The following is a 223,503-nucleotide window of genomic DNA, read 5'->3' as shown; positions in this document are numbered from 1 at the left end:
CCGCATCCGCGTTGGTCGCGGCATTGGCTCCGGCAAGGGCAAGACCGGCGGTCGCGGCGTGAAGGGCCAGAAGTCCCGCACCGGCGTTGCCGTGAAGGGGTTTGAGGGTGGTCAGATGCCGCTGCATCGGCGTCTGCCGAAGCGTGGCTTCCATAACATCTTCCGCCTCGACTACAATGAAGTGGCAATCGGCCGCATTCAGGTTGAGATCGACGCCGGCAAGATCAACGCGGCGGAGCCGATCACTGTCTCCGTGCTGGTTGCGGCCGGTGTGCTGCGTCGTCCGAAGGACGGTGTCCGCGTGCTGGGCGGTGGCGAACTGAAGTCCGCGGTGACGCTGGAGGTCGCCTACGCTACGGCTTCCGTGGTGTCGGCGGTCGAAGCTGCCGGTGGCAAAGTGATCGTGCTAGCGCCGCCGACTGTAGCGGCCGAAGCGGTCTGAAAAAAATACGGCCGGGCGCATAGCCCGGCCGTTTTGGTGCGCGGCGCGGCATCTCGTGCAGCCTTTCGTCCTTGGCAGCCCGGCTTCGCGCCGGGTATGTGCTTTTTAGGGCGTTGCGCCGGCGCCGCCTTGGCACCGCAAATCCCGCCCATATATCAGGGCTGCCCCACTAGGGGTGGCGTCCAGCGGAGCAAGGCATGGTCTCGGCGGCGGAACAACTCGCGGCGAACCTCAATTTCGGCGCTCTCGGCAAGGCCGAGGAGCTGAAGAAGCGCATTTGGTTCACCCTTGGCGCGCTTATCGTGTACCGGCTCGGTACCTATATCCCGATGCCGGGAATCAATCCCGATGCGCTAGCGGACGTTTTCAAGACCGCGAATCAGGGGATCATCGGCCTTTTCAACATGTTCTCGGGCGGCGCCGTGGAGCGCATGGCTATCTTCGCCCTGAACATCATGCCGTACATTTCGGCCTCCATCATCATCCAGCTTCTCACAAGCGTGTCTCCCACGCTTGAGACGCTGAAGAAGGAAGGCGAGGCGGGCCGCAAGCAGCTCAACCAGTACACGCGCTATCTTACCGTCGTGCTGGCGCTGTTTCAGGCTTACGGCATTGCCGTCGGCCTGGAGGGGTCGGGCACTGTGGTTGCGGATCCCGGCTGGTTCTTCCGGATCTCGACGGTCATCACGCTGACCGGCGGCACGATGTTCCTGATGTGGCTGGGCGAGCAGATCACCTCGCGCGGCATCGGCAACGGCACTTCGCTCATCATTTTTGGCGGTATCGTTGCGGAGCTGCCGGGCGCCTTCGTCCGCACGCTTGAGCTCGGCCGCGAGGGCGCGATCTCCACGCTTGCGATTCTGGCCGTGCTGGTCATGGCTGTGGTCGTCATCGCGTTCATCGTCTTCATGGAGCGCGCGCAGCGGCGGCTGCTGATTCAGTATCCCAAGCGTCAGGTGGGTAACCGCATTTATGAGGGGCAGTCCTCGCACCTGCCGCTTAAGCTGAACACCTCCGGCGTCATTCCGCCGATCTTTGCGTCCTCGCTGCTGCTGATCCCCACCACCATCGCCAGCTTCACGCAGGGCCAGGGGCCGGAATGGCTGCAGACCATCACGACCTTCCTCGGCCATGGGCGTCCGCTTTACATGGCGCTTTATGTCGCGTTGATCGTGTTCTTCTGCTTTTTCTACACCGCGATTGTGTTTAATCCGGTGGAGACAGCGGACAATCTGAAGAAGCATGGTGGCTTCATTCCCGGCATCCGGCCGGGCGAGCGCACCGCCGAGTACATTGATTACGTGCTGACGCGCATTACCGTGGTGGGTGCCGCCTACATCGCCGCGGTTTGCCTCTTCCCCGAACTGCTGATTTCCTACGCGGCCGTTCCGTTCTATTTCGGCGGAACGTCGCTCTTGATCGTGGTCAGCGTGACGATGGACACTGTGTCTCAGATTCAAGGCCACCTGCTCGCCCATCAGTACGAAGGACTGGTCAAGAAGGCGAAGCTGCGTGGGGGGAGGAGGAAGTGATGAGGCTCGTTCTGCTCGGCCCGCCCGGTGCGGGAAAGGGAACCCAGGCGCAACGACTGGTGGAGCGGCATGGGATCGTGCAGCTCTCGACGGGCGACATGCTGCGCGCGGCCGTCGCTGCGGGGACGCCGATCGGCCTGAAAGCGAAAGAAGTGATGGAGGCCGGTGGCCTCGTATCCGACGAGATCGTGATCGGCATCATCTCAGATCGCCTTGCGCTGCCGGACGCGAAGAACGGCTTCATCCTGGATGGCTTTCCGCGCACCGTCGCGCAGGCCGAGGCGCTCGACCGCATGCTGGCGGAGAAGGGCATCAAGCTGGACGCGGTGATCGAACTGGTGGTGGACCAGGGAAAGCTGGTGGATCGCATTGTGAACCGGGCCGCCGAGGCGAGCGCTAAGGGCGAGCCGGTGCGTAAGGATGATGATCCCGAGGTCTTCAAGAGCCGCCTCGAAGCATATAACCGGGACACGGCGGTGGTGGCTCCCTATTATATGGCGCGCAGCCAGCTCAAGCAGATCGATGGCATGATGCCCATCGATTCGGTGACAGAAGCCATCCACGGCGTGCTGCATCAGGCAGCTTGAACGCTGATAGTGTCAGCGTGAACAGGTTCCGGCACCCCCGCTGCAAGCGGGGGTGTTTTTGTTACCAGGGCGCTTCGGGGCAGCGGGAGAAGTCGAGAACGAATTGACTCTTTCGTTAATCCCAGTTATGCGCACTCTCTCGCTTCGGAAGTTGGTGCCATTCGCTCCGGCCGGAAAGGCCGGGCGGCATGGTGCCTTTGTCGCATTCGCAGCGTATTCGTCTCCGCACGGGCCGGCCTCCACCGGACGCGGAGTTTGTCCCTTCGTCGGCGCGGCAGTCGCCGGCGGTACATGGAGAGAGCAGTGGCTCGTATTGCAGGCGTCAATATCCCGACCAACAAGCGCGTGGTGATCGCGCTCCAGTATATCCATGGCATCGGCCCCAAGAAGGCCGAGGAGATCGTGGAGAAGGTTGGCATTCCGGCCGAGCGCCGCGTGAACCAGCTCACAGACCAGGAAGTGCTGCAGATCCGCGAGGCCATCGACCGCGACTATATCGTGGAAGGCGATCTGCGCCGGGAAGTCGCCATGAACATCAAGCGGCTGATGGACCTCGGCTGCTACCGGGGCCTGCGTCATCGTCGCGGCCTGCCGGTGCGCGGGCAGCGCACGCACACTAATGCCCGCACGCGCAAGGGGCCGGCCAAGCCCATCGCCGGCAAGAAGAAGTGATCGGCCGCAAGGCTGGGTGAAGAGAGGCCGGCTGTGCCGGCCTTTCGGTATTATCCGGGCCCCGAAGGGGGTTCTCCCGAGCGCCTGGTGCTACGGGCGCGTTTGAAGGATCAAGAAGAGTATGGCCAAGGAAGCTACCCGCGTTCGCCGTCGCGAGCGCAAGAACATCGCGTCGGGCGTTGCCCATGTGAACGCGTCGTTCAACAACACGATGATCACCATCACCGACGCGCAGGGCAACACGATCTCGTGGTCGTCCGCCGGCGCCATGGGCTTCAAGGGGTCGCGCAAGTCCACCCCTTATGCGGCGCAGATGGCTGCCGAGGACGCCGCCCGCAAGGCTGCTGAGCATGGCATGCGCACGCTCGAGGTCGAGGTCTCCGGTCCCGGTTCGGGACGTGAGTCGGCTCTGCGCGCGCTGCAGGCGGCGGGCTTCCTCGTCACCTCCATCCGTGACGTGACGCCCATTCCGCACAACGGCTGCCGTCCGCGCAAGCGTCGCCGCGTCTGATCCGCTCTTGGTCCCGTAGGTTTTGGCCTGCGGGTTGTTTGCCCGGTTTCTCCTCCCCGATCGGGACGGGTCTGCACCTCCGGATGAGGTCTTCAAAGCCCCGGCAGCCGTGTCAGCCCGGCGAGAAAGCAAGGTGATGCAAGTGATTCAGAAGAACTGGCAAGAGCTGATCAAGCCCGAGAAGCTGCAGGTGAACGCCGGCAGCGATCCCAAGCGCTTTGCGACCGTGGTGGCGGAGCCGCTGGAGCGTGGCTTCGGCATGACGCTGGGCAACGCGCTGCGACGTATCCTGCTGTCGTCGCTCCAGGGCGCGGCGGTGACGTCCATCCACATCGACGGGGTACTGCACGAGTTTTCGTCCATTCCCGGCGTGCGCGAGGATGTGACGGACATCATCCTCAATGTGAAGGATGTCGCCATCAAGATGCAGGGCGATGGCCCGAAGCGCATGGTGGCGAAGAAGACGGGTCCCGGCGTGCTCTATGCCGGCGATATCCAGACGGTTGGCGATGTGCAGGTGCTGAACCCGAACCTTGCGATCTGCACCCTCGACGAGGGCGCGGAGCTGCGGGTCGAGTTCACGGTGGATACGGGCAAGGGCTATGTCGCGGCGGATCGCAACCGCCCGGAGGATGCCCCGATCGGGCTCATCCCGATCGACAGCCTTTACTCTCCGGTGCGCAAGGTCTCCTACAAGGTCGAGAACACCCGCGAGGGCCAGATTCTCGACTACGACAAGCTGACGATGCAGATCGAGACCAACGGCTCGATCTCGCCTGAAGATGCTCTGGCCTATTCGGCCCGCATCCTGCAGGACCAGCTGGAGATCTTCGTCAACTTCGAGGAGCCCAAGCGTGAGAGCGAGGCGACCGCGATCCAGACGCTGCCGTTCTCTCCGGCCCTGCTGAAGAAGGTGGACGAGCTCGAGCTTTCCGTCCGTTCGGCGAACTGCCTGAAGAACGACAACATCGTCTACATCGGCGACCTGATCCAGAAGAGCGAGACGGAGATGCTCCGCACGCCGAATTTCGGCCGGAAGTCGCTCAACGAGATCAAGGAAGTGCTCGCTTCCCTCGGCCTGCATCTCGGCATGGAAGTGCCCGGCTGGCCGCCCGAGAACATCGAAGAGCTGGCCAAGCGCTTCGAGGAACACTACTGAACCCATAAGCGGCTCGAGCCGCGCAACCTTTCGGCTCGCCGCCGTCATCTTCCAGGAGTTCGCCGTCATGCGTCACGGCAAGGTACATCGCAAATTCAACCGCACTGCCGAGCATCGCAAGGCGATGTTCTCCAATCTCGCGGGCGCGCTCATCACCCATGAGCAGATCGTCACCACCCTGCCGAAGGCCAAGGACCTGCGTCCCGTGGTCGAGAAGCTGGTGACGCTGGCCCGTCGTGGCGACCTGCACGCGCGTCGTCAGGCGATCGCGGAGCTGCGCGACCAGTCGGTCGTCAAGAAGCTCTTCGACGTGCTTGCCCCGCGCTATGCCGGGCGGCCGGGTGGCTACACCCGCATCATCAAGGCCGGCTTCCGCTATGGCGACAACACTGCGGTTGCGGTGATTGAGTTCGTGGAGCGCGACGAGAACGCCAAGGGCGCCGCTGATCGCGCCCGCGCCGAGGCGGTTGCCGGGGAAGCCGAGGCGGCGTGAGCCTTCTCGCGCGCGACGAATTGAAGAAGGGCGGTCCTTGGGCCGCCCTTTTTTGTGTTCAGAGCTGTCGCTTGTCGGCGAATCTGCGAGAGGTCCATGGGGCAACGCAGCGTCGTGCCGGTGGTTTGCGTGAGGATGACCGGATGCTGAAACGTCTTTCGCGCCTTGCCGTGGCGGCCGGCCTTCTGGCCGCGACGTCTTTCCCCGGAGGATCGGCTGCGGCTCAGGCGCCTGCGGCGCGGGTTCCGGCGTCACAGGGCGAGGTGAAGCTTTCGTTCGCGCCCGTGGTGGCGCGCACGGCGCCGGCCGTCGTGAACGTCTATGCCCTGAAGACCGCGCAGCAGCGCATGAACCCCTTCTTTGAGGATCCCTTCTTCCGGCGCTTTTTCGGCAGTCCGGGCGGGGCGCCGGGGCTGGGGGCGCCGGAGCGGATGCAGCGTTCGCTTGGATCTGGCGTCATCGTCGATCCCTCGGGCCTCGTCGTCACAAATTACCATGTGATCGAGGGCGCGGACGAGATCCGTGTCGCGCTCAACGACAAGCGCGAATACGAGGCGCAGGTGCTGCTGCGCGACCAGCGGACCGATCTCGCCATCCTGCGCATCAAGCCGGAGGGGAAGGAGACCTTCGCCTCGCTGGAGCTGGGCAATTCCGATGAGCTGGCGGTCGGCGATCTCGTGCTCGCCATCGGCGATCCCTTCGGCGTGGGCCAGACGGTGACGCAGGGTATCGTCTCGGCCGTGGCGCGCACGCAGGTGGGCGTCTCCGACTACCAGTTCTTCATCCAGACCGACGCGGCCATCAATCCCGGCAATTCCGGCGGGGCGCTGGTGGATATGGCCGGCAGGCTGGCGGGCATCAACACGGCGATTTATTCGCGCTCGGGCGGGTCCATCGGCATCGGCTTCGCTATTCCCGTGAACATGGTGCGAGTGGTGCTGGATCAGGCGAAGTCCGGCGGCAAGGCGGTGCGTCGGCCCTGGCTCGGCGCAAAGCTGCAGCGCGTGACGCCGGAAATCGCGGAGGGCCTGGGCCTCGCGCGCCCCGCCGGCGCGCTGGTGCGCGAGGTGGCGCCGGGCAGCCCGGCGGAAAAGGCGGGGCTGAAGGTGGGAGATCTCGTCGTGGCCGTGGAAGGGCAGGGGATCGAGGATCCCGAGTCGCTCAACTACCGGCTCGCGACCCGTCCCATCGGCGGCAAGGCCGCGCTCGGCCTCAATCGGGGTGGGCGCAGCGAGAGCACTGTCGTGGTTCTGGAGAGCGCGCCGGAAACGCCGCCGCGCGAGGAAATCGCGCTGCGCTCGCGCTCTCCCTTCGGCGGCGCCACCGTCGTGAACCTCTCGCCGGCCGTGGCGGAGGAGATGCGGGTGGACGGGGCTTCGAGCGGCGTCGTCATCTCGGACATCGCCGAGGGCACGCCGGCCGCAGCCGCGGGCTTCAAGCCGGGCGATGTCATCGTCGAGGTGAACGGCGAGAAGATCGGCCGCACCGGCGATCTCGACACGCTGACACAGACGCCCATGCGGGCTTGGCGCATCCTGGTCATTCGCGGCGGGCGCGCCATCTCCGCGCTGCTGCCGGGCTAGGGGGCGGGCATCGCCATGGGCGATCTGTTCGAGGCGGCCGGCGTGGCCGCGGGTGCGGGGGAGGGCGCGGCGCGCCCCCTGGCGGACCGGCTTCGGCCTACGCATCTTTCGGAGGTGGTGGGGCAGGACCATCTGGTGGGGCCGGACGGCGTGCTCACCCGCATGCTGGAGGGCCGCTCCCTCGGTTCGCTCATTCTCTGGGGGCCGCCGGGCACGGGCAAGACCACCGTGGCGCGGCTGCTGGCCACGGCCACGGATCTTCACTTCGAGCAGATCTCCGCCATCTTCTCCGGTGTCGCGGACCTGAAGAAGGTGTTCGAGCAGGCCCGCGCGCGGCGGCGGCTGGGCCAGTCGACGCTGCTGTTCGTGGATGAGATCCACCGCTTCAACCGCGCCCAGCAGGACGGCTTCCTGCCGGTGATGGAGGATGGCACGGTCACACTGGTGGGGGCCACCACCGAGAACCCCTCCTTCGAGCTGAACGCAGCCCTGCTCTCCCGCGCGCGGGTACTGGTGTTCCGCGCGCTCGATGCGGAGGCCATCGGCCGCCTGCTCGCCCGCGCGGAGGAAATCGAGCACAAGCCGCTGCCGCTGACGGAAGAGGCGCGGCTCGCTCTGGTGAATATGGCGGACGGCGACGGGCGCGCCTCGCTCACCCTGGCGGAGGAGGTGTGGCGCGCGGCCCGGCCCGGCGAGGTGTTCGACGTGGCCGGCCTGGCGGAGGTGGTGCAGCGCCGGGCGCCCATCTACGACAAGAGCGAGGACGGGCACTACAATCTCATTTCCGCGCTGCACAAGTCGGTGCGTGGGTCGGACCCCGACGCGGCGCTCTATTATCTCGCGCGCATGCTGGATGCGGGCGAGAGCCCGCTGTTCCTGGCGCGGCGCATCGTGCGCATGGCCATCGAGGATGTGGGCAATGCCGACCCGCAGGCCCTGGTGGTGGCGAGCGCGGCGAAGGACGCCTTCGATTTCCTCGGTTCGCCGGAAGGAGAGCTGGCGCTCGCCCAGGCGGTCGTCTACGTGGCCACCGCGCCGAAGTCGAACGCGGTCTATACCGCCTTCAAGGCCGCGACGCGCCTCGCCAAGGACGCGGGCTCGCTGACGCCGCCCAAGCAGATCCTGAACGCACCCACCAAGCTCATGAAGCGCGAGGGTTACGGCCTCGGCTATCGCTACGATCATGACGAGCCGGATGCCTTCTCCGGCCAGAACTACTTCCCCGAGGCGCTCGGCCGGCAGAGCTTCTACCACCCGGTGGAGCGGGGCTTCGAGCGAGAGATCCGCAAGCGCATGGACTATTGGGCCCGCCTGCGCGCCGAGCGCGGGGAGAAATAGGGCGCCGCCTTCGGGCCATCCGACATCGCAACGGCGATCCGGGCTGCGCCCCCACGCCTGCGCTGGGCTCCTGCGCGCGCTGCGTGTTCATTCGAACGTCATGGAACTGACGTCGCAGCTTCAATGAGCCCGGATAGGGTCCGCGCCATGTTCGAATGAACATGATGACGGACCGAATGAACATTACATCGCGGCAGCAGGATATCGTCGATCTCGCCCGGCAGGGCGGCTTCCTGAGCGTGGAGACGCTCGCGGAGCAGTTTTGCGTGACCCCGCAGACCATCCGGCGGGACATCAACACGCTGTGCGACGCCAACCTGCTGCGCCGGCGCCGGGGCGGCGCGGAATATGTGGAGGCGCCCCGCCTCAACCTGCCCTACGACTCGCGCCGTATCATCCATCCCCTGGCCAAGCAGGCCATCGGCGCGCTGGTGGCGCGCCTCATTCCCGGCGGCGCCTCGGTCTCCTTCGGCATCGGCACCACGCCGGAGTTCGTGGCCCTCGCCATGCAGGAGCACGAGGACCTCACCGTCATCACCAACAATCTGAACGTGGCGATGGCGCTCTCCGTCGCGCCCTCCAACCGCATCATCCTGCCCGGCGGGACGGTGCGCCTGCCGGACCGCGACGTGCTCGGGCCGCACGTGGAGGAGATGTACCGCAACTACCGGGTGGATTTCGGCATCTTCGGCGTCGGCGGCATCGAGGCGGACGGCACCTTCGTGGATTTCGACCGGGCGGAGGTGCTCGCCCGCGCCGCCATGCGGGAGAGCTGCCGGCGCTCCATTCTGGTGGCGGACGCGAGCAAGTTCGGCCGTCCGGCGCCCGCGCGGGGCGGGCATCTGAGCGATGTGGACATGGTGGTGCTCGACGCGGCCCCGCCGCCGCCGTTCGACGCGCTGTTCGAAGAGGACGGCATGGGCGCGCGCCTGCGCATCGCCTCCGGCACGGGAGCATGAGCATGGCCGCGACAGCAGAGCCCTTCGTCCGCCTCGACAGCGTCAGCCGCATCTTTCCGGGCGGCGGGGGTGTGGAGGATCTCTCCGTCACCATCCCGCGGGGCAGCTTCACCGTGCTGCTGGGCCCCTCTGGATGCGGCAAGTCCACCACGCTGCGGCTCATCGCCGGGCTGGAGACGCCCGATCGCGGGCGGGTCGAGATCGGCGGGCGCGACGTCACCGCGCTGGCGCCCTCGGGGCGCGGCCTGTCCGTGGTGTTCCAGTCCTATGCGCTGTTTCCGCACCTTTCGGTGGCGGAGAACATCATGTTCGGCCTCAAGGTGCGGCGCGTGCCGAAGGCCGAGCGGGCGCGCAGGCTGCGCGAGGCGCTGGCGGTGACGGGCCTCGAGGGGCTCGATGGCCGCAAGCCGGCGGAGCTCTCCGGCGGCCAGCGCCAGCGCGTGGCCCTCGCCCGCGCCATCGTGGCCGACCACCCCCTGTGCCTGATGGACGAGCCGCTCTCCAACCTGGACGCGAAGCTGCGCCATGGGGTGCGGCAGGAGATCCGCGCCCTGCAGCGCCGGCTCGGCATGACGGTCATCTACGTCACCCACGACCAGACCGAGGCCATGGGCATGGCCGACGAGGTCATCCTCATGCGTGAGGGGCGGATCGAGCAGCAGGGCGCGCCGGCCGCGCTCTATGAGGCGCCGGCCAGCGCCTTCGCCGCCGGCTTCATCGGCACTCCGCCCATGACGCTGGTGCCGGCGGCGGCGGTCTCGTTCCTGGCGCCGGCCGGCTACGTGGAGGAGCGCCTGATGGCGGGTGTGCGCAGCGAGGCGGTGCGGGTGCTGCCGCCGGGCGCCGGCCCGCTTTCGGCCAGCGTGGTGGCGAGCGAGTTCCTGGGCGCGGAAACCTTCGTCTACCTGCGCCTTTCCGGCGGCGAGGCGCTCACCGCCCGCATTCCCGGCCGCGCGGAGCCTCAGCCGGGCTCGGCCGTCTCGCTGAGCTGGGCGCCCGAAGCCACCCATTGGTTCGACCGCGAGAGCGGCCGCCGCATTCCCGTCCGCCGTCCGGCGGACCCGCCGGCCCGCGCGGCGGGCTGATCGTTCCCTTTTACCCCGCAAGCGTTGCCTCAAGGCTGGAAGGACACGACCATGAGACGCTTTTTCACCGCCACCGCCCTGGCGGCGGGCCTGCTCGCGGCCTCGGCCGCCTCGGCCTTCGCGAAGACCGAGCTGACCATGTATTACCCGATCTCCGTCGGCGGCCCGCTGACGAAGGTCATCGACGGCATGATCGAGGGGTTCGAGAAGGAGAACCCCGACGTCGACGTGAAGGCCGTCTACGCCGGCAATTACGACGACACCCGCGTGCGCGTGCTCTCGGCCCTCAAGAGCGGCCAGCCGGCGCAGCTCTCGGTGCTGTTCTCCATCGATGCCTATGACCTGATCGAGCAGGACCTCATCGTCCCCTTCGACGACGTGGCGAAGAGCGACGATGAAAAGGCGTGGCTCGACAGCTTCTATCCCGCGCTGATGGCCAACGGCCGTATCGAGGGCAAGACCTGGGGCGTGCCGTTCCAGCGCTCCACCATCGTCATGTACTACAACAAGGACATGTTCAAGGAAGCCGGGCTCGACCCCAATTCGCCGCCCAAGACCTGGGACGAGATGGTGGCGGCCGGCAAGAAGCTCACCAAGGAGGGCCGCTACGGCCTCATGGTGCCGTCCACCGGCTATCCCTACTGGATGTTCCAGTGCTTCGCCATCCAGAACGGCAAGGAGCTGATGAGCAAGGACGGCGCCAAGGTCTATTTCGATGATCCCGCGGTCATCGAGGCGCTCGACTTCTGGAAGTCGCTTTCCACCGACCAGAAGATCTCGCCCGCCGGCCTCGTGGAGTGGGGCACCCTGCGCCAGGCCTTCGTGCAGGGCCAGACGGCCATGATGTGGCACACCACCGGCAACCTCACCGCCGTGCGGAAGGAAGCCAAGTTCGACTTCGGCGTGGCCGAGCTGCCGGCCCACAAGCGCCCCGGCTCGCCCACGGGCGGCGGCAATTTCTACCTCTTCAAGAACGCCTCCGAGGCGGAGCGCAAGGCGGCCCTGAAGCTCATCCGCTACATGACCGCGCCCGAGCGCGCCGCCGAGTGGTCCATCGCCACCGGCTACGTGGGCGTGAGCCCGGCGGCCTACGAGACCGAGGCGCTCAAGGCCTACGGCAAGGAGTTCCCCCAGGCCCTCGTCGCCCGCGACCAGCTCAAGGTCGCCATCGCCGAGTTCTCCACCTGGGACACCGCCCGCGTGCGTGAGGCGCTGAACAACGCCATCCAGGCCGCGCTCACCGGCAGCAAGACGCCGGCCGACGCCCTGAAGGAGGCGCAGGCCACCGCCAACCAGCTGCTCAAGCCCTTCCAGCGCTGAGCGGCCGCCCGTGAAGCGGGGAGGGCGGGGCCGCAAGGCCCGTCCTCCTCGTCCGCGCCGAGACCGCCGGAACCCGCCGGAAAACCCACCATGCCCGAAGCCCGCGCCCTCGATCCGATCGCCCAGCGCCAGCGCCGCCTCCATGCCCTCTATGGTTGGATGCTGGTGACGCCGGCGCTGATCCTGCTCACGCTGTTCGCCTTCCTGCCCGCCGGCGCCACCGCGTGGGGCAGCCTCTTTTCGCGCGGGACGGCGCGCCGGCCGGCGGTGTTCAATGGCCTTGAGAATTATCGCGACCTCGTCGCCGATTCGGTCTTCTGGCAGGTGATCGGCAACAACCTCGTCTATGCGGCGGTGACGATCCCCGTCTCCATCGCCCTGGCCCTGCTGATGGCGCTGTGGGCGGATGGGCGCATGCCGCTGCGCGGCTTTGTGCGCAGTGCCTATTTCACGCCGACCGTGCTGCCCATGGTGGCGGCGGCGAACCTGTGGCTGTTCTTCTACACGCCTGGCCTTGGGGTCATCGACAGCTTCACCGGCCTCTTCGGCCTGCCGCCCGTGAACTGGCTCGGCCAGCCGCAGACGGCGCTGTGGGCGGTCATGGCCGTGACGGTGTGGAAGGAGGCGGGCTTCTTCATGATCTTCTACCTCGCCGCCCTCCAGACCATCCCGCCCGACCTGCGCGAGGCGGCCCTGGTGGAGGGGGCGGGGCGCTTCACCTATCTCAGGCGGGTGCTGCTGCCGCTGCTGATGCCCACCACCGCCTTCATCTTCATCAACGCGCTCATCAATTCGGTGAAGCTGATCGACCAGCTCTTCATCCTCACCAAGGGCGGGCCGAACAACGCCACCAAGCTTGCCCTGTATTGGGTGTGGGAGATGGCCTTCTCCTATTTCGACCGGCCCCACGCCGCCGCCATGACGGTGCTGCTGCTGCTGGTCCTGGGCACCGTGGCGGTCCTCCAGTTCGCCGTCTTCGACAAGCGGATCCACTACCGATGACACCCTCGCTCGCCATCCGTCCGATCCGCTGGAGCGTGGCGCTGGACGCCGCGGGCGCGTGGCTGCTCGCTCTGGTGTGGATCGCGCCGCTGCTGTTCGCCGGCTGGGCCTCGCTGCGCATGCCCGGCCAGGCGCTCGATTTCTCGCTCGCCGCGCCCTTCACGCTTGAGAATTACGAGGCCGCGTGGGCCGCGGCGCCGTGGCCCACCTACATGCTCAACACGCTGATGCTGGTGAGCTTCACCCTGGCGGGGCAGCTCGTGCTGTGCACGCTGGCGGGGTTCGCCTTCGCGCGTTTCCGCTTTCCGGGGCGCGAGGTGCTGTTCGTGCTGGTGCTGCTCCAGCTCTTCATCCTGCCGGAGGTGCTGATCGTCGAGAATTACGCCATGGTCTCGCGCCTCGCTTTGCTCGACACCATCGCCGGCATGGGGCTGCCCTACATCGCCAGCGCCTTCGGCATCTTCCTGCTGCGGCAGGCGTTCAAGTCGGTGCCGGTGGAGCTGGAGGAGGCGGCGCGCGTGGAGGGCTGCTCCTGGCTCGGGGTGCTCTGGCGGGTCTATGTGCCGGTGACGCGGCCGGTCTATCTCGCTTACGCGCTGGTGTCGGTCGCCACCCACTGGAACAACTTCCTGTGGCCGATGATCGTCACCAACTCGCCCGGCACGCGGCCGCTCACGGTGGGGCTGTCATTGTTCGGGGCGCCGGAGAGCGGGGTCAACATCTCCATCATCAGCGCGGCGACGCTCGTGGTGGTGGCGCCGCTGCTGGTGGCGTTCCTCATCTTCCAGAGGCAGTTCATCCAGGCCTTCCTGCGCGCCGGCATCCGCTGAGCGCGAGGGCGGCGTGCGGTCTCACGGGCGCGCGGGATCGGCTTCCAGCGGCACGGCGGGGGCGTTCTTCACCTGCTTCAGGGTGAGCGCGGTCTTCACGTTGCGCACGTTGGGCGTGGCCGTGATCTCCAGCACGAAGTTCTGGAAGGTGCGCAGGTCCGGCGCCACGCACAGCATCATGAAGTCCACGTCGCCCGAGAGCATCCAGGCGGTGCGCACCAGCGGCCACTGGTCGATGCGGTCCTGGAAGGCGGCGAGATCGATTTCCGCCTGGCTGATGAGGTGCACCATGGCGAAGGCCATGAGATCATAGCCCAGGCGCTTCTCGTCCAGGAGCGCGCGATAGCCCTGGATGATGCCGTCGTCCTCCAGCGCGCGCACGCGGCGCAGGCAGGGCGGGGCGGAGATGCCGACCCGGCGGGAGAGCTCCACGTTCGTCATGCGCCCGTCGCGTTGAAGCTCGTCGAGGATCTTCCAGTCGACAGCATCGAGGCGGACGGTCAAGGCGAACTCCCGGTGGGCAGGGCGCCCATGATCGGCGCACCGGCACCTTAGTGCGCGATTGCGGCAACGCAACGAAATAATCTTTCGTCAAATCGCCCGTGCACAATGGTCATGAAAGGTGAGCTTCGGCACCGCCGCGATGCCTTGTGGCGATGCGGTGGAGCCCCTACATTTGCGCATAGCTTACGCTGCGCGCCGGCATGGCGGCGGTTCGGGCGCCGCTGGCGCGCGCGGCATCCCCGCCCTGTCGGGCAGAGCCTTTCGAGGACATTATGAGTGTGCAGCATACCAAGGTCGTCATCATCGGCTCCGGGCCGGCGGGCTTCACCGCCGCCATCTATGCGGCGCGCGCCATGCTCCAGCCGGTGCTGTTCGAGGGCATCCAGCCCGGCGGCCAGCTCACCATCACCACCGAGGTGGAAAACTACCCCGGCTTCGCCGAGCCCATCCAGGGCCCCTGGCTGATGGAGCAGATGCGCGCCCAGGCCGAGCACGTGGGCACCACCCTCGTCGCCGACCATGTGGCGAGCCTCGACCTTTCCCAGCGGCCGTTCCGGCTCGTCACGGAATCGGGGGTGAGCTACACCGCCGACGTGGTGATCCTGGCCACCGGCGCGCAGGCGCGCTGGTTGGGGCTGGATTCGGAGGGCGCCTACCGCGGCTTCGGCGTTTCCGCCTGCGCCACCTGCGACGGCTTCTTCTACCGCGGCAAGAACGTGGTGGTGGCGGGCGGCGGCAACACGGCGGTGGAAGAGGCGCTGTTCCTCACCAATTTCGCCGCCAAGGTCACCGTTGTGCACCGGCGCGACAGCTTCCGCGCCGAGCGCATCCTGCAGGACCGCCTGTTCGCCAATCCCAAGGTGGAGGTGATCTGGAACGCCGAGGTGGCCGAGGTGCAGGGCGCCGACGAGCCCACCCATGTCACCGGCGTGGTGCTGCGCGACACGCGCACCGGCGCCACCCGGCAGCTCGCGGCGGACGGCCTGTTCGTCGCCATCGGCCACGCCCCGGCGACGGACCTCGTGAAGGACCAGCTCCGGCTCAAGTCATCCGGCTACGTGTGGACCGCGCCGGATTCCACCGCCACCTCGGTGCCGGGCGTGTTCGCTGCGGGCGACGTGGCGGACGATATCTTCCGCCAGGCGGTCACCGCCGCCGGGCGCGGCTGCATGGCGGCGCTGGAGGCGGAGCGCTTCCTTGCTGCCGAGGTGGCCGAAGCCGCCGAGTAAGGCCGGCCGGGCGCCGCCGGGCGGCGCCCTTTGCGTTTTCTCGACCACTCCAAAACGAGAGCATCCCGCATCCGCCGGATGCCGCACCATCCGGGGCACCCATGGACTGGGACAAGCTGAAGGTCTTCCACGTCGCCGCCGAGGCGGGTTCCTTCACCCATGCGGGTGAAACGCTGGGGCTATCGCAATCGGCGGTCAGCCGGCAGGTGTCGGCGCTGGAGGCGGAGCTGAAGGTGCCCCTGTTCCACCGCCATGCGCGCGGGCTCATCCTTACGGAGCAGGGCGAGCTGCTCTATCGCACGGCCCACGAGGTGTTCCTGAAGCTGGAGTCCGCGCGGGCGCAGCTTTCCGACAGCCGCGAGAAGCCCAATGGCGAATTGCGCGTCACCACCACCGTCGGCCTCGGCACCCACTGGCTGACGGCGCGGGTGGGCGAGTTCGTGGAGCTGTTCCCGGACATCCGCATCCAGCTCATCCTCACGGACGAGGAACTCGACCTTGCCATGCGCGAGGCGGACGTGGCCATTCGCATGCGCCAGCCGGTGCAGCCGGACCTCGTGCAGCGCAAGCTGTTCACGGTGCATTTCCACGCTTACGCCTCGGTGGACTACCTGAAGCGCCATGGCCAGCCGCGCACGCTCGACGAGCTCGACAAGCACCGCATCCTACTGCTCGGCGGGCCGATTCCCTCCTATTTCCAGGGCCTGAACTGGCTGGAGCACGCCGGGCGCGATGGCACCGTGCCGCGCATCCCCGCGTTCGAGGTGAACAGCGTGCTCGGGCTGAAGCGGGCGGTGGAGCGCGGGGTCGGCATCGGCACGCTGCCGGATTATCTCACCGACGATGCGAACTCGCTGGTGCAGATCTTCACGGATCGCGAGACCCCCAAGCTGGAAGCCTATTTCACCTACGCGCAGGAGATGCGCTCGGTGGCGCGCATCCAGGTATTCCGCGATTTTCTGATCTCGAAGGCACAGCGTTGGAACTACTGAAGTTTATCGTTTGAATGACGCTTTCTGCAGGGCTGAAGCAAAAAGCTAAGCGCAATACGCATGCCTGATATGCGGTCATTTTTCGTTGCTTTCTGCCTAAGGGGCGTGCAGTGTGCACATGCGCTGATCGCATCGTGATCGATGCTTCAGCTGTTCCCCTCTGGAAGGTTCGCCGCTCTGCGGCGATACTTGCCGGGTCCATCACTGGGCCCGGCATTTTTCTTTTGGGCGCTTGGTATTTCGTTCCCATGGTAAAATGTTATAGAATTCTGTAACGGTACCGTTGGCGCCGGGACGTCGGGCGTCGATCTCTCAGGGAGTGGGACCATGGCGTTGCTGAAGCGTGGACTGGCCGGCGAGCCGGTGAAGATCTTGCAGGCGAAGTTGGGCGTGTCGGCGGACGGCCAATTCGGCTCCGCCACGGAAGAGGCGCTGAAGGCGTACCAGAAGGCCCATGGCCTTGCGGTGGACGGCGTGGCCGGGCCCGACACCTTCCTGGCGCTGGACCTGCCGGAGCTGATCCTGCTCGCGGTGGGCAGCCGTGGCGAGGCCGTGAAGAAGCTCCAGAGTGCCCTGGGCGTTGCAGCCGATGGCGCCTTCGGAGCAGCCACCGAGAAGGCGCTGAAAGCCTTCCAGGAAAAGAACGGCCTTGACCCGGACGGCATGGCCGGCCCGGTGACCCTGGCCAAGATCACGGCCTTCTCCGCCGTCATCACGCCGGCGGCGGTTGAAAAGTCGCTCTCGGGTCCGGAAGTGGCCAGCCCGGAGGCAAAGCCCGCGGCGGCGGAAATCACCGCGGCTCCGCACAAGAGCATCTGGCAGACCATCACCAGCTTCTTTTCCTGAGGCTGATGTTCCACCGCCATCTAGCGGCGGGGAGAGTGTCTTCGGTCCCGCGCCGCGCGCGCGGGGTCGCCTTGGTGCCGAAATGCGCTAGATTGGGGCCTCCGCGGAAAGCCGATGCGACGCCTCATGAACACCTTCGCCAAGCCTGCCGCCCTCGTGCTCGGTCTCGCCGGGCTGGGGGCGATGCCCGACGCCCGTGCCGAACGGCCCGCGTTGTTCGTTGATGTGGCCGACGTGGTGCCGGGTGTGGTGCTCGATGTGCGCTATGCCGGCGTGCATAATTTCGTCGGCGCGCCGGTGGATGGCTATGGCGCGGCGCGATGCTTTCTCACGCGTCCCGCGGCGCAGGCGCTGGCTGGCGTCGCGCGGGATGCGCAGGCGCGGGGCCTCGCGCTGAAGCTGTTCGACTGCTACCGCCCCGCCCGCGCGGTGGCTCATTTCGCGCGCTGGGCGGCGGACCTTTCGGATACCCGCACCAAGGCCACCTATTATCCCGATCTCGACAAGGGCCAGCTCTTCGCCCTGGGCTACATCGCCGAGCGATCCGGCCACTCGCGCGGCTCGACGCTGGACCTGACGCTGGTGGACCGCTCGACCGGCGCCGAGCTGGACATGGGCACCCCGTTCGATCTCTTCAGCACCCTCTCCTGGCCTGGGTCGGACGCCGTGAGCGCGGCGCAGAGAGAGAACCGGCATCTGCTGGCCAGCCTTATGGACGCGCACGCGTTCCGGCCCTTCGAGCAGGAGTGGTGGCATTTCACCCTGGCGAACGAGCCCTTCCCCGAAACCTATTTCGATTTCCCCATCGAGTGATCGCCACGCGGGGGGCACGCCCATCGGTTGAGGTCCTTGAGGGCCGGCCGCATGGGTTTCTCCCAAGCGCCGGGCCGGCCTCAGCCCGCGTCCAGCAGGGCGGCGAGGATGCTCGCCACCGTGAGGTCTGCGGTGGTGCCGGGGTTGATGTGCCGTGCCTTCAGGCTCGCATCGAAGCGCAGGAGGAGGCCGTGGCGGCTCTCTTCGCCACCCGCTGCCAACGCGGCGGCGAGGGCATGGCGTACCTCCTTTGCCTCGGCCTGGACGCCGTCGGCAGCCGCGCTTCCGAATTTCCGGGCGATATGGCTGTCGGGGAAGGCGCTCAGCAAAGCCAGATAGGCATTTTCCACGCCGCGCGGTGCGCACGGGTCCGCCTCCAGCGCAGGCATGCCGATGCCGAATACATCGGCAAAACCGCCTGTATATTGCCGGGCGATGCGGTCCCGCTCGGCGGCGAGCGCCATGGCGGCGCGCAGGTCCAAGCGGGCGGGCGCGCGCACGTCCGCCGCGGCATCGCTGCCGAGCCCGCCGGGATTCGCCGCGGCGATGGCACGGAAGGCGGCGTCGGCATCCTCCAGCGTGAGGCTGTCGAGCACCGATGTGAGGCGTTGCCGCAGGTTGCCCGGTCCCTGCGTGAGCGCGGCCGCCACGAGCGGTGCGGACAGGAGGATGATGCCGAGGTTCGTGTTGCAGCCGGCAACCGCCAGAGATGCTTCCACCGCCGCCAGGATGCGGGCGCCCACACCGAGGCCGGGTGCGGCGATGACCTCCGCCGCCGCCTCGGCGGCCTGCTCGAAATGGCGCGTCTCCATGCCGTGCCCGGCCGCGAACACATGCACGTTGCCGGGCTTCAGGGCCTGAAGCTCGGCCCGGCATGCGGCCAGGAAGCAGGCGGCAACGCGCGCGTGCATCGATGCGGAGGGGCTCAGGCCGCCGGCTCCGCGACCGGGGCGAAGCCCAGCTCGCCGCGCAGCTCGGCGGTGAGGACATCGAGCCGTGCCAGCGCGGCCTCGACCGTGGGGCCGCTGGTGCGCACGGTGCACACTGGAGCGCCCCTGGGGATGGCGGCGCCGGCCGCCGGACGATCGGCAACATGCTCGGGCAGGGCGCAGGCGGGCACCAGCAGGTCCGTTTCCGCATAGACCACACGCGCGGCGTGGATCTCGGAGGGCACGGGCAGGCCCTCAGGCACCCGGCCGCCGCAGGCCGCAAGATGGAGGCCGAGCAGGGGCGGCAGCGGGTCTACGTCGAAGATGTCGAGGGTGGCGCCCAGGCGCGGGTTGACCTCTACCAGGAACCAGCCGTCCTCGCTGACCACGAAGTCCATGGAGACGAGGCCCACGAGGCCGCACGCCAGGGCGATGCGCACCGCGCCCTCGTGTATCGCATCGGCATGCGCCGCAGGCAGGGCGACGGGCCCGACCACGCCGCCATAGCGGAAGGGGTGGTCCATGTCGTTGTCGCGCCACTGGCGGGAGGCGCCGACCACAACCGCCTTGCGCCCGTTGGCGAGCAGCAGGAGGGAATAGGGCTCGCCCTTAACCTCGCGCTGGAGGTAGTAGCCGGGCCGGGGCGCAGAGAGGTCACCGGTTGCCCGCCGGTGGATATGGCCGCCGCCGGCGCCGCCGGTCTTCTTCTCGATTACCGGCGCATCGCCGAAGGTGTCCGGAGCGGGCGCCTCGGTGGTGACCGCCGGAAAGGGCACGCCAAGGTGGCCGCACAGGCCGGCCAAAGCGAGAGGGTCCTTCAAGACCCGCACGATCTCTGGCGAATTGCCAAGTATGGGATTGCGGGCTGCGATGCGGGCCATGAGGTCCGGGTCGTCCTCCAGCCCGCCACCCAGCACCACGGGCAGGCCTGCGGGGGAGAGGCTGCCGAGCGCCTTGATCAGGTCATCGCCATCGAAGGCGTAGCCGTTGCGCTTGTGCACGCGCACGCAGCGCGCCGCATGGGCGCAGGTGTCGAGGTCGGCAAACAGGTCGAGCGCCAGGGCCGCGAAGCCGGCGCGCGCGGCGCTGGCGGCCAGCGACCGCGCGGAGAGAGCGATGAGAGCGAGATCCATGCTGGTCGGCCTGCTGTTCGTGAACCCGCCTGCTTGTTTCGGCATGCGCGCCGCGGGGCGGTTCTTCACCGGAGATCCCAGACCGGGCGTGGCGCCTGGTCGCGAAGTTGGTGGCGGCGTTTAGCCGGGGCCTGCCCCATGCGCCTGGATTTCGGCGCCGAGATTGTTGCCCGCCACGCAATCGAACGAGAGATTTGTGGACGATGCGAAGCGATGGCGCAAGGCCTGCAGCAGCTCTTCCGCCTGCGCCGCATTGCCCACCACGGCGAAGCCGGTAGGGCCCCATGAGCTCTGGCCGACGCCCGGAACCCCCTGGCTTTCCACAAAGCCGATGGCCTCGGCCACATGGGGGCTGCAGAAGCGGCCGCCGCCCTGGGCCGCCGCGTAATGATCACCCAGCGCCCGCTGCCATTCGCCGATGGCGGAGCCGAAGGCGTGGGCGTCGCCTTCCGCGAGGGCGGGCAGTGCCTGCAGCAGCATCAGGTGGCACAAATGGGCGGCGAGCGCCTGCGGAAAGGGCGGCAGGGCCGCCATGGCGCGCGTCTCGGCATCGCCGCTCAGGCCCTCGCGGGCGGAATCGAAGGCGAGCAGGACACGCCAGTCTTCCGGAAGCGGCAGGCGGGAGAGCAGGGGCGGTGCGCGCCGTGCGTCGTCGTCGCTCGGCGGCAGGCGCTTTCCACCGTCGAGGATGACGCCGCCGCCGGTGAAGGCCTCGATGCCGATGGCCGAGCGCAGCCCGCGCCCCATGAGGCCCGCCACCGCGCGTGCATCGAGATCATGCCCGCCGAGCCGCGCCACGGCCACCCCCACCGCCAGGGCGAGCTGGGTGCCGGAGCCGAGCCCCCCATGGGGTGGCAGCGCAGAGTCGATGCTGACGGCAAAGCCGCCGGTGATGCCCAGGGCCGCGCGCACCACATCGCGTACCCGCGCGGCGCGGTCCGAATCGGGGCCGAGGGCGGCATCGGCATCGCTGCGGGCGACGGTGACCTGGGTCACCGGCCGGGCGAGGGTGATGCCCAGGCTGCCGAAGCGCCGGCCCAGGGCGCCGCCGAGATCGAGGAAGCCGAGATGGAGTCGCGCCGGCGCCCGAATGGTCAGCGCGGCGGCCGTACTCACTGGCCGAGGGCGGCGCGCAGCAGCGCCGCGTGCTCAGCCAGCGTCTCCGGCTTCTCGATCTCGCTCGCCGGGGGCTTCATGGGCACGCCGACATGGCGCGGAATGACGTGGACATGGAGGTGGAACACCTCCTGCCCGCTGGCCGCCTCGCTGAATTGCATGACGGCGACGCCGTCCGCCTTGAAGGCGGCCGTGGCGGCGACGGCGACCTTCTTGGAGATCCGGGCCACCTGGGCGAGATCCTCGGGGTCGATATCGAGAATGTTGCGCGCCGCGCTCTTGGGAATCACCAGGGCGTGGCCGGGGCAGCGCGGCATGATGTCGAGGAAGGCGAGGGTCCGTTCGTCCTCGTAGACCTTGTGCGCCGGCAGCTCGCCGCGAAGGATCTTGGCGAAGACGTTGCTGGGGTCGTAAGCCGGCGCTTCGGACATCGGGGGCCTCCTCCTGTTTGAGGCAAGGACATTGCAGGGGCGGGCCGGGGGGTCAAGGCCCCCGCCGGGCTTCCGGGGCGGCAGAGGGTGGGCTGCTCAGCCGAAGCGGCCCGTGAGGTAGTTGTGGGTGCGCTCGTCCCTGGGGCGGGTGAACATATGGTCGGTGGAGGAGAATTCCACCATCTCGCCCAGATACATGAAGCCCGTGTAGTCGGACACGCGGGCCGCCTGCTGGAGATTGTGGGTGACGATGGCGAGCGTGTAGTGCGCCCGCAGCTCCACCATGGTTTCCTCGATCCTGGCGGTGGTGATGGGGTCGAGGGCGGAGCACGGCTCGTCGAAGAGGATGACCTCCGGGCGCACGGCGATGGTGCGGGCGATGCACAGGCGCTGCTGCTGGCCGCCGGAAAGGCTGAGGCCGCTTTCCGGAAGATGGTCCTTTACCTCGTCCCACAGGGCGGCGCGGTGCAGCGCCTCCTCCACCCGCACGGCCACCTCGGCCTCCGGCGGCGCCTCGTTGATTCGCACGCCCATGGCCACGTTGTCGAAGATGGACATGGGGAACGGCGTCGGCCGCTGGAACACCATGCCGATGCGGGCGCGCAGGGCGGCCGGGTCCACCCCCGGCCCAAGGATGCTGGCGCCGTCCATCAGCACCTCGCCCGTCACGTGCTGATCGGGGTAGAGCTCGAACATGCGGTTGAACACCCGCAGCAGGGTGGACTTGCCGCAGCCGGAAGGGCCGATGAGGGCGGTGATGCGGTTCGCGTGGAACGGCATCGAGACGTCGTGCAGGGCACGGGTGCCGCCGTAGTAGAAGTCGAGGTGGCGGGCCTCCAGCTTCACCGGCAAGCCGGGGGCGGGCGGCACGGCGACGGCCGGCTCACCGCCGGGCGCACCGCGCGAGGCATCGGCCTCCATATCGGCCGGCATATGCTTGGACATGGCATGAGCCCTCCGTGTGGCCTCCGGGGGCGTATCATGGAGGTTGCTTTGCCGTGTCTTTATGACAACCGGCCAGAAGATGCCCGGGCCGGGGCACTTTGTCCCGGCGCCGGCGTGGGGATCTTCAGTTCTGGCCCTGGCTCTGTGCCTGGACGAGCCGCGGGGGAAAGCGCCCGTCCTCGGCGCGGACGCTCTCGCGGCACTCGAAGCCGGTCGAGCGCATGGGGGCGACGCCGAACGCGTCGAGGCCCACCGCGAGGCGCACGTAATTCTCGGTGGCGCAGACGTTATGGCCGGGATCGAACGCGATCCAGCCGATCTTCGGCACATAGGCTTCCGCCCAATGGCGGGCAGAGCCCTCGTCGTCGAGCGCGAGGTAGCCGGAGATGTGGCGGGCGGGCACGCCGAGGTGGCGCGCCGCTGCCGTGAACAGGTGGGCGATGCCGCCGGGACAGGCCGACTTCGCCTCGAGCACCTCCTCGGCCGACATGGGCATGATGGTGGGGGTCGGCTCGGTTTCCTCCACGGTCTCGTGCACGCGCACCATCAGGGCATGCAGATGGCTCAGGGGGTCGTCCGGCGTGTCCGTCACCTGCTCGGCGAAGGCGATGACCTTCTCGGTGGGGCAGGTGAGCGTGGTTTCGCGCAGGTAGAGCGAAGGGGGAAACGGCTCGACTGTTCCCCGCACAATGCCGGTGGTGTCGAACGTTTCCACCTCACCCTCGGCGATGATGGTCACGTGATCGGTGGGACCGTCCACGCTGAAGGCGTGGCAAAGGTTGCCGAAAGCGTCCTCCTGCGGATGGAGCCGGCAGTCGTTGTTGAGGTCGAGGGTCCAGCGCTGGATGAACTGCCCCTCGTGCGGGCGCGGGGTAAGCCGGACTGTGACCGACAGGTTGCGGCTGCCGGGCTCGAAGCGCTGAGTGATCTCGTGGCGGATGCGGACACGCATGATCGAACCTTGAAATTGCCGGACCCGGAACTGCCGGACCCGGAGGAGCTTTCACGAACGCGCGGCGCGCGACCCTCTCAGGTTAGATACTGCTCCGTGATTTCGGCGCCCAGCTTGTTGTTGTCGGAAATGAAGCCCGAGATGAACTCGTGCAGGCCGGTCTGGAAGATGTCCTCGATGTTGCGGTTGGTGAGCCGCGCGAGCATGGAGCGCGCCAGCCGCTGGGAAGGCCCCTGCCGGCCATAGGCCGAGGCAATGTCGTCCAGGTTCCGGGCGAGGTTGTCGTAGCAGGCGGCGAGCGAGCGCGGCATCTGCCGGTTCAGGATGAGAAGGTCCGCCACCAGCCAGGGTTTCACGCTGTCGCGGTACACCCAGTGGAAGGCGGTGAGCGCCGAGACCGAGCGCAGGATGGAGGCCCACTGGAAATAGTCGAGCGGCCCGCCCACGTGCTCCTTTTCCGGCAGCAGCACATGGTATTTCACGTCGAGGATGCGGGCTGTGTTGTCCGAGCGCTCAAGCTGCGCGCCGCAGCGCGAGAACCAGTAGGCATCGTTGCGCAGCATGGTGCGGAAGGTGGCGCCATCGAACCGCAGCGAGGTTTCCTTCACGAACGCCAGGAAGCGCGAGAGTTCATCCCGCGTGAGGGCGCGGTTCGGGAAGTTGCGCAGCTCGATCCAGGCGGTGTTAATGACCTCCCACATTTCCGAGGTGAGGGCCGTGCGCACCGAGCGCGCGTTGGTGCGCGCCACCTCGAAGCAGTTGCGGATGGAGGAGGAATTCTCCGCCTCGAACGCCAGGAAGGAGACCACCTGCTCCTCCTTGGCCTCCTCGAGCGGCCCGTAGCGCTCGATGAACTGCTCCGCCACACCGGCGGTCAGCACCGCGGAGCCCCATTCATTGGTGGAGCCGCCGTAGGTGACGGGGGTGTAGGCGAGCCGCTGCGACACGTCGAGGATGCGCGCGAGGCAGTCGGCGCGTTCGACATATCGGCTGAGCCAGTAGAGGTTGTCGGCGGTGCGGGAGAGCATGGAGAACCCATCCGGAGAAGGAGAATGCGGCAGGCGTCGTGGCGGTGCGATTGCCGGCGATGTGTTCGGAAGGCCGTGGCGGGCGCCGGGGCATCACGCCGCGCCGCGGCCTCAGGTCATGCGTCGAGCACCCATGTGTCCTTGGTGCCGCCGCCCTGGCTGGAATTGACCACGAGAGAGCCCTCCTTCATGGCCACGCGGGTGAGGCCGCCGGGCACGATGCGCACCTTGTCGGAGCCGGAGAGGATGAAGGGCCGCAGGTCCACATGGCGCGGGGCGATGCCCTGCTCCACCAGGGTCGGGCAGGTGGAGAGCGCGAGCGTCGGCTGGGCGATGAAGTTGCCGGGATCGGCGATGAGCTTCTCGCGGAACTTCTCGATCTGCGCCTTGTCGGCGGCGGGCCCCACCAGCATGCCGTAGCCGCCGGAACCGTGCACCTCCTTCACCACCAGCTCGGGCAGGTGCTCCAGCACGTACTTCAGGTGGTCCGCCTCGCGGCAGCGCCAGGTGGGCACGTTCGGTAGCAGCGGCTCCTCGCCCAGGTAGAAGCGGATGATGTCCGGCATGTAGGAATAGACCGCCTTGTCGTCGGCGACGCCGGTGCCCACCGCATTGGTGAGGGTGACGTTGCCGGCCTGGTAGGCGCTCATGAGGCCGGGCACGCCCAGCACGCTGTCGGGCCGGAAGGCGAGGGGATCCAGGAAGTCGTCGTCGAGGCGGCGGTAGATGACGTCCACCCGCCTCGGCCCCTCGGTGGTGCGCATGTAGACGATGCCGTCCTTCACGAACAGGTCGCGGCCCTCCACCAGGTCCACGCCCAGCTTGTCGGCCAGGAAGGAGTGCTCGTAATAGGCGGAATTGTAGATGCCGGGGGTGAGGATCGCCACGTTCGGCTCATGCCCGCCGTGGGGCGAGAGCGAGCGCAGGGTGGCGAGCAGGTCGTCGGCGTAATTCTCCACCGGCGCGACCTTGTGCATGGAGAACAGCTCGGGAAACAGGCGCAGCATGATCTCCCGGTTCTCCAGCATGTAGGAGACGCCGGACGGCGTGCGCGCGTTATCCTCCAGCACGTAGAAGGTGTCGGGGTCGGTGCGGACGATATCGATGCCGGCGATGTGCACGTACAGATCGTGCGGCACGCGCTGGCCGTTCATCTCGGGGCGGAAGGCGGGGTTCTTGTAGACCAGGTCTTCTGGAACCACGCCGGCCTTCAGGACCTCCCGCTTCGAATACACGTCGTGAATGTACATGTTCAGCGCCTTGACGCGCTGTTCCAGGCCTTTCGAAAGGCGTGTCCACTCATCCTTGGTGAGGATGCGGGGCACGATGTCGAAGGGGATCAGGCGCTCCTGGGCGTTCTGCTCCCCATAGACAGCAAAGGTGATGCCGATCCGCCGAAAGATGTATTCGGCTTCTTTGCGGCGGTGGTTCAGCACGTCCTGCGGAACGGTGCTGAGCCACTGCTTCAGCGTTTCGTAGGCCGGTCTCACATGCCCGTTGGTGCTGGACATTTCGTCGAACGCTTGCCGCATTGGGACTGTCACTCCACGTCCGCAGGTCTCAGATTCACAACTCTACAAACATCGTGCCAAAGAAGTGATAAATGGAAAAGGCTTCCTGGCTGCGACGCTCTCGCTTTGTGAGTGGGTGCAATTTGAGCAGATCCGGCGAAGGTGCTGCAAGAAAGGGCAGGTGAGGCGTCATGAGTGAGGCAGACGGCGCGCAAATGGTCACCGCGGGATTGCTTGTCATCGGCGACGAGGTTCTCTCGGGACGGACCAAGGACAAAAATATCGGCCATATCGCCGAGCGGCTGACCGAGGTGGGCATCGACCTGCGGGAAGTGCGCATCGTCCCCGACGTGGAGGAGGACATCGTCGCCGCGGTCAACGCGCTGCGCCATCGCTTCACCTATGTCTTCACCACCGGCGGCATCGGGCCCACCCATGACGACATCACCGCCGACTCGATCGCCAAGGCGTTCGGCGTCAGCATAGACGTGGATCCGCGCGCACGCGCCATGCTGCTCGAATATATCGCCGAGAAAGACCTCAACGAGGCGCGCCTGCGCATGGCGCGCATTCCCGCTGGTGCCTCTCTGGTGGTCAATGCGGTTTCGAAGGCGCCGGGCTTCCGCATCGGCAACGTGATCGTGATGGCGGGCGTCCCGCGCATCATGCAGGCGATGCTGGAGGCGGTGCTGCCCGATTTGGAGAAGGGCCGGCCCATGCTCTCCGAAACCGTGCTCGCCGACGCCAAGGAAGGAGATATCGCGGCGCCGTTGGCCGACATCGCCAAGCGGCATCCGGAGACCATCATCGGCTCCTATCCGTTCCGTGACGAAGACGGGCGCTTCAAGACCCACCTCGTGGTGCGGGCGCGGGAGCAGGCCCTGGTGGCGGCGGTGGCGGCGGAGGTGCGGGAGATGGTGGACCGCGTGACCGGGGCTTGATGCCGGGGGCGCGGCCAATTTCCGCAGGGGAAGATGCGCCGAAAGTCGGAAGCGGCAATTGGCCGCCGCCACCCTCGCGAAACCGTGAGTGGCGGGCGGTATCCCCAGATTGGAATGGCTGTACGTTGCTGCCTCTTCCGAATCCGCATTGGAGCAGAAGATGCGTCTTTCCGTGACAGCGGCCGTCGTGGCCGGTCTCCTCGCCGCCACCGCCGCCTATGCCCAGACCAATGTCATCCAGCAGCGCCGTGCTGCGATGAAGACGATTGGCGAGCAGACGGAGATCGGCGCCTCGATCCTGAAGGGGCAGGTCCCGTTCAGCGCCGAGAAGGCCGAGCTGATCTTCCAGACCTTCAAGGACAAAATGGTGGGCTTCGAGAAGCTGTTCCCGCCCGGCTCCGACACTGGCGAGACCAAGTCCACCTCGGCGGTGTGGTCCGACCGCGCCGGCTTCGACGCCGCCATCGTCAAGTTCAACCAGGCGGTAGCCGAGAACGCCCCGAAGGCCACCACCGAAGCCGGCTTCAAGGCCGCCTTTACCGCCGTGGCTGAGAACTGCCGCTCCTGCCACCAGAGCTTCAAGTCTCGCTGAGGCCCTGCGGGGCCCTTGCGGTCCTTTGGAGGTTCTCGCGTTTCGACGGGCGGTCCCCCGGAGGTTCCTGGGGGCCGCCCTTTTTTTGTGCGGTTCGCTGTCAGCCGAGCTGCAGGAGGCCGAACACCGCCGCCGCCGCCAGGGCGAGCAGCACGACGGCGATGGGCAGGGGCGCGAGGCGCGGCGCGGCGATGGCGGCCGGCAGGCGCTTCCAGCCGGTGATCATGGGCCGCACCAGATCCTGCCGCAGCAGCAGCGCGTAGGCGAAGATGGCCGCCACGTGCAGCGCCACCGCGATGGCGATGAGATCGAACGAGAGTCCGTGCAGCACGGTCAGCCGGTCGCTGGTCTCGCCGCTCACCAGGGTGGCGAGCGGCCCGCTGGTGAACAGGCCGTCGTTGGAGAAAAGTCCGGAGACGACCTGGAACAGCAGCAGCGCAAGGAGGGCCAGCACCATGTAGGCCCCGGCGGCGTTGTGCCCGGTTTCCGGCTCCGGCTCGCGCCGCAGCACATGGCGCAGGTGGGCGATGGCGGCGCCCGGCGCTTTCACGAATGACGAGAAGCGCGCCGTCTCGCTGCCGAACACCCCCCAAAGGATGCGGAACACGACCAGGGTGAGGATGGCGTAGCCGGCGTAGAAGTGCCAGTCGATCCACCCGTTGCGGGCGGTGACGTAGGAGGTGGCCACGAGCGCCACGAGCGTCCAGTGGAAGAGGCGCGTGGGCGCGTCCCATACCTTGATCCAGCGCCAGTTGCCGCTGCGGGCGGTCTTGTCTCCGCTCTCGGCCTGCTGGCCGGGCGCGGCATCGCGCAGCAGGGTGTCCGTCATCGCATCCCTTTCTTTGCCGTGGGTGCGGTTTTTTCGCACCGCCGCATTTCTAGCGGCCCTGCATCGGCGGAAGAAGGCGACCTTGCCAAAACGTGATCACCGCGGGCCACGTTCTTGTGTCGCAGGGGGCGATGGGCGTAATCTCTTGTTGCGACGCACCATGCCGGGGCGCCGATTTTTTTCATTGCCGCGCCGGGCGAGTTGCCGCCCACGGGCGTATTTTGCTGCATTGCGAGATTGCCATGACCGATATTGCCCAAGGCGCCGCCGAAGCGGACGGCGCGCAGGCGCAGCCCGAGCAGATCCAGGTACCGGCAGAGGCCATCGCGCGCTGGGCGGCCCTGGATGGTGACACGCCGCTGAAGGTGACGCTGACCCGGGGAGACCTCGACCATCTTCTGCTCGGACTCAGGAGCCTCGCCATCGGCCAGAGCGAGCTGGTTTCGGCGCTCACCGGCCACATCAACCAGGATGCGCAGGAAAGCGCGCGGGCGCTGCTGACGGCTGACCAGCTCTGCGTCGCCGCTTACAATCGCATCAATGCATTCATCACCGTGCTGATGTTGGCCGCGGCGCCCGAAGGCGGGGCGCCTGCCGAGGGATAGCGCGGGCCGTTCTGGTGATTTTGTGTGCGCGCTTAAAATTGGGGCGGTTCGGGGGAGGGTGGTGCCTTGCCCGGAGCGAGGGCCTCTTCTAGGCTGCGTTATATAGTTGATATGCAAAACGCCTCCGGCCGCGCCACCTCTGGTGGGCATCTGGCCGGGCGAGGAGGCGCATCCATGGCGTCCGACAAAAGCGATACGCCGCTGCCCGTGCGATTTGTGCCGGGCACCGCAGTCCGCATCCGTCCGCCGTGGCAGACGACAGCGAAGGCGGTGGCTCGTTCGCGCGCGGGCCTGCGGCTGGTGGCGTCCGCTCCTGAACCCGACGGCAAGGATGGCGCGCAGGATTGAGCGCTCATCGGCGGAGGAAGACGCACCCATGACCACCCCCACTGCCGCTTCCGAAGCGGACACCGCCCCGAAAGTGCCTCAGGCGGGCGCGCCGCGGCACCTGCCTTCCGCTGCGGCGAGCGCGGTCGAGTTCGGCGGCGTGAGCTTCGCCGCCGCGCGCCGTGCGCCATCGCTGCCGGGCATCTTCATCCTGACGCGGGCCATCGGCGGTCTCGCCTATCCGGTCTACATCGGCGAGGGCGAAGACATGGCCCGCGCCGAGGATGCGGTGCGCGAGACCCTGCCGGTCGAGACCGCGCTGACCGACGGCGTGTTCTTTATGGAGCGCCAGAACGCGCGGCTGCGCGCCCATGCGCTGCGCGACCTCGTGGGCAAGTACGATCCGCCCCTGAACACCGCTGACCGCAAGGGTCCTGCCGCGCCAGAGCTTGCCGTCATCATTCCCGACCGTGCCGAGGACTGGCCCGACGGCGCGCGCGAGCAGCTCGCCACGCAGATCCACGTCACCGAGGCGGATCTGGAGCGGCTGGTGCGGGAGTTCTACGCCGCCGCGGGCTCCGACCCCGTGCTGGGCCCCGTATTCGCCCGTGCCATCCCGGATTGGGAGGAGCACTATCGCGTGGTCCAGAATTTCTGGTCGCGCGCGCTGCTGGGGACCGGCCGATACACGGGCAACCCGTTCTCGGCACACATCTCGCTGCAGCTTCGGCCGGAGCATTTCACCCTCTGGGTGGCGCTCTTCAAGCTCACCGCGCGCCGGGTGCTGGAGCCGGCCGCCGCCGACCGTGCCATCGCCAAGGTGGAGCATATGAGCACCTGTTTCCAGGCTGGGCTGTTCCCGCCGGAGGTGGGAGCGATGGACCACGCGCGCCAGGCTTGAGGCGTGGCGCGTGCCTTCTGCGTCCCGGTGTTCTGCCCATCGGGCGCGCCGCTACGCCTCTCATAGCCGAACGGCGCGGGGAACGTGCTCAGGTGTCACTTTTGAGAATGTCGGGCGGCGTTGCCCGGAGTCGCTGGCCCGAGCGTCGGGACGGCGAGGTGGTGACGGTGGGCCGTGGCAGCCACGACCCCGGCTTTCAAGCACTGGTACTCTTCTGGCCAAGGCTTAAAGGCCGGCCTTGCAATCACCCAATTCCTGCGACTTCCGAGGAGTATGGCCTCAGCGCGCGGTCCCGGGGCGTGCGACCGGGAGGGACCGAAAGCGGATCGTCTCCGCTGGTCCACGTCAGGGCGTCATCGCACCGCAGCCCGTGCCCTTCGTCTCGACGCGCCCCTCGCCGGCGCTCTCCTTTGCATTCGCCGCGTCGCGTGCTTCGAGCCGCGCCATGTCGAGTATATAGGAGAGAGTCGGAAGCCCGCTGCTGCGCGCGAGGCGGGAAAGCTCCTCGGTCAATCCTGCGATGTATGAGGCAACGGCCGCGGAATCGCTCACATTGGGCGTTTCAGTTGCGTGCGGTCGGGCGTTGGTGCTGCGAGGGGCCCTGTCGCCTGCTGTCTTGTCCATGGAGCGATCCTGTCGAAGACCTTCCCGAGTGGTCATGGAATACGTATTACAGGTTGATAGACATATTAAAACATACTCATAGTTGCATTCCGGTCGCGCCGGTCCGTTTCGCCAGCCGGGCGGTGCCATTTGACAGGCGCGGCCGCCGTGCCCATCTTGCAGCCGCCTTTGGGAGAGCCGGCCGGTCATGATGCTGTTTCCGTTGTGAAATGACATCCGCCTGCGGGCTTTCCGGCTTCGGGGGAGCCACCAGCGCAACGAGATGCGGCCCGCGAGAGGCCGGCGGCCTGAGCCGCCCCCCGCGCCGGTCCGCATCGCGCCGAGGCGCTTCAAACGGTCCGCGCAATGGGGCTCCGGACCAGAGAGAGACGTTGGGTCATGCAGGTCGTCATCGTCGAATCGCCGGCCAAAGCGAAGACGATCAACAAGTATCTGGGTCCTGGCTATGAGGTCATCGCCTCCTATGGCCATGTGCGCGACCTGCCTTCCAAAGACGGATCGGTCGATCCCGATGCCGATTTCCTCATGCTCTGGGAGGTCGACCCGAAGGCGCAGAAGCGACTCAGCGAGATCGCCAGCGCCGTGAAGGGGGCCGACGCGCTCATTCTCGCCACCGACCCGGATCGCGAGGGGGAGGCCATCTCCTGGCACGTTCTGGAGGTGCTGCGGCAGAAGAAGGCGCTGAAGCATCAGAAGGTCGAGCGGGTGGTGTTCAACGCCATCACCAAGCAGGCCGTGCTCGATGCCATGAAGGCGCCCCGCGCCATCGACGTCGCGCTGGTGGATGCCTATCTCGCCCGCCGCGCGCTCGATTATCTCGTCGGCTTCAATCTCTCCCCTGTGCTGTGGCGCAAGCTACCCGGTGCCCGTTCGGCCGGGCGGGTGCAGTCCGTGGCGCTGCGCCTGGTGTGCGACCGTGAGCGGGAGATCGAGACCTTCGTTCCCAGGGAATACTGGTCCATCGTCGCCCGCCTCGCGACGCCCCGCGCTGAGGAGTTCGAGGCCCGCCTTGCGGGGGCCGACGGCAAGAAGATCACCCGCCTCTCCGTGGGCACCGGGGAGGAGGCCGCCGCCTTCCGCACGGCGCTTGAGAATGCCCAGTTCCGGGTGCGCTCGGTGGAGGCCAAGCCCGTGAAGCGGCATCCGCAGCCGCCCTTCACCACCTCCACCTTGCAGCAGGAGGCCAGCCGCAAGCTCGGCCTCGCCCCGGCCCGCACCATGCAGATTGCCCAGCGCCTCTACGAGGGCGTGGACCTGGGCGGCGAGACGGTTGGCCTCATCACTTATATGCGTACCGACGGCGTGGACATGGCGCCCGAGGCCGTCGCCGCCACTCGTGACGCCATCGGCAAGCAGTTCGGCCCGCGCTACCTGCCCGGCGCGCCGCGCAAGTATACGGTGAAGGCCAAGAACGCCCAGGAGGCGCACGAGGCCATTCGCCCCACCGATCCCGGCCGGTCGCCGAAGGAGATGGCGCGCCACCTCGATGCCGAGCAGGCGCGGCTCTATGAGCTGATCTGGACCCGCACCATCGCCAGCCAGATGGAATCGGCCGAGCTGGAGCGCACCACCGCCGACATCGAGGCGAAGGTGTCCGCCCCGTCCGGCGCCCGCGTCCTCGACCTTTCCGCCACCGGCACGGTGGTGAAGTTCGACGGCTTCCTCGCCCTCTACCGCGAGGGCAAGGACGACGACGACGACGACGAGGAGGGCCGCCGCCTTCCAGCCATGAGCGCCGGAGAGGGGCTCGACCGCCGTGGCATCGAGACCGCCCAGCACTTCACCGAACCGCCGCCGCGCTACTCGGAAGCATCGCTGGTGAAGCGCATGGAGGAGCTGAGCATCGGCCGCCCCTCCACCTACGCCGCCGTGCTCGCGGTGCTGCGCGACCGCGAATATGTGAAGCTGGAAAAGAAGAAGCTGGTGCCGGAGGACAAGGGCCGCCTCGTCACGGCCTTCCTGGAAAGCTTCTTCAAGCGCTACGTGGAGTATGATTTCACCGCCGATCTCGAGGAGAAGCTCGACGAGGTCTCGGCGGCGCAGATCGACTGGAAAGAGGTGCTGCGCGATTTCTGGCGGGACTTCCACGCCGCCATTGGCGCCACCAAGGAGCTGCGCGTCTCGCAGGTGCTCGATGCCCTGGACGAGATGCTCACCGCCCACATCTTCCCGCCCAAGGCGGACGGCTCGGACCCGCGCCTGTGCCCCACCTGCGGCAATGGCCGGCTCTCGCTGAAGATGGGCAAGTTCGGCGCCTTCATCGGCTGCTCGAACTATCCGGAATGCCGCCATACCCAGCCTCTGACGGGCGATGGCGCGCCGGAGGGCGATGGCAAGCGCGTGATCGGCCTCGATCCCGAGAGCGGCGAGGAAGTGACTGTGCGCGCCGGGCGGTTCGGCACCTATCTCCAGCTCGGCGAGGGCAAGGACGGGGAGAAGCCCAAGCGCTCCTCCCTGCCCAAGGGCTTGGCCGCGGCGGATGTGGATCTCGACACCGCCTTGAAGCTGCTCGCCCTGCCGCGCGAGGTGGGCAAGCATCCGGAGGACGGCGAACCCATCCTCGCCGGCATCGGCCGCTACGGCCCTTACGTGCAGCACGGGCGCACCTATGCGAATCTGGACGGGGAGGACGATGTGCTCAACATCGGCCTCAACCGCGCCATCGCCCTCATCGCGGACAAGCAGAGCAAGGGGCGCGGCCCGCGCAGCGCAGCGTCGGCGGGGCGCTCCCTGGGCGAGCATCCCACCCTCGGCGGCGAGATCACCGTGCGCGCGGGGCGCTTCGGGCCCTATGTGAACCTCGGCAAGGTGAACGCCACCCTGCCTAAGTCCATGGACCCGGAGGCGCTCACTCTCGCGGAGGCCGTGAGCCTCATCGACGCGAAGGCGGCGAGCACCCCGGCCAAGGCGCCGCGCAAGACGGCGGCGAAGGCGACCACCGCGAAGTCGAAGGCGGCGTCGACGGAAGGCGATGGCGCCGACAGCGCGGAGAAGCCAGCCCGGAAGGCGGCGCCGAAGAAGCCGGCTGCGCGCAAGACGGCCGCCGAGAAGGCCCCGGCGAAGAAAAGCGCCAAGGCCGCCAAGAGCGCTCCGGCCCAGGACTGAGTATCCGGGCCGGCGGGCGTGAGAGGTGATGTCCAGACCCGTGAGCCACCCTCACGGGTCTGGACAGTTCGCCCGGCGCTTGTGCGATACGCACTTACGAGCCTAGCCAGCTCGTGGGCGAATTCGCTGAAATCGATGTGATGCCGCCCGAAGATCGCCGCCGACGATGTCATGGCCCAGGGGCCGGCGGGCCTTCATGGGGCGCCGCCGCCGGGGTTCGGCGCTGCCACTTTGCCGTGGCGCGTTACCTTGGCGCGAGGCACTCGCGCCAGCGGTCGCCGTGTCGCGACGCGTGGGCGCCTGCCGCCTGAATATCCCCGGCTTCCCAGCCGCTTAGACCATGGCTTCGCCAGCGGGTTCGGCCACGGCGGCCCGCACGGGATCGGCCGGTGTCGCCCGGTGCACGAGGCGGTGAATGAAGCCCAGCTTGGCGATCACGCCGGGGCTCAGGATGAAGGGGTACGCATCGGTCATGCCCAGGCAGCGGTTGAGGCTGTTGAGCGCGAACGCGATGGGCAGCCACGCGTCCACCATCTCCTGAATGTCGTAGGCGCGGTAGGGATTGAAATCGACCCGTGATTTCAATTCACCGTTGCGGTCCAGCCGCGGCTCCACCCGCATGCCGAAGGAGCCGGCCATCTCCAGCGTGTCGACGAGGTGGATATAGTGCTTGAAGGTCTCCGCGAAGTCCTCCCAGGGGTGGGAGGTGGCGTAGGCGGAGACGTGGTTGGCCTGCCAGTCGGCCGGCGGGCCGGCCTCGTAATAGGCTTTCAGGGCATTGCCGTAGTCGAGACTCTCGTCTCCGAACATTTCCCGGAAATCGGCGATGCGGTCTCCGTCGCGCACCAGCCGGTTCCAATAGTAGTGTCCCACCTCATGGCGGAAATGGCCGAGCAGCGTGCGGTAGAGCTCGCCGAGATCGTTGCGGCGCTGCTCGCGCTCGGCGTCATCGGCCTCTGCCAGGGCGATGGTGATGAGGCCTTCGTCATGGCCGGTCATCACCTTCGGCGCATTGTTCTCGCGCGGGTCGGCGAGGAAGTCGAAGCACAGGCCGCCGTCGCGGTCCTCGTTGCTCTCCAGCGGCAGGTTGAGGCGTAGCAGGGAGTAGATGAGGCGGTGCTTGGCAATCTCGATGCGCCGCCACTTCTTCAGGTAGCCGGGGTTGGAGAGGTCCGGCACCGTCCTGTTGTGTCGGCACGCGAGGCAATATTCGCCTTCCTGCTCCTCCGGCACCAGCCAGTTGCAGGCATCATGGGCAGCGTTCGCGCAGAAGCGGAAGCGCCGGTTCTCCACGCCCACGGCACTGAAAGCCCCGCCCTCCGGCTCCAGCTCCACGAGCGTGTTCATATCCGGCAGGTAGCCGAGGCCGTGCCCGCATTTCTCGCATTTCCGATTCTCGAAATAGAGAAGCTGACCGCAGACCTCGCAGCGGAAAAGCCGCATTCTCGCGTCCCCCTGTCCGTGCCCGGCGCAGGCACCAGCATAATATTGCGCAGAAGCGGGCAATGTTCCATGCTCCCACCGTGCATGCCTCGCCTTTCTTCACCGTATGAAGACGATGGGGGTGGTGATCTTGACTGGCGGATGCGCCAGAGAGCCACTCGAATATTCCGCATCGCAGCATATCTCTGCCATACAATCCTGATGACGGTTCCGCCGCGACGCTCCATCATCCGGCCATGACCGAAGCGACCAAAGCCACCACCACGGCCCTCTTCACCATCGGCTATGAGCAGACCACGCCCGCGGCTTTCCAAGAAGCGCTGGACGATGCGAGGGTGGACCTGCTGGTGGATGTGCGGGCAGTGGCGGCCTCGCGCCGGCCCGGCTTCTCTAAGAGCGCGCTCGCCGCGGGCGTGGCGGAGCATGGCATCGCCTATGTGCACCTGCGGGCCCTCGGCACGCCGAAGGAAGGGCGGCTTGCCGCCCGCTCGGGTGACCACGCGGCCCTCATGCGCATCTATGACGCCCATCTGAAGACCCCCGCCGCACAGGCGGCCCTCGACGAGCTTGCCGGGTTGGCGACGGGACGCCGGCTCTGCCTCTTGTGCTACGAGCGCCATGTGGAGGGCTGCCATCGGCTGCGCCTTGCGCAGATCCTGTGCGAGCGGCTGGATATTCCCGCAACCCACCTGATGGCGCCGCCGTTCTGAGGCCGGGCGGCGCTTCCGCCGCCTGGTTGCAGTGCACAATGTTTCACATGGCGGTCGTGGTCCGGCGGTAGCGTCGTGCGCGAGGGGGTGGCCCTCCAGCCCCTGCGTACGAAGGCGGCCAGCATGAGCGCGTTATCGATTTCACCGGTCGGCACCATCGGCATTCCCCTCGCGCCTGCGGCAGACCGGCGTCGAACACGGCTGCTGCGCGGCATCATCGTCGTCGTTTCGCTCGCGGTGATGCTCGCCTTCTTCGCTTTCTCCTTCTTCATCGACCGGCACCAGCAGGCGCTGGTGAGCCGGGAGGTCGAGGCCAAGCTCGACAATGCAGGCGCGCTCGCCGCCGCCTCCGTCGCCAACTGGTTCTCGGCGCGGGTGATGCTGGTGCGGGAATTGGCGGATTCCATTCGGGCCGATCCCGCCGCCGCCGAGAGGCTGCTCGACAACCAGGAGCTTTTGCGGGCCTTCAAGGAGGTGTACCTGGGGCGGACCGACGGCGTCTTCCTCCACGTGCCGGCCTCCGAGATGCCGGCGGGCTACGACCCCCGCAAGCGGCCCTGGTACCAGGGCGCGGTGAGCGCCGGGAAAGTGGCCCTCACCCAGCCCTACAAGGACGCCACCACGGGTCGGCAGGTCATCACCATCGCCCAGCCGGTGTCGGGCAGGGATGGCCTTGTCGGCGTCGTCGGCGGGGATTTCTTCGTCTCGGCCCTCCAGTCCCACCTCGCCACGGTGGATTTCGGTGGCATGGGCTTCGCCTTCCTGGTGGACGACAAGGGCACCGTGCAGGTGCACCCGAATGACGGGTGGATCGGCAAGACCCTGGCCGAGTTCTTCGGCGGCCGGATGCCGGCCATCTCTCCGCGCATCTCCCCCGTCACCGTCGATGGCCGTGAGATGCTGGTCGCCTTCGTGCCGCTGAAAGAGCTTGAGGGCGCAAGCTGGCATCTGGCTGTCGCGATCGACCCGCAGAAGGCCTATGCGGGGCTCTACGAATTCCGCATCGTGGCCATCATCGGCACTCTCGTCGCCGCGCTGGGGTGCGCGGTGCTGCTCAGCCAGCTCCTGCATCGCACCATCGGCCGCCCGCTGGCGCGCATGACTGCGGCGATGAACGGTCTGGCGCAGGGCGACCTTTCCGTCACCGTTCCCGATCTCGACCGCCGCGACGAGATCGGTGCCATGGCCGAGGCGATGCAGGTGTTCAGGCATAATGCCGCCGCCCGCGCCGAGCTTGAATCCAAGGAGCGGGCGGCCGCCGAAGTGCAGGCTGCGCGCACCGAGAATGTCGAGGCGCTCATCGCGGCTTTCAACCGCGACATCACGGGTGCGCTCGACCTGGTGGCGACGGCGTCGCAGACCATGGAGACGACCGCGCGCTCCCTTGCCGGCACCGCCGATGCCAGCGCCGGCAACGCCCAGGGCGCGGCCGCCGCGGCCGAGCAGGCTGCCGCCAACGTGCGCAGCGTGGCTGCCGCCTCCGAGGAGCTCGCCACCTCCATCGGCGAGATATCGAGCCGCATGAATACCTCCCGCGCGGTGGCCGCCCGCGCCGCCGAGGCGGCGCGGGAGACGGATGGCACGGTGAAGAGCCTCGTTGCCGTCAGCGCGCGCATCTCGGAGATCGTGAGCCTCATCAGCGCCATTGCGAACCAGACCAACCTGCTGGCGCTGAATGCCACCATCGAGGCGGCGCGGGCGGGAGAAGCGGGCCGGGGCTTCGCGGTGGTGGCGGAGGAGGTGAAGTCCCTGGCCGCCCAGACCGCCGGCGCCACGGAGGATATTTCAGCCCAGATCAAGGCCATCCAGGACGCTTCGAAGAACGCCGTGGGCGCCATCCACGAGATCGGCAGCGTGATCGAGGAAATCAACACCATCTCCGGAGATATCTCGGAAGCCATGATCCAGCAGGGCGCCGCCACCCAGGAGATCGCCCGCAGCGTCCAGCAGGCGGCCGCCGGCACCTCCGAGGTGACGAGCAACATCGTCGACGTGCGGCAGGGCGCCACCGCCACCGGGGAGGACGCGGAGAAAGTGCTCGTGGCAGCGGCGCGTCTCTCCACCGAGGCGACGGATCTGCGCCAGCGCGTGGAGCGTTTCCTGGGGGCGATCCGGGCGGCTTGAGGCAACACCATCGGCCCCGGTCTTCGACCAAGCGGACTTGACCAAAGGCCCACGAGAAGAACTGCACCCTATTCGGCGGCGTGCCCCGTCTTCGAGGGCGTTTCGACGAGAGCGAGGGCGGCGTCCAGCGCCTCCGGCGTGTCCACGTCGAGGAAGGCGCCCTCGCCGCCGGCATCGATCTCGGCCACCGCGTCCCGGTGCAGGGCCAGCAGGTGGCGCGCGCCCACATCGCCTTCGAGCGCCATGAGTTCGGGGAAATAGCGCCGTGACCAGAGCACGGGATGCCCCCGCGTCGCACCGGAGACCGGCACCACCACCAGCCGCCCCTCGCGTGGGGCATGGGCGTCCATGAGTCGGTCGAGCAGGACGCCCTGCAGCAGGGGCATGTCGCCCAGCACCACCAGCGCGCCGGCGGCCTCTGTCGGCACCGCGGCGAGCCCCGCCTTGAGGGAGGAGGCCATGCCGGCGGCGTAGTCGGGATTGTGGACGATCCGCACCGGCAGCCCCTCCAGGGCCTCCGCCACACGCATGTGCTCGTGGCCGGTCACCACCAGCACCGGACGGGCGCGCGAGGCGAGCACGGCCAGCACCGCGCGGCGGATGACCGGCACGCCGCCCACCTCCGCCAGCAGCTTGTTGCGGCCACCCCCCATGCGCGAGCTGCGGCCGGCCGCCAGCACCACAGCGGCGAACCCCGCCGACGTGCCTTCCGGGCCCTCGGCGCGCGGGGAGGGGCGGGTGGCGATGTCAGCCAGCAGGCCCCCTGCACCAAGCCGGGCGATGTCGGCGGCGGTCACCTCGATCCCCGCCAGCAGCCGCATCAGCACGAAATCGAATCCGTTTTCCTTGGGGCTGCGGGCGCAGCCCGGCGCGCCCAGCACCGGCACCGCGCCGAGGCGGCCGAGCAGCAGCAGGTTGCCCGGGTCCACGGGCATGCCGAGCCGGACCACGGCCCCGCCCGCCTCCACCAGCGCGCTGGGCACCACGTCACGCCGGTCCGCGATGGCGGAGGCGCCGAACACGATCACCAGCTCCGCGCCGTCCGCGGTCACCTCGCGCAGCAGGTCGCGCAGGGGGCCGACCTCGTGGGAGCAGGACACTGCGTGGCTGATATCCGCTCCGGTGGGCGCGAGGCGCGCGCGCGTCACTGCCAGGGTCTTCGCGATCATCTTGTCGGGCAGCCCCGGCAGCAGGGTGGAGATCACCGCCACCCGACGCACGCGGAACGGCGCCACCGAGAGCAGCCCCATGGCTGCGGCGGCCGCGGTGGCCACCAGCGGCTCCGGCACCCCATAGGGAATGACCTTCACGGTGCCGATCATCTCGCCCGCCGCCACCGCCCGCAGGTCGGGCACGGTGGCGAGGGTGATGGCCTCGTCGACGCCATTGAATGCATCGACCGCCTCGCGGGGGGCCCTGAGCACACCGGCGCTGGCGGCATAGAGGTTGGCGCGGCCGGTGAAGGGCCGATCCACCCGCACCTCGGGCCCCGCCACCGCATCGGCGAGGATGAGCGCGGCGGCATCCTCCGGCAGGTCGCCCGCGTCGAGGCGGGCCGCCACCACGTCGCGATAGCCGGCGGCGCGCAGCAGGGCGATCTCGGCCGCGCCGAGCTTCGTGCCCTTCTTGATGACGCCGTCGTCGAGACGTACGGCATGGGCGGCGATGGCGCCTTCCGCGTCGTCCAGGGGCAGCGCGCCGAACCTCACGCCGCTGCTCCCTGCATCGGGGCGGGTCGGGGCCGGCGGCGGGCCGAGATGATCTGCGCCAGCACGGCCACCGCGATCTCCGCCGGGGTCGCCGCGCCGATCTCCAGGCCGATGGGCGCCTGGATGCGGCCGAGCGCCTCCGACGAAAAGCCGCGCTCCGCCAGCCGCTCCAGCCGCGCGGCATGGGTGCGCCGCGATCCGAGGGCGCCGATGTAGAAGCACCCGGCGGCGAGGGCCGCCTCGAGCGCGGGATCGTCGATCTTCGGGTCGTGGGTCAGCGCCGCCACCGCGGTGAACGCATCGAGGCCGTAGGCGGGAAGAGCGATATCCGGCCATTCGGCGATCACGTCCACGTCCGGGAAGCGCTCCGGCGTCGCGAAGGCGGTCCGTGGATCGAGGATGGTGGTGTCGAAGCCGGACGCCAGCGCCATGGGCGCCAGCGCCTGGGAGATGTGCACCGCGCCGACGAGCAGCAGGCGCGGGGCGGGGAGGTGGACGGTGATGAACAAGGCGCCTTCCGCCGCGAGGCCGCTGCGTCCTTCCGCCAGGGCCCGGCGCAGCTCGGGCGCCAACCCATCGCGCCCGACATCGGCCGCGCGCACGAGGCGCTGCGCGCCACTGGCAAGCTCGGTCACCACCACGCAGGCCCGGCGCGCAGCGCGTTCGGCATTGAGGGTGGCGAGCAGATCGAGAAGCATCGGGAAAACCTTCGCGGTCGTGGACCGCACGGTCTACTGGATCGCACGGCGCCCCCGTCGCCGCAAGGGTCTTCTTCCCCACTGAATATAACGCAACCCCTTGACGGAGGCTGCAACCGCCTCAGGCCACGGGCTCCACATAGACCGAGATGCGCCCGCCGCAGGAGAGCCCGACGGTCCAGGCCGCCGCATCCGCGACGCCGAAGTCGAGGCGCCGCGGCGTGCCGGAAGCGATCACCTCCAGCGCTTCCGTCACCACCGCGCCTTCCACGCAGCCCCCTGAGACGGAGCCCAGGAAGTGGCCGGCGTGGTCTATGGCGAGATGGCTGCCCACCGGGCGCGGCGCCGAGCCCCAGGTCTCGATCACCGTGGCGAGCGCGACGCCTCGCCCTTCGCGTCGCCACCGCTCGGCCGCTTCCAGAACATCGTCTTCGCGCGCGAACATGGGCTGCTCTCCTGGGGCGAGGGGCCGCTGCGCGGGCCGCGAGGTGGCCGGCGCGCCGGGTCGCCTATATAGATGCGCCAGCCGCCGGGGCTGCGCCAGCCCTCGCGGCCGGATCGCGCGCCATGCCGGCCCGGCGCGACCGCCCGAGAGATGTCCATGCCCCGCTCCCATTCTCCCCGGCCCGGCCCGGCCCGCTCCGGCGCCGCGACACCCGCCACCGTCCAGCCCCTGCGCCCGGCCACCCTGCGCACCCCGGGCGAGCTGGCGGACGCCGGCCTCGTGGCGGACCCCGCCGCCCTCGACGCCGTGGCGCGACGCTATGCGGTGGCGGTCACGGCGCCGCTCGCCGGCATCATCGACCGGGCCGACGCGGCCGATCCCATCGCCCAGCAGTTCGTTCCAGACCCGCGCGAGCTGGAGATCCGCCCCGAGGAACGGGCCGACCCCATCGGCGATGACGCCCATTCGCCTGTACCCGGCATCGTGCACCGCTATCCGGATCGGGCGCTGCTGAAGATCGTGGGTGTGTGCGCCGTCTACTGCCGCTTTTGCTTCCGCAGGGAGATGGTGGGGCCGGGCGCGGAGACTGTTCTTTCACCCGAGGCGCTGGACGCCGCGTTCGCCTATTTGGCCAGCCGGCCCGAGATCTGGGAGGTGATCCTCACCGGCGGCGATCCCTTCATGCTCTCGCCGCGGCGCATGGCGGAGGTGACGGGCCGCCTTGCCGCGATTCCCCATGTGAAGGTGGCGCGCTTCCACACCCGCGTGCCCATCGCCGCGCCGGAGCGCGTGACCGCCGATTTCGTGGACGCGCTGAAGGCGCGGGGCCTCACCTCCTATGTGGCCGTGCACGCCAACCACGCCCGCGAGCTGACCAGTGAGGCCCGCGCCGCGCTCGCGCGCATGGCGGAGGCCGGCATTCCCCTGGTGTCGCAGACGGTGCTGCTGCGCGGCGTGAACGACGATGGCGAGACCCTCGCCGCCCTGTTCCGCGCGCTCGTGGAATGCCGCGTGAAGCCCTACTATTTGCACCATCCTGACCTTGCGCCGGGCACCGGGCATTTCCGCCTTCCTATCGCGGAGGGCCAGGCGCTGATGCGGGCGCTGCGGGGGCGCCTCTCTGGCCTCGCGCTGCCCACCTATGTGCTCGACATTCCCGGCGGCGCCGGCAAGGTGCCCCTGCTGCCGCACCATCTGGAAGCGCTGCCCGACGCCGGCGGCGGACGCTATCACGTCACCGACAATTGCGGCGGCGTGCATCTCTATCCGCCTGAGAGTTGACCCTTCGTCCGCGCCGAGTGAGGGAACGCCGGAGGCGCCGCTGCGTTGCCGTGCCTGCGGGGCGCCCCCTTGACCGGTGTCAATGCACCGTCGCGCGGGCCGCATATGATTTTCCAAACAACCATAGGGAGCGTGAAGGCCATGTCGGATACCATCGAGCAGCCTGTCGCCACATCGAAGCGCCCGTCGCCGCAGAAGGCGAAGATGAAGGCTGCCATCTTCGTCGAGAAGAACCGCATCGTCCTGGACGAAAAGCCCATTCCGGACGTGGGCCCCCTCGACGCGCTGATCCGCGTCACCACCACCACCATCTGCGGCACCGACATCCACATCCTGAAGGGCGAGTATCCGGTCGCGAAGGGCCTCACCATCGGCCACGAGCCGGTGGGCATCATCGAAAAGCTCGGTTCGGCGGTGGAGGGCTTCGAGGAAGGCCAGCGGGTGATCGCCGGCGCCATCACGCCCTCCGGCTATTCTAACGCCTGCCTGTGCGGCTGCGGCTCCCAGGACGGCCCGCGCACCAAGCACGGCTTCAAGCCCATGGGCGGCTGGCGCTTCGGCAACACCATCGACGGCGCCCAGGCGGAATACCTCCTGGTGCCCGATGCCATGGCCAACCTCGCCCCGGTGCCCGAGCTGCTCTCGGACGAGCAGGTGCTCATGTGCCCGGACATCATGTCCACCGGCTTTTCCGGTGCTGAGCACGGCAAGATCAAGATCGGCGACACGGTGGCGGTGTTCGCGCAGGGGCCCATCGGCCTGTGCGCCACGGCCGGCGCCCGGCTCATGGGTGCCACCCGCATCATCGCGGTGGACCGCGTGCCCGCCCGCCTTGAGGTGGCCCGCGCCATGGGTGCCGACGAGGTGGTGGACTTCTCCAAGGTGAACCCGGTGGAGGAGATCATGCGCCTCACCGACGGGCGCGGCGTGGATGTCGCCATCGAGGCGCTCGGCCGGCAGGAGACGTTCGAGGCGGCGCTGCGGGTGCTGCGTCCCGGCGGCACGCTCTCCTCCCTCGGCGTCTATTCGACCGACCTGAAGATCCCGCTCGACGCCTTCTTCGCCGGGCTCGGGGATAACACTATCGTCAACTCGCTGTGCCCCGGCGGCAAGGAGCGCATGCGGCGCTTGATGGACGTGGTGGCCTCCGGGCGGGTGGACGCCCGCGCCCTCGTCACCCATCGCTTCAAGCTGGATGACATCGAGGCCGCCTACGACCTGTTCGCCAACCAGCGCGACGGCGTGCTGAAGGTGGCCATCGTCCCCTGATGACCGCGAGCGACGGGGCCGGCGCGCCGGCCCCGTCCGCAGGCCCGCTACTTTAGAGCGTTTTGCTGTTTTCTTCCCGAGCGGAAACGTTCTACGCTTTGACTCGCTCGCCTTTCGTCAAGACGCGCGGTCACCTGAAGGTGCCTTGGGGTCGCGGTGCGGGCGGGCGACCGCGAAGGTGGGCGATCGCGACTGCGGGCAACCGCGCGCCGCCGCATCATGAGGTGGACCAGAATGCTTCCCTTTCTCCTTCTGCGTGGCGGGTTTCTGCTGGGCGTGGCGCTCGGCGCCGGAGCGGTGGCGGCCGGCCCGCGGCTGCTGCGCGCGGCGCGGCCGGCTGCCAAGGACGCGACCGAGGCCGGCAAGGCCGGCTATGACGCCGCCGCCCGCGCGGCGGCCCGGACCCAGGACGAAGTGAAGGAACTGGTGGGCGAGGCCGCCGACAGCGTGAAGTCTGCGGCCGGAAAGATTGTTGCCGCCACCGCGGCCGCCGCCGCCACGGCGCGGCGGGGCGTGGAAAGCCTCGCGCGCCGCGTGCCGGCCACGGAGCCCGAGGCGGAGGAAGACGGCGCGAGCGAAGCCATTCCCCCGACGCCGCCCGCCCGGCCGGCCGACACCGTCTTGCGCGCGACCACGCGCAGGGTCCGCGCCACCCGGCGCGCGGGCACGCGCACGCCGGAGGCGCCGATTGCCGAGCCCAAGGGCACGGCATCGTCTGGCAAGGCGTCGTCTGGCAAGTCATCGGACAGTAAGTCCTCGGCCGGCAAGGCCACGCGTAGCCGAAGCACGGCCGCTGCCGTGACGGAGCCCGCGGCTCCGAAGGCTGCGTCTCCTCGCGTGCGCAAGCCAGCGGGCGCCGCCGCGCCCGTGGCCGGCACGGAAGCCACCATTCCGGCCGCCCCGGCCAAGGCGCCCCGTCGCGCGAAGTCCGCGGCGGCCACGTCCGCGGCGGCTAAGTCCGGTGCCTCGAAACCCGCTTCCACGCCTTCTGTGGCGAGGGCTCCAACCAAGCGCAACGCCAAGGCGAAGCCCGCTGCTGCTGCCATCGCCACGGAGGCTCCCGCCACGACGATTGCGCCCGCTGCCCCTCCGGTGACGCCGGATGCCGAGGACTGAGGGTAGGATGCCTGAACCGATCCCGGTGCGCATTGCCCACCACATGGCGGGCCGCACCCGCCTTGCGGCTCCTGCCGAGATTCCCAGCGACGCGCTGCGTGCCTGCGCGGAGCGCATCACGGCTTCCGGCTCCGTCGCCGCGGAAGTGCGCGGCAACAGCCTGATCCTGACCTACGACGAAGCCGCGCCGGGCGCCGCCGCGCCCGGCCAGCTCCCGCATTTCCTCGCTGCACTGCTGGCGGGGGCGGGGCTCTCGGTTACGCCCGAGCCGCCGCGCCATCCCATCGGCCGGACCGCATCGGCCCTCGGCCGCCTCAATGGCGCGTTCGCGCAGGCGAGCGGCGGGCGCATGGATGTCACCAACGCCGCCTTCGTGGCGCTGGTCGCGGCCGGCTTCGTGCAGCTCGCGCGCGGCAGGGTCGCGGGGCCCGCCATCACCCTGTTCGGCCAGGCGCTTACCCTCGCCCTGCTCCACGACAAGCTTCAGGAGCGCTGAGCGCTGTCCGCAACGGCGCTCCCCATCCGCCGGAGGCAGCCTTGGACGACATCTTGCACGCGGGTCGGGACGATCATGTTGTCGCGGATCAGGGCGCGGTGTTCCGCTTCCTCGCCGATCCGGCAAGCCATGGCCTCCCGCCGGGAGAGACGGTTCGGCGCATCGACACGCACGGCGCCGCCGTGTTCCTGGCAGGGCCCTATGCCTACAAGGTGAAGCGCGCGGTCTACTTTCCGTTCATGGATTTCTCCACCCTGGAGAAGCGCCGGGCTGCGTGCGCGGCGGAGCTCGCCATCAGCGGCGCCAACGCGCCGGGGCTGTATCTGGGCGTCGTGCCCATCACGCGCCAAGAGGGGGGGCTTGCCCTCGGTGGCACGGGCGCGGTGGTGGACTATGCGGTGAAGATGCGCCGCTTCGATCCTGCCGATACGCTGGACCAGGTGGCGGCGCGCGCGCCCTTCGATCGCACGCTGGTGGCCGCCTTGGCCCAGGCCGTGATCCGCGCGCATGAGCGGGCCGAGGTTCGCAGCAGCGCCGATGTGACGACCAGCCTCGCCAGCTATCTCGCGGACAACCGCGCCACCTTCGCCCGGCATCCCGGCCTTTTCGATGCCGGTGAGGCTGCAGCGCTCTCCGCGCAGGCGGAGGCCGAGCTCGCCCGCCTCGCGCCCCTGCTGCGCGCGCGGGCGGAGGAAGGTTTCGTGCGGCGCTGCCACGGCGACCTGCACCTCGGGAACATCGTGCTTCTGGATGGCGCGCCGGTGCTGTTCGATGCCATCGAGTTCAGCGATGACATCGCCGTCTGCGACGTGCTCTACGATCTCGCCTTCCTGCTCATGGACCTGTGGCAGCGCGGGCTGTGGGGCGCCGCCGGCGGGGTCTTCAACCGCTATCTCTGGGCGCAGCTGCGTGATGACGCGCTGGACGGCCTCGCGGCGCTGCCGTTCTTCCTCTCGCTGCGCGCCGCCATCCGGGCGAAGGTGGAGACTGCGGGCCTCGCCCATCTTCCCGCCGAGGTGCAGAGCCAGGCGGAGCGCCGCATCCGCCATCTGTTCGCCAGCGCCAGGGATCTTCTTGCCGAACGGGCGGGGCAGCCGCAATCGCCTCCTCCGGAGGATATGCCCGCGGCGCTGCGCGCGGGGGGGCGCCGCCTTGTCGCCATCGGCGGGCTCTCCGGCACGGGCAAGACCACCCGCGCCCTGCGCTGGGCACCCTTCATCGGCCGCGCCCCGGGCGCGGTGGTGCTGCGCAGTGACATTGAGCGCAAACGGCTGTTCGGCGCCCGCGAGGGTGATTCGCTGCCCGAGGCGGCCTACAGCCCGGAGGTGACGCAGCAGGTGTATACCCGGATGCGGGCGCTCGCCGGCCGCGTGCTGGCCACGGGACAGAGCGTGGTGCTCGATGCGGTTCACGCCCGGCCCTGGGAGCGGGCTGATGCGGAGGCGCTTGCCGGCAGCCTCGGGGTGCCCTTCCACGGCATTTGGCTCGATGCTCCGCTCGACGTGCGGGTGGAGCGGGTGGATCGCCGCAAGAGCGCCGGCAAGGACGCTTCCGATGCCGACGGCGAGGTGGCGCGGCGCCAGCAGGCCTATGACGTCGGCCCGATGACCTGGACCCGCCTCGCCAGCGGTTGAGGGGACGCCGCCGGAAATGCCGCAAAAGGAACGAATATTTCACTCGCAGCAGGGACAATTCGTCACGAATGCGGCTTGAGTTGATTCGCGGACTCACCATCTGCGCAGCGTGAGCTTGCATGCGCCGTGGCTGTGGTGTCCCTCCGGGGCGGCCGCAACGCGGTGATGCCGGGGAAAATGACGCCTGGGGCGTCTCCGGCGCCGGTTCGCCAATGAGAGGAGCACATGACGCGCGTTTCCATTCCTCGGCCGATGGCAGGATGCCGGCGCGGCATGCGGATTGGCGCGCGCGCATCCATGTCTTTCTTCCTTGCAACCGGCCTGTTTTCCAGCGTCCCCCTTTGCGGCGCCGGCCGCGCCGCCGCAGGAGACACCCCATGAGCTGGCTCGACCGCCTGAAAGGCAAGGGCGCCGACGAAGCCCAGACCGCCGAGGACCGCCTGATGACCGAAAGCGCCGCCGTCCCCGAGGCCGTGGAACCCGAAACGGCCGATGCCGCCGGGACCGAGGCCCTTCCCGAGCCCGAGGCCCGTGCGCCCGCCGCGCCGGAGCCCGGCGCCTGGGATGCCGCGGAGGAGCAGATGCGCACCGCCCTCGCCGCTGCGCAGAGCGGCGATTACGATACCGCGCTTTCTATCTGGGAGCCGCTGGCGCGCGAGGGCCATGGCCGCGCGCAGAACAATATCGGAGCTTGCTTCATCGACGGGCTGGGGGTGGACCAGAGCCTTGAGCTGGCGCGCGAATGGCTGGAGCTCTCGGCCGAAGCCGGCGACCCCGTGGGCCAGCGCAACCTCGCGCGGCTCTGCCTGAAGGGGCTGGGCGGGGAGCAGGATGTGCCGCGCGCGCTGGAGCTTTACCGGCTGGCGGCCGAGGCCGGTGATGGCCCGGCGCAGGATGTGCTGAGCTTCCTGCTGTTCGAGGGCACCGTGGTGCCGGCGGACATGGACGCCGCCAAGCGCTGGGCCCAGGCGGCGTCGGAGCAGGGCATCGCGGCCGCTATGACGCGGCTCGGCCTCATCGCCCATCAGGCCGCTGTCGGCCCGGAGGCCGGCGTCCCGGACGAGAACGAGGCCGCAGGCTGGTGGCGTAAGGCGGCCGAGGCCGGTGATCCGGACGGGCAGGCGCTGCTCGGCGCGGCTCACCACCTGGGCGTGGGCGTGCCGCGGGACCGGGTGGCCGCGTTCGCCTGGCTGATCCGCGCGAAGAATGGCCACAGCCCCCTTGCCGAGCGCTTCTTCAACGCCGTGCGCGCCACGCTCAGCCCCGAGGAGGAAGCGGCCGCCGAGCGCCGGGTCGTCAAGGCCGAGGAGCGCGGGGCTGGCGAATCCTGAACGGGGGAACGCGTTCCGCCTGCAGCTTTTCGGCTGTGGTGACACATGGCGGGGCCGGCGCTCCATCGCGCCGCCTCAGCAGGCGGGTTGCGACGTCGGGCACAGGCTGAGCGGTCCCGCCGTCTCCGGTGCGGCCTGGAGATGTCGCACCTGATGCCTTTGGCCGGTCTTCGACCGGCCAAAGGTGCGCGCTCACAGGTGGGTCTCGAGACCCGCGCGGGCTGGGCTGCAGACCCACGAGAAAAGCTCACGGCCTTTCGTATGAGGGGGTGCGCGCCTGCCCCGTCGTAGCCGCGCCTTCAGGCTGGACGGATATCTCCCGCGTGAAGCGCCGCCATGCTTCCAAGAGGGCCCCGCTCTCGCCGGTCGGAGATACCCAGCGTCGAACGCTATCTCAGCGCCACGAGGCCGGCGCCGGGGCGCTCCAGGCGGCCGGCGAGATCGAGTTCCAGGAGAACGGTCAGCACCTCCGCCACGCTGCGCCCCGAAAGGCGGGCGAGGTCGTCGAGCGGCGTGGGCACGGGGCCGAGCAGCTCCAGGATCAACGCACGCGCGCCGTCGGGAGGCTCGGCCGGCTCCATGTCCGCCGATGTCTCCTCCGCGCCGAGGGCAGGGTGGGGCGCGCGGCCGAGCATGGGGGCCAAGGCATCGGTGATGTCGGCGCATTCGGTCACGAATGTCGCGCCCTGCTTCAGCAGGCGATTCGTGCCGCCCGCGCGCGGGTCGAGCGGCGAGCCCGGCACGGCGAACACCTCGCGCCCCTGCTCGGCGGCGAGGCGGGCGGTGATGAGCGAGCCCGAGCGCTCCGCCGCCTCCACCACCAGCACGCCCAGCGCCATGCCCGAGACGAGCCGGTTGCGACGGGGGAAGTCCCGTGCGCGCGGTTCCCAGGCGAGCGGCATCTCCGACACCACGGCGCCCGCATCCGCGACCCTTTCGATGAGCTTCAGGTTTTCCGGGGGGTAGGGCCGGGCGAGGCCGCCTGCGAACACCCCGACGGTGCCCGCCGCGAGGGCGGCCTCGTGGGCGGCGGCATCGATGCCGCGTGCGAGGCCCGACACCACCACGAAGCCGGCCGCGCCCAGCTCGCGGGCCATCGTTTCAGCGAAGTTGCGCCCGGCGGCCGAAGCGTTGCGGGCACCGACAATGGCGACCATGGGCGCGCGCAGCGTCTCGCCCCTGCCGCGCACGGCGAGAAGCGGCGGCGCGTCGTCGAGCGCGCGCAGGGCGGCGGGATAATCCGCCTCTCCCAAGGCGACCAGGCGTGCCCGGCCGCGGGCGAGGGCGGCCATCTCGCTCTCCGCCTCGGCGCGGGTGGGGATGCGGGGCGGCAGCAGGCGCCCGCCGCGGCGGGCGAGGGTGGGCAGCGCCTCCAGTGCGGCCGCCGCGCTGCCGAACTTCCTCAGAAGGGTGCGGAAGGTGCGCGGGCCCACGTTCTCGGAACGAATGAGGCGCAGCCAGTCGAGGCGTTCGGCTTCGCTCAGCACCACGCCTTCCAGCGGGTTCGTGATGGCGGAGGAGCGCCCGGCCATGGATCTCCGCCTCAGCCCTTCGCGCCGATCTTGCCTTCGGTGCCGGCGAGGAGCCGCTGGATGTTCTGCCGGTGCTTGAACCACAGCAGCAGGGTCAGCGCCGCGAGCAGGAGGGTCATCGGCATGTCGTCGGCCCAGGCGACGAAGGCCACGGTGGCGACCGAGGCTGTGAGCGCCGCCAGCGACGAATAGCGGCTGAGGAACGCCACAGCGAGCCACGCGATGGCGAACGCTGCCGCTGCGGGCCAGGCGAGGCCGAGGGTGACGCCGAGGAAGGTCGCGACCCCCTTGCCGCCGCGGAATTTCAGCCAGACCGGGAAGATGTGGCCGAGGAAGGCGCCGGCCGCCGCGGCGAGGGCTCCCGCCTCGCCAGCAAAATGGCGCGCCAGCAGCACCGCCACGGTGCCCTTCAGGGCATCGCCCAGCAGGGTGAGGGCTGCCAGATCCTTGCGGCCGGTGCGCAGTACGTTAGTAGCGCCGATGTTGCCGGAGCCGATGCTGCGGATGTCGGCCGTGCCCGCGCCTCGGGTCAGCAGCAGGCCGAAGGGGATGGACCCCAGGAGATAGCCGAACACCAGCGCCAGGGGGTGCAGGAGCGACGACGGAAGATCAGCGAGCATGGCGGACCCTGGGCGGGGAGGGCGATCTATTTTCGGGCGTCAAACGTATTCATACACCACCTCGCCGGCAACGATGGTGCGCAGCACCCGGCCGGTAAGGCGGGCGCCGTCGAACGGCGTGTTGCGCGAGCGGGACTTGAGCTGCCCCGGCTCCAGCACGAACGGCATGTCCGGATCGAACACGGTCACATCCGCCGGCGCGCCCGGCTTCAGGGTTCCCGCCTTGAGGCCGAGGATCTGCGCCGGGCGGGTGGAGAGCGCGGCGATGAGGTTCACGAGGTCCACCGCATCGGAATGAACAAGGCGCAGGGCCGCCGGCAGCACGGTCTCGAGGCCAATGGCGCCGGGCTCGGCCTCGGAGAAGGGCAGGCGCTTGCCCTCCACGTCCTGCGGCGCGTGGTCGGAGACCACCACGTCGATGAGGCCGGACGACAAGGCGCGGATGAGCGCCTGCCGGTCCTCCTCCGCCCGCAGCGGCGGCTGGAGGCGGAAATAGGTGCGGTAGCCTAGAACGTCCAGCTCGTTGAAGGAGAGATGGTTGACCGAGACCGAGGCGGTCACCGGCAATCCGGCCTCCTTCGCGCGCTGGAGCACCTCCAGCGATTCGACGCAGGTGAGGGCGGCGGCGTGGTAGCGCCCGCGCACCCCCGCGACCAGCCGCAGGTCGCGCTCCAGGATGATGGTTTCCGCCGCCTTGGGGATGCCGGCGAGGCCGAGCCGCGCGGCGAACTCGCCCTCGTTCATGGCGCCCTTGGAGAGGGTGGCGTCCTCCGTGTGGTGGACGATGAGGGCGTCGAAGTCACGGGCGTAGGTGAGGGCGCGGCGCAGCACCAGCGCGTTCATCACCGAGTGATGGGCATCGGTGAAGGCGACGGCGCCGGCGGCCTTCAGCAGGCCCACCTCGGTCATCTCCTCGCCCCTCATGCCGCGGGTGATGGCGGCCATGGGGTGCACGCGCACCACCGCGGTGTCGCGGGCGCGGCGCAGGATGAAGTCCACGATGGCGGGGTCGTCGACCACCGGGTCGGTGTCGGGCTGGCACACCAGGGTGGTGACGCCGCCGGCGGCCGCCGCGTGGCTGGCTGAAGCCAACGTCTCCAGGTGCTCGAAGCCGGGCTCGCCGACGAAGGCGCGCATGTCCACGAGGCCGGGCGCGGCCACGGCGCCCTTGCAGTCCACCACCTCCGCCCCCTCGGGGATGCCGGCGGAGGCGATGCCGAAGGCGGCATCCTTGATGACGCCGTCCGCGAGGAAGACGTCGCCGTGGAAATCCGCCCCGCGGGAAGGGTCGATGACGCGGGCGTTGGCGAGGAGCAGGGGGCGCGGCTCGCGCACCGGAAGGCGGGCGTCACGCATTGGGCAGCTTCCTCGCCAGGGTGTCGAGCACGGCCATGCGCACGGCGACGCCCATCTCCACCTGTTCGCGGATCAGGGAGCGCGGGCTGTCGGCGACCGCCGAGTCGATCTCGACGCCGCGGTTCATGGGGCCGGGGTGCATCACCAGCACGTCCTTCGCGGCGTAGCGCAGCTTGGCCTCGTCGAGGCCGAAATAGTGGAAGTATTCCCGCACCGAGGGCACGAACGAGCCGCTCATGCGCTCGCGCTGCAGGCGTAGCATCATCACGATGTCCGCGCCTTCCAGGCCCGCCTCCATGGAGCGGTGGACCTCGACGCCGAACTGGTCGATGCCCGCCGGCAGCAGGGTGGAGGGCGCCACCACCCGCACCCGCGCGCCCAAGGCGGAGAGCAGCAGGATATTGGAGCGCGCCACGCGCGAATGCAGGACATCGCCGCAGATGGCGACGGTAAGGCCCTCGATCCGCCCCTTGTTGCGGCGGATGGTGAGGGCGTCGAGCAGCGCCTGAGTGGGGTGTTCATGGGCGCCGTCGCCGGCATTCACCACGCAGCAGTCGACCTTGCGGGCGAGCAGGGCCACCGCGCCCGAGGCATGGTGCCGCACCACCAGGATGTCCGGGTGCATGGCGTTGAGCGTGATGGCGGTATCCACCAGCGTCTCGCCCTTTTTCACGGACGAGGAGCCCACCGACATGTTCATCACGTCCGCCCCGAGTCGCTTGCCGGCGATCTCGAAGGAGGACTGCGTGCGTGTGGAGGCCTCGAAGAAGAGGTTGATCTGGGTACGCCCACGCAAGGTTGAGCGTTTCTTCTCCACCTGGCGGTTGAGTTCGACGAACTCTTCCGCAAGGTCCAGAAGGGAAAGGATCTCGCCGGCGGTGAGGCCTTCGATGCCGAGCAGGTCTCGGCCCGAAAGGGCGAAGGCGGGAGCGGGTGACGCTGGAGCGGATGACATGGCAGGCGGCAGGCATATCCGCAGCGGACGCGCGCGGCAAGCGGTCCGCCCGCATTCAACCGCTTCGGCGGGGGATTGCCGCCGGCGTCGGAGAGATGCAACGCATCGGCCGTAGGCTGCGGCGGGCATGGGAAGATTCGGGCGGACGGTCCGCGTCGGCCTGCCATGCGGTCGAGCGGGTTACTGGGAACGGAGTTCAGTCATGACGTCCAGGACGGGAGCACGGGGCCGGGCCGCAGCGTGGGCGCTGTTGGCGGGCATGGCCTGCATCATCGGGGCCCCGGCGCAGGCCGCCGACCTTTACGGCCGCCAGGGCGTGACCAAGGCCCCTCCGCCGAGCGGCGGGTATCAGGGTTGCTCGAATTGCATGGAGCCCGCTCCCGCCCAGATGCCGGCGCCGGCGCCGCCCGCCGGGCCGTTCGCCATCGGCATCGCCAATGCGCCGGTGGTGGTGGGTGCCGTGCCGCCGCCCGTCTATTTCGCGCAGCCGCCGCGGGTGACGCTCTACCCGGTGCCGCAGGTGAATGTGCAGGGGCCGGTGGGCCCGCTTCAGCAGCCGCCCGCGGGCACCCCCCGCAACTGCTGGGTGACGACGACCCCCGGCGGTGCAGGCTTCTGGGCGCCCTGCTGAAGCCGTTGGCGCCGGGCGGGCCGCGTGGGATATTTCAAGCGAAGTACGCGCCGCTTCGCGCGATGACGATGCTTAAGACCCTGGGCCTGGATTGGTTTTTGCGAGCCCAGGCGAGCGGAAGGCGCCTCAGCCCGCCAGCGCCGACGCGACGGCTACCACCAGCGGTAGCGTGACCGCCGCGGCGATGATCTGAAGTGTCAGGATCTCCGCGAGCAGCGTGGCGTTGCCGCCCATCTGGCGGGCCAGCATGTAGCCCGCCGGCGCCGACGGCACCGCCGCGATGAGCGCCACCACCACCAGTTCCACCCCCGTCAGCCCGGCGGCGAGGCCGATGCAGATGGCGATGGCCGGCTTCACCAGCAGCTTCACGCCCAGCGAGGCGAGCACCAGCGGCTTCAGCCGCACCATGGTGTTCAGGGCGAGCCCGCCGCCCACCACCAGCAGGCCGATGGCGAGGGAAGCGCGTCCGAGGATGTCCCCGAACTCGAGGACGAGGGCGGGAACGGGGACGTGGAGCACGTTCAGCGCCGCACCGACCAGGCAGGCGGAGATGTAGGGATTCCGCGCGAGCTGGCCGAGGATGTAGCGCCCCGTGGGCGCCTCCCGCCCGGAGAAGGCGGCGAGCACGAGCACCGCATTCACGTTCACCACCGGGATGAGGGTGACCAGCGCCAGGGCGGCGATGGTGATGCCCTCGGCGCCGAAAAGGCCGCCCGCCACGGCGAGCACCACATAGGTGTTCCACCGCACGGCGCCCTGGTAGAACGAGGTGAAATCCGGCCCGTCGGCGGCGAAGACCCGACGCACCGGCCGGTTGAGGGCGACGATCAGCCCCGACAGCAGCAGCACCGTGCCGATGAGCGTGCCGGCGACGGCGATGATGTTCACCTTGGCGAGGTCGGCCTTCACGGCTGAGACCACCAGCAGCGCCGGGAACAGCACGAAATAGGTGAGCTTTTCCAACGCCACCCAGTGCTGCACCTCGGGCAGCAGGGTTCGCCGCAGGACCACGCCGAGGGCGATCACCAGGAAGACGGGGATGAGAGCGCTGAGGATGGTGGCCATGGTTGCCGTCGGGGAGGTGGGGGAGGCCCCGCGCGGAGTGCGGGCGAACCGGCGAATCGCGATCGCGGGCCGTGCGATTTTTGTAGCATGCTTCGCTTCCGCGCGGCCGACTGGGGGCGGGCGGCCCCGCTTGCACAGAAAACTATCAATGCTTAACTTTTTTCACTGAGAGGTAAATGGGTGTGCTATGTGTATGCAGCGTGACATATAGAAGTGCGGCGCATGACGCTGCTGCCGGACCGCGTTCAGTCCTCCTGGCAAGACGGCGCCGAGGGGGCAACGATGTCTGTGACCGCGTTCCGGCTGGCTGCGCGCAAGGACGCGGCCGAGCAGGCTGTTCCGTACCTTGACGATCTGCCCGTCGCTGTCCTGCTCTGCGATCCGCAGGCTTTTTCCATCACCTATGTGAACCGGCGATCGCTGGAGCTGGCGCGTCGCATCGCGCATCTGCTGCCCGCCGCAGGGCAGGCGCTCATCGGCGCGCCGCTCGACATGCTGCTCGCGGATCATTCGGCGCGCGCGCGCGAACTGTTCGGGCAGGCGGGGAAGCAGCCGGCGCAGGTGCTCGTGCGGCTCGGCGACGAGAGCATCGAGCTGAAGGCGAACATGGTTCGCGGCCGCGGCGGCGAATGCGCCCACCTGCAGGTGACCTGGGATATCGTGACCGACGCCGCACGGCAGGCGCAGCGTGCCGACCTTCTCTTCCACATGCTGGAAGAGGTGCCGGTCAACGTGATGACATGCTCCCTCGACGATTTCCGCATCGACTACGCCAACCGCGCGAGCCGCGAGACCCTGAAGCGCCTGGAGCGCTACCTGCCCTTGAAGGCGGATGCGGTGGTCGGTGCTTCCATCGATGTGTTCCACAAGCATCCGCAGACCCAGCACAGGCTGCTTCGCGACCCCTCGAACCTGCCGCACGCCGCCCTCATCCACATCGGGCCGGAGGTGCTGGACCTGCGGATGTCCGCCATTTATGGCGAGGACGGGACGTATCTCCGGCCCATGGTCACATGGTCGGTCGCCACCGATCGCGTCCGCCTCGCCGAGCAGGTGACGGAGGTGGTGGGTGCCATGGGCGCCACGGCGGGCGAAATGCAGAAGTCCAGCGACCGCCTGCTGGAGCTGACGGAGAACGGCGAGCGCAACGCCTCCTCCGTCTCGGCCGCCGCGGTGGAGATGTCCGCCTCGTTCGACGAGATCAACCGGCGCATCGGCGAGATGTCGGGCCTGTCGGGCAATGTGGCGGAAACCGCGGCAGCCGCCGACCAGCGGGTTTCCGGCCTGTCGCAGAGCATGGAGCGCATCGGCCAGGTCACCGCCCTCATCGAGCAGATCGCGGGGCAGACCAACCTGCTCGCCCTCAACGCCACCATCGAGGCGGCGCGGGCGGGCGAGCTCGGCCGGGGCTTTGCCGTGGTGGCCCAGGAGGTGAAGGCGCTCGCGGTGCAGACCGCCAACGCCACCAAGGACATCCGCCGGCTGGTGGGCGAGGTGCAGGCGGAAAGCCAGACCGCATCGGGCGCCGTCTCCGAGATCACCGCCAAGGTGCGCCAGCTGAGTGAGGCCTTCACCCACGTCTCGTCGGGCGTGGAGGAGCAGGCCGCCACGAACCGCTCCGTCAGTCGGATGATTACCGGCGTCTCCGACGCCATGGGCGAGACGCGGGAGTCGGCCCTTGTCGTGCGGCGGGTCGCCGGGGAGGTGAGCGGCTTCGCGGGTCGGCTCGATGGCGAGGTGGCGGCGCTGCTGAAGAAGTAGCCGCGGAGCGTCCCGGAATGGGACGCTCCGCCCCCCCCGGGCGCGAACGGCGCGGGTACGGATGGTGTCCGAATCAGTCTTCGGCCGGCAATCCGTCTTCGTTCTCGTCCGGCGCCAGCCGGTCGAGGAAATCGAGCGCCCCCTGGAGGATGAAGGCGGCAGCGTGCTGGTCCACCACCTGGGCGCGCTTTGCCCGACTCACGTCGGCAGAGATCAGGGCGCGCTCCACCGCGGCGGTGGACAGGCGCTCGTCCCACAGGGCGATGGGCAGCGGCGTCATCTTCGCGAAATTGCGCGCGAAGGCGCGGGTGGCCTGGGCGCGGGGGCCCTCCGTTCCGTCCATGTTGAGGGGCAGGCCCAGCACGAAGCCCACCGCCCGCCGCTCGGCCGCGAGCGCCAGCACGCGCTGGGCATCGGCCGTGAACTTGGTCCGCCGCACGGTCTCCACCACGGTCGCGAGGCGGCGGTCGGGGTCGCAGGTGGCAACGCCAATGGTCTTGGTGCCGAGGTCGAGGCCGAGAAGGCCGCCGCGCTCCGGCAGCAGGGCGGCGAGATCGGCCAGCGGGCCGATGGGGGCGGGGAGGGAAGCTTCGCTCATCGCTCCTCGCTACCATGGGCACGGCCGCGCGGCCATGGCGCCGGAGGCGGGCGAAAGGGCCGTTGCGCGGGGCGCGCGCTTCCCGGATACTCCGCGCCATTCGTCAGGGCCGGCGCCGCGCCGGCCCGCTCCGTCCGGGGGCGCAGCCAAGGGCGCAATTTCAAAAAAGGGCGCATTTCCATGAAGATCACCTGGTTCGGCCACGCGGCTTTCCGGCTCGATTTCGCGGGCAAGGGCGTGCTCATCGATCCCTTCTACACCGGCAATCCGAGCTTCGTTTCCGGCGTGGAGAACGCCACCCGCGGGGCCACCCACATCCTGCTCACCCACGGTCATTCGGACCATATCGGCGACACCATCTCCATCGTCGAGGACGCGGCCGACGCGGGCACCGAGATCCCGGTGGTGACCAATCCGGAAGTGTGCGCCTTCCTCGCCTCCAAGGGCTGCGGCGGCACCAACGTGATGATGAACACCGGCGGCACGGTGGACATGGGCGGCTTCACCGTGACCATGGTGCGCGCGGACCATTCTTCGGGCGGCCCCGGCGCGCCCTCCGAATATCTCGGCAACCCCACCGGCCTCATCGTGAAGGCGCCGGGCGAGCCCACCGTGTGGCACATGGGCGACACGGACATCTTCTCCGACATGGCGCTGCTGTGCGAGATCCACGCGCCGAAGGTGGTTATCCTGCCCATCGGCGACCGCTTCACCATGGGGCCGGAGGTGGCCGCGCTGGCCGTGAAGCGCTTCCTGCCGGGCGTCGAGGTGGTGGTGCCCTGCCATTACGGCACCTTCCCCATCCTGGTGCAGGAGCCCTCCGCTTTCGTGAAGGCCCTGGAGAACCATCCCGTGAAGGTGGTGGTGCCGGCGAGCGGCGAGACGTTCGAGGTCTGAGTTCATCCTGGCCTCGGTCCCTCATCCCGCGCGGGAGAGGGACCGAGGGGTGATCGGCGCCGCGCCCGTTTGCGCGACTCGGCGGCGCGCCTATAACTCCGCCATGGCCAGCCCAGTCCAGCCCTCGCCCGAACCTCTCCACGTCCTGCGTCAGGTCTTCGGCTACGACGCCTTCCGCGGCCCGCAGCAGGAGATCGTGGAGCACGTCGTCGCCGGCGGCGACGCCCTGGTGCTGATGCCCACAGGCGGCGGCAAGTCGCTGTGCTATCAGGTTCCGGCGCTGGTGCGGCCGGGCACGGGCATCGTGGTGTCCCCGCTCATCGCGCTGATGCACGATCAGGTGCAGGCGCTGCGCCAGCTCGGCGTGCGGGCGGCGGCACTCAATTCCGCGCTCCCGCCGGGGGAGGCGCGGCAGGTGGAGCGTGCCCTCGCCGCCGGCGAGCTCGACCTGCTCTATGTCGCGCCCGAGCGGCTGCTCACCGACTCGTTCCTGAACCTGCTCTCCGGTGCCCACATCGCCTTGTTCGCCATCGACGAGGCGCATTGCGTGTCGCAGTGGGGGCACGATTTCCGGCCCGAATACCGCCAGCTCACGGTGCTGCATGAGCGCTTTCCGGGTGTGCCGCGGGTCGCGCTCACCGCCACCGCCGACGTGCCGACCCGCCGCGAGATCGTGGAGCGGCTGTCGCTGGAGGAGGGGCGGGTGTTCCTCTCCTCGTTCGACCGGCCGAACATCCGCTACCGCATCGTGCCCAAGAACAACCCGAAGGCCCAGCTCCACGCCTTCCTGAGGGAGCACGAGGGCGAGGCGGGGGTCGTCTACTGCATGAGCCGCGCCAAGGTGGAGGCCACCGCCGAGATGCTGGCGACCCAGGGCCTCACCGCGCTGCCCTACCATGCCGGCCTCGACACCGACACCCGCGCCCGCCACCAGGACCGCTTCCTGAAGGAGGAGGGGGTGGTGATGGTGGCCACGGTGGCCTTCGGCATGGGCATCGACAAGCCGGACGTGCGCTTCGTGGTGCATCTCGACCTGCCCAAGAGCATCGAGGCCTACTACCAGGAGACCGGCCGCGCCGGCCGCGACGGCCTGCCCTCCGAGGTGCTGATGCTCTACGGGGTGGAGGATGTGGCGAAGCTGATCCAGTTCGTCTCCGCTTCCGATGCGCCGGAGGCGCGCAAGTTCGTGGAGCGGCAGAAGCTCGATGCCCTGCTCGGCCTCGCCGAGACGGCGCAATGCCGGCGGCAGGTGCTGCTTTCCTATTTCGGGCAGACGCTGGCCGAGCCCTGCGGCAATTGCGATACCTGCCTCGACCCGCCCAAGACCTTCGACGGCACCGAGGCGGCGCAGAAGCTGCTCTCCTGTGTCTACCGCACCCGCGAGCGCTTCGGCGCCGGCCACGTCATCGATGTGCTGCTGGGCCAGAGCAACGAGAAGGTGCTGAAATTCGGCCACGACCAGCTCACAACCTTCGGCATCGGCAAGGACTTCTCGCGGGATGAATGGCGCGCCATCGTGCGCCAGCTCGTCGCCATGGGCCTGCTGGCGGTGGACGTCGAAGGCCACGGCACCTTGACCCTCACCGAGAAGTGCCGCCCCGTGCTGCGCGGCGCGGAGCGCGTGGAGCTGAAGGTGGAGGTGCGCGCCAAAGCGGCCCGCGCGGCGCGCGCCGCCGCCGGCCAGCGCCCGCCGCGGACCGCGCTCTCCGATGCCGGCGACGAGGGCCTGTTCCAGCGCCTGAAGGCGCTGCGGCTGGAGCTGGCCCGCGCCCAGGGCGTGCCGCCCTATGTGATCTTCCACGACGCCACGCTGATGGAGATCGTCCGCGCCCGCCCGCACTCCATGATGGATTTCGGCGCCATCTCCGGCGTCGGCGAGGCGAAGCTCGCGCGCTACGGGGCGCAGTTCCTGGATGTGGTGCGGGAGGGGTAGGTGCGCTGCGGCGGATGCGAGCGGCTGGGGCTTTACCCTTCCACCGCGCCGGCCCCCTTGCTATAGCGGCCCTCAGCTTTTGGGAGCGTCATATGTCCGTCGATCAGGCGACCGTCCGCCGGGTGGCCCATCTCGCGCGCATCGCGGTGCGCGACGAGGAGCTTGGCCACCTCCAGAATGAACTCAACGCCATCCTCGACTTCGTGGAGCAGCTGGCCGATCTCGACGTCTCCGGCGTCGAGCCCCTGACGGGGGTGGTGCCCCTGGAGCTGCCCATGCGCGACGACGTGGTCACCGACGGCCACTATCCCGAAAAGGTGCTCGCCAACGCGCCGGATGCCGAGGGCGGCTTCTTCACCGTGCCGAAGGTGGTGGAATGACCAATCTGACCCAGCTCACCCTCACCGAGGCCCGCGAGGGGCTGGCCGAGGGCGAATTCACCTCCGTCGAGCTCACCGAGGCTTACCTCAAGGCCATGGCGGAGGCGCGCCACCTCAACGCCTATGTGCTGGAAACGCCCGAGATCGCGCTCAAGATGGCGCAGGAGAGCGACGCGCGCATCGCCTCCGGCGACACCGGCCCGCTCGAGGGCATCCCGCTCGGCGTGAAGGACATGTTCTGCACCCAGGGGGTGCGCACCACCGCCTGCTCCAAGATCCTCGAGAACTTCGTGCCGCAGTACGAATCCACCGTTTCCGCCCACCTGTGGCGCGACGGCGCGGTGCTGCTCGGCAAGCTCAACAACGACGAGTTCGCCATGGGCTCGTCCAACGAGACCTCGTCCTTCGGCCCGGTGGTGTCGCCCTGGCGCCGCGATGGCGACCAGGCGCCGCTGGTGCCCGGCGGCTCGTCCGGCGGCTCGGCTTCGGCGGTGGCGGCGTTCCTGTGCGCGGGCGCCACGGGCACGGACACCGGCGGCTCCATCCGCCAGCCGGCGGCCTTCACCGGCACGGTCGGCATCAAGCCCACCTACGGGCGCTGCTCGCGCTGGGGCATCGTGGCGTTCGCCTCCTCGCTGGACCAGGCGGGCCCCTTCGCCCGCTCGGTGAACGACGCGGCGCTGCTGCTGCGCTCCATGGCCGGCTACGACCCCAAGGATTCCACCTGCGTGGACCGGCCCGTGCCGGACTACCAGCAGGCGGTGGGCGCCTCGGTGAAGGGCAAGAAGATCGGCATCCCCCGCGAGTATCGCATGGATGGCATGTCCGACGAGATCGACGCGCTGTGGCAGCAGGGCGCCAAGTGGCTGGAGGATGCCGGCGCTCAGGTGGTCGACATCTCCCTGCCGCACACCAAGTACGCTTTGCCGGCTTATTACATCGTCGCCCCGGCGGAAGCCTCCTCCAACCTCGCGCGCTATGACGGCGTGCGCTACGGCGTCCGCGTGCCCGGCAAGGACGTAGTGGAGATGTACGAGAACACCCGCGCCGCCGGCTTCGGCCCGGAGGTGCGACGCCGCATCATGATCGGCACCTATGTGCTCTCGGCCGGCTATTACGATGCCTATTACCTGCGCGCCCAGAAGGTGCGCACCCTCATCAAGCGTGACTTCGACAACGCCTTCGCCGCCGGCGTCGATGCGGTGCTCACCCCGGCCACGCCCTCTCCCGCCTTCGGCATCGGCGAGAAGGTGAAGGCCGATCCGGTGGAGATGTATCTCAACGACGTCTTCACCGTGACGGTGAACATGGCCGGCCTGCCGGGCATCTCGGTGCCTGCGGGCCTCTCGGCGGATGGCCTGCCGCTGGGCCTCCAGCTCATCGGCCGCCCGTTCGAGGAAACCACCCTGTTCTCCCTCGCCGAGGTCATCGAGGAGGCGGCCGGCCGCTTCCCGGTGGAGGACCTGTGGTGGCGGGGCTGAACGAGGCTCCGCCCGCCCTGGAGGAGGCGCGCCGCCGCATCGACGAGATCGACGCGCGCCTCATCGCCCTCCTGGTGGAGCGCTTCGGCGTGGTGGAGGGCGTGGTGCGCATCAAGCGCGAGGCGGGCATCCCCGCCCTGCTGGTGGATCGGGTGGACGAGGTATTGGCGCACGTGGAAGCCCTGGGCCGCGCCGAGGGGCTGCCTGACGGCGTGGCTCGCGCGGTCTGGCGGGCGCTGATCGACGAGACCATCGCCTATGAGGATCGCCACCTGTAGGCGGCATCGAGCAGGGGCGCCTTTCATGGGGCAGATTCCGCGGGCGCTTGGTGCGCCGCCCTGTTCCGTCGTGAGAATGGGGACGAACGCTCGGGCGTGGCGCGGGGATGGCGCATCGGCCGAGTTCCGCCCGGAGCGGCGCTCTCCTTCGTGGGCAAGGCCCTCGCATCCCCTCGGCTCCCTTCTTCAGTGCTCCGGGACGGCGAATGCTACCGCCGGCTCCTGCGCCCGGCGCGGGGGCGCGCGGCGTTTTGTGCGCTGCAACATCGGGCCGCCCTCATATATCCTTCGTGCCACGGGGGGCGACGGAGCGTGCGGATGCAGACGGTCGTCACCATCATGCTGATCGGGATCGTGATGATGATCGCGATCGCGGCGCTGGATCGGCCGCAGAGCTGATCCCCCATCGTCGGCCTGCTCAGGGCAGGAGCGCGAGGCCGCGCGGCCCCTTGCAGACGGAAATCCGATCCGCGACGCGAAACGCGTCAAGATCGACGATAATTATTTTGTCGGCAAACCAATCCGTCACATAGGCGCGGCGCCTTTCAGACTCTATCTGTACTGCTTCGGGCGAGCCCCCCACGCGCAACGTGCGGCTGGATACAGATTTGTCGGCTAATAGAAGTGTCAGGCTGCCCGACTGCTGGTTGGCCACCACCACTTCTCTGGTGCGCGGATCGCTGGCGACGCCATAGGGCATGCGGCCGACCGGCTCGCGCGTGGAAATTCTCTTCGCCTTGTCGATCTCCACCAGCTCCCCGCTGCGCACGCTCACCACGCGGAGCCGGCTCGGGTCGTCGGCGTCGTCGAAGGCGTAGGGTCCTTCCCCAGCCGGTACCGAGGCGACGTGCGCGAAGGTCGCAAGGTCGATGACGCTGACGGCACCGCTTTCCCGGTCGGCGCTGTAGAGCTCGCGTCGTCGTCCGTCGATAGCGAGCCCGGCGGGCGCGCGTCCCACCGCCACGCGTCCTGTTTCCGCGAAGGTCTTCGCATCGAGCCGGCGCACGCGATCCGCGCTCCAGTCGCCCACATAGAGCGAGGTTCCGTCCGGATCGGCCACGATGCCGAACGGCTGGCCGCCGACGGGCGCGGAAGCCGTCACCTCAGCCCGTTCGATGTCGATCCGCGTTACCAGCCCGGCATCGGGGTGGGTGACATAGGCGCCGCCGCCGGGGGCGAGGGCGATCGCCGCCGGGGCCCTGGGCACCGGAATGCCGCGGGCGGCGGCAGGTGCGTCGGGGTCCACGATGCGCACCTCGTTGCCGCCCTGGCACACCACCAGCAGCCGCGCGGCGGAGGCCGGCTCCCAGGCGAGCACACAGAGCAACAGGCCGGCGACGGCCGTGCCTGCGCGGCTCATCGGCCGGCCGGGGCCGCGCTGCCAGCCACGCGGCTCTCGGCCTTGGTCTTCAGGCCCTTCAGCCCATGGGCGAAAAAAGAGGACATGGCGGTGGTGGCGGCCTCGTCGTTCAGTTCGTCGGGCGGGAAATTGCTGGTGTCGCCACGGTAGAGCCGCGCCGCCCATTCCACCTTGCTCCTGCCGCCACCAGCGTCGTCCACCGTAAGCGTCGCGGTGTAGAAGCTCACGGGAAACGCCTCCACATTCTCCTTCGAGAGACGGTAGGCGATGCGGCGCGCGGCGGGGTCGATCTCGTCCAGCCCGTCGGTGATCTCGCCCTTCTCCAGCACCAGCACCCGTTCCGCGCCGGGCTCCCTGCCGGTGGCGCTTGCCGCCTTCACGTCCGGATGCCAGGAAGCGATGGCACCGAAGTCGCCCAGCAGCTTCCACACGGCTTCCGGCGGGGCATCGATCACCATCGTCTCCTCCGCCTTCTGGGGGGTTGGCCCGTGGGCGTGGGCGGGCAGGCCAACGAGGACGCAGGCAAGGGCGCACCAGAGGGCGAGGCGGCGTGAGGGGCGGGCGGTCATGGCGAGGCTGTCCTCCTGTGGCGAAGCGAAAGAACGAGGGGCGCCCCGTAGATGCCGGCAAGCAAAGCCAGGGCGAGCGCGGCGGGCACGGGCGCGAGCGCGCGGGTGGCGGCGACCGGCCGGGGCCGGGCGGCCGTCTCCAGCGCCTCCAGCAGCGTTCCGGCCGGGCGCAGCGGCGTGTAGGCGAGCCCGGTGGCCGCGGCGAGGGCGCGCAGATGATCGGGCCGCATGGCGCTCAGGTGCTCCTCCCCGGCGGCGCTTTCAGCGCCCCAGGGGGCGTTGCGCGGATGCCAGCCTTCGCGCGCATCGGCATTGTCCGGCGGCGGGCCGTGCCGGTTCTCCTGGGGCACGTCGGCGGGGCCGTAGAAGCCCGCCTCGCGCCCGAAATTGTCGAACCGGGGAATGGGCGCCGGCAGCGGGCCGCCGACCCCGACGAGGAGGCCGCCCACCCTGCCGCGTTCGCCGGAGAACGGCGGGATGCCGGAGTGGGGCAGGGGCGGCGCCTCTTGTCCGTCAGTGAAGAAGATAAGGTCGGCATCAAGAGGCGTGGCGAGATCGATGGCGGAATAGAGCCCGCGCGCCACATAGCTGTCGCCCTCCCAGGCCATGCGCCAGGAGAGGGCGGCTATGGCGCCGTCGAGCGGGGCGAAATCGGCGCAGGTGTCGATGGGCTCGAACAGCAGGAAGCTGCGCCGCTCCGTGAAGATGCCGAGCCCGAGCCGAGAGCCGCAGGGCAGCCGCGCGGCGAGGTCGCGCAGGGTGGATTTCACCGCCTCCAGCCGCGAGGCGGGATGCCCGCCTTCTCCCGCGTCGCGCACGTTCATGGAGCCGGTGACATCGACGATGGCCACCAGGCGATAGGCGCTGCCGGGCGCCGCCATCGGCGGCACGAGCAGCGCCACGAGGGCGAGGAGAAGGGCGGTGCCCAACGCGAGCGCGCGCGGGTCGGCGTGGCGGAGAGGGGCGGGCATCAGGGCAACCCCTTGGGCAGGCCGGGAAGGTCCGTCCACACCCGCTTCGGCGCCTGCTGCGGCTCGTCCTTCGGCTCCCGGTCGAGCTCCGGGAAATCGCGCACGAGGCGCAGCGCCACGTCCAGGTTGTACTTGGCGTTCCAGAACTCCGGCGCGCGGGCGAGGGCCGCGCGATAGGCGGCCTTCGCCAGCCGGACCTGGGGCACGGCGGGATCGATCTCCATGCGCTCCAGATGCGCGATGGCGCGGGCGAGCCGCGCATTGCCGAGGTCGTAGAGCCCGGCCACGGCCAGGGGGCCCTGGTCGCGGCGGGCGAGAAGGTCCACCAGCGGCTGCGCCTCGTCCAGCCGGTCACGCACCATGAGGAAGTGCGCGCGCGCCAGCAGCAGGCGCGGCGCCGCATCGGTGTTCACTGGCACGTCGCGGCCGGCGGCAAGCGCGGCGATGTTCGTATTGCCACGCATGTGGGTGGAGAGCCGCAGCCCCAGCACCACGAGCGCGGCGAGCGCCGCCAGAATCACGAGCGCGAGCATAGCCCGCAGGGCGTGCCGCGCGGGCCGGCGCCATGCGGGAGCGGCGGATGCCGTCGTCATGCCGTGGTCCTCCCGTGAGGGGGCGTTCCCACCGTTGGCAGGCGGGCATCGAGCCGACGCTCCGCGAGCTTGGCGGCGGTGAGGAAGGCGAGGGCGCAGGCGGCCGCCGCGTAGCAGGGCCCGGCGAGGTCCCGCCGCGCCACGCGCTCGGCGTAGAGCACGGGCCGGCTCTCCTGTCGGTCGATCTCGGCGATGGCGTCGGCCACCGCCTGGGGGTTGCCCGCCTCGAACGCGCGATAGGGCACGCCGAGGCTGGCGAGGAAGATGTTCAGGTGGCGCTCGGGCATCACCTGCGGCGTGTCCTCGCCGGGGGCCTCGGGGCGGTCGAAGATGCCGCGCGCGCCGGCGGTGCGCAGGAACAGCCAGTAGAGCCGCACCGGCCGCCGCTTCAGGGCATCGCGCACGGCGGCCTGCACGTGCGGGTCGATGAGGGCCGCGCCGTCGGACACCAGCAGCACGGCGTCGTTGCCTTCGGCCGGCTCGTCCCGGAAGGCCTCCAGCGCCAGCGCCAGGCCGCGCCCCACGTCGGTGAGCGCGAGCCCCGGCCGATCGATGGCGGCGATGGCGGCCGCCACCGCATCGCGGTGGTCGCTCGGCGGCAGCACCGGCATGGGCGAGGTGGAGAAGGCGGCGACGCCCATGCGGTCGGCGGGCCGGCGCGCGAGGAATTCCGTGAGCAGGCGCTTGGCGGCGGCGGATTTCGATTCCTCGCCCTGCCCCGGCTGCCGGTTGGCGAAGGTGGTGTCCATGCTCGCGGAGCGGTCGAGCAGCAGCATCAGGTTCGCGCCGCTGCCGATGCGGGTGATGCTCTGCGCCCTGCGATGCAGCCCGGCAAGGCCCAGCACCAGCGCGCCGATGGCCACCACGCCGGCCGCCTTCAGCGCGAGGCTTGCCGCGTTGGAAAGCCCGTCGCGCGGGGCGAGCGCGAGGCCGGGTGTCATGGCGCCACGAAAGGGGCCGGCGAGCAGCGGCAGCAGGCAAAGCGCGAGCATCAGGAGCGCCAGCGGGTGGTCCACGGCGAGGCCGGTTCCGAGGTCGTCGGCCCATCCGTCGAAGCCCGCCGTCATGCCGCGCCCTCCGCGATTCGCGCGGGCCCCTGCCGCTCCGCCTGCGCGAGGCGGGTGGCGAGGGCGATAAGCTCCGGTGGCGAAAGCCGCGCCATGGCCGCCTCGGCGCCCGCCCCGAAGAAGGCGATGCGCGAGGCCTCGAACAGGCGCGCCACGTCCGCCTGCCGCTCCGCGAGATGCGGCGCTCGGGAGAGGAAATCGGCGATGTCCTCCGCCAGGAGGCGGCGGCCGGCGGTTTCATCGAAGGCGCGGTGCAGGGCGACGAGAGCGGAAAGATAGGCCGCCGCATCCTGTGGCGCGCCCGGCCTGCGGATGGCGCGTGCCGCCGCATCGAACGGCCGGCGACGACGGCAGAAGGGGCGCCAGCCCCGCGCCACCGCCAGCCCCGTTCCCGTCAGGGCCAGGACTGCCGCCGCGAGCCCCGCCCGTTCCGCCTCGGGGCGAAGGGGGAAGGGCGAAGGGGGAATGTCCGGTTGCAGGGCCAGCGGGTTGCCGCCGGTGCTCGGCGCCAGCTCGCGCAGGGGCGAGGTGACAAAGCGGAAGGGCGGCACGATCAATTCCCGCCGTGCCGCGGCGTCGCGGACGGTGAGTGTAACGGCCGGGATCTCCAGCGCGCGAGGTTCCAGCGCGGCGTAAAAGCTCTGGTAGGTCATCCGCAGGCGAAAGGGTCCCTCGGTCTCGGCGGTCGGTGCGGGGGTGACATCCACGGCCACGAGGTCGAGCCAGCTCGAAACGCGGTGCGGCTGCGGCACGCTTGCGGGATCGAGGCGCGTGCCGGGGTCGAGACGGATCAGCGCTTCCAGGGTGAGCGTGTCGCCGAGCACGTAGCCGAAGGCGCGCGGGGTCCGGACGGTGAGGTCCGCCGCCGCGACGACCGGCGCCAGCACCAGAGCCCCTGAAAGGGTGAGCGCCCTAGCGGCGCGCGAGATGGTCGAGCAGCGCATCGGGGTCGAACCGGTCGACGAGGTGGAAGGGCGCGGCGCCGCGCGCCGCGAAGAGGGCATCGAGCGCTGCGCGCCGTGCCGCGGCCTGCGCCTGCCAGCGTGCACGCAGGCGCGGATGCATCACCACAAGGCGGCGGCGGCCGGTTTCCGCGTCCTGAAGGTCGAGGAGGCCGAAGGGCGGCAGCGCGTTCTCCGCCCGGCTGTCGCGCGCCACCACGGGGATGATCTGGTGCCGCCAGAGAGAATCAAGCACGGCGGTGATGTCCGCCTCCGGCATCAGGAAATCGGAGATGAGAAACACGAGTGCGCGGCCGCGCGGCAGGTGCTCCGCTGTCGCGGCGAGGCCCCGGCCGCTCGCTCCCGCGCAGGTGGCGGAGGCGATGCGGGCGCGTACCTCGCCGGCGAGGCCCCGGCGGCGGGTGGGGGGAATGTGCAGCTCCGGCCGCGGCGCGGCGTCGGCAGCGAGGAGGCAGAAGGCGTCGCCGCAGGCATGGGCGGAGGCGGCCACCGTGGCCGCGAGCTGCGCCACCTCGCTGCGCACGCCGCCGAAGCCCATGGAGCCGGACAGGTCCAGCATCACGGCCACCGTGGCGGCGCGGCGGGGGGCGAAGGCGCGGGCGTGGATCGCCTCGAACGGATCGTGCAGGCTGGCGCGGATGTCGATGCGGCGGGGGTCCGCCTGCGCCAGCAGCGGCACGAGGCCCTGGAACAGCCCTTCCCCGCCGCGCCCGGCGGCCGGGTGCGCGCCGGGCGCCTGCCCGCGCGGGCGCCAGCGCAGCGCATAGGGCAGCACGGGAATGGCGCGCGGATCGCTGTCGGCCGGGGCGGTGCCGGTCATGGCACCGGCACCGTCTCGAAGGCGGCGCGGCAGAGCGCGCCCGCCAGCATGTCCCGTCGCATCTCGTAGACCGGATCGAGGAAGATGCGGTGGGCCATCACCTCCGGGAACACGGCGCGCAGGTCCTCCGGCACCACCATGTCGCGCCCTTCCAGCCAGGCGCGCACGCGCGCCGCGCGGACCAGGAAGGAGAGGCCGCGCGGGCTCGCTCCACCCTGCACCAGGCGCTCCATGCGCACCTCTGGCAAAGTGATGCCGGCCTTGTGCGGCGCGCGCACCGCATCCCACAAGGCGATGGTGTAGTCGGCGATGGCGGGGCTGGCGTGCACGCTCTGCTGGATGAGGCGGGCGACGGCGCCGAGGCGGCGATGGTCCAGCAGGCCCTCGCCCACCTCGCCGATGAGCCGGTCGGTGTCGTGGAAGCGGGGATCGAAGATGAGCGCGCGGCGGGCCTCGCGATCCTCCGGCATCGCCACCTGTACCTCCATGAAGAAGCGGTCCCGGGCGGCGGCGGGCAGCTCGAAGGTCTCTTCCCGCTCCACGCGGTTGCGGTCCGCGAACACCTGGAGGTGGGGGAAATGCTCGTCCCGGCCGAAGGCGGAGACGGAGCCTTCCGCCATCAGCCGCAGCAGCAGGGAATGCACCTGCGGCCGGGCGCGGTTGATCTCGTTGAAGAAGAAGATGGAGAGGTCGGCTCCGCGCTTCAGCAGCGGGCCGGGATCGATGCGCGGGCGGCCGTCGTCGGCAATGCGCGCGTCGTAGACGAGATCCGTGGGCATGAGGTCGATGGTGCCCTCCACCCGCGCATAGGCGCCGCCGATGGCGCGCGCCATGGCGCGCAGCAGCGTGGTCTTGCCCACGCCCACGTCGCCCTCCAGCAGCACATGGCCGCGCGCGAAGACGGCGATGGCGAGGAGGCGGATGACCCGCTCCTGCCCCAGCACCACCTTCCCCACCTCGCGCTCGAAGGCGCGGGCGCGGGAACGCCATTCGGTGAGGGTGGCATCGGTGCCGGCGGCGGCGTCCATGTCCTGGTCGGTTTCCATGTCCGTTCTTGTCCCGCATGCTCCCCGCGCAGGCTGAGCGCGGGAAAAAAGGCGCAGCCGGCCGGGGCGGAAAGGTCGCGAGGGACCTGCTCGCACTCCGGCGGGCCGCGCCAGTTGGCCCACCATCCATCGGAGGATTGCCCGGCAGAAAATGTTCAGGCTTCTGCCCTGCTGGTGGGGGTCGGGCGCGGCGGTCGTCAGTTCGTGGGGATCTTGCTCACGTCGTAGACGAACTTGCCGGTCTTCTGGAAATACTCGACGCGCTTCTTGTTGCGCTCCTCCATCGCGGCGATGGACTGGGACTGCTTGTTCAGCTCCGTCGGGCTGTGCTTGGGGTCATACTTCGAGCCCGCGACCTTGTCGGGGTAGCCGGGCTTCGGCTCCCAGCAGTCCCCCGGCGCGCGGCAGCTGGTGCCGTCGTAGGCGAAGGCGCCGGAGGCGGCGAGAACCGTGCCGGCGGCGGCGATGGCGGTCAGCGCCGGGCGGGCGAAGGCGCGGCGAAGGCGATGGAATTGGCTCACTGCTTGGTTCCTCCCGTTTCCGAATTGAGGCTAGCCGCGGTGGCGGCGCTCGCCTTGCACACCGGCGCCTGCTCAATGGGCGGGGTGTGATCGTTGTGTCCGTCGAAGGGCTTGAAGGCGGCGCGCTGCGCGGGGGTGAGCCAGATGGCCTCCTGCGGGTCGTCCTTGTAGACGTGGCGCACCCAGGCCATCACGTGCAGCATGTCGTCCAGGGTGAGGGCACCGTACATGGGCCCCATCTGGCCGTTGGCGCCGCCGAAGATGGTTTCGAACAGGCCCTGGTCGGTCATGTTCTTGGGATAGGTCCAATAAGCGTCGTTGAGGCCGGGCCCGATCTTGCCCTCGCCATAGTGGCCATGGCAGCCCGAGCACATGGAGAGAAACAGGTCCTTGCCCTTGGGCAGGCAGCTCTCGTTCTCCAGGTAGATGTTCTTGCCGGTGGCGAGGAACACCTTCACTGCCTCGGTGTCGCGCCCTTCCGGCGGCGCCTCGGAAAGGTCCAGGGGCTGGCCGGTGATGGTGTGGGTGAAATTGAGCGTCGCCTGGGCGGTGATGGCGCAGCCGAGCACCGCGATGCTCGCGATGAGGCCTCGGGTGGCGAGCTTGATCCAGCAGAAGTCGCGCATGTCTTGAAACCGGAGCTTTTGGGGGCAGAAGCGGAAGCCGGGTCAGCTGTTGGGCTTCAGCAGGGGAATGCCTTCCTCGACCAGGATGGCGTCGATCTGCGGCCGTGCCTTCACCAGCGCCGCGTCCACCTCTTTCAGCAGCGCCTCGTCGCCTTTGCGCACCGCCACGGACTGGTCGTAGTGGAGCGGAATGGGGGTGCCGTCGAAGCGGGAGAGGTCGGTGGTCGCCACCGTCATGCGCAGGGGCACGGGGGAGGCCTTCACATAGCGCGCCACCTCCGGAGCGAAGGCGAAGGCGATGTCGGCGTCGCCCTTCGCCACCTCGCTCACCATGCGCTCGCCGGGGATCTCCACATACTGGTTGCGCGGCGAGCGGAAGTTCACGAGGCCGTAGAGATAGGCCGCATTGTCCTCATACTTGCCGAGCTTCTTCAGCATGGTCTCGCCAGGCGAGTAGAAGCGGATGACGAACCGGCCGAGATCCTTGATCTGCTGGTCCTGCCAGTCACCGGTCGAGACGTTCCTGTCGGCCTTCGTCACGAATACATAGCTCGTGCGATAATAGGGCCTGGAGGAGAGCACGCGGGCATCTCCGGTATCCACGCCCATCACCACGTCGCACAGGTTCTTGTCGAGCCCGTCGCGCACCTGGTAGATGGCCGGTTTTCCCGACCAGACGAACACCGCCTCGCGGCCCATGGCCTGCGCGAGCACCTTGGCGATGCGGTTCTCGAAGCCCTCGCCGCCTTTCTGGGAAAAGGGCGCCTCCACCTCGGAGGCGCAGATGCGCAGGGTGCCGGCGGCGGCCTGCGCCACAGTGGTTTCGGTGGTCTTGGCCTCGCCCCTGTCATTGGTCGGAGCGAACTGGGCGGCCACCGTCGCGGTGGCGGCAAGCGCGGTGCCGAGCACGACGGCGAGGGCGGTGCCGGTGGAAGATGCGATACGGGGCATGGACGCCTCCTCGTGAGGTTCGCCTGCGCCAGTGGCCGCGGGGCCGGCGCTGCGGAATGTGACGCGAGAGGGACCGGCCGCCGCCGAGGGCGAGCGGCGGCCGGCATCGGCGGTGGGGGTCAGCCGCCGGAGGCGTATTCGCCCACGTTCGGGTCGTCGTAGGGGCCCTTGCCGTCGAGCGAGAACACCATCACGCCGCCACCCATCTGGGTGTAGTGCTGGAGGTTCTTGAACGCGCCCACGGAGCCGAGGCCGGCGGTGGGGTCGTTGAGATCGAACACCAGGCCCACGCCCGGCCAGCCGCCCACGCCGTAATAGATGGCGACATACTGGACGCCGTTGTGCGTGTAGGTCATGGGATGGCCGATGACGCCGGAAGGCAGCTTGAACTTCCAGAGCAGCTTGCCGGTGTCGCTGTCGCGGGCCTTGATGAAGCCGTCGAGCGTTCCGTAGAACATCACGCCGCCGGCGGTGGCGAGCGTGCCGCCCCAGGCCGCGAAACGCTCCATCACCTCCCACTTGTACTTGTTGTTGATGGCGTCATAGGCCTTCACCTGGCCGAGGCCGAGGTAGTTCTGCCGGTCGCCCTTGGGGCCGGGATACATGTTCAGCGTCGCGCCGACGAAGAACTGGCCCGCCCGGTAGGGCAGCATGAAGGGCTCCCAATCCATGCAGATGTGGTTGATGCCCATGAAGAAGGTCTGGCGTGCCGGGTCGTAGCTGTCGTGGCCCTGGTTGTGGTAGCCCATGGCCGAGGGACAGACATCGCGCGCCACATGGTCCATGCGGGTGCCGTATTCCGGGTCGCGCTCCGGCTGGCCCGTTTTCAGGTCCACCTTCTTCACCCAGTTGACCGTGTCGTCGATCTTGTCGGCGGAGACGAGGCTGCCATCGGTGCGGTCGAGAGTATAGACGATGCCGTTGCGGTCCGGATGCGTCAGAAGCTTGCGCATCTTGCCGGTCTTGTCCTTCTGCTCGGACAGCATCATCACATTGACGCCGGCATAATCCCATTCGTCATGTGGCGTCTTCTGGTAGCCGAACCGGGCTTCACCGGTGTCGATGTCGCGGCCCCAGATGGTCATGGTCCATTTGTTGTCGCCGGGACGCATGGTCTCGTTCCACGGCGCGGGATTGCCGGAGCCGTAGTAGACCATGTTCGTGGAGGGATCGAAGGCGTACCAGCCCCAGTTGGTGCCGCCGCCGATCTTCCAGGCGTCGCCCTCCCAGGTCTTCGTGCCGAGGCCCTTCTGGCCATATTGCGGATTGGCCTTGTTGAAGTCGTCGGCGAGCATCACCTGCTCGTCGGGACCGGTGGCGTAGGCGCGCCACTTCTGGGCGCCGGTCTTCACGTCATAGGCGGTGACGTAGCCGCGCACGCCGAGCTCCGCACCGGAGGAGCCCACCAGCACCGTGTCCTTGATCACATAGGGCGCGATGGTGAGGGTGGAGCCCACCTTGATGTCGGAATTCTCCAGCTTCCAGTATTCTTCGCCGGTGTCCGCCTTCAGCGCCACCACGTTGCCGTCGAGCTGGGTCTTGATGATGAGGGGGCCGGTCTTGCCGTCGCCGGGCCAGTAGGCGAGGCCGCGGTTCACCACATCGCAGCAGGCGACCGCACGGGCGGTGGGGTTCTGCTTGGGCTTGTGCTGCCACAGGATATGGCCGGGATCGTCCAGGCCCAGCGCGAAGGTGGTGTTGGGGAAGGGCGAGTGGATATACATCACCCCGTCCACCACCAGCGGCGTGCCCTCGTGGCCGCTGAGCACGCCGGTGGAGAAGGACCAGGCCGGGCGCAGCTTCGCCACGTTGTCCTTGTTGATCTGCTTTTGAGGGCTGAAGTTGTTGGCGTCGTAATTCTTGCCCGTCATGGGCCAGTTCTCGTCGCTCTTGGCGAGCTCAACCAGCTTGTCGTTGGCCCTCGCGACGTTGGCGGCGCCCACCGCGAGCGCGAGGGTGACGGCGACAAGGGATGCGGAAGACAGAAGTCTGTTCATCTGGCGTGTCCTCGGGGTTTCCTCGACCGGCGTGTCGTTGGGCTTTACGGACGGCGCGTGCCGGTCGGCCGTCCTGCGGGCGGCCCTTCGTCGTGGCCGCTTATTGCTGAAGAGGTGCGCGTGCCGCGCGGCCGCATGCGCGGCTCCGGGCTTTGTCTCGCGATGTCTTGAGTCCGTCGCCCTCCGATTGCGACAAGATCCTCAAAATTCTTATATTTTTCTTATCATTTATTCTTGGCGTGATGAGAGTTGAAAGCTTTGCGCCGGTCTTGTCTCGCGATGTTTGTGCAATTTCGGACGGGAAAAATCGGCAATCGGTTCCGGGAAAAATGCCCAAGGCCTTGCGACGAGGTGGAAAACGTCGCCGCGTGGCATCGCCTTCCCCAGGGGCGTTTCGTGCTGGATACAGGGTCGGCAAAACGTATAATGTTGCCGTGACGATAGTCTGCGTCACATTTGAAAATAATAATAAGATAAGAGTCTGAATTAATGCGGGAGAAGCGTGTGGAGTGTTTCATCTCCGGATGGGGCGCGCGGTGAGCATGGCGGGGGCAGAGCGCGTGCCCGCCAGCGCCATTTCCGCGCCGGCGCGCCAGCGGGTGCCAACCCTGCGCGCGCAGGTCCTCGGCATCGTGCTCGCCATCAACGCAGCGGCGGCGCTGGTGGCGGGCTGGGTGATCGTGCTCAATGCCCGCGCGGCGGCGCGCAGCGAGATGGCGGCCTCCGTCGAGATGGCCGAACAGATGGTGCGCGAGGCCGCCGAGCGCATCGCCGAGGACCCGCGCGCGCTGGATGCGGCGCTGCCCAGCCACCTTCGTCACCTGCGCCATGTCCGGCTGAGCGTTTCCGATGCCGGCGGGCGAGTGATCTCCGATGCGGAAGAGGCCCGTGCGCCAGCCGCCGACGAACGGGCGCCCGCATGGTTCGCCCGGCTTGTGGGCGTGGAGGAGATGGTTCGCGAGGTGGCGGTCACCGTCGGCGGTGCCACTGTCGCGCACGTGACGGTGGCGGGCGTGCCCGATGACGAGGTCGCGGAAGTCTGGAACGACATGACGGATTTCGCTGCCGTGGCGGTGGGGGTGAACGCGGCCATCCTCGCGGCGCTGTTCGTGGCGCTCGGGCGGGTGCGGCGCGAGCTGGGGCGCTTTCGCGCCGCGCTGGGCGATCTTCAGCAGGCGCGCTTCGTCCGGCCTCTGGCGCCGCCCCGCGTGCGTGAGCTGGCCGAGGCGGCGGAGGGGGTGAACGCGCTCGCTGCCGCGCTTGACGCCGCCCGGCGGGAGAATGCCCGCCTCAGCGCCCGCCTCGTGGGCCTGGAGGAAGAAGAGCGCCGCCGTATCGCCGGCGAGCTGCATGACGAGCTCGGCCCGCTGCTGTTCGGCCTGAAGGCGGGTTCCGATTCGCTCGCGCGCATGGCGGTCCAGGCCCCGCCCGCGTTGGCGCCGCGGCTCGCCGAGCGGGCCGGCAGCCTCGTGGACATCGTGGCGCGGATGCAGGAGGCCAACAGGCGCCTGCTGCGGCGCCTGCGGCCGCCCGCCCTGGGCTGCGTGCCGCTGGCGGATGTGCTGGAGAACCTCCTCGCCGACTTCCGCCGCCACGATCCGGAGCGCGCGTTCCGGCTGGAGGCAGCCCCTCTGCGCACCGGCTACGGCGCCGCGGTGGAGGCAACCCTGTATCGCTGCGCCCAGGAAGGGGTGACCAATGCGTTGCGACACGGCGAGGCCCGCACCGTGCGGCTTGCCCTCGCGGAGCGTGTGGACGGGGAGGGCCGGGCATGGCTGCGCCTCGACGTTCAGGACGATGGCGTAGGTCTGGGCGCCGGTCCGCCGCGCGGCGCCTCGGAGGGGCTGGGGCTCGCCGGCATGCGCGAGCGGGTGCGCGCGCTGGGTGGCTGGTGCGCCCTCACAGCCGGCCAAGAGGGTGGCGCTCGCCTTAAGGTGGAGGTTCCGCTCGATGCGCCCGCGGCGGAGGGGGCAAGACCATGACGAATGTTCTTCTGATCGACGACCACCCCATCGTCGCCCAGGGGTGCCGCTACATCCTGGAGGAAGCGGGGGTGTGCGAGCTGACGGCGGCGAGCACCGCGCTCGCCGGCTATCGTCTGTTCCGCCGCCGGCGGCCGGATGTGGTGATCGTGGATCTCGCGCTCAGCGGCAGCGGCCTCGCGGGGCTCTCACTGGTGCGGCGGTTCCGGGCCCAGGCGGCGCGCACGCCGATCCTGGTCTTCTCGATGCATGCGGATCCGGTCATCGCAAGCCGTGCGCTGGAGGCGGGCGCCACCGGCTATCTGGTGAAGGACACCTCCGCCGCCGACCTGCTCGAAGCCTTCGACAAGGTGCGGAAGGGCCAGCCCTACATCAGCCATGCTTTGGCGCTGGAGGTGGCGATGATGAGCAGCCGAGCCCGCCCCGGCACCATGGCTGATCTCACCCCGCGCGAGCTGCAGGCGCTGGCGCTGCTGGCGGAGGGCAAGGCCTATGGCCAGATCGCGGACGAGCTGGGGGTGAGCTACAAGACCGTGGCCAACACCTGCTCGCAGCTCAAGGCCAAGCTCGGCGTCGGCACTCTGGCCGAATTGATTCACCGCGCCATCCGCTACGTTGCCGCCTCACCGGCCGGGCGGTAGGCCGTCGCGCGGCGGGGCTTGCGTTCACGCGCGGCTTCCGTTTTATTTATGGCATAAGAGACATCGCCGCTGGGCCTCGCGTTGGGGACCGGCGGCAGGGGGACATGATCCCCAGTGGCAAAGCCGCCACCTGCGCTTCCGCATTCGGGAGCGTCGGTGGCGGCTTTTTTCGTTTCGGGGCAGGCATGAGCGGCGCGAAACAGGCGGCGGAGCAGGTACGGAGCGTGTGCCCCTATTGCGGGGTGGGCTGCGGCATCGTGCTCGACGTGCGCGACGGCAAGGTGGTGAAGGTGAGCGGCGACAAGGCGCATCCGGTCAATGCCGGCCGCCTGTGCACCAAGGGCGCCACCTGCGCCGAGCCGCTCGACAGGGGCCGGCTGACGGGCGCCTTCGTGCGGGACGCGCGGGGGGCGGAGCAGCTTCCCCTGCCGGTGGACGAAGCTATCGCCCACACCGCCGGGCGGCTTCGGGACATCATCGACCGCGAGGGGCCGGATGCCTTCGCCTTCTACGTCTCGGGCCAGATGTCCATCGAGGCGCAATACCTCGCCAACAAGCTGGCCAAGGGCTTCATCCGCACGCGCCATATCGAATCGAACTCGCGCCTGTGCATGGCGAGCGCCGGCAGCGGCTACAAGCTTTCCCTGGGCTCCGACGCGCCGCCCGGCTCCTATGACGATTTCGACGCCGCCGACCTGTTTCTCGTCATTGGCGCCAACATGGCCGATTGCCACCCCATCCTGTTCCTGCGGATGATGGACCGGGTGAAGGCGGGCGCGCGGCTCATCGTGGTGGACCCGCGCCGCACCGCCACCGCCGAGAAGGCGGATCTCTTCCTGCGGGGGCGGCCCGGCACGGATCTCGCCTTCCTCAATGGATTGCTGCACCTGCTGGCGGCGGAAGGCGGCCTCGACCCGGATTTCATCGCCCGCCACACCTCCGGCTGGGCGGAGGTGGAGGCGCAGCTTTCGGATTACGCGCCACAGGCCGTGGCCGCCCTCACCGGCATCACGGAGGAGGACCTGCGCGCGGCCGCCCGCATGATCGGCGCGGCGAAGGCCTTCACCACCTGCTGGACCATGGGCCTCAACCAGAGCAGCCACGGCACCGCCAACACCACCGCCATCTGCAACCTGCACCTCGCCACCGGGCAGATCTGCCGGCCCGGCGCCGGCCCCTTCTCCCTCACCGGCCAGCCCAATGCCATGGGCGGGCGGGAAATGGGCTACATGGGGCCGGGCCTGCCCGGACAGCGCAGCGTGGCCAGCGCCGCCGACCGCGCCTTCACCGAAGCCCGCTGGGGCCTGCCCGCCGGCACCATCCGCCCCGAGGCGGCCACCGGCACCCTCGCCATGTTCGAGGAGATGAAGGCGGGGCGCATCAAGGCCTGCTGGATCGTCTGCACCAATCCGGTGGCCTCGGTGGCGAACCGACAGGTGGTGATCGACGCGCTGAAGGCCGCCGAGCTGGTCATCGTGCAGGATGCCTTCCTCGACACCGAGACCGCCGTCTACGCCGATGTGCTGTTGCCCGGCGCCCTATGGGCGGAGGCGGAGGGCGTGCTCGTCAATTCGGAGCGCACCCTCACGCTCGCCGCCGGTGCGGTGGCGCCCCCAGGCGCCGCGCGGGCGGACTGGAGGCTCATCGCCGATGTGGCCCGCGCCATGGGCCATGAAGAGGCCTTCGCCTATGCGGATGCGGCCGAGGTGTTCGCGGAGATCGCGGGCTTCTCCAATCCCGCCAGCGGCTATGACCTGCGGGGCGCGAGCCATGCGCGGCTGCGGGCGGGGCCGCTGCAATGGCCGCTCGCGCCCGAGGGGGCGGTGCGCAACCCCATCCGTTACCTGAACGACGGCCGCCATATGCCGATGCGTGCTGCGGCCGACGGCACCACGCCTGCGCTGCGCTTCGCGACCCCGGACGGGCGGGCGCGCTTCGTGCCCTCGCCCCATGTGCCGCCTGCGGAACAGCAGGACGCGGACTTCCCGCTGGTGCTCAACACCGGGCGGCTGCAGCATCAGTGGCACACCCTCACCAAGACCGGAAAGGTAGCGGCCCTCAACAAGCTCAATCCGGGGCCGTTCCTGGAACTGCACCCGGAGCGCGCGGCGCGGCTCGGCATCGGCGAGGGGGATCGGGTGGAGGTGCGCTCGCGGCGCGGGCGGGCGGTGCTGCCGGCGCGGCTCAGCGACCGGGTGGCGGAGGATGCCTGCTTCGCACCCTTCCACTGGAACGACGTGTTCGGTGACGGCCTCGCCATCAACGCGGTGACGAGCGATGCGGTCGACCCCCTGTCCCACCAGCCGGAACTGAAAATCGCCGCGGTGGCCCTTTCCCGGGTGGGCCCCGCGCCGGAACGGGAGGCCATGGAAATGGCGCGCGCACCCCATGTACCTGATGCCCCGCGTGTGCCGATGCCGGCCGCCGCGCCCTCTTCCGCCATCTCGGCCTGCGCCGAGCTGCTGGGCGTGGCGCCGGGGCTGGACCTCGCGCTGACGCCAGAGGAGCGGCTCTACCTGAAGGGGATGCTCAGCGGGCTCATGGCGCAGCCGGTGGCGGAAGGGCGCGAGGTGCCTGTGCTGCCGCCCTCGGCGCCGGTGGGCGACGCCACGCGGCTGGTGGTGAACGGCCTCTTCGCCGGCCTGTTCTCCCGCATGCCGGTGGGCGGGGCGGCGGATGCGCCCGTCATCGTCGCCTTCGCCTCGCAGACGGGGCGGGCGGAGGCGGAGGCCGGCGCCCTTGCCGAGGCGCTGCGCGAGGCCGGGCTTGGCGTGCGCCTCGCGGCCATGGACGAGCTGGCGCCCGAGGATCTGCCGCGCGCCGGCACCGCGCTGTTCGTGGCAAGCACCTTCGGCAACGGCGACCCGCCGGACAACGGCTGCGCCTTCTGGGCGCGGCTCAGCGGGCCGGAAGCGCCCCCGCTCCAGGATCTGCGCTTCGGCGTGCTGGCCTTCGGCGACAGTACCTACGCGCAGTTCTGCGGCTTCGGCCGCAAGCTCGACGCGCGCCTCGCGGAGCTGGGCGGCCAGCGCCTTCTGGAGCGCGCCGATTGCGAGCCGGACGGGGAGGAGGCGGTGGCCGAATGGCGGCGCAGCGCGGCGCGCATGCTCGGCGCCGTCCCTTCCGCCGAGGTCTCGCCCGCGCCGAGGCCGGCGCCGGCCCGGGGCCCGCGCGAGGCGCGGCCCGCCCGGATCGTCCGCAACCGCCTGCTCAATGCGCCGGGCAGCGGCAAGGAGGTGCGCCAGATCGGCCTCGCCATCGGCACCCTCGCCTACGAGGCCGGGGACGCGCTGGGCATCGTGCCGCGCAATGATCCCGCCCTCGCGGCGGAGATCATGGAGCTGCTCTCCCTTTCTCCTGATGCGCCGGTGCGCCTCGGCGCCTCGGGCGAGATGCCGCTGCGCGAGGCGCTGGAGCGCCACTGCGAGATCGCCCGGCCCCACGGGGACGTGCTGCGCTGGTGGGCCGGCCTCGCGGGAGACGACGAGCTTGCCGAACTGCTCGCCGGGGAACGGGCGGAGCTGGAGCGCTGGCTGTGGGGCCGGCAGCTCGCGGATATCCTGCGCCGCAGGCCGCGCGCGGCTGATGCGGGGGAGCTCGTGGCAACGCTCAAGCGCCTTCGGCCGCGGCTCTATTCCATCGCGTCGAGCCCACTGGCCGCGCCGGGAGAGGTGGACCTCACCGTCTCCATCGTCCGCTATGCCTGCGAGGGGCGGCGGCGGGCGGGGGTGGCCTCCGCCTTCCTGGCCGACCGGGCGCAGGAGGCGGAGGTGTTCATCCAGCCTTCCACCCATTTTCGGGTGCCCGAGGCGGCCGAGACGCCCGTCGTCATGATCGGCCCCGGAACCGGCATCGCGCCGTTCCGCGCCTTCCTCCAACAGCGCGCGCTCACCGGTGCGCGCGGGCGCAACTGGCTGTTCTTCGGCGAGCAGCAGGCCGCCAGCGATTTCTACTACCGGGACGAGCTGGAGGAGTGGCTGAAGGGCGGCCACCTGACCCGCCTCGACACCGCCTTCTCCCGCGATCAGCCGGAGAAGATCTATGTGCAGCACCGCATGCGCGCGGCCGGCGCCGAGCTGTGGCGGTGGCTGGAGGAGGGGGCCCATGTCTATGTCTGCGGCGATGCCGCGCGCATGGCGAAGGACGTGGAGGGCGCGCTCGTGGACATCGCCGCCGCCCACGGCGGGCTGGGCGCCGAGGCGGCGCGGGACTATGTTGCGCGCATGGGCGCGGCGAGGCGTTATGTCCGGGATGTGTATTGATGAGGGCGCATGGGCCGTGCCGGCGTGGCACCGCGTGCGAAGCTCGGGCATGAAGGCGTGATGCGCGACGCGGATCTTTCCATTCTCGTCATCGACGAAAACGCCATTCGCGCGCAGATCATCGAGGAGGGTCTGCGCGCGGCGGGGCACACCCGCGTCGACGTGGTGCATGAGATCCAGGGCGTGGCGCGCACCATCGAGCGCGTGGCGCCGGACGTGATCGTAATCGACCTCGAAAATCCGAACCGCGACATGCTGGAGAGCATGTTCCTGCTCTCGCGCTCGGTGCGGCGGCCCATCGCCATGTTCGTGGACCGCTCCGACAGGGCCGCCATCGAGGCGGCGGTGGAGGCGGGCGTCTCCGCTTATGTGGTGGACGGGCTGAAGCAGGAGCGGGTGAAGCCCATCCTCGACATGGCCATCAGCCGCTTCAACGCCTTCTCGCGCATGGCGCGGGAGCTGGAGGAGGCGCGCACCGAGCTGGAGAACCGCAAGACGGTGGACCGCGCCAAGGCCATCCTCATGAAATCGCGCGGGCTTTCGGAGGAGGCGGCCTACAAGCTGCTGCGCAGCACCGCCATGAACCAGAACCGCAAGATCGCCGACATCGCCCAGAGCCTCGTCATGGCGGCTGGATTGCTGGAGGGCTAGCCGTGTCCGAGGATGCCGACATCCGGGTGGGCTTCGTGCCCCTGCTCGACAGCGCCATCGTGGTGAGCGCGGTGGTGAAGGGCTTCATCCGCGAGGAGGGCCTTGTGGTGACGCTCACCCGCGAGCCCTCATGGAGCAGCATCCGCGACCGGCTCGCGGTGGGCGCGCTCGACGCGGCGCACATCCTCGCGCCTATGCCCATCGCGGCTAACCTGGGCCTGTTCCCGCTCTCGCCCTCGCTCATCGCGCCCATCGCCATGGGCCTGGGCGGCAATGCGGTGACGGTCTCAAACGCGGTGGCGCGTGAGATGGAGGAGGCTGGGGCCGACGAGACGCTCGATGCCGGCATCGCCGGCCGCGCCCTGCGCCGGGTGGTGGCCGCGCGGCGGGGGCGGGGGCTGTCGGCGCTCAGGTTCGGCGTCGTCTATTCCTTCTCCGGGCACAATTTCGAGCTTCGGTTCTGGCTCGCCGCCTGCGGCATCGACCCGGACCGCGATGTGGAGATCGTGGTGCTGCCGCCGCCGCAGATGCCGGCGGCGCTGGCGCGGGGCGAGATCGACGGCTTCTGCGCCGGCGAGCCCTGGAACACGGCCGCAGTGCGCTGGGGCGCGGGGCATCTCGCCACGGTGAAGGCGAAGATCTGGCGCTCCAGCCCGGAGAAAGTGCTCGGCGTCTCCCGCCCGTGGGCGGACGAGAACCCCGCGGCGCTGGATGCCTTCCTGCGCGCGCTCTATCGCGCCGCCCTGTGGTGCGCGGAGAGGGGCAACCACGCCGAGCTCGCCCGCATCCTCGCCGCGCCCCGCTTCCTGGACGTGGACCCCGCGCTGCTGCTCACGGGCCTCAGTGGGGCGATGGAGGTGGCGCCCGGCCGCATCGTGCAGGTGGATGACTTCTTCCTCACCGCCGCCAAGGCCGCCACTTTCCCCTGGCAGAGCCACGCGCTGTGGTTCTACAGCCAAATGGTGCGCTGGGGGCTGTGCAGCCATTCTCCGCACAACGCCTTGATCGCACGCGATTCCTACCGTCCGGACCTCTACCGGCGGGCGCTGCGCGGCCTGGGAGCGCCGCTGCCCGGCGCGAATCTCAAGGTGGAAGGCGCCCTTCTGGCGCCGACGCCCGTGGGCGCCGCCAACTCCAGCCTCGTGCTGGGGCCGGATGGCTTTTTCGACGGGCACATCTTCGATCCCGACCATATCGACGCTTACATCCGCGCGCAGATGGCCGCGCGGGTGCCGGATATGACCGAGGACTGAGCGTGGCCTGTTCAATTTCCAGGCAATCGCGCCAAATGTGAAGCAAATGGCGCACCGCAAAAGAATGGTTGTTGCAGAATTAGAATAAGCATGGTTCTGTAGCTCATCCCAATATTCGGCACCCAACGACGGGTGCCCTGGCAAAGCCGCCAAACTGTTCCTGTCCCTCCCGGGGCCTGGAAACGGTTTCGCGGCTTTTTTGCTTTTCGCCCCCCGCCTGCGCGGGCCTCGACCTCAACCGGGCACTGTCCCCGAACTTCGAGATTGGCACACATGACCGATGCCGTGACGAAGCGCTTCTTCCTTCTCTCCTCGCTGGCGCTTGCGGTGGGGCTTTCCGCGCCCGCCTTCGCCGGCCCGCTGCCGGTGGAGAAGGACGAGCTGAAGCTGGGCTTCATCAAGCTCACAGACATGGCGCCGCTGGCCATCGCCAAGGAGAAGGGCTTCTTCGAGGACGAGGGGCTCTATGTGACCCTGGAGCCGCAGGCGAACTGGAAAGTGCTGCTCGACCGCGTCATCACCGGCGAGCTCGACGGCGCCCACATGCTGGCCGGCCAGCCGCTTGCCGCCACCATCGGCTTCGGCACCAAGGCCGACATCGTCACGCCCTTCTCCATGGATCTCAACGGCAATGCCATCACCGTCTCCAACGCCGTGTGGGAGGAGATGAAGCCGAAGGTCCCCACGGGCCCCGACGGCAAGCCGCAGCATCCCGTCAAGGCCGACGCGCTGAAGCCGGTGGTGGATCGCTACAAGGCCGAGGGCAAGCCCTTCAACCTGGGCATGGTGTTTCCGGTCTCCACCCACAATTACGAGCTGCGCTACTGGCTCGCCGCCGGCGGCATCAACCCCGGCTATTATTCGCCTTCCGATGTCTCGGGCCAGATCAAGGCCGACGCGCTCCTCTCCGTGACCCCGCCGCCGCAGATGCCGGCGACCCTCGAGGCCGGCACCATCGTCGGCTACGCCGTGGGCGAGCCCTGGAACCAGGCGGCGGTGTTCAAGGGCATCGGCGTACCTGTGGTGACCGATTACGAGATCTGGAAGAACAACCCCGAGAAGGTGTTCGGCCTCACCAAGGAATTCACGCAGAAATATCCGAACACCACCCTCGCCCTTACCAAGGCGCTGATCCGCGCCGCGCGCTGGCTGGACGAAAACAACGACGCAAACCGGGCGGAGGCGGTGAAGATCCTGGCGAAGTCCGAATATGTGGGCGCGGACGCCAAGGTCATCGCCAATTCCATGACCGGAACCTTCGAATACGAGAAGGGTGACAAGCGCCCGGCGCCGGATTTCAACGTCTTCTTCCGCTACAACGCGACCTATCCCTTTTATTCCGATGCCGTCTGGTATCTCACCCAGATGCGCCGCTGGGGCCAGATCCCCGAGCAGAAGTCCGACGCCTGGTATGCCCAGACCGCCAAGGACGTCTACAAGCCCGACATCTACATGAAGGCGGCCGCGCTCCTCGTCGAGGAGGGCAAGGCGAAGAAGGATGAATTTCCCTTCGGCACCGACGGCTACAAGCCCGCCACCTCCGACTTCATCGACGGCGTCACCTACGACGGCAAGGCCCCCAACGCCTACATCGACTCCCTCCCCATCGGCCTGAAGGGCGGCCAGAAGGTCGAGGGCAACCAGGTCACCGGCGGCTGAGCGCGCTTCAGGCGAGGACTCCTCTTATGTCCGATGTTTCCCACACCCTCGATGGCGCGGCCGCCAAGGCCGCGCGCCGGGAGAAGGCTTTCCAGGCCATCAACCGCGCCGCTTCCTGGCTCAATGTGCTGGGCCTCGGCTTCGTGGTCCCGCTCCTGAAGATCGCTGCCGGAGACAACGTCTCCGAGCAGCTCGGCGAGCTGAAGCGGGTGCTGCTGGTGCCGCTCGCGGGCATCCTGGTGTTCCTCGCTGTCTGGGCGCTGCTGGCGCCCAAGGTGCAGACCTCTCTCGGCGCCATCCCCGGCCCCATGGCGGTGGTGGAGCAGGCCGGCGTGCTGTTCGCCGACCACGCCGCCGAGCGCCAGAAGGCCGCGGATTTCTACGCCCGCCAGGAGGCCCGCAATGCCGCCCTGGTGGCCCAGGGCAAGGCCGACCAGGTGAAGGTGCGCGCCTATACCGGCAAGCCCACCTATGTGGACCAGATCTTCACCTCCCTCTTCACGGTGGGGCTGGGCTTCGTCATCGGCACGCTCATCGCGGTTCCCGTGGGCATCGCCTCCGGCCTCTCGAAGACCTTCAACGGCGCCATCAATCCGCTGATCCAGATCTTCAAGCCGGTGTCGCCGCTGGCGTGGCTGCCCATCGTCACCATGGTGGTTTCGGCGGTCTACCTGAACCCCTCCGACTGGCTGCCGAAGTCCATGGTGATCTCGGCGGTGACGGTGACGCTGTGCTCGCTGTGGCCCACCATCATCAACACCGCGCTCGGCGTCGCCTCCATCGACAAGGATCTGGTGAACGTCGGCAAGGTGCTGCAGCTCTCCACCTTCACCACCATCCGCAAGCTGGTGCTGCCCTCGGCCCTGCCGCTCATCTTCACGGGGCTCCGGCTCTCCCTGGGCGTGGGCTGGATGGTGCTGATCGCGGCCGAGATGCTGGCCCAGAACCCCGGCCTCGGAAAGTTCGTGTGGGACGAATTCCAGAACGGGTCCTCCACCTCCCTGGCGCGCATCATGGTGGCGGTGTTCACCATCGGCATCATCGGCTTCGCGCTCGACCGGCTGATGTATGCGCTCCAGTCCGCCTTCACCTTCTCCACGAACCGCTGAGGGCCGGAACATGAACGCGCTCCAGCCGCTGGAAACCGCACCCATCCTCGAAGCGCGCGGCGTCGCCAAGGGCTTCGGGACGGGGGATGCCCGCAACCCGGTGCTGGCGGGCATCGACCTCGATGTGCGCGAGGGCGAGTTCATTGCCATCGTCGGCTTCTCCGGCTCCGGCAAGTCCACGCTCATCTCCCTGCTGAGCGGCCTTGCCCAGCCCGATGCCGGGACGGTGCGCTTCAAGGGCGCGCCCGTCACCGGGCCCGCGCCGGAGCGGGGCGTGGTGTTCCAGAACTACGCGCTCATGCCCTGGCTCTCGGTGGAGGCCAATGTGGCGCTCGCCGTGGAGGCGGTGCACAAGGCCATGCCGAAGGCGGAGCGGCGCGAGATCGTCTCCTCCTACATCGACATGGTGGGCCTTTCCCACGCGAAGGAGCGGAAGCCGGCGGAGCTTTCCGGCGGCATGCGCCAGCGGGTGTCGGTGGCGCGCGCCCTCGCCATGCGGCCGGATGTGCTTTTGCTGGACGAGCCGCTCTCGGCGCTGGATGCGCTCACCCGCGCCAAGCTGCAGGACGAGTTCGCCGCCATCTGCGAGCGGGAGAGGAAGACCATCGTCCTCGTCACCAACGACGTGGACGAGGCGATCCTGCTGGCGGACCGCATCCTGCCGCTCACCCCCGGTCCCGAGGCGAGCCTGGGGCGCTCCTTCGCCGTGGACCTGCCCCGCCCGCGTGAGCGCGGCGCCATGAACTCGGACCCCGCGTTCATCCGCATCCGCGCGGAGGTGACGGAATATCTGCTCGACCTCGGCGCCCGGCGCGGCGTGGACGCGCACCGCGAGATCAGCCTGCCCAAGGTGGTGCCCATCACCCAGAAGCCCCAGGCGGAGAAGCTGCCCGCGGCCTACGCCAAGCGCGCCCATTCGCCCATCGAGCGGCGCTATGTCGAATTCTTCGAGGTGCGCAAGGTCTATCCCACTCCCAAGGGGCCGCTCACCGTGGTGGACGGCTTCGACCTGAAGATCAACAAGGGCGAGTTCATCTCCATCATCGGCCATTCCGGCTGCGGCAAGTCCACCGTTCTGTCCATGGCGGCGGGGCTCAACGCCATCTCGTCCGGCGGCATCGTGCTCGACGGGCGCGAGGTCTCCGGCGCGGGGCCGGACCGGGCGGTGGTGTTCCAGGCGCCCTCCCTCATGCCGTGGCTCACGGCGCGGGAGAACGTGGCGCTGGGCGTGGACAAGGTCTACCCCGAGGCCAGCGCGGCCGAGCGGCGCGACATCGTGGAATATTATCTCCAGCGCGTGGGCCTCGGCGATGCCATGCATCGCCTCGCCGCCGACCTTTCGAACGGCATGCGGCAGCGGGTGGGCATCGCCCGCGCCTTCGCCCTCTCGCCCAAGCTGCTGCTGCTGGACGAGCCCTTCGGCATGCTCGACAGCCTCACCCGCTGGGAACTGCAGGAAGTGCTGATGGAGGTGTGGGCGCGCACCAAGGTCACCGCCATCTGCGTCACCCATGACGTGGACGAGGCGATCCTGCTGGCCGACCGGGTGGTGATGATGTCCAACGGGCCGAACGCGAAGATCGGGAACATCATGGCGGTGGACCTGCCGCGCCCCCGCAGCCGCAAGGCGCTCCTGTCCCACCCCGATTACTACGCCTATCGCGAGGAGCTGCTCGACTTCCTCGAAGCCTATGAGGGCGGCGCGAACCCGGCACCGGAGCAGCTCCAGGCCATCCAGAACAAGAGGGCGGCGCGCATGGCGCGCCAGTCCGCGCCCCGGGCCGGGGCCCTGGGCTGACACGAGCGGAGCACAGCGATGAACACGGATCAGATCGAGCTGGTGCGCGCCTCCTTCGCGAAGGTGGTGCCCATCAAGGATGCGGCGGCGGGCCTGTTCTACGGTCGCCTGTTCGAGACCGCGCCGGAGGTGAAGCCCCTCTTCAAGGGCGACATGACGGACCAGGGCAGGAAGCTGATGGCCACCCTCGCGGTGGTGGTCAACGGCCTCGCGAACCTCGAGACCATCCTGCCGGCGGTGAAGGCGCTGGCGGTGAAGCATGTCGACTACGGGGTCGCTCCCGAGGATTACGCGAAGGTCGGCGCGGCCCTGCTGTGGACCCTGGAGCAGGGCCTCGGCGCCGACTTCACCCCGGACGTCCGCGATGCCTGGACGAGCGCCTACGCCACCCTTTCCGATGCCATGATCCAGGCCGCCTACCAGCCAGCCTGAGGACCCGAAGGACACAGCCGTGACCCAGAAGCTCGTCATCGTCGGCAACGGCATGGCCCCCGGCAGGATGCTGGAGGCGCTGCTCGAAAAGGCCCCCGGCCTCTACGACATCACCATTTTCAACGCCGAGCCGCGCGTCAATTACGACCGCATCATGCTCTCGCCGGTGCTCTCGGGCGAAAAGGCGTACGAGGACATCATCATCCACGACGATGTCTGGTACGCCTACCATGGCATCACCCTGCACAAAGGGGCGCGGGTGACCGGCATCGACCGTGCGGCGAAGACTGTGACCGCCGCGAACGGCATCACTGCCGCCTACGACAGGCTGGTGATCGCCACCGGCTCCGCGCCCGTCATCATTCCCGTGCCGGGCGCCGACCTGCCGGGCGTCGTCGCCTACCGCGATCTCGACGACGTCTCGCGCATGCTGGAGGCGGCGAAGCGCGGCGGCCGAGCGGTGGTCGTCGGCGGCGGCCTGCTGGGGCTGGAGGCGGCCTATGGCCTGAAGCGGCAGGGCATGGAGGTGAGCGTGCTCCACCTCATGCCGACCCTCATGGAGCGCCAGCTCGACCCCGCCGCCGCCTACCTGCTGGAGAAGGCGCTCGCCGCGCGCGACATCGCCATCCTCACCAAGGCCAACACCAGGGCGATCCTCGGCACCGAGAAGGTGGAAGGCGTGGCGCTTGAGGATGGGAGGGTGCTGCCCGCGGACTTGGTGGTGATGGCGGTGGGCATCCGCCCCTCCGCCCAGCTCGCGAAGGAGGCGGGCCTGACCGTGAACCGCGGCATCGTGGTGGACGACGGCATGCGCACGTCCGATCCCTCCATCTACGCCCTCGGCGAATGCGTCGAGCATCGCGGCCAGTGCTACGGCCTCGTGGCGCCGCTCTATGAGAGCGCGAAGGTGCTGGCGGATCGTCTTTCCGGCGGGCAGGGCGAGTACCAGGGCTCGGTGACCTCCACCAAGCTCAAGGTGACGGGCGTGCACCTCTTCTCCGCCGGCGATTTCGCGGAGGGGCCGGACCGCGAGGAGATCGTGCTGCGCGATGCGGCGGCAGGCGTCTACAAGCGTCTGGTGCTGCAGGAAAACCGCATCGTCGGCGCGGTGATGTACGGGGATGTGGCCGACGGCCCCTGGTATTTCGACATGCTGAAGCGCGGCGCCGACGTCTCGGACCTGCGCGACACCCTCATCTACGGCCAGGCCTTCCAGGGCGCGTGCGCCGGCGCCGCGCCGGGCGCGGCGGTGGCGGCGCTGGCGGATGACGCGGAAATCTGCGGCTGCAACGGCATCTCCAAGGGCCGGATCGTGTCCGCCATCCGGGAGAAGGGCCTCTCCACCCTCGCGGAGGTGCGCGCCCACACCAAGGCCTCGGCTTCCTGCGGCTCGTGCACCGGGCTCGTGGAGCAGCTCATGGCGCTGACGCTGGGCGATGCCTATCGCCCGGCGGCGGTGGAGGCGGTGTGCGGCTGCACGGACCTCGGCCATGACGACGTGCGTCGCCTCATCCGCGCCAAGGGGCTGAAATCCATCCCGGCGGTGATGCAGGAGCTGGAGTGGAAGACCTCCTGCGGCTGCGCCAAGTGCCGGCCGGCGCTCAACTACTACCTCGTGTGCGAATACCCGGACGAATATGCGGACGACTACCAGTCCCGCTTCGTCAACGAGCGCCTGCACGCCAATATCCAGAAGGACGGCACCTATTCGGTGGTGCCGCGAATGTGGGGCGGCGTCACCTCCGCGGACGAGCTGCGCGCCATCGCCGACGTGGTGGACAAGTTCGCCATCCCCATGGTGAAGGTCACGGGCGGCCAGCGCATCGATCTTCTCGGCGTGCACAAGGAGGACCTGCCGGCGGTGTGGGCGGACCTCGGCAAGGCCGGTTTCGTCTCCGGCCAGGCCTATGCCAAGGGGCTGCGCACGGTGAAGACGTGCGTCGGTTCCGAATGGTGCCGCTTCGGCACGCAGGATTCCACCGGGCTCGGCATCCGCATCGAACGATTCATGTGGGGCTCGTGGACGCCGGCCAAGGTGAAGCTCGCCGTTTCCGGCTGCCCGCGCAACTGCGCGGAGAGCACCTGCAAGGACATCGGCATCATCTGCGTGGATTCGGGCTACGAGATCCATTTCGCCGGCGCGGCGGGCCTGGAGATCAAGGGCACCGAGATCCTCGGCACCGTGAAGACCGAGGACGAGGCGCTGGAGCATGTGGTGGCCCTCGCGCAGATGTATCGCGAGCAGGCCCGCTACCTGGAGCGCATCTACAAATGGGCGAAGCGGGTGGGATACGACGAGATCCGCGCCCAGATCCTGAACGATGAGGAAAAGCGCAGGGGATACTTCGAGCGCTTCGTCTTCTCCCAGAAGTTCGCCCAGGTGGACCCCTGGTCGGAGCGGGTCTCCGGCAAGGACAAGCACGAATTCAAGCCCATGGCGTTCATCGCCGAGGCGGCGGAGTGAGGGGCGCGAGATGACCGACGTGAACTGGATCGCCATCGGCCACATCGACGACATCCCGCGCCGGGGCGCGCGCTGCGTGACGACGCCCAAGGGCCGCATCGCCGTGTTCCGCACGGCCGACGACGCGGTGTTCGCTTTGGAGGACCGCTGCCCCCACAAGGGCGGCCCGCTCTCGGTGGGCATCGTCCACGGCCATGCCGTGACCTGTCCGCTGCACAATTGGGTGCTCTCGCTGGAAACCGGCGCGGCCCAGGGGGCGGACGAGGGGCAGGCGCGCGCCTTCCCCCTGCGCAATGAGGACGGCGCCCTGTTCCTCTCCCTCGATGTCTTGCCGCTGGCGGCCAAGGTCGCGGCGGAATAGGGGGCCGTGATGGAAAACGCCACGCCGCGCCTCGGTCGGGTGCCCGCGCCCTCTTCTCCGCCGCGGGTGGAGCCGCTGGCCGTGCTTCCGGTCTTCCTGCCGCTGAAGGGCAAGCCGGTGCTGGTCGCCGGGGGCTCGGACGCCGCCGCCTGGAAGGCGGAGCTTCTGGGCGCCGCGGGCGCGCGCGTCGAGGTCCGCGCCGCCGTGCCGGGGGAGGCCATGGCCGCGCTCCTGCGGGAAGGTCGGGCGGTTCACGCCGGCCCGTCCTGGCGCGCGGCGGACCTTGCTGCATTCGCGCTGGCGGTGGCGGATCTCGAAGGGGCGGAGGCGGAAGCCTTCGCCGCCGCCGCGCGCCGGGCCGGCGTGGCGGTGAACGTCATCGACAAGCCGGCGCTGTGCACCTTCCAGTTCGGCTCCATCGTGAACCGTTCGCCGGTGGTGGTAGGCATCTCCACGGATGGCGCCGCGCCGGTGCTGGGGCAGGCCATCCGGCGGCGGATCGAAACCCTCTTGCCGCGCCACCTGGCGGCCTGGGGCGCGCTGGCCGCGCGCATCCGCGGGCGGGTGGCGTCTGCCCTCGCCTCGGCCGGGTCGCGGCGGCGCTTCTGGGAGGCTTTCGCGGAGCGTGCCTTCGCCGCTTCCGGCGCGCCGGAGGACGACGACTGGACGGCGGCGCTGCCAGCGCCGGAGGCGGGCTCCGTGACGCTGGTGGGCGCCGGGCCGGGCGATCCCGAATACCTCACCCTGAAAGGCATGCGGGCGTTGCAGTCGGCGGATGTGATCCTGTTCGACGATCTCGTCTCGCCCGAGCTGCTGGAACTCGCCCGCCGCGAGGCGCGGCGCATGCTGGTGGGCAAGCGCGGGGGGCGCGAGAGCTGTCGGCAGGAGGACATCAACGCGCTGATGCTGCGCTTCGCCCGCCAGGGCAAGCGCGTGGTGCGGCTCAAGGCGGGGGACCCTTCCGTATTCGGCCGCTCTGGAGAGGAGATCGCCGCTTTGGAGGCCGCCGGCATTCCGGTGCGCGTGGTGCCGGGCATCACCACCGCGAGCGCCCTGGCGGCAGGGCTCAACACCGCGCTCACCCATCGCGATGCGGCCCAGGCGGTGCGCTTCGTCACCGGCCATTCGCGCAAGGGCGTGCTGCCGGACACCATCGACTGGCGCGCCGCGGCCGATCCCGCCACCACCACCGTGTTCTACATGGGCGGGCGCACCGCGCCTGAGATCGCCGCGCGCCTGCTGGGCGAGGGCATGTCCCCGCAGATGCCCGTGGTGATCGCCGCCAACGTGAGCCGCCGCGACGAGCGGCGCTGGAGCGGCCCGCTCTCGGAGCTGGCAGCGGGCATGGCCGGCATCGGCCACGACGATCCGGTGGTCATCGGCATCGGCCGCGTATTCGCGCGGGCACAGGCCGGGGTGGCCGCGGTGCCGGCTCCGGCACACGCCGTGGGCTGATCCGCCTCCCGGCGGTGCTCCCGGAGCGTATCAGTCCGCTTCTCCGGCGATGCGGGCGAGGATATCGGCGGCCGCATCCAGCTCCGCCTCGCTCACGGTGAGGGCGGGGAAGAGGCCGAGGACGTTTCCCAGGGGACGGGTGAGGAGGCCGTGGGCCGCCGCGCGGGCCGCGAGCGGAGCGGCTTCGCCCGTGCAGACCAGCCCCTGCATCAGCCCGAGGCCGACCACCGCGGTATAGACCGGCCGGTGGAGATAGGAGAGGTGGGTGAGGCGGTCCTCCAGGGCCCAGGAGCGCCGCTGCACCGTCGCCTCGAAATCCGGCGCGAGCATCTGGTCGAGCCGCTGGTGGGCGATTTCCACCGCCGCAGGGTTCACGGCGGCAGGGGCGGGCGCCCCACGTGCCACCTTGGCGGTGGCAAGCACCGCCGCGAGCGGCTCTGCCCCGGCGAGGCCCGAGCCCATGATCATCAGGTCGGGCGTGACGCCGCTCCACTCATAGGCCCAGCTCATGCCGGTACGGCCGAGACCGCTCGCCGTCTCGTCGAAGGCGAAGACGATGCCGTAGCCGTCCGCCGCCTCGCGCAGCACGGCGAGAAGGTCGCGCGGCGGCAGTTCCAGGGTGGGCACGGTGCGTACGGGGGCGATCAGGATGCCGGCGGTCTTCGGCGTGATGGCAGCTTCCACCTCGGCCGCGTCATCGGTGGTGAGGATGTCGATGTGTGGGTCGCCGGCGAGGCCCTCGGGGAGCGGGGCGTGGTGAGGCCCGGCGCAATAGAGGAGCCGGGTGCGCTTGGGGCGGCCGACGGCCTGCTGGAAGCCGAGGATGGCTTGCAGCGCATGGCGCCCGGCGGCCGCCGCATCCGGCAGCAGGTAGCCACGATCAGCGAAAGAGATGGGCAGCAGCCGCTCGATCAACTCCGCCGCGTCGCGCCCCTCTTGCGGCGCGGTCTCTGCCTCCTCGTCGCGGGCAAGGTCGAAGGAGCCGGTGAAATCGAGGATGTGAGCAGGCGCCGCGGCGTCCTCCTGGACCGGAGGCTCGGGCTGCGAAGCCTGCACGGGGGCGAGGATGGGGTCGGGCATGGTGCGTCCTCCGGCCACCGGCAGTCTTCTGGGCGCGCCGGTAACCCAAGGTGCGCCGTGGCCCGGCCGACCGCAAGCGCGAACGGCCGGGGCGGACGATGGGCCGCGCCCGCGCGCTCAGGCCTCGCAGGAAAGGAAGCCGTTGCGCAGCCATTCCTCGTCGAGCTTGCGGCCGATGAAGACGATGCGGCTCACGCGCTTCTCGTCCGCCTGCCAGGGCCTCTGGTGGTCGCCGTCGAGAATCATGTGCACGCCCTGGAACACGAACCGATCCGGGTCGTCCTTGAAGGAGAGGATGCCCTTGGAGCGCAGGATGTTGGGGCCTTCGGTCGCCACCAGCTGCTGCACCCAGGGGAAGAACCGCTCGGGGTTCAGCGGCTTCTCCGTGGAGAAGGACACCGACTGAATCTCGTTGTCGTGCACGGCGTGCAGGCCGTGGTGATGATGGTCGTGGTGCTCGCCGCAGCCGCAATCGGGGCCGTGCTCGTGGTCGTGGTGGTCGTGCTCGTCCTCCTCCAGGAAGGCGGGCTCGATTTCCAGGATGCGCTCGAGGTCGAAGGCGCCCTGGTTCAGCACCTTGGCGATGTCGATCTGCGATTTCTGCGTGCGGTAGAGCTTGGCATAGGGGTTGATGCCGCGGATGCGGGCTTCCACCTCATTCAGCGCCTCGGCGCTCACGAGGTCGGTCTTGTTGAGGAGGATGACGTCCGCGAAGGCCACCTGGTTCTTGGCCTCGGGGGCATCCTTCAGCCGGTCGGAGAGCCACTTGGCGTCGGCCACCGTCACCACGGCGTCGAGCCGGGTCTTGGCCTGCACCTCCTCGTCCACGAAGAAGGTCTGGGCGACGGGGGCGGGGTCGGCGAGGCCCGTGGTCTCGATGATGATGCCGTCGAAGTCGCCCTTGCGCCGCAGCAGGCCGTCGATGACGCGGATGAGGTCGCCGCGCACGGTGCAGCACACGCATCCGTTGTTCATTTCGAACACTTCCTCGTCAGCGCCCACCACGAGGTCGTTGTCTATGCCGATCTCACCGAACTCGTTGACGATGACGGCGAACTTCTTTCCGTGCGGCTGCGAGAGGATGCGGTTGAGCAGGGTCGTCTTGCCGGCGCCGAGGTAGCCGGTGAGAACGGTGACGGGGATCTTGCCTGCGGAGGTCTTGTCGGACTGCGTGTCGGCCATGGGTCACACCTTGATGAACGCGCGCCCGGCTTCCGGCCGGGCGACGCGGGGGTGTCGCGGACGATGGTCCGCGTGGAGGAATCTCGCGGGTCCCGCGCGCCGCTCAGCTCGAAAGGGCCGAGGAGAGCGTCTTCACGTTGGACCGGATCATCAGGATGTAAGTGTTCGCGGGGCCTTTGTCATCGGAGAGGGCATCGGTATAGAGCTCGCCGCCGATCTTGGCGCCGCTCTCGTTGGCGATGCGCTGCACGAGGCGTGGGTCGCTCACGTTCTCCAGGAACACGGCCGGGATCTTCTGCGCCTTGATCTGGCGGATGATGCGCGCCACGTCCTTGGCGGAAGCCTCGCTCTCGGTGGAGACGCCCTCCGGGGCGATCAGGGTGACGCCGTAGGCATCCCCGAAATAGCCGAAGGCATCGTGGGAGGTGATGATGCGCCGCTGGCTGGCGGGAATGGCGGCCATGGCCGCCTTCACCTCGCCTTCGAGGGCGTCGAGCTTCGCGGTGTAGGCGGCGGCGTTGGCGGTGTAGGCGTCCCGGCCGGCGGGGTCGGCGGCGATCAGCCCGTCGCGAATGTCCGCCACATAGACCTTGGCGTTGGCGATGGACTGCCATGCGTGGGGATCTATGGGCCCGTGATCGTGCTCATGGGCGTCCTTCTTGCCCTTGCCATGGTCGTGGCCGTGCGCGTCCTCTTCCTCCTGCGGCTCGGCGGCGGTGCGGGTGCGCGGGGTGATGTCCTTGGTGGCCGTGACCACCAGGGCCTTCGTGCCCGATGCCTTCACGAGCCGGTCCATCCAGCCCTCGAAGCCCAGGCCGTTGACGAAGATGACCTTGGCGGCGGCGAGCTTCTTCGCGTCGGCCGGCGTGGGCTGGTAGACGTGGCTGTCGCCGTTGGGGCCGACGATGGTGGTCAGCGCGATGCGGTCGCCGCCCACCTCCTTCACGAAGTCGCCCAGGATGGAGAAGGAGGCGACCACAGGCAGCTTTTCGCCGGCGGCTGCGCTTTTGGGCTCGCCCTGCGCGAGGGCGGCGCCGCTCGCGCCGAGGGCGCCGGCCAGGGTAGCGGCGAGGACGAGACGTCTGGAGAGCATCGAGGCTTCCTTTCAGGCTTCGAGATGGCGTCCGGGCAGGAGGCGCGAGAGCACCCCGCCCGCCGGGCCGAAGATCACCGCGACGCCGTAGGCCACGCCCGCCACCAGGATGATGGACGGGCCCGACGGCGTGCCGAGGTGATAGGACACGAGCAGGCCCGCGAGCCCGCTCAGGAAGGCGATGGCGGAGGCGAGCGCCACCAGCGCGCTGAGGTCGCGCACGAAGAAGCGGGCGGTGGCGGCGGGCAGCATCATCAGCCCCACCGCCAGCAGCGTGCCGAGGGCGTTGAACCCGCCCACGAGATTCAGCACCACCAGCGTGAGGAAGGCGACATGGCTCGCCCCGCCGGAGCGGCTCACGGAGGCGAGGAAGGTCGGGTCCACGCTGTCCATCACCAGCGGCCGCCAGATGACGGCCAGGGTGATGAGGGTGAGGGTGGTGATGCCGGCGATGAGGAGCAGCGCTGCGTCGTCGATGCCCAGCACGGTGCCGAACAGGACGTGGAGCAGGTCCACGTTCGACCCGCGCACCGAGACGATCAGCACGCCCAGCGCCAGCGAGATCAGGTAGAAGGCGGCGAGGGAGGCGTCTTCCCGCAGCTCGGTGGCGCGCGCCACCACGCCCGCCCCCACCGCCACCAGCAGCCCCGCCACGAGGCCGCCGAGGCTCATGGCATAGAGGTTGAGGCCCGCGAGCAGGAAGCCGATGGCCGCGCCCGGCAGGATGGCATGGGACATGGCATCGCCGGTAAGCGACATGCGCCGGAGCATCAGGAACACGCCGAGCGGCCCCGCGCCCAGCGCGAGCGCGAACACGCCCACCACCGCGCGGCGCATGAACTCGAACTCCACGAAGGGGGAGATCAGGGTCTCATAGAGATTCATGCCGCACCTTCAGGCCGGGCGACGGCGGGACTGCTACGGTGTTCGCGCACGGGTCTCGTCCTTGGTTTCTGGGCGCGCGTCACCGTCCGGCGCCGCGCCTGCGGCTCCCGTGGGGTGGGCGTGCGTGTCGTGTTCCCTGCGGGCCGGGCCTTTCGGCTCAGGCGGCCACCGGGCAGGTGGCGGCATCCGCTTGCCAGGCCTCGCCCATGTGGCGGGCCTTCAGAAGGTTCTCCGGCGCCAGCACATCCTTGGTCGGCCCCCAGGCCACCGGCTGGCGGGCCAGCAGCAGTGTCTGCGGGAAGGCGGCGCGCACCAGATCGAAATCATGCAGCACGGCGAGCACGGTGCGCCTCTCCCCGTGCCAGCGGCCCACCAGGTCCACGAGGTCGGCGGTGGTCTTGGCGTCGAGGGCGGTGAAAGGCTCGTCGAGCAGGATCACCCGCGCATCCTGGAGCAGCAGGCGCGCGAACAGGGTGCGCTGCATCTGCCCGCCGGAGAGGGAGCCGATGGGCCGGTCCTCGAACCCTTCGAGGCCGACCGCCGAGACCGCCTCCTCGATGCGCGCGCGGTCGCGCCGGCCGATGCCGCCGAACAGGCCGGCGCGCCGCCACAGGCCCATGGAGACGAGGTCGTAGACATTGATGGGGAAGGAGCGGTCGATCTCCGCCCCCTGGGGCAGGTAGCCGATGTCGCGCGGGGAGACGCCATGCAGGTCCACCGCGCCCCCGAGCGGGCGCAGGGCGCCACAGATGCCCTTCAGCAGGGTGGACTTGCCGGCGCCATTGGGCCCGCAGACGGCGAGCAGCGCACCTTCGGCCACCTCGCCCGAAAGGTGGTGGACGGCGGGATGGCGCTCATAGCCGAGGGTCAGGTCGCGGAAGGAAATCTGCGCCGTCATCGTCAGCCTCCCACCACCAGTGCCACCGCGACCCAGAGCGGGACCAGCAGCGCCACGGCGAGCGCGAGCCGCGCCGCCAGCGAGAGGCGAAGCACCGACGGACCCACCCGGCTCCCCCGCGGCGCGCGGCGTGCGGCAGGGCCGCCGTGCGCATGCGCGCCAGGGTGGCCGCCGGTGCCCGCGACGGCAGGCTCCGGTAGCGTCCGGGACGGCACCGAGTTCTGCGGCAGAAGGGTTTCGATGGACATGCTCACCTCGATCCGGTGGTCGTGATATAGTGTATCAAGTGCCATGTCCAGCGCCTTTCAACCCTTCCCAAACGCAAAGGCCGGCCCCATGGGACCGGCCTTGACCTTTGACGAAACGCCGGTTCGGGAGACGCTCAGTCGCGGAACACCACCGTGCGGCTGCCGTTGAGCAGCACCCGGTCCTCGACGTGCCAGGAGAGGGCGCGGGCGAGCACGCGGCGCTCGATGTCGCGGCCCTTGCGCACCATGTCGTCGGGCGAGTCCTGGTGGGAGATGCGCTCCACGTCCTGCTCGATGATCGGGCCTTCGTCGAGGTCGCTCGTCACGTAATGAGCGGTGGCGCCCATCAGCTTCACGCCGCGGGCGTGGGCCTGGTGATAGGGCTTGGCGCCCTTGAAGCCGGGCAGGAAGGAGTGGTGGATGTTGATGCACTTGCCCGAGACCTTGGCGGACAGGTCGTCGGACAGCACCTGCATGTAGCGCGCGAGCACCGCCAGCTCGGTGTTGGTGGACTGGAAGATCTCCCAGATCTTCGCTTCCTGCGCCATCTTGGTGTCCTTGGTCACCGGCAGGTGGTGGAAGGGCACGCCGTCGAAGTCGAGATGGGCGTAGGTCTCGCGCGGGTGGTTGGAGATGATGCCGGTGAGCTCCATGGGGATCTCGCCGATGCGCCAGCGATAGAGCAGGTCCGCGAGGCAGTGGTCGAACTTGGAGGCGAGCAGCAGCACCCGGCGCTTCTCCGCCTTGGAGCGCAGGGTCCAGGTGGACGAGAAGCCCTCGGCGATGGCGGCGAAGCCCGCGCGGATCACCCCGATGCCCGCTTCGCCCTGCACGACGTTGAACACGATGCGGGTGAAGAAGCGGCCGCTCTCCTGGTCGTCGAACTGCTGGGCCTCCAGGATGTTGCAGCCCTTCTCGAACAGGAAGGTGGAGACGGCGGCGACGATGCCCGGCCGGTTGGGGCAGGAGAGGGTGAGGATGAAGTGCTCGGCGGGATTCGACATGTAGACCTCGGGAAGGTGCGCGCCCCTTGCCGTGCCGCGTGGTGGGTCACGGCGCGTGAGGCGCTGTTTGAACGGACGGTGGGAACTTGTGAAGGGGGCGCCCCGCTCAGGCCCGGCCGGTGCCGGACAGGGCGAAGCCGAACTCAGCCGCGCTCGCGGTGAGCCAGCGCAGGAAGGCGGGGGCGAAGGAGCGGGCCACCGCCATGCGGTAGGTGGGCGCCGCATCGGTCTGCCAGAGGGTGACGCCGATGTGGGACACCACGGTCGTCGCCGCGTCGCCGGGAGCGAACGCCTTCAGGTCGAGATCGATGGCGAGGCCCTTGGCCAGGGTGGCGCGGGCATCGGGGCCCGTGACATCCAGGATGATGTTGGCGTCGCTCTGGTCGGTGAGCGCGGCGTCGGCTCCGGCGAGGGCCGTGAGGTGGGCGAGAAGCGCCCCGCCCGACATGCCTTCCGCCATCACGAGCCAGCGGCCCGGCGCCGTGCCGACGGCGGTGAGCGCGGCGCTGGACACCGCCTTGGGGGCATCCGCCAGGGCGAGGCCCGCGCTCGCGAGGCGCTTCGCCAGCTCCGCCGTCCGGCCTTTCGGGGCGGCGAGGGTCGCGGCGGCGAGCCCCGGCACCTGCCGGGCCTGGACGCCGGGGGTGCCGGCCGGGCCGTAATGGCCCTCGGGCACGAGGCGGGTGTGGGGCACGTGTGCGAGAAGGTCAGACACGCTGCTTCTCCCCTTCTGGATCGACGAATGCGGGCGAGCACACCTCGACCAGGATGTCGCCGCCGCGCACCGGGTCATAGGCGCGCAGCTGCTCTCCGGTGCGCTCCTGGCCCCGCTTCAGGAAGCCGAGGCCGATGGAGTGGCCGAGGGTGGGCGAATAGGCGACGGAGGTCATGTAGCCCTCGTCGTTATGGGTCGTGGCCTCGGCGCCCACCTTCAGGAAGTGCGCGCCGGCGCGCAGGCGCTGCGCCTTGTCCACCGGCTTGAAGCCCACGAAGATGGGCCGCTCCGGGTCCTGGAAGGCGGGGCGCTGGGCGAGCACGCGGCCGATATAATCTTTCTTGGTGGACGCCATCCGCCCGAGGCCCAGGTCGCGGGCGGAAGTCTGTCCGTTCAGCTCGCTGCCGGAGACGTGGCCCTTCTCGATACGCAGCACGCCCAGGGTCTCGGTGCCGTAGGGGGTGATGCCGAAGGGCCGGCCGGCATCCATGATGGCTTCCATCAGCTTCTCGCCCTGCCGGGCGGGCACCGCGATCTCGTAGCCCAGCTCACCGGAGAAGGAGAGGCGGAAGATGCGCGCCTCGATGCCGCCGAGCACCGTCGTCTGCGCCACGCCCATGAAGGGCAGGCCGGCGTTGGAGACGTCGGCGCCGTCCACCAGCTTCGCCAGCACCTCGCGGGAGCGAGGACCGGAAACGGCGATCTGCGCCCACTGCTCGGAGATGGAGGCAAGCTGCACGTCCAGCTCGGGCCACAGCACCTGCAGGCAGTATTCCAGATGCTGGAAGACCTTGCCGGCATTGGCGGTGGTGGTGGTCATCACATAATGGTTCTCGGCGAGACGGGCGGTAGTGCCGTCGTCCATGACGAGGCCATCCTCCCGCAGCATCACGCCGTAGCGTGCCTTGCCCACCTGGAGCGTCGAGAACATGTTGATGTAGACGCGATCGAGGAAGGCGCCCACATCGGGCCCCTGCAGGTCGATCTTGCCGAAGGTGGAGACGTCGATGACGCCGACGCTCTCGCGGGTCGCCTTCACCTCGCGGTTGACGCTCTCCAGCCAGTCCTTCTCGCCGGCCTTGGGGAAATAGGCGGCGCGCAGCCAGTAGCCGGTCTCGACGAACACGGCCCCCTGCTTCTCGGCCCAGGCGTGGGTCGGGGTCGGGCGGATGGGGCGGAAGTCCTTCTCGCGATGGTGGCCGGCGAGCACGCCCAGGGCCACCGGCGTGTAGGGCGGGCGGAACACGGTGGTGCCCGTGGCCGCGATGCCCTGGCCGGTCAGCTCCGCCATGAGGGCGAGGCCCGACATGTTGGAGTTCTTGCCCTGGTCAGTGGCCATGCCCATGGTGGTGTAGCGCTTCAGCAGTTCCACCGCGCGGAAGCCCTCCTTGTGGGCAATGCCCACGTCCTTGGCGCTCACGTCGTTCTGGAAGTCCACGAAAGCGAGGTCGCCCTTGGCCTTCACCTGCCAGAAGGCGCGGATGCCGGTGGGCGTGTCCTCCGCCTTGGGGGCGGGCTGGGCAGCCCCGGAAAAGCCCGCCTCGGCCGCCGCGGCGACGCCCTGCGCGGTGCCCGCCGTGAGGCAATCGGCCAGCGAGAACTGGCCCGCGACAGCGCCCGCGCAGCTCATGCCCGGCGGCAGCGCGGCGGGCACGAAGGCGGCGATGTCCTCGCGGTACACTGGCCTGCCGCCCAGGTGGCAGGTGAGGTTCAGGTTCGGCGTGCTGCCGCCGGAGATGCCCAGCGCCTCCACGGCGATGGTCTCGGTGCGCCCGCCGGCGCGCACGGTGATGGAGGACAGGCGCTTGCCGCCGGTAGCGATGACCTCGCCGCCCGTGATGACGCGCACGCCCAGCGCCTTCGCCTTGGCCGCCAGCGGGGAGGGCAGGGCCTCACGCACGTCGATCAGGGCTTCCACCTTCACGCCCGTCCCGGCCACAGCCAGGGCCGCTGCGACGCCGGCATCATTGTTGGTGAACACCGCCGCGTTCGCGCCCGCGCCCACGCCGAAGCGGCGGGCATAGGTGGCGAGCGCCTGGGCGGTCATGACGCCGGGGCGGTCGTTGCCGGGGAACACGATGGGCCGGTCGAACGCGCCAGAGGTCAGCACCGCGCGCCTGGTGATGATGCGCCACAGGCGCTGGCGCGGCTGGAAGGCCGCGGGTGCCGCCACGTGGTCGCTCACCCGCTCCACGCAGGCATATTCGCTGCCGTCATAGGCGCCGAACACGGTGGTGCGGGGCATCAGGCGCACGTTGGGCAGGCTTGCGAGCTCGGCTTCCGCGCGGGCTACGAAGTCGCGCGCCGGAGCGCCGTCGATGGCCGTCTCCTCCGTGAGCAGGCGGCCGCCGAAGCGGAAGTCCTCGTCCGCCAGGATCACGCGGGCGCCGGAGCGGGCAGCGGCGAGCGCCGCCGCGAGGCCCGCGGCGCCGGCGCCGATCACGAGCACATCGCAGAAGGCGAATGCCTTCTCGTAGGTGTCCGGATCAGGCAGCTCGGAGGCGGAACCGAGGCCGGCGGCGCGGCGGATGGCGGGCTCGTAGAGCTTTTCCCAGAACGAGGCCGGCCACATGAAGGTCTTGTAGTAGAAGCCCGCGCCCAGGAAGGGCGAAAGCCACTGGTTCACGCTCAGCGCGTCATGCTCCAGGGAGGGCCAGCGGTTCTGGCTCTGGGCGGTGAGGCCGTCGAACAGCTCCACCGTGGTGGCGCGGGTGTTGGGCTCCTTGCGGGCACCGGCGCGCAGCTCCACCAGGGCGTTCGGCTCCTCGGAGCCGCAGGTGAAGATGCCGCGCGGGCGATGATACTTGAAGGAGCGCCCCACCAGCCGCACGCCGTTGGCGAGCAGCGCCGAGGCCAGCGTGTCGCCGGGGTGGCCGGCGTAGGTGGCGCCGTCGAAGGTGAAGGAGAGCGTGCGGCTGCGATCGATGAGGCCGCCGGTGGAAAGACGGGTCATGCCGGCACCTCGTCCGTGCTCGGGCGGGCGAGTTCCACGCCGAGGATCTCATGGGTTCGGGTGTTGCGGGTCACCACCAGCCAGCGGCGGCAGCCATTGGCGTGGTACCAGTGCTCGCGGTGCGGGCCTTCCGGGTTCTCGCGCAGGTAGGCGTAGTCGTGGAAGGCCTCGGCGGCGTTCGGCGCGGCGGGGTCGGGGCGGGTGAGCGTCGCATCGCCCAGATAGGCGAATTCGTGAGCGTCGCGGGAGCCGCAATAGGGACAGGGAATGCGCATGGCTCAGTGCAGGTTCGGCTGCGCGCCGACCCCCTTCTCATCAAGGATGTTGCCGGTGCGGAAGCGGTCGAGGCGGAAGGCCGCGTTGAAGTCGTGGGCGCGGTCCTGCGCGATGGTGTGGGCGAAGCACCAGCCCGAGGCCGGGGTGGCCTTGAAGCCACCGTAGTTCCAGCCGGTGTTGAGGTAGAGGCCGGGCAGGGGGCCCACATCGATGATGGGCGAGCCGTCCATGGACATGTCCACGAGCCCGCCCCAGGAGCGCAGCAGGCGCAGCCGGCCGATCATGGGCATGAGCGCCATGCCGCCTTCCAGCACATCCTCCACCACCGGCATGTTGCCGCGCTGGGCATAGGAATTGTAGCCGTCGATGTCGCCGCCGAAGACGAGGCCGCCCTTGTCGGACTGGCTGACGTAGAAGTGCCCCATGCCAAAGGTGATGACACCGGGAATGAGCGGCTTCAGCCCCTCTGAAACGAACGCCTGGAGCACGTGGCTCTCCAGCGGCATGCGCAGGTCGAGGTGCCGCGTGAGGCGCGAGGTGGAGCCGGCGACCGCGAGCCCCACCTTGCCGGCGCGGATGGCACCGCGCGTGGTCTCCACGCCCACCACCGCGCCCTTGTCGCGGATGAAGCCGGTGACCTCGCAATTCTGGATGATGTCCACGCCCAGCCGGTCGGCGCCGCGGGCATAGCCCCACACCACGGCATCGTGCCGGGCGGTGCCGGCGCGCGGCTGCATCAGGCCGCCCTTGATGGGGAAACGGGCGTTGTCGAAATTGAGGAACGGGCACATCCGGCGCACCGTCTCCGCATCCAGCAGCTCGGAGCCCGCGCCGGCGAGGCGCATGGCGTTGCCGCGCCGGGCGTAGGTGTCGCGCTGGGCGTCGGTGTGGATGAGGTTGATGATGCCGCGCTGGGAAACCATGGCATTGTAGTTGAGGTCCTGTTCCAGGCCCTCCCACAGCTTCATGGACCACTCATAGAAGGGCTCGTTGCCCGGCAGCAGATAGTTGGAGCGGATGATGGTGGTGTTGCGCCCGGCGTTGCCGGAGCCCACATGCCCCTTCTCCAGCACCGCCACGTTGCGGATGCCGTGCTCCTTCGCGAGATAATAGGCGGTGGCGAGGCCATGGCCGCCGCCGCCCACGATGATCACGTCATAGGCCGGCTTCGGGTGCGCGGCGCGCCACGCCGGGCGCCAGCCGCTCTGGCCGTTCAGCGCATTGGAGATGATGCTGAGAAACGAATAGTGCGCGGACATGAGGCACTCGCTGCATCGGCCCTGGAGAGACCGGAAGGGGGTCGATCACCCGTTCAATAACTCTATAGCTCGCCACGAATGAAGGGATCATATAAATGATCCTTATAGTATGCGGAGGCGGGTGATGGCGGCGCGGGAGGCCCTTCCGTTCGATCTCAGGACGCTCGAGATCTTCCTGGCCGTGTGCGAGGAAGGCGCCATGGCCGGCGCGGCGCGGCGGCTGGGCCTCACGCAGCCGGCTGTCTCGCAGGCGGTGGCGGATCTCGAAGGGCGCATTGGCCTCGCGCTGTTCGATCGCTCCGTGCGCCCGCTGGGCCTCACCGCGGCCGGCGGCGTGCTGCGGCAGAAGGCCAGCGCGCTGATTTCCGAGGCGCGGCAGATCGCGCCCGCCCTGCGTGAGACGGAGCATGGGCGATTCCCCCTGCTGCGCGCGGGCCTCGTCGATTCGCTGTCGCGGGCGCTGGCGGCGCCCCTCGGCGGCTATCTCGCGACGCTGGCGGAGGAGGTCTCGGTTCTGTCGGGCCTTACGGCCGCGCACGCGAGCGCGCTGCTCTCCCGCCAGATGGACCTTTTGGTGGGGCTCGACGAATTGGAGGACGTGGAGGGGCTGGAGCGCTTCGCCCTGGTCACGGAGCCCTATGTGCTGCTGCTGCCGGCGGATGTTCCGGCCCCGGCGCGGGTCGAGGACCTCAGGCAGATGGCCCTGCCGCTGGTGCGTTTTTCCGCCCGCTCCAAGACCGGCATCGAAGTGGAGCGCCACCTGCGGCGGCTGAAGGTGGAGCTGCCGCGCCGGCTGGAGTTCGACACGCCCCAGGGGGTCGCGGCGACGGTCGCGGCGGGCGAGGGCTTTGCCGTGACGACGCCCCTGTGCGTGCACGAAGCGGCGGTGGAGCTGGCGCGGGTCACCTGCGCGCCCCTTCCGGGCCCCGCCTTCCAGCGCCGCCTGACGCTGATCGCCCGGCGCCAGGAGCTGGGGCGCCTGCCGCGGGAGATCGCCGAATTCTGCCGGCACCGCCTCGCCGCTGATGTTCTGCCCGCGCTCGACGCCGCCATGCCCTGGCTTGCGGGCGCGCTGCGGGTGGAGGAGTAGCCCCCTCGGCCGTTTGAAATCAGCACATGAAAAAGGGGCTCCGGCACATGGCCGGAACCCCTCGGAGGTCGCCAGTTGAAGGCGAAGTCCTGAACTCTCGCGCAAATCGACTCAGATGTCGAGAGTGCGATCGCGTTCCCACTGGGTGAGGTGGCGGGAGAAGTCGTTCCACTCCTGGTTCTTGAGCTTCAGGTAGCCGGAGACGAACTCCGGTCCCAGCCGCTCGCCGAGCACCTTGGACTTCTCCAGCGCGCGCAGGGCGTCCAGCATGTTGAGGGGCAGCTTCTTGGCGCCCTTCACCTTGTGGCCGTCCGTGTACATGTTGATGTCGAGGCGCTTGCCGGGGTCCCGCTCGTTGACGATGCCGTCGAGGCCCGCCGCCGCCACCGCAGCCTGGAGCAGGTAGGGGTTGGCCGCGCCGTCGGCGAGGCGGAACTCCAGGCGGCCCGCATCGGGGATGCGGATCATGTGGGTGCGGTTGTTGCCGGTGTAGGTCACCGTGTTCGGCGCCCAGGTGGCGCCGGAGATGGTGCGCGGCGCGTTGATGCGCTTGTAGGAGTTCACGGTGGGGTTGGTGAGGGCGCACAGGGCGTCCGCATTGTGGATGAGACCGCCGATGAAATTGTAGCCGAGCTTCGACATGCCGAGCTCGCCCTTCGCGTCGGAGAAGGCGTTCTTGCCCTTGTTCCACAGCGAGACGTGGGCGTGGCAGCCGGAGCCCGTGAGGTTGATGAAGGGCTTCGGCATGAAGGTGGCGCGCAGGCCGTGCTGCTCGGCGATGGACTTCACCATGTACTTGAAGAACACATGGCGGTCGGCGGTGAGGAGGGCGTGGTCGTAGTTCCAGTTCATCTCGAACTGGCCGTTGGCGTCCTCGTGGTCGTTCTGGTAGGCGCCCCAGCCGAGCTTCAGCATGGCGTCGCAGATGTCCTTGATGACATCATAGCGGCGCATGAGGGCGGACTGGTCATAGCAGGGCTTGTCGGCGGTATCGGCCTCGTCCGAGATGGACTTGCCGTCCGCGGAGATGAGGAAATACTCGCACTCGACGCCGGTCTTGATGGTGTAGCCGAGGTCGGCGGCATCGGCGAGCTGCTTCTTCAGCACGGCGCGCGGGCCCTGGGCCACTTCCTTGCCGGCCATCACGAGATCGGAGGCGAGCCAGCCGATCTCTTCCTTCCAGGGCAGCTGGATGAGGCTGGAGGGATCGGGAACCGCGAACAGGTCCGGGTCCGCGGGGGACATGTCGAGCCAGGTGGCGAAGCCGGCGAAGCCGGCGCCGTTGCGCTGCATCTCGGCGATGGCGGCGGCCGGCACCAGCTTGGCACGGAGGCCGCCGAACAGGTCCACGTAGGAGATGAGGAAATACTTGATGCCGCGTTCCTTGGCGGCCTTGGTGAGATCGGCGGCCGCTTCAGCGGCGACCGAGGAATGCCCTTCCGCCTCGCGGGCGATGTCGGCGATGCGCTTCATGTTCGGTCCTCGGGAAAGGTCATTTTATTTGGGTTGGCAACGGCCCCAGCTTCTTCTGGCGGGGGCGAAACGCGCGTTCTGTGGCGGGGCCTGGATCTTCAGGGCTGCCGCGCCCCGGGCCCGAGGGTCCGGGGCGGATGCCGCTGGGGCAGTGGCTCAGTAGCCGCCGGTCTTGCCGGGGATCCACTGGGTGCCGGCCAGCGGCACGCCGGCCATGGCGGCGGCTTCCACGGTGAGGGCCACGAGGTCCTCCGGCTCCAGATTGTGCAGGTGGCTCTTGCCGCAGGCGCGGGCGATGGTCTGCGCCTCCAGGGTGAGCACCGAGAGATAATTGGCGAGGCGACGGCCCGCCTTCACCGGATCGAGCCGCGCCGCGAGCGCGGGGTCCTGGGTGGTGATGCCGGCGGGGTCGCGCCCTTCATGCCAGTCGTCATAGGCGCCGGCGGTGGTGCCGAGAGCCTCGTATTCCGCCTGCCAGTGGGGATCGTTGTCGCCTAGCGCCACCAGGGCAGCGGTGCCGATGGCGACGGCGTCGGCGCCGAGCGCAAGGGCCTTCGCCACGTCGGCGCCGGTACGGATGCCGCCGGAGACGATGAGCTGCACCTTGCGGTGCATGCCGAGGTCCTGCAGCGCCTGCACCGCGGGGCGGATGGCGGAGAGGATCGGGATGCCCACCTGCTCGATGAACACCTCCTGGGTGGCGGCGGTGCCGCCCTGCATGCCGTCCAGCACCACCACGTCCGCACCCGCCTTCACGGCGAGGGAGATGTCATAGTACGGGCGGGAGGCACCGACCTTCACATAGATCGGCTTTTCCCAATCGGTAATCTCGCGCAGCTCCTGGATCTTGATCTCCAGGTCGTCGGGACCGGTCCAGTCCGGATGGCGGCAGGCCGAGCGCTGGTCGATGCCCTTGGGCAGGTTGCGCATGGCGGCCACGCGGTCGGAGATCTTCTGGCCGAGCAGCATGCCGCCGCCGCCGGGCTTGGCGCCCTGGCCGATCACCACCTCGATGGCGTCCGCCTTGCGCAGGTCCACCGGGTTCATGCCATAGCGCGAGGGCAGGTACTGGTACACCAGCGTCTGCGACTGGCCGCGCTCCTCGGGGGTCATGCCGCCGTCGCCGGTGGTGGTGGAGGTGCCGACGATGGAGGCGCCGCGGCCGAGGGCCTCCTTTGCCTGCGCCGAGAGCGCGCCGAAGCTCATGCCGGCGATGGTCACCGGCGTCTTCAGGTGGATCGGCTTCTTGGCGAAGCGGGTGCCCAGCACCACCTCGGTGCCGCACTTCTCGCGATAGCCTTCCAGCGGATAGCGCGAGACGGAGGCGCCGAGGAACAGCAGGTCGTCGAAGTGGGGCAGCTTGCGCTTGGTGCCGCCGCCGCGGATGTCATAGATGCCGGTGGCCGCCGCCCGCCGGATCTCCGACAGGGTGTGGGGATCGAAGGTGGCGGAATAGCGCGGCAGGGTCTGGGGCAGAGCGTGTGCCGGGCCCTTTGCGTCGTGCGCGGTCATTGGTCTTAACCCCTCAGTAGGCGTCGGCGTTGTCGACATGGAAGTTGTAGAGCTTGCGGGCGGAGCCGTAGCGCTTGAACTCCGAGAGATCGACGGAGCCCGGTGCGACACCGGCGGCCTCAAGCTTCTGGGCGAGCAGCGCCTTATGCTCGTCGCGCAGCTCCTTCTCGATGCAGTCCGCGCCGAGGGACTTCACCGTGCCACGCACGAACAGCTTCGCCTCGTAGAGGCTGTCGCCGAGCGCCTCGCCGGCATCGCCGAACACGATCAGCGCGCCGGACTGGCCCATGAACGCGCTCATGTGGCCTACCGAGCCCTTCACGACGATGTCCACGCCCTTCATGGAGATGCCGCAGCGGGCGGAGGCGTTGCCGTCGATCACGAGCAGGCCGCCATGGGCGGTGGCGCCGGCGGACTGGCTGGCATCACCGCACACGCGCACGAAGCCGCTCATCATGTTCTCGGCGACACCCTGGCCGGCATTGCCGTGGATGATGACCGAGGCGAGCTGGTTCATGCCCGCGCAGTAGTAGCCCACGTTGCCGTCGATCTCGACGGTGACCGGCGCGTCGATGCCCACCGCCACCGCGTGGCGGCCTTCGGGGTTCAGCACCCGCCAGCGGCGGGTATTGCTCTCGGCCGAGGTCTTGTGCAGGGCTTCGTTCAGATCGCGCAGGGGAGAGGCGGCGAGATCGAAGGTGATATCGGGGGAGAAGGCGTTCACTGGGCGCGCTCCCAGAAATAGACGGTGGCGGGTTCCGGCTCGAACACGCGGGCCTTCTCGATGCCGGGCAGGTCCACGAGGGCGCGGTATTCGGAGCCGAAGGCGACGTACTGATCGGTCTCGGCCATCACGGCGGGCTTGCAGGCGACGGGATCGCGCAACACGCCGAAGCCATTCTCGGTGCCCACCACGAAGGTGTAGAAGCCGTCGAGATCCTTGAGGCCGGCTTCCAGCGCTTCACCCAGGGACGCGCCCTGCTTGAGCCGCCAGCTGAGGTAGCCGGCAGCGACCTCACTGTCGTTCTCGGTCTCGAAGGTGATGCCCTCGCGCTTCAGCAGGCGGCGAAGCTGGTTGTGGTTCGAGAGCGAGCCGTTGTGCACCAGGCACTGGTCGGCGCCGGTGGAGAAGGGGTGGGCGCCGGCGGTGGTCACTGCGCTCTCGGTGGCCATGCGGGTGTGGCCGATGCCGTGTGTGCCGGCCATCTTGGCGAGGCCGAAGGTGTCCGCCACCGAGGCGGGCAGGCCGACTTCCTTGAAGATTTCCATGCGCGCGCCGGTGCCCACCACCGCCACCTCCGGATGCCGGGCGGCGAGGAATGCGCGCACGTCCGCCTCGCGGGCGGCGGGGATGTCGATGATCGCGTGGGTGGAGCGCACGGTGAGCAGGGGCATGCCGTCGGCGGGGATGGAAAGCCCGGCGGCGAGAGCCGAGAAGTCATAGTCCTTCGCGGCGCGCAGCGAGAGCTTCACCTTGTCCTTGGCACCCGATCCGTAGACCGCGAAGCCGGCGCTGTCCGGGCCGCGATCCGTCATCACGCAGAGCATGGACGCGAGCATGGACCCGAGCTCTCCCTCGAGGGCGGGATCCTTCAAAAATATACCGACGATGCCGCACATGGCGCTGTCACTGGCTCCATTCCCGGGCCGCTGATGCGACCTTGAGGTCAGTGGTACGCCGCCGGTGGGATCACGTCAACATTAAAGAATAAAAGTTTCCTAGAAAGAAAACGCTGCCGGAGCAGGAGGCTGGAGGGGCCGGCGCGGCAGGGCGCACGCGCCGCTGTTCAGTGCCGGTCGCGCCCGTAGACGATGATGGACAGGTAGCTCATGGGCGTGACCATGAGCTGCTCCGGCCCGTGGGAGGCGCCGGAATCGAACATGAGCGCATCGCCGGCGCGCAGGTGGTAGGTGCGGTCGGCGTGGCGGTAGAGCACCTCGCCGGAGAGCATGTAGATGAACTCCACGCCCGCATGCCGGAAGCCCGTGAACGGCGCCGCCTCCTGCGAGAGGGTGATGAGGTAGGGTTCCACTACGATGTCGCCGCCGAGCCCGTGACCCAGCAGCTCATACTGGTGGCCCACCTTGGTGCCGCGCCGCTCGATGATGACCCCTTGATTCGCGCGCACGAACGAGCAGTCCCGCCGCTCCTCGAACGCGGAGAACAGGGTGGTGATGGGCACGTTGAGCGCCTTGGATATGGCCTGGAGGGTCGCGAGCGAGGGGGAGATCTGCCCGTTCTCGATCTTCGAGAGCATGCCCACCGAGATGCCGGCGGCGCCCGCGAGGTCGGATACGGTGAGGTCGAGCTCGCGGCGGATGGAGCGGACCTGGACGCCGAGCGCCTGTTCAAGAGTGGCCGCGGCTGCCGCCGGCGCGCCTGACCCCGTGGTGAAATCGGCGGTTTCGCCGGCCTCCTGCGCCCCATGCGCCTTGCGTTCGACCACCTTTTTTCCTCTTTCTGGCTCTGCCGAAGCTCCGGCAGGAACAGGCAGATTGCCAGTTTCCTCAGAAGAAAGCACCCTAAATCCGTGTTCCGGCGTCACGCTTCAACGGGTGGGGAGAGGGATGGCGCGCTCCGCCGCGGGCATCTTGTCCACAGGAAGGATAATGCCGGCAAAGGGGACACTGGACACGCGGCTGAGGGCTCAGTATAGACAGCCACCTCGCCAGGGCGCTGCGGCCCCCGGCGGCGCCCAGGTAGCTCAGTTGGTAGAGCATGCGACTGAAAATCGCAGTGTCGGTGGTTCGATTCCGCCCCTGGGCACCATCTATCCCGTACGACATATGGTTTGGCGGAACTCTTTAAAAATCAAGGAGTGTTGAGGCGTCTGCATGTCGGCCGGCTTGGCCGCTCGCGTACGCCGCTCCGGCTCTTCTATCCGCAGCTCCCGCGGTCTCCTTCACGCCGACCTCCGCGAGAAGGCGAAGGGGGCAAAGCCCCCGCGCGATGCGACTCCCGTGCTCGGGTGAGGATGCGCTGAAAAAGACGGTATGAATGGTGATTGGCTGAGTCGATCGACGCGTCCGGCGGGCGCGGCTGTTGTATAGCGGGCACGAAGCAGCTTTGCGGAAGGCCTGGTGATGATGATGAGGTTGACGGGCGCGCTTCAGCGCACCCTTGCCGTCGCGGCGGGCGGATTGATCGTCGCCTTCGCTCTCTATCTCGGTCTCGCCATCCATTATTGGATTCCCTGGCCCGCCGCGCTGCGGCAGGCGGGGAGCTTCCTCTTCCCGCTTGTCGTCTGCGGCCTGTGGTTCTTGCCGGGTCCACGGCAATGGGCGCGCAGGGGCGTGGCCATTTCGGCAATTGCGGTCCTGTTCGCGGCGTTTCTCATGAAGGAGCCGATCGAGCAGGACTGGGTCGCTCTCCAGGCCCACAATCCCACGGCGGAAATCGATGGCGACATGGTCACCATCCGCAATTTCCGCGATGCGCTGCACCGCCCGGGCGAAGCCTCCGTGCCACGCTGGACGACGGCGACTTTCGACCTTTCAGCACTCAAGGGGGCCGACCTTATCATCCAGCCGTTCGGCGACATGCAGGCCTTGGCTCATGTCATGCTGTCCTTCAATTTCGCAGACGGGAGGCACGTGGTGGTCTCCATCGAGGCGCGGCAGGCCAAGGGTGGCAGCTTCGATGCGCTCGCGGGGTTCTTCCGGCGGGATCCGATCTATCCCGAGATCGGCACCGAGCGGGACCTGATCTGGAACCGCTTCGCGCGCACCCCGCCTGATGAGGTGCAGATCTTTCCCGTCCACGCCAGCGCGGCCGCAGTCCGGCTGTATTTCGAGCGCGTCCTCGATTTCATCAACCGGGTAGATGCGCGGCCGATCTTCTACTCCACATTGCGTGAGAGCTGCATGACCACGCTCATGAATCTCGCGCCAGAGAGCTTCGCGGCGGTGCCCTGGCATGATGTGCGCCGATGGATCCCCGGCTACTCCCTGAGCCTGTTTCAGCAGCTCGGGCTTGTCGATGACGGCTTGGCCCCAGAGGAGATGGCGCAGCGCCACAGGCTGCGCGACGGCGTGCGATCGCCGGAGAACTTTCCCTCGGATGCGGCCTGGAGCGCCCACGTGCGTTCGGAAATCCGTCTCGGCGGAATCGCGCGGGACATGCAGCGGTAACCGGCGGGCAGGGAAAGCGCCCCTAGAGCAAGCCGCGGCCTTTCAGGAAGTGCGGAACGTCTGCCGCCTTCATGGGCTTGGCGAAGTAGTAGCCCTGGCCGATATCGCAGCCGATGGACTTGAGATAATCGGCCTCCGCGGCTTCTTCTATGCCCTCGGCGGTGGTGGCGATGCCGAGGCTGCTGCTCAGCGCGAGGATGCCGGAGATCAGCTTCTTCGAGTTGACGTCGATGTCCATGGACCGGACGAACGACTTATCGATCTTCAGCTTGCTCACCGGGAACATGCGCAGATTTTGCAGGCTGGAATAGCCGGTGCCGAAATCATCGAGCGCGATGTCGATGCCGGCGGCGCGGAAGCGCGCCAGAATCGCATTGGCGGTCTTGTCGTCGTCCACCAGGGCGGTTTCGGTGATCTCGATTTCCAGCCGGTAGGGCGGAAAGCCGACGCTCCGCAGCGTGTACAGGATCTGGTCGGGCAGCGCGATGTCCTTGAGCTGGATCGGTGACAGGTTCACCGCGATCTTGAGGTGGTCGGGCCATTTTGCGGCGTCGAGGCAGGACTGCTTCAGGATGGATTGTGTGAGCTGGCCGATGAGGCCGGCATCCTCGGCGATGGAGACGAACACTTCCGGCGAGATGAAGCCCTGCATGGGGTGGTTCCAGCGGGCGAGCACCTCGAAGCCTGTCAGCACGCCGTCCCTCAGGCGCACCAGCGGCTGGTAGTGGGGAATGATGCTGTTGCTGGCGATGGCGTTGTGCAGGTCGCGCTGGAGCCGCTGGGACTGCTTGAGCTCCCGGTCCATGGCCGGCTCGAAGAAGCGGTAGGTGCCGGGCCGGACCTTGGCGCGGTAGAGCGCGGCTTCTGCCGAGCGCATCACCTCGCCCTCGTCGGTGCCATTCTCCGGTGTCACCGCAATGCCGATGGTGGCGCCCAGGCGCGCGTCTAGGCTGTTGATCTGGTAGCGCGCGGAGAGCCGCGATATGAGCTGCTGGGCGATCCTGCCGAGCGCTTCCACGGAGGGGGGGCGCGGCATGAAGATGGCGAACTCGTCCCCGCTCATGCGTGAGGCGATGGCATCTGCCGGCAGGAGGGACTTCAAGCGGTTGGCGATCTCGATCAGCAGGCTGTCGCCCAGCTGGTGACCATGTCGGTCGGTGTTGGCTTTGAACCGCTCGATGTCAATGAGCAGCACCGCATATCCGCCGCTTCCGCCAGTCCGGATGAGGCGCTTGCGCATGTAATCGCGCAGCATGCGGCGGCTGGCGAGCCCGGTCAGCGGGTCGTGGCGGGCGAGCGCGTCGGCTTCCTCGCGCGCCTTGATGACGGCGATCCGCGCCTGGTCAAGGCGGCGCATCAGACGGAACAGCATCAGGCCGGGCCCGAGCTGGCTCAGTGCGGCAAACGCCACGGCGGTGATGATGAAGCGCCAGCGTGAAGGATCGTCGATCAGGATGCCGAGCCGAGGGAGGATCCGTTCCTGGAGCGCGAACTCCCATGACGTGGAGGTGATGCCCATGATCGCCAGCATGGCGGCGAAGGACAGCAGCACCGAAGCCGGCGTGACGAGAGGACGGGTGCTGTCGCCTTTGAAGGTGGCCTTGCGGCGGTTCATACCGCGACGTGCCCAGGGAACTTTTTCGTGATGGGCCACGTGGCAGGCTCCTCGCTCATCACACAGGTGAATGGAGCATGATCCGGACCTGGGCAAGATGCCGTGGCGGCAGCGCGATGCAACGAGTGTTCACGTTTTTTTTCGACGCGGCGGGCGGATAGCGAAGCCGCACGACAAATCCGTGAAGCACGGCCTTCTGCGCCGCACGGATGAGGTATCGGATGCCGACGGCCGGCGCGCGGGCGAGCGGTTTCATCCCCGGACTTTCTGAGCTGCGGTCTCCGACGTCGTGCAGCCGTCGGTTCCCACGTCGTGAGTGGAGTTAGTCATAGCAATAAAATAGGTTGTGTGAAGTATATCATAAACTCGCTCAGGTTGAGGCCAGGGCCAAGCCTTTCGCCGAACCAAAATCCGCATCGCGCATGTGTCGCGCGCCCCTCCGGCGGGAGGCTTCACGCACAACAGGCGGGCGAATGCAACCTGCTTCGCGCATTCCGGCAATGGGCGGGTCAATCGGCTTCCCCAATCGTCAGGCTGCCGCGCGGCGTGTCCGAATCAGTCTGCCAGATGCGCGGACGGGTGATCCACTCCATCCCTGGGGCCGTCGGTGCGCAGTTTGCGCGGAGGCGTGGGGGCGGATTACAAGCGGGCGTGCAACGGCCTCGGCGATCCCAGCGAGAAGGGATTGCGCGCAGGCGGGTGCATATGTGCGGGTGTGAGGCGTGATGGCGGATCCTGTGATCGTCCCGATCGTGCTGGCCGGAGGCGCGGGAACGCGTCTTTGGCCGTTGTCGCGCGAAACCATGCCCAAGCAGTTCATCGACCTGCTGGAGGGTGGTCTCTCGACCTTCCAGGCGACACTGCTGCGGGTGAAGGACCCGCGCTTCGCGCCGCCGGTGGTGGTCACCAGCACCGCCTTCCGCTTCATCGTGGCGGAACAGATGCAGCAGGTGGGGGTTCTCGGGCAGATCGTTCTGGAGCCCGAGCGGCGGGACAGTGCCGCGGCGGTAGCGGTGGGCGCGCTGCTGGCGGCCGAGCTCGGGCCGCAGGCCATCGGCCTCGTCCTGGCTGCCGACCATGCGGTGCGCGATGTGGAGACATTCCGGGAGGATTGCGCGCGGGTGGCGACCGCCGCCGCCACGGGGCTCATCATGACATTCGGCATCGTGCCCGCCCATCCGGCAACAGGCTACGGCTACATCGAGAAGGGCGCCCCGGCGGGCGCGCCTGGAGCCTTTCGGCTTGCGCGCTTCGTGGAGAAGCCGGACGCGGCGGCGGCGCAGGACTATTGCGCGCGCGGCTTTCTGTGGAACAGCGGCAACTTCATGTTTCCGGCCTCGGTCATGCTCGATGAGCTCGAGGCCTGGGCGCCGCAGGTGCTGGAGGGTGCGCGCGCCGCGCTTGCGGCGGCGCATGCGGATCTCGATTTTCTCCGGCTCGATGAGGAAGGCTTCGCCCGTGCGCCGCGCATCTCCATCGATTATGCGGTGATGGAGAGGACGCGCCATGCCGGCGTGCTCGTGGCGCGGTTCGACTGGTCGGATGTCGGCGCATGGGATGCGATCCATGCGCTGAAGGCCAAGGACGGCAACGGCAATGTGCTCGAAGGCAATGTGGTGGCGCTGGCGAGCCGGGGGGCGCTGGTGCGCTCCGAGGATATCCTCACCACCGTCATCGGGCTCGACGACGTGGTGGTGGTGACCACGCGGGACGCGGTGCTGGTGACGAGCCGTGCGGCGGCGGGGAAGGTGAAGGGGCTGGTGGAGACCCTGAGGCAGCACAACCACCGGGAAGCGCAGGAGCACCTGCGCATCTACCGGCCGTGGGGGTGGTATGAGCGCATCGAAGGCGGGCCCCGGTTCCAGGTCAAGCAGATCCATGTGAAGCCGGGCGGCAAGCTGAGCCTGCAGAAGCATTTTCACCGGGCCGAGCATTGGATCGTGGTGTCCGGCACCGCAGAGGTGACGGTCGATGGCACCGTGTCCTACATCCACGAGAACGAGTCGGCCTACCTGCCGGTGGGGTCCGTGCACCGGCTGAGCAATCCGGGGCGCATCCCCCTGAAGCTGATTGAGGTGCAGGTCGGCAGCTACACGGGCGAGGACGACATCGTTCGCTTCGACGATGTCTACGCGCGCGGCTGAGTGCACGCGGTCTCGCCGGCCGGATGGGCGGTGGCACCTCTATAGCTGGCGGTTGAGGTTGTCCACGAAGGAACGGATGTGGGTGCGCACGGCGGCTTCGGCCGCGTCGGGATCGCGCGAGCGCAGCGCCTCCACGATGGCGGCATGCTCCACCACCACCCGCTGGTGGTGCTCCGGCGCCCGGAGGGAGACGAACCACACCCGCTGCGACCGCTCGTGCAGGTTCTTCAGGATGTCGGCCAGCACCGGGTTTCCGGCCGCCGCGGAGACGATGGCGTGGAACTCGCGGTCGAGGGCCATCAGCTCGGCCACGTCGCGCGCGGCCGCAGCCTCCACGCCGAGCGCCACGTTGGTGGCGAGGGCGGCGAGGTGCCCCGGCTCCGCCCGCTCGGCCGCGAGGCGGGCGCAGAAGCACTCATTGATGAGGCGCACCTCCACCAGGTCGTGCACTTCGTCGTGGGAGATGGGGCGCACCACGATGCCCTTGCGGGGCAGCACCTCCACGAGGCCGTCGCGCATGAGCCGGTCGAAGGCCTGGCGCACCGGCGTGCGGCCGATGCCGAGCGTGGCGGAGACGGCCGCCTCGCTCAGCACCTCGCCGGGGCGGAAGGCGCACATGATGATGCGCGCCTTGATGAGCTCATAGGCTTCGTCGCGCAGGGAGCGGGCGGGAGCGGCCGTCGCGTCGGCCGCCGCCGAGACCTCCAGCATGTCGATCGCCCCATCCGTTCGCATCGTCGTTCCGCCCATGAATGCCCGGCCATGACCACTCGGCCATGAAGGCGCCGGCAGCCGCGTGGGCGGCCGGCGAGGTTGATGTTCGTTACCCGGCCACCGGCAGGGTGATCACGTCATAGCCGTGGCGGATGGTGCGTCCCAGCACCGGGTCCACCAGCTCATATTCGAAGCGCTCTGCCGGGCGGATGCCGCCATGGGCGGCGAGGGTGCCGCAATACATCACCGCGCCGTCGGCGAAGGGCGCGCCATAGCCGGCGAGGATGTCGGCGGGGGGCAGCATGGCCGCAACCGTGCCCTCCTGGTAAAGCTCCTTCTTTCCGTCAAAAACGGCGTAGGAGCGCAGCACGAGGTCGTCCCAGTGGGGCGCCACCTCGTCCAGGGCCCACAGCTCGGGCGCCATGGGCTTGTCGCACATCTGCTTGGAAACCGTGATGTTGTAGGTTTCCACCTTGCGGTCGGTGTGGTCGGAGCCGACGCCCAGGTAATAGCGCCCTTCGGCCACCACGATCACGAACTCCACCTCGCCCGAGGATTCCCCGCCCGTGCACTCGATGGCCTCGGCACCGGTGAGACGCGCGGCGCCGACCCGGTAGTAGATGGGGGTCGAGGCGGGGCGCGGCACGCCCAGGGCTTCGAGCTCGACGATGTGCTTTTCCAGCGCGGCCTTGTCGCGGCCGGTCCAGCCGGCGATGACGGCGGTGCGGATCAGCAGCGTTTCCTCGTAGCTGCGGCCGTCGGCGTGGATGGTGAAGGTGAGGGCGGTGCCCGACATCAGGGTTCCTCGAACAGGTCTTACAGAAGGGAAGGGTGCCGGCGCCCCAGGTCAGGGCAGAATGGGGCGCCGGCCTTACGTGGAAGCCGAGGTCAGTTCGGCATCCGCGTATCGAGCAGGGTCCACTTGCCGTCCTTCACCTCGAGCACGTAGACCGGCTTCACGGCATCGCCGTCGGTGAAGGAGATGGAGCCCTCCATGGCAGGGTAGTCCTTGAGCTTGGAGAGCTGATCGCGGATGGCGGTCCGCTCCTCGGCGCGCTTGGCCTTGTCGCCGGTGACGCCGGCCTTCTTCATGGCCTCGGCGTAGAGGTAGACGATGTCATAGACCGAGGCGTCCATCTGGTTGGGGTCCGTGCGCAGGCCGGCGGCCTTGGTGCGCTTGGCGAACTCCTGGGTGAAGGCCTTGGTCTTGTCGTTGGCGTCGGCGAAGAAGGTGGTGCCGATGGTCAGGGTCTCGCCGGCGCCGTCCAGGCGCTTGGGCAGCTCGGGGTCGGCCATGTTGGTGCCGCCGATGATGCGGGTGGAGACGCCCTGGCGCTTCAGCTCCTTGGCGAGGTTGATGGCGCCCTCGGGCGGGGAGCCGAGGCCCACGATGTCCGGGCTGATCTGCTTGAGCTGGGCCACCTGGGGGGAGAGGTCGAAGGCGGCGAGCTGGAAGTCCACCGAGCCCTTCAGGGGAATGGCGTACTTCTCGAACATCTTGGGCACCACGGCGGTGCCGATGGATTTGGAGACCACGTCGTCGGTGGCGTAGGCCGCCGCGCCCGAGGCCATGGGCAGCTTCTTGTCCCTGATGGCGCCCAGCACCTGGTCGATCACCTTGCCTTCGTCGGTGGTGTTCCGGAAGCCGTAGGTGAAGCCCTTGGTGAGGCCGGGGGCGGAGGAGGCCATGGACATCTGCGAGATGCCCTCGCGCTCGCCCACCGGGAAGGTGGTGCGCACCTCGGAGGAGGAGAACGGGCCGATCACGGCCAGCGCGCCGGCATCCTGCGCGAAGGAGCGCACGGCGGTGGTGGCCTGCTTGGGATCGCCGGCGGTGTCGAATTTCACCACCTTGACCTTCCTGCCGTTGATGCCGCCCTTGGCGTTGATCTCCTCGACCGCCATGTCCACGGCGATCTCGTTGGTGTTGGCGAGGCTCACATAGGGGCCGCTCTTCGCCATCATGTAGCCCAGGACCAGATCGTCCTCGGCCCGCGCGCCGCCAGCGGAAATCAGCGCCGCCAGCATGGTGGCGCCCAACAACACCTGCTTTTTCATGTCCCAACTCCTCTGGAAGGATTTCTTCTGTTGTTTCAGTGTGCTCACGCGGGCTCGGCTTCACCCGCGCCGAGATAGGCCGCCTGCAGGCGGGGATCGGAGGCGAGCGCCTTGGGGTCGCCCGCCATGGTCACGCGGCCGAGCTCCAGCACGGTCGCGCTGTGGGCCACGGAGAGGGCCTTGCCCGTGTTCTGCTCCACCAGCAGCACCGCGAGCCCGTCATGGTTCAGCTCGACGATCAGCTCGAACAGCTTCTGCACGAACAAAGGCGAGAGGCCGAGGGAGGGCTCGTCGAGCATCATGAGGCGGGGCTTCGCCATCATGGCGCGGCCGATGGCCAGCATCTGCTGCTCGCCGCCGGAGAGGCAGGAGGCCAGCATGTTCCGCCGCTCCGCGAGGTTCGGGAAGCGGGCGTAGATGGAATCCATCTCGCGGGTGATGGCGGTGGCGTCACGGCGCATGTGGGCGCCGAGCCTCAAATTTTCTTCCACCGTCAGCGAGATGAGGATGCGCCGGCCTTCCGGCACCAGCACCAGCCCTTCGGCGATGCGCCTGTGGGGAGCGGCGCGGCTCATGTCGGTATCGGCGAAGGTGATGCCGCCAGACTTCAGCGGCACCGCCCCGAGGATGGCCTTGAGCAGAGTGCTCTTGCCGGCGCCGTTGGCGCCCAGCACGGTGACGATCTCGCCTTCCTTCACCTGCAGCGACACGTCCTGGAGGGCGTTCACGCGGCCGTAGGAGACGGAGATTCCGGAAACGTCGAGGAGCGCCATGTCACGCCTCCTCCGAGCCGATGTAGGCCTCGCGCACCTTGGCATTCTGGCGCACCTGGGAGAGCGGGCCCTCGGCGATCTTCTCGCCGAAATTCAGCACCACCACGTTCTGGCAGATGCTGTCCACGAAGTGCATGTCGTGCTCCACCACCAGCAGGGTGATGCCCTTGGCCATCAGGGCTTTGAGGTGATCGCGCAGGGCGTTGGTCTCCGAGGGGTTGAGGCCGGCGGCGGGCTCGTCGAGCATCAGCACGCTGGCACCGGCGAGCGTGGCGCGCACGAGGTCGATGCGCTTCTTCACGCCGTAGGGCAGGGCGCCCACCGTCTCGTCCGCCCATTCGGCAAGGCCGCTCTCGGCGAGGGCCTCGCGGGCCTCCACCTTCCAGCGATGGTTGGGGAACAGCCGGTAGGGCGTGAGCAGCGCGCCGAGGGAGGCGTTGCGCACATGCTGGCCCACCAGCATGTTCTCCAGCACCGTCAGGTGCGACATGAGGCGGATGTTCTGGAACGAGCGGGCGATGCCGGTGGCGATGCGCCGGCGCGAGGGCATGTGGGTGATGTCCGCGCCGTTGGCGGTGATGGTGCCGGTATCGACGCCGTAGACGCCGCTCACCAGGTTGAACACCGTGGTCTTGCCCGCCCCGTTGGGGCCGATGAGGGCGGTGGTGACGCCCTTCGGCACCTCGAAGGACAGGTCGCGGATGGCCTTGACGCCGGCGAAGGACTTGTTGAGCCCCTGGATGGAGAGGGCGGCTGTCATCGGGCGGCCTCCGCATTGGGGGTGGCGGCCTTACGGCGTCCCAGGCGCAGCAGGGAGGTGGTGACCAGCCCCTGGGGCCGCATGGCCATGAACACGATGATGAACACCGCGAACAGCGCGTAGCGCCACTGGTCGGAGGCGCGCAGCAGTTCCGGCGCCAGGGTGAAGAAGGCCGCGCCCACAAGCGGGCCCCACACCGTCTGCGTGCCGCCGAACAGCACGTAGAGCACCGTGAACACGCTCAGCAGCACATTGAAATGCTGGGCTTCCACGAAATTGTAGTGGTGGGCGTAGAAGGCCCCGCCGAAGCCGGCCACCGCCGCGCCCAGGGCGAACGCCGCCACCTGGATGCCCCGCACGGAGACGCCGAGCAGGTCCGCCACCGTGGGGTCGCTCTTCACCGCCGTGAGGTAGAGCGCGAAGCGGGTGCGGGAGAGGTAGAGCATCAGCACCACCACGCCGGCAGCGGCCAGGAACACGCCGTTCGGCCCCACATAGTCGGTCACCGGATAGCCGGCGGCACCGCCCACCACCTCGAGGTTCAGGAACACGGCCGAGATGACCTGCCCGAGCGCGAAGGTGGCCATGGCGAGATAGATGCCATGGGTGCGCAGCACGGGGATGCCGATGACGAGCCCGGTAAGCCCCGCAAGGCCCGCTCCCACGGGAATAGCCGCCCACATGGACCATTGGTATTCGTTGGTCAGGAACGCCGAGGCATAGGCGCCGATGGCCATGAAGCCGGCGATGCCGAGGTTGAGCTGCCCGGCGGCGAGCGGCAGGTAGACCGCATAGGCCGCCATGACATTGAAGGCGAGGACGACGAGGACGCCGGTGAGATAGCCGCTCATCACAGCTTCTCCCGGGTGGCGGGGCGGCCGATGAGGCCCTGGGGACGGACGATGAGGATCAAGAGCAGAAGCCCGTAGACGGTGATGTTGACCACGTCGGCGCCGATGAAGCTGATGGAGAGCACTTCCGCGAGGCCGATGAGCAGGCCGCCCAGCACCGCGCCCCAGATGGAGCCCATGCCGCCGACGATCATGGCCGCGACCCCCTTGAAGCCGACGCCTTCGCCCATGAAGGGCGAAACCTGCTGGTAGTTGACCGCGAACAGCAGCCCCGCCACCGCCGCCAGCAGCGCCGAGGCGATGAACAGCAGCGGCACCAGCCGCCCCGTATCCACGCCCATGAGCACCGCAGTGTCGCGATTCTCCGCCACGGTGCGGATGCAGCGGCCGGTGGAGGTGGAAGACAGGAACCAGGAGAGCCACAGCACCAGCAGCACCGAGAGCACGAGCGAGCCGAGCTGTGCGATGCCGATGACCAGGCCGCCGAAGCGGAAGTTGAGGTCCGGCACCAGTGCCGGGAATGCCTGCTGGTCCGAGCCGAAATAGATCAGCATCAGGTTTTCCAGCAGCACCAGGAAGCCAAGGGAGGAGACCAGTGGCACCTCCGGATCGCCCCCTTGCATGGGCCTGTAGGCGAAGCGCTCCACCAGCAGCGACACCAGCGCGGCGGCCGCCAGCGCGGCCGCGAAGGCGAACACCGTGGGCCAGCCCAGCTTGATGAAGCCATAGGCCACCATGCCGCCCAGCATGAACAGGCCGGGCAGGGAGAAGTTCAGGAAGTTGAGCACACCGATGGCCAAAGTGAAGGCCACCGCCATCAGCATGTAGATGGCCCCGAGCATGAGGCCGTTGACGATCTGCTGAGCGAGCATGGGTCCCCGCATGAGGCGTGCGTTTGACGCACAGGATACGCAGGGCACCGCTGCCGGCGCCGGATGCGCAAGGGTGGCCCGAGAGCGCGGGGAAGGGACCTTTGAATGCCCCGAACTCGCCTCCGGAATTAGGTAATAGACAAAGCTAAATTCACTTGGGCTTCAAGCTGAAATTTCAGGCGTATTTCAGAAAAGTTTCAGTTGTATGGCAGCCGGGCGCGTTGGGGGTAGTGGATTGAAATATATAGCGTACATGCCAAAAATCCGCCGTCTCATCGGGCCGGATCGGCTCGCGGATTGGCTAAAAGGAAGGCATGTTGACCTAATATGAAGCGCCCATCGCTGTCCGCTGCAGCGGCATTTCGGGGGTGCCGGCATCAGGTGTCGTCGTGTGGAGCGAGGGCCGTGGCGGGCGGCCTCCGCTTCGCATCGGAAGGGCCTTTCGCCGGCATCTGATTTTAAATTGACAAAAACAATCGAAATAATAGCATCAATGCCGCAACTGCCTGCCCCCGCACATCAGGGAAGCTGTCCATGAGCGAGCATTCCGTACTCAACCTGCGACCCCTCGGCGGCCGGATCGGCGCGGAGATCTCGGACCTCCGCGTCTCCGGAGATCTTCACCCCGCGACCATCAAGGCGATCCATGCCGCCATCCTGAAGTACAAGGTGGTGTTCTTCCGGGGGCAGGACCACCTGGACGATCCCGCGCAGGAGGCCTTCGCCAAGCTGTTTGGCGACCTCAACGAGCACCCCACCATTCCCTCCAGGGACGGCACCGAGGCCATCCTGGAGGTGGCGGCCGAGCGCGGCGAGGTGGCGAGCCACTGGCATGCCGACTTCACCTTCGTGGACCGCTTTCCCCAGCTCACCTTCCTGCGCCCGGTGGTGCTGCCGAGCCACGGCGGCGACACCCTGTGGGGCAACACCGAGGCCGCCTATGACGAGCTGCCCGATTCCCTGAAGGCCCTGGCGGAGCAGCTCTGGACCCTGCACACCAACGACTACGACTACGTGAGCGACCGCCCGGTCCGCGAGAACGGCAAGATCCGCCACGGAGAGGTCTTCACCCGCAAGGTGTTCGAGACCGAGCAGCCGCTGGTGGCCGTGCATCCGCACACGGGGAAGAAGGTGCTCATTGTCGGCAACTTCATCCAGCGCATCATTGGTTACCGTTCTCCGGACTCCCACGATCTGCTCCAGATCTTCCAGCGCCACGCCACCAGCCCGGAAAACACCCTGCGCTGGTCCTGGAAGCTGGGCGACATCGCGGTGTGGGACAATCGCGCCACCGTCCACCGCGCGGTGGACGACTTCGACCGCGAGCCGCGGACCCTGCGCCGCTCCACCGTGGTGGGCGAGCCGGCCGTGAGCGTCGACGGGCGCCGTGCCTCCACCCGCATCGTGGGTGAAAAGCCGAAAGCCATCGTCGCCTGAGCCGTCAGCGGCCCGGGCGTTCCCCGCCGCCCGGGCCGCGCTTTCATCCGGAGCGCTCTCCCATGTCCCTCATCGCCCGCGCCGCAGCGCTGCTGCTGGCCCTTCTTGTTCCCGCCGCCGCCTTCGCCGAGCCGTTAGCCATCCGCATCGGCTTTGCCGAGGTGGGCATCGGCGGTCGCCAGTTCGGCACCCAGGGCGGCGCCAGCGTCGCCCATGCCCGCAAGCTCCTGGAGAAGGAGCTGGAGGGCGACGATGTCACCGTGCAATGGGTGTTCTTCCGCGGCGCCGGGCCGGCGGTGAACGAGGCCCTTGCCGCCGGCCAGCTCGATTTCGCGCTCCAGGGCGACCTGCCCGCCATCGTCGGCCGGGCCAACGGGCTCAAGACCAAGCTGCTCATGGGCTCGGGCGTGCGCAACAACATCTATCTGGCGGTGCGGCCGGATGCGCCCATCTCCGGCATCGACGACCTGAAGGGCCGGAAGGTCGCCCAGTTCCGCGGCACCAACCTCCAGCTCGCGGCCGACCGGGTGCTCGCCGCCCATCACCTCACCGAGCGCGACATCCGCTTCCTCTCCATGGACTTCGAGGCGGCGATCGCGGCCCTGCGCTCCGGCGACATCGACGCCACCTTCGGCCAGGCGGACCTGTTCGCCCTTCAGGACCAGGGCCTTGCCAAGGTGGTCTACTCCACCCGCGGCGACGATCCCACCTTCACGCGCCACAGCCACGTGCTCGTCACCGAGGCGTTCGAGCGGGCCCACCCCGAGCTGGTGCAGCGCGTGGTGAACACCTTCGTGAAGGCGGCCGACTGGGCGAGCGACGAGAAGAACCGCAAGGAGCTGTTCGAGGTCTGGGCGCTCAGCGGGCGTCCCGTCGCCGCCTTCGAGCATGACTACGAAGGCCAGACGCTGGCCTATCGCCAGAGCCCGCTGATCGACCCCTTCCTGATCGAGGCGTATGCCTCCAAGATCCAGCAGGCCAAGGATTATCGCCTGCTGCGGGGCGATACCTCGGTGGAGGGCTGGTTCGAGCCGAAATACCTCAACGCGGCCCTGAAGCAGCTCGGCCTGGAGAAGCGCTGGACCCCCCTCGACGCGGCCGGCAAGCCCGTCGCCATCAACTGAGGCGCGGGCCATGACCTCCACCACATCCGCCGCAGACCTGCCGCTGCCCGCCGCGGCGGTGGCGCGGCACCGCAGCCTTCTCCTGCCGCGCGTCCGCGCTCTGGCGGCGGTGCTGCAGGGGCTGGCCTTGCCCTTCGGCCTGCTCGCCCTGTGGGCGCTCGCCTCCGGCCAGGGCTGGCTGCCCGCGCAGATCCTGCCCGGCCCGCGCGCTGTGCTCGAAGCCTTCCGCGAGCTTTCCGCCACCGGCGAGCTCGGCGAGCACGTCCGCGCCACCCTGGGGCGGGTGGCGCTGGGCTTCGCCCTGGGCGGCGCGGTGGGCCTGCTCCTCGGCATCGCCATGGGTGTGTCCCGCACCGTGTCGCAGCTCATCGAGCCGGTGTTCGTCTGGTTCGCCCAGGTGCCGCCCATCGCGCTCGCGCCGCTGCTCATCCTGCTGGTGGGCATCGACGAGATGCTGAAGGTGCTCATCGTCGCCAAGGCGGCAATGATCCCGCTCGCGGTCAACACCGCGGAGGGCGTGCGCAACGTGCCGCCGCACTGGCGGGAGGTGGGGCGCGTATTCGGCTTCTCCCCCTCGCGCACGGTGTTCGGCCTGGTGCTGCCGGCGGCGCTGCCCACGGTGTTCGCGGGCGTGCGCACCGGCCTCACCCATGCGTGGCTGGCGCTGGTGGCGGTGGAGCTCATCGCTTCCACAGAGGGGCTCGGCTACCTCATGGTGTGGGGGCGCCAGCTGTTCCAGATCGAGTTCGTGCTGGTGTCGGTGGTGGTCATCGGCGTCGTCGGCTTCGCCCTGGACCGGGGGCTGCGCCTCGTGGAGGCCCGCATCGGGGCCTGGCGATGACCGCCGCCCTCGCGCGGGGCGCGCTGCGCCTGAGCCTGCTGCCGCTGGCGCTGCTGGCCCTCTGGCAGGCCGCGAGCGCGGCCGGCTGGACTGATCTCAGGGAACTGCCGGCACCCGCCACCGTGCTGGCCCGCGCCCTGGGTGAATGGCGCAGCGGCGAGTTGCCGGCGGCGCTGCTCGCCTCCCTGGCGCGGGACCTCGCGGGCTTCGCGCTCGGCGCGGCCGCGGGCATTCCGCTCGGCCTCGCGCTGGGCCTGTCGCCGGTGTTCGGGCGGCTGGTGGGGCCCACCTTCGATTCCTTCAAGCAGATCGCCATCTTCGCCTGGATTCCCTTGTTCGGCCTTTGGTTCGGCATGGGGGAGGGGGCCAAGGTGGCCTTCATCGCCACCGCCGCCTTCGTGCCGGTCACGGTGAATGCCTGGGCCGGCGCGCGCGCCCTGCCGACGACGCTGGAGGAAGCCACGGCCGTGCTGCGCTTCTCCCCCTGGCAGCGGCTGGTGTGGGCGCGGCTGCCGGCGGCGCTGCCGGATATCGTCGCGGGGCTCCGGGTGGGGCTCATCAACGCCTGGCTCGCCACCGTCGGCGCGGAATACTTCATGAGCGTGGCGCCCGGCCTCGGCTCCGTGCTCATCACGGGGCGGGACCTCTACGCCATGGACCTGGTGCTCGTGGGGGTGGCGGTGCTCGGCCTCACGGGGGTGGCGCTGGATGCCGCCGCGAGCCGCCTCGGCGCCCTTCTCATCCGCTGGCAGTGACGGGAGCAGCCCATGGCCGCGACGGCCCTCGAGATCCGCAACCTCAGCAAGACCTACGTGGTGAACGGCGCGCCGCTGCCGGTGCTCGCGGGCATCAGCCTCGATGTGGCGCCGGGCGAGTTCGTCTCGGTGGTGGGCGCGTCGGGCTGCGGCAAGTCCACGCTGCTGCGCCTCATCGTGGGGCTGGAGAGCGAGCACGAGGGGCATCTCGGCTTCGCCGGGCGGGCCATCCGGGGGCCGGGGCCCGAGCGGGCCATCGTGTTCCAGGAGCACCGGCTGTTCCCCTGGCTCACGGCCGCGCAGAACGTGGAAGCGGGGCTTGCGCGCTCCGACCTCGGCAAGGCGGAGCGTCGTCGCATCGCTTCCGAGCATCTGGCGCTCGTGGGTCTCTCCAAATTCGCGCAGGCGCTGCCGAAGCAGCTCTCCGGCGGCATGGCGCAGCGCGTCGCCATCGCCCGCGCCCTCGTGAGCCGGCCCGGCCTGCTGCTGCTCGACGAGCCCTTCGGCGCCCTCGACGCCCTCACCCGCAGCCACCTGCAGCGCGAGGTGCTGCGCATCGTGCGGCAGGAGGGCCTCTCCGCCATCATCGTCACCCACGACGTGGACGAGGCCATCCTGCTGGGCGACCGGGTGGTGGTGATGCAGCCGCACCCCGGCCGCATCGCGGAGATCATCGACATCCCCGAGGGTCCGGTGCGCGAGCCCGGCACCGCCGAGGCGGTGGCCCTGCGCAAGCGCATCCTGCGCCGGCTGGGCGAGGACTGATGCTATCGGCCGGTTTTTAGCCGGCACCAGTGAGGCTGGGTGGGTTGCGCCGCAGCGCCGCGCGGGCTTGACCGAAGACCTGTGAGAAAAGCGCACCGGCCTTTGGCATTGAGCCGGCGGCCCGCGCGCCTCTTGGCGCGTCGCCGTTCACCGGGAATGCGCCAAAGCCATGCTTCGTCACGGCTCCGTCCGCAAACCGCTTCAGGCTTCTGCTGAAATCGCCGTAAAGAACTGCCCGGTTGCGCCGGCTCGTGGCGGTCGCTCTGGGGTATTGAAAGCACGCCTTTTCTTCACGCGAACCGGCATCCACTTGGCTTGAAAGCGTCCTAATACTTCAGCCGGGCGTAGTAGGAATCCTCCGAGGCGGTGCGGGCGTCGCCCAGGGTGCGGATGCCCTGCTGGCGGAGCAGCGGCAGCAGCTTCAGGAACACCTGCGCACACACCATCGCATCGCCCAGCGCCGTGTGGCGGCCGGCTATGGTGACGCCGAGCCGCGCCGCGATCGCCTCCAGGCTCTGCGCCTCCGCATGGGGGTGGACGATGGAGGCGAGCAACAGCGTGTCGAGCACCGGCTGGTCGAACACGAGGCCGGTGGCCGCCTCCTTCAGCTTCAGGAAGCGCAGGTCGAACGCCACGTTATGGCCCACCAGCACCGTATCGGAGACGAAGGCGTGGAAGGCAGGCAGCGCTTCCGCGATGGTGGGCTGGCCGCGCACCATGGCCGGGCGGATGCCGTGGATGGCGATGCCCGCCTCGGGGATGGAGCGGCGCGGATCCACCAGTTGGTCGAGACACTCGGCGCGCAGCAGCTTGCCGTTCACGATGCGGGTGGCGCCGATCTGGATGATCTCGTCGCCGCCGGCGGGGTCGAGCCCGGTGGTTTCGGTGTCGAACACCGTGAAGCTCAGCTCCTCCAGCGGACGGTGGTCGCGCTCGTGGTGGGCGTCGGCAGCGGCGAAGAGGTCGAAGTCGTAATATTCCGGCCGGCTCTCGCCCGCGTGCGGGAGCATGTCCGCGCCGCCGGCGGCGCAGGGTAGCAGGAAGCGGAACGCGGCACGCGCCTCGCCGCCGCGCGCATGCTCCAGCCACACCTCTCCGCCGTGGCGCTCCGCGACGTCGCGCACGCTCAGGGCCCCGCCGCCTGAGCCGTCCATGGGGCCGGACTGCCAGCCGGCGCCGATGGCCGCGCCGCTCGCGAAGGCGAGGTCGAGATGGGCGTGCCCGTCCGCCCGCGCGAGGCGCAGTTCCAGGGCCGGCGCCTCGCGCGCCTCGGCCGCGCGCCGCGCCAGGAAGGCGAGGGCGGCGATGAGGGCGAAGCTGTCCACGCTCAGCCAGAGGTCGGCATCCACCGCGTCGGCGCGCACGGCCTGCCCGGTCTGCGCCTCGATGCGGTGGGCGGCGGCGGCGACGAGATCGGCCCCCAGCATGTCCTGGAGCGGCCAGCGGGTGCGGTGGGCGCCGGAAGCTTCGGCCGCGAGGGTGGTGATGCGCGCGCCCAGGGCCGCCACCTCCTCCCGCACCACGCCCTGGAAGCGCTCGCGGTCGGTGGTGTCGAGGTCGGGATAGTCCAGCATGTCCAGGGCCGCCTGGATGCTGGCGAGGCCGGCGCGGCTGCTCTCGGTAAGGGCGAGCCACTGGCGGTCGGTCCTGGCCTCGGCCTCGTATTCGTCGGTGATGTCGTCGAGCAGCAGCACGAAGCCGGTGGCCGGCGCGCCTTCCGCGGTGCCGCGCACGGGCGCGAGGCTCACCCGCAGCAGGTGGCCGGAGGGCGTGTGGGTGACGAAGCGCGCGCCCGGCGCCGGCTCGCCGCGCACGATGCGCCGCTCCATGCTCTCGCGGGCATGGTCGATGAGGGCCTTGTCCACCACCTGGTGGATGGAGCGCCCGAGGCCGATCAGCTCCGCCCCCGCCGCCCCGCCGGGCGCGCGGGAGATGCGGCGGCACAGGGCGCGAGCGCGGGCATTGTAGAGCAGGATGCGGCCTTCGAGATTGCAGACCACCACGCTCTGCTGCAGCTCGGCCACCAGGGCGCCGAGCTGGTCGCGCTGCTGGGCCACGGCGCGGCTCGCGTTATCCACCAGGCGGGCCATCTCCTGCCGCAGGGTGCCGCGTTCCAGCGCGAGGGCATTCAGCGCGTCGGCCAGAGCCCGGCTAGAGGCCGGGCCTAGGGCAGGCAGTGGAGGCGCGTCGGCATCGCCCACAAGTACGCGCGCGCCTTCGGCGAGGCGGGTGGGGCCGGCCACATGGCGGGCATGGAGCTTCTGCACCGCCCAGGCGGCGCCGGCGGCGGCCACCAGCCACCAGAACAGCACCAGCATGCCGCGGGTTTCCACCAGTGGGCCGAGGACGGCCCATAGCGCGGCGGCGTCAGGGGCATCGAGGGTGGCGTAGAAGCCGGCCGCGCCCAGCGCCAGCCACAGCGCCAGGGCGAGCCCCGGCGCCAGCATGGCGGCGGCCAGCGGCCGGTCGAAGCTCATTCGGCGGCGTCCCGCGCCATCATCTCCTTCACCGTCTGCACCAGGTCGCGGGTGGAGAAGGGCTTGGTGACATAGGCGTCCGCCCCCGCACCGACGCCGCGGGCCTTGTCGGTCTCGCGGCCCTTGGCGGTGAGCATCACGATACGGGTCTCGCGGGTGTCGGCGTCGGAGCGCACGGCCTCGCACACGTCGAAGCCGGTCATGCCGGGCATGGAGGCATCCAGCAGCACGAGGCGCGGGTGCTCGCGGCGGATGGTCTCCAGCGCGCCGAGGCCGTCGCGCGCCACCAGCACGTGGAAGCCCTCGCGCTTCATCATGAATTCCAGCGATACCACGATGTTCGGCTCGTCGTCGGCGATGAGGACCTTGTCGCCCGCCGGGCCGTTCGCGGCCCCGTTCACTTGTCCGTTCTGCTGTCCGTTCATGGCGTTCTTCCTCCCGGCTGGAGGGGCAGTCTGAACGCGAAGGTCGCGCCGCCGCCCGGTTCTGACACCAGCCACATGGCTCCGCCCAGATGATCCACGATCTGGCGGCTGATCGGAAGCCCCAGTCCGGTGCCCGAGGGCCGGGAAAGGGCATCGCCGCCTTGGCGGAACTTCTCGAATATGGTGTGCCGCTCTGCTTCCGGCACCCCCGGCCCGTTGTCCTTCACCTCCACGATGAGGAAATCGGCCTCGCGGCGCAGGGTCACGTCCACCCGGCCGGCGCCCTCGGGCACGAACTTGGCGGCGTTGGAGAGCAGGTTCACCAGCACCTGCATCAGCCGGTCGGCATCGGCCCGCACCGTGGGCACGCGCTCCGGCATGTGCGTCGCGACATGGGCTCCGCGGGCATGGAACAGCTCGGAGGTGGCCTTCACCGCATCCCGCACCAGCGCGGCGAGGTCCACGTCCTGCGCCTGCCAGTCCGCGAGGCCGGACTCGATCTTGGCGAGGTCCAGCACCTGGTTGACGAGGCGCCCCAGCCGCTCGCTCTCGGCCACGATGATGCGCAGGAAGTCGGCGCGCTGGGCCTCCTCCATGTCGGGCGAGTCGAGCATCAGCTCGGAGAAGGCGCGGATGGAGGTCAGCGGCGTGCGCAGCTCATGGGTGACGGACGAGACGAAGTCGTCCTTCAACTGGTCCAGGGTCTTGAGCTGCGCATTGGCGGCCTTCAGCTCGGCGCTCGCGGCCTCCAGCTTCTCGGCATAGACGCGCACCTTTGAGGCTTCGTCGAGGATCTGGAGCACATCCTCCATATCCAGCGGCTCCTCTTCCACCACCGAGGCCACCAGCACCCGTGCCGAGGCGCTGCCCACGGCGCCGGCCAGCGTCCGTTCCACCCGGCCCACGAGGGCGGCGTCTGCCTTCAGGGCGTGGATGTCGCCGGCGCCGGCTTCCGCTGCGTGGGCCTCGAACACGGCGCGCGCACGCTCGGAGCCCAGCAGCCGGGCGGTGAGCGCCATCAGGTCGTCGAGCCGCGCGGCGCCGCGCCAGAACACGGGGGCGCCGGCGCCGGGATGGCGGGCGAAGGCGTCCACGAACAGCAGGGCCTGGGTCGCCTCCACCCCCTGGGGGGCGCGCCGCAGCGAGAGGCCCACATAGAGCCCGGTGTTGACGAGCAGGCTCCAGAACAGGGCGTGGGTGAGCGGGTCGAGCCCGCCGAAGCCGAACAGCCGCTCCGGCGCCAGCAGCGCCAAGCCGAGCGGCCCCTCGCTCACGAATGCCTGTGAGATCCAGCCCGATTTCGCCACCGAGGGCAGCATGAGCGTGTAGGTCCATACCAGAAAGCCGGCGGCGAGACCGGCGAGCGCGCCGATGCGCGTGCCGCCCCGCCAATACATGCCGCCGAGCAGGGCGGGGGCGAACTGCGCCACCGCCGCGAAGCTGATGAGGCCGATGGAGACCAGCGCATAGGCCTCCCCCGCCACCTGGAAATAAAAATAGCCGAGCAGCAGCACACCGATGATGGCGGCCCGGCGGATGTTGAGCAGCAGGGCCGTGAGATCCCCGCCTGTGCGGGCAGCGAAGCCGGGCCGGCGCAGCAGGGCGGGCATCACGAGATCGTTGCACACCATGGTCGAGACCGCGATCGTCTCCACGATCAGCATGCCGGTGGCGGCCGAAAGCCCGCCCACATAGGCGATGAGCGCCAGCACCGGCGCGCCATGGGCGAGCGGCAGGGAGAGCACGAAGGTGTCGGCATCCACGCCGCCGGGGCCGAACAGCACGAGCCCGCCCAGCGCAATCGGCAGCACGAAGAGATTGATGGCGAGGAGGTAGGCCGGGAACACCCAGGCCGCGCGCTTCACGTGCCGCTCGTCGGTGCACTCCACAACCATGATCTGGAACTGCCGTGGCAGCAGCAGCGCGGAAAGCATGGAGAGGATGGTGAGCGCGAACCACTGCGTGTAGTCGAACGGTGCATCGGGGCTGGGATTGAAGAGGGTGGCGAGCTCCGGCAGCGCCTGTGCCCGCGCCCAGATGTCCGCCATGCCGCCGAACAGGCCGTAGGTGACGAACAGGCCCACCGCCAGGAACGCCAGCAGCTTCACCACGGATTCGAAGGCGATGGCCGCCACCATGCCCTCGTGCCGCTCCGCGCTGTCGAGGTGGCGGGTGCCGAACAGGATGGTGAAGAGGGCGAGCGCCAGGGTGACGGCGAGCGTGCCGTCGCGCCACCAGGGCAAAGCGGCGGCCGGGGCCGCCCACGCGCCGTGGGTGAGAACGTGGTAGCCCGCCGAAACCGCCTTCAGCTGCAACGCGATGTAGGGGACGATGCCGACCACGGTGATGAGCGTGACCAGCGCCGCCAGCGCCGGGCTCTTGCCGTAGCGGCTGGCGATGAAGTCGGCGATGGAGGTGATGCGGTGGGCGTGGGCGATGCGAATCATCTTGCGCACGACGATCCACGCGAGGAACATCGCCAGCATGGGTCCGAGATAGATGGGCAGGAACCAGATGCCCCCAGCCGCCGCCCGCCCGACGCTGCCGAAATAGGTCCAGGCGGTGCAGTAGACCGCCAGCGACATGGCATAGACCCAGGCATTCGAGATCATCGAGCGCCCGCGCGCGGCCGAGCTGTCCGCCGCCGCGGCGATGGTGAACAGGAGCGCCAGGTAGCCGATGGAGACCGCGAGGACGAGGGGCGCGGAGATCATGGCGCGCCGTCCCCGCCGCGCCGCCGCTCGCTCACGCGTGCGAGCAGCACGATCAGCAGTGCCCAGATCGCGAACAGCGCCACCGGCAGCAGCGGCAGGCCGAGCACGGTGACCGGCACGTTCCACACCGCGAGCAGCGGAAAGTTGAACAGCAGCATCCCCGCCGCGAACAGGGCCAGCAGCACCGCCGGCCGCGGGCCGTCGTCGCCGGGCCTGTCGTTCCCCCCGGTCACAGCAGGTCGAACCGGTAGTGGCGCGCGAGCCACTGCTTGAAGGCGCGCACGATGGCGAGGGAGTCCTTCAGCGCCTGCCGGTCCAGGGTGCCGAGCTCGCTCAGGGGCAGGGTGTTGCCCGGCGCGCGGCCGGCCGCGCGCTGGCGCAGGTTGCTCGAGAGCTTCAGGCCCATGAGGCAATGGAGCGCGTCGGCGAGGTCGCGCCCCAGGGCGGCGTCGAGCCGGCCGTCATCCACCAGCGCCTTGATGCGCGCCGCCGTGGAAAGGGGCCGCACCCGGTATTCGAGCGCCAGCGCCCGCACCCCGTGGACGATGGGGAAGATGCCGAGCTTCTTCAGGTCGATCTCCGCCGCCGCCCGGCCCCGCAGGCCGGGCAGCCGCGACCACCACGCCTCGCCATCGCCGAACTGCTCCACCGCGCGCGCGAAGCGGGAGAAATAGGCGGCGTCGTCCTGCAGCAGGAAATCGAGATGGGCGCGGGCGTCTTCCATGAGCGCGCCGTCGCCCGCCACCACCGCCGCGTCGAGGAAGATGGCGAGGTTCATGGGCCCTTCGGCCGTGCCTGCGAACAGCCAGCGCTTCAGCGTGTCCTTGAAGGCGGCGAGCGGTTGGCACCAGAGCGGGCGGCTGAGCATGATGCCGCCGGGGCAGGGCGGGTAGCCGAAGGTGATGAGGGCGGCGGTGAACGCCTCCGTCACCGCCGCCAGCCCCTCGAAGGCGAAGCCGTCGCGCAGGATGAGGGCGTTGTCCTGGTCGGTCTTGATGAGCTGCTCGCCGCGCCCCTCGGAGCCCATCACCAGCAGGCAGGAGTTCTCGCGCAGCGCCGGCGGCGCCAGCAGCTCCCACAGGCGATGGAACAGGCGGCGGTTCAATTCACCCACCAGCTCGCCGATCACCTCCACCCGTACCCCGTCGTCCTGGAGGTCGGCGATCAGCTCGTCGATCTGCCGGGCGGCGGCGCGCAGCTCGTCCACATCGGCGGCTTCGGTGATTTCGAGGGCGATGAGGTGGGAGTGGCTGGCCACGAAGGCCATGAGGTCGATCTGGCTGAGCAGGCCGACGATGGCCTCTCCCTCCCGCACCACCACGCGGTGGATGCGGTGGCGCAGCATCAGCAGCATGGCGCCGTAAAGCTCGTCGTCGATGGAGACGGAAAACGGCTCGAAAGTGGCGATCTCGCGCACCGGCAGCAGATGGGGGGGCGTCTCGCGCAGCAGCGCATCGCGCAGGTTGGTGGTGGTGAAGACGCCGATGCGGGCGCCATCGCGCACCAGGGCATCGGTGAGGCCCTTCTCGGAAAGGGCGCGGCAGAGGCTGACGAGGTCGGTGCCGCCGTCCACGAAGAAGGGCTTGCGCACATAGGCATCGCGCACGTGCGAGGCCATGACGGAAACGAACTCCCGGCGCTCGCGGCGCCGGGAGCGGACCCGCCCGTTTCGGGGCGGGTCGAGGGGAGATGGTGCCCCGACGGGGAGGGACTCCGGAGTGGAGTCGGGGGGCACCGGTCCCCCAGCCGTGGAATCCGGCCGCGACATGGCTCCGGCCTAGTGGGCCGAGGCTTCCGCCGCGCCGATGCCGGTCTCCGAGCGCACTTCCTGGGCCGGGAAGCCTGCACGGTCGACCGCCGCCCGCTGGCTCTTGTCCGTGATGGAGAAGAACCAGATGCCGGCGAAGCCGAGGATCATGGAGAACAGCGCCGGCGAGGTGTAGGGGAACGGCGCCGAGCCGGCCGGGTTGCCGAGCGTGGCTTCCCACACCGACGGCGACAGGATGGTAAGGATCACCGACGAGGCAAGACCCAGGAAGCCGCCGATCACCGCGCCCTTGGTGGTGCAGTCCTTCCACAGCACCGACATGAACAGCACCGGGAAGTTGGCCGAGGCCGCCACCGCGAACGCCAGGGACACCATGAAGGCGATGTTCTGCTTCTCGAAGGCGATGCCGAGCAGCACCGCGATGATGCCGAGGCAGATGGTGGTGACGCGCGAGACCTTCAGCTCCGAGGCGCTGTCGGCCTTGCCGCCCTTCAGCACGGTCGAATAGAGGTCATGCGACACCGCCGAGGCGCCCGACAGCGTGAGGCCGGCCACCACCGCGAGGATGGTTGCGAACGCCACCGCCGACATGAAGCCCAGGAACACGTTGCCGCCCACCGCATGCGCGAGGTGCACCGCCGCCATGTTCACGCCGCCCACCAGGCCGCCCTTGGCGTCCAGGAACTCTGGGTTGGTGAGCACGAAGGTGATGGCGCCAAAGCCGATGATGAAGGTGAGCAGGTAGAAGTAGCCGATCCAACCGGTGGCCCACATCACGGACTTGCGGGCTTCCTTCGCGCTGGGCACGGTGAAGAAGCGCATGAGGATGTGCGGCAGGCCGGCGGTGCCGAACATGAGCGCCATGCCGAAGGAGATGGCGGAGATCGGGTCCTTGATGAAGGAGCCCGGGCCCATGATGGACTGGCCGGCGGTGGCCGCCGCCTCGGGCGTGGCCCCCTTGGCGGTGGCGATCTGGGTCTTCACCTGCACGGCAGCCGCGAACAGCTTCTCCGGTCTGAAGCCGTACTGCCACATCACCATGAAGGCCATGAAGCTGGCGCCGCCGAGCAGCATGCACGCCTTGATGATCTGCACCCATGTGGTGGCCGTCATGCCGCCGAACAGCACGTAGACCATCATGAGCACGCCGACGATCACCACCGCCATCCAGTAGTCGAGGCCGAACAGCAGCTTGATGAGCTGGCCGGCGCCCACCATCTGGGCGATGAGGTAGAAGGCGACCACCACCAGCGTGCCGGAGGCCGCGAACACGCGCACCGGCGTCTGGGCGAAGCGGAAGGCCGCCACGTCGGCGAAGGTGAACTTGCCGAGGTTGCGCAGGCGCTCCGCCATCAGGAAGGTGAGGATGGGCCAGCCGACGAGGAAGCCGATCGAGTAGATCAGGCCGTCGTAGCCGGAGGTCATCACCGCCGCGGAGATGCCGAGGAACGAGGCCGCCGACATATAGTCGCCGGCGATGGCGAGGCCGTTCTGGAAGCCGGAGATGCCGCCGCCGGCGGTGTAGAAGTCGGCCGCGGACTTGGTCTTGGCCGCCGCCCACTTGGTGATGAACAGGGTCATCACAACGAACAGCGCGAACATCACGATCGCGGTCCAGTTGGTGGCCTGCTTCTCGGCAACGCCGAGGTCGCCGCCTGCGGCGAGCACGGGCCCCGACATGAGCGCCACGGAGGCCGCGAGGCCCGCGCGCGCGAAGAGATTGCGAACGCTCGTCACTTCAGCACCTCCGCCTTGATCTTTTCGGACAGCGCGTCGAACTCGCCGTTGGCGCGACGCACGTAGATGGCGGTGATGAGAATGGTGAAGACGATGACGCCGAAGCCGATCGGAATGCCCCACGTCATGACGTCGGTGCCGATGCGCGCGGCCAGCACCTGCTTATTGAAGGCGATCAGCAGGATGAAGCCGTAATAGACGATCAGCATCGCGAAGGTCAGCGTCCAGCCGAATCGCGAACGCGTCGATTTCAGGCGTTGGTAATCGGGATTGGCCGCGATGCGCGCGGCCAGTGAATTGTCCATGGGAAGCTCCTCTCCAACCCGCGGACGATTCCGCGGGCTTTGTTTTTCTGGTCGGGCGCCTGTGGCGTCCCGGTTGGTGAACCCCGAACGCCATCCTCGTCGCGGGCGGCTGTCGGCCACCCGGGACGTTCGGCGCGCAAGGTCCCGTGGTTCCCGCTCCGCTTCGGAAAGCTCCGTGCGGCCGGGACCCAAGGTCTGGCGTCAGGTCCAACTCACCTTCGCATCCGGGATGAGGCAGGCGCGCAATGCGCACCTCATTTTCAGGCGCAGGTGATTTTTTCACATGGGTTCTCGTTCCAAGCCGCGGCATCCTCCCCATGCCGAAAAGCGGAACAGTTGGAAGCTCTCGCTGATCGGCCGCTCTGGTTCGGTTCCCGGCCTGTTGTGGCAGCCGGCACCTGGGGCGATTCTCGATACACCGAGGCTTCGTACTCGCAACCTAAGCGACCGCGGCGCCGGAGGCGACTCATACTTAGGTCCGAAGCCGCGCCCCGCGCATGCTGCGCGGCAGGCTCCGCGCGCACGCAAAAAAAACCCGGCGCGGCCCAGGCTGCACCGGGTGTCAGGGTATGGAAAGACGCAGGCGGAGGCGCCGTGCGGCGCGTCGTGCGGTGCTCAGGCGCCCTTGGGGCCGTCGACGGTGTACTCGTCGCGTTCATGGACGGCGTTGGCGCGCCCCACCAGCAGCAGGTCCACCGGCCCGATGCGCTCGATATCCTTGCCCTTGTAGGGCAGGGAATGGAGCACGTAGCGCATGGCGTTGATGCGCGCGCGCTTCTTGTCGTCGGACTTGATGACGGTCCAGGGCGAGTCGGCGGTGTCGGTGTGGAAGAACATGGCTTCCTTCGCCCGGGTATAGTCCGCCCACTTGTCGAGGGAGGCGAGATCGATGGGCGAAAGCTTCCACTGCTTCAGCGGATGCACCTTGCGCTCCTTGAAGCGCCTGCGCTGCTCCTCACGGCTCACCGAGAACCAGAACTTGATGAGATGGGTGCCGCTGCGCACGAGGTTGCGCTCGAACTCCGGCGCCTGGCGCAGGAACTCACGGTATTCGTCGTCGCCGCAGAAGCCCATCACCCGCTCGACGCCGGCGCGGTTGTACCAGCTCCGGTCGAACATCACGATCTCGCCGGTGGTGGGAAGGTGCTCCACATAGCGCTGGAAGTACCACTGTCCGCGCTCCACGTCGCTGGGCTTCTCCAGCGCCACCACCCGCGCGCCGCGCGGATTGAGATGCTCCGTGAAGCGCTTGATGGCACCGCCCTTGCCGGCGGCGTCGCGCCCCTCGAACAGGAGAACGACGCGCTGGCGTGCCTCCTTCACCCACGACTGAAGCTTGAGAAGCTCGGTCTGAAGCTGGAACTTCTGGTGCTCGTAGTCGCGTCTCAGCATGCGGTACTTGTAGGGGTAGCTGCCGTCGCGCCAGTCGTCGGCGAGTTCGTCGCTGGTGGCGCGATGCGGGCCGGAGGGCTTGGGCAGGCCGAGCGCGCCGCTCAGGCGCGCCGCATCATCCGGCGCAGCGCCGGCGATGATGGCTTCCAGGCCCTCGCTCACGGAAGCCCGCGTGGCGATCTCTTCCACGGCGGAGAGCTTGGCTTCCTGCGCCGCCTTCACGCGCTCGTCCGCGAGGCTGGTTTCCGCCGCCTCGGGAATGGAGGCCACGAAGGGGGCCTTCTCGGCTTCCGGGGGCGTGGTTTCGTCAGTCATTCTGCGTGTCTTTCTCCGTGTCCCGGCGTTGGTCGGCATCGCGGGCGCGGCGCTTGACACGCGCCGCGCGGCGGCGTCCGCGGAGGACGGGTCATGCCTCGAAGCTTTGCGACATAGCCGGCGAATAAGCCTTGACCAAAGTCAATTGCCTATCCCCGCGCGCGGCACCGCGAAGGCTTCCGGCGCCTTGCCCGCACACCGCAGGGCGTGCATCCGCGTGTAGGCGGCCTCGATGCCGCGGGTGAAGGCCGCGGTGTCGAAAAGGGGCGCGCGCTCACGTGCCACCCGCAGCCGGGCCTTGAGCGCCGCGCGGCGCTCGGGATCGCGGGCGAGGGAAAGGGCGAGCGCCTCATATTCCTTGATGGAGGAGGTCACGAGCTCCGGCATGTCCACCGCGTGCAGCAGGCTGGCGGCGACCCGTGCGGGGAAGCTGTCGCCGGGCAACGTGACCACGGGCACGCCGGCCCACAGGGCATCGCTGGCGGTGGTGTGGGCGTTGTAGGGCCGGGTGTCCAGGAAAAGGTCGGCGTGGGCATAGCGCGCAAGGTGGAGACCCTGCCCCATCAGTGGCGCGAAGACGAGCCGTTCCGGCTCAATGCCCCGGCTTGCGGCCTCGTAGGCAAGGTTGTCGCGCGCGGCGGGGTTCGCCTCGAACAGCCACAGCACCGAGCCTGGCACCTGATCGAGCAGACGCAGCCAGACCGCGAACATCTCGGGCGTGATTTTGTAAGTGTTGTTGAAACAGCAGAAGACGAAGGCACCCTCCGGCAGGCCGCACTCGGCGCGGGTGGGGGCGATTTCGGCGACCTCGCGGCGGCTGTCGTTCGGCTGATAGCAATCGGGGAGCTGAACGATTTTCTCGTCGAAGCCGGCGGCGGCGGAGAATGGGGTCACGACCGGGTCGCCGATCACATAGTCTATGAAATCGGCCCCCATGGTGCCGGGATAGCCGAGGTAGTTCACCTGCACCGGCGCCGGGCGCAGCACCATGATCTGGGTGCGGCAGCCCTTGGTGTAGCCCTTCAGGTCCACCAGGATGTCGATGCCGTCCTCGCGGATGCGACGGGCGGCTTCTCCGTCCGAAAGGTGGCCGATCTCGACAAAATGGTCGAACGCCTTCTCGATCCTTCGGCGCATGCTGCTGCCGTCGTCGGGGCTGAAGGAATAGGCGAAGGTTTCAAATGCCTCGCGGTTATGATGCTCGAACATCCCGGCCGCGAGGAAGGCAGTGGCGTGCCCATAGAAGTCGTTGGAGAGGTAGCCGATGCGGATGCGGCGGCCGGGCACGGCGGGCGGTGGCGGAGGCAGGCGGTCGCTGGAGGCGACCCGGCACTGTCGCGCGTAAGCTCGCCCGGCCAGCAGGTGCTCCGTGGGCGTGAGGTTGCAGGCGAGCAGAACGAAGGGATCGACGTTTTCCGCATCGCCACGCGCCAGCGTGCGTGAAAGCTCCGCCTCCCACCGGTGGATGTCGCCCCACTGGCAGATGTGCTGGCTCATCTTGATGGCGCCGATCAGCGCCGCGGCCATGCCGGGGTCGATGCGCAGCGTGCGGCGGTAATAGTCCAGCGCTTCGGAAAACCTGTCCTCCTTGGCGTAGAGCACGGCCATGTTGAGCAGGGTGAGCGCGTGGTCGGGATTGAGGGCGTAAGCCTTCTGCAGCGCTTCGGCGGCTTCGCGCGGGCGGTGCATGTCCAGCAGCAGCGCGCCGATATTGCATTGGACCGGCGCATCCGCGGGATTGACGGCCACCGCGGCCTGGAACAGCGCCAGCGCCTCCGCCATCCGGACTCCGCTGTGGGCAAGCCCGCCCTCGGTTCGCAGCCGCTCGGCGGTGAGGGTGCCACGTCGCGCCGCCTCCACCCATTCGCGCACCGCCAGGGCGGGGTCTTCCCCGGCGGCGATCCTGGCGAGGCCGAGCGCGAGCGCGGTGTCGGCGTCGTCCGGGATCTCGGCAGCCTGCCGGCGCAGCAACTCCACCTCCCCACCGCTTGCCCAGAGGCGCGCCCGGCCCGTGCGTGCCCCGCGGTGGGCGGGGTTGACGGCCAGTGCCCGCTCGAAGCAGGCCACGGCCTCCTCCTTCGCCGCGCCGCCCTTCTGTGCCAGCACATCACCGAGGCCGGCCGCGACATCGGCGTCGCCCGGAAGGCGGGAGGCAGCCTGCCTCAGCGCGCCTTCCGCCTCATCGAGGCGACCGCAGGCGGCGAGGCACAGGCCGAGCATGTGGTGGGTGCGGGCGTTGGCGGGGTCGCGCTTCAGGGCGCTGGCGTAGAACTCCGCGGCTTCGGCGAACTTGCCCTCCTGGTGCAGGAGGACGGCGCGCCGCGCATCTTCCGCCGACTTGAGCGTGGTGTTCCGTGCGGTGCCACGCGCCACGCGGAACCCGGCCCTCTGCCCCTTCGCCATGCTTTTCTTCCCCAGCCTCCGCCGCCCCGCCGCGGCGACGCGGACGGCCTCAGGGCGGCACTTTTGCCGTTTCCGCTTGTCCGTGGCTTGTGCGGCCCCGCCTCACAGACGCGTGGCGTGGATGTCGAACACCCGGCCAGGCGGGGCGATGCGCGTCCCCTCGCGCGTCAGGATCTTCTCGGCATACTCCGCCTCGAACGCGCCGCGTGCCTGCCAGTCGCCGGGCAGAGCATCTCCAAACGGGCCCGCCGAGCCATCGGTGAAGGTGAAGGGCAGATCCGGATCACTCATGTCCGGCACCTCCGATCGGTCCACGAGCTGAAACCCGTTGTAGCCGCAGGCGCTGAGCGTGGCGACGAGCTCGAAGCCGGCGCCGTGCTCCTCGACGCTCACATAAAGGGGCTTCACCAGCTGGCGCACGAGCTGGCCGATGGCCGTGCGGTCGCCGCCCTCCACGTCGATCTTCATGTAGAGCGGGGTGCCGAAGCGGTCGAACAGGTCGCCGAGGGTCATGGTGGGCAGCTCCATGCGGCGCCCCGGCGTGCCTTCGGCCACGAGTTGCGCGGGCAGCAGGCTGCCGCGCAGGTCCCCGGTCTCGTTCAGATGGAAGGTTTCCGTGCCCGCCTCGGTCCAGATGGCGGCCTCCACGAGGGTGAGGCGCCCGGCGGCGATGGCCGTCGCGAATCGCGCACGTGCGGCCTCCGCCAGGAGCGGGTTGGGCTCCAGGGCGACCACCTCGAAATCCTTGGCGAGGTAATAGGCCGTATCGTCGCCGCTGTGCATGCCGAGGTCCATGATGAACCGGCTCGAATCCGCAAACACGGTCATGGGGCTGGGCTCTCCTTGGAGAAGGCATGGGGATCCGCGCCGGCTTCGCGGGGGCGTATCGGCGCAGCTGGCGAGAGACACCTGCGCCGTCGCTCCGCCGAAGCGTCCGCGTCGATTTGCGCGCGGGTGCCGGCGGCTTCAGGAGGAAGGGGGGCGGTAACCGGCCATTTCCGCGCTGCCAAGCGGTGGCCGGCCCCAGCTTTCCGCTTCGGACGGCAGGAAGCGCACCAAAGCGCCAGCGAGCGCTCCCGGCCTTGCGCTCGCGCTGTTTCGCTCTGCGGCGTCCCGGCGTTCGGCATCTCAGTTTCGCATCCGTCCCTCTTGCCCGGCCGTGCGTCAGCGCGGGCGGCCGCGAAGGACCGCCCGGCTTGCCGTCACAGCAGGACGGAGGCTCCGATGTCCCGCTCGCTGACGATCAGGCCCGGTGCATAGCCCTGCTCGATGAACGACTGGCGCATCTCCTCGCTGCCGATGAACACCAGGCTGGCGTGCAGGTTCTTTGGGGAGGGGTTGGCGGGCGGCGGAATGACCAGGATGCGCCGGTCGAGACCCGCGTCGCGCAGGAGCTGGCCGAGGGCTTGCCCGTCATCCACTCCGGCCACCAGCAGCCTCTCCAGCTCGGGCACCGCATTGGCAAGGCGGGCGAGCGTCTGCGCGGTCACGAGCAGCGGCAGGTTATCGAGGTGCTCGAAGGTGGAGAGGGCGCCGGGGTCGAAGTAGCACACTCGGCACAGGATTTCGTAGGCGCGGACATAGTCCTTGCGCTGGAGCCACAGTCGCATGGCCGCCCGCATGCGCTGCTCGACGAAATGGTCGATCAGGTTGCGGAAAGACAGGCGGACGTCCTCTCTGATGACGATGTTGCGGCGGCGCAGCAGGCTGAACACCATGTATTCGAGCCCGCCCCGGTAGCTGTCCCAGTCGATCAGGGCCTGCTCGGTGCTCCGGCGGGTGTGGTTGGGGCTCACCGGGCTGAGCGTGACGGAGCGGTAGTAGGGCGCGCGCCGGAAGGCGACCGGGCCGCTGGCCGCGATGGAGGCGAGCTGGGCGAACGACCAGTGGCAGAACTGCGGCGTGGAGACCACCCGGCTCAGGGCGTCCGCGCGGTAGACGGCGATCTCCGGGAAGACCTTGTGCTCGACTATGTAGCCGATGAGGTCGGTTTCGTCGTTGGGGTTGAAGACCTTCAGCTCGTCGGGCTGGGTGTAGGCTGCCGGCCCTTCGATTTCGCGCAGGTCGTCATAGTCGGACCACGGCGTGTAGCAGGCGCGGATCTCCGGATGTGCCCGCATGAAGCGGATATTGTCCGCCAGCGCTTCGGGCACGATCAGGTCGTCATCGGCGAGGTAGACCACATATTCGCCAACCGCGCGGTGGAGCGCACCGAGGATGTTGGCGATGCCCTTGTCCGCCTCCTGGCGGAAATAGCGGATCGGGAGCCCCTCGGCACGGAAGCGCTCGGCGACTTCCGCCGTGCCGTCGGTGGAGCAGTCGTCGCAGATGACGATCTCATAGGAGAAGTCCCAGCTCGCGCCCCACGCCTTGATGCGGGGCAAGAGGGCTTCGAGGAACGGCGCGCGGTCGCGCGTCGGCACGCAGAGGCTGAGCGTGACCGCGCCTGCGCGCGCGGGAGTGGGCGACGATTGCGGGATGAACGGATTGGTCATGGCTGCAAGTCCTGCGCTGCCGCATCGCGGGCCGGGAGGGTCATGGATGCCGCCGGCCCGCGCGCGCCAAGGGCGGGAGCGCTCCAACGGAATGTGAGGGCGGGGTCCGGGGCTGGGACCTCGGGGAGGGGGTAGACCGCCGTGCGGGCGCCGCAAGGCGAGCCGGTGCCACGGGCACGCGCCGGGGCGCGCGCATCCGCGCCACGGGTGTGACGCGGGCGGAAAGAAAGGGAAGCTGGCTGTCGGGTGCTCACGCGGATGCCTTCGCCGCAGTGACGCGGGCGCTCCACGCCGCCTCGCGCCTCTGGCGCCCGCCGGATGACATCACGACCTTCATGCCCGCCCCCAAGCCCGATCGGTAGTCTGACCGGAGCCCGTTTACGGGCCGTCGATTGCCTGTGGCTGACTTCTCGCGCGCCGCGATCAGCCCCGCACTGCGCGGGCCCCGCCGATGAGGATGCAGGCGCCTACGATGCCGGCGACGAGGTAGCCCAGCCAGCCCGCGAAGCCCACCCCGAGCAACCCGAACAGGAAGCTCGCCACCGCCGCGCCGAGGATGCCGAGGATGATGTTCACGAGCAGGCCGTTGCCGCTTTTCATGAGGGCGGATGCGATCCAGCCCGCGAACCCGCCGACGATGATGGCGGCGATCCAGCCAATCCCTGCGTCTTCCATGTCGGGCCTCGCGTAGTGCGCGCTTCAGAGTGACATCTCCCATCAAACGCAGCGAGGTGGCGCGGGTTCCGTGCCTACTGCCGATGGCGCAGGCTGCCCAGGTAATTGTCGTACATCATCTTGGGCACGATCAGGCCAACCGTCATGGCGAGGATGATGATGAGGGCGGTGATGCCGTTCACCGTAGCGTGTACCAGGAGCTGGGCCGGGGCACCCTCGCCCATGCTCGTCAGCTCCACCAGCGCGGCGGCGGCCTCGAACAGGAACACGCCCGGCACCATCGAGACCACGGCCGCGAACGAGAAGCCGGCGAACGGATAGCGCAGCCGCGCCGTCAGCGGCGCCGCCAGAAGGCCCACGATGAAGCATGCGGCAAGGCTGCTGCCGGCGATGGTCACCCCCGAGGCCAGCAGCAGCCAGCGCACTCCGTGCGCCAGCATGCCCACCAGCATGGGGGCGGGCAGCATGCGCCAGGGCATGTTGAAGAAGGTGCCGTAGGCGGAGACGGCGATGCCGGCGGCGATGACGTCGCCATACCAGGGCACCGCACGATCCGGCCCCGCTGCGGGCAGGTCGATATTCCCCGCCATGAGCCCCAGCAGGAGGCCGGCGCAGATCATCAGCACCACCAGCCCCGCGAACACCAGCCGCGCCGAGCCGATGGTGAGCCGCGCGCGGGCAAGGTCTATGGTGCCGTTGAGCACGTGGGGGCCTGGCACCAGCACCATGCACGGACACACCAGGACCAGGCGCGGGTCCACCCCAATATCCATGTGTATGGCGACGACACCTGCCACTCCGGCGAACAGCGCGGCGCTGAAGGGCTGGATGAGGGTGTTGCGCGAAAGATGGGCCATTGCCCGCCGCAGCAGCCCGCCGCATCCGGCGCTGAAGGCGATGACGGCGAGCGTCGCGAAATTGCCGGCGCCGAAGATCGCGCCGAGGGCAGCCGCGCCGGCGGCGGCCATGACGGCGAAGCGCACCATATTGACGGGCGGCATGCGGCTTACGGCTTCGAGCCCGGCGGCCGCGCCCGCGGGGTCCAGGCGGCCTGTGGCCACGTCGTCGATGATGCGGAGCACGGCGGCGACCCGTCCCATGTCGACGCTGGTGGGCTTGGCCGCGATGATGATGGGGCCGGGCCGCCCCTCCACCCAGAGCACCACCTCGCCCCAGCGCAGCAGCAGGTCCGCCTTGACCCCGAGCGCGTCGCCGAATTGGCGCACCGCCGCCCCGGTGCTTTCCGAGGACTGCCCGCTGAGGAAGAGGATGTCAGCGGCGGCGGCGATCAGGTCCGCCTCTGTCGATGTCTCGGACGGCACGTCGCGGCCCACCCCATTCTGCGCGAGGCGCGGCGTGCGCCTCCTCTTGCAGCGCAGCTACGGCTTGTTCCCGGGCGGCCGTCAAGGGGCGCGGCGCCGTTCCACCCGCAGCAAAGTGGTCGCATCCGGCGTGGGATCAGATCGGCAGCACCACCACCTTCGCGCCCTCGGGCACGCGGCCGTAGAGGTCGATGATGTCCTGGTTCATCATGCGGATGCAGCCGGAGGACACCGCTTCGCCAATGGACCAGGGCTCGTTGGTGCCGTGGATGCGGTAGAGCGTGTCCTTGCCGTCCTTGTAGAGATAGAGCGCTCGGGCGCCGAGGGGGTTCTCCTCCCCGCCCGCCATGCCGCCCGCCCAGGGCCGGTACTTCCGCGGCTCGCGCGCGATCATGTCGTCGGTCGGCCGCCACCTCGGCCATTCCCGCTTGTCGCCCACGCGGGCGCTGCCGGAGAATTCCATGCCGGCCCGGCCCACGCCGACGCCGTAGCGCAGGGCCTTTCCATTCTCCTGCACCAGATAGAGGAAGCGGTTCCGGGGATCGACGACCAGCGTGCCGGGCGCCTGCCCGGTGGGGTCGCTCACTAGCTGGCGGGCGTTGCGCGGCTTCATGTCCTGCGGGTCCACCGCCGGAATGCTGAAGCCTCCATCCCGCGCCGCGCCGTAGCGCTGCGCGTCGGCGGGCGAGAGGCCGGCAGGGCGCGCGGCTGAGGGTGCGTCCGGCCCGCCGGTGACGCAGGCGGCAAGCGCCAGCGGCAGCGCCAGCACGGCGGCGAGCGCGCGAGCGGAAGGGCGGCACGGGGCCGAGGGCGCAACGGGGCGGTCCTTGTCCATGGCAGGCTTCACTCGCCGGTCGCCTGGCGGCGGCGGGCCTCGGCGATGGCGCGCTTGAAGCTCGCATAATCGAGGGTGGAGGCGAGCAGCGGCCCGACGAGATAGGTGGGCGTGCCCTGCAGGCCGATGGATTCCGCCTGGGCGTTGTTGCGCTTCAGCAAAGCGGAGATCTGCGGGCCGTGGAGGGCGAGATCGAGGTTGAGGCGCTCCATGTCCACACCGGAGGACTTGACCGCCTCCAGCATCTGCTCCTTGGGGATCTTGCGGCCGGGGATGCCCATGAGCGCGCCGTGCGCCGCGAAGTACTTCTCCTGGTACCGGGCCGCGAGCGCGAGCTGGGCGCCGTAGACCGAGGCCTCGGTGAGGATGGGCCAGTCCTTGTAGACCACGCGGATGCGGCCGTCCTCCTTCACCACGCGGTCGAGGTCGGGGGCGGATTTCTTGCAGTAGGGGCAGTTGTAGTCGAAGAAGGCGACGATGGTGACGTCGCCGTCCGGGTTGCCCGCCGTGGGGGCGTCGGGGTCGCGGAGGATGGCGTCCACGTCCACCCCCTGGGCCAGGGCCCGCCCGGCGCCCGCCGCGAGGGCGGGCGGCATGAGGGCGAGGGCGGCGAGGCGGATGAAATCCCTGCGTCGCATGCGGGTTTCCTTGTTCTTGAGGGTCACAGGCCCGCCTTGGCGGCGAGGCCGTCGATGTCCTGGGCGGTCAGGGCGCCCACGTGCCGCGTGCCCGGCAGCTCGCGCCCGGCGGCGTCCATGAGGAAGAGGGTGGGCGGCCCGATCACCGAGAAGCGGGACATGAGGGCGCGCTCGTCCTCGCCGTAATCGGTCACGTCGGCCGCGATGCGCGGCAGGCGCGCGATGCGCGTGCGCACGCCGGGCTCCGCCATGACGGCTTCGTTGGACTTGCACACCGTGCACCAGCCGGCGGTGAAGGAGACCAGCACCGGCTTGCCGCCGGCGGCCGCCTCCGCGAGGGCGGCATCGAGCGCGGCGGGGGAAGAGACGCGCGCTTCCTGTTCCGCCTGTGGTACCACGCCGGCTTCCTGCGCCAGGAAGGCGAGGGGACGCAGCGGGTCGCCCGCGCCGCCGGCCGCCCCGACGATGAGCGTGCCGCCGTAGATCAGCGCCACGAGGCCCGCCGCCTTCGCGAGCCGTGTCGCCGGCCCATGGCCGGGCCGGCTGCGGTCCAGCCCGCCGAGGAACACGCCGGCGCCCACCGCCAGCGTTCCCCACAGCGCGAGCGCGGCCGGCGGCGGCATGAGGCGGGTGGCAAGCACCGCCGCGACGCCGAGGAACAGCGCGCCGCAGGCCTGCTTGATGCGCAGCAGCCACGGCCCCGATCGCGGCAGCACCCGCGCGCCGAAGGTGCCCGCGAGGACCAGCGGCAGGCCCATGCCGAGGCCGAGCATGAACAGCGCCGCGCCGCCGCGCGCGGCATCCCCGGTCTGGGCGGCATAGAGCATGGCTGCGGCGAGCGGAGGGGTCACGCACGGGCCCACCACCAGCGCCGAGGCGAAGCCGAGCGCCGCCGCTCCGGAGAGGGAGCCGCCGCGCCCGCGCGGCAGGCGTGCCGCGAGCCCTGAAGGCAGGGCAAGGTCGAACAGCCCGAGCATGGAGAGGGCGAGCATGAGGAACAGCACCGCCATGGCACCCAGCGCCCACGGGGTCTGCAGCGCCGCCTGGAGGTTCGCCCCGGACCAGCCCGCCGCCACCCCGAGCACACCATAGGCGGCGGCGATGGCGAGCCCGTAGGCGGCCGAAAGCGCGAACCCGCGCGCGGGGCCCGGCCGGCTTTCCCCGCCCGCGAGGATGCCGGAGAGGATGGGCAGCATGGGAAACACGCAGGGCGTGAAGGCCAGCAGCAGCCCGAAGCCGAGGAAGGCGAGCAGCAGCGCCGCGAGATTGCCGCCGAATAGAGTCATCGCCCTGCCGGAGGCATCGGCGGGAAAGGGCGGGGCTTCAGCCGCGGGTCCGGCGGCCGGCGTGGGCTTCGGAGCAAATGAGCCCGGCGTGGCCGCCGCCGGGGCGGCCCGGGCCATCGGCGCGTCCGGGAGCGGTTCGCTCGCTCGCGCGTCGCTGTCTGCGGTGGCGCTCCGGGGCGCCGTGGCCGGGCCTGAGGCCTCTGCCGGGCTCCCGCTTCGCGTTCCGCCGGCGAAGGTGCGCGGCGCAGTTGCCTCCACCGCCAGGGTGGCGAGGTCCACCTGCCGCCGCACCACCGGATAGCAGATGCCCGCTTCCGCGCAGCCCTGGTAGGACACCGTGAGCGCGCCCGTGGCGGGCAGGCCGGGGACGCGCGCCTCCGCCTCGCCGTGGTAGACCTCGACGGGGCCGAAGTTCGGGTCGTCCTTCTCCTGGCCGGGGGATGTGAGAAGGGCGACGGGCGCGCCATCCCGCTCGGCCTTCAGGCTCTCGCGGTAGAGATGGGTGCCGGGCGCGATGCGCCAGCGCAGGGCGAGGGTGCCGTCGGCGGCGCGCGCGGCCTCCATGCGGAAGGCCTCGTTCGCCTTCAGCGGCTTCTGGCTGTCGGCGAGGACGCCTGTCGCCCATGTCAGGCCCGAAAGTGCCGCCAGAAGCGACGCGACGATGCGGGGAAGGGCTCTCATCATCATGATGGCCCGCTTCCTCGTTCCTCCAGCTTAAGTGGGCCTTAAGCTGGGGACGGCACGGGATGGCGGAAGGGAGGAACGACCATGCGCATACTCGTCGTCGAGGACGATCCGGTCCTGATGGATGGGCTGAAGGTGGGGCTCGGCCTCTCGGGCGCGACGGTGGACGAGGTGTCCTCCTGCGCCGACGCGAGCGCCGCCCTTGCCACCGGCCGCTTCGACGCCGTGGTGCTGGACCTGATGCTGCCCGACGGCTCGGGGCTCGACGTGCTCGCCGACCTGCGCGCGCGGGACGATGCCACCCCGGTGCTGCTGCTCACCGCTCTCGACGACACCGCCGACCGGGTGCGCGGCCTCGATGCCGGGGCGGACGACTATCTCGGCAAGCCGTTCGACCTCGACGAGCTCGCCGCCCGCGTGCGCGCCATCGCGCGGCGGGGGCAGGGGCGGGCGCGGCCGGTGCTGAAGGCCGGCGCCCTGGTGCTGGACCCCGCCACCTTCTCCGCCACCGTGGAGGGGCGGGCGGTGGCGCTCTCCCGGCGCGAGTTCGCGGTGCTGAGCGCGCTCATGGAGCGGCCGGGCGTCATCCGCTCCAAGGGCGAGATCGAGGAACGGCTCTACGGCTGGCAGGAGGAGGTGGAGAGCAACGCGGTGGAGGTGCACATCCACAACCTCCGGGCCAAGGTGGGGCGCGGCGTCATCGAGACGGTGCGCGGCCTCGGCTACCGGGTGCGGGGGCCGCAATGATCTCCCTGCGCCGGCGGCTGTTCCTCATCCTGCTCGCGGCCACCGGGGCCATCTGGCTGTGCGCCGCGGGCTGGATCTACCTTTCGAGCCGCGCCGAGCTGGAGCGCGTGCTGGACGCGCGCCTGCAGGAGGCGGCGCGGATGGTGCATTCGCTGGTGGCCGACGGCAACATCTCGCCCGCCGCGCAGGCCCCTGCTTTCTCCGAAGGCGGCTATGAGCGCCAGCTCTCGTGCCAGATCTGGTCGCTGGGCGGCAAGCTGGTGGCCCGCTCCTCGGGCGCGCCGGAGGAGGCCCTCGCCGGGCCCGGCGAGGGCTTCTCCCGGCGCGACGTGAACGGGGAGGAGTGGCGCGTCTACACCATCCTGGACGAAAGCAAGGGCGTGCGCGTGATGGTGGGCGACCGGGTCGGCCTCAGGAATCGGCTGGCGCGGGACCTGGTGGCCGGGCTGGTGGGTCCGGTGGTGCTCGTGGTGCCGCTGTTGGGCCTGCTCATCTGGGTCAGCCTCGGGCGCGGGCTGCGGCCCCTGAGGACCTTGGCGCGGGAGATCGCCGCGCGCGACGGCGAGGACATGCGCCCCATCGCCGCCGCCGACACGCCGGCCGAGGTGCATCCGCTGATCGCCGCGCTGAACGGCCTGTTCGGCAAGGTGGAGGCGGCGCGGCGCCACGAGCGGACGGTGACCGCTTTCGCCGCCCATGAGCTGCGCACACCCCTCGCCGGCCTGAAGACCCAGGCCCAGGTGGCCCTCGCCGCCGGCGACGGCGCGACCCGCGAGGGGGCCCTGCGGCAGATCCTCCTTTCGGTGGATCGCACCGCGCGGATGGTGCGCCAGCTTCTGGCGTTGGCCAAGCTGGAGGCCGAGCTGCCGCCCCCCGCCGGCGAGCGCGTGGATGCCGGCCTCCTGCTGCGCGAGATCGTGCAGCAGGCGCCCGCGCGGCCGGGCGTTGAGGTGGCGTTGGATGCGGCGCTGGACGGCTTGCCGCTGCCCGGCGGGCGGGAGGCGCTGCATCTGGTGCTGCGGAACCTGCACGAGAATGCGGTGGAGCACATGGGCGGCGCCGGCAGCGTCTCCTGGCGGCGCACCGCGGACGGCCTGTGCGTGGAGGACGAGGGACCGGGCATTCCGCCCGAGGAGCTGCCGCGCGTGGCCGAGCGCTTCTACCGGGGGCGCCACCGCAGCGCCTCCGGCAGCGGGCTCGGCCTCACCATCGCCAGCCTCGCCGCCGCGAGGGCCGGCGCCCGTCTGCGGCTGGAGAACCGCGCCGACCGGTCAGGCCTGCGCGCCGTGCTGGCCTGGGGGTGAGTCTGCCAGGGGCGTATCAGGAGAGCTGGCCTCTCAATGATGCTGGCCGCGGTGGCGGTAGCGGCCGGGCTAGGCCTCGCCGTCGCAGCTATGCGCGCCGCTTTCCGGCTGCGGCTGGAGCCCCCGGGTGGGTTGGCCGGCTCTGCGTGCCATGTCAGGCTGGGCCTTAGCCCGCCGGGCGTGTGTCAGACAGCCGGCGCCTCAGATGATGCTGGTCACGGTGGCCGAGGCGGGCCGGTTCGGCCTCGTCCTCACAGCCGTAGTGTCTTTATCCGCCAGCGGCTGGGGCCACACCGAGCGGTTCGGCCTGTGCGCCGCGCTGGCCTGGGGGTGAGCTGCCCGGGGCGTGCTTCAGGACAGAGGGCGCTCCATGACCACGCCGGCCACGGTGGCGGAGGCGGCCCGGCTCGGCCTTACAGCTGCCGTGTCTTTGTCCGCCAGCGGCTGGGGCCGCATCGTGCGGCTGGGCCTGTGCGCCGCGCTGGCCCTGGGGGTGAGTTCGCAGGTGCGCGTCAGGAGAGCAGGCGCCCCATGACCACGCCGGCCACGGCGGCCGAGGCGGCGATGGCGAGGGTCTCCAGGGTCGCCCGCAGCACCGGGCGGTGGGCCACAAGGCCGCGCCCCACGCCCAGCGCCACCAGCAGCACCGTGGTGAGGACGAGCGAGGCGATGCGCGCGCTCTCCATGGGCAGGAGGGCGAAGGGCAGGACCGGCGTGAAGCCCGCGAACAGGTCGGACACGAACATCCAGAAGGCGTGGGTGGCGGGGGTGGCGTTATCGTCCGCCTCGTCCAGCTCGGTGCGCAGGCCGGCGGCGGCGCGTGGCGCGCGGGCGAGAGCGTCCGCCACCCGCGCCACGTCGTCCTCCGCCATGCCGCCGCGCGCTAGCGCGGTGGTGATGGCGGATGTCTCGACGCGTGCGGCCTCCGGGTCGAGGGAGCCTTCCCGCCGCGCGCTGCGGGCATCACGCACCGATTCCGCGTCGAGATAGCTGCCCGCCATCATGGAGACAGCGGCGGCCGCCGCGCCTGTGGCGCCGGCAATCAGCACCGTGCGCGGATCGTCGGTGCTCATGGCGACGCCGAACACGAGGCCGAAGATGGAGACTGTGCCGTCCTCCATCCCGAACACGATGTCGCCGATGGAGGCCTTGAGGGAGGCGAGGACGCGGGAGGCTGCGGACATGGAGATTTTCCTTCCGGCGGCCCGCGCCCCACCGCCCTTGAGACCGCGAGGGCGGTGGGCACGCTTGCTGCCCATGGCATCGATCCACCGGTTTCCGCGATGCTTTCCAGCGCTCCGGTCCGGCCTTTCGGCAGCGGCGGGTGCGCACATCAAGCCCGCAGCCCGCCGCGTGGTGGTTTCTCGCTTCACCCTAAGCGCGGCGGCCGGTGCCGCGCTTTCTCGTTGGAACGCTGTTGTCAGCTCGCCTCAGGCCGCCGCCGCGAAGCTGGTGACGAAATCGTCCACCGCCTGCCGCAGTTCGTGGGCCTGGTCGGAGAGGCCGCTGGAAAGGGTCATGAGCTGGGTGGAGGCGGAGCCGGTCATGCCTGCCGCCTGCCCGACGCCGGAGATGTTCTGCATCACCTGATGGGTTCCCGTCGCCGCCTGCTGGCAGTTCTGGGCGATTTCCGAGGTGGCGGCGCTCTGCTGCTCGATGGCGCGGGAAATGGCTTCGGCGATCTCCCGGACCGTTCCGATGACACGGGCGATGCCGCTCACGGACTGTACTGAGCTGTCGGTCGCTTCCTGGATCTCTCCCACCTTGGTGCGGATGTCTTCGGTTGCCCGCGCGGTCTGCGCAGCGAGCTCCTTCACCTCCGAGGCGACCACCGCGAAGCCGCGGCCCGCCTCGCCGGCCCGCGCCGCCTCGATGGTGGCGTTGAGCGCGAGCAGGTTGGTCTGATCAGCGATGGACTTGATGAGATTGACCACGTCGCCGATGGCGGCGGCGGCGGTCGCGAGATCGGAAATGCGGGCGTTGGAGGTTTCCGCTTCCGTGAAGGCGCTGTCGGCGATCCGTACGGAGGTGGTCACCTGGCTGTTGATCTCGTGGATGGAGGCGGCCATCTCCTCCGAGGAGGCGGCCACCGTCTGCACGTTGGAGGAGGCCTCCTCGGCCGCGCCGGCCACGGCCTGTGCCTGGCGCGAGGTTTCCTCGGCTGTGGCGGAGAGGTTGCGCGCCGCATCGGCCACTTCGCGCGAGGAGGTGGCGAAGCCCGTGGCGAGGCGCTGCATATGCTCCACGAAGCCCTTGGCAAGCTGCTCGCGGCGGACGACAGCCTCGTGCTCGGCCCGCTCCTGCTCCGCCTGCTGCTGCTTCAGCCGGTCACCCTCCCGCATCCGGTCGCGCATGTAGACCACGCTCTTGCCGATGGCGCCGATCTCGTCGCGGCGTCGGGCGGTGGTGATGTCCACATCGAGATTGCCGTCGCCGATGGCCCGCAGCTCGCCGGAAAGGCGCTCCAGCGGCCCGAAGATGGAGCGTGAGAAAAGATAGGATGCGGCGCCCAGGACGATCAGCACCAGCACGATGATGGTGCCCAGCACCCGAAGCTGGGCATAGAAGGCGCTGTCGATGTCGTCCACATAGACGCCGCCGGCGACCACCCATTCCCAGGGCGCGAAGCCCATCTCGAAGGAGATCTTCTGGCGCGGGGTGGGGTCGTCGCCGGCCCTGGGAAAGTAATATGTGGTGTAGCCGCTGCCGGCCTTGCCGTGCGCCACCTGCTGGCGGGCGAACAGCGTGCCGTAGGCGTCCTTCTCCCCCGAGGCGTCCTTGTTCTCGCGGTCGGCGCGGGTGCCGTGCAGCACGGTGGTGCTGTCGAAGCTGTAGACGAACAGGTAGTTGCCGCCGTCGAAACGGATGGCATGGATCATGTCGGCCGCGCGCTCGTGCGCCTCGGCCTTGGTGAGGCGGCCGTCGCGAACCGCCTGATCGAGCCCCTTGAGCTGGGAGACCGCAGCCTCGACGATGTGCCGGATCTCGCCCTTCCTCTCGTTCATCATGCTTGAATACAGGTCGACCAGGAACACGGCGGTAATGGCCACAAGGCCCGCCATGAATGTTGCGACCAGGAAGAGAAGGCGAACCTTGAGCGAGAACGAACTCATGCCAGATGACCCCCATCAAGACATGCGGTTACGTTCGATTCATGGAACGGGCGCGCTCGAATGTATAGCCGTAAAGTGAGAGGCGGAGGTCTTTGGTTAGCGGGCGTGTCGATGTGGCCAAAAATAAAAATGGATAAAACCGTCAAGTTATACTTTAGGTGGCAAGGAGATGTGTCGGCTTCGCGACAAGCTCCTCTCGGCGGTAATGCTCACGTCTGCGTATCTGGGATTGTACACGCCTCGCTGCGCCGATGCGCCAGCGGCAGGAATATACCATGCAACCGCGTGAATGCCGTGCGAAGAGGAAGACAGCGGCCACCGGCTACGGCATCTTCGGCTCTCCTCAAGCCGGGGAGCAGCGCGCATCGCGCCCGCAGCCGCCGGCCCCACTGGAGAGCGAGATGACATCGCGCGAGACGCCGGCCCCCACGGCCGGTTCGGGCGCCACCCTGGCCATGGCCGCGGCGGCGGGCATCGCCGTCGCCAACATCTATTACAACCAGCCCATGCTGGCGGTGATCGAGGGCGAGCTGCCCGGCCGCCTCACCGCGGCCATCCCCACCGCCACCCAGCTCGGCTATGCGGTGGGCCTGTTCCTGCTGGTGCCGCTGGGAGACCTCGTGGAGCGGCGGCGGCTGATCGTCGTGCAGTTCATGGTGCTGGCCGCCGCGCTCGTGGCGGCGGCCGCCGCGCCGAACGCTTTGGTGCTGGCGCTGGCCTCGTTCGCGGTGGGCCTCGCCTCCACCGTGGCGCAGCAGGTGGTGCCGCTGGCCGCGCACCTCGCCGCGCCGGAGCGGCGGGGCGCGACGGTAGGCATGGTGATGGCCGGGCTGCTGAGCGGCATCCTGCTCAGCCGCACGCTGGCCGGCTTCGTCGCCACCCACGGCGGCTGGCGCGAGATGTTCTGGGTGGCGGTGCCCATGTCGCTTGCCGCCGGCGGCCTCATGGCTGTGGTGCTGCCGCGCAGCCGGCCGGATGCCGGGCTGTCCTATGGCTCGCTCCTGGTTTCCGTCGTCGGCCTGTGGCGCGAGTTCCCGCAGCTTCGCCTCGCGGCGGTCACGCAGGCGGCGCTGTTCGGCGCCTTCACCGTATTCTGGACCGTCCTGCCCTTCCGCCTCGCCTCGCCGCGGTTCGATCTCGGGGCGGATGTGGCGGGGCTGTTCGGTCTGGTGGGGGCTGTGGGCATCCTGGTGGCGCCGCTGGCGGGGCGCTTCGCGGACCGGCACGGCCCCGCGCGCGCGGTGCTGCTCGGGGTGGTGGCCACGCTCGCCTCCTGGCTGCTGTTCGGCGCCTGGGGCGGGATGGCCGGGCTGGTGGTCGGTTGCATATTGCTGGATTTCGGCATCCAGGCCGCGCTGGTCTCCCATCAGCACATCGTCTATGCGCTGCGCCCCGAGGCGCGGGCGCGCATCAACACGGTGTTCATGGGCACCATGTTCATCGGCGGCGCGCTCGGCTCGGCACTCACCATGCTGGCCTGGGCCGAGGGCGGCTGGCCCCTGGCGTGCGCCCTCGGCATCGCCTTCGGCGCCGTCGCCACGGCCCTTCAGGTGCACGCGCAGCTGCTGCTGCGCGGCTCCTGAAGACGGGCCGGGGGCCGGCCTCTCCCGGCGCCGCGTGTGGCTTTGGGAGGAGCCGCGCCCGGCGCTCGGCGTCGTCGGTCCACACCTCTACCGGGCTGGCGGTGGCGACCTCGTCGCGGGCCCCATGTACTTCGCGCAGGAACGTGACGAAGCCCATCGCTGGGCGTGGCGAAATGGGTGTCGTTGTCCGCGCCGCACCGCAGGCGCCGGATGGGGCCGATGGAGCACAGGGTGCTGCCGCCCGCCTTCCGCGCCCGCCCGGCGATGTCGTCGGTGACGGCGAAGACCTGCACGCCCTGCCCGTCGGGCAGGAGGTGGTCGTCGCGGACGTGTGGGCCGGACATGGACCAAGGGAAGTGCTTCGTCTTCATGCGGGGGCGAAGGCATCGGCGGGGAGGCCGGTGAGGGCGGCGGCGATGCCACCGATGGGCGTTGGGGCCGAGCTCGGTGGGCATGCGCAGGGGGCCCCGGCGCGCCTTGATCGCTTGAATATCCGTGGCGGTTCACGGCCTTGCCCCCCGGCAGGATCGATCTCCCCATGACCGGGAAAAGCATCCGCCCACGGTGCCCTTGTCGATGGACAGCGGGAGCATTTGTAAGCGAGGTGGCTACCGGTTCGCGTCGGGAAGATGCGTCGTCTCGATGATCCGGAGTGTTGCCGCGAACCCATGTGGACGGAAAATGCTCCGGAAGAAGGCCAATCCGCTCTGAATTGAACTGTCATGCCTGCCGCACATGCGAGGGTTTGGCCGGGTCTTAGAGCGGTGGCGGTTCAGTTTTGCTCTCCGCTGCACGGGCTGGATCAACGGCCTGTGAGAAAAGCTCGCGGCCTTTGATATTACGCTCAGCACCCACCGGCGTTCAGGGCTTCGTCGATGCAGGCGATCATGGTGCTGCCGTCGAACGGCTTGGCGAGGAAGCCGAAGGTGCCGGCCCCGTCCACCTGCCGGCGGATGCGCTCCTCCGGGAAGGCGGTGATGAAGATGAGGGGGGTGAGATCGCCGCGCGCCCGCAGGTGGCCCTGCAACTCCACACCGGTCATGCCGGGCATCTGCACATCGGTGATGACGCAGTCAGTGTGGCCGAGAAGCGGTGACCTGAGGAAATCCTCGGCCGAGGCAAAGGCCTTCGCGCCGAACCCCAGAGATCGCACGAGGCTTTCAGTGGCGACGCGAACGGATTCGTCATCGTCGATGATCGTGATCATCGGGGCAGGGGACACTTCGATCTACCTCAAGACTTTTCCTCCGGCGCGGCCTGCTCCGGGGGACTTGGAGCGACTATAGCTTCGAACAGCGCTCCGGATGAATCATACACACGTTTGCCCGCTCACCCTTTCGCGGGTCCGAGGCCGAGCGCCTCGGCCATGCGCACCAAATCGGCGAGGGTGCGTGCCTCCATCTTCCGCATCACGTTGCCGCGGTGGATCTTCACCGTGATCTCGCTGAGCCCCACCTCGGCGGCCACCTGCTTATTCATGAGGCCACGGGTGACGAGGGTCATGATCTGCTGCTCGCGCGGGGTGAGGGCCGCGTAGAGCCCGTCGAGGCGGGAGGCCGTCCGGCGCGTCTCGCGCCGGGCCTCGTCGATCCTGATGGCGGCGGCGACCGCGTCCAGCATGTCCTGGTCGCGGAAGGGCTTGGTGAGGAAGTCCACCGCTCCCGCCTTCATGGCGCGCACGGTCATGGGGATATCACCGTGCCCGGTCATGAAGATAATGGGCATGTCGTTTTCGGTGCGGCCGAGCTGGGCCTGGAAGTCGAGCCCGCTCACCCCGGGCAGGCGGATGTCGAGCACCAGGCAGCGCGGCGCGTCCGGAAGTGTCGCCGCCAGCAGCTCGGCGGCCGAGGCGAACAGCGCCACCTCCAGTCCCACCGAGCGGAACAGGCTGGAGAGGGCCTCGCGCAGCGAGGGGTCGTCGTCCACCACGATCACCAGGGGATCGCGCGCGGGCGGCGCGGAGCGGGGAGGCTGGGGACGGTTCACGATGCGCGGTCCTCGGTCGCGGGGAGGGTGAGGGTGAAGCGCATGCCGCCGGCCGCCTCGCGGGTGGCGGCGATGCGTCCGCCGTGCGCGTGCACGATGGAACGGGAGATGGAGAGGCCGAGGCCGATTCCATCTCTTTTGGTGGTGTAGAAGGCGTCGAACAGCACCGGCAGCGCCGCCTCGTCCACCCCCGGTCCGGTGTCGGCGACGGTGATGGCGATGCCGCCCGCGCCGTCCGCTCCCGGCGCCTCGGGCGCGATGCCGATGGCGAGCCGGCGCCGCTCCGCCGGCACCGCATCCATGGCCTGGATGGCGTTCAGCGCGAGGTTGATGACCACCTGCTGCAGCTGCACCCGGTCGCCCGGTACCGGCGGCAGGCCGGCGGGCAGGTCGGCCTCCAGCCGCACATGGTGGTTCGAGAGCTCGCGCTCGATCAGCGTCAGGGCGTCCGCCACCATCTCGGCGGCATCGAGCGGCAGGTGCTCGGGCTCGGCGCGCCGGGCCAGGGCGCGCAGCCGCGCCACCACGTCGCTGGCGCGCCGGGCATCGGCAATCATGCGCCGCACGGTGGCTTCCGCCTCGCCGAGGTCCGGCACCGCGCGGCCGAGCCAGCGCAGGCAGGCCTCGCCATTGGTGACCACTGCCGCGAGGGGTTGGTTGACCTCGTGGGCGATGGAGGCGGTCAGCTCCCCCATGGTGGCGACGCGGGTGACGTGGGCGAGGTCTGCCTGGGCCTGATGCAGCTCGTCCTCGGCACGCTTGCGGCTGGTGATGTCGCTGTTGGTTTCCATGGTGGCGGCCGGGCGCCCGCGCTCGTCGCGCCGGAGCGACCAGCGGCTCATGGCGGTGACGGCGCCGCCGTCGCGCCGGATGTGGAGCAGTTCCCCGTCCCAGCGGCCGGTCCGCAGCAGCTCGGCGCGGATCGCCGCGCGCGGGGCGGGGAAGCGCGTGCGCAGCAGAACCGCCGCCGGCTGGCCGAGGGCCTCCTGCCGTGACCAGCCATAGAGCTCCTCGGCGCCGCGGTTCCAGTAGGTGATGGTGTCGTCTGGCGCGCGCACGAAGATGGCATCATGGGAAAGATCGAGCAGCGCCGCTTTCTCGCGCAGGGCGCGCGTCGTCGACTGGTTGCGGAGCGACAGCAGGGTGGCGACGCTGACGGCCGCGAGGCTCACCACGCAGCGCATGGCGGAGGCGAGGTCATAGGTGTGGGTGTGGGTAATGGCGAAGCTGAGCAGCGTAAGCGCGATGCAGGTGCCGGCGATCAGCAGCAGGCCCCGCTGCTCCGCGAAGCCGGCGGCGATGAGCACCACCACCACGTAGAGCACCGCGATCGCCATATCGAGGGGTGAGAAGGTGTCGATGAGGAAGATGGCGGCCGCCAGCATCGCCACGGCCGCCGGCCCGAGCCGGTGGCGCACGCCGCTGTCGTCGGCCACGGGGGCGGAGCCTTCCCAGGATGACATGCGATGCCTCTCTCGCGTCTCGGGCAAATCTGTTGGACGTGCGCAGCGGCTTGGGTTCGAAGTCACGATGAAAACTCGGGAGACCATGCGGGATGAACGGCGATCCCTCGCGCGTGGTCTCGGCCAAATGCGGTTGCCGGCGCCCCGGCCGGGCTGACGCAGGGGCGGCCCCACCATGGCGGCCGGAGCCGTCCCGCCGTCTATCGCGATAGCACGGCGGCGCCTTGCTGGAACATACCTTGGTATGGGGCACCCAACCTCATCATATGCATCGCGAAACGCAGGTAGAATGGAGGCCGAGGGGGCCGCTGCTAGTCTTTGGGCATCGCCATTTCCGGGAGTTTCCGGCCGCCGCGGCGCAGGATCGCCGCTGGCCCGCCGGGCTTCCAGATGGCCATTCAGAGCCATGAAGACCAGAGGGGTCCGGTCCATGCCCGTTTACGCCCAGCCTGTTCCCGCCGCCGATGCCGCGTGCCTCCTCCCCCCGCCCTTTCCCTGCCTGGTGCCGGATGCTGCCGGGGACGGTGGCGAAACCCTGCGGCTGCGGCTGGCGCACATGGGGGTGGAGATCGCCATCAGTTCCGGTTCCGGTGGCGGGGAGGCCCCGCAGATCGCCCGCGCCGAAGGGACGCGGACGGGTGAGACCATCCACTTCCGTGTCGGCGCGGGGGAAGCCGCCCGGCTCGTCGGCCCGCACCCGGCCATGGCTGGCGACGCGGTGGTGGAGACCTTGTCGCGCGCGCTGGCCGCCGCCGAGCGCAGTGCCGATGCCTTCGCCGGCCTCTATGCGGATGCGCTACGCCTCGCGGTGGTCGCCCGCATGCTGGGGCGGGCGCGGTTGCAGGCGGAGCCCGCCGCCGGGCAAGAGGTTGAGCTGCCCGCGTCTTCCAGCGCCGCGCCGGAGGCTCCGCCCGCCATCGGGCCGGAGCAGACGCCGCGCCGGCCTCGTTCCGGCCTCGTGGCATGGCGGCTGAAGCGCGTGCTCGCCTTCGTCGACACGCACCTTGCCGAGCCCATCTCCCTGGCCGACATGGCCGCCGCCTCCGGCCTCAGCCGCATGCATTTCGCGGCCCAGTTCCGCGTGGCCACGGGCCTGCGACCGCGCGCGTTCCTGCTGCGGCGGCGCATCGAGCTGGCGCAGCGCATGATGCGGGAAAGCCGCGAGCCTCTGGTGCAGATCGCTTTGGCGGTGGGATTCCAGACCCAGGCCCATTTCACCACGGTCTTCCGCCGCTTCGCGGGCGACACGCCTCACCAGTGGCGCTGCGCCAACGGGGCGTGAGCGCAGGACCGTCCCGGCTTGCCGAGACACGCGGCCGGCCGCGCCGCCTCCTGTTCGCCATGTCCGCGGTGGAATTGGCGGCTGCACGCGGTTTTCGGACGGTAGCAGGCCGCCTGCGCTCATGGGCGCACATTCACCGGCATGCCGCGCAAGGAGCTGAAGGAGTGGCCGGGCCCTTGGGCAAAGGAGCGCGGGCGCGATCCCCCATCCCCGGCGGGCAGAAAAAAGCGCCCGGGCCGTGGGGGCCGGGCGCTTCATGATCAGGAGAGCCGCCGTTGCTCCGCGCCCTCCGGGGAAGGCGCGGAGCAACGGGGTCAGTAGCGGGCGTCGGCGGGCTTGCCACCCTTCGGCCAGTCGTTGACCTTGGGCGCGAAGTCCGGCCGCGGCATGTGGGTGAAGAACTCCGCCACGTCCACCGCGTCCTGGTCTGAGAGGCCGCCCTGGCCCAGCGGGAACTTCTCGTGGAAGCCGATGGGCATGTTGCGCTTCACGAAGGCGGCGGCGGTGTAGGTGCGGGCCATGCCGGCGCCGATGTTGAAGGACTTGTCGCCCCACAGCGGCGGGTAGACGAAGTTGCCCTTGGCGTCCTGCAGGCCCTCGCCGTCGGCGCCGTGGCAGACGGCGCACTGGGCCGCGTAGACCAGCTTGCCGTTCTCCACGTTGGGCTTGATCTTCTGGTCGATCTTGCCGACGCCACGGCCTTCCACCTTGTCCTCCGGCTTGGTGGCGCCCTTCATCCAGTTGAAGTAGGCGAACATGGCCTTCATGTCCTCGCCCTCCTTGGGCAGGGCCTTGCCGTTCATGGAGCGCAGGAAGCAGCCGTTGATGCGGTCCTCCAGCGTGATCTCACGTCCGGCGCGGGGCGCGTAGCTCGGGAACATGGCGGAGACGCCCACATAGGGCGAGCCATCGGCCACGGTGCCGCCGTTGAGGTGGCAGCTCGTGCAGTTCAGCACGTCGCCCACATTCTTGGGCAGCAGGGTGTGGGTCTCGGTGTTGAGGCGCATGCCCCACACCAGTTGCTTGGCGTTCGGCTCGTTCAGCAGGTTGGCGAGGCGCGGCGTCTCGAACTTGGACATGTCGATCTTGGGATCGATGAGGGCGCGGGCCTTCTTCACCTGCTCGGTGGTCACGGCCGGAGCCGTGTTGCCCCAGTTCGAGCGGACGAAGGTGAGGATCTCCGCCACCTCCTGGTCATCCAGCCGGGCGAAGCCGGGCATGGTGAACACGCGGGGATAGGCGTTGGTCTCGGCCGTCTTCCAGCCGGTGAGGGTGATGTGGATCAGGGTCGCCGGATCATCCGACATCACGGTCGGGTTGCCGGCGAGCGGCGGGAACACCTTGGGCACGCCCGCGCCGTTCAGGCGGTGGCAATCGGTGCAGAACTGCGCGTAGGCGAGGCCGCCGCGGGTGGTGAACATGGCTTCCGGCACGGTGTCGTTCACCGGCAGGGGCGTCACCTCGTGCGGGTGGGCCGTGGGCAGCGACTTCAGGTAAGTGGCGATGGCGATCAGGTCATCGTTGCTGAAGTGCTGCGTGGAATTGTGGATCACCTCGGTCATGGAGCCGGAGACGGTGGCGAAGCGGTTCTGGCCGGTCTTCAGCAGCTCCACCGTGTCGGGCACGGTCCACAGGTCGCGCAGGTTGATGGCGTTCCACTCCTCCACCTTGGCGCCGGAGACGAACTTGTCGCCGTGCGGACCGCGCCCGGACATGGCGACTTCCTGGAACCCGATGCCGCGCGGGGTGTGGCAGGCGCCGCAATGGCCGAGGCCCTCCACCAGATAGGCGCCGCGGTTCCACACCGCGTCCTTGGTGGGGTCGGGCTCGAACCCGCGGTTATCCATGAAGGCCTTCTGCCAGAAGGCGAGGCCCCAGCGCTGGTTGAAGGGGAAGGAGATGCCGAGCGGCTTGTTCGGCGCCGCCACCGGCTCCACGCCCTGCATGAGGTAGGCGTAGAGGGCATACATGTCGTCCGGCGCCACCTTGGCGTAGGAGGGGTAGGGCATGGCCGGGTAGAGGTGCCGGCCGTCCGCCGTTACGCCGTGGCGCATGGCGCGGTCGAACTCGCCGAAGCTGTACTTGCCGATGCCGTCCTTGGCATCGGGCGTGATGTTGGTGGAATAGATCACGCCGAAGGGGGTCTCCAGCGGCAGGCCGCCGGCCATGGGGTGGCCGCCCGGCGCGGTGTGGCAGGCCACGCAGTCACCCAGCTCGGCGACATATTTGCCGCGCGCGATCAGGTCGGCATCCGCGGTCTTGGGCAGGGTGCGGCCGGCGTTCTCGACCGGAGGCGGCGTCACCACCCACCAGAACACGCCCGCGCCCACAATCACCGCGGCAGCGGCGAGGGCGCCAACCACTTTCCATCTCGATCTGCGTGTGCCTGAAACGTCGCTGTCCATCGCAAAGCCTCCGGGTGCGGGCGGCGGCGGCATCGGGGCGCTTCGCTTCCGGAGAAACGCGGGCCGATCACGCCCGCGGGCCGGCTTCAATGCATCCGACATCCGCCACCGCGGCGTACCTGCCGCCGACATTGGACGCGGAATGTATCGTCGCATTGACGTGCCGCAACTGTGGAATGGCCCCTCCACGTGGAAAACTCCGTGCGAGCCACGTGAAATGCTGCGCTGCAGCCATCTGGAGCCATTCCATTTTTCGATCACGTTTTCGTGTATCGAACGAAAAAACGCCATAACTCGGTGTGCAGCCCCCACCAGAGATTGTGCGGCCCAAGCTCTTGAAAACAATTTTGGCGAGCATTAACGTTTGGTAATAGAGTTGCGGCGCCCGCGCTTGCGCGCGCCCGTGCGTTGACTTCCAGGGGGCTGGGGCCATGCAGATCGGAATTCTCGGCGGAGCGCCGTTCAAGGTTGTGGCGGTCATGGCGGCGGCGCTGCTGCTGGTGCCTGCTTCGGCCCATGCGGGTTCGGCGCGCACCGCGCTCGGCATTGTCGCCGGGGCCGTGGTGGGGGCGGCGGTGCTCGGCGCCATGGCCGGCGCCGGCCGCGCCCACGCCGCTCCGCGCCCGGTGAAGCCCAAGACGTCCTCCCGCAGCTCCGGGCAGAAGAACAGCAAGAAGATTGCGGGCGGCAAGTCGTCCGGCACGGCCTCCGCGCAGGCCAGCGCCGGTGACGATCCCTTCGCGAAGCCCTCGTCCGAGGCGGTTCCAGTGTCGTCCAAGCCATGACGATGGCCCGGCTGCCCCTGCGGGGGGTGATGGCGCGGCTCCTCGGCGCGCTGATGCTGCTCGCCGGCGCGGTGGGGGCGGGGCCGCAGGCGCGCGCCCAGAGCCTGCTCGCCATGGACGAGACGATCACCGAGGTGCGCGGCTGGGATATCGGCGTCAACACCAGGGCGGCCGGTTGCCTCGCCAAGGCGAAATACGAGGACCAGACCACCGTCTGGTTCGGCTTCGCGGACGGTGGCAAGTCCTTCTTTGGCCTGTCGAATCCCCGCTGGCGCTCGATCGAGGCCGGAAAGTCCTACAAGATCCAGATGCTGGCGCGCGGCGGTGGCCGCTGGCACGGCAACTTCACCGGCGCTGAGTCCGACGCCGGCAGGAGCCTGGTGGGCACCGACCTGAAGGACAGCTTCATGGTCGATCTGGCCCGCGCCGGCGGGCTCGACGTGCGCTATGAGGGTAAGAGCATCACGCGGCTCTCCCTCTCCGGCTCCATGGCGGCGCTGGAGGCGGTCATCGACTGCCAGAAGGACCTCATCGCCTACCTCAAGCGCGAGGGGAAGGAGCCCTCTCAGGCCCGCTCCACGCCCAAGGACGATTCGAAAGGCGAGGGCAGCAGCTCCGGCACCGGCTTCTTTGTGAGCGCCAGCGGCCACGTGCTCACCAATTTCCACGTCATCGACGGCTGCAAGATGGTGGAGATCACCCGGCAGGGCGCGGTGAGCGAGCCGGTGCAGGTGATCGCCCGCGACTCCACCAACGACCTCGCCCTGCTGAAGGCCGTGAACGGGCCCGCCGGCCCGGTGCCGACCCTCGCGCCGCGCACCCGCATCGGCGACAGCATCTATGTCTACGGCTTCCCGCTCGCCGGTATTCTCGCCAGTTCCGGCAACTTCACCGTGGGCAACGTGACCGCCACTTCCGGCCTCAATGACGACAGCCGCATGCTGCAGATTTCCGCGCCGGTGCAGCCCGGCAACAGCGGCGGCCCGCTGATGGACCAGCACGGCAACATTGCCGGCGTGGTGGTGTCCAAGCTCAATGCCCTGCGCCTCGCTTCCGTAACCAAGGACCTGGCGCAGAACGTGAATTTTGCCATCAAGAGTTCGGTGGCCCAGACCTTTCTCGACGGCAACGCGGTGACCCCCGCCCTCGGCTCCGCCGATACCGCCGCGCTGGACCCGGCGACCATCGCGGAGCGGGCCAAGGTGTTCACGGTGTTCGTGGTCTGCCGCTGAGTGCGCCTGCCTCCAGGGCGTATTCCGCGCGCACCGGCTCAAAGACGTCACGCTAAACTATTGAGGCCGCGCATTTTCTTGAGGCGAGCCGGAACCCGCTTCGCTTGAAAACGATCTAAGGGCAGGGCGGCGCCGGGCTGCCCGTGGTTTCGTTCATGCCCAAGGCCCATGGCCCGTCCGGCCGGCCATGGGCCGCGCCCACGCGGTATTTGAGCTGAAGCAGGTTTGATGCCGGGCAGGGGGAGCGGAGCCATGGCCCGGCGCCCTCACGCCGCGCGTTTCAGAAGGCCTTCCGGCAGCTTGCGGCAGATATCCGCCACCTGCTTCAGCAGCGGGGCCATGGCGGAGGTCTTGCGCCACAGCAGGCCGATCCGCCGGCTGGGGTGGGAATCCACGAAATCGAGCAGGTGGATGTTCTCGGCCGGCTGCGACTGGCCCTTGACCGCAAGCATGGGCAGCAGTGTGATGCCCGCCCCCGCCACCACCATCTGGCGCAGGGTTTCCAGGCTGGTGGCGCGGAACTCGCTCTTCTCCCGCGCGCCGGAAAGCTGGCACACCTCCAGCGCCTGGTCGCGCAGGCAGTGGCCGTCCTCCAGCAGCATCAGATTGTGCTGGCCCAGCTCGTCCAGGTGCAGGGCGTGCCTCTTGGCCAGGGGATGGTCGCCGGGCACCGCCAGCAGGAACGGCTCCTCGAACAGGAATTCGTCGTGCAGGTGGTGGTCATGCACCGGCAGCGCCAGGAAGGCGGCATCGAGCGTTCCGGCATTCAGCCGCGCCAGCAGGTCGGCACTCTTCTCCTCGAACAGCAGCAGCTCCAGCTCGGGAAAGCGCGCGCGGATCATGGGTACGACGTGGGGCAGCAGGTAGGGCCCCAGGGTGGGGAACACGCCCAGCCGCAGGGTGCCGCCCTCGGCCGCGCGGCTGCGGCGGGCGGCCTCCTTCATCTGGTCCACTTCAGCCAGGATGCGCCGCGCCCGCTCCACCGCATCGCGGCCGGCGGGGGTCAGCATCACCCGGCGCGGCGCGCGCTCCACCAGCGGCACGCCCAGCTCCTCTTCCAGCTTGCGGATCTGCGTGGAAAGGGTCGGCTGGCTCACTAGGCACGCCTCCGCGGCGCGGCGGAAGTTCCGGTGGTCGGCCAGGGCGATAAGATATTGCAGCTCGCGAAGTGTCATCTCGTGTCACGAAGCGCCGCCCGTCCGGATGTGCCGGGCGGGCGGCTGGCCGATGGTTGTGCCGCCTCAGGCGGCCTTGCTCTCCGGCTCGCCGGGGGCGGAGGAGCGGATGAGGTAGTCGAAAGCGCCGAGCGATGCCTTCGCGCCCTCGCCCATGGCGATGACGATCTGCTTGTAGGGCACGGTGGTGCAGTCGCCCGCCGCGAACACGCCGGGCAGGGAGGTCTGGCCGCGCTCGTCCACCACGATCTCGCCGCGGGGGGAGAGCTCCAGCGTGCCCTTCAGCCATTCGGTGTTCGGCAACAGGCCGATCTGCACGAAGATGCCTTCCAGCTCCAGGGTCTGGATCTGGCCGGAGACGCGGTTCTCATAGGTGAGGCCGGTCACCTTCTGCCCGTCGCCGAGCACCTCGGTGGTGCGGGCGGAGAGCCTGACCTCCACGTTCGGCAGGCTGTTCAGCTTGCGCTGGAGCACCTCGTCGGCGCGCAGCTTGGAGTCGAACTCGATGAGCGTGACGTGGGCCACCACGCCCGCGAGGTCGATGGCCGCTTCCACGCCCGAATTGCCGCCGCCGATCACCGCCACGCGCTTGCCCTTGAAGAGGGGGCCGTCGCAATGGGGGCAGTAGGCCACGCCCTTGGAGCGGTACTTGTCCTCGCCGGGCACGCCCATCTGCCGCCAGCGGGCGCCGGTGGCGAGGATGACGCTGCGGGCCTTCAGCGCCGCGCCGTTGGCCAGCTCCACGGAGATGAACTCATCTCCCGGCACCAGCTTCTGGGCCTTCTGGAGGTTCATGATGTCCACCTCATACTCGCGCACGTGCTGCTCCAGCGCGGTGGCGAGCTTGGGCCCCTCCGTGTAGGGCACGGAGATGAAGTTCTCGATGGCCATGGTGTCCAGCACCTGGCCGCCGAAGCGCTCGGCCGCGACGCCGGTGCGGATGCCCTTGCGCGCCGCATAGATGGCCGCCGCCGCGCCGGCCGGGCCGCCGCCCACCACCAGCACCTCGAACGGCTCCAGGGCGGCAAGGCGCTTGGCCTCGCGCTCCACCGCGCCGGTGTCGAGCTTGGCGACGATCTCCTCGACGCCCATGCGGCCCTGGCCGAACACCTCGCCATTCAGGTAGACGGTGGGCACCGACATCACCTGCCGCTCGTCCACTTCCTTCTGGAAGAGGGCGCCGTCGATGGCGGCGTGCCTGATCCTGGGGTTCAGCACGGCCATGAGGTTCAGGGCCTGCACCACGTCCGGGCAGTTCTGGCAGGACTGGGAGAAATAGGTCTCGAAGCTGAAGTCGCCGTCGAGGCCCTTGATCTGGTCGATCACCGCCTGCTCCACCTTGGGCGGGTAGCCGCCGGTCTGCAGCAGCGCCAGGATGAGCGAGGTGAACTCGTGGCCCATGGGCAGGCCGGCGAACACGAGGTGAATGTCCTCGCCCGGGCTGCTGAGCGCGAAGGAGGGCACGCGCGCACCCTCCGCGCCGCGGCTCTCGGTGAGCGTGATCTTGTCGGAGAGCGGGACGATGTCGTTCAGCAGCTCCAGGGTTTCCCTGGACTTTGCGCCGTCGTCCACGAAAGCGGTGATCTCGATCGGCCGGACCACGCGCTCCAGATAGGTCTTGAGTTGAGCCTTCATCGTATCGTCGAGCATGGCAATCCTCCGAAAAACGTAAAAAGAGCATTCCGCGGCCGGGGCCGGCGGAAGCAGCCTTCCCCAGGGATGGGGGAGGCTGCCTTGCGTGCGATCAAAATCGCGGCGCGCCTCGAGCATTTTCAAGCGAAGTGGACACCAATTCGCGTGAAGAAAATGCCTGATATCAAGTGCTGGAGCGTTTCATTGCTTCCGGGAAACGATGAAACGCTTCTCCGACGGCGCGATCAGATCTTGCCGACGAGGTCCAGGGACGGAGCGAGGGTCTTCTCGCCTTCGTGCCACTTGGCCGGGCACACCTCACCGGGGTGGGCGGCGACATACTGGGCGGCCTTCACCTTGCGCAGCAGGTCGGTGGCGTCACGGCCGATGCCCTCGGCGGTGATCTCGACGGCCTGGATCACGCCGTTGGCGTCCACGATGAAGGTGCCGCGATCAGCGAGGCCCTGGCCGGGGCGGAGCACCTCGAAGTTGGTGGAGAGCTCGTGGGTGGGATCGCCGAGCATGGTGTACTTGATCTTGGCGATGGTGTCGGAGGTGTCGTGCCAGGCCTTGTGGGTGAAGTGGGTGTCGGTGGACACCGAGTAGATCTCCACGCCGAGCTTCTTGAACTCTTCGTAGTGGTCGGCCACGTCACCGAGCTCGGTGGGGCACACGAAGGTGAAGTCGGCCGGATAGAAGAAGAACACGGACCACTTGCCGGCCAGGTCAGCGTCGCTCACCTCGATGAACTTGCCATCCTTGAAAGCCTGGGCCTTGAAGGGCTTGATCTTGGTATTCACGAGAGACATGACATTTCCTTGGGTCAGGTTGCGGTGCAGAAGGGCCGAAAGCCTTCGCGACGCAACATATGGGGATGGGCCGGATAAACAAAATAGATAAATTCGTCATTTTCGATAGACTGCGCCTATCACTATGGCCCTAGAGCATTCATTTCCCAGCATTTTGGCGGGGTGTCGCAGGCCACTGCGGCGCCCTCGCAAATGCTCTCCCGCCGTGCGGCAGAACGGCGCAGATACCGGAGCCGGCTCCAGCCATGGCCTTCAGCCGGCTTGATAAATGGCGGAAGGGGGGCTCAGCGGGCCAGCGCTCGCCGGGGCAGCAGCACCAGCAGCGCGCCGGCAAGGATGAGCGCGATGCCCAGTGCCGCCACGAGGGTCCAGTGGAAGGCCTCGAACCAGGTGGAGAGGGCGAGCGCCACCAGCGGGAACAGCACCGTCGCATAGCCGGCGCGACTCGCGCCGATGCGCCGGATGAGCGCGAAATAGACCGCGAATCCCGAAAGGGTCTGCGCCGCCACCAGGTAGAGCAGGGAGCCCACATAGCGCGTGCTCCAGTCCACCGTGAAGGGTGCGCCGCGCACGAGGGCCAGCACCAGCATGATGGCGAAGCCGTAGAAGAAGCCCCAGGCGGTCATGGACACCAGCGGATAGCCGCGCCGGCCCGCGACGCCGGAAATGAGGCTGCCCACCGAGAAGCAGAAGGTGCCGGCGAGGGAGAGCGCCAGCCCCTCGCCCGCGCCCTGGATGCCCTCCCCCGACGCAAGGGAGGGGCCGAACACCATCGCGAGGCCGGCGACACCCACCAGAGCGCCCGCCACCACGCGCGGATGCAGCGGCTGGCGCAGCGCCGCCGCGCCGATGAGGGGGATCATCACCGCGGCCAGCGCGAACACCACCGACAGCAGGCCGGAGGGCAGGTGATAGCCGGCGTGATAGAAGGTGATGAAGTTCAGCGAGAACAGCGTGGCGCCCAGCAGCGCGAACACGAGGTGGTCCCGCCAGTGGAACAGCAGGCGCTCCCGCCGTGCCGCGAGCACCGCGAACATCACCAGCGTGGCGAGGAGGAAGCGCCAGACCAGCGAGACCTCCGGCGCCACCACGCCGAGCTGCATGCGCAGCGGCAGCCAGCCGCTGCCGAAGATGAGCACGGTGATGCCGTAGAGCAGGAAATCCCTGGGCCCCAGCGGGGCGGACCTGTGGGCATCGGCCGGCGGCATGGGCGTTTCCTGGACCTTCCGGACGACCGAAGGTGGCTGGAGTGTTTTCCGCTCGTACCGGTTCGCGGAAATCATACTAGGGTATTGATATTACGCATTTTCTTCACGCGAGCCGGGACCCGCTTCGCTTGAAAACGCTCCAAGGGCGTGTGCGGCGCTTGCGCTCAGCCGGTGGAAGTCTTGGCTGCCGGCACCCGGACACCATGCGTTTGCCGCATGGCTGGGCGGCGGCGGGTGCGGATCAGTAGGCGAGAGCCTTGAACGCCGGCTCCACCGAGCCGTTCCAGTCGCCGTGGAAATGGTCGAGCAGCGCCTGCGCCGGGGCGCGGCCGGAGAAGACGGTCTCCTCCAGCGGCGCGAGGAAGCGCGTCTCGTCCCGGCCCTGCCGGTCCAGGTTGCCGCGCCGGGCGAGGCCGGCGGCCGAAAGGGCGAGCGCCTGTCGCGCCACCTCCTTCAGCTTGCGGCCGTGGATCTCGGCATCGAGCGCGAGGCGGGGCACGTCGTCGCGCAGCTGCTGGCGCTCCTCGGCGGTCCAGTCCTTCACGAGGTCCCAGGCGGCATCGAGGCTCTGCCGGTCATAGAGCAGGCCCACCCAGAAGGCGGGCAGGGCGCACAGGGTCGCCCACGGGCCGGCATCGGCGCCGCGCATTTCCAGGAAACGCTTCAGCCGCACCTCGGGGAAGATGGTGGACAGGTGGTTGACCCAGTCGGAAAGGGTGGCGGCCTCGCCGGGCAAGGCGGGGTGGCGGCCCGCGAGCAGGTCGCGGAAGGAGCTGCCGGCGACATCGACGTAGCTGTCGCCGCGCTTCACGAAATACATGGGCACGTCGAGCGCGTAGTCCACGTAGCGCTCGAAGCCGAAGCCCTCCTCGAACGCGAACGGCAGCATGCCCGCGCGGGCATTGTCGGTGTCGCGCCAGATCTGCGAGCGGAAGGAGAGGAAGCCGTTGGGCCGCCCCTCGGTGAAGGGGGAATTGGCGAAGAGGGCGGTGGCCACCGGCTGCAGGGCGAGGCCCACCCGCATCTTCCGCACCATGTCGGCTTCGCTGGAGAAATCGAGGTTCACCTGCACCGTGCAGGTGCGGAACATCATGTCGAGGCCGAGCGTGCCGACCTTCGGCATGTAGTTGGCCATGATCTTGTAGCGGCCCTTGGGCATCACCGGGGTTTCGGATCGGCTCCACTTGGGGCTCATGCCGATGCCGAGGAAGCCGATGCCCAGGGGCTGCGCCACCTCGCGCACCTGGGCAAGGTGGGCGTTCAGCTCCGCGCAGGTCTCGTGGATGGTGGAGAGCGGCGCGCCGGAAAGCTCGAACTGGCCACCCGGCTCCAGCGAGATGGCGCCGCCGCCGGTCACGTCGGCGAGGCCGATGATGTGCTCGCCCTCCATGATCGGCTCCCAGCCGAGCAGCATCCGCATGCCCTCCAGCAACTTGCGAATGCCCTTCGGCCCTTCGTAGGGCACGGGCTCGTGGCGGGAGAGGGTGAAGGGGATCTTCTCGTGCTCGGTGCCGATGCGGAAGGCGCTTTCCGGCTTGTTGCCCCCCTCCATCCAGGCGACCAGCTCGTCGCGGGAGGTGATCGGGGTCGCGTCGAGCGTATCGCGGGCCATGCGGACTTCTCTTCAGCACATCGGGGAGCGCGCTTCGGGGGCGGCACTTTCGGGCGCGCGACCATACACGGCTGGCCGGTGGAGGCAAACGGAGGCAGCGCGACGCCTCAGTGCGGAGCGGCGTCACTCTGGCGCGGACGATGCTACCGGCGCCCGCACGCAACCGATACGGCGGCCTTATGCCCCCGGGGGGAAGTGCGGCAGTCAGGCGGGGTCCGGCGCGGCGGGCTCGCGCATGGCGGCGAACACCAGCACCGTCAGCGGGGTGGCCAGCAGCACGCCGAGCGGCCCGAACAGGCTGCCGAACAGTACCACCGCGAACAGCGTCACCGCCGGGGGCAGCGACACCATGCGCTGCTGCAGCACGGGGGTGATGAGGTTGCTCTCGGTCTGCTGCACGACCACGAACATGGCGAGGGTCCACAGCGCCGAATCGAGGCCCAGGGTCATGGCGATGAGCAGGGCGGGGATGGCCGACACCACCGGCCCCACCATGGGCACGAACTCCGCCAGCGAGGCGAACAGCGCCAGCGCCAGCGCCGAGGGAATGCCCAGCACCGTGAGGCCGATGAAGGTGAGCACCCCCACCACCACCATGGCGATCACCTGCGCCTTGAGGAACGAGCGCAGGTCGTCGGTGATGATGTTCATGCGCTCCTGGATGCGCGGCCGCTCGCGTTCCGACCAGAAGGCGAGGAACAGCTTGCGGTAGAGCTGAGGCTCCACCGCGAAATAAAGCCCGCCCACCACCACCAGGAACACCCCCACCAGCACCTGCACGAGGTTGGTGGTGAAGTTCTGCACTGCGGTGAGAATGACGGAGCCGGGCGGGGCTGCGGCCTCGGCCCGCTGCAGCAGCTCGGGCATCATCTCGCTCAGGTGGAAGCGGTCCTCAAAGACCTTCCATGCGGCCGGCAGGTCCTGGATCAGCTCGCTCACCTGGGTCTCGATGGTGGAGCCGAACTGGTAGCCGATGAGCCCGAGGCCGCCCATGACCAGCAGCGCCACCGGAAACACGGCATATTGCTCGCGGATGCGCGTGAGCCGGGCGAAGGGCGTGCTGAGGCTGTGGAGCCCCACCGCCACCAGGATGGCCGCGAACACCATCAGGAACACGCTCACCGCCTGCCAGGCGAAATAGAACCCCGCCACCACGAGGACGGCGATGGCGGACATGCGCGCCATCTTCCTGTCGGAAACCATCCGCCTCTCCCCCAGCCGCCCCGGACGACACTCTTTTGACCGCTGTCCTTCAGTACAGTGCTGCGCGCGCGAAGCCCATATGGACATTCCGCGGGGCAAACGGTTTCCCCGGCCTTCGCGCGCCCACGCCCGCGTGTGCGCAGCTTCAGGGCTCCCCGGCGTCCACTCGGGCGCGGAACAGGAGAGCGCGCACCGCCTCCCGCAGGGGGCGCGGCGCCAGCCGGCCCATGCGGATCAGCGCCACCAGCGGCCAGGGGAAATCCACCCGCGCGCGCCCGTGTGCGGCGGCGCGGGCGATGTGGCGCGCGGCCTTCTCCGCGCTCCATTCCAGGGGGCGCCAGCCCGCATAGCGGGCCGCCATTCCGGTGGCGATGTAGCCGGGGCAGGCGACGGTGAGGGTGATGCCGAAGCGCCGCAGCCAGGGGCGGGCCGCCTCGCCCCAGGCGAGCAGGCCGGCCTTGCTGGCGCCGTAGGTGGGCTGGTCGGGAAGGGGATCGAGCGCTGCGAGGGAGGAGACCAGGATGAGCGCGCCGCGCCGGCGCGCCTGCATGGCGGGCAGCAGCGGCACCACGCTCGCGAGTGCCCCGGAAAGGTTGGTCTCGATCTGCGCCAGCACCGCCTCCAGCGGCTCGGGCGCGCCATCCGCGCCGATGCTCGCTTCCACCCCCGCATTGGCCACCACCAGGTCCACCGGCTGCGCGGCATCCCGCGCGGCGAGGGCGGCGGCGAGGCCGGCGGTGTCGCGCACGTCGTGGGCGAGGATATCCGCGGTGGCGCCGCGGGCCGTGCAGTCGCGCGCGATCGCGGCAAGGCGGGTCGCGTCGCGCGCGACCAGCAGCAGGCGGACGCCCGGCGCCGCATAGTGCCGCGCGAAGGCGGCGCCGAGGCCGCCGGACGCGCCAGTCACGACCACATGGCGGGGCGCGGCCGCCGCGTGCTGCGTCATGGCGTCCCGTCTCCCGCCGCGCGCGCGGGCCGAGGGCATCCGGGCCTCGCGCCACGGCGGGCCGGTTTAAGGCAGGGGTAGTTCGGCGCGCGGGGCGTGGGGGCGCAGGCGGGCATCTCGGGGCTTCGCTCGGCTCTCTGCGATCCGGAAGGAGGAGCCACGGTCGCGGCTCTTCGGCTCTCTAGCACGGAACCGGCTGCCGGGCATCGCGCGCGCTGGCGGAAGGCGCGGCCCGCAGCGGCCTTTCCACCCCTCCGGAGGGGCGCCCGGAGGGGGGCTGGGCCGTCGCGATGGTTGCCACGACGCGCCCTCGCGGAGTAGGTGAACACAAGACGAATGCGGCACTGCCGCCATATGGACTAGGACGACGATGACGGTTCACACGCGCCCCGCCGACGCCAAGAAGCTCATTCCCGGCGCCACCGGCGACTGGGAGGTGGTGATCGGCATGGAGGTACATGCCCAGGTCGCTTCCAACGCCAAGCTTTTCTCCGGCGCCTCCACCGCCTTCGGTGGCGAGCCCAATGACCACGTCTCGCTGGTGGACGCGGCCATGCCGGGCATGCTGCCGGTCATCAACAAGGAGTGCGTGGCCCAGGCCGTGCGCACCGGCCTCGGCCTGAAGGCGCAGATCAACCTGCACTCAGTGTTCGACCGGAAGAACTATTTCTACCCCGACCTGCCGCAGGGCTACCAGATCAGCCAGTTCAAGTACCCCATCGTCGGCGAGGGCGTGGTGATCGTGGACCTGCCGGATGGCGAGAGCATCACGGTGGGCATCGAGCGCCTGCACCTGGAGCAGGACGCCGGCAAGTCCATCCATGACCTCTCCCCCACTCAGTCGTTCGTGGACCTCAACCGTTCCGGCGTGGCGCTGATGGAGATCGTCTCCCGGCCCGACCTGCGCTCGTCCGAAGAGGCGAAGGCCTATGTGACCAAGCTGCGCACCATCCTGCGCTATCTCGGCACCTGCGACGGCGACATGGAGAAGGGCAACCTGCGCGCGGACGTGAATGTCTCCGTCCGGCGGCCGGGCGAGGGGCTGGGCACCCGCTGCGAGATCAAGAACGTCAATTCCATCCGCTTCATCGGCCAGGCCATCGAGGTGGAGGCCCGCCGGCAGATCGAGATCCTGGAGGACGGCGGCAAGATCGACCAGGAGACGCGCCTGTTCGACCCCAACAAGGGTGAGACGCGCTCCATGCGCTCCAAGGAAGAGGCGCACGACTACCGCTACTTCCCCGATCCGGACCTGCTGCCGCTGGACATCAAGCCCGAGCTGGTCGAGGACCTGAAGGGGCACCTGCCTGAGCTGCCGGACGAGAAGAAAGCCCGCTTCATCGCCGCATACGGCCTTTCGCCCTATGATGCCGGCGTGCTGGTGGCCGAGCGCGAGACCGCGGACTATTTCGAGAAGGTCGCCAAGGGCCGCGACGGCAAGGCGGCGGCAAACTTCATCATCAACGAGCTGTTCGGCCGGCTGAACAAGGAGGGCAAGGACGTCACCACCTCGCCCGTCTCGCCGGAGCAGATCGGGGCGATCCTCGATCTCATCGCGGAGCAGACCATCTCCTCCAAGATCGCCAAGGACCTGTTCGAGATCATCTTCACCGAGGGCGGCGACCCCAAGGTGGTGGTCGAGCAGCGCGGCATGAAGCAGGTGACCGATACCGGCGCCATCGAGAAGGTGGTGGACGAGATCATCGCCAAGAACCCGGACAAGGTGGCCCAGGTTCAGGCCAAGCCCACCATGCTCGGCTGGTTCGTCGGCCAGGCCATGAAGGCCTCCGGCGGCAAGGCCAACCCGCAGGCGCTGAACGACATCCTGAAAGCGAAGCTCGGGATCTGATGCGAAAAGGCCCGTGAGCCAGGCTCACGGGCCTTTTTTCTAGCGCGCTACTGGAGCAAAAGCCGCTTGGCGTCGCTCTACGGCCGGCGTCTTTCCCGCGCGGGCCGGGCGGATCGCGTGTCCGCTCGGGCGGCGCTCGCTCCCCGGCAGGGGCCCGTCAGCCGATCGGCGGCGGGGCCGGCACGGTCGGCCCGAACACTTCCTCGAACGCCACGCGCAGCACCGCGTCCACTTCCGGCATGCTCACGGGAAGGCCGAGGTCGGCAAGGCTCGTCACCCCGTGCTCGCGCACGCCGCAGGGCACGATGCCGCCGAAGTGCGAGAGATCCGGCTCCACGTTCAGCGAAATGCCATGGAAGGTCACCCAGCGGCGCACGCGGATGCCGATGGCGGCGATCTTGTCCTCGTCCCCATGGCGGCGCACCCACACGCCCACCCGGTCCTCCCGCCGTTCGCCGGTGACGTTGAAGGCGGAGAGCGTGCCGATGAGCCACGCTTCCAGCGCGCTCACGTAGCGCCGCACGTCGGGCGCGCGGCGGTGCAGGTCGAGCATCACATAGGCCACCCGCTGGCCGGGGCCGTGATAGGTGAACTGCCCGCCGCGCCCGGCGTCGAACACCGGGAAGCGGGCTTCCACCAGATCTTCCGGCCGGGCGCTGGTGCCGGCGGTGTAGAGGGGGGGGTGCTCCAGCAGCCACACCGCCTCGCCCGCCTCGCCGTCGGCGATGGCGGCCACCCGCGCCTCCATGGCGGCAAGCGAGGCATCGTAGGGCACGAGGCCCTCGCTGATCATCCATTGGACCGGAGGATTCGCGGCGTCCTTCGGCAGGAAGGTCGCATCGAGTGTGGCGCGTGGCACGGGCTGGGACATGCGGGAGGGCATAAACCATCCGGCCGCGGCGTCCAGGGGCATTCGCCGCGATTCCGCCTCCGTGCGGCTGATTCCGTGCTGAAGCAGCCCTGCCATCTGCCGGGCCGACTATGGCGTCCGTGGTGTATGCCCCACGCAGATGACGGTACTGCAAGGATTTGAGAAGCCGTCATCCACAGGCGGGGCGGAAGAATATGGGAAGCTCGATGAAGCTCTTGTGGCGCCCCAGGCGATCTGTTAGACGATGGCTCCCCGCCGGACACGGCCCTCTTCGAGAGCCCCGGTGGAGCCATCCTGACTGCGGTCGTGGCGGAATTGGTAGACGCGCTAGCTTGAGGTGCTAGTGGGGAGACCCGTGGAGGTTCGAGTCCTCTCGTCCGCACCAGGAATGGGCCATCCGGTTCTCCGGTGTGCGAAATAAAGGCGGCTTCGGCCGCCTTTATTCGTTTTTGCCCCGTGCAGGCAGGGGCCTTGGCCCTTCAGCGCGCCGCGTGCCGCTGGGCCGGCACGATGTGCACCACCTTGTAGCCGCGCTCCTTCAGGGCCTTGAGGAAGGCCGGGATCATCGCCGCCGTCTGCTCCTTGGTGTCGTGAAACAGCACGATGCCGCCGCCGGCCGCATCCAGCCGCTTCAGCACCAGCTCCAGCTCCGTCTCCGGCGTCATCTTGTTCCAGTCGCTCGCCCAGAAGTCGGCGCCGAACACGGCGATGCCGGATGTGTCCAGATAGTCCAGCAACTCAGGCGTCGAGGCGAAGCCAGGGAAGCGGAAGAAGGGCACGCGGGGCTCGCTTCCACTCGCCCCATAGGCGGCGGCCTCGTCGGCGGCCATGCCCCTGCGGATCTCGGCCACGGCGGCGTCGAACGGCAGCTTGGCGAGGGTCGCCGCCGGGTGGGTCATGGAATGGTGGGCGACCGTGTGGCCTTCCGCCAGCTCGCGGCGCACCAGGGCGGGGCGGGCCTTCGCATTGTCGCCGATGAGGAAGAAGGTGGCGCGCGCGCATTCGGCCTTCAGCGCGTCGAGGATGGCGGGGGTGGTTTTCGGCCACGGGCCGTCGTCGAAGGTGAGCACCACCTCGCGCGGGGCGAGCGGCAGGGTGCCGGGGAAGGACTTGGTGCCCACCCGCACGCCCCTGGGGTCCACCTCCAGCACCCGCGCGGTGCCCAAAGCCTCGGGCCCGCAGCCCTCGGCGGCGGCGGCGCGCGCGCCCGCCGCAAGCGCAAGCGCGAGGAGGGCGGCGCCGACGATGCCCTGGGTTACCGCGAGCGGCCGGTATTCATGGACCATGATTTCGCCTCTTCCCCCGCGATGCGCGCATGCGCAAGTGGCTTTAGGCGCCCGAGCGGGCGAAAAGAAGGTGTTGCAAACGCGTCGCGCTCGGCTTTTGTCGCAGGGCTTTCGCAATGGCGTCCGCGTTTGCGGCTTCCCTGAATCGTGACAGCACTCTAGAGGCAGGGCAGCGCCTCGGGCCGGCGGTTTATCCGCCTGCCGGCCGGTGCCCATCCTCAATTTCGACCGGACCGGGAGCAGCCATGCGCGAGGACACGATTCCCGCCGACGCCGAGCGCGCCGATCACCTGCCACCGGTGCGCGACGACGATGGCAACATCACCGAGGCCTTCCGCGATTCGGTCGTCGCCGCCGTCGGCGAGCGCGACGTGGAGCGGCTGCGGGCGCTCACCCGCTCCGTCCACGAGGCGGACATGGGCGACCTGCTGGAGGCGCTCGACGGCGAGGAGCGCCGCCGCCTCATCGAGCTTCTCGGCGACGATTTCGACTTCACCGCCCTCACCGAGCTCGACGAGACGGTGCGCGTGCAGATCCTGCACGGCCTTTCCCCCCGCACGGTGGCGCGGGGCATGCGCGGCCTCGATTCGGACGACGCGGTCTACATCCTCGAGGACCTGTCCGAGGAGGACGTGGCGGCCATCCTCGAGCACATGCCGGCGCCGGAGCGCGTGGCGCTCCAGCGCTCCCTCGACTATCCCGAGGAAAGCGCCGGCCGGCGCATGCAGACCGAGTTCATCGCCGTGCCGCCCTTCTGGACCGTGGGCCGGACCATCGACTACATGCGCGAGACGGAGGGGCTGCCGGAGACCTTCTACGAAGTGTTCGTGGTGGACCCGGCCTATCGCCTCGTGGGCGCGGTGCCGCTGGATCGCCTGCTGCGCACCAAGCGGCAGGTGCTGATCACCGCCGTGAAGTCCGCCCACGCCCAGGTCGTCAACGCCTCCGAGGACCAGGAGGAGGTGGCGCGCACGTTCGAGCGGTACAATCTCGTCTCGGCTCCCGTGGTGGATGATGCCGGCCGGCTGGTCGGCGTCATGACCATCGACGACGTGGTGGACGTGATCCAGGAAGAGGCGGACGAGGACCTGCGCGCGCTTGCCGGCGTGGGCTCCGATGAGGAACTCTCCGACACTGTGGCCTACACTGCGCGCAGCCGCCTGCCGTGGCTGGTGGTGAACCTGGGCACGGCCTTCGTGTCCGCCTCGATCATCTCCCTGTTCGAGGGCACCATCGAGAAGATGGTGGCGCTGGCGGTGCTGATGCCCATCGTCGCCTCCATGGGCGGCAATGCCGGCACACAGACCATGACGGTGGCGGTGCGCGCTCTGGCCACCAAGGACCTTTCCAGCCACAACGCGCGCCGCATCGTCTCGCGCGAGCTGATGGTGGGGCTGTTCAACGGCGTGGCGCTGGCGTGCCTGCTGGGCGGCATCGCCGCCCTGTGGTTCGCCAATCTGCACCTGGGCTTCGTCATCTCGGCGGCGCTGGTGATGAACATGGCGGCGGCGGGCCTCTTCGGCATCCTCATTCCCATTGGAATTGCAAGGCTCAAGCTTGATCCCGCCGTGGCCTCCGGGGTCTTCGTCACCATGGTGACGGACTGCGTGGGCTTCTTCGCCTTTCTGGGGCTGGCCACATGGTGGTTCGCCGGGGCCTGACGAATTTGCGGTGCCGACTTCCGGATCACTTGCGCTCCCCGCAGAACTGACGAAGATATCCTCTCGGGCATGTCGCTGCGGCCGGGGGGCGTTCGGCGGGGTGCACCGGGTCGAGGGGGAGATTCACCATTCCGCCGCGCAGGGATGCCATCGCGCATCGATCACTTGTCTTTGGGGCGGTGACACTTTTTTTGTTGTTCGTCGCTTCGGCGGTGGCGCTCGGCTATGCGGTGCTGCGCCACGACAGCATCGTGGCCGCGCGCGAGAGCGAGGCGGTGAACGCCTCCATCCACGCCCATGCGGGCGCGATGAAGGACGCCATCGCGGCGGCGATGGCGGAGCGGGAGCTGCTGTCCCATATCGCGCGGGGCGACTTCGAGAACCTGCACAAGAGGCTCGGGCAGCATCTCTATGAGGCTGCGGGACTCGAATATCTTTATGTCACCGATGCCGAGGGCAACACCGTCTACGCCTCGGAGAACGGGCGGGCGGGGCTGGGCCCCGCGGGACGGGCGCTGGCCCCCGCGATCCGGCGCCTCATGGATGAGCTGCACGAGGGCGGAGCGGGCCGTGAAAAGGATGGCCTCTCCGTCGGCGACGGCGAAGGGGTGATTCTCAGCGCCTACGTCTTCCGCACGCAGAACGAAGGTGTTTCCTATCCGCAGCCCTTGGTAGTGGTGGGCGCTGATGTGATGGACGGCCAGCTCCTTACCACCATCGCGCGCTCGGCCGCCCTGGAAGGCGGCGCCATCACGCTGTCCGACCGGCCCATGGGGCCGGGCAAGAGCGAGCTGCAGCTCGGCAACCTGTTCGACGGCTCCCAGGTGCGCCTCGCCTGGCGCAGCGCCCAGCCGGCGTCCGCTCTGCTGCTGGCGGCCATGCCGCTGGTGCTGGTGCTGGTGGTGGCGCTTGCGCTCTGCCTGATCTTCTTCATCATGATGCTGCGGGCGCGGCGGCTGGCGGCGGCGCTGCAGGAGAGCGAGGCGCGGGCGCACGAGCTGGTGAACCAGGACCAGCTCACCGGCCTGCTCAGCCGCAGCCATTTCTCGACCGTGCTGGACGCGGCGCTGCACCCGCCCGCAGGTTCCGCCCAGCTCGCGGTGGTTTTCGTGGACCTCGACGACTTCAAGGCGGTCAACGACACGCACGGACATGCGGTGGGCGATCACCTGCTCCAGGTGGTGGGGCGGCGCATGCGCGGCTGCCTCGGCGAGCGGGGCGCGGTGGCGCGGGTGGGTGGCGACGAGTTCGTGCTGTTCGCGCGATACGAGACCGAGACCGAGTTCGGCAGCCTGGTGGCGAGCCTTTATGGCGTGCTCAGCATTCCCGTGCAGGTGGAGGCGCTGGAAATGCGGGTGAGCGCCTCCATGGGCGCGGCGCGTGCCCCGAAGGACGCTGTTTCCTGCGACGAGCTGATGCGCCTTGCCGACATCGCCCTCTACCGCGCGAAGGCGGACGGCGGCGGCCTGTTCCGCGATTTCGAGCCCGCCTTCGAGCAGGAGCAGCTGCGGCTGCGCACCACCGAGCAGGAGCTGGTGCGGGCGCTGGAGCGGGCCGAGCTGACCGTGCTCTACCAGCCGCAGGTGGACGTGGAGACCGAGCGGGTGGTGGGCTTCGAGGCGCTGGTGCGCTGGGACCACCCGACCCGCGGGCGCCTGCTGCCCGGTGCGTTCGTGCCCATCGCCGAGCGCTCGCGGCTCATCACCCGCATCGACGCCTATGTGCTGCGCCGGGCCTGCGCGGACGCGCGCATCCTTCCGGGCGTCACCATCTCGGTGAACCTGTCGCCCGTGAACCTGCGCACCGCCGGCATCGCCGACGACATCCAGGCCACCCTGCGCGAGACCGGGCTTGATCCGAACCGGCTGGAGCTGGAGATCACCGAGAGCGCCATCATCGACCCCGGCGCCGGCGCGGCCAATGCGCTGCGCCGGCTGAGGGAGCAGGGCATCCGGCTCGCGCTCGACGATTTCGGCACCGGCCACGCCTCGCTGGTGCATGTGAGGCGCTATCCCATCACCAAGATCAAGGTGGACCGCTCCTTCATCATGAACCTCGGGGTACAGAAGGATGCCGCCTCGATCGTGGAATATGTGGTGCGGCTCGGCCGATCGCTGGGGGTGACGGTGACCGCCGAGGGCGTGGAAACCCGCGAGCAACTGCGCTTCCTGCGGGCGTTCGGAGCCCATCAGGCGCAGGGCTACCTGTTCGCCACCCCCCTGTCGCTGGACGCGGCCATGAAGCTGCTGGAGCACCAGCGCTCGGGGGCCGCCGCGGCGGCTTCCGACAAAATGCCGCCGCTGGTGCCGGGCATCGCGCTGGACCTGTCCGGAAGCCTCAATCCCATGAACTGAAGTGGGCTGCGGAAATTTCCTTTTAAGAAAAATATTTTCCGTCTAAGGTCGGCCAACCCGCTTCCTGGGCGGTCGCCGACGGTTTTGTCTTGCGTCAGCGCGGCGGCCGGCCAAGAACGCGGGCGAACCATGCGCATGGTCCGGCCCGCCGCGTTGTTTCGCGGCGGGCCGGAAATGCTCCTTCCATGAACCGGCGGGCGTGGGCGAAGCTCCGTCTGCCGTCCCTTCCGGCGCCCAATGACGGGATGTTCTTCCGTGATCGAAACCAAGCCCATTGATGGAAAAGCCTTCGCTGCCAACCTGCGCGCCCGCATCGCCGAGGAGGTGGCGGAGCTGGGCCGCGCGCGCGGCATCAAGCCCGGCCTCGCGGTGGTGCTGGTGGGCGAGGATCCGGCAAGCCAGGTCTATGTGCGCAACAAGGCGGCCCAGACCGCCGAGGCCGGCATGGCCTCCTTCGAACACAAGCTTCCGGCCGAGACCGCCGAGGCCGACCTGCTGGCCCTGGTGGCGAAGCTGAACGCCGACCCGGCGGTCAACGGCATCCTGGTGCAGCTTCCGCTGCCGGGCCACATCGATTCCACCAAGGTGCTCGCCGCCATCGACCCCGCCAAGGACGTGGACGGCTTCCACGTGGTGAACGCCGGCCGCCTCGCCGTGGGCCTCGACGCGCTGGTGCCCTGCACGCCGCTCGGCTGCGTGATGCTGCTGAAGCACCATTTGGGCAAGCTCGCCGGCCTCAAGGCGGTGGTGGTGGGGCGCTCCAACATCGTCGGCAAGCCGGCGGCCCAGCTCCTGCTGCAGGAGGACTGCACCGTCACCATCGCCCATTCGCGCACCCGTGACTTGCCGGGCGAATGCCGGCAGGCGGACATTCTCGTAGCGGCGGTGGGCCGCCCGGAAATGGTCCGCGGTGACTGGATCAAGCCCGGAGCCACGGTGATCGACGTGGGTATCAACCGCATTCCCAAGGAAGACGGCAAGACCCGGCTGGTGGGTGATGTCGCTTATGCGGAGGCGCAGGGCATCGCCGGGCTCATCACGCCGGTTCCCGGCGGCGTGGGCCCGATGACCATCGCCTGCCTGCTCCAGAACACGCTCACCGCCACGCGCCGCCAGAACGGCCTGTGACGCTGAAGGCCCGTGAGTTCTCCCACGGGCCTTCCGGCCAACCCCGCGCGAGGCGCCTGAAGGGAGGTTCGTCATGAGCATCGACCGCAAGAAGACGTTCACGCCGCTTGAGATCGAGGAGCGGCTCAAGGCGGACCTGCCCCACTGGCGCTATGAGGACGGGTGGATCCGCCGCACCTACCGCACCAACAGCTGGAAGGGCACGCTGATGCTCATCAACGCTGTGGGCCACCTCGCGGAGGCGGCATGGCACCACCCGGACATCACCGCCTCCTATGCCTGGGTGGAGGTGCGGCTGATGTCCCACGACGCCAAGGGCATCACGGTGCGCGACTTCGCCCTCGCCCAGAAGATCGAGGAGGTGGTGCTGTGGCGCCCCGGCGCCGCCGAGGACGCGCCGCTGGAAGGCACGCCCGCCCACGACCTGCGCTTCGCTTACATCAAGTACGATTAGGGCGGCTTCGGGCGAACCGGACGCCGGGGCGTGTGAAGAACGCGCGCCAACTCAAAGATCTGGCGTATTTCCCGCGCGCATCGGCGCGTGGCGATCGCTCCTGGTTTTCAGGGCCGGGCGTGCTCTTCATGCACGGGTAGCTCCGTTGCGGGACAATCCTGGCCGCCACCCGCCGGGAACGGCATCCGCCGTCTCCTGCGGCCGTGTCGGGCTCCTCGGGCCGGAGGACGGGCGGGAAGGCTGGACCGGTGTGCGCGGCGGGCCGTAAGAAGGCGGCACGACGCTCGGGAGACTCCCCATGACCTCGCTGCTCCACCGCCTCGGCCTGACGATCCCGCTCATCCAGGCCCCCATGGCCGGCACCTCCACGCCGGCGCTTGCGGCAGCGGTGTCGGCGGCCGGCGGGCTCGGCTCCATCGCCCTCGGCGCGGTCGATGCGGCGGCGGGCCGGCAGATGATCGCCGCCACCCGCGCGCTGACGGACCAGCCCTTCAACGTCAACGTGTTCTGCCACGCCCCGGCGGTGCGCGACGCGGGCCGCGAGGCGGGCTGGCTGAAGGCCCTGGCGCCCGCCTTCGCCCGCTTCGGCGCCACCGCGCCCGTGGCGCTCGACGAGATCTACCGCAGCTTCCTGGCCGACCCCGCCATGGAAGAGATGCTGCTCGATGCGCGCCCGGCGGTGGTGAGCTTCCATTTCGGCTTGCCTTCCGCGGAAGTGACAGGCCGCCTGAAGGCGGCGGGCGTCGTGCTCCTCGCCACCGCCACCAGCCTTGCGGAGGCGCGGCTGGCGGAACGGGCGGGAATCGACGCCGTGGTGGCCCAGGGCTACGAGGCGGGCGGCCATCGCGGCCAGTTCGACCCTGCCATGCCGGATGACCGGCTTTCCACCCTCGCCCTGGTGCAGGTGCTGGCGCGGGAGACCTCGCTTCCCGTCATCGCCGCCGGTGGCATCATGACCGGTGGCGGCATCGCCGCCGCGCTGGCCTGCGGCGCCACCGCCGCGCAGCTCGGCACCGCCTTCATCGCCTGCCCGGAGAGCGCGGCCGACGCCGGCCACCGGGCCGCCCTGTTCAGCGATGCCGCTCACCACACGGTGATGACGGATGCCATCTCCGGCCGTCCGGCGCGCTGCCTCGCCAACGGCTTCACCGCGTTGGCCGCCGGGCTCGACACGCCGCGCGCCGCCTATCCCGTGGCCTACGATGCCGGCAAAGCGCTCAACACCGCGGCCAAGGCGGCGGGGGATGTCACCTTCGGCGCCCAATGGGCGGGGCAGGGCGCGCCGCTCGCCCGCGCCCTGCCCGCGGGCGAGCTGTGCGACCTGCTCATGCGCGAATACGCCTCCATCCGCGCCGCCCTGGCCGTGCGCTGAGCGTCTCGGCGCTGGCGTCGGGCGGGATTCGGGCTGTGCCCGCGCGGCTGAAATGCGGGGTACGCGCCGCGTGAGGTATGGCCCGGCCGGCCGCCCCACCTGCACGGCCCCGACTGGTGCGCGCCCACCGGCAACGAGGCCGCTTCCCGCGCGCCGATGATGTCCATCCGAAGGGCCCGCTCTCGCCGCTTTGCGCTGTCGTCAGAGCATTTTTCAAGCTAAGCAGAGACCTGCCGCGTTGAGAAATTGCGTGATCTCAATGATCTAGAGTGATTTTCGCGAGCCAATGCGAGCAGAAATCACTCTAACGGCGGCACGGTTTCAGTCCGCGCTCTCAGGCGGCGTTTCCGTAATCCGATTGCGGAGCGCGCGCCATGCGTCCACGGTGGATGAGCCGCGCTCCGGCGCCCAGTATGTTTCAGAAGCGGAGATCGACGGGCCGGAGAGCGCCCGGCTGTGGCCGGTGTCCTGCGTTGCCCGTTTTGTCCGCACCTTCAAAAGGTGGGCTGCGCCTCTGATCGCAGGGTGTGACAGCGCTCATGACCTCCGTGCCGAGGGCACCGCGCCCAGCATCCAGCGCCCCGGAGGCTGAGGGCGTTCGGTCGGAGTGTGGCCGGCTGTGGCCGCTGTCCTGCGTCGCCCGTTTCGTCCGCGCCTTGAAGGTGGTCTGTGCCGGCGATCAGAGGGTGTAACTGCGGCCACGGCCTCCGGGCCAGCTCCGCGCCCAGTGCCCGGCGCCCCGGAGGCTGAGGGCGTTCGGTCGGAGTGTGGCAGGCTGTGGCCCGTGTCCTGTTTCGCTGGCTTCGTCCGCAGCTTCATACTGCGTCCTGTGCCCCCAATTGCAGGGCGCGCGATTGCGGCCATGGGCTTCGAAGCGGGGGCAACCGGGTGCGCCCGTCGGTACATCGTGCGCCGCCGGCGTCGCTCATGTCCTCAGGCGGCGATGCCGCGGCTTGCGCGCAAAGCGTGCGCTACGGCGGCCATGCGCTCCGGATCGAGGGCGCTGGTGCGCCCGCCTGCGCACAGGGCGCCACGGAAGCCGAGGTAGTCGGGGCGGAGCGCGGCCAGGGGCGGCACGTCCTCCAGCTTGAGTGAGCCCGCGAGGCCGGTCATGAGCCCGCTCGCCCGCGCCAGATCGACGAAGCGGGCGAGCGCCGGCTCGCCCAAATGGCGCCGGAGGCCGCCGGCCGCCTTGTCCGCGGTGTCGAGCATCACGCCCGCGAAGCCCGCCGTCGCGAAGGCGGGAACGAGCCCGGTGTCGGGCCCCTGGTCCGCGAACAGCACGGCGATGAGGCGTGTTTCGCGCGCAAGCGGCGCGAGCGCTGCGAGGCAGGGCGCCAGCGCTGCCTCGGCCCCTGCGCGGGGCAGGGCGAAGCCGATCTTCACCAGCGGCACGCCCGCCGCCGCGGTGCGCGCTGCGGCCGCCGCGAGCGCTGCGGGGTCGAGCGGCTGGTCGCCCACTGTGGCGCTCAGGCGCGCGCGGGAGCCTGAGGCCCGCCAGCGCGCCACCGCCGCCTTCAGCCGCTCCTCGGGCCAGGCGCCGAGCGCGCCCTCGGCCGGGTTCTTGAGGTCCACGATGTCCACGCCGAAGGCAAGCGCCTGCTCCATCTCGGCGAGATCGGCCACGGAGGCGAGAAAGCCGGGGGTGCTCATGAGGCCACCTTGTTGCGGTGAGCGGCCACCGCTTCCATCAGCCAGCTCCACGCCTCGCGCTCGGCGGGGCCGGCGGTCTTCTCGACGGCGATGGCAAGGTGCGCCATCTCAAGCTCCACCTGATCGAGGGGCAGCATGTGGAGGCGCGAGACCAGAACCGCGCCTTCGACGCAGGCGGCCACCGCGCGGTTGAGGCCGCGAAACAGGCCGTGGCTCTCCTCCCGCACCACGCGGCAGAAGAAGCGGGGACGCTGGGCATCGTCCTCCACCCGCTCCACCGAGAATTCCGCATGTGCGAGGGTCTCGGCGAGGCGCACGCTCGCGCCGGCGGGCACGGTCGGCCAGTCGCGGTGCCGGCCGGTGACGCAGCCGGCGAAGACGCGGGCGTCGTCCGTGAAGTTGAGCACGCCGGCGCGGGTGGCCATGAGGTTGTCGAGGGTGCGCGAGGGGCGGAAGGGCATCAGCAGATAGCCGCCTTCCACCACGCTCGCGCCCATGGGCGCCACATGCGGCTCGCCCGCCGGCGAGGCCGTGGTGACGATGGTCTCCCTAATCACGTCCTTCGCCTTTCTGATCGGCATTCTTCTTGGCGGAGAGGGTCGATCCCGCATCCTTGAAAGTCAATTTGTGGGCCTCGTCCACCTGCCCACCGGTCTGGCCGGCCACGCCCCAGCGCAAGGGCTCGTCCTGGGCGTAGCGCTTGCCGAGCTGGTAGGCGATTTCCGCCCGCGCGGTCTCGACGCCCAGGTAGAAAGCGTGGGCGCCGTCGTGCTCCACCTTGAGGTGGGGAAAGAGGGCGAACGGCTCCTCGGCCACATGGTGGCCCTCGCGGTTGTAAGCGTGAATGCCGTTCTGGGTCACCTCGATGCGGAAGGCGCGGTCGGTGACCTCCCCGGCGAGCTGCTCCACCTCCTGCGGGGTGGTGGTGAAGGGCTTGCGGTCGCGCAGCGCCATCAGCCCGCCGCCGAAGCCCTGGGGCAGGGAGCGCGCCTCGCGGGCGGCGAAGAACTCCCGCCGTGCCCGGTCGAACTCGCGCACGGCGGTGCGGCAATGAGGGCTCACCTGCACTGCCAGCACCGCATTGAGCCGCAGCTCGGAGATGACACCCATGAGGATGGCGTTGATGCCGGTGGTGTCGGCGTCCGTCAGCTCCGTGACATTGCCGATGCCCATGAGGATGGGGATCTCCGGCTTCAGCCGCCGCAGCTCCGCATAGCGCAGGAGGGAGGAGGTGAAGCCGAAGTGGATGGGATCGAGGATAGGATCGGCCAGGAAGGGCCGGCCCATGGCCTCGCAGGCCTCCACCGCGCGGATGAGGGAGGAAAGGTCTCCCTGCTTCGCCGGCACCAGCACCGGCACGGCGGCGCCTTCCCTCGCGATGTCGAGGTTGGTCTCGTTGAGGCTGAGCAGGAAGTCCGCCCCCGCGCGGGTGGCGCGGGCGAGCTCGGAGACATCGAACGAATCGACGCTCACCCGGAACCCGTCGGCCTTGAGCGCCGCAATGCTCTCCTCCAGGTGGGGGAAGGGCGCGTCCGGCAGGGCGCCGAGGTCGATCACGTCGGCGCCGTCCGCGCGGAGGCGGCGGGCGCGCTCCAGCAGGCCCTCCACCGAGAGGCGGGTGGCGTCCACGATCTCCGCGAACAGCAGCACCTCCTGGCGGGAGAGATCGGCCGCGCCCTTGTTGCGGCCGAAATAGTCCGGGATGTCCGCCGCCTCCTCCGGCCCGCGCGCGAAGGGGATGCCGAAATGCGCCGCCAGCCGGTCGAGATCGCCCCGGAAACGGCCGGGCATCACCACCCGGTCGATGCCTTCAGGCAGCTTCAGGCGCCGCTCCACGATCTCGGCGGTCATGAGCGCCGCGACCTTGACACCGATGTTGATGACCACCGGATGCAAAGCCTCGTCCGCGATCGCCTCGGCGATGCGGGCGATGCGCGGCTCTGCCAGGGAGCCAGTGATGAGCGCGACCCGCTCCGCCATGGCCTCAGCCCCGGGCGGGAATGACGCCGGCCGCCGCCAGCTCCGCCCGCCGGCGGGCGATGATCGTGCGCAGCTCGGCGAGGCTCTCGGCCACGTCGGTGGCTTCGAACTCCCTGAGCTTACGCGTGTTCTCGAGGTCGATGCGGCGCGGATAGACCGGCACCGGCCCTTCCGGCGCCATGGTGATGAGCTCGGGCGCGGTGTCGCAGGCGAAGACGATGCAATGCACCCGGCACTTGCCGGCCTGGGCGAAGCAGTTTGTGACCAGCGAATCGGAGATGCCGTAGACCGCCTTCGCCACCGTGTTGGAGGTGGCGGGGGAGACCACCAGCGTGTGGTATTCCCCATGGTAGAAGCGGCCGACGGAGGCGGAGGAGGCGCTGTCGTCGCGGTAGATGTGCACGCTTTCCGGCAGCGGCTCCTTGTCCTGCCGGTACATGCGCAGCACCTCGGCGGCGGCGGCGGAGATGAAGAGATCCACGTCTCCCAGCTCGCGGATGATCTCCATGCTCTCCGTGAAGAAATGGCCGGAACCCGTCAGGGCCCAGGCCCAGCGGGGATTGGTCACTTTTTTCATCGGGCCTTCGGCCTTCAGGGTTCGTGGGTCCTGCCCGCCGCTTCGTATGGGGCAAGGACGGTGTCGAGGGTGGACGCATCGTCCGCGGCGGCAAGCACAATATCGCCTTCGTAGCCGAGCGCCATGCCCTCGAACGCGCGATCCACGAGGCCGAGGCCGCTCCAGGCGGCAAGGTCCCCCGCGCGGCCGCTACAGGGGGCGGGTACGGCGACGCCCTCGGCCTTCACCAGCAGCAGGCGCGGGGCGGCGAGCTGGCGCGCCAGCCACAGGGCGAGGCTGTCGGAGGTGATGTCCCAGCTCTCGGGAATATCGGGGTGGCCCACGAGCGCGGCTGCCGGGAACCACAGCGCCGCCCCGGTGCCGGCAGCGGCGAGCCCGGCGAGGGTGCGCGCGGGTCGCAGCGCGGGCGAAAGATCATGGAGCGCGCAGGCGGTCTGCTCCATGGCGAGGATCGCCATGCGGTGGGCCGCGCCCTCACTGAAGCCCAGGCGCGGCTGCGCTTCGCGCACCGCATCCGCAAACAGGCCGCCGCCGGGCACCAGCACCAGGCCGGGCAGGGGCGCGAGGCGGCCGAGCAGCGCCCGCGGCGCCGCCCCGCGCAGCAGGCTGCCGCCGAGCTTCACCACGAGCAGGCCGGGCGGGGCGGGGGAGGGCAAGGGGCTCAAGGCTTCATCCGGTCGCGGTCGCATCGGCTCGGATTATAGCGCTGCCGGAGAGCAACGTGCCGCCCGCTGTTCGCGCTGGGCTCCGGCGATGGCGTTCAAGCCCGTCCGCGCCCTGCGCCGCGCACGCCGCAGGGCTGGTGTCGTCGGTTTGCGCTTGACGTCGGCGCCTATGATAAATTAGCTTTCTAACAAAGCTAATAACCAATCCTTCCAGCGAGCCCGAGATGTCGCAGACCGACTTTCCTCCTCTGGATTCGCGCACCTTCCGGCAGGTGCTGGGCCAGTTCGCCACCGGCATCGCCGTGGTGACCGCCACCGCCGCCGACGGCACGCGCATCGGCATGACCATGAGTTCCTTCAACTCAGTCTCCCTCGATCCGCCCCTGGTGCTGTTCTCCGTGGACCGCCGGGCTCTCTCCCTGCCGGCCATGCGCGCGGCGCGGGGCTTCGGCATCAACATTCTCGGCGAGGGCCAGCGCGAGCTTTCCGACCGCTTCGCCCGCGCGCTGGAGGACAAGTGGAGCGCCGTGGACCACCACCTGGGCGCCCATGACGTGCCGCTGATCGCCGGCGCGCTGGCGCATCTCGAATGCGTGTCCCACGCCATCCATGAGGGTGGCGACCACGAGATCTTCATCGCCCGCGTGCTGCGCGTGTCTGCCCCATCAGGCGAGGCGCCTCTCATCTTCTTTCGCGGGCGTTATCATGCGCTCGCGTCCACCGACATGCCGCAGCGCTGAAACGACCGCGGCCAAACTCGAAGGACCTTCCAGATGATCAAGACCGGAGCAGAGCATACCGCCAGCCTGAGGGACGGCCGCGAGGTTTTCGTCGACGGCAAGCTGGTGAAGGACGTGACCACCCACCCCGCCTACGCGCGGGCGGTGGCTTCCGTGGCCAAGATGTTCGACTTCCACAGCGCCCCGGAAAACGCGGAGCTGATGACCTTCGCCACCGAGACCGGCACCCGCGCCAATCGCATCTGGCAGCTTCCCAAGAGCTATGAAGACCTCGTGACCCGCCGCAAGGGCCTGGAGGCCTGGACCGAGCTGCACGCCGGCTTCCTCGGCCGCGCGCCGGACCACGTGGCGTCCTGCATCGCCGGCATGTACATGGGGCTCGACCAGTTCGAGGCCTATGACAAGGCCCGCGCCGGCGCGCTCGCGGACTATTACCGCTTCGCCCGCGACAACGACCTCTATCTCACCTACGTCATCATCAATCCGCAGGCCGACCGCTCCAAGAACGCGGCCGAGCAGGCCGATCCCTTCCTCTCCGCCGCCATCGTGGACCGTGACGCCGAGGGCATCACCGTGCGCGGCGCCAAGATGCTGGCCACCGGCGGCATCATGGCGAACGAGGTGTTCGTCACCTGCATCCAGCCGCTGCAGCCGGGTGAGGAGAAATACGCCCTCTCCTTCGCCATTCCCATGAATGCGAAGGGCCTGAAGGTGCTCTCGCGCAAGTCCTACGAGGCGGCCTCCCCCTCGGTGTTCGACAACCCGCTCGCCAGCCGCTTCGACGAGAACGACGCGGTGCTGTATTTCGATGACGTGAAGGTGCCGTGGGACCGCGTCTTCATCGTTGACGACGTCGCCATGGTGGGCAAGCAGTTCCACGCCACCCCGGCCCACGTCTACCAGAACTACCAGGCGCAGATCCGCCTCTCGGTGAAGGTGCGGTTCCTCGCCGGCCTCGCCCGGCGCATCGCCGAGGTGAACGGCATCATCAACTTCCCCCAGGTGCGCGAGACGCTGGGCCAGCTCTCGGCCGAGGTGGGCATGGTGGATGCCTTCGTCGCCGCCATGGAGGCCAAGGGCGCCCATTACGGCCCCTATTTCATTCCCGATCGCCACACCCTCTATGCCGCCCAGACCATGGCGCAGCAGCTTTACGGCAAGCTCATCGGCACCCTGCGCGAGCTGGCCGGCGGCGGCCTCATCATGCTGCCGTCCTCGGTGCACGACTATGAGAACCCGGAGCTGGCGGCCCTCATCCGCAAGACCCAGCAGTCCCCGGCCGCCAGCGCCGACGAGCGCGTGAAGTTCTTCAAGCTGGCATGGGACGCGGTGGGCTCGGAGTTCGCCTCGCGCCATGCGCAGTATGAGATGTTCTACGCGGGGGCGAGCTTCGTGGTGAAGAACCACTCCTTCCGCACCTACGACTGGGCCAAGGCCGGCAACCTCGTGGACCGCATGCTTTCGAGCTACGACCTCGCCGACGAGGTGCCCGCCGCCCCCGCCCGCGCCGCCGAGTGACGCGCGGCAAGACTTTCAACCAGGACTGCCCCCATGGCCATCAACAAGATCCACGACGAGTTCAGGACGGTCGATCTTTCGACCGGCTGGGAAGTGCCGCCCGGATATCCCTCGGGCATCCAGCAGAAGATCCTCTCCGGGGTGCTGGACGAGAAGAACAAGCAGGGTTCGCGCACGCGTATCCTGCGGTTCGATGCCGGCATCTACACCACCAAGCCCTTCGTGCACGACTATTGGGAAGAGGTGTTCCTCTTCTCCGGCGACCTCACGGTGGGCAATGACGAGAAGGGGGAGGGCGGGGAATCCTTCCAGCCCTTCACCTATGCGGTGCGCCCGCCGGGCGCCTTCCACGGGCCCTTCAAGTCGGAGAAGGGATGCATGCTGCTTGAAATCCATTATTACGATCCGGTCTGATCCCTCGGTCCGGTCCGCCCGCCCCTTCGTCTCTGACGGGGCGGGCTTTCTGCTTGTGGTAGCCTCATGTCCGCTCTGCCCCTCATGTCCTCGCCCCAGCCCACCCTTGCCGTGCTCGCCGCAGACCTCGCCGCCGGGCGCACCACGTCCCGCGCGCTCACGGAAGCCTGCCTCGCCCGCATCGCGGCGCCGGAAGGGGAGGGTGCCCGCGCCTTCGTGTCCGTCAACGCCGAGGCGGCGCGCGCCGCCGCCGACGGGCAGGACGCCCTGCGCAAGGCCGGCGCCGCGCCTTCGCCCTTCGCCGGCATCCCCGTTTCCGTGAAGGACCTGTTCGATGTCGCCGGCGAGGTCACGGCCGCCGGCTCCCGCGTGCTGGCCGATGCCCCGCCGGCCCTGCGTGACGCGCCGGCCGTCGCCCGCCTGCGCCGGGCCGGGTTCGTGATCATCGGCCGCAACACCATGACCGAGTTCGCCTATTCCGGCCTCGGCATGAACCCGCACTATGGTGATCCTCGCAGCCCCTTCGAGCGCGCGGTGGGCCGCGTTTCCGGCGGCTCCAGCTCGGGCGGGGCGGTGGCGGTGGCCGACGGCATGGCCCATGCCGCGCTCGGCACCGATACCGGCGGCTCCTGCCGCATCCCGGCCGCCTTCTGCGGCATCACCGGCTTCAAGCCCACGGCGCGGCGCGTGCCGCGCGAGGGGGCCTTCCCGCTTTCCGGCACGCTCGACAGCGTGGGCCCGCTCGCCCGCTCCGTGGCCTGCTGCGCGGCGCTCGACGCCATCCTCTCCGGCGCCGAGCCGGCACCGCTCGCGGCGCGGGACGTGAAGGGCCTGCGGCTGCTGGTGCCCACCACGGTCGCCCTGGACGGGCTGGAGCCCGAGGTGGCCGCGACCTTCGCCTCTGCCCTCGCCCGCCTTTCCGCCGGCGGCGCGCTGGTGCACGAGGAGCCCTTCCCCGAGTTCGCGGATATCGCGCCCATGAACGCCAAGGGCGGTTTCACCGCCGCCGAGAGCTATGCGGTGCACCGCAGGCTGCTGGAAGAGAAGGGCGCGGCCTACGATCCGCGGGTCTCGGTGCGAGTCCGCCGCGGCGCGGAGCAGTCGGCCGCCGACTATCTCGACCTCGTGGCGGCCCGCAATGCGCTGGTGGACGGGGCGACGGCGCGCCTCGCCCCGTTCGACGCGCTGGTGCTGCCCACCGCGCCCATCCTGCCGCCGCGCATCGCCGATCTCGCCACCGACGACGCGGCCTACGGCAAGGCGAATCTCGCGGCCCTGCGCAACCCGACCCTCATCAACATGATCGACGGCTGCGCCATTTCCCTGCCCCTCTCCGGCACGGGCGGGGCGCCGGTGGGGCTCATGCTGGCGGCATCCGGCGGTCGCGATGCAGAGCTGCTGGCCATCGCCGCCGGGGTGGAAGCCCTGCTGCGGGACTGAAGGCGCGGGCGGGCGGCGTCGGCCGCCCCGGCTCGGTTTCGCTGCGATGCTGCGTGAGATGAAGCAAAGGCCCGTGCGTGGTGCGCACGGGCCTTTTCGTGTCAGGGAGCCAGCAGCCGGCGCTCCAGGCGCGCGAGGGTGCGGGTGAAGACCTCCGGTTCATGGAGCGCGCGGGCGAGGGTGAGCGCGCCCTGGATGGCGAGCACCGCATCCTCCGCTCGCTCGGCGGCCTCTGCCTCGGCGATGCCTGCGCGGCGCAGGGCGGCCCGAAGCGCATCGCGCCAGGCGGTGAAATAGCCCTGCACCCCTTCTGAGAAGCGATCGCGCACCTCGCCGAGGGCGAACACCCCCACGAGGCACACGCGCCGGCCCGAGCGGAAATAGGCATCCACCCGCTCCAGCATGGCGCGGATGGCAGCTGGGGCGTCCTCCTCCTCCCGCAGGGGGGTGAAGACGTGGGCCTCGAACCAGCCGTCGATCTCCTGGAGCACGGCCGCCGCCATCTCCTCCTTCCCGCCGGGGAAGAAGTGGTAGAGCGAGCCCTTGCCGAGGCCGGTGGCGGCCGTGATGGCGGTAAGGCTCGCGCCTTCGAAGCCGTGCTCGCGGAACACCTCCCCGAGGGCCGGCAGCACGTCCTCCCGTTCCATCACGATCCGCGCCATCACATCCCCAGTTCGGCGAGGCCCGGATGGTCCGCCGGGCGCGGCCCCGCCGGCCAGAGGAACCTGCGGTTCCCGGCGCCGATGGGCACGTCGTTGATGGAGGCTTCGCGCCGCCGCATCAAGCCGTTCTCGTCGAATTCCCATTGCTCGTTGCCGTAGGAGCGGAACCAGTCGCCGGCCCCGTCGCGCCACTCGTACTGGAAGCGCACGGCGATGTGGTTGCCGGCATGGGCCCACAGTTCCTTGATGAGGCGATAGTCCTGCTCGCGCCGCCACTTGGCTTCGAGGAAGGCGACGATGGACGGGCGGCCGGTGATGAAGTCCGAGCGGTTCCGCCAGCGGCTGTCCGGCGTGTAGGCGAGGGAGACGCGCTCGGGGTCGCGGGTGTTCCAGGCGTCTTCCGCCATGCGGACCTTTTGGGCGGCGGTCTCCTCGGTGAAGGGCGGGAGCGGAGGGCGTGATGTCATGATCTGTACCGAATGGTTTTTAATGTACCAATCAGTACATACGAAATCGACGGGGTCAAGCGGGCACGGTCGGAGGCGCGCGAATCGGCTATCGGTGAGACCGGGCCCGGTGCCGGGCGGTGGAGCCTTTCGCGCGACGCCGCTTGCGTTTAGGCTGGGCCGGCTGTCCGTCATCCGCACGATGCGGCGAGAACTCCGGCGAGGACCTTTTGCGTTACGTTTCCACCCGCGGTGAAGCCCCGGCCCTGTCCTTCTCCGATGCCCTGCTGGCGGGCCTCGCCCGCGACGGCGGCCTCTATGTGCCGGAAACCTGGCCGAGCCTGTCGCACGAGGCCATCGCCGCCCTCGCCGGCAAGCCCTATCCCGCCGTGGCAAAGGCGGTCATCGCCCCCTTCGTGGCGGATGCGCTGCCCGAGCGCGCGCTCGACCTGATGATCGCCGATGCCTATGCCGGCTTCCGCCACCCGGCGGTGACGCCGCTGGTGCAGCTGGGGCCGAACCGCTTCGTGCTGGAGCTGTTCCACGGGCCCACCCTCGCCTTCAAGGACGTGGCCATGCAGCTGCTCTCGCGGCTGATGGACCATGTGCTCACCGCCCGCGGCACCCGTGCCACCATCGTCGGCGCCACCTCGGGCGACACGGGCAGCGCGGCCATCGAGGCGTTCCGCGCTTCCGACGCGGTGGACGTGTTCATCCTGTTCCCGCACGGGCGCGTCTCGGAGGTGCAGCGGCGGCAGATGACGACCGTGGCCTCGCCCAACGTCCATGCCATCGCGGTGGAAGGCACGTTCGACGACTGCCAGGGCCTCGTGAAGGCCATGTTCAACCACCATGCCTTCCGCGACCAGCTCGCGCTGGCGGGGGTGAACTCCATCAACTGGGCGCGCATCGTGGCTCAGGTGGTCTACTATTTCTATGCTGCGACGGCGCTCGGCGCGCCCCACCGCGAGGTGTCGTTCGTGGTGCCCACCGGCAATTTCGGCGACATCCTCGCCGGCTGGGTGGCGAAGAAGATGGGCTTGCCCATCCGCGATCTGGCCATCGCCACCAATGTCAACGATATCCTGGTGCGCACGCTGGATACGGGCCGCTACGAGGTGACGGGCGTCACTCCCTCTACCTCTCCTTCCATGGACATCCAGGTTTCGTCCAATTTCGAGCGGGTGTTGTTCGAGGCGGTGGACCGCGACGCGGCCGTCGTGCGCCAGCTCATGGGCTCGCTCGCCCAGTCGGGCAGCTTCACCCTGCCGAAGGATGCGCTGGCCGCCATCGCCGCCGATTTCTCGGCTGCGCGCGCCGACGAGCCGGAAACCGCGGCCACCATCGCAAAATTCTATCGTGGCGCGGGCTACCTCGTGGACCCGCACACCGCCGTGGGCCTCACGGTGGCGGACAAGGTGGAGCACGCGGCAAGGGTGCCGCAGGTGGTGCTCTCGACCGCCCACGCCGCCAAGTTCCCGGATGCCGTGGCCGCCGCCACCGGCCATCGCCCGCCGCTGCCGCCCCACATGGCGGACCTGATGACACGGCGCGAAAGCGTCACCGTGCTGCCCAACGACCTTGCCGCCGTGGAGGCCTTCATCCGGGCCCGCGCCCGCATCGCCGCCGGCGCGGCCGCCTGAGACGGAACACATGAGCGCAGATACTTCCGGCGTGAAGGTTTCAACCCTCGACAACGGCATCACCGTCGTCACCGAGTCCATGCCGCACCTGGGCACGGCCTCCCTCGGCATCTGGGTGGGCACCGGCGCGCGCGACGAGAACGAAGACGAGCACGGCATCTCCCACCTGCTGGAGCACATGGCCTTCAAGGGCACGCGACGCCGCACGGCCCGGCGCATCGCCGAGGAGATCGAGCAGGTGGGCGGCGACATCAACGCCGCGACCTCCGTGGAGCAGACCAGCTACAACGTGCGCGTGCTGGGCGAGGACGTGCCGCTCGGCCTCGACATCCTCTGCGACATCATCACCGAGCCGGCCTTCGCCGCCGAGGAACTGGCGCGCGAGAAGGGCGTGATCGTGCAGGAAATCAGCGCGGTCATGGACACGCCCGACGACCTGGTGTTCGACCTGTTCCAGGAGCAGGCGTTCCCCGGCCAGTCGGTGGGCCGCTCCATCCTCGGCACGCCGGAAACCGTGCGCGGTTTCAATCGGGACCAGCTCGGCGCCTATCTCGCCCGCACCTATCGCGGGCCCCGCATGGTGGTGGCCGCCGCCGGCGCGGTGGAGCACGAGCAGGTGGTGGCGGAAGCATCCGCGCGCCTCGCCTCCATCAGCGGTGCCGCGAAGCCCGATCTGCCGAAGGCGGCCTATGCCGGCGGCCTCCGGCTCGCGCCGCGCGAGCTGGAGCAGGTGCAGGTGCTCATCGGGCTCGAGGGCTGCTCCTATCTCGACCCCGGCTATCACGCCCTGCAGGTGCTCACCAATGTGCTCGGTGGCGGCATGTCCTCGCGCCTGTTCCAGGATGTGCGGGAAGAGCGGGGGCTCTGCTACAGCATCTATGCTTTCCACTGGAGCTATTCAGATGCCGGCCTGTTCGGCATCTACGCGGGCACCGAGACCGAGGCCGCCGGCGAGCTCTCGGAGGCGGTGATCGACCAGATCCTGGCCGCGGGCGAGACCGTGACCGAGACCGAGGTGGCGCGCGCCAAGGCGCAGATGAAGGTCGGCCTGCTCGCGGCGCTGGAGAGTTCCGGTGCCCGCGCCGACCAGCTCGCGCGGCAGATCCTCGGCTTCGGCCGGGTGGTGCCGGTGGATGAGATCGTCGCCAAGGTGGATGCCGTGGATGTTGCGGCGGTGCGGCAGGCGGCGCAAACTCTGGTGGCGCGTGGGCGTCCCACCCTCACCACTCTCGGGCCCCAGGCGGGGCTGGAGCCCACCGCGCGCGCGGTGGAGCGCCTCGCCCGCTAGGCTGGGCCGCGCGTCCTGTCGACGAGTGCGGGTGAAAGGCGGGCTCGGCGGCGGCTTTGGCCGGCACCGGCCGTTTGGTCAATCTGACGAGGCTTCGAGTGCGTCGATCATGTGGCCTCTGAGTTCGCTGTTCGCATCCGACGTCCTGCCGGCCATCGAAGGCGAGAGGGTGTATCTGCGCGCGCCGCAGATGAAGGACTTCGCGGCGTGGCGTGACGTGCGGGCCGCGAGCCGGGCCTTCCTCGCCCCCTGGGAGCCGGTCTGGCCGGCCGATGACCTCACCCGCGCGGCCTTCCGCCGTCGCCTCGCCCGCTACAGCCGCGACATGCTCTCCGACGAGGCCTATCCGCTGCTGATCTTCCGCCGCGCGGACGATCAGCTGCTCGGTGGCGTCACACTGTCGAACGTACGGCGCGGTGTGTGCCAGGCGGCGAGCCTTGGTTACTGGATGGGCGCGGCCTATGCCGGACAGGGCTTCATGAAGTCCGCCGTGATGGCGCTGCTGCCGGTAGCGCATGAGGTGCTGCGCCTGCATCGGGTGGAAGCGGCCTGCATGCCCACGAACGAGCCTTCCATTCACCTGCTGGAGAGCTGCGGTTTCGTGCGCGAGGGCTACTCGCGGCAGTATCTCTGCATCAACGGCATGTGGGAGGACCACCTGATGTTCGCCCGCCTGAGGCAGGATGCGCTGCGCCCCGCGCAGCAGCCGCGCGCATCCGCGGCACGGTAGAGCTTCCGCGCGTTGCTCGCGCAGGGCAGCCTGGATCAGTCCAGCAGTGCCGGCTGTCTAAAGAGGGGAGAGCCGCCGCGCAGATGGTTCTGCGCCGGTCGGCTCAGTTCTCGGAGCCGCCTGCTTCCGCCGGTCGCGGCGCCACCGGCTTCACCAGTTTCTCGATCATGGAATGCACGGCGGCGCCCGCCTTGCGGCTCTTGACCGCTTCCAGCAGCGGCTGGGCCGCGCCCGAGCGCTCGATGAGGCTCAAGGGATCGGCCATGATGCGCGGCGAGGCCCAGGGGCCCTGCACGAGGAAGGGTAGGGAGAGCTGCTTCGTGTCCCCGCCCTTGCCCGCCGCCTTCAGGGCCGCGGCGCCAGAGAGGTCCAGCGTGCGCTGGGCCACGTCGACGGTGCCCTCCATGTCCAGGTGCACCTGCCTGCCGTCGATGGACATGGTGCCGATGGTGGCCGTGCCATGGCGCAGGCTCGCCTGCAGCGCCAGCTCCGAGAACGGCGTACGGCCGCCGCGCGCATCGGCAGTGGCGGAAAGGGGGCGCCGCTCCACACGGCGCAGGAGCTGGGCCACATCGAAGCCCACGAGGTCGCCGCCATGGCCGGTGAGAGCCACCGTGCCCATGAGGCTCTGCGCCACGTCCTGGGCGTTGCGCCCCTCGCCCTGCAGGTCGAACTGCAGAGTGCCGGTGCCCTCGAAGGTGTCGATGCCCGCGATATCGGTCAGCGCCCGTTCCAGGGAGATGTCGGCGAACTCCGCCTCCAGCCGCACGGCCATGCCCGTGCCGTCCGCGGCGCGCCGGCTCCAGTTGGGGGTGAGCGTGGCGGTGCCTCGCAGCATGCCGTTCCAGCCGTTGGTCTGGCCCAGGGCCAGCACCATCCTGCCGCCGGAAAGCACCGCGCTGGCGGCGACCGTGGTGAAGGTTGTGTTCTCGGTGGTCACCTGCCCGGCCGAAACGCGCAGGTCCAGGTCGAATGCCTCTAGGGCGGAGAAGTCGAGCGGCTCGCGGCTCCATTCGCGCCCGCTGTCGCTGGTGAGCCGCATGCGCCCATACGGATTGAGGCTGATCTTGTCGGAGGCGAACGTGCCCTGGATCACCGGCCGCTCGCCACCGAGCTTCACCAGCAGGCCGCCTTCGCCGCGGTTGCCGTCCAGGTCGAGCACGGTGTCGGTGAGATTGAGCGCGCCGCCGTCCAGCGCCACATGCGAGCTGAGGGAGAAGGCGCCGAGGCCGCGGCTGGTCGGCGGCGTCACGCCTACCCATTCCAGCCAGGCCCGCAGAGAATCGGCATCGGCAGTGAGGGTGCCGTCCGCGGCCGGTGAGGCGGCGAAGCTCGCCTCGCCGCGAAAGCGCATGCTCGCGGTGCTGGAGGTAAGTGCGGCGCGCGTGGGGGTGGGCATGCCGGCCAGGAAGCTCTTGACGTCATCGACGGCGAGGCTCGCCTCCACGGCGGCATTGCGCCAGTCGAACACCACCGAGACGTTCATACCGTGGCCGCCGCCGGTGCGGCCGAAGCGGCCGACGATGCCGCTGACGAGCTCGCGGGTGAGACCGCTCTCGGAGCGCCAGGCGATGGTGCCGTCCACCACCCGCAGCTCCGGGCCGTCATCGGCGGTGAGGAAGGGGAGGATGCCGAGCTGCGGTGCGCGCCGGTCGCTCGTAAGCACCAGGGACGGGCTCAGCAGCGTCACCTCGGACACCACGATGCGGCCGAACAGGAGCGGCCACACACTGATTCTGCTGACGACGGCGTCAGCGTCGAGGGACTGCCCGTGAGGCAGGGCGAAGGTGACCTTGCGCAGCTCCACGCGGGGCGAGGGCAGGAGGCGCAGCACCGGATCGCCGGAGACGGTGACGCCACGCTCGGTCGTTCCCGCCGCGGCCGTAATGGCGGCCCGTCGCAGCTCGTCGGCCGGCACCAGCAGCGGCAGCAGCGCTGCCGCGCCGAGCACCGCGACCGCGGCGAGGCCGACGACGGCTGTTGCGGCCAGCATGATGCGGCGGGTGTTGTCGCCCAGTCTCAATAGACACTCTCGAATTGTCGGATTGCGGGACCTGCAAGGCCCATCCGGACGGCAACGCATCGGGAAGGACGCCGGAACACAAGCCGGTTCCCGAACCTCGCTTCAGGTTGGCTGCACCTTCATGGGTTTCTGTGTCGCTTTCAAGGCCTCTACCGGCGGTAGCCAAGCGCCGCCACCGGCCCTTTGAAATCAACGGCCTGAACGGAAAAAGCCCGGCGCGGGGCCGGGCTTTTCTTCAGCTAAGGTGAGCAAGCGCGAGCGACTCAGTCCTCGTCGAGCTCTCCGATGTGATGCTGGGCGTAGAGCTGCAGGCCGAGTTTGGCGACGAGATCGAGCTGCGTCTCAAGGAAGTCAATATGACCTTCCTCGTCCGCCATCAGCTCCTCGAAGAGGTCGCGGCTGGGGTAATCCTTCACGGAGTGGCAGTAGGTCGCCGCCTCCTGGTAGAGGGCGCGCGCATCAAGCTCGGCTGCGAGATCGGCGTCGAGGATTTCCTTCACGTCCTGGCCGATCCGCAGCGGATCGAGCACCTGCATGTTGGGGAAGCCGTCGAGGAACAGGATGCGGTCGGTGAACTTGTCGGCGTGCACCATCTCTTCGATGGACTCGGCCCGCCACTTCTTCGCCAGGGCCTTGTAACCCCAGTTGTCGAGCATGCGATAATGGAGCCAGTACTGATTGATGGCGGTGAGCTCCGAACGCAGCCCTCGGTTGAGGTACTCGATGACCTTCGGATCGCCCTTCATGATGTGCTCCTCATGCCTGGAAAGGCATTTTGTTCGCTTATTTGAATCGGTGTTAGATCAATTCTAATCTGAAATCAACACTGCGAAAAGCACCGTACCCGGGGAGGGTCGGTTCGGGAATAGGACTTTTCGTCTCCGTATTATTCCGCAGCCACCAGGCCGGCGAGCCCGGCGACCGCACATTCCTCCGCGCACTGGCCGCAATTGTGCCCTTGCACCTGGTCCATGAGGGTGCGGATGGTGCGCGCGCAGCGGCCACACTGAGGCGCGCAGCCGAGACAGCGGTACACCTCGCCGGGCGTGCGCATGTTCTGCGCGCTGGAGATCGCGTCGATCACCTGACGATCCGAAAAGACGTTGCACGAACAAACGATCATGGGAATGCCCAAATCAAATCGATGGGAAGACATCCAAAAAACGCTTCTGATTATCAATTTAGGCAGAAGGATCGTGCCGGCGTCAACGGCAACGCGCACATTCAGAAGAACTCTAAGGTTGAAGGCCGCCGCCGCCCGGTGTGTGGAGGCACCCAGATAGCGGCTGGCGGATCAGGATGCGTGCCGGGGCAGGCTGAGCTGGCTGGTCATGCCCTTGGCAAGGCCACGCCGCACGTCGAATCCCGCGCCGATGGCCTCCGCTTCTGCGGCGAGGCGCGCGCGGCGCAGCGGACGCCCTGACCGGCTGAAGCGGTCGGCCCCGCGCGAAGACGCAAGCGGCGCGCACGCGTCGGCGTCGGCGGCCTCGTCCACCGGTGCTCCGGCGTCGCCCACCAGAAGCACCACCGGCGTATCCGAAGCCTCGCCGCACGCCAGCGATACGGTGATGGCGGTTCCCGATGGCGCGCCATCCAGCGCGTCCTCCACCATGAGGCGCACGAGACGAGCCAGGCGGCCGGGCCGGGTGAGAACGGCGGGCACGTCGTCGATGTCCGTGCGCACGGTAACGTGACGGCGGCGCGCCATTGGGAGGACGTAGGCGAGAGCAGCCCGCACCACGGGCGCAATCTCTGTTGGCTCCGGCTCCGGTTGTTCCGCGAGGGGCTCCGCGAGAGCGCCGAGGTCATCCAGGCACCGGCGGACACGCTCAAGCGCGTCGCGAACCGGCCCCGGCAGCGCGGCCGCCTCATCGGGCGCATAGTTCGAAACGGTGGAGAAGGACGGGCCGAGGCTCTCCATCAGGCGCCGGGCCACGAGATGGAGCGTGGCGGGTGGCGCGGCTGGTTCCGCTGGCGCCGCGGGCATTGCTTCCGGGGTTGCAGCTTCCGCTCCCGCCTCTGGGACGGGGGGCACCATGGCAACGGCATCAGGGGTAATCGAACCCGCCGTGAGAGCCTCCGGCGGCTCTTCCGCGGCGGGCTCGGGCCCGAGGACGAGGCAGTATTGATCACTGCCCTCGCCTACGGGCGCGACGCCGGCGAGCGCATGGAACTGCGGTCCGCTGAAGGGTCGCAGGTGGAGCGCGCGCGGCTGGGCGCCTTCGCCCCGCGCGGCGGCGTCCAGCCAGCCCACGGCCTCGCCCCGCGCTTCGGGGGCGATTATAATGGTAACAGGCTGCTCCTCCAGCTCCTCCGCACTGAAATCGAGGCGCGCGCAGGCAGCGGCATTGGCGAAGAGGATCTGGTGGGTGCCGTCGAGGATGAACACCGGCCAGGGCACGAGGTCTAGCGCCGCGCGGCGGGGGTCCTCCGGTGTGGCTGCTGCCGGGGCCGGCGTATGATTGGCGCTGCGGGCCTGCAGGATGTGAAGGCGCGCGTCCGGGCCGTAGAAATCCGCCGGGGCTTCGGAGGCATCCACCGGCAACCGGGTGCCGGCGGCGGTCAGGAGCTCGGAGAAGCCATCCGGATGATCCAGCAGCACATTCGGCACACCGCCGGCGGAGCGGATAGCGTCCACATCGGGCCAGCCGGTCCACTGGAAGAAGGTGCGGTTGGCGTGGACGAGGCGGGCCTCGTCTTCAAGCAGGGTCGCCAGGGGCAGGGCATCGAGGACGCGCAGGGCCTCGGGCTCGCCGGGACGGAGCGTCGTCCGCTCGGACGGGAGAGGGGCCGCGAGCGCGGGCTCCTGTGGGGGCGGGCCGTCCGTCCGCATGGCGGCTTCCAGGGTGCGCGCGATCTCGTCGAAATAGCGGCTCTCGCGCGGGGTCAGGCCGTTGAAGGGCACAACATTGGAAGGAAATGCGGCCACCGTTCCGCCCGGCGTCGGCACGGGCTCGGCCTGAGCATCCGCGCCCGGCGCCCAGCGGCGCATGATCCCGAAGCCTCTGGTCGCTACCCGGTGGCGGCCGGCATCGAGCAGGGGCACGCCGCCCAGCTCCAGCTCCAGCCCGGGCGCGCCGGGGACGATGACGGGCACGCCCGTGAAGCTCGTACCGCGCGCCAGCGCCTGCGCGATCGCGCGCGCGGAGACAATATGGCCGGCTTCCTCCAGCTCCGGAAAGCTGGCGCCAATCCAGGCGACGGCCTGCGCGCCGAGGGCGGCGGCAAGAACCGGGGAAAGGGCGCGTAGCCGGTCGTCGGCGTCGGTCTCGAAGTTGAAGCGCGCGCCGGAGGGCGGCGGCTCGACAGGGCTGGCGGTGGCCTCCGGCTCGGCGGCTTCCGGGGGCGGCACAGGTACAGGTTCCTCGGCCAGGGCGGCGGGGTCCGCGAACAGGACCGCTGGAGCATCCGCGATATCGAGAACGAGGCCGCGGAACAGGAGCGGCGTGAGGCTGCGCGGCAGCCTGAGGCGCACCAGAGCCGGCGCGCGTCCGCGGCTCGCCGCCAGCATGCGCGCCTCCTCCGCCACCCGTGGCGGCAGGCGGTGGCCGACCGCGATGCCGAGCCGCGCGCAGGCAGATGTGACGGCGAGGACCGCTGAGGTGGAAACATCGACGAGGAAGGATGGCAGCTCATCACGGCGCAGGGGCGCGAGCCGGGGTTCCGTGAGGTCGAGCGTGCGGGCCTTCGTCTCCGTCATCATGTCCAGTCCGCAATGGCCGCCGACGCCGGGCGGTCCCCGTGAATCCCAGTCGGCGGCCAGAATGGCGGCCAACCGTTAACATGGACGCAATCGCGGGCATTTTGCGTCCATTTTCATATTGGCGAAGAATGCCCGGCGCATACTACAATCCAAGAGGTGCGGCCGTCCGCGCCGTCCCCAATGTCTGAGGAGAAAGCGCCATGACGAAGTTCGGTCCGAATCTCGAATTGCCGGCTGAAGTGCGTGCGGTCGCGGAGAAGAACGTAGCCCAGGCGCGCGAGGCGTTCGAGACTCTCTTCAAGAGCACGCGCGAGGCGGTCGGCGACGGCGAGGGCCGGCTGGAGGAGGTGCGCGCCAACGTCACCGGCCTGCGGCAGAAGGCCATCGGCCTCATGGAATCCAATGTGGAGGCCGGTTTCGACTTCCTGCAGAAGCTGGTTTCCGCCAAGACCCCGCAGGAGGTGCTGAGCCTCCAGGCCGAGTTCCTCTCCAGCCAGGTGGAAAAGGTGGCGGAGCAGGCCAAGTCCCTCGGCGCCGACGCCAAGACCCTCGGCGAGAGCACCCTGCGTTCCTTCGACGAGCGGGCGAAGACCCTGGCCGAGCGTGTGCGCGAGCTTTCCGCTGCGGCCGCCAAGAGTGCGCAGAGCGCGGCCGAGGACCTTCGGACCGTAGGCGAGAGCGTCATCAACGAGGCCAAGGCGAAGGCCGGGCAGGCGTTCGATCCCAATCAGAAGGCGTGAGACGTTTACCGCATCTTTTATTTTATTGTGCGGCGCAAGATTGGTTTTGCGCCGCACCTCACCTTCGGCTATGTATGAGGTCGTCGAGGCAGGGCTCCATCAACTCCAGTTCAAGTTCGGTTTTGCGCTTTCCGGGTCGTCTTCCATCTGCGCGGGGGAGGGGGCCAGGGGCCAAGGCCGGCCGGGGCGCTTGCTTCCGTTGCGAAACGACCCCGCGCGCGGCCCGAGGATGAAATGAGCGACTCCTTCATCAAGGCGTACCAGGACCAGATCGAAGCGGCGAAAAAGGCTTTTTCGGCCAACGGCATCCCGCCGCTGGAGGTGCCCCCGGCCGTGCGCGACATCGCCGAGAAGGGTCTCGCCACCCTGCGCGAGAACTACGACAAGCTGAAGGCTTCCGCCGAGCAGGTGAACTCCACCCTTGAGGACACCTATACCACCGCCAGCAAGGGCGTGGCGGAGTATAACGCCAAGGTGCTGGAGGCCATGCAGTCGAACGTGAACTCCACCTTCGACTATTTCAATTCCCTGCTGCAGAGCAAGAGCGTGGCCGAGGCCGTGGAGCTTTCCACCAGCCACGCCCGCAAGCAGTTCGAGACCGCCACCACCCAGGCCAAGGACCTGAGCGCCCTGGCGCAGAAGGTGGCGGCGGAATCTTCCGAGCCGATCAAGAGCTCCGTCGAGAAGAACGCTCGCCCGGCCGCCTGAGCCGGCTCGCGATCTTCGCAATGGAAGGGGCGCCTGCGGGGCGCCCTTTTTCTTTGTGCGGTTTTTCTTTGCGTCCTGCCTTCCGGCTCCCATGCAGGTCAGGTCAGCTCGCGCATGGCGGCGTCGATCCCCTCCACGGTGAGGGGAAACATCCGGTTTTCCATGATGTGGGAAACGAGGCGGATGGAATCCGTGTAGCCCCAGTGGTTCTCCTGCAGCGGGTTGAGCCACGCGGCCTTCGGGTAGGTTGTGAGCAGGCGGTCCAGCCACACCTTGCCGGGCTCGGGATTGTTGTGTTCCACGGAGCCGTTCGCATACATGATCTCGTAGGGGCCCATGGAGGCATCGCCCACGAAGATCAGCTTGTAGTCGCTGGAATAGGTGTGCAGCACATCCATGAGCGGAATGCGCTCGCTCGCGCGCCGGGCGTTGGAGCGCCACACGCTCTCATAGACGCAATTGTGGAAATAGAAGTGCTCCAGGTATTTGAACTCGGAGCGCGCGGCCGAGAACAGCTCCTCGCACTGGGCGATATGCCAGTCCATGGAGCCGCCGACGTCCAGGAACAGCAGCACCTTCACCGCATTGCGCCGCTCCGGGCGCAGCTTCACATCGAGGTAGCCCGAGCGGGCGGTTTCGCGGATGGTGCCGTCTAGGTCCAGCTCCTCCGGCACCCCCACACGCGCGAACTTGCGCAGGCGGCGCAGCGCCACCTTGATGTTGCGGGTGCCCAGTTCCATCTGGTCGTCCAGGTCGCGGAACTCGCGCTTGTCCCACACCTTCACCGCGCGGAAGTTGCGGTTGCCGTCCTGGCCGATGCGGATGCCCTCGGGATTGTAGCCATAGGCTCCGAAGGGCGAGGTGCCCCCGGTGCCGATCCACTTGTTGCCCCCCTGGTGGCGTTCCTTCTGCTCCTTCAGGCGCTGGGCCAGGGTTTCGAGCAGCTTGTCGAGCCCGCCGAGCGCCTCGATCTGCTTTTTCTCTTCCTCGGTCAGGTGCTTCTCGGTGAGCTTGCGAAGCCAGTCCTCGGGGATCTCGGGCGTCTCCTCCCCCAGGGCCGCCTCCAGGCCCTTGAAGCACGTGCCGAAGACCTGATCGAACTTGTCGAGGTGCCGCTCGTCCTTCACCAGGCTGGCGCGGGCGAGGTAATAGAATGTCTCCACCTGCCGCTCCGCAAGGTCGCGGTCCATGGCCTCCATGAGGGTGAGGTACTCGCGCACGGAAACCGGCACCCCGGCCGTTTTCAGGGCCTCGAAGAATGCGATGAACATGGCGGCTCCTCTCGCGTGCAGTGAAGCACGCCGCGCCGGGGCGTGCCAGCGGCTCAGGTGGAGAGGAAGGCCCGCTCCGCCCCGTCGAGCACAATGCAGGTGAGATGGCCCGTGAAGACGGCGCCGGTGTCGATGCCGATGCGGTTGGCGCGCACGTCCGGCTCGGTCACCGGCGTGTGGCCGTGCACCACCACGTGGCCGAAGGGCTCGCCATGGTCGAGGAAGTCGCGGCGAATCCACAGGCAGTCGCGCCGGCTCTGGGCTTCGAGCGGGATGCCCGGCCGCAGGCCCGCATGGACGAAGACATAGTCGCCGCACACATGGTTGGTGCCGAGCCCCCTCAGGAAGGCCAGGTGCCGCTCAGGCATGGCGCGGCGCCAGCTCTGCCACAGATCGCTCACCTCCATCTCGTCCGGCGCGGAGGGAGATGCCGGCAGGTAGGAGCGCGCCGCCGCCCGACCGCCGACGGAGAGCCAGTGCATGAAGGCCTCGAACGAGCGGTAGGCCTCCAGCATCATCTCCTCGTGGTTGCCGGAGAGGCAGATGGCGCCTTCGGCCTCGCGGGCCATCAGGTTTTCGATCACCTGGGCGGTGGCGGGACCCCGGTCCACGAAATCGCCGAGGTAGATCTCGATGTGCGCACGGCCGGGGTGGGCGGCCCGGTCGGCGGAAATCTGGGCCTGGAGGCGCCGCAGCAGGTCGAGCTGGCCGTGGATGTCGCCTACCGCATAGACCCGGACGCCCTCGGCGACACGCGGCGGCGGCTCCATATCCGGGGCGGCGTCCGGCGCCGTTCGCTCGACCATGGCCATGGGGTCATTCGTCTCCGCCGTCTGGGCCGCACTGCAGCATTCATTGTATGGGCGGAGCGCGCGGCGACATAGACCGAAAATCAGCTCATCCGGGGGAGTTGCTGCGGTCTTTCGGAAGGCCGGTCGTGCTATGGGGGCCGCCCAGGATATGGGGAGGGGCGGCATGGCGTTCGACATCACGGCGGGGGCGATGATCTTCGAGGCGCTGTTCGGCTATCCGAACGTGTTGGTGCGGCACATCGGCCATCCGGTGATCTGGATCGGCCGGCTGCTCCGCACCCTGGATCGCGCCTGGAACCGGCCGGAACTGTCCGAGCGCCGGCGGCGCATGCTCGGGGGCCTGGCCGTGGCGCTGCTGGTTGTGGCGGCCGGCGTGCCGGCGCTGCTGCTGGAGGCGGGGCTGCGGGCGCTTCCGCTCGGCTGGCTCGCAGCGGGCCTGCTGGGCAGCGCGCTCATCGCCCAGCGCTCGCTGCACTGGCATGTGGAGCAGGTGGCGTACGCGCTCGAAACCGGCGGGCTCGAGGCGGGCCGCGCCGCCGTGGGCCATATCGTGGGGCGCGACCCCCAGCGGCTGGACGAGGCGGGCGTGGCGCGCGCGGCCATCGAGAGCCTTGCCGAGAATTTCTCCGACGGCATTGTCGCGCCCGTGCTGTGGATGTGCGTGGGCGGCCTTGCCGGGGGCGCCACCTACAAGGCGCTCAACACGGCCGACAGCATGATCGGCCACCTCACGGCGCGCCATGCCGCCTTCGGCTGGGCGGCGGCGCGCACTGATGATTATGTGAACCTGCCCGCCTCGCGGCTTGCCGGCGCCTTGCTGGTGGCCGGCGCCGCCCTCATGCCCGGTGCCTCGCCGCGCGCGGCGTTCGCGGCCATGGTGCGCGATGCGCCGCGCCATCGCTCACCCAACGCGGGCTGGTCGGAGGCCGCCATGGCCGGGGCGCTGGGGCTGAAGCTGAACGGCCCCAAGGTCTATGGCGGCGTGCTCACGCAGGATGCCTTCATGGGCGATGGCCGCCGCGAGGCGACCGCCGCCGACATCCGCGCCGCCCTGCGCCTCTATCGCTGGGCCGATGGCCTGCTGGTGGCGCTGGTAACCGTGGCCGCGCTCGCGGTGGCGCTGCTCTGAGGGCTCAGCCGCCCTTCACCATCATGGGCAGGCCGGCGACCATGAACACCACTTGCCCCGCCTTGCGCGCCAGGCGCTGGTTGAGCCGCCCGGCGGCATCGCGGAAGCGGCGGGCGAGGGCGTTGTCCGGCACGATGCCGAGGCCCACCTCGTTGGCGACGCAGACCGTGAGGCCGGGCCGCCGCGCCAGGGCCGCCTCCAGCGCCGCCGATTCGGCTTCCAGGTCGTGGTCCGCCAGCAGGTGGTTGGTGAGCCACAGGGTGAGGCAGTCCACCAGCGCCGGCTGTTCCGGTGGCAGCGCGTCGAGTGTTGGGGCGAGGGCGAGGGGCGTGTCGTGGGTCTGCCACCCTGCACCCCGCTGGGCGCGGTGGAGGGCAATGCGCTCGACCATCTCCGAATCGAGCGCCTCCGCGGTCGCCAGATAGGCCCATGGGCCGGGACCGGCGGTGACGAGGCCTTCCCCGTAGCCGCTCTTGCCCGAGCGCGCTCCGCCCAGCACCAGCACCAGATGGTTCACGCGCGGAACTCCCGTGTGACGGGAGCGCTCTCGCCGCGGTGCCGGTCTGCGCGGTTGGTGTTCATCATGCCCTGTCATCCCTCTTGTTGGCGTGGGGAAACTAGCCGGCAACGGGCCCGCCGCAACCGCCCGCCGAAAATTGTGCACCGCGGCGCGGGCGGCATCTTGCTATAATCCGCGCACCGATCCTGACGCGGAGAGACACCTGATGGCGGCCGACCTCACGCTGGACTGGCTTTCGCGCCTTGTCGGCTTCGACACCACCAGCCGCAACTCCAACCTTGCCCTGGTGGAGGCGGTGGAGGCGTTCCTGCGCGCGCAGGCCGTGCCCTTCGAGCGGGTGGAGGACGAGGCCCAGGGTAAGGCCGCCCTCATCGCCACCATCGGCCCGCGCGGGGTGCCGGGCATCGTGCTTTCCGGCCACACCGACGTGGTGCCGGTGGACGGGCAGGACTGGACCTGCGACCCCTTCACCCTCACCGCGCGCGATGGCCTCCTTTATGGCCGCGGTGCCTGCGACATGAAGGGCTTTCTCGCGGTGTGCCTCGGCCTCGTGCCGGAAATGCTGGCGCGCGGGCTGCGCAAACCCATCCATCTCGCCTTTTCCTATGACGAGGAGGTGGGGTGCCTGGGGGTGCGGCCGCTGCTCGCCCACATGCTGGCGCGCGGCTACCGGCCCGAGGGCTGCGTGGTGGGCGAGCCCACGCTCATGCAGGTGGTGGTGGGGCACAAGGCCAAGCGCTCCCTGCGCACGCGCATCACCGGGCGTGGCGGCCACTCCTCCCGCGCGCCGGAACTGGTGAACGCGGTGGAGGCGGCGGCCCTCATCGCCGCGCGGGTGGTGGCGCTGGGCGCACGCCTCGATCGCGAGGGGCTGCGGGATGCGCTCTACGACATTCCCACCTCCACCGCCCACGTGGGCACGCTCCACGGCGGCACCGCGCTCAACATCGTGCCCGACCAGGCGGTGATGGACTGGGAGGTGCGGGCCCTGCCGGAGGAGGACATCGACGCCTTGGTGGCCGATGTCATCGACTACGCCCGCGCGGAGCTGGAGCCGGCCATGAAGGCGCGCGCGCCCGAGGCGGCCATCGATTTCCAGGTGACGGCGGCCTTTCCCGGCCTTGCCGCCGACCCGGAGGCGCCCATCGTCACGCTGGCCAAGCGCTGGGCCGGGCGCAACGACCACGCCAAGGTGGCCTACGGCACCGAGGCGGGCCTGTTCGTGGAGATGGCGGATATTCCAACCGTGGTGTGCGGGCCGGGCTCCATCGAGCAGGCGCACAAGCCCGACGAATATGTGGCCCTGGCGCAGATCGAGGCGTGCGAGGCCTTCGTGCGGAAGATCATCGACCACTGCGCGTAAGGCAGGGTCTGCCGATGGCCCCGGTCTGTGACGGTGCCGCTCGGGCTCCTGGTCTCAGACCTCAATGGTGCCTTTCGGGCCGGAACCGGGTGTGAGCGTGTCGCAGTGCAGCTCGCCGCCGGTCGCCACGTTCTCCAGCGGATATTCCTCTATGAGCACCCGCACCCGCGCGGCGGGAATGCCCAGCGTTCCCGCCACCGCCTGCGTGACGGAGGAGGCGAGGGCGCGCTTGGTCTCGACGGCGTTCTCGCCGGTGATGCGGATGGTGACGACAGGCATGGTGCTGGTCCTTGGTGCAAGTCCTTACGCCGGTGGCTCGGGTCGTTGACCGGCGCCAAGCGGGTTTCACGCGAACGCCGCATGGGCTTGGCCAAGGGCGCGTGAGCAAAGCTCAAGGGCCGTTGGCGTCGGCGCGCGCGGGCCGGCGCATCCCCGGTGGGGCAGGCTCAGCGCCGCGCCTTGGCCACCAGGGCCGAGGTCGAGCGGCCCTCCACCAGGGGCACCAGCGCCACCCGGCCGCCCCAGCTCTTGACGAGATCGCCGCCCACCACTTGGTCTTCCCGGTAGTCCGCTCCCTTCACCACCACGTCCGGCTTCAGCAGCGCGATGGTCTCGTAGGGGGTGTCCTCGTCGAACAGGACCACGAGATCCACGCAGCGCAGCGCACCCATCACGCGGGCGCGGGCAATTTCGTCCTGCACCGGGCGGCTCTCGCCCTTCAGGCGGCGCACCGAGGCATCGGTATTGAGCGCCACCACCAGCCGGTCGCCCTCCCGCGCCGCCGCCTCCAGCAGCGAGACATGGCCGGGGTGGAGCAGGTCGAAGCAGCCGTTGGTGAACACCACCCGCGCGCCCGCCGCCCGCCAGCCGGCGATGATGCGGGCCGCCTGCTCGCCGGTGACGAGGGCGCCCTCGGCCGCGCCTTCCGGCACGCTGGCCTCCAGGGCGGCGGCAAGCTCCGCACGCGTCACCACCGCTGTGCCGACCTTGCCCACTGCCACGGCGGCGGCGGCATTGGCGAAATGCACCGATGTCTCCAGCGGATGGCCGGAGGCGATGGACACCGCGAGCGCTGCCAGGGCCGTGTCGCCGGCGCCGGAGACGTCGAACACCTCCTGGGCCTTGGCCGGCACGTGCAGCACCTGCCCGCCGCGCCGCCACAGGGTCATGCCCTTTTCGGCGCGCGTCACCAGCACGTCGCCGCCGAACTGGGCGGCTGCTGCCGCGGCGGCCTCGGCGGCCTCCGCGTCGGTGGTGTCGCGCAGGCCGGTGGCGGCGGCCAGCTCCAGGCGGTTGGGCGTGACGAGGCTCGCCCCCCGGTAGGCCTCGAAGGTGCGGCGCTTGGGATCGACGATCACCGGCACGCCGCGCGCCCGCGCGGCTGCGATGGCGGCGGCGATCACGAGGTCGCCCAGCACCCCCTTGGCATAGTCGGAGAGCACCACCACCCGCGCGCCGTCCACGGCGGCCTCGACGGCCGCCGCCAGGGCGGCCTGGGTCTCGGGCGAGGGCGGGGCCTGGGTCTCGGCGTCGATGCGGACGATCTGCTGGCGCCCGCTCATCACGCGGGTCTTGGTGATGGTGGGCCGCGCCGGGTCCGCCACCAGGCGGCTGAGGTCGATGCCGGCATAGGGCGAAAGCGCCCCGGCCAGGGCTTCGGCGTCGGCATCCGCCCCCACGAGCCCCACCAGCGTCACGTCGGCGCCCAGGGCGGCGGCGTTGGCGGCCACGTTGGCGGCGCCGCCAGGCACGATGCGCTCCGCCCCGTGCACCAGAACGGGCACCGGTGCCTCGGGCGAGATGCGCGAGACCGAGCCGACGATGTAGCGATCCACCATCACATCGCCGACGACGGTGATGCGCGGCACGCCTGCTTCAACCATAATGAACTCCCGCCGGGCTCCTCACCCGACGCCCTCGCCGCGGCCCTTCAGATACTCGTTCACATAGGCTTCCACCCCGCTTTCCAGCGAGAGGAAGGGCCGCTTGTAGCCGGCAGCGCGCAGCTTCGTCACGTCCGCCTCGGTGAAATACTGGTAGGCCTTGCGCAGGCTCTGCGGCATGTCCGCATAGGTGATGCGCGGCTCCTGGCCGAGCGCCGCGAACACCGCGCGGGCGAGGTCCGCGAACGAGCGCGCCTTGCCCGTGCCCACATTGAAGATGCCGGAAACATCCGGATTCTCCAGCAGCCAGCGCACCACTTCCAAGCAGTCGGAGACGTGGATGAAATCGCGCAGCTGGCCGCCGTCGGCGAAATCCGGGTGGTGGGACTTGAACAGGGTGACGTTCTCGCCCCGCGCGGCGGCGGGGTAGATCTTGTTCACCACCGAGCGCATGTCGTCCTTGTGGTCCTCGCCGGGGCCGTAGACGTTGAAGAAGCGCAGGCCCGCGAACTGGGGCGGGCGCGGCGCCTCGGCCTCCACGTCCGCCATGATGCGCCGGTCCACGAACAGCTTCGACCAGCCGTAGGGATTGAGCGGCGCCAGCAGGGAGAGGCCCTGGGTGGATTCGTCGTCGGTGAAGCCGGCCGAGCCGTCGCCATAGGTGGCGGCCGAGGAGGCGTAGATGAAGCCCAGGTTCTTGCGGGCGCACAGGTCCCACAGGTCCAGGGTGGAGCGGATGTTGCGGGCGACGATCTTGTCCGCGTCGCGTTCCGTGGTGGCGGAGACGGCACCCATGTGCACCACCGCAGCGAGTCGGCCGCCCTCCCGTTCCACGAAGGCGTTCACCGTCTCCGGGCGGATCACGTCATGCAGCGGGATGTCGGAGATGTTGCGCCACTTGGGGCCATCCTCCAGCCAGTCGGCCACCACCACGCGGTAGCCGTCCTCGGCGGCGGCGCGGGCGATGTTGGAGCCGATGAAGCCGGCCCCGCCGGTGACGAGAAGGATGTCGCGGCTCAGGGCCACTCGGCGCGTCATGGACAAGATGCCTCCCGGCGGTCACGCGTTCCGGCTTCGTGTGCCACGCTTCATTGGTGGTTGTCCACGCCGGGGCGCGCCTGCAGCGCCTTGAGCGCCGACCATACCGCCTCCGCGCCGTGGTCGGCGAGGCAGGGCGGGCTCTCGCGCGTGTCGGGCGCGATGCGGCAGCGGGCCTTCTCGCACGGGGCGCAGTCGCGCCCGGCGGACAGCTCCCGCACCCGCGCACCGAACAGGCCGGTGAGGCGCGGATTGGTGGGGCCGTAGAGGCCGAGGGTGGGCACCCCATAGGCGGCGGCGAGGTGGCCGAGCCCGGTGTCCACGCTCACCACCCCGGCCGCGGCTTGCAGGAGGGGCGCGAGGGTGTCGAGGGACTGGGGCGGCAGCAGCGTCACGTTGGGCTGGCCGTCGGCGATGGCGCGCGCGCGCTCGTTCTCCACCGCGCCATGGGCGAACAGCAGCACATCGAGCCCCTCCGCCCCGGCGCGGGCGGCCAGGGCGCGCCAGCCCTCGCGGCTCCAGGTCTTGGTGGCCCAGGTGGTACCATGGAGGAAGACGAGATAGGGCATCCGGCCGGGGGGAAGGGGCCTCAGCCCGGTGTCCGCAGGGCGGTCCTCCAGGCTGTAGCCCAGAGCGGCGGCGAACAGCTTGCGGATGCGGGTCGCCATGTGCTCGACCTCGGGCACATGGTGCTTGCTGGCATAGAGCAGGGTGGCGAGGGGCTCGCGGGCGCTGGCGCGGTCGAAGCCGTGGCGCGGCCCGTGGGCGCAGGCGGCGACCAGCGCGCTTTTCATGAGGCCCTGGGCGTCGATCACCATGTCGTAGCGCGTTTCGCCCAGCGCCCGGCGCACCGCCGCCATCTCGCCCGAGCGCCAGGCGGCGAAGGGCCGCTTCTTCAGGCGGCGCAGGGGCACGACGATGGTGCGGCGCACGGCCGGGTGCAGCGCGGCCACGGGGGCGAAGGCCTCCTCCACCGCCCAGTCCACTTCCAGGCCGGGAATGGCGCCCATGGCGTCGGTCAGCGCCGGGAAGGTATGGACCACGTCGCCCAGGGAGGAGAGCTTGACGAGCAGCAGCCTCATTGCCCGGTCATCTCGGCGGCCTCCAGCACCTCCTCCGGGGAGATGCCCTCCAGGCACGCGAGGGTGCCCAGCGGGCATTCCCGCTTGTGGCAGGGCCGGCAGGAGAGGTCGCGGGCCACCACCCGGGCGCGGCGGGAGGCCGGCGGCGTCATCTTCTCGGAGGAGGCGCCGTAGATCACAACCAGCCGCCGCTCGAACGCCCCGGCGATGTGCATGAGGCCGGAATCGTTGGAGATCACCACGTCGGCGCCGGCGAGGATGGCGGCGGCGTCGAAAAGGCTGGTGCGGCCCACCAGATTATCCACCGCGACGCCGCTGGCGGCGGCGATGGTCTCGGCCGCCTCCTGATCCTTGGGCGAGCCGAGCACGCGCACCCGGTAGCCGGCCTTCACCGCCAGGGCGGCCAAAGCGGCGAACTTCTCCGCGGGCCAGCGCTTGGCCGGGCCGTATTCCGCGCCGGGGCACAGCACCATCACAGGCCCCTCGCCGGGAAGCGGGAACTTCGCCTCCACCGTGTCGAGCGCGCCGTCGGGCAGGATGAGGTGGGGGCGCGGCGCCATGGTGGGCGTGCCCTCGGGCAGGGCCAGCGCCACGAAACGGTCGATGGTGCGGGCGGTCTTGCGCGCGCTGTCGGACCGCGCATCGGTGAGGAGAGGCGAGCGCATCTCGCCCCGGTAGCCCACCCGCTCGGGAATGCCGGCGGCGAAGGGCGGAATGGCCGCCTTGAAGGCGCGCGGCAGGATGATGGCCTTGCCGTAGCCTTCCTCGCGCAGGCTGCGGCCCAGCCGCCAGCGGGCCATGAGCCCCAGCTTGCCGTGGCCGAGGCCGAGCGGAATGGTGCGCCGCACGCCGGGAATCATCCGCGCCACGGGCAAGGCGGCGGCGGGGGCGAGCACGTCGATGGGGCGGCTCGGCTCGCGCATGCGCAGCACTTCCACCAGGCTCGCCGCCATGACCATGTCGCCGACCCAGGAGGGACCGACGAGCAGCAGGGGCGAAACGGAACCGAAGGCACGCATGGCAGACTCGTAGCAAAAGCGACATGCCTCATGGCAAGGCCGGCCGGCGGCGTCAAGCGCCGCGGGGTCGCGGAGGTGTCCCGATGCGGCTTCGCACGGCGGGCCGTGGTGGCGCGCTCGCGCCATCTATAGAATATGCGGTGCGCGCGGCCTCGGCGGCCGGCGGCGAGGGACGAGGCGAGCGATGACGCGTTCTGGCTGGGATTTCTGGATCGACCGCGGCGGCACCTTCACCGACATCGTGGCGCGGCGGCCCGACGGCCGGCTCATGGCCCGCAAGCTGCTCTCCGAGAATCCGGAGGCCTATCGCGACGCCGCCATCCAGGGCATCCGCGAGCTGATGGGCGTGGCGCCGGGGGCGCCCGTTCCCGCCGACGAGATCCGGGCGGTGAAGATGGGCACCACGGTGGCCACGAATGCCCTGCTGGAGCGCAAGGGCGCGCCCACCGTGCTCGTCATCACCCGCGGCTTCCGCGACGCGCTCGCCATCGGCTACCAGGACCGGCCGGACATCTTCGCCCGCCGTATCGTGAAGCCCGAGCAGCTTCACGGCCGGGTGGTGGAGGTGGACGAGCGCGTGCGCGCCGACGGCACCGTGGAGCGCGCGCCGGACCTCGACCGGGTGCGGGCGGACTTAGAGGCCGCGCGCGCGGCTGGGGCGCAGGCCTGCGCCATCGTCTTCATGCACGCCTATCGCTTCCCCGCCCACGAGACGCAGGTGGCCGAGGTGGCGCGGCGGGCGGGCTTCGCGCAGGTGTCCGTCAGCCACGAGGTTTCGCCCCTCATGAAGCTGGTGGGGCGCGGCGACACCACGGTGGTGGATGCCTATCTCTCCCCCATCCTGCGCCGCTACGTGGACCAGGTGGCGGGCGATCTCCAGGGTGAGGAGGGCAACTGCCGCCTCATGTTCATGATGTCCTCCGGCGGGCTCACCGATGCCGGCCTGTTCCAGGGGCGCGACGCCATCCTCTCCGGCCCGGCCGGGGGCGTGGTAGGGGCGGTGGAGACGGCACGCATCGCCGGCTTCGGCAAGGTGATCGGCTTCGACATGGGCGGCACCTCCACCGATGTCTCCCATTTCGACGGCGAGTACGAGCGCGCGTTCGAGACCGAGGTGGCGGGCGTGCGCATGCGCGCGCCCATGATGTCCATCCACACGGTGGCGGCAGGCGGCGGCTCCGTCCTGCACTATGACGGCGCGCGCCTCACGGTGGGGCCGGATTCGGCCGGGGCCAACCCGGGCCCCGCCTGCTACCGGCGCGGCGGCCCGCTCGCCGTGACCGATGCCAACGTGATGGTGGGCAAGCTCGATCCCGATTTCTTCCCGAAGATCTTCGGCTCCGGCCGCGACGCGCCGCTCGACGCCGAGGCGGTGCGGGCGCGCTTCTGCGAGCTGGCCGGGCGCATCGGCGACGGGCGCGCGCCCGAGGCGGTGGCCGATGGCTTCATCCGCATCGCCGTGGAGAACATGGCGAACGCCATCAAGAAGATCTCCGTGCAGCGCGGCTATGATGTCACCGAATATGCGCTGCAGTGCTTCGGTGGTGCGGGCGGGCAGCACGCCTGCCTGGTGGCGGACGTGCTGGGCATGCGCACGGTGCTCGTCCATCCCTTCTCCGGGTTGCTCTCGGCCTATGGCATGGGCCTCGCCGACATCCGCGCCACCCGCCAGCGCACGGTGGAGGCGCCGCTGGATGCGGAGGGCGTCTCGGCCGCCGGTGCCGCACTCGAAACTGCCGGCGCCCTGGTGCGCTCCGAGCTGATGGGGCAGGGGGTGCCGGAGCCGGAGATCACCCTCTTCCGCCGCGCCCATGTGCGCTATGCGGGCACCGATGCGCCGCTGGTGGTGCCGTTCGGCACGGCGGGCGAGATGAAGGCCGCCTTCGAGGCCGCGCATCGCTCCCGCTTCGGCTTCATCGATGGCAGCAAGGTGCTGGTCATCGAGGCCATCTCGGCGGAAGCGGTGGGCGGCGGCAGCCGGGTCGAGGAGCCCGAGGGGCCGCTCGCCGACGGGATGCCGGAGCCTGCCGCCCGCACCCGTTTCTATTCCCAGGGCGAATGGCACGATGCGCTTGTCTTCAGGCGGGAGGGGATGGGCCGCGGCCAGTCGGTCGCCGGTCCCGCCCTGGTCATCGAGCCGCACCAGACCATCGTCGTGGAGGCGGGCTGGACAGCGCGTGTCACGGCCCGCGATCACCTGGTGCTCACCCGCACCGAGGAAGCGCGGCGCGCGCCGGCGCTCGGCACCCATGCGGACCCGGTGCTGCTGGAGGTGTTCAACAACCTGTTCATGTCGGTGGCCGAGCAGATGGGGCTCACCCTCCAGAACACCGCCTATTCAGTGAACATCAAGGAGCGGCTGGACTTCTCCTGCGCCATCTTCGACGCGGAAGGGCGGCTGGTGGCCAATGCCCCGCACATTCCCGTGCACCTCGGCTCCATGGACAAATCGGTGGAGAGCGTCATCCGCGCCACCGGCGGAAGGTTCGAGCCGGGCGATGTCTATGCCCTCAACGCGCCCTACAACGGCGGCACCCATTTGCCCGACATCACCGTGGTGATGCCGGTGTTCGACACGGCGGGCGCGCGCATCCTGTTCTACGTGGCGGCGCGCGGCCACCATGCCGATGTGGGCGGCGTCGCGCCCGGCTCCATGTCCCCGCGCGCGACCGTGATCGAGGAGGAAGGGGTCTATATCGACAACTTCAAGCTGGTGGAGCGCGGCCGCTTCCGCGAGGCGGAGCTGGTGGAGCTGCTCACGGGCGCGCGCTACCCGGTGCGCAACGTCACGCAGAACGTGAACGACCTGAAGGCGCAGATCGCCGCCGCCGAGCGCGGCGCCGCCGAGCTGGGGCGGATGATCGACCACTTCGGGGAAGACGTGGTGGCCGCCTACATGGGCCATGTGCAGGACAATGCCGCCGAAAGCGTGCGCCGCGTCATCGACCGCCTCTCCGACTGCGCCTTCGAGGTGGAGATGGACCAGGGCTCGCGCATCAAGGTGAAGGTGAGCGTGGACAAGGCCAGGCGCGAGGCGGTGGTGGACTTCACCGGCACCTCGCCCCAGCGGCCGGACAATTTCAACGCCCCGGGCCCCGTCACCCAGGCGGCGGTGCTCTATGTGTTCCGGGTGATGGTGGAGGGCAAGATTCCCCTCAACGCCGGCTGCCTGCGGCCCATCCGCATCATCGTGCCGGAAGGCTCCATGCTGGCGCCGGTGTATCCGGCGGCGGTGGTGGCCGGAAACGTGGAGGTGAGCCAGCATGTCACCGATTGCCTGTTCGGCGCGCTTGGCGCCCTTGGCTCGGCGCAGGGCACCATGAACAACCTCACCTTCGGCAACGCGCGCCACCAATATTACGAGACCATCTGCTCCGGCGCACCAGCGGGGCCGGGCTTCGACGGCGCGGGCGGCGTGCACACCCACATGACCAACTCGCGCCTCACTGATCCGGAAATCCTGGAGTTCCGCTATCCCGTGGTGCTGGAGGACTTCCACCTGCGCGCGGGCTCCGGCGGACGCGGGCGGTGGAACGCGGGCGAGGGCACCTCGCGCACCATCCGCTTCCTGGAGGAGATGGACTGCGCCATCCTCTCCTCCCACCGCCGGGTGGCGCCGTTCGGCGTGATGGGCGGCGAGCCCGGCGCGCGCGGGCAAAACCTCGTGCGTCGGGCGGATGGCACGCTTGAGGACATCGGCGGCTGCGCCCAGGTGCGGCTCGCGGCGGGCGAGGCCATCACCATCGTCACTCCCACGGGCGGCGGCTACGGCGACCCCGCCGCGCGCGGGAAAGCCTGAAGAGGGGGTGTGGCCTCCTCTTCCCGGCTCATGCCATCGGCCCCGGAGTTCGACCGGGGCCTCTGGTGTCACTTGTGGATCATCGCCGATTGCGGCGCCTGCGGGCTCCACAGGGGGATGATGATGCGGCCCCAGCCGCGGGTGTCGTTGCCACCATAGTTGTTCTCATAGACATCCGTGGTGAGGTAGGCCTGCAGGATCACCGGCCCGAAGTCGTAGCCGATGAGGCCACCCACCGCGAACTGGCTCTGCTTCTGGTAGAAGGGGGCGGGGGTGTTGAGATCGGTGGAGTAGAAGGCCACCGGGCCGATCTCCCACTTGCCGAACTTCTTGGTGGCGGTGAGGTCCACGTTCAGGAAGTCCGGGTTGACGGTGCTGGTGTAGCCGTCGAACTGGATGCCCCAGATGGCGTTGGCGGTGAGGTTCCAGCCATCGGCCGTATAGCTCAGGGCGAAGCGCTGGTTGAGCGAGGTTGAGTCGAACGCCACCCCCGTGTTCACCCCCAGGTAGAAGCCCAGGAGGTAGCTGAAGCCGAAGCCGTTGCCGAGATCCCACGCGAGCTGGCCGGCGAGGAAGGGGTTGTAGAAGCCGGATGTGTAGTCCGAGCCGTTCACGCCCACCGTCACCGTGGGCACGGCGGTGAGCAGCTGCACTCGCGCGCCGAGGAAGTTCAGCGGTGTCGCCCAGGCGAGCACCGGAATGTTCACGCCCACGCAGGTCGATTCGGGCGAGGTGTTGCGGCACCCCCAGTCGGCGGTGTCGACGAAATACACGCCTTCGGGCAGTGGCGCGCCCGTGGCGAGGCCGATGGTCTCGCCGGGCTGAGTCACCGAGCCCGCATGGGCGGCCGGGCAAAAGGCCGCGACGGACAAAAGTCCGGCGACCGCCATTCTCGCGAATGTCGTCATGGCTTCCTCCGATAAGGCGCGAGACCCCGGCCTTCAGGCTCTGTGGGCGGCTGCGCCGGCATCTCCTCGATGCGCTCTTGATGGCGCGGCATGTGGACCGCAGGCGCGCCCGTGGCGTCCGCGGCGGCGTCCGGGGCGTATGGCGCGCCTCAGACGGTAAACGCGCTTGCCGGGCAGGGGCCCGGAAGATGCGCGTGGCAATGAGGAATGCTCGCGGCAGCGTGTCACGGCCGGGCGGCGCGGGCGGGGAGCCCACCGGAGTGCCGCGCCAGACCTTCGAGGAGAGCCGGAAAGCCCAATCCGGTTTCCTTGAAGCCGAAGCGAGCCTGTTTATAGGGCCTTCACGTTTCCGGCACCATGTGCATTCCCCCGCGACAAGAGGGCACTACAAAGAAACGCCAAAGATGTTGCTCTCCGGCAACAAATAAGGAAGCTATGTTGTCGGGTTTTCGGCCATGTATCGTTGCGCTGCATCATGTGCGGCACGGTAGAAGGGAGAAAAGATGTCTGCAGAGGATCAGAACCTGGAGTGGCTCAACGGGCTCATCAAGGCGGTGGCCGTAGGGCAGGCACGCTCCATGGTGCAGCACTTCATCATGCGCGACCTGGTGATCCAGATCGCCCAGGCGCAGCCCGACCCCGACAGCTATGTGGCCACCATGTTCGAGCGCGTGAGCACCCTGGTGGACCAGTGCGAACTGGCCGGAAAGCCGGATGTGGAGGCGGAGATGCGCTGGTATGCGGAGCAGTTCTTTACACAGGCGGGCAATTCCGCGAGCCGCCGCTGAACGGGCTGCCGGCAGGGTGCGGCCGGCGCACCCGCCTCATTTCTGCTGGAAGATGCGGTGGGCCACCCGGTCGCCGGGGGCGATGCCGAGGGTCTTGGCCGTGCCGCCGGCGATCTCCACCACCGCGCGCACCGGTTCGCCGGAGGAGATGGTCTGGGTGGAGAGGGGCGTCGTCATGGCCGCGATGCGGGCGATGGTGCCGTCGGCGCGGATGAAGAGCATGTCGAGCGGAATGTAGGTGTTCTTCATCCACATGTAGACCGGCTGGTCCACCTTGAAGTCGAACAGCATGCCGTGATGGTCCGGCAGGGACTTGCGGTACATGAGGCCGGTGGTGCGCTCGGCGTCGGTTTCCGCCACCTCCACCTCCAGCACCACGACGCCGGTCTTGGTGGAGATCTCCATGGGCTCCACCGACATGGCGGACGCGGTGGCGCGCAGGGCCGGGATCAGCACCGCCGCGGCCGGTGGGGTCGCCAGCGCGATGAGCGCGGCCGCCAGCAGCCGCCGAAGAGCTCTTGCGGGCGCGAAGGCGCGACAAAGGGGAGCGGGCGAGCGACGGAGCGCCCGCTGCGCCGCGAATGAGCAGATCATCAGTGATTCCCGCTGGTGCCGGTGTCGGCCTTGACCTCGGCCGCCATCAGGCCCTTCGGCCCGTCGCCATAGCGCACCAGCACGCTCTGGCCGGGGCGAAGCTCGGTGAGGCCGTGGAGGCGCAGGGTCTCCATGTGGACGAAGATGTCCGGAGTGTCGTCGCCCTGGGTGAGGAAGCCGAAGCCGCGCAGCCGGTTGAACCATTTCACCACCGCGCGCTCGAAGCCTTCCCTGGCCTCGATCTCCACCCGCACGCGGGCCGGCTGCGGCGCCGGGTGTACGGCGGTGGAGAGGTCCAGGGAGAGCACGCGGAAGGCTTGCCGGCCCTTGGCGCGGCGCACCGCCTCGCACACCACGCGCGCGCCTTCGATGGCCGTATGGAAGCCATCCCGCCGCAGGCAGGTGACGTGGACCAGCACGTCCGGTCCGCCGTCGTCAGGGACAATGAAGCCATAGCCCTTAGACGCGTCGAACCATTTGATGGCACCGCAGATTTCCTCGAGCCCGACGGGCTCCTCGGTCCCCTCGTTCATGATTCCAGCTGCCTGTGGCCCCAATCTCAGCGCGTCAGACCCCATCCGTTTCCCGACCCCTGAGTTCCCCGAACATCCGCGCCCGCGGGCTTGGCTCTGATGAGCTTCAGGATAGCAACTCCGCTACCGTTCGCACACCCTTCTTCACGCATTGCGCGCGAAGGGGGCGAACACGTCTCCGATATCGTCGTGCACCACCATGTCGGCGAGGTGGTCGAATTCCGTGGGCTCGCGGTTGACGATCACCAGCCGGGCGCCGTTGTCCTTGGCCTGCAAGGGAAATTGCGCGGCGGGAAAGACCACCAGCGAGGAACCGATGACGATGAACAGGTCGCTCTCGCGGGTGAGCGCGTCCGCGCGTCGCATCTCCCGCTCAGGCATGGACTGGCCGAAGGAGATGGTGGCGGCCTTGATGGGGCCGCCACAATGAGGACAGGCGGGCGCGATGCCACCCGCCGCGTCGAATCGCGCCTTCACCCAGTCGAGCTCGAAGCGCGTCCCGCATTCGAGGCAGGTGGCATAGGTGCCGTTGCCGTGAAGCTCGATGAGGTCGGCGTCCGGCACGCCGGAGGCCTGGTGCAGGCCATCGATGTTCTGGGTGATGATGCCGTCGAGCTTGCCCTGCTCCAGCAGATGGGCGAGGGCGAGGTGGCCACGCCCCGGCCTGGCGCCGGCGAACGCCGCCTCCATGGCGAACTTGCGGCGCCACGCCTCGTCGCGCGCCTCCTGCATGGCGAGGAAAGCGTCGAACGGGATGGGCTTGTTCTGGGTCCACAGTCCGCCGGGCGAGCGGAAATCGGGAATGCCGCATTCGGTGGAGATACCCGCCCCGGTGAAGGCCACCGCGCAGCGGGCTTCGTCGAGCCAGCGGGTGAGCTGAGCCTGGGCACCCTTGAGATCAGCGTCGAAAGTCATAATTGAACAGCGCCGGATTCGTCGGCGCCCTTTCCTGCGGCGCCGCCGGCCGGCGCCATTTTGCCAAGAGCGAGAGCTGAGCGATGCGCTTCCTGCACACCATGGTCCGCGTGACCGATCTCGACCAGTCGCTGGATTTCTACTGCAACAAGCTGGGGCTTGAGGAGGTGCGGCGCAAGGAGTACCCGCAGGGCCAATTCACTCTGGTCTATCTCGCCGCTCCCGGCCAGGCGGATGTCGCCGAGGTGGAGCTGACCTACAACTGGGACAAGGAAGCCTATGGCGAGGGCCGGAATTTCGGCCATCTCGCCTTCGAGGTGGAAGATATCTACGCCACCTGCGCCAAGCTCCAGGCCGCCGGCATCACCATCAACCGCCCCCCGCGTGACGGCTACATGGCCTTCATCCGCTCGCCCGATAACATCTCCGTGGAGCTGCTGCAGAAGGGCGGCGCGAAGGCGCCGGCCGAGCCCTGGGCTTCCATGCCCAACACCGGCAAGTGGTGAAGCCGGCGGTATGCGGTTGAGGAGGCGCGCTTCCGGGCGCCGGAAAGTGGTGCAACTTCACGATTTATCCATGAAGGGGCGCCATGATGTGCCATCATAAGATGCACCAGCTCGGGATGCCCACGCCGTGAAACCGCTCCTGTTCGCTTCTGGACTTCTGGCGCTCGGCGTCATCGGCGGCGCCGGCTACGCTTTCGTGCCGGCGCTGCTGCCGGCACGGGAGAATGCCAATGCCGCTCCTCCGCCGGTCATTCAGGCGGCGGCGGTCGCAGCCGTGCCGGCGGCTGGCGCGGCGCCGCTGCCCGCCCCGACGGTCACGGGCTCCATCCCCGCGCATGTGGCCGCGGCGCCTGCCCCGCAGGCGTCCACCGGCCCGCAAAAGGGCATGATCTATCGCTCCTTCAACGTGGACCAGCCCTATATCGCCCTCACCTTCGATGACGGTCCCAGCCCGGAGACGACTCCGCGACTGCTGGCCATGCTGAAGGCGCGCGGCATCAAGGCCACCTTCTTCGTGCTCGGCAACATGGCGGCCAAGCACCCGGAGGTGCTCAAGATGATCGCCGACGAGGGGCACGAGATCGGCAACCACTCCTGGAGCCATCCGCAGCTCACCCGCATTCCGGCCGCCGCCGCCGACAAGCAGGTGGGCGACACCTCCGCCCTGGTGGAGGAAGTGACCGGCAAGAAGCCGCGCTATCTGCGCCCGCCCTACGGCTCCATGAAGCCCGCGCTGCGCGACCACATGGAGGATGCCTTCGGCCTCACCGTCGTGAACTGGTCGGTGGATCCGCTGGATTGGAAGCACCGCGATTCCAAGCTCGTTTATGATGAGATCATGAAGCAGGTGAAGCCGGGCGCCATCGTGCTCTCCCATGACATCTACCCCTCCACGGTGGATGCCATGGAGCACGTGCTCGATGATCTGATCGCCAAGGGCTACAAGTTCGGCACCATCTCGGAGATGATCGCCATGGACAAGCCGCTCGCCCCGCGGCCGGCGGCGGCCATGGCGGCCAAGCCCGCGCACAAGGATCCGAAGAAGCAGGTGCAGAAGCCCCAGCAGAAGCCGGCCAAGCCACAGGCTTCCGCCACCGGTTCCAACCGCTCGGCGCAGAGTGCCAGCAACACCCGGACCGGCGCGCTCTATTGAGCGGCACTTGGCCGCGATCCATGACCGAAGGGGCGTGCCGGCCGGCGCGCCCCTTTTTCGTTGGCGCCGGCGCTGTTGTTCGCGCCACGGAAGGTTGCTAGACCAAAGGCTCTGGAATCAGCCGCGCACCATGTGCCAGCTGGATCATGGGGCCTGTAGCTCAATGGTTAGAGCTGACCGCTCATAACGGTCTGGTTGGGGGTTCGAGTCCCTCCGGGCCCACCAGTGATTTCAATATGTTGTAGGAATATTGCGGTCTGCCTGTCAGTCGCATTGAACCTGCGCTCACTGCGACAAGACAATCCGACGCTTGGCGAAATCGCGCGCAGCCGCGGCTTTCCGGAGATGATATGGTGCCGACGGCGTCTATATGACGGTCCGGCGCAACCGGATCGCGTTCTCCGACGTGGGCCTGGCGCCCACCCCGCGGGCCACTGCCACGGGCATTGAGTCCCTTGGGGCTGGCGATCTGCTCTATATGATGCGGTGGTGCAACTCGGCGGGGGGCGCCCGCGTCTGACGTTGCCCCTCCTCGCTAATCCAGTTTGAAGTTTGTTCTGGGCTGACATGAGGACCAGGACATGAAGCGCAGTCGCTTTTCAGAAGAGCAGATTATTTCGATCCTGAAGGAGCATGAGGCCGGGATCCCGGTCGCGGAGCTT

201 protein-coding genes and 3 tRNA genes (1 of these 204 only partly in view) are annotated in these 223,503 nt (G+C 69.2%); 92 read left to right on the top strand and 112 right to left on the bottom strand.

Annotated features, from left to right (window positions below; all coding sequences use genetic code 11):
* The 14 genes from rplO to V5F61_RS13915 form a co-directional block, all read left to right on the top strand.
* Positions 1–442, top strand: partial view of a 50S ribosomal protein L15 gene (gene rplO / locus V5F61_RS13980; RefSeq protein WP_393988607.1) — the 3' portion only. The gene continues 44 nt to the left of window position 1, outside the view; only the last 442 of its 486 coding nucleotides appear in the window; its start codon lies off the left edge, out of view; the stop codon is at positions 440–442.
* A gap of 197 nt (positions 443–639) precedes the next feature.
* Positions 640–1,974, top strand: a complete 1,335-nt coding sequence (gene secY / locus V5F61_RS13975) for a preprotein translocase subunit SecY (protein WP_393988606.1) — start codon at positions 640–642, stop codon at positions 1,972–1,974.
* Entirely contained in the window at positions 1,974–2,561 is a 588-nt protein-coding gene (locus V5F61_RS13970; RefSeq protein ID WP_393988605.1) for an adenylate kinase, read from the top strand. The genes secY and V5F61_RS13970 overlap by 1 nt, the downstream gene beginning before the upstream one ends.
* A 303-nt stretch (positions 2,562–2,864) precedes the next feature.
* On the top strand, positions 2,865–3,233 hold the full coding sequence (rpsM, locus tag V5F61_RS13965) for a 30S ribosomal protein S13 (RefSeq protein WP_393988604.1): 369 nt from the start codon (positions 2,865–2,867) through the stop codon (positions 3,231–3,233).
* Positions 3,234–3,354: 121 nt separating this feature from the next.
* Positions 3,355–3,744 carry a 30S ribosomal protein S11 gene (gene rpsK / locus V5F61_RS13960; RefSeq protein WP_393988603.1) on the top strand — a complete coding sequence of 130 codons (390 nt, stop codon included), beginning with the start codon at positions 3,355–3,357 and terminating at the stop codon, positions 3,742–3,744.
* A gap of 136 nt (positions 3,745–3,880) precedes the next feature.
* Positions 3,881–4,903 carry a DNA-directed RNA polymerase subunit alpha gene (locus tag V5F61_RS13955; RefSeq protein WP_393988602.1) on the top strand — a complete coding sequence of 341 codons (1,023 nt, stop codon included), beginning with the start codon at positions 3,881–3,883 and terminating at the stop codon, positions 4,901–4,903.
* A 67-nt stretch (positions 4,904–4,970) separates the two neighbouring features.
* On the top strand, positions 4,971–5,396 hold the full coding sequence (rplQ, locus tag V5F61_RS13950; protein WP_393988601.1) for a 50S ribosomal protein L17: 426 nt from the start codon (positions 4,971–4,973) through the stop codon (positions 5,394–5,396).
* A gap of 143 nt (positions 5,397–5,539) precedes the next feature.
* Positions 5,540–6,979, top strand: a complete 1,440-nt coding sequence (locus V5F61_RS13945) for a DegQ family serine endoprotease (protein WP_393988600.1) — start codon at positions 5,540–5,542, stop codon at positions 6,977–6,979.
* A gap of 15 nt (positions 6,980–6,994) precedes the next feature.
* A complete protein-coding gene (locus V5F61_RS13940; RefSeq protein WP_393988599.1) occupies positions 6,995–8,317 on the top strand; it encodes a replication-associated recombination protein A in 1,323 nt (440 codons plus the stop codon).
* A gap of 176 nt (positions 8,318–8,493) precedes the next feature.
* Entirely contained in the window at positions 8,494–9,276 is a 783-nt protein-coding gene (locus tag V5F61_RS13935; protein WP_393988598.1) for a DeoR/GlpR family DNA-binding transcription regulator, read from the top strand.
* Positions 9,277–9,278: 2 nt separating this feature from the next.
* A complete protein-coding gene (locus V5F61_RS13930; protein WP_393988597.1) occupies positions 9,279–10,361 on the top strand; it encodes an ABC transporter ATP-binding protein in 1,083 nt (360 codons plus the stop codon).
* 51 nt (positions 10,362–10,412) lie between these two features.
* Positions 10,413–11,681: an ABC transporter substrate-binding protein gene (locus V5F61_RS13925; RefSeq protein WP_393988596.1), complete on the top strand. Its 1,269-nt coding sequence runs from the start codon at positions 10,413–10,415 to the stop codon at positions 11,679–11,681.
* A 90-nt stretch (positions 11,682–11,771) separates the two neighbouring features.
* On the top strand, positions 11,772–12,683 hold the full coding sequence (locus V5F61_RS13920; RefSeq protein WP_393988595.1) for a carbohydrate ABC transporter permease: 912 nt from the start codon (positions 11,772–11,774) through the stop codon (positions 12,681–12,683).
* Positions 12,680–13,513, top strand: coding sequence for a carbohydrate ABC transporter permease (locus V5F61_RS13915; RefSeq protein ID WP_393988594.1), 834 nt, complete (start codon positions 12,680–12,682; stop codon positions 13,511–13,513). The genes V5F61_RS13920 and V5F61_RS13915 overlap by 4 nt, the downstream gene beginning before the upstream one ends.
* Before the next feature lie 21 nt (positions 13,514–13,534).
* On the opposite strand, the gene V5F61_RS13910 is transcribed toward V5F61_RS13915, so the two are convergent.
* Positions 13,535–14,017 (bottom strand): Lrp/AsnC family transcriptional regulator, encoded by a 483-nt coding sequence (locus V5F61_RS13910; protein ID WP_393988593.1) that lies wholly within the window; start codon positions 14,015–14,017, stop codon positions 13,535–13,537.
* Between the two features lie 272 nt (positions 14,018–14,289).
* Between V5F61_RS13910 and trxB the strand changes: the two genes are divergently transcribed.
* From trxB to V5F61_RS13890, 4 genes are all read left to right on the top strand, one after another.
* Entirely contained in the window at positions 14,290–15,246 is a 957-nt protein-coding gene (gene trxB, locus V5F61_RS13905; protein ID WP_393988592.1) for a thioredoxin-disulfide reductase, read from the top strand.
* 101 nt (positions 15,247–15,347) lie between these two features.
* Positions 15,348–16,238: a LysR family transcriptional regulator gene (locus V5F61_RS13900; protein WP_393988591.1), complete on the top strand. Its 891-nt coding sequence runs from the start codon at positions 15,348–15,350 to the stop codon at positions 16,236–16,238.
* Positions 16,239–16,565: 327 nt separating this feature from the next.
* On the top strand, positions 16,566–17,084 hold the full coding sequence (locus V5F61_RS13895) for a peptidoglycan-binding domain-containing protein (RefSeq protein WP_393988590.1): 519 nt from the start codon (positions 16,566–16,568) through the stop codon (positions 17,082–17,084).
* A 114-nt stretch (positions 17,085–17,198) separates the two neighbouring features.
* Complete coding sequence (locus V5F61_RS13890; RefSeq protein WP_393988589.1) at positions 17,199–17,897, top strand: M15 family metallopeptidase; 699 nt, start codon at positions 17,199–17,201, stop codon at positions 17,895–17,897.
* A gap of 80 nt (positions 17,898–17,977) precedes the next feature.
* Here V5F61_RS13890 and V5F61_RS13885 read toward each other — a convergent pair whose 3' ends face one another.
* The 8 genes from V5F61_RS13885 to V5F61_RS13850 form a co-directional block, all read right to left on the bottom strand.
* On the bottom strand, positions 17,978–18,808 hold the full coding sequence (locus tag V5F61_RS13885) for a triphosphoribosyl-dephospho-CoA synthase (protein ID WP_393988588.1): 831 nt from the start codon (positions 18,806–18,808) through the stop codon (positions 17,978–17,980).
* 14 nt (positions 18,809–18,822) lie between these two features.
* Complete coding sequence (locus V5F61_RS13880) at positions 18,823–19,959, bottom strand: ATP-grasp domain-containing protein (protein ID WP_393988587.1); 1,137 nt, start codon at positions 19,957–19,959, stop codon at positions 18,823–18,825.
* A gap of 120 nt (positions 19,960–20,079) precedes the next feature.
* Positions 20,080–21,075, bottom strand: a complete 996-nt coding sequence (locus V5F61_RS13875; protein ID WP_393988586.1) for a beta-ribofuranosylaminobenzene 5'-phosphate synthase family protein — start codon at positions 21,073–21,075, stop codon at positions 20,080–20,082.
* A complete protein-coding gene (locus tag V5F61_RS13870) occupies positions 21,072–21,506 on the bottom strand; it encodes an HIT domain-containing protein (RefSeq protein ID WP_393988585.1) in 435 nt (144 codons plus the stop codon). The genes V5F61_RS13875 and V5F61_RS13870 overlap by 4 nt, the downstream gene beginning before the upstream one ends.
* Positions 21,507–21,602: 96 nt before the next feature.
* A complete protein-coding gene (gene pstB / locus V5F61_RS13865; RefSeq protein ID WP_393988631.1) occupies positions 21,603–22,427 on the bottom strand; it encodes a phosphate ABC transporter ATP-binding protein PstB in 825 nt (274 codons plus the stop codon).
* 148 nt (positions 22,428–22,575) lie between these two features.
* Complete coding sequence (locus tag V5F61_RS13860; RefSeq protein WP_393988584.1) at positions 22,576–23,403, bottom strand: transglutaminase domain-containing protein; 828 nt, start codon at positions 23,401–23,403, stop codon at positions 22,576–22,578.
* 77 nt (positions 23,404–23,480) lie between these two features.
* Complete coding sequence (locus V5F61_RS13855) at positions 23,481–24,431, bottom strand: alpha-E domain-containing protein (protein ID WP_393988583.1); 951 nt, start codon at positions 24,429–24,431, stop codon at positions 23,481–23,483.
* Between the two features lie 116 nt (positions 24,432–24,547).
* On the bottom strand, positions 24,548–25,963 hold the full coding sequence (locus V5F61_RS13850) for a circularly permuted type 2 ATP-grasp protein (protein ID WP_393988582.1): 1,416 nt from the start codon (positions 25,961–25,963) through the stop codon (positions 24,548–24,550).
* A gap of 170 nt (positions 25,964–26,133) precedes the next feature.
* Between V5F61_RS13850 and V5F61_RS13845 the strand changes: the two genes are divergently transcribed.
* The gene (locus V5F61_RS13845) at positions 26,134–26,883 is read left to right on the top strand and encodes a competence/damage-inducible protein A (protein ID WP_393988581.1); all 750 of its coding nucleotides are present in this window, start codon (positions 26,134–26,136) and stop codon (positions 26,881–26,883) included.
* A 160-nt stretch (positions 26,884–27,043) separates the two neighbouring features.
* The gene (locus tag V5F61_RS13840) at positions 27,044–27,475 is read left to right on the top strand and encodes a c-type cytochrome (protein WP_393988580.1); all 432 of its coding nucleotides are present in this window, start codon (positions 27,044–27,046) and stop codon (positions 27,473–27,475) included.
* A 100-nt stretch (positions 27,476–27,575) separates the two neighbouring features.
* Here V5F61_RS13840 and V5F61_RS13835 read toward each other — a convergent pair whose 3' ends face one another.
* On the bottom strand, positions 27,576–28,304 hold the full coding sequence (locus tag V5F61_RS13835) for a cytochrome b/b6 domain-containing protein (RefSeq protein WP_393988579.1): 729 nt from the start codon (positions 28,302–28,304) through the stop codon (positions 27,576–27,578).
* A gap of 242 nt (positions 28,305–28,546) precedes the next feature.
* Here V5F61_RS13835 and V5F61_RS13830 point away from each other — a divergent pair, with 242 nt between their 5' ends.
* The 3 genes from V5F61_RS13830 to V5F61_RS13820 all read left to right on the top strand — a co-directional run bounded on the left by V5F61_RS13830 (position 28,547) and on the right by V5F61_RS13820 (position 30,137).
* Positions 28,547–28,909 (top strand): hypothetical protein, encoded by a 363-nt coding sequence (locus V5F61_RS13830; protein ID WP_393988578.1) that lies wholly within the window; start codon positions 28,547–28,549, stop codon positions 28,907–28,909.
* A 174-nt stretch (positions 28,910–29,083) separates the two neighbouring features.
* Positions 29,084–29,257: a hypothetical protein gene (locus V5F61_RS13825; protein ID WP_393988577.1), complete on the top strand. Its 174-nt coding sequence runs from the start codon at positions 29,084–29,086 to the stop codon at positions 29,255–29,257.
* A 28-nt stretch (positions 29,258–29,285) separates the two neighbouring features.
* On the top strand, positions 29,286–30,137 hold the full coding sequence (locus V5F61_RS13820; protein ID WP_393988576.1) for a group III truncated hemoglobin: 852 nt from the start codon (positions 29,286–29,288) through the stop codon (positions 30,135–30,137).
* 345 nt (positions 30,138–30,482) lie between these two features.
* Here the strand turns inward: V5F61_RS13820 and V5F61_RS13815 are convergent, their stop codons facing one another.
* Positions 30,483–30,761 (bottom strand): hypothetical protein, encoded by a 279-nt coding sequence (locus tag V5F61_RS13815; RefSeq protein ID WP_393988575.1) that lies wholly within the window; start codon positions 30,759–30,761, stop codon positions 30,483–30,485.
* A 378-nt stretch (positions 30,762–31,139) separates the two neighbouring features.
* On the opposite strand from V5F61_RS13815, the gene topA reads away from it, so the two are divergent.
* Positions 31,140–33,866, top strand: a complete 2,727-nt coding sequence (gene topA / locus V5F61_RS13810) for a type I DNA topoisomerase (RefSeq protein WP_394104048.1) — start codon at positions 31,140–31,142, stop codon at positions 33,864–33,866.
* 333 nt (positions 33,867–34,199) lie between these two features.
* Here the strand turns inward: topA and V5F61_RS13805 are convergent, their stop codons facing one another.
* Positions 34,200–35,309 (bottom strand): zinc-binding metallopeptidase family protein, encoded by a 1,110-nt coding sequence (locus tag V5F61_RS13805; protein ID WP_393988573.1) that lies wholly within the window; start codon positions 35,307–35,309, stop codon positions 34,200–34,202.
* 236 nt (positions 35,310–35,545) lie between these two features.
* Between V5F61_RS13805 and V5F61_RS13800 the strand changes: the two genes are divergently transcribed.
* On the top strand, positions 35,546–36,019 hold the full coding sequence (locus V5F61_RS13800; protein WP_393988572.1) for a DUF488 domain-containing protein: 474 nt from the start codon (positions 35,546–35,548) through the stop codon (positions 36,017–36,019).
* Between the two features lie 123 nt (positions 36,020–36,142).
* Positions 36,143–38,143, top strand: coding sequence for a methyl-accepting chemotaxis protein (locus V5F61_RS13795; RefSeq protein WP_393988571.1), 2,001 nt, complete (start codon positions 36,143–36,145; stop codon positions 38,141–38,143).
* Between the two features lie 68 nt (positions 38,144–38,211).
* On the opposite strand, the gene V5F61_RS13790 is transcribed toward V5F61_RS13795, so the two are convergent.
* The 3 genes from V5F61_RS13790 to V5F61_RS13780 all read right to left on the bottom strand — a co-directional run bounded on the left by V5F61_RS13790 (position 38,212) and on the right by V5F61_RS13780 (position 40,995).
* Positions 38,212–39,852 carry an NTP transferase domain-containing protein gene (locus V5F61_RS13790; RefSeq protein ID WP_393988570.1) on the bottom strand — a complete coding sequence of 547 codons (1,641 nt, stop codon included), beginning with the start codon at positions 39,850–39,852 and terminating at the stop codon, positions 38,212–38,214.
* Entirely contained in the window at positions 39,849–40,550 is a 702-nt protein-coding gene (locus V5F61_RS13785; RefSeq protein WP_393988569.1) for an XdhC family protein, read from the bottom strand. The genes V5F61_RS13790 and V5F61_RS13785 overlap by 4 nt, the downstream gene beginning before the upstream one ends.
* Positions 40,551–40,671: 121 nt before the next feature.
* Positions 40,672–40,995 (bottom strand): XdhC family protein, encoded by a 324-nt coding sequence (locus V5F61_RS13780; RefSeq protein WP_393988568.1) that lies wholly within the window; start codon positions 40,993–40,995, stop codon positions 40,672–40,674.
* 156 nt (positions 40,996–41,151) lie between these two features.
* Between V5F61_RS13780 and V5F61_RS13775 the strand changes: the two genes are divergently transcribed.
* The 6 genes from V5F61_RS13775 (at position 41,152) to V5F61_RS13750 (ending at position 48,122) form a co-directional block, all read left to right on the top strand.
* Complete coding sequence (locus tag V5F61_RS13775; protein WP_393988567.1) at positions 41,152–42,276, top strand: lysine-2,3-aminomutase-like protein; 1,125 nt, start codon at positions 41,152–41,154, stop codon at positions 42,274–42,276.
* Positions 42,277–42,417: 141 nt separating this feature from the next.
* Positions 42,418–43,545, top strand: coding sequence for an NAD(P)-dependent alcohol dehydrogenase (locus V5F61_RS13770; protein ID WP_393988566.1), 1,128 nt, complete (start codon positions 42,418–42,420; stop codon positions 43,543–43,545).
* A gap of 276 nt (positions 43,546–43,821) precedes the next feature.
* Complete coding sequence (locus V5F61_RS13765) at positions 43,822–44,661, top strand: hypothetical protein (RefSeq protein WP_393988565.1); 840 nt, start codon at positions 43,822–43,824, stop codon at positions 44,659–44,661.
* 7 nt (positions 44,662–44,668) lie between these two features.
* Entirely contained in the window at positions 44,669–45,157 is a 489-nt protein-coding gene (locus V5F61_RS13760) for a hypothetical protein (RefSeq protein ID WP_393988564.1), read from the top strand.
* A gap of 41 nt (positions 45,158–45,198) precedes the next feature.
* Positions 45,199–46,791: a bifunctional aminoglycoside phosphotransferase/ATP-binding protein gene (locus tag V5F61_RS13755; protein WP_393988563.1), complete on the top strand. Its 1,593-nt coding sequence runs from the start codon at positions 45,199–45,201 to the stop codon at positions 46,789–46,791.
* Between the two features lie 581 nt (positions 46,792–47,372).
* Positions 47,373–48,122: a tetratricopeptide repeat protein gene (locus V5F61_RS13750; protein WP_393988630.1), complete on the top strand. Its 750-nt coding sequence runs from the start codon at positions 47,373–47,375 to the stop codon at positions 48,120–48,122.
* Positions 48,123–48,511: 389 nt separating this feature from the next.
* Here V5F61_RS13750 and dprA read toward each other — a convergent pair whose 3' ends face one another.
* From dprA to V5F61_RS13730, 4 genes are read right to left on the bottom strand one after another with little or no spacing between them, the layout of a single operon-like run.
* Positions 48,512–49,654: a DNA-processing protein DprA gene (gene dprA, locus V5F61_RS13745; RefSeq protein WP_393988562.1), complete on the bottom strand. Its 1,143-nt coding sequence runs from the start codon at positions 49,652–49,654 to the stop codon at positions 48,512–48,514.
* Positions 49,655–49,665: 11 nt separating this feature from the next.
* Positions 49,666–50,274 (bottom strand): glycerol-3-phosphate 1-O-acyltransferase PlsY, encoded by a 609-nt coding sequence (gene plsY, locus V5F61_RS13740; RefSeq protein ID WP_393988561.1) that lies wholly within the window; start codon positions 50,272–50,274, stop codon positions 49,666–49,668.
* A gap of 39 nt (positions 50,275–50,313) precedes the next feature.
* Positions 50,314–51,630 (bottom strand): dihydroorotase, encoded by a 1,317-nt coding sequence (locus V5F61_RS13735; RefSeq protein ID WP_393988560.1) that lies wholly within the window; start codon positions 51,628–51,630, stop codon positions 50,314–50,316.
* Positions 51,623–52,585 (bottom strand): aspartate carbamoyltransferase catalytic subunit, encoded by a 963-nt coding sequence (locus V5F61_RS13730; RefSeq protein WP_393988559.1) that lies wholly within the window; start codon positions 52,583–52,585, stop codon positions 51,623–51,625. Before V5F61_RS13730 ends, V5F61_RS13735 begins: the two co-directional genes overlap by 8 nt.
* Before the next feature lie 202 nt (positions 52,586–52,787).
* Between V5F61_RS13730 and V5F61_RS13725 the strand changes: the two genes are divergently transcribed.
* The gene (locus tag V5F61_RS13725; protein WP_393988558.1) at positions 52,788–53,216 is read left to right on the top strand and encodes a hypothetical protein; all 429 of its coding nucleotides are present in this window, start codon (positions 52,788–52,790) and stop codon (positions 53,214–53,216) included.
* A gap of 126 nt (positions 53,217–53,342) precedes the next feature.
* Here the strand turns inward: V5F61_RS13725 and V5F61_RS13720 are convergent, their stop codons facing one another.
* Positions 53,343–54,281 (bottom strand): AEC family transporter, encoded by a 939-nt coding sequence (locus tag V5F61_RS13720; protein WP_393988557.1) that lies wholly within the window; start codon positions 54,279–54,281, stop codon positions 53,343–53,345.
* 282 nt (positions 54,282–54,563) lie between these two features.
* On the opposite strand from V5F61_RS13720, the gene V5F61_RS13715 reads away from it, so the two are divergent.
* Entirely contained in the window at positions 54,564–56,042 is a 1,479-nt protein-coding gene (locus V5F61_RS13715) for a methyl-accepting chemotaxis protein (protein WP_393988556.1), read from the top strand.
* A 73-nt stretch (positions 56,043–56,115) separates the two neighbouring features.
* On the opposite strand, the gene ruvX is transcribed toward V5F61_RS13715, so the two are convergent.
* Positions 56,116–56,640 (bottom strand): Holliday junction resolvase RuvX, encoded by a 525-nt coding sequence (gene ruvX / locus V5F61_RS13710; protein WP_393988555.1) that lies wholly within the window; start codon positions 56,638–56,640, stop codon positions 56,116–56,118.
* A gap of 180 nt (positions 56,641–56,820) precedes the next feature.
* On the opposite strand from ruvX, the gene V5F61_RS13705 reads away from it, so the two are divergent.
* The 5 genes from V5F61_RS13705 to V5F61_RS13685 all read left to right on the top strand — a co-directional run bounded on the left by V5F61_RS13705 (position 56,821) and on the right by V5F61_RS13685 (position 61,609).
* A complete protein-coding gene (locus V5F61_RS13705) occupies positions 56,821–57,537 on the top strand; it encodes a metal-dependent hydrolase (RefSeq protein ID WP_393988554.1) in 717 nt (238 codons plus the stop codon).
* A 103-nt stretch (positions 57,538–57,640) separates the two neighbouring features.
* Positions 57,641–59,470: a DNA helicase RecQ gene (recQ, locus tag V5F61_RS13700; RefSeq protein WP_393988553.1), complete on the top strand. Its 1,830-nt coding sequence runs from the start codon at positions 57,641–57,643 to the stop codon at positions 59,468–59,470.
* A gap of 92 nt (positions 59,471–59,562) precedes the next feature.
* On the top strand, positions 59,563–59,850 hold the full coding sequence (gene gatC, locus V5F61_RS13695; protein WP_393988552.1) for an Asp-tRNA(Asn)/Glu-tRNA(Gln) amidotransferase subunit GatC: 288 nt from the start codon (positions 59,563–59,565) through the stop codon (positions 59,848–59,850).
* A complete protein-coding gene (gene gatA, locus V5F61_RS13690) occupies positions 59,847–61,331 on the top strand; it encodes an Asp-tRNA(Asn)/Glu-tRNA(Gln) amidotransferase subunit GatA (RefSeq protein WP_393988551.1) in 1,485 nt (494 codons plus the stop codon). Before gatC ends, gatA begins: the two co-directional genes overlap by 4 nt.
* On the top strand, positions 61,319–61,609 hold the full coding sequence (locus tag V5F61_RS13685) for a chorismate mutase (RefSeq protein WP_393988550.1): 291 nt from the start codon (positions 61,319–61,321) through the stop codon (positions 61,607–61,609). Before gatA ends, V5F61_RS13685 begins: the two co-directional genes overlap by 13 nt.
* 418 nt (positions 61,610–62,027) lie before the next feature.
* On the opposite strand, the gene V5F61_RS13680 is transcribed toward V5F61_RS13685, so the two are convergent.
* From V5F61_RS13680 to V5F61_RS13625, 12 genes are all read right to left on the bottom strand, one after another.
* Entirely contained in the window at positions 62,028–62,969 is a 942-nt protein-coding gene (locus tag V5F61_RS13680) for a YncE family protein (protein ID WP_393988549.1), read from the bottom strand.
* Positions 62,966–63,538 carry an SRPBCC family protein gene (locus tag V5F61_RS13675; RefSeq protein ID WP_393988548.1) on the bottom strand — a complete coding sequence of 191 codons (573 nt, stop codon included), beginning with the start codon at positions 63,536–63,538 and terminating at the stop codon, positions 62,966–62,968. The genes V5F61_RS13680 and V5F61_RS13675 overlap by 4 nt, the downstream gene beginning before the upstream one ends.
* On the bottom strand, positions 63,535–64,509 hold the full coding sequence (locus V5F61_RS13670; protein WP_393988547.1) for a vWA domain-containing protein: 975 nt from the start codon (positions 64,507–64,509) through the stop codon (positions 63,535–63,537). The genes V5F61_RS13675 and V5F61_RS13670 overlap by 4 nt, the downstream gene beginning before the upstream one ends.
* The gene (locus V5F61_RS13665) at positions 64,509–65,102 is read right to left on the bottom strand and encodes a hypothetical protein (RefSeq protein WP_393988546.1); all 594 of its coding nucleotides are present in this window, start codon (positions 65,100–65,102) and stop codon (positions 64,509–64,511) included. The genes V5F61_RS13670 and V5F61_RS13665 overlap by 1 nt, the downstream gene beginning before the upstream one ends.
* Complete coding sequence (locus V5F61_RS13660; protein ID WP_393988545.1) at positions 65,099–66,169, bottom strand: vWA domain-containing protein; 1,071 nt, start codon at positions 66,167–66,169, stop codon at positions 65,099–65,101. The genes V5F61_RS13665 and V5F61_RS13660 overlap by 4 nt, the downstream gene beginning before the upstream one ends.
* A complete protein-coding gene (locus V5F61_RS13655) occupies positions 66,166–67,056 on the bottom strand; it encodes a nonribosomal peptide synthetase MxaA (RefSeq protein WP_393988544.1) in 891 nt (296 codons plus the stop codon). Before V5F61_RS13655 ends, V5F61_RS13660 begins: the two co-directional genes overlap by 4 nt.
* Before the next feature lie 25 nt (positions 67,057–67,081).
* Positions 67,082–67,951: a DUF58 domain-containing protein gene (locus V5F61_RS13650; RefSeq protein ID WP_393988543.1), complete on the bottom strand. Its 870-nt coding sequence runs from the start codon at positions 67,949–67,951 to the stop codon at positions 67,082–67,084.
* Positions 67,948–68,997, bottom strand: coding sequence for an AAA family ATPase (locus V5F61_RS13645; RefSeq protein ID WP_393988542.1), 1,050 nt, complete (start codon positions 68,995–68,997; stop codon positions 67,948–67,950). The genes V5F61_RS13650 and V5F61_RS13645 overlap by 4 nt, the downstream gene beginning before the upstream one ends.
* A gap of 197 nt (positions 68,998–69,194) precedes the next feature.
* A complete protein-coding gene (locus V5F61_RS13640) occupies positions 69,195–69,473 on the bottom strand; it encodes a methanol dehydrogenase [cytochrome c] subunit (RefSeq protein ID WP_393988629.1) in 279 nt (92 codons plus the stop codon).
* A 41-nt stretch (positions 69,474–69,514) separates the two neighbouring features.
* On the bottom strand, positions 69,515–70,144 hold the full coding sequence (gene moxG, locus V5F61_RS13635; protein WP_393988541.1) for a cytochrome c(L), periplasmic: 630 nt from the start codon (positions 70,142–70,144) through the stop codon (positions 69,515–69,517).
* Between the two features lie 42 nt (positions 70,145–70,186).
* Positions 70,187–71,095, bottom strand: a complete 909-nt coding sequence (gene moxJ / locus V5F61_RS13630) for a methanol oxidation system protein MoxJ (protein WP_393988540.1) — start codon at positions 71,093–71,095, stop codon at positions 70,187–70,189.
* A gap of 119 nt (positions 71,096–71,214) precedes the next feature.
* Positions 71,215–73,092, bottom strand: coding sequence for a methanol/ethanol family PQQ-dependent dehydrogenase (locus V5F61_RS13625; protein WP_393988539.1), 1,878 nt, complete (start codon positions 73,090–73,092; stop codon positions 71,215–71,217).
* 509 nt (positions 73,093–73,601) lie between these two features.
* Between V5F61_RS13625 and V5F61_RS13620 the strand changes: the two genes are divergently transcribed.
* The 12 genes from V5F61_RS13620 (at position 73,602) to cysG (ending at position 91,159) form a co-directional block, all read left to right on the top strand.
* The gene (locus tag V5F61_RS13620; RefSeq protein ID WP_393988538.1) at positions 73,602–75,074 is read left to right on the top strand and encodes a histidine kinase; all 1,473 of its coding nucleotides are present in this window, start codon (positions 73,602–73,604) and stop codon (positions 75,072–75,074) included.
* Complete coding sequence (locus V5F61_RS13615) at positions 75,071–75,715, top strand: response regulator (protein ID WP_393988537.1); 645 nt, start codon at positions 75,071–75,073, stop codon at positions 75,713–75,715. The genes V5F61_RS13620 and V5F61_RS13615 overlap by 4 nt, the downstream gene beginning before the upstream one ends.
* A gap of 185 nt (positions 75,716–75,900) precedes the next feature.
* Positions 75,901–79,977 (top strand): molybdopterin-dependent oxidoreductase, encoded by a 4,077-nt coding sequence (locus V5F61_RS13610; RefSeq protein WP_393988536.1) that lies wholly within the window; start codon positions 75,901–75,903, stop codon positions 79,975–79,977.
* A gap of 60 nt (positions 79,978–80,037) precedes the next feature.
* Positions 80,038–80,628, top strand: coding sequence for an ANTAR domain-containing response regulator (locus tag V5F61_RS13605; RefSeq protein ID WP_393988535.1), 591 nt, complete (start codon positions 80,038–80,040; stop codon positions 80,626–80,628).
* Between the two features lie 2 nt (positions 80,629–80,630).
* Positions 80,631–81,881 carry a CmpA/NrtA family ABC transporter substrate-binding protein gene (locus V5F61_RS13600; protein ID WP_393988534.1) on the top strand — a complete coding sequence of 417 codons (1,251 nt, stop codon included), beginning with the start codon at positions 80,631–80,633 and terminating at the stop codon, positions 81,879–81,881.
* A gap of 273 nt (positions 81,882–82,154) precedes the next feature.
* Complete coding sequence (locus V5F61_RS13595; protein ID WP_393988533.1) at positions 82,155–83,540, top strand: CmpA/NrtA family ABC transporter substrate-binding protein; 1,386 nt, start codon at positions 82,155–82,157, stop codon at positions 83,538–83,540.
* 26 nt (positions 83,541–83,566) lie between these two features.
* Complete coding sequence (locus V5F61_RS13590) at positions 83,567–84,649, top strand: ABC transporter permease (protein WP_393988532.1); 1,083 nt, start codon at positions 83,567–83,569, stop codon at positions 84,647–84,649.
* Positions 84,650–84,659: 10 nt separating this feature from the next.
* Positions 84,660–86,447, top strand: a complete 1,788-nt coding sequence (locus V5F61_RS13585; RefSeq protein ID WP_393988531.1) for an ABC transporter ATP-binding protein — start codon at positions 84,660–84,662, stop codon at positions 86,445–86,447.
* Between the two features lie 18 nt (positions 86,448–86,465).
* Positions 86,466–86,879, top strand: a complete 414-nt coding sequence (locus tag V5F61_RS13580; RefSeq protein WP_393988530.1) for a globin family protein — start codon at positions 86,466–86,468, stop codon at positions 86,877–86,879.
* Positions 86,880–86,898: 19 nt separating this feature from the next.
* The gene (gene nirB, locus V5F61_RS13575; RefSeq protein WP_393988529.1) at positions 86,899–89,343 is read left to right on the top strand and encodes a nitrite reductase large subunit NirB; all 2,445 of its coding nucleotides are present in this window, start codon (positions 86,899–86,901) and stop codon (positions 89,341–89,343) included.
* A 10-nt stretch (positions 89,344–89,353) separates the two neighbouring features.
* Positions 89,354–89,704, top strand: a complete 351-nt coding sequence (nirD, locus tag V5F61_RS13570; protein ID WP_393988528.1) for a nitrite reductase small subunit NirD — start codon at positions 89,354–89,356, stop codon at positions 89,702–89,704.
* A gap of 9 nt (positions 89,705–89,713) precedes the next feature.
* Positions 89,714–91,159, top strand: a complete 1,446-nt coding sequence (cysG, locus tag V5F61_RS13565) for a siroheme synthase CysG (protein ID WP_393988527.1) — start codon at positions 89,714–89,716, stop codon at positions 91,157–91,159.
* Positions 91,160–91,189: 30 nt separating this feature from the next.
* On the opposite strand, the gene V5F61_RS13560 is transcribed toward cysG, so the two are convergent.
* From V5F61_RS13560 to V5F61_RS13510, 11 genes are all read right to left on the bottom strand, one after another.
* Entirely contained in the window at positions 91,190–92,239 is a 1,050-nt protein-coding gene (locus tag V5F61_RS13560; protein ID WP_393988526.1) for an aminotransferase class III-fold pyridoxal phosphate-dependent enzyme, read from the bottom strand.
* 117 nt (positions 92,240–92,356) lie between these two features.
* Complete coding sequence (locus V5F61_RS13555; RefSeq protein ID WP_393988525.1) at positions 92,357–93,421, bottom strand: CobW family GTP-binding protein; 1,065 nt, start codon at positions 93,419–93,421, stop codon at positions 92,357–92,359.
* Positions 93,422–93,524: 103 nt separating this feature from the next.
* Positions 93,525–94,514, bottom strand: coding sequence for a metal ABC transporter solute-binding protein, Zn/Mn family (locus tag V5F61_RS13550; protein ID WP_393988524.1), 990 nt, complete (start codon positions 94,512–94,514; stop codon positions 93,525–93,527).
* A 12-nt stretch (positions 94,515–94,526) separates the two neighbouring features.
* Positions 94,527–95,399: a metal ABC transporter permease gene (locus V5F61_RS13545; protein WP_393988523.1), complete on the bottom strand. Its 873-nt coding sequence runs from the start codon at positions 95,397–95,399 to the stop codon at positions 94,527–94,529.
* Positions 95,400–95,556: 157 nt separating this feature from the next.
* Positions 95,557–96,297: a metal ABC transporter ATP-binding protein gene (locus V5F61_RS13540; RefSeq protein WP_393988522.1), complete on the bottom strand. Its 741-nt coding sequence runs from the start codon at positions 96,295–96,297 to the stop codon at positions 95,557–95,559.
* Positions 96,298–96,299: 2 nt separating this feature from the next.
* A complete protein-coding gene (locus tag V5F61_RS13535; protein ID WP_394104047.1) occupies positions 96,300–96,545 on the bottom strand; it encodes a hypothetical protein in 246 nt (81 codons plus the stop codon).
* A 134-nt stretch (positions 96,546–96,679) separates the two neighbouring features.
* Positions 96,680–97,549 (bottom strand): formyltetrahydrofolate deformylase, encoded by an 870-nt coding sequence (purU, locus tag V5F61_RS13530; RefSeq protein WP_393988520.1) that lies wholly within the window; start codon positions 97,547–97,549, stop codon positions 96,680–96,682.
* A 106-nt stretch (positions 97,550–97,655) separates the two neighbouring features.
* Complete coding sequence (locus tag V5F61_RS13525; RefSeq protein ID WP_393988519.1) at positions 97,656–98,264, bottom strand: sarcosine oxidase subunit gamma; 609 nt, start codon at positions 98,262–98,264, stop codon at positions 97,656–97,658.
* Positions 98,257–101,217 carry a sarcosine oxidase subunit alpha family protein gene (locus V5F61_RS13520; RefSeq protein WP_393988518.1) on the bottom strand — a complete coding sequence of 987 codons (2,961 nt, stop codon included), beginning with the start codon at positions 101,215–101,217 and terminating at the stop codon, positions 98,257–98,259. Before V5F61_RS13520 ends, V5F61_RS13525 begins: the two co-directional genes overlap by 8 nt.
* Positions 101,214–101,492, bottom strand: a complete 279-nt coding sequence (locus V5F61_RS13515) for a sarcosine oxidase subunit delta (RefSeq protein ID WP_393988517.1) — start codon at positions 101,490–101,492, stop codon at positions 101,214–101,216. Before V5F61_RS13515 ends, V5F61_RS13520 begins: the two co-directional genes overlap by 4 nt.
* 3 nt (positions 101,493–101,495) lie before the next feature.
* Entirely contained in the window at positions 101,496–102,752 is a 1,257-nt protein-coding gene (locus V5F61_RS13510) for a sarcosine oxidase subunit beta family protein (RefSeq protein WP_393988516.1), read from the bottom strand.
* A gap of 124 nt (positions 102,753–102,876) precedes the next feature.
* On the opposite strand from V5F61_RS13510, the gene V5F61_RS13505 reads away from it, so the two are divergent.
* On the top strand, positions 102,877–103,842 hold the full coding sequence (locus V5F61_RS13505) for a LysR family transcriptional regulator (protein WP_393988515.1): 966 nt from the start codon (positions 102,877–102,879) through the stop codon (positions 103,840–103,842).
* Positions 103,843–103,953: 111 nt separating this feature from the next.
* On the opposite strand, the gene glnT is transcribed toward V5F61_RS13505, so the two are convergent.
* The 5 genes from glnT to V5F61_RS13480 all read right to left on the bottom strand — a co-directional run bounded on the left by glnT (position 103,954) and on the right by V5F61_RS13480 (position 109,274).
* On the bottom strand, positions 103,954–105,315 hold the full coding sequence (gene glnT / locus V5F61_RS13500) for a type III glutamate--ammonia ligase (protein ID WP_393988514.1): 1,362 nt from the start codon (positions 105,313–105,315) through the stop codon (positions 103,954–103,956).
* Between the two features lie 156 nt (positions 105,316–105,471).
* On the bottom strand, positions 105,472–106,827 hold the full coding sequence (locus V5F61_RS13495) for an FMN-binding glutamate synthase family protein (RefSeq protein WP_393988513.1): 1,356 nt from the start codon (positions 106,825–106,827) through the stop codon (positions 105,472–105,474).
* Positions 106,828–106,840: 13 nt separating this feature from the next.
* Positions 106,841–107,551: a protein glxC gene (locus V5F61_RS13490; protein WP_393988512.1), complete on the bottom strand. Its 711-nt coding sequence runs from the start codon at positions 107,549–107,551 to the stop codon at positions 106,841–106,843.
* Positions 107,548–108,447 (bottom strand): class II glutamine amidotransferase, encoded by a 900-nt coding sequence (locus V5F61_RS13485; protein ID WP_393988511.1) that lies wholly within the window; start codon positions 108,445–108,447, stop codon positions 107,548–107,550. Before V5F61_RS13485 ends, V5F61_RS13490 begins: the two co-directional genes overlap by 4 nt.
* 167 nt (positions 108,448–108,614) lie before the next feature.
* On the bottom strand, positions 108,615–109,274 hold the full coding sequence (locus tag V5F61_RS13480) for a helix-turn-helix domain-containing protein (protein ID WP_393988510.1): 660 nt from the start codon (positions 109,272–109,274) through the stop codon (positions 108,615–108,617).
* Positions 109,275–109,521: 247 nt separating this feature from the next.
* On the opposite strand from V5F61_RS13480, the gene V5F61_RS13475 reads away from it, so the two are divergent.
* Positions 109,522–109,597: transfer RNA gene (locus V5F61_RS13475), tRNA-Phe, on the top strand.
* 326 nt (positions 109,598–109,923) lie between these two features.
* The gene (locus V5F61_RS13470) at positions 109,924–110,958 is read left to right on the top strand and encodes an Lnb N-terminal periplasmic domain-containing protein (protein WP_393988509.1); all 1,035 of its coding nucleotides are present in this window, start codon (positions 109,924–109,926) and stop codon (positions 110,956–110,958) included.
* 22 nt (positions 110,959–110,980) lie between these two features.
* On the opposite strand, the gene V5F61_RS13465 is transcribed toward V5F61_RS13470, so the two are convergent.
* Together V5F61_RS13465 and V5F61_RS13460 are read right to left on the bottom strand one after the other, a co-directional pair.
* Positions 110,981–112,573: a putative bifunctional diguanylate cyclase/phosphodiesterase gene (locus V5F61_RS13465; RefSeq protein WP_393988508.1), complete on the bottom strand. Its 1,593-nt coding sequence runs from the start codon at positions 112,571–112,573 to the stop codon at positions 110,981–110,983.
* A 58-nt stretch (positions 112,574–112,631) separates the two neighbouring features.
* Positions 112,632–112,829 (bottom strand): hypothetical protein, encoded by a 198-nt coding sequence (locus V5F61_RS13460; protein ID WP_393988507.1) that lies wholly within the window; start codon positions 112,827–112,829, stop codon positions 112,632–112,634.
* 469 nt (positions 112,830–113,298) lie between these two features.
* Between V5F61_RS13460 and V5F61_RS13455 the strand changes: the two genes are divergently transcribed.
* Positions 113,299–114,717 carry a mannose-1-phosphate guanylyltransferase/mannose-6-phosphate isomerase gene (locus V5F61_RS13455; protein ID WP_393988506.1) on the top strand — a complete coding sequence of 473 codons (1,419 nt, stop codon included), beginning with the start codon at positions 113,299–113,301 and terminating at the stop codon, positions 114,715–114,717.
* A gap of 39 nt (positions 114,718–114,756) precedes the next feature.
* Here V5F61_RS13455 and V5F61_RS13450 read toward each other — a convergent pair whose 3' ends face one another.
* The 7 genes from V5F61_RS13450 to V5F61_RS13420 all read right to left on the bottom strand — a co-directional run bounded on the left by V5F61_RS13450 (position 114,757) and on the right by V5F61_RS13420 (position 120,745).
* Positions 114,757–115,452, bottom strand: a complete 696-nt coding sequence (locus V5F61_RS13450; RefSeq protein ID WP_393988505.1) for a GntR family transcriptional regulator — start codon at positions 115,450–115,452, stop codon at positions 114,757–114,759.
* Between the two features lie 88 nt (positions 115,453–115,540).
* Entirely contained in the window at positions 115,541–116,227 is a 687-nt protein-coding gene (locus tag V5F61_RS13445) for a DUF2848 domain-containing protein (RefSeq protein ID WP_393988504.1), read from the bottom strand.
* Positions 116,228–116,319: 92 nt separating this feature from the next.
* Positions 116,320–117,489: an ABC transporter substrate-binding protein gene (locus tag V5F61_RS13440; protein WP_393988503.1), complete on the bottom strand. Its 1,170-nt coding sequence runs from the start codon at positions 117,487–117,489 to the stop codon at positions 116,320–116,322.
* Positions 117,490–117,533: 44 nt separating this feature from the next.
* Positions 117,534–118,262: an ABC transporter ATP-binding protein gene (locus tag V5F61_RS13435; RefSeq protein WP_393988502.1), complete on the bottom strand. Its 729-nt coding sequence runs from the start codon at positions 118,260–118,262 to the stop codon at positions 117,534–117,536.
* A 1-nt stretch (position 118,263) separates the two neighbouring features.
* Positions 118,264–119,022 carry an ABC transporter ATP-binding protein gene (locus V5F61_RS13430; protein WP_393988501.1) on the bottom strand — a complete coding sequence of 253 codons (759 nt, stop codon included), beginning with the start codon at positions 119,020–119,022 and terminating at the stop codon, positions 118,264–118,266.
* Entirely contained in the window at positions 119,019–119,873 is an 855-nt protein-coding gene (locus V5F61_RS13425; RefSeq protein ID WP_393988500.1) for a branched-chain amino acid ABC transporter permease, read from the bottom strand. The genes V5F61_RS13430 and V5F61_RS13425 overlap by 4 nt, the downstream gene beginning before the upstream one ends.
* Positions 119,873–120,745 (bottom strand): branched-chain amino acid ABC transporter permease, encoded by an 873-nt coding sequence (locus tag V5F61_RS13420; RefSeq protein ID WP_393988499.1) that lies wholly within the window; start codon positions 120,743–120,745, stop codon positions 119,873–119,875. Before V5F61_RS13420 ends, V5F61_RS13425 begins: the two co-directional genes overlap by 1 nt.
* 534 nt (positions 120,746–121,279) lie before the next feature.
* Here V5F61_RS13420 and V5F61_RS13415 point away from each other — a divergent pair.
* The 5 genes from V5F61_RS13415 to V5F61_RS13395 all read left to right on the top strand — a co-directional run bounded on the left by V5F61_RS13415 (position 121,280) and on the right by V5F61_RS13395 (position 125,667).
* Positions 121,280–122,182, top strand: a complete 903-nt coding sequence (locus tag V5F61_RS13415; protein WP_393988498.1) for a TauD/TfdA dioxygenase family protein — start codon at positions 121,280–121,282, stop codon at positions 122,180–122,182.
* A 62-nt stretch (positions 122,183–122,244) separates the two neighbouring features.
* Positions 122,245–123,306 (top strand): ABC transporter substrate-binding protein, encoded by a 1,062-nt coding sequence (locus V5F61_RS13410; RefSeq protein WP_393988497.1) that lies wholly within the window; start codon positions 122,245–122,247, stop codon positions 123,304–123,306.
* Positions 123,307–123,316: 10 nt separating this feature from the next.
* On the top strand, positions 123,317–124,147 hold the full coding sequence (locus V5F61_RS13405) for an ABC transporter permease (protein WP_393988496.1): 831 nt from the start codon (positions 123,317–123,319) through the stop codon (positions 124,145–124,147).
* Entirely contained in the window at positions 124,144–124,902 is a 759-nt protein-coding gene (locus V5F61_RS13400; protein ID WP_393988495.1) for an ABC transporter permease, read from the top strand. The genes V5F61_RS13405 and V5F61_RS13400 overlap by 4 nt, the downstream gene beginning before the upstream one ends.
* A gap of 12 nt (positions 124,903–124,914) precedes the next feature.
* Positions 124,915–125,667 (top strand): ABC transporter ATP-binding protein, encoded by a 753-nt coding sequence (locus tag V5F61_RS13395; RefSeq protein WP_393988494.1) that lies wholly within the window; start codon positions 124,915–124,917, stop codon positions 125,665–125,667.
* A gap of 326 nt (positions 125,668–125,993) precedes the next feature.
* On the opposite strand, the gene V5F61_RS13390 is transcribed toward V5F61_RS13395, so the two are convergent.
* The 16 genes from V5F61_RS13390 to dsbD all read right to left on the bottom strand — a co-directional run bounded on the left by V5F61_RS13390 (position 125,994) and on the right by dsbD (position 147,141).
* Positions 125,994–128,144, bottom strand: a complete 2,151-nt coding sequence (locus V5F61_RS13390; RefSeq protein ID WP_393988493.1) for an exonuclease domain-containing protein — start codon at positions 128,142–128,144, stop codon at positions 125,994–125,996.
* Positions 128,141–128,569, bottom strand: coding sequence for a response regulator transcription factor (locus V5F61_RS13385; protein ID WP_393988492.1), 429 nt, complete (start codon positions 128,567–128,569; stop codon positions 128,141–128,143). The genes V5F61_RS13390 and V5F61_RS13385 overlap by 4 nt, the downstream gene beginning before the upstream one ends.
* Positions 128,566–131,283, bottom strand: a complete 2,718-nt coding sequence (locus V5F61_RS13380) for an ATP-binding protein (protein WP_393988491.1) — start codon at positions 131,281–131,283, stop codon at positions 128,566–128,568. The genes V5F61_RS13385 and V5F61_RS13380 overlap by 4 nt, the downstream gene beginning before the upstream one ends.
* Positions 131,280–131,516, bottom strand: coding sequence for a hypothetical protein (locus V5F61_RS13375; protein ID WP_393988490.1), 237 nt, complete (start codon positions 131,514–131,516; stop codon positions 131,280–131,282). Before V5F61_RS13375 ends, V5F61_RS13380 begins: the two co-directional genes overlap by 4 nt.
* The gene (locus tag V5F61_RS13370; RefSeq protein ID WP_393988489.1) at positions 131,513–132,901 is read right to left on the bottom strand and encodes a DUF294 nucleotidyltransferase-like domain-containing protein; all 1,389 of its coding nucleotides are present in this window, start codon (positions 132,899–132,901) and stop codon (positions 131,513–131,515) included. Before V5F61_RS13370 ends, V5F61_RS13375 begins: the two co-directional genes overlap by 4 nt.
* Before the next feature lie 159 nt (positions 132,902–133,060).
* Positions 133,061–134,731, bottom strand: coding sequence for a cation acetate symporter (locus V5F61_RS13365; protein ID WP_393988628.1), 1,671 nt, complete (start codon positions 134,729–134,731; stop codon positions 133,061–133,063).
* Between the two features lie 53 nt (positions 134,732–134,784).
* The gene (locus tag V5F61_RS13360) at positions 134,785–135,093 is read right to left on the bottom strand and encodes a DUF485 domain-containing protein (RefSeq protein WP_393988488.1); all 309 of its coding nucleotides are present in this window, start codon (positions 135,091–135,093) and stop codon (positions 134,785–134,787) included.
* 615 nt (positions 135,094–135,708) lie between these two features.
* Positions 135,709–136,800, bottom strand: a complete 1,092-nt coding sequence (gene ppk2 / locus V5F61_RS13355) for a polyphosphate kinase 2 (RefSeq protein WP_393988487.1) — start codon at positions 136,798–136,800, stop codon at positions 135,709–135,711.
* A gap of 141 nt (positions 136,801–136,941) precedes the next feature.
* Entirely contained in the window at positions 136,942–139,203 is a 2,262-nt protein-coding gene (locus V5F61_RS13350; RefSeq protein WP_393988486.1) for an O-linked N-acetylglucosamine transferase family protein, read from the bottom strand.
* A gap of 102 nt (positions 139,204–139,305) precedes the next feature.
* Positions 139,306–140,031 (bottom strand): FkbM family methyltransferase, encoded by a 726-nt coding sequence (locus tag V5F61_RS13345; RefSeq protein ID WP_393988485.1) that lies wholly within the window; start codon positions 140,029–140,031, stop codon positions 139,306–139,308.
* 374 nt (positions 140,032–140,405) lie between these two features.
* Positions 140,406–141,698 carry a glycosyltransferase family 2 protein gene (locus tag V5F61_RS13340; protein ID WP_393988484.1) on the bottom strand — a complete coding sequence of 431 codons (1,293 nt, stop codon included), beginning with the start codon at positions 141,696–141,698 and terminating at the stop codon, positions 140,406–140,408.
* A gap of 423 nt (positions 141,699–142,121) precedes the next feature.
* Complete coding sequence (locus tag V5F61_RS13335; protein ID WP_393988483.1) at positions 142,122–142,373, bottom strand: GlsB/YeaQ/YmgE family stress response membrane protein; 252 nt, start codon at positions 142,371–142,373, stop codon at positions 142,122–142,124.
* A 74-nt stretch (positions 142,374–142,447) separates the two neighbouring features.
* Positions 142,448–143,695 (bottom strand): threonine/serine exporter family protein, encoded by a 1,248-nt coding sequence (locus V5F61_RS13330; RefSeq protein WP_393988482.1) that lies wholly within the window; start codon positions 143,693–143,695, stop codon positions 142,448–142,450.
* Between the two features lie 136 nt (positions 143,696–143,831).
* Positions 143,832–144,530, bottom strand: coding sequence for a L,D-transpeptidase (locus V5F61_RS13325; RefSeq protein ID WP_393988481.1), 699 nt, complete (start codon positions 144,528–144,530; stop codon positions 143,832–143,834).
* An 8-nt stretch (positions 144,531–144,538) separates the two neighbouring features.
* Positions 144,539–145,168, bottom strand: coding sequence for a DsbA family protein (locus V5F61_RS13320; protein WP_393988480.1), 630 nt, complete (start codon positions 145,166–145,168; stop codon positions 144,539–144,541).
* A gap of 23 nt (positions 145,169–145,191) precedes the next feature.
* The gene (gene dsbD / locus V5F61_RS13315; RefSeq protein WP_393988479.1) at positions 145,192–147,141 is read right to left on the bottom strand and encodes a protein-disulfide reductase DsbD; all 1,950 of its coding nucleotides are present in this window, start codon (positions 147,139–147,141) and stop codon (positions 145,192–145,194) included.
* Between the two features lie 81 nt (positions 147,142–147,222).
* Here dsbD and V5F61_RS13310 point away from each other — a divergent pair, with 81 nt between their 5' ends.
* The 4 genes from V5F61_RS13310 to V5F61_RS13295 all read left to right on the top strand — a co-directional run bounded on the left by V5F61_RS13310 (position 147,223) and on the right by V5F61_RS13295 (position 149,724).
* Complete coding sequence (locus V5F61_RS13310) at positions 147,223–147,885, top strand: response regulator (protein WP_393988478.1); 663 nt, start codon at positions 147,223–147,225, stop codon at positions 147,883–147,885.
* A complete protein-coding gene (locus V5F61_RS13305) occupies positions 147,882–149,189 on the top strand; it encodes a sensor histidine kinase (protein WP_393988477.1) in 1,308 nt (435 codons plus the stop codon). The genes V5F61_RS13310 and V5F61_RS13305 overlap by 4 nt, the downstream gene beginning before the upstream one ends.
* Positions 149,190–149,394: 205 nt before the next feature.
* Complete coding sequence (locus tag V5F61_RS13300; RefSeq protein WP_393988476.1) at positions 149,395–149,523, top strand: hypothetical protein; 129 nt, start codon at positions 149,395–149,397, stop codon at positions 149,521–149,523.
* Between the two features lie 36 nt (positions 149,524–149,559).
* The gene (locus tag V5F61_RS13295) at positions 149,560–149,724 is read left to right on the top strand and encodes a hypothetical protein (protein ID WP_394104046.1); all 165 of its coding nucleotides are present in this window, start codon (positions 149,560–149,562) and stop codon (positions 149,722–149,724) included.
* On the opposite strand, the gene V5F61_RS13290 is transcribed toward V5F61_RS13295, so the two are convergent.
* Both V5F61_RS13290 and V5F61_RS13285 read right to left on the bottom strand, forming a co-directional pair.
* Positions 149,702–150,373, bottom strand: a complete 672-nt coding sequence (locus tag V5F61_RS13290; protein WP_393988475.1) for a VIT1/CCC1 transporter family protein — start codon at positions 150,371–150,373, stop codon at positions 149,702–149,704. The genes V5F61_RS13295 and V5F61_RS13290 overlap by 23 nt on opposite strands.
* 246 nt (positions 150,374–150,619) lie before the next feature.
* The gene (locus tag V5F61_RS13285) at positions 150,620–152,302 is read right to left on the bottom strand and encodes a methyl-accepting chemotaxis protein (RefSeq protein WP_393988474.1); all 1,683 of its coding nucleotides are present in this window, start codon (positions 152,300–152,302) and stop codon (positions 150,620–150,622) included.
* 401 nt (positions 152,303–152,703) lie between these two features.
* On the opposite strand from V5F61_RS13285, the gene V5F61_RS13280 reads away from it, so the two are divergent.
* A complete protein-coding gene (locus tag V5F61_RS13280; protein WP_393988473.1) occupies positions 152,704–153,885 on the top strand; it encodes an MFS transporter in 1,182 nt (393 codons plus the stop codon).
* Positions 153,886–154,729: 844 nt separating this feature from the next.
* Here V5F61_RS13280 and V5F61_RS13275 read toward each other — a convergent pair.
* From V5F61_RS13275 to V5F61_RS13265, 3 genes are all read right to left on the bottom strand, one after another.
* Positions 154,730–155,092, bottom strand: a complete 363-nt coding sequence (locus V5F61_RS13275) for a response regulator transcription factor (RefSeq protein WP_393988472.1) — start codon at positions 155,090–155,092, stop codon at positions 154,730–154,732.
* A 122-nt stretch (positions 155,093–155,214) separates the two neighbouring features.
* Entirely contained in the window at positions 155,215–155,874 is a 660-nt protein-coding gene (locus tag V5F61_RS13270; RefSeq protein WP_393988627.1) for a response regulator transcription factor, read from the bottom strand.
* Positions 155,868–157,334 (bottom strand): two-component system sensor histidine kinase NtrB, encoded by a 1,467-nt coding sequence (locus V5F61_RS13265; RefSeq protein WP_393988471.1) that lies wholly within the window; start codon positions 157,332–157,334, stop codon positions 155,868–155,870. Before V5F61_RS13265 ends, V5F61_RS13270 begins: the two co-directional genes overlap by 7 nt.
* Before the next feature lie 430 nt (positions 157,335–157,764).
* Here V5F61_RS13265 and V5F61_RS13260 point away from each other — a divergent pair, with 430 nt between their 5' ends.
* Complete coding sequence (locus tag V5F61_RS13260) at positions 157,765–158,616, top strand: AraC family transcriptional regulator (protein WP_393988470.1); 852 nt, start codon at positions 157,765–157,767, stop codon at positions 158,614–158,616.
* Between the two features lie 314 nt (positions 158,617–158,930).
* Here the strand turns inward: V5F61_RS13260 and V5F61_RS13255 are convergent, their stop codons facing one another.
* Positions 158,931–160,979 carry a c-type cytochrome gene (locus V5F61_RS13255; RefSeq protein ID WP_393988469.1) on the bottom strand — a complete coding sequence of 683 codons (2,049 nt, stop codon included), beginning with the start codon at positions 160,977–160,979 and terminating at the stop codon, positions 158,931–158,933.
* Between the two features lie 473 nt (positions 160,980–161,452).
* Here V5F61_RS13255 and V5F61_RS13250 point away from each other — a divergent pair, with 473 nt between their 5' ends.
* Both V5F61_RS13250 and V5F61_RS13245 read left to right on the top strand, forming a co-directional pair.
* Entirely contained in the window at positions 161,453–161,806 is a 354-nt protein-coding gene (locus tag V5F61_RS13250; protein ID WP_393988468.1) for a hypothetical protein, read from the top strand.
* 2 nt (positions 161,807–161,808) lie between these two features.
* Positions 161,809–163,038 (top strand): S1C family serine protease, encoded by a 1,230-nt coding sequence (locus tag V5F61_RS13245; RefSeq protein WP_394104045.1) that lies wholly within the window; start codon positions 161,809–161,811, stop codon positions 163,036–163,038.
* 266 nt (positions 163,039–163,304) lie between these two features.
* Here V5F61_RS13245 and oxyR read toward each other — a convergent pair whose 3' ends face one another.
* The 7 genes from oxyR to V5F61_RS13210 all read right to left on the bottom strand — a co-directional run bounded on the left by oxyR (position 163,305) and on the right by V5F61_RS13210 (position 171,623).
* Entirely contained in the window at positions 163,305–164,213 is a 909-nt protein-coding gene (oxyR, locus tag V5F61_RS13240; protein ID WP_393988466.1) for a DNA-binding transcriptional regulator OxyR, read from the bottom strand.
* Positions 164,214–164,279: 66 nt separating this feature from the next.
* Positions 164,280–165,863 (bottom strand): alkyl hydroperoxide reductase subunit F, encoded by a 1,584-nt coding sequence (gene ahpF / locus V5F61_RS13235; protein ID WP_393988465.1) that lies wholly within the window; start codon positions 165,861–165,863, stop codon positions 164,280–164,282.
* Between the two features lie 227 nt (positions 165,864–166,090).
* Positions 166,091–166,654, bottom strand: coding sequence for an alkyl hydroperoxide reductase subunit C (gene ahpC / locus V5F61_RS13230; RefSeq protein WP_393988464.1), 564 nt, complete (start codon positions 166,652–166,654; stop codon positions 166,091–166,093).
* A gap of 284 nt (positions 166,655–166,938) precedes the next feature.
* Positions 166,939–167,862: a DMT family transporter gene (locus V5F61_RS13225; RefSeq protein WP_393988463.1), complete on the bottom strand. Its 924-nt coding sequence runs from the start codon at positions 167,860–167,862 to the stop codon at positions 166,939–166,941.
* A gap of 241 nt (positions 167,863–168,103) precedes the next feature.
* Positions 168,104–169,474, bottom strand: a complete 1,371-nt coding sequence (locus tag V5F61_RS13220; protein WP_393988462.1) for a glutamate--cysteine ligase — start codon at positions 169,472–169,474, stop codon at positions 168,104–168,106.
* A gap of 204 nt (positions 169,475–169,678) precedes the next feature.
* On the bottom strand, positions 169,679–170,677 hold the full coding sequence (locus V5F61_RS13215) for an AI-2E family transporter (protein WP_393988461.1): 999 nt from the start codon (positions 170,675–170,677) through the stop codon (positions 169,679–169,681).
* Between the two features lie 145 nt (positions 170,678–170,822).
* On the bottom strand, positions 170,823–171,623 hold the full coding sequence (locus V5F61_RS13210) for an SDR family NAD(P)-dependent oxidoreductase (protein WP_393988460.1): 801 nt from the start codon (positions 171,621–171,623) through the stop codon (positions 170,823–170,825).
* Between the two features lie 370 nt (positions 171,624–171,993).
* Between V5F61_RS13210 and gatB the strand changes: the two genes are divergently transcribed.
* On the top strand, positions 171,994–173,472 hold the full coding sequence (gene gatB, locus V5F61_RS13205) for an Asp-tRNA(Asn)/Glu-tRNA(Gln) amidotransferase subunit GatB (RefSeq protein WP_393988459.1): 1,479 nt from the start codon (positions 171,994–171,996) through the stop codon (positions 173,470–173,472).
* Positions 173,473–173,629: 157 nt separating this feature from the next.
* Here gatB and lipB read toward each other — a convergent pair whose 3' ends face one another.
* Positions 173,630–174,355 carry a lipoyl(octanoyl) transferase LipB gene (gene lipB, locus V5F61_RS13200; RefSeq protein WP_393988458.1) on the bottom strand — a complete coding sequence of 242 codons (726 nt, stop codon included), beginning with the start codon at positions 174,353–174,355 and terminating at the stop codon, positions 173,630–173,632.
* A gap of 288 nt (positions 174,356–174,643) precedes the next feature.
* Here lipB and V5F61_RS13195 point away from each other — a divergent pair.
* Positions 174,644–174,728: transfer RNA gene (locus tag V5F61_RS13195), tRNA-Leu, on the top strand.
* 94 nt (positions 174,729–174,822) lie between these two features.
* On the opposite strand, the gene V5F61_RS13190 is transcribed toward V5F61_RS13195, so the two are convergent.
* Positions 174,823–175,629 (bottom strand): polysaccharide deacetylase family protein, encoded by an 807-nt coding sequence (locus V5F61_RS13190; RefSeq protein WP_393988457.1) that lies wholly within the window; start codon positions 175,627–175,629, stop codon positions 174,823–174,825.
* Between the two features lie 245 nt (positions 175,630–175,874).
* Between V5F61_RS13190 and mgtE the strand changes: the two genes are divergently transcribed.
* From mgtE to V5F61_RS13165, 5 genes are all read left to right on the top strand, one after another.
* Positions 175,875–177,290, top strand: a complete 1,416-nt coding sequence (gene mgtE, locus V5F61_RS13185) for a magnesium transporter (RefSeq protein ID WP_393988456.1) — start codon at positions 175,875–175,877, stop codon at positions 177,288–177,290.
* Between the two features lie 194 nt (positions 177,291–177,484).
* The gene (locus tag V5F61_RS13180) at positions 177,485–179,644 is read left to right on the top strand and encodes a putative bifunctional diguanylate cyclase/phosphodiesterase (protein ID WP_394104044.1); all 2,160 of its coding nucleotides are present in this window, start codon (positions 177,485–177,487) and stop codon (positions 179,642–179,644) included.
* A gap of 258 nt (positions 179,645–179,902) precedes the next feature.
* Positions 179,903–180,772, top strand: a complete 870-nt coding sequence (gene folD / locus V5F61_RS13175) for a bifunctional methylenetetrahydrofolate dehydrogenase/methenyltetrahydrofolate cyclohydrolase FolD (protein ID WP_393988626.1) — start codon at positions 179,903–179,905, stop codon at positions 180,770–180,772.
* 73 nt (positions 180,773–180,845) lie between these two features.
* Positions 180,846–181,226, top strand: a complete 381-nt coding sequence (locus tag V5F61_RS13170) for a 4a-hydroxytetrahydrobiopterin dehydratase (protein ID WP_393988454.1) — start codon at positions 180,846–180,848, stop codon at positions 181,224–181,226.
* 298 nt (positions 181,227–181,524) lie between these two features.
* Positions 181,525–182,598: an NAD(P)H-dependent flavin oxidoreductase gene (locus V5F61_RS13165; protein ID WP_393988453.1), complete on the top strand. Its 1,074-nt coding sequence runs from the start codon at positions 181,525–181,527 to the stop codon at positions 182,596–182,598.
* A 933-nt stretch (positions 182,599–183,531) separates the two neighbouring features.
* Here the strand turns inward: V5F61_RS13165 and V5F61_RS13160 are convergent.
* From V5F61_RS13160 to V5F61_RS13140, 5 genes are read right to left on the bottom strand one after another with little or no spacing between them, the layout of a single operon-like run.
* Complete coding sequence (locus tag V5F61_RS13160) at positions 183,532–184,251, bottom strand: (5-formylfuran-3-yl)methyl phosphate synthase (RefSeq protein WP_393988452.1); 720 nt, start codon at positions 184,249–184,251, stop codon at positions 183,532–183,534.
* Positions 184,248–184,808, bottom strand: a complete 561-nt coding sequence (locus V5F61_RS13155; protein WP_393988451.1) for a DUF447 domain-containing protein — start codon at positions 184,806–184,808, stop codon at positions 184,248–184,250. The genes V5F61_RS13160 and V5F61_RS13155 overlap by 4 nt, the downstream gene beginning before the upstream one ends.
* Entirely contained in the window at positions 184,801–186,231 is a 1,431-nt protein-coding gene (locus V5F61_RS13150) for a DUF6513 domain-containing protein (protein ID WP_393988450.1), read from the bottom strand. Before V5F61_RS13150 ends, V5F61_RS13155 begins: the two co-directional genes overlap by 8 nt.
* 4 nt (positions 186,232–186,235) lie before the next feature.
* Positions 186,236–186,808, bottom strand: a complete 573-nt coding sequence (locus tag V5F61_RS13145) for a flavoprotein (RefSeq protein WP_393988449.1) — start codon at positions 186,806–186,808, stop codon at positions 186,236–186,238.
* Between the two features lie 14 nt (positions 186,809–186,822).
* On the bottom strand, positions 186,823–187,473 hold the full coding sequence (locus V5F61_RS13140) for a hypothetical protein (RefSeq protein ID WP_393988448.1): 651 nt from the start codon (positions 187,471–187,473) through the stop codon (positions 186,823–186,825).
* A gap of 224 nt (positions 187,474–187,697) precedes the next feature.
* Here V5F61_RS13140 and V5F61_RS13135 point away from each other — a divergent pair, with 224 nt between their 5' ends.
* The 4 genes from V5F61_RS13135 (at position 187,698) to V5F61_RS13120 (ending at position 191,585) form a co-directional block, all read left to right on the top strand.
* Complete coding sequence (locus tag V5F61_RS13135; protein WP_393988447.1) at positions 187,698–188,213, top strand: flavin reductase family protein; 516 nt, start codon at positions 187,698–187,700, stop codon at positions 188,211–188,213.
* A gap of 33 nt (positions 188,214–188,246) precedes the next feature.
* Positions 188,247–189,731 (top strand): 4-hydroxyphenylacetate 3-hydroxylase family protein, encoded by a 1,485-nt coding sequence (locus tag V5F61_RS13130; RefSeq protein WP_393988446.1) that lies wholly within the window; start codon positions 188,247–188,249, stop codon positions 189,729–189,731.
* Between the two features lie 33 nt (positions 189,732–189,764).
* Positions 189,765–190,145: a cupin domain-containing protein gene (locus tag V5F61_RS13125; RefSeq protein ID WP_393988445.1), complete on the top strand. Its 381-nt coding sequence runs from the start codon at positions 189,765–189,767 to the stop codon at positions 190,143–190,145.
* 84 nt (positions 190,146–190,229) lie between these two features.
* Positions 190,230–191,585, top strand: coding sequence for an amidase (locus V5F61_RS13120; protein ID WP_393988625.1), 1,356 nt, complete (start codon positions 190,230–190,232; stop codon positions 191,583–191,585).
* 101 nt (positions 191,586–191,686) lie between these two features.
* Here V5F61_RS13120 and V5F61_RS13115 read toward each other — a convergent pair whose 3' ends face one another.
* The gene (locus V5F61_RS13115; protein WP_393988444.1) at positions 191,687–192,247 is read right to left on the bottom strand and encodes a TetR/AcrR family transcriptional regulator; all 561 of its coding nucleotides are present in this window, start codon (positions 192,245–192,247) and stop codon (positions 191,687–191,689) included.
* The gene (locus V5F61_RS13110; protein ID WP_393988443.1) at positions 192,247–192,714 is read right to left on the bottom strand and encodes a nuclear transport factor 2 family protein; all 468 of its coding nucleotides are present in this window, start codon (positions 192,712–192,714) and stop codon (positions 192,247–192,249) included. The genes V5F61_RS13115 and V5F61_RS13110 overlap by 1 nt, the downstream gene beginning before the upstream one ends.
* A 209-nt stretch (positions 192,715–192,923) precedes the next feature.
* On the opposite strand from V5F61_RS13110, the gene thrC reads away from it, so the two are divergent.
* From thrC to V5F61_RS13095, 3 genes are all read left to right on the top strand, one after another.
* A complete protein-coding gene (thrC, locus tag V5F61_RS13105) occupies positions 192,924–194,336 on the top strand; it encodes a threonine synthase (protein ID WP_393988442.1) in 1,413 nt (470 codons plus the stop codon).
* A gap of 10 nt (positions 194,337–194,346) precedes the next feature.
* Positions 194,347–195,624: a M16 family metallopeptidase gene (locus V5F61_RS13100; protein ID WP_393988441.1), complete on the top strand. Its 1,278-nt coding sequence runs from the start codon at positions 194,347–194,349 to the stop codon at positions 195,622–195,624.
* 109 nt (positions 195,625–195,733) lie between these two features.
* Positions 195,734–196,354 (top strand): GNAT family N-acetyltransferase, encoded by a 621-nt coding sequence (locus tag V5F61_RS13095; protein WP_393988624.1) that lies wholly within the window; start codon positions 195,734–195,736, stop codon positions 196,352–196,354.
* 103 nt (positions 196,355–196,457) lie between these two features.
* Here the strand turns inward: V5F61_RS13095 and V5F61_RS13090 are convergent, their stop codons facing one another.
* The 4 genes from V5F61_RS13090 to V5F61_RS13075 form a co-directional block, all read right to left on the bottom strand.
* Positions 196,458–198,377, bottom strand: coding sequence for an AsmA family protein (locus tag V5F61_RS13090; protein WP_393988440.1), 1,920 nt, complete (start codon positions 198,375–198,377; stop codon positions 196,458–196,460).
* Between the two features lie 263 nt (positions 198,378–198,640).
* The gene (gene bfr, locus V5F61_RS13085; RefSeq protein WP_393988439.1) at positions 198,641–199,123 is read right to left on the bottom strand and encodes a bacterioferritin; all 483 of its coding nucleotides are present in this window, start codon (positions 199,121–199,123) and stop codon (positions 198,641–198,643) included.
* Positions 199,124–199,263: 140 nt separating this feature from the next.
* A complete protein-coding gene (locus V5F61_RS13080; protein ID WP_393988438.1) occupies positions 199,264–199,533 on the bottom strand; it encodes a (2Fe-2S)-binding protein in 270 nt (89 codons plus the stop codon).
* A gap of 138 nt (positions 199,534–199,671) precedes the next feature.
* Positions 199,672–202,077, bottom strand: a complete 2,406-nt coding sequence (locus tag V5F61_RS13075; protein WP_394104043.1) for a PAS domain-containing protein — start codon at positions 202,075–202,077, stop codon at positions 199,672–199,674.
* A gap of 203 nt (positions 202,078–202,280) precedes the next feature.
* Between V5F61_RS13075 and V5F61_RS13070 the strand changes: the two genes are divergently transcribed.
* Both V5F61_RS13070 and V5F61_RS13065 read left to right on the top strand, forming a co-directional pair.
* A complete protein-coding gene (locus V5F61_RS13070) occupies positions 202,281–202,820 on the top strand; it encodes a phasin family protein (RefSeq protein WP_393988436.1) in 540 nt (179 codons plus the stop codon).
* A 234-nt stretch (positions 202,821–203,054) separates the two neighbouring features.
* Positions 203,055–203,528 (top strand): phasin, encoded by a 474-nt coding sequence (locus V5F61_RS13065; RefSeq protein WP_393988435.1) that lies wholly within the window; start codon positions 203,055–203,057, stop codon positions 203,526–203,528.
* Between the two features lie 98 nt (positions 203,529–203,626).
* Here V5F61_RS13065 and V5F61_RS13060 read toward each other — a convergent pair whose 3' ends face one another.
* Complete coding sequence (locus tag V5F61_RS13060) at positions 203,627–204,799, bottom strand: vWA domain-containing protein (RefSeq protein ID WP_393988434.1); 1,173 nt, start codon at positions 204,797–204,799, stop codon at positions 203,627–203,629.
* Between the two features lie 53 nt (positions 204,800–204,852).
* Positions 204,853–205,611, bottom strand: coding sequence for a metallophosphoesterase family protein (locus tag V5F61_RS13055; RefSeq protein ID WP_393988433.1), 759 nt, complete (start codon positions 205,609–205,611; stop codon positions 204,853–204,855).
* Positions 205,612–205,774: 163 nt separating this feature from the next.
* On the opposite strand from V5F61_RS13055, the gene cbiB reads away from it, so the two are divergent.
* Entirely contained in the window at positions 205,775–206,740 is a 966-nt protein-coding gene (gene cbiB / locus V5F61_RS13050; protein ID WP_393988432.1) for an adenosylcobinamide-phosphate synthase CbiB, read from the top strand.
* A 4-nt stretch (positions 206,741–206,744) separates the two neighbouring features.
* On the opposite strand, the gene cobU is transcribed toward cbiB, so the two are convergent.
* Positions 206,745–207,257 (bottom strand): bifunctional adenosylcobinamide kinase/adenosylcobinamide-phosphate guanylyltransferase, encoded by a 513-nt coding sequence (gene cobU / locus V5F61_RS13045; RefSeq protein ID WP_393988431.1) that lies wholly within the window; start codon positions 207,255–207,257, stop codon positions 206,745–206,747.
* A 208-nt stretch (positions 207,258–207,465) separates the two neighbouring features.
* Here cobU and argE point away from each other — a divergent pair, with 208 nt between their 5' ends.
* Complete coding sequence (gene argE / locus V5F61_RS13040) at positions 207,466–208,623, top strand: acetylornithine deacetylase (RefSeq protein WP_393988430.1); 1,158 nt, start codon at positions 207,466–207,468, stop codon at positions 208,621–208,623.
* Between the two features lie 54 nt (positions 208,624–208,677).
* On the opposite strand, the gene V5F61_RS13035 is transcribed toward argE, so the two are convergent.
* The 5 genes from V5F61_RS13035 to waaF all read right to left on the bottom strand — a co-directional run bounded on the left by V5F61_RS13035 (position 208,678) and on the right by waaF (position 213,645).
* Positions 208,678–208,902, bottom strand: a complete 225-nt coding sequence (locus V5F61_RS13035) for a tautomerase family protein (RefSeq protein WP_393988429.1) — start codon at positions 208,900–208,902, stop codon at positions 208,678–208,680.
* Between the two features lie 167 nt (positions 208,903–209,069).
* Positions 209,070–210,506 (bottom strand): D-glycero-beta-D-manno-heptose-7-phosphate kinase, encoded by a 1,437-nt coding sequence (gene rfaE1 / locus V5F61_RS13030; protein ID WP_393988428.1) that lies wholly within the window; start codon positions 210,504–210,506, stop codon positions 209,070–209,072.
* Between the two features lie 21 nt (positions 210,507–210,527).
* Positions 210,528–211,514 (bottom strand): ADP-glyceromanno-heptose 6-epimerase, encoded by a 987-nt coding sequence (gene rfaD, locus V5F61_RS13025; protein WP_393988623.1) that lies wholly within the window; start codon positions 211,512–211,514, stop codon positions 210,528–210,530.
* Between the two features lie 80 nt (positions 211,515–211,594).
* On the bottom strand, positions 211,595–212,626 hold the full coding sequence (gene waaC / locus V5F61_RS13020; protein WP_393988427.1) for a lipopolysaccharide heptosyltransferase I: 1,032 nt from the start codon (positions 212,624–212,626) through the stop codon (positions 211,595–211,597).
* On the bottom strand, positions 212,623–213,645 hold the full coding sequence (gene waaF, locus V5F61_RS13015) for a lipopolysaccharide heptosyltransferase II (protein WP_393988426.1): 1,023 nt from the start codon (positions 213,643–213,645) through the stop codon (positions 212,623–212,625). Before waaF ends, waaC begins: the two co-directional genes overlap by 4 nt.
* A 184-nt stretch (positions 213,646–213,829) precedes the next feature.
* On the opposite strand from waaF, the gene V5F61_RS13010 reads away from it, so the two are divergent.
* On the top strand, positions 213,830–217,444 hold the full coding sequence (locus tag V5F61_RS13010) for a hydantoinase B/oxoprolinase family protein (RefSeq protein WP_393988425.1): 3,615 nt from the start codon (positions 213,830–213,832) through the stop codon (positions 217,442–217,444).
* A gap of 68 nt (positions 217,445–217,512) precedes the next feature.
* On the opposite strand, the gene V5F61_RS13005 is transcribed toward V5F61_RS13010, so the two are convergent.
* Positions 217,513–218,352 carry a transporter gene (locus V5F61_RS13005; protein ID WP_393988424.1) on the bottom strand — a complete coding sequence of 280 codons (840 nt, stop codon included), beginning with the start codon at positions 218,350–218,352 and terminating at the stop codon, positions 217,513–217,515.
* 503 nt (positions 218,353–218,855) lie between these two features.
* Between V5F61_RS13005 and V5F61_RS13000 the strand changes: the two genes are divergently transcribed.
* Positions 218,856–219,140, top strand: coding sequence for a hypothetical protein (locus V5F61_RS13000; RefSeq protein WP_393988423.1), 285 nt, complete (start codon positions 218,856–218,858; stop codon positions 219,138–219,140).
* Positions 219,141–219,176: 36 nt separating this feature from the next.
* Here the strand turns inward: V5F61_RS13000 and V5F61_RS12995 are convergent, their stop codons facing one another.
* From V5F61_RS12995 to V5F61_RS12985, 3 genes are all read right to left on the bottom strand, one after another.
* Positions 219,177–219,734, bottom strand: coding sequence for a DUF192 domain-containing protein (locus V5F61_RS12995; RefSeq protein WP_393988422.1), 558 nt, complete (start codon positions 219,732–219,734; stop codon positions 219,177–219,179).
* The gene (locus V5F61_RS12990) at positions 219,734–220,312 is read right to left on the bottom strand and encodes a cold-shock protein (RefSeq protein WP_393988421.1); all 579 of its coding nucleotides are present in this window, start codon (positions 220,310–220,312) and stop codon (positions 219,734–219,736) included. The genes V5F61_RS12995 and V5F61_RS12990 overlap by 1 nt, the downstream gene beginning before the upstream one ends.
* A 99-nt stretch (positions 220,313–220,411) precedes the next feature.
* Positions 220,412–221,182, bottom strand: a complete 771-nt coding sequence (locus V5F61_RS12985; protein ID WP_393988420.1) for an SIR2 family NAD-dependent protein deacylase — start codon at positions 221,180–221,182, stop codon at positions 220,412–220,414.
* A gap of 83 nt (positions 221,183–221,265) precedes the next feature.
* Here V5F61_RS12985 and V5F61_RS12980 point away from each other — a divergent pair, with 83 nt between their 5' ends.
* The 4 genes from V5F61_RS12980 to V5F61_RS12965 all read left to right on the top strand — a co-directional run.
* Positions 221,266–221,688 carry a VOC family protein gene (locus V5F61_RS12980; protein WP_393988419.1) on the top strand — a complete coding sequence of 141 codons (423 nt, stop codon included), beginning with the start codon at positions 221,266–221,268 and terminating at the stop codon, positions 221,686–221,688.
* 127 nt (positions 221,689–221,815) lie between these two features.
* The gene (locus V5F61_RS12975; RefSeq protein WP_393988418.1) at positions 221,816–222,841 is read left to right on the top strand and encodes a polysaccharide deacetylase family protein; all 1,026 of its coding nucleotides are present in this window, start codon (positions 221,816–221,818) and stop codon (positions 222,839–222,841) included.
* Between the two features lie 149 nt (positions 222,842–222,990).
* Positions 222,991–223,066: transfer RNA gene (locus V5F61_RS12970), tRNA-Ile, on the top strand.
* Positions 223,067–223,422: 356 nt separating this feature from the next.
* Positions 223,423–223,503: transposase (locus V5F61_RS12965; RefSeq protein ID WP_394104049.1), on the top strand; the 81-nt coding region annotated here is incomplete at its 3' end.

Source organism: Xanthobacter sediminis (assembly GCF_043195015.1).
Taxonomy (GTDB): domain Bacteria; phylum Pseudomonadota; class Alphaproteobacteria; order Rhizobiales; family Xanthobacteraceae; genus Xanthobacter.
This window is presented reverse-complemented; position numbering and strand designations above follow the sequence as displayed.

What these genes read in the sequence shown, in the direction of transcription:
- ruvX (WP_393988555.1), bottom strand. Translation starts at nt 56,640, where the DNA reads ATGAGCGAAGCTTCCCTCCCCGCCCCCATCGGCCCGCTGGCCGATCTC.
- V5F61_RS13820 (WP_393988576.1), top strand. Translation starts at nt 29,286, where the DNA reads ATGACCACCCCCACTGCCGCTTCCGAAGCGGACACCGCCCCGAAAGTG.
- V5F61_RS13285 (WP_393988474.1), bottom strand. Translation starts at nt 152,302, where the DNA reads ATGAGTTCGTTCTCGCTCAAGGTTCGCCTTCTCTTCCTGGTCGCAACA.
- V5F61_RS13095 (WP_393988624.1), top strand. Translation starts at nt 195,734, where the DNA reads ATGTGGCCTCTGAGTTCGCTGTTCGCATCCGACGTCCTGCCGGCCATC.
- V5F61_RS13400 (WP_393988495.1), top strand. Translation starts at nt 124,144, where the DNA reads ATGACCGCCGCCCTCGCGCGGGGCGCGCTGCGCCTGAGCCTGCTGCCG.
- V5F61_RS13415 (WP_393988498.1), top strand. Translation starts at nt 121,280, where the DNA reads ATGAGCGAGCATTCCGTACTCAACCTGCGACCCCTCGGCGGCCGGATC.
- V5F61_RS13350 (WP_393988486.1), bottom strand. Translation starts at nt 139,203, where the DNA reads ATGGCGAAGGGGCAGAGGGCCGGGTTCCGCGTGGCGCGTGGCACCGCA.
- V5F61_RS13595 (WP_393988533.1), top strand. Translation starts at nt 82,155, where the DNA reads ATGACCGATGCCGTGACGAAGCGCTTCTTCCTTCTCTCCTCGCTGGCG.
- V5F61_RS13305 (WP_393988477.1), top strand. Translation starts at nt 147,882, where the DNA reads ATGATCTCCCTGCGCCGGCGGCTGTTCCTCATCCTGCTCGCGGCCACC.
- V5F61_RS13760 (WP_393988564.1), top strand. Translation starts at nt 44,669, where the DNA reads ATGCCTGAACCGATCCCGGTGCGCATTGCCCACCACATGGCGGGCCGC.
- mgtE (WP_393988456.1), top strand. Translation starts at nt 175,875, where the DNA reads ATGCGCGAGGACACGATTCCCGCCGACGCCGAGCGCGCCGATCACCTG.
- V5F61_RS13005 (WP_393988424.1), bottom strand. Translation starts at nt 218,352, where the DNA reads ATGACGACATTCGCGAGAATGGCGGTCGCCGGACTTTTGTCCGTCGCG.
- V5F61_RS13940 (WP_393988599.1), top strand. Translation starts at nt 6,995, where the DNA reads ATGGGCGATCTGTTCGAGGCGGCCGGCGTGGCCGCGGGTGCGGGGGAG.
- moxG (WP_393988541.1), bottom strand. Translation starts at nt 70,144, where the DNA reads ATGCGCGACTTCTGCTGGATCAAGCTCGCCACCCGAGGCCTCATCGCG.
- V5F61_RS13420 (WP_393988499.1), bottom strand. Translation starts at nt 120,745, where the DNA reads ATGCTCGCTCAGCAGATCGTCAACGGCCTCATGCTCGGGGCCATCTAC.
- V5F61_RS13705 (WP_393988554.1), top strand. Translation starts at nt 56,821, where the DNA reads ATGAAGATCACCTGGTTCGGCCACGCGGCTTTCCGGCTCGATTTCGCG.
- V5F61_RS13840 (WP_393988580.1), top strand. Translation starts at nt 27,044, where the DNA reads ATGCGTCTTTCCGTGACAGCGGCCGTCGTGGCCGGTCTCCTCGCCGCC.
- V5F61_RS13660 (WP_393988545.1), bottom strand. Translation starts at nt 66,169, where the DNA reads ATGACGGCGGGCTTCGACGGATGGGCCGACGACCTCGGAACCGGCCTC.
- ppk2 (WP_393988487.1), bottom strand. Translation starts at nt 136,800, where the DNA reads ATGACTGACGAAACCACGCCCCCGGAAGCCGAGAAGGCCCCCTTCGTG.
- V5F61_RS13385 (WP_393988492.1), bottom strand. Translation starts at nt 128,569, where the DNA reads ATGAACGGACAGCAGAACGGACAAGTGAACGGGGCCGCGAACGGCCCG.
- V5F61_RS13535 (WP_394104047.1), bottom strand. Translation starts at nt 96,545, where the DNA reads ATGTCCATCGAAACCCTTCTGCCGCAGAACTCGGTGCCGTCCCGGACG.
- V5F61_RS13835 (WP_393988579.1), bottom strand. Translation starts at nt 28,304, where the DNA reads ATGACGGACACCCTGCTGCGCGATGCCGCGCCCGGCCAGCAGGCCGAG.
- V5F61_RS13970 (WP_393988605.1), top strand. Translation starts at nt 1,974, where the DNA reads ATGAGGCTCGTTCTGCTCGGCCCGCCCGGTGCGGGAAAGGGAACCCAG.
- V5F61_RS13320 (WP_393988480.1), bottom strand. Translation starts at nt 145,168, where the DNA reads ATGCGACGCAGGGATTTCATCCGCCTCGCCGCCCTCGCCCTCATGCCG.
- moxJ (WP_393988540.1), bottom strand. Translation starts at nt 71,095, where the DNA reads ATGCCCCGTATCGCATCTTCCACCGGCACCGCCCTCGCCGTCGTGCTC.
- V5F61_RS13145 (WP_393988449.1), bottom strand. Translation starts at nt 186,808, where the DNA reads ATGAAAAAAGTGACCAATCCCCGCTGGGCCTGGGCCCTGACGGGTTCC.
- waaC (WP_393988427.1), bottom strand. Translation starts at nt 212,626, where the DNA reads ATGAGGCTGCTGCTCGTCAAGCTCTCCTCCCTGGGCGACGTGGTCCAT.
- gatB (WP_393988459.1), top strand. Translation starts at nt 171,994, where the DNA reads ATGACGGTTCACACGCGCCCCGCCGACGCCAAGAAGCTCATTCCCGGC.
- purU (WP_393988520.1), bottom strand. Translation starts at nt 97,549, where the DNA reads ATGTCGAATCCCGCCGAGCACTTCATCCTCACCCTCTCCTGCCCCAAC.
- oxyR (WP_393988466.1), bottom strand. Translation starts at nt 164,213, where the DNA reads ATGACACTTCGCGAGCTGCAATATCTTATCGCCCTGGCCGACCACCGG.
- V5F61_RS13915 (WP_393988594.1), top strand. Translation starts at nt 12,680, where the DNA reads ATGACACCCTCGCTCGCCATCCGTCCGATCCGCTGGAGCGTGGCGCTG.
- V5F61_RS13945 (WP_393988600.1), top strand. Translation starts at nt 5,540, where the DNA reads ATGCTGAAACGTCTTTCGCGCCTTGCCGTGGCGGCCGGCCTTCTGGCC.
- V5F61_RS13515 (WP_393988517.1), bottom strand. Translation starts at nt 101,492, where the DNA reads ATGCGCATTCCCTGTCCCTATTGCGGCTCCCGCGACGCTCACGAATTC.
- V5F61_RS13310 (WP_393988478.1), top strand. Translation starts at nt 147,223, where the DNA reads ATGCGCATACTCGTCGTCGAGGACGATCCGGTCCTGATGGATGGGCTG.
- V5F61_RS13410 (WP_393988497.1), top strand. Translation starts at nt 122,245, where the DNA reads ATGTCCCTCATCGCCCGCGCCGCAGCGCTGCTGCTGGCCCTTCTTGTT.
- V5F61_RS13510 (WP_393988516.1), bottom strand. Translation starts at nt 102,752, where the DNA reads ATGTCCGCGCACTATTCGTTTCTCAGCATCATCTCCAATGCGCTGAAC.
- V5F61_RS13785 (WP_393988569.1), bottom strand. Translation starts at nt 40,550, where the DNA reads ATGCTTCTCGATCTGCTCGCCACCCTCAATGCCGAACGCGCTGCGCGC.
- V5F61_RS13220 (WP_393988462.1), bottom strand. Translation starts at nt 169,474, where the DNA reads ATGGCCCGCGATACGCTCGACGCGACCCCGATCACCTCCCGCGACGAG.
- V5F61_RS13170 (WP_393988454.1), top strand. Translation starts at nt 180,846, where the DNA reads ATGAGCATCGACCGCAAGAAGACGTTCACGCCGCTTGAGATCGAGGAG.
- V5F61_RS13670 (WP_393988547.1), bottom strand. Translation starts at nt 64,509, where the DNA reads ATGCCCGCCCCTCTCCGCCACGCCGACCCGCGCGCGCTCGCGTTGGGC.
- V5F61_RS13860 (WP_393988584.1), bottom strand. Translation starts at nt 23,403, where the DNA reads ATGCGTGTCCGCATCCGCCACGAGATCACTCAGCGCTTCGAGCCCGGC.
- V5F61_RS13300 (WP_393988476.1), top strand. Translation starts at nt 149,395, where the DNA reads ATGATGCTGGTCACGGTGGCCGAGGCGGGCCGGTTCGGCCTCGTCCTC.
- nirD (WP_393988528.1), top strand. Translation starts at nt 89,354, where the DNA reads ATGACCGACGTGAACTGGATCGCCATCGGCCACATCGACGACATCCCG.
- bfr (WP_393988439.1), bottom strand. Translation starts at nt 199,123, where the DNA reads ATGAAGGGCGATCCGAAGGTCATCGAGTACCTCAACCGAGGGCTGCGT.
- V5F61_RS13715 (WP_393988556.1), top strand. Translation starts at nt 54,564, where the DNA reads ATGTCTGTGACCGCGTTCCGGCTGGCTGCGCGCAAGGACGCGGCCGAG.
- V5F61_RS13290 (WP_393988475.1), bottom strand. Translation starts at nt 150,373, where the DNA reads ATGTCCGCAGCCTCCCGCGTCCTCGCCTCCCTCAAGGCCTCCATCGGC.
- recQ (WP_393988553.1), top strand. Translation starts at nt 57,641, where the DNA reads ATGGCCAGCCCAGTCCAGCCCTCGCCCGAACCTCTCCACGTCCTGCGT.
- V5F61_RS13150 (WP_393988450.1), bottom strand. Translation starts at nt 186,231, where the DNA reads ATGGCGGAGCGGGTCGCGCTCATCACTGGCTCCCTGGCAGAGCCGCGC.
- V5F61_RS13495 (WP_393988513.1), bottom strand. Translation starts at nt 106,827, where the DNA reads ATGACCGCGCACGACGCAAAGGGCCCGGCACACGCTCTGCCCCAGACC.
- V5F61_RS13460 (WP_393988507.1), bottom strand. Translation starts at nt 112,829, where the DNA reads ATGAAACCGCTCGCCCGCGCGCCGGCCGTCGGCATCCGATACCTCATC.
- V5F61_RS13735 (WP_393988560.1), bottom strand. Translation starts at nt 51,630, where the DNA reads ATGCGTGACGCCCGCCTTCCGGTGCGCGAGCCGCGCCCCCTGCTCCTC.
- V5F61_RS13880 (WP_393988587.1), bottom strand. Translation starts at nt 19,959, where the DNA reads ATGGATCTCGCTCTCATCGCTCTCTCCGCGCGGTCGCTGGCCGCCAGC.
- V5F61_RS13115 (WP_393988444.1), bottom strand. Translation starts at nt 192,247, where the DNA reads ATGGCGCGGATCGTGATGGAACGGGAGGACGTGCTGCCGGCCCTCGGG.
- V5F61_RS13650 (WP_393988543.1), bottom strand. Translation starts at nt 67,951, where the DNA reads ATGACCGGCACCGCCCCGGCCGACAGCGATCCGCGCGCCATTCCCGTG.
- V5F61_RS13625 (WP_393988539.1), bottom strand. Translation starts at nt 73,092, where the DNA reads ATGAACAGACTTCTGTCTTCCGCATCCCTTGTCGCCGTCACCCTCGCG.
- V5F61_RS13780 (WP_393988568.1), bottom strand. Translation starts at nt 40,995, where the DNA reads ATGTTCGCGCGCGAAGACGATGTTCTGGAAGCGGCCGAGCGGTGGCGA.
- V5F61_RS13430 (WP_393988501.1), bottom strand. Translation starts at nt 119,022, where the DNA reads ATGACAGCCGCCCTCTCCATCCAGGGGCTCAACAAGTCCTTCGCCGGC.
- V5F61_RS13450 (WP_393988505.1), bottom strand. Translation starts at nt 115,452, where the DNA reads ATGCGAACGGATGGGGCGATCGACATGCTGGAGGTCTCGGCGGCGGCC.
- V5F61_RS13245 (WP_394104045.1), top strand. Translation starts at nt 161,809, where the DNA reads ATGGCCCGGCTGCCCCTGCGGGGGGTGATGGCGCGGCTCCTCGGCGCG.
- V5F61_RS13065 (WP_393988435.1), top strand. Translation starts at nt 203,055, where the DNA reads ATGAGCGACTCCTTCATCAAGGCGTACCAGGACCAGATCGAAGCGGCG.
- V5F61_RS12985 (WP_393988420.1), bottom strand. Translation starts at nt 221,182, where the DNA reads ATGACTTTCGACGCTGATCTCAAGGGTGCCCAGGCTCAGCTCACCCGC.
- V5F61_RS13870 (WP_393988585.1), bottom strand. Translation starts at nt 21,506, where the DNA reads ATGTCCGAAGCGCCGGCTTACGACCCCAGCAACGTCTTCGCCAAGATC.
- V5F61_RS13580 (WP_393988530.1), top strand. Translation starts at nt 86,466, where the DNA reads ATGAACACGGATCAGATCGAGCTGGTGCGCGCCTCCTTCGCGAAGGTG.
- V5F61_RS13380 (WP_393988491.1), bottom strand. Translation starts at nt 131,283, where the DNA reads ATGATCTCCGCGCCCCTCGTCCTCGCGGTCTCCATCGGCTACCTGGCG.
- topA (WP_394104048.1), top strand. Translation starts at nt 31,140, where the DNA reads ATGCAGGTCGTCATCGTCGAATCGCCGGCCAAAGCGAAGACGATCAAC.
- V5F61_RS13930 (WP_393988597.1), top strand. Translation starts at nt 9,279, where the DNA reads ATGGCCGCGACAGCAGAGCCCTTCGTCCGCCTCGACAGCGTCAGCCGC.
- V5F61_RS13925 (WP_393988596.1), top strand. Translation starts at nt 10,413, where the DNA reads ATGAGACGCTTTTTCACCGCCACCGCCCTGGCGGCGGGCCTGCTCGCG.
- V5F61_RS13325 (WP_393988481.1), bottom strand. Translation starts at nt 144,530, where the DNA reads ATGGACAAGGACCGCCCCGTTGCGCCCTCGGCCCCGTGCCGCCCTTCC.
- secY (WP_393988606.1), top strand. Translation starts at nt 640, where the DNA reads ATGGTCTCGGCGGCGGAACAACTCGCGGCGAACCTCAATTTCGGCGCT.
- glnT (WP_393988514.1), bottom strand. Translation starts at nt 105,315, where the DNA reads ATGAAGCGCATCGCCGACATCGCCCGCGAGGCGGAAGGGCATTCCTCG.
- cysG (WP_393988527.1), top strand. Translation starts at nt 89,714, where the DNA reads ATGGAAAACGCCACGCCGCGCCTCGGTCGGGTGCCCGCGCCCTCTTCT.
- V5F61_RS13265 (WP_393988471.1), bottom strand. Translation starts at nt 157,334, where the DNA reads ATGTCATCCTGGGAAGGCTCCGCCCCCGTGGCCGACGACAGCGGCGTG.
- V5F61_RS13070 (WP_393988436.1), top strand. Translation starts at nt 202,281, where the DNA reads ATGACGAAGTTCGGTCCGAATCTCGAATTGCCGGCTGAAGTGCGTGCG.
- V5F61_RS13885 (WP_393988588.1), bottom strand. Translation starts at nt 18,808, where the DNA reads ATGCACGCGCGCGTTGCCGCCTGCTTCCTGGCCGCATGCCGGGCCGAG.
- V5F61_RS13465 (WP_393988508.1), bottom strand. Translation starts at nt 112,573, where the DNA reads ATGAACCGCCGCAAGGCCACCTTCAAAGGCGACAGCACCCGTCCTCTC.
- V5F61_RS13730 (WP_393988559.1), bottom strand. Translation starts at nt 52,585, where the DNA reads ATGTCATCCGCTCCAGCGTCACCCGCTCCCGCCTTCGCCCTTTCGGGC.
- gatA (WP_393988551.1), top strand. Translation starts at nt 59,847, where the DNA reads ATGACCAATCTGACCCAGCTCACCCTCACCGAGGCCCGCGAGGGGCTG.
- V5F61_RS13405 (WP_393988496.1), top strand. Translation starts at nt 123,317, where the DNA reads ATGACCTCCACCACATCCGCCGCAGACCTGCCGCTGCCCGCCGCGGCG.
- V5F61_RS13000 (WP_393988423.1), top strand. Translation starts at nt 218,856, where the DNA reads ATGTCTGCAGAGGATCAGAACCTGGAGTGGCTCAACGGGCTCATCAAG.
- V5F61_RS13365 (WP_393988628.1), bottom strand. Translation starts at nt 134,731, where the DNA reads ATGTCGGGGCCCGTGCTCGCCGCAGGCGGCGACCTCGGCGTTGCCGAG.
- V5F61_RS13920 (WP_393988595.1), top strand. Translation starts at nt 11,772, where the DNA reads ATGCCCGAAGCCCGCGCCCTCGATCCGATCGCCCAGCGCCAGCGCCGC.
- V5F61_RS13720 (WP_393988557.1), bottom strand. Translation starts at nt 54,281, where the DNA reads ATGGCCACCATCCTCAGCGCTCTCATCCCCGTCTTCCTGGTGATCGCC.
- waaF (WP_393988426.1), bottom strand. Translation starts at nt 213,645, where the DNA reads ATGCGTGCCTTCGGTTCCGTTTCGCCCCTGCTGCTCGTCGGTCCCTCC.
- V5F61_RS13770 (WP_393988566.1), top strand. Translation starts at nt 42,418, where the DNA reads ATGTCGGATACCATCGAGCAGCCTGTCGCCACATCGAAGCGCCCGTCG.
- V5F61_RS13935 (WP_393988598.1), top strand. Translation starts at nt 8,494, where the DNA reads ATGAACATTACATCGCGGCAGCAGGATATCGTCGATCTCGCCCGGCAG.
- V5F61_RS12980 (WP_393988419.1), top strand. Translation starts at nt 221,266, where the DNA reads ATGCGCTTCCTGCACACCATGGTCCGCGTGACCGATCTCGACCAGTCG.
- V5F61_RS13130 (WP_393988446.1), top strand. Translation starts at nt 188,247, where the DNA reads ATGATCAAGACCGGAGCAGAGCATACCGCCAGCCTGAGGGACGGCCGC.
- V5F61_RS13795 (WP_393988571.1), top strand. Translation starts at nt 36,143, where the DNA reads ATGAGCGCGTTATCGATTTCACCGGTCGGCACCATCGGCATTCCCCTC.
- V5F61_RS13505 (WP_393988515.1), top strand. Translation starts at nt 102,877, where the DNA reads ATGGCGGCGCGGGAGGCCCTTCCGTTCGATCTCAGGACGCTCGAGATC.
- V5F61_RS13395 (WP_393988494.1), top strand. Translation starts at nt 124,915, where the DNA reads ATGGCCGCGACGGCCCTCGAGATCCGCAACCTCAGCAAGACCTACGTG.
- ahpC (WP_393988464.1), bottom strand. Translation starts at nt 166,654, where the DNA reads ATGTCTCTCGTGAATACCAAGATCAAGCCCTTCAAGGCCCAGGCTTTC.
- V5F61_RS13295 (WP_394104046.1), top strand. Translation starts at nt 149,560, where the DNA reads ATGACCACGCCGGCCACGGTGGCGGAGGCGGCCCGGCTCGGCCTTACA.
- lipB (WP_393988458.1), bottom strand. Translation starts at nt 174,355, where the DNA reads ATGCCCTCCCGCATGTCCCAGCCCGTGCCACGCGCCACACTCGATGCG.
- V5F61_RS13160 (WP_393988452.1), bottom strand. Translation starts at nt 184,251, where the DNA reads ATGAGCACCCCCGGCTTTCTCGCCTCCGTGGCCGATCTCGCCGAGATG.
- V5F61_RS13615 (WP_393988537.1), top strand. Translation starts at nt 75,071, where the DNA reads ATGACGAATGTTCTTCTGATCGACGACCACCCCATCGTCGCCCAGGGG.
- V5F61_RS13440 (WP_393988503.1), bottom strand. Translation starts at nt 117,489, where the DNA reads ATGAAAAAGCAGGTGTTGTTGGGCGCCACCATGCTGGCGGCGCTGATT.
- V5F61_RS13445 (WP_393988504.1), bottom strand. Translation starts at nt 116,227, where the DNA reads ATGTCGGGCACCGCCCTCACCTTCACCATCCACGCCGACGGCCGCAGC.
- V5F61_RS13855 (WP_393988583.1), bottom strand. Translation starts at nt 24,431, where the DNA reads ATGCTCTCCCGCACCGCCGACAACCTCTACTGGCTCAGCCGATATGTC.
- V5F61_RS13590 (WP_393988532.1), top strand. Translation starts at nt 83,567, where the DNA reads ATGTCCGATGTTTCCCACACCCTCGATGGCGCGGCCGCCAAGGCCGCG.
- V5F61_RS13825 (WP_393988577.1), top strand. Translation starts at nt 29,084, where the DNA reads ATGGCGTCCGACAAAAGCGATACGCCGCTGCCCGTGCGATTTGTGCCG.
- V5F61_RS13340 (WP_393988484.1), bottom strand. Translation starts at nt 141,698, where the DNA reads ATGACCAATCCGTTCATCCCGCAATCGTCGCCCACTCCCGCGCGCGCA.
- V5F61_RS13225 (WP_393988463.1), bottom strand. Translation starts at nt 167,862, where the DNA reads ATGCCGCCGGCCGATGCCCACAGGTCCGCCCCGCTGGGGCCCAGGGAT.
- V5F61_RS13425 (WP_393988500.1), bottom strand. Translation starts at nt 119,873, where the DNA reads ATGAGCGGCTATCTCACCGGCGTCCTCGTCGTCCTCGCCTTCAATGTC.
- V5F61_RS13520 (WP_393988518.1), bottom strand. Translation starts at nt 101,217, where the DNA reads ATGACCCGTCTTTCCACCGGCGGCCTCATCGATCGCAGCCGCACGCTC.
- V5F61_RS13800 (WP_393988572.1), top strand. Translation starts at nt 35,546, where the DNA reads ATGACCGAAGCGACCAAAGCCACCACCACGGCCCTCTTCACCATCGGC.
- V5F61_RS13360 (WP_393988488.1), bottom strand. Translation starts at nt 135,093, where the DNA reads ATGGACAATTCACTGGCCGCGCGCATCGCGGCCAATCCCGATTACCAA.
- cbiB (WP_393988432.1), top strand. Translation starts at nt 205,775, where the DNA reads ATGGCGTTCGACATCACGGCGGGGGCGATGATCTTCGAGGCGCTGTTC.
- V5F61_RS13830 (WP_393988578.1), top strand. Translation starts at nt 28,547, where the DNA reads ATGACCGATATTGCCCAAGGCGCCGCCGAAGCGGACGGCGCGCAGGCG.
- V5F61_RS13135 (WP_393988447.1), top strand. Translation starts at nt 187,698, where the DNA reads ATGTCGCAGACCGACTTTCCTCCTCTGGATTCGCGCACCTTCCGGCAG.
- V5F61_RS13485 (WP_393988511.1), bottom strand. Translation starts at nt 108,447, where the DNA reads ATGTGCGGCATCGTCGGTATATTTTTGAAGGATCCCGCCCTCGAGGGA.
- V5F61_RS13280 (WP_393988473.1), top strand. Translation starts at nt 152,704, where the DNA reads ATGACATCGCGCGAGACGCCGGCCCCCACGGCCGGTTCGGGCGCCACC.
- gatC (WP_393988552.1), top strand. Translation starts at nt 59,563, where the DNA reads ATGTCCGTCGATCAGGCGACCGTCCGCCGGGTGGCCCATCTCGCGCGC.
- V5F61_RS13110 (WP_393988443.1), bottom strand. Translation starts at nt 192,714, where the DNA reads ATGACATCACGCCCTCCGCTCCCGCCCTTCACCGAGGAGACCGCCGCC.
- V5F61_RS13345 (WP_393988485.1), bottom strand. Translation starts at nt 140,031, where the DNA reads ATGACCGTGTTTGCGGATTCGAGCCGGTTCATCATGGACCTCGGCATG.
- V5F61_RS13165 (WP_393988453.1), top strand. Translation starts at nt 181,525, where the DNA reads ATGACCTCGCTGCTCCACCGCCTCGGCCTGACGATCCCGCTCATCCAG.
- V5F61_RS13890 (WP_393988589.1), top strand. Translation starts at nt 17,199, where the DNA reads ATGCGACGCCTCATGAACACCTTCGCCAAGCCTGCCGCCCTCGTGCTC.
- V5F61_RS13550 (WP_393988524.1), bottom strand. Translation starts at nt 94,514, where the DNA reads ATGCTCTCCAGACGTCTCGTCCTCGCCGCTACCCTGGCCGGCGCCCTC.
- argE (WP_393988430.1), top strand. Translation starts at nt 207,466, where the DNA reads ATGGCGGCCGACCTCACGCTGGACTGGCTTTCGCGCCTTGTCGGCTTC.
- V5F61_RS13895 (WP_393988590.1), top strand. Translation starts at nt 16,566, where the DNA reads ATGGCGTTGCTGAAGCGTGGACTGGCCGGCGAGCCGGTGAAGATCTTG.
- V5F61_RS13370 (WP_393988489.1), bottom strand. Translation starts at nt 132,901, where the DNA reads ATGGCCTCGCACGTGCGCGATGCCTATGTGCGCAAGCCCTTCTTCGTG.
- V5F61_RS13035 (WP_393988429.1), bottom strand. Translation starts at nt 208,902, where the DNA reads ATGCCTGTCGTCACCATCCGCATCACCGGCGAGAACGCCGTCGAGACC.
- V5F61_RS13775 (WP_393988567.1), top strand. Translation starts at nt 41,152, where the DNA reads ATGCCCCGCTCCCATTCTCCCCGGCCCGGCCCGGCCCGCTCCGGCGCC.
- V5F61_RS13335 (WP_393988483.1), bottom strand. Translation starts at nt 142,373, where the DNA reads ATGGAAGACGCAGGGATTGGCTGGATCGCCGCCATCATCGTCGGCGGG.
- pstB (WP_393988631.1), bottom strand. Translation starts at nt 22,427, where the DNA reads ATGGAGGCCGATGCCTCGCGCGGTGCGCCCGGCGGTGAGCCGGCCGTC.
- V5F61_RS13680 (WP_393988549.1), bottom strand. Translation starts at nt 62,969, where the DNA reads ATGAGCCGCGCAGGCACGGCCGTCGCCGGCCTGTTGCTCTGTGTGCTC.
- V5F61_RS13555 (WP_393988525.1), bottom strand. Translation starts at nt 93,421, where the DNA reads ATGGCCGACACGCAGTCCGACAAGACCTCCGCAGGCAAGATCCCCGTC.
- V5F61_RS13275 (WP_393988472.1), bottom strand. Translation starts at nt 155,092, where the DNA reads ATGATCACGATCATCGACGATGACGAATCCGTTCGCGTCGCCACTGAA.
- V5F61_RS13605 (WP_393988535.1), top strand. Translation starts at nt 80,038, where the DNA reads ATGCGCGACGCGGATCTTTCCATTCTCGTCATCGACGAAAACGCCATT.
- V5F61_RS13675 (WP_393988548.1), bottom strand. Translation starts at nt 63,538, where the DNA reads ATGACCGCCCGCCCCTCACGCCGCCTCGCCCTCTGGTGCGCCCTTGCC.
- V5F61_RS12995 (WP_393988422.1), bottom strand. Translation starts at nt 219,734, where the DNA reads ATGATCTGCTCATTCGCGGCGCAGCGGGCGCTCCGTCGCTCGCCCGCT.
- V5F61_RS13100 (WP_393988441.1), top strand. Translation starts at nt 194,347, where the DNA reads ATGAGCGCAGATACTTCCGGCGTGAAGGTTTCAACCCTCGACAACGGC.
- V5F61_RS13545 (WP_393988523.1), bottom strand. Translation starts at nt 95,399, where the DNA reads ATGAATCTCTATGAGACCCTGATCTCCCCCTTCGTGGAGTTCGAGTTC.
- V5F61_RS13560 (WP_393988526.1), bottom strand. Translation starts at nt 92,239, where the DNA reads ATGCCCGACCCCATCCTCGCCCCCGTGCAGGCTTCGCAGCCCGAGCCT.
- V5F61_RS13645 (WP_393988542.1), bottom strand. Translation starts at nt 68,997, where the DNA reads ATGGAAACCGACCAGGACATGGACGCCGCCGCCGGCACCGATGCCACC.
- rpsK (WP_393988603.1), top strand. Translation starts at nt 3,355, where the DNA reads ATGGCCAAGGAAGCTACCCGCGTTCGCCGTCGCGAGCGCAAGAACATC.
- V5F61_RS12990 (WP_393988421.1), bottom strand. Translation starts at nt 220,312, where the DNA reads ATGGGGTCTGACGCGCTGAGATTGGGGCCACAGGCAGCTGGAATCATG.
- V5F61_RS13805 (WP_393988573.1), bottom strand. Translation starts at nt 35,309, where the DNA reads ATGCGGCTTTTCCGCTGCGAGGTCTGCGGTCAGCTTCTCTATTTCGAG.
- V5F61_RS13010 (WP_393988425.1), top strand. Translation starts at nt 213,830, where the DNA reads ATGACGCGTTCTGGCTGGGATTTCTGGATCGACCGCGGCGGCACCTTC.
- V5F61_RS13190 (WP_393988457.1), bottom strand. Translation starts at nt 175,629, where the DNA reads ATGGTCCATGAATACCGGCCGCTCGCGGTAACCCAGGGCATCGTCGGC.
- V5F61_RS13725 (WP_393988558.1), top strand. Translation starts at nt 52,788, where the DNA reads ATGACGTCCAGGACGGGAGCACGGGGCCGGGCCGCAGCGTGGGCGCTG.
- V5F61_RS13080 (WP_393988438.1), bottom strand. Translation starts at nt 199,533, where the DNA reads ATGTCTTCCCATCGATTTGATTTGGGCATTCCCATGATCGTTTGTTCG.
- trxB (WP_393988592.1), top strand. Translation starts at nt 14,290, where the DNA reads ATGAGTGTGCAGCATACCAAGGTCGTCATCATCGGCTCCGGGCCGGCG.
- V5F61_RS13455 (WP_393988506.1), top strand. Translation starts at nt 113,299, where the DNA reads ATGGCGGATCCTGTGATCGTCCCGATCGTGCTGGCCGGAGGCGCGGGA.
- V5F61_RS13585 (WP_393988531.1), top strand. Translation starts at nt 84,660, where the DNA reads ATGAACGCGCTCCAGCCGCTGGAAACCGCACCCATCCTCGAAGCGCGC.
- V5F61_RS13060 (WP_393988434.1), bottom strand. Translation starts at nt 204,799, where the DNA reads ATGTTCATCGCATTCTTCGAGGCCCTGAAAACGGCCGGGGTGCCGGTT.
- dsbD (WP_393988479.1), bottom strand. Translation starts at nt 147,141, where the DNA reads ATGATGATGAGAGCCCTTCCCCGCATCGTCGCGTCGCTTCTGGCGGCA.
- V5F61_RS13955 (WP_393988602.1), top strand. Translation starts at nt 3,881, where the DNA reads ATGCAAGTGATTCAGAAGAACTGGCAAGAGCTGATCAAGCCCGAGAAG.
- V5F61_RS13260 (WP_393988470.1), top strand. Translation starts at nt 157,765, where the DNA reads ATGCCCGTTTACGCCCAGCCTGTTCCCGCCGCCGATGCCGCGTGCCTC.
- V5F61_RS13125 (WP_393988445.1), top strand. Translation starts at nt 189,765, where the DNA reads ATGGCCATCAACAAGATCCACGACGAGTTCAGGACGGTCGATCTTTCG.
- V5F61_RS13215 (WP_393988461.1), bottom strand. Translation starts at nt 170,677, where the DNA reads ATGGTTTCCGACAGGAAGATGGCGCGCATGTCCGCCATCGCCGTCCTC.
- V5F61_RS13055 (WP_393988433.1), bottom strand. Translation starts at nt 205,611, where the DNA reads ATGGCCATGGTCGAGCGAACGGCGCCGGACGCCGCCCCGGATATGGAG.
- V5F61_RS13120 (WP_393988625.1), top strand. Translation starts at nt 190,230, where the DNA reads ATGTCCTCGCCCCAGCCCACCCTTGCCGTGCTCGCCGCAGACCTCGCC.
- V5F61_RS13610 (WP_393988536.1), top strand. Translation starts at nt 75,901, where the DNA reads ATGAGCGGCGCGAAACAGGCGGCGGAGCAGGTACGGAGCGTGTGCCCC.
- plsY (WP_393988561.1), bottom strand. Translation starts at nt 50,274, where the DNA reads ATGCTCGCTGATCTTCCGTCGTCGCTCCTGCACCCCCTGGCGCTGGTG.
- ahpF (WP_393988465.1), bottom strand. Translation starts at nt 165,863, where the DNA reads ATGCTCGACGATACGATGAAGGCTCAACTCAAGACCTATCTGGAGCGC.
- rplQ (WP_393988601.1), top strand. Translation starts at nt 4,971, where the DNA reads ATGCGTCACGGCAAGGTACATCGCAAATTCAACCGCACTGCCGAGCAT.
- V5F61_RS13900 (WP_393988591.1), top strand. Translation starts at nt 15,348, where the DNA reads ATGGACTGGGACAAGCTGAAGGTCTTCCACGTCGCCGCCGAGGCGGGT.
- V5F61_RS13210 (WP_393988460.1), bottom strand. Translation starts at nt 171,623, where the DNA reads ATGACGCAGCACGCGGCGGCCGCGCCCCGCCATGTGGTCGTGACTGGC.
- V5F61_RS13540 (WP_393988522.1), bottom strand. Translation starts at nt 96,297, where the DNA reads ATGACGGCGCAGATTTCCTTCCGCGACCTGACCCTCGGCTATGAGCGC.
- V5F61_RS13435 (WP_393988502.1), bottom strand. Translation starts at nt 118,262, where the DNA reads ATGGCGCTCCTCGACGTTTCCGGAATCTCCGTCTCCTACGGCCGCGTG.
- V5F61_RS13850 (WP_393988582.1), bottom strand. Translation starts at nt 25,963, where the DNA reads ATGCGGCAAGCGTTCGACGAAATGTCCAGCACCAACGGGCATGTGAGA.
- V5F61_RS13250 (WP_393988468.1), top strand. Translation starts at nt 161,453, where the DNA reads ATGCAGATCGGAATTCTCGGCGGAGCGCCGTTCAAGGTTGTGGCGGTC.
- V5F61_RS13845 (WP_393988581.1), top strand. Translation starts at nt 26,134, where the DNA reads ATGAGTGAGGCAGACGGCGCGCAAATGGTCACCGCGGGATTGCTTGTC.
- V5F61_RS13665 (WP_393988546.1), bottom strand. Translation starts at nt 65,102, where the DNA reads ATGACGACGGCATCCGCCGCTCCCGCATGGCGCCGGCCCGCGCGGCAC.
- V5F61_RS13075 (WP_394104043.1), bottom strand. Translation starts at nt 202,077, where the DNA reads ATGACGGAGACGAAGGCCCGCACGCTCGACCTCACGGAACCCCGGCTC.
- V5F61_RS13750 (WP_393988630.1), top strand. Translation starts at nt 47,373, where the DNA reads ATGCGCACCGCCCTCGCCGCTGCGCAGAGCGGCGATTACGATACCGCG.
- dprA (WP_393988562.1), bottom strand. Translation starts at nt 49,654, where the DNA reads ATGGCCGGGCGCTCCTCCGCCATCACGAACCCGCTGGAAGGCGTGGTG.
- V5F61_RS13390 (WP_393988493.1), bottom strand. Translation starts at nt 128,144, where the DNA reads ATGAGCTTCGACCGGCCGCTGGCCGCCGCCATGCTGGCGCCGGGGCTC.
- rfaE1 (WP_393988428.1), bottom strand. Translation starts at nt 210,506, where the DNA reads ATGGTTGAAGCAGGCGTGCCGCGCATCACCGTCGTCGGCGATGTGATG.
- V5F61_RS13815 (WP_393988575.1), bottom strand. Translation starts at nt 30,761, where the DNA reads ATGGACAAGACAGCAGGCGACAGGGCCCCTCGCAGCACCAACGCCCGA.